The sequence below is a fragment of the Amphritea balenae genome, from assembly GCF_003858655.1.
Classification (GTDB): Bacteria; Pseudomonadota; Gammaproteobacteria; order Pseudomonadales; family Balneatricaceae; genus Amphritea; species Amphritea balenae.
Map to the genome: position 1 here is coordinate 1 of NZ_RQXV01000008.1, position 230686 is coordinate 230686.

At 46.3% G+C, this 230686-nt stretch carries 211 protein-coding genes, 3 tRNA genes and 1 pseudogene; 89 read left to right on the forward strand and 126 right to left on the reverse strand.

What is annotated here, in order from left to right:
- The 4 genes from EHS89_RS13825 to EHS89_RS13840 all read right to left on the reverse strand — a co-directional run.
- On the reverse strand, positions 1-3146 hold a 3146-nt coding region (locus tag EHS89_RS13825), incomplete at its 3' end, for a DUF4347 domain-containing protein (RefSeq protein WP_124926754.1).
- A gap of 10 nt (positions 3147-3156) precedes the next feature.
- A complete protein-coding gene (locus tag EHS89_RS13830) occupies positions 3157-4065 on the reverse strand; it encodes an efflux RND transporter periplasmic adaptor subunit (protein WP_124926755.1) in 909 nt (302 codons plus the stop codon).
- Positions 4066-4155: 90 nt separating this feature from the next.
- A complete protein-coding gene (locus EHS89_RS13835) occupies positions 4156-6291 on the reverse strand; it encodes a hypothetical protein (RefSeq protein ID WP_124926756.1) in 2136 nt (711 codons plus the stop codon).
- Positions 6292-6293: 2 nt separating this feature from the next.
- Positions 6294-8210, reverse strand: a complete 1917-nt coding sequence (locus EHS89_RS13840) for a GAF domain-containing protein (RefSeq protein WP_124926757.1) — start codon at positions 8208-8210, stop codon at positions 6294-6296.
- Positions 8211-8951: 741 nt separating this feature from the next.
- Between EHS89_RS13840 and EHS89_RS13845 the strand changes: the two genes are divergently transcribed.
- From EHS89_RS13845 to EHS89_RS13855, 3 genes are read left to right on the forward strand one after another with little or no spacing between them, the layout of a single operon-like run.
- Positions 8952-9611: an ABC transporter ATP-binding protein gene (locus EHS89_RS13845; RefSeq protein ID WP_211340347.1), complete on the forward strand. Its 660-nt coding sequence runs from the start codon at positions 8952-8954 to the stop codon at positions 9609-9611.
- Positions 9605-12223, forward strand: a complete 2619-nt coding sequence (locus EHS89_RS13850; RefSeq protein WP_124926759.1) for an FtsX-like permease family protein — start codon at positions 9605-9607, stop codon at positions 12221-12223. The genes EHS89_RS13845 and EHS89_RS13850 overlap by 7 nt, the downstream gene beginning before the upstream one ends.
- Positions 12224-12228: 5 nt before the next feature.
- A complete protein-coding gene (locus tag EHS89_RS13855) occupies positions 12229-13278 on the forward strand; it encodes a lipocalin-like domain-containing protein (RefSeq protein ID WP_124926760.1) in 1050 nt (349 codons plus the stop codon).
- A 335-nt stretch (positions 13279-13613) separates the two neighbouring features.
- On the opposite strand, the gene EHS89_RS13860 is transcribed toward EHS89_RS13855, so the two are convergent.
- From EHS89_RS13860 to EHS89_RS13905, 10 genes are all read right to left on the reverse strand, one after another.
- Positions 13614-13690, reverse strand: a tRNA-Pro gene (locus EHS89_RS13860).
- An 82-nt stretch (positions 13691-13772) separates the two neighbouring features.
- Positions 13773-14132, reverse strand: a complete 360-nt coding sequence (locus EHS89_RS13865) for a MerR family transcriptional regulator (protein ID WP_124926761.1) — start codon at positions 14130-14132, stop codon at positions 13773-13775.
- Complete coding sequence (ihfA, locus tag EHS89_RS13870) at positions 14119-14415, reverse strand: integration host factor subunit alpha (protein ID WP_124926762.1); 297 nt, start codon at positions 14413-14415, stop codon at positions 14119-14121. The genes EHS89_RS13865 and ihfA overlap by 14 nt, the downstream gene beginning before the upstream one ends.
- Before the next feature lie 17 nt (positions 14416-14432).
- Complete coding sequence (gene pheT, locus EHS89_RS13875; protein WP_124926763.1) at positions 14433-16823, reverse strand: phenylalanine--tRNA ligase subunit beta; 2391 nt, start codon at positions 16821-16823, stop codon at positions 14433-14435.
- 77 nt (positions 16824-16900) lie between these two features.
- Positions 16901-17884, reverse strand: a complete 984-nt coding sequence (gene pheS / locus EHS89_RS13880) for a phenylalanine--tRNA ligase subunit alpha (protein ID WP_124926764.1) — start codon at positions 17882-17884, stop codon at positions 16901-16903.
- Between the two features lie 86 nt (positions 17885-17970).
- Complete coding sequence (rplT, locus tag EHS89_RS13885) at positions 17971-18324, reverse strand: 50S ribosomal protein L20 (protein WP_019619998.1); 354 nt, start codon at positions 18322-18324, stop codon at positions 17971-17973.
- A 40-nt stretch (positions 18325-18364) separates the two neighbouring features.
- Positions 18365-18559: a 50S ribosomal protein L35 gene (gene rpmI, locus EHS89_RS13890; RefSeq protein WP_124926765.1), complete on the reverse strand. Its 195-nt coding sequence runs from the start codon at positions 18557-18559 to the stop codon at positions 18365-18367.
- Positions 18560-18663: 104 nt separating this feature from the next.
- Positions 18664-19221 (reverse strand): translation initiation factor IF-3, encoded by a 558-nt coding sequence (infC, locus tag EHS89_RS13895; RefSeq protein ID WP_420808876.1) that lies wholly within the window; start codon positions 19219-19221, stop codon positions 18664-18666.
- Between the two features lie 7 nt (positions 19222-19228).
- On the reverse strand, positions 19229-21145 hold the full coding sequence (gene thrS / locus EHS89_RS13900) for a threonine--tRNA ligase (RefSeq protein ID WP_124926767.1): 1917 nt from the start codon (positions 21143-21145) through the stop codon (positions 19229-19231).
- A 152-nt stretch (positions 21146-21297) separates the two neighbouring features.
- Complete coding sequence (locus EHS89_RS13905) at positions 21298-21993, reverse strand: FadR/GntR family transcriptional regulator (protein WP_124926768.1); 696 nt, start codon at positions 21991-21993, stop codon at positions 21298-21300.
- A gap of 180 nt (positions 21994-22173) precedes the next feature.
- Between EHS89_RS13905 and EHS89_RS13910 the strand changes: the two genes are divergently transcribed.
- The 3 genes from EHS89_RS13910 to EHS89_RS13920 are packed head-to-tail and all read left to right on the forward strand — an operon-like array spanning position 22174 to position 25154.
- The gene (locus EHS89_RS13910) at positions 22174-22971 is read left to right on the forward strand and encodes a (Fe-S)-binding protein (protein WP_124926769.1); all 798 of its coding nucleotides are present in this window, start codon (positions 22174-22176) and stop codon (positions 22969-22971) included.
- Positions 22972-22995: 24 nt separating this feature from the next.
- On the forward strand, positions 22996-24414 hold the full coding sequence (locus EHS89_RS13915; protein WP_124926770.1) for a LutB/LldF family L-lactate oxidation iron-sulfur protein: 1419 nt from the start codon (positions 22996-22998) through the stop codon (positions 24412-24414).
- A gap of 17 nt (positions 24415-24431) precedes the next feature.
- Positions 24432-25154, forward strand: coding sequence for a LutC/YkgG family protein (locus EHS89_RS13920; protein WP_124926771.1), 723 nt, complete (start codon positions 24432-24434; stop codon positions 25152-25154).
- A gap of 101 nt (positions 25155-25255) precedes the next feature.
- On the opposite strand, the gene EHS89_RS13925 is transcribed toward EHS89_RS13920, so the two are convergent.
- The 12 genes from EHS89_RS13925 to EHS89_RS13980 form a co-directional block, all read right to left on the reverse strand.
- The gene (locus EHS89_RS13925; RefSeq protein WP_229753755.1) at positions 25256-25636 is read right to left on the reverse strand and encodes a hypothetical protein; all 381 of its coding nucleotides are present in this window, start codon (positions 25634-25636) and stop codon (positions 25256-25258) included.
- A 233-nt stretch (positions 25637-25869) separates the two neighbouring features.
- The gene (locus tag EHS89_RS13930; RefSeq protein ID WP_124926772.1) at positions 25870-26064 is read right to left on the reverse strand and encodes a putative motility protein; all 195 of its coding nucleotides are present in this window, start codon (positions 26062-26064) and stop codon (positions 25870-25872) included.
- Between the two features lie 132 nt (positions 26065-26196).
- Positions 26197-26832 (reverse strand): pentapeptide repeat-containing protein, encoded by a 636-nt coding sequence (locus EHS89_RS13935; RefSeq protein ID WP_124926773.1) that lies wholly within the window; start codon positions 26830-26832, stop codon positions 26197-26199.
- Between the two features lie 58 nt (positions 26833-26890).
- Positions 26891-28849 (reverse strand): putative bifunctional diguanylate cyclase/phosphodiesterase, encoded by a 1959-nt coding sequence (locus tag EHS89_RS13940; protein WP_124926774.1) that lies wholly within the window; start codon positions 28847-28849, stop codon positions 26891-26893.
- 282 nt (positions 28850-29131) lie between these two features.
- Positions 29132-30397, reverse strand: a complete 1266-nt coding sequence (locus tag EHS89_RS13945; protein WP_124926775.1) for a sensor domain-containing diguanylate cyclase — start codon at positions 30395-30397, stop codon at positions 29132-29134.
- Positions 30398-30457: 60 nt separating this feature from the next.
- Positions 30458-32848, reverse strand: a complete 2391-nt coding sequence (locus EHS89_RS13950) for a DNA polymerase II (RefSeq protein WP_229753756.1) — start codon at positions 32846-32848, stop codon at positions 30458-30460.
- Positions 32833-33840 carry a diphosphomevalonate decarboxylase gene (gene mvaD, locus EHS89_RS13955; RefSeq protein ID WP_124926977.1) on the reverse strand — a complete coding sequence of 336 codons (1008 nt, stop codon included), beginning with the start codon at positions 33838-33840 and terminating at the stop codon, positions 32833-32835. Before mvaD ends, EHS89_RS13950 begins: the two co-directional genes overlap by 16 nt.
- Positions 33833-34819, reverse strand: a complete 987-nt coding sequence (mvk, locus tag EHS89_RS13960; RefSeq protein ID WP_268239404.1) for a mevalonate kinase — start codon at positions 34817-34819, stop codon at positions 33833-33835. Before mvk ends, mvaD begins: the two co-directional genes overlap by 8 nt.
- The gene (locus EHS89_RS13965; protein WP_124926776.1) at positions 34803-35822 is read right to left on the reverse strand and encodes a mevalonate kinase family protein; all 1020 of its coding nucleotides are present in this window, start codon (positions 35820-35822) and stop codon (positions 34803-34805) included. The genes mvk and EHS89_RS13965 overlap by 17 nt, the downstream gene beginning before the upstream one ends.
- Positions 35803-36969, reverse strand: a complete 1167-nt coding sequence (locus EHS89_RS13970) for a hydroxymethylglutaryl-CoA synthase (RefSeq protein ID WP_124926777.1) — start codon at positions 36967-36969, stop codon at positions 35803-35805. The genes EHS89_RS13965 and EHS89_RS13970 overlap by 20 nt, the downstream gene beginning before the upstream one ends.
- A 15-nt stretch (positions 36970-36984) precedes the next feature.
- Positions 36985-38016: a type 2 isopentenyl-diphosphate Delta-isomerase gene (gene fni, locus EHS89_RS13975; protein WP_124926778.1), complete on the reverse strand. Its 1032-nt coding sequence runs from the start codon at positions 38014-38016 to the stop codon at positions 36985-36987.
- Positions 38016-39053, reverse strand: a complete 1038-nt coding sequence (locus EHS89_RS13980) for a hydroxymethylglutaryl-CoA reductase (protein WP_124926779.1) — start codon at positions 39051-39053, stop codon at positions 38016-38018. Before EHS89_RS13980 ends, fni begins: the two co-directional genes overlap by 1 nt.
- Before the next feature lie 322 nt (positions 39054-39375).
- Here EHS89_RS13980 and EHS89_RS13985 point away from each other — a divergent pair, with 322 nt between their 5' ends.
- A complete protein-coding gene (locus EHS89_RS13985; RefSeq protein ID WP_124926780.1) occupies positions 39376-39729 on the forward strand; it encodes a hypothetical protein in 354 nt (117 codons plus the stop codon).
- 41 nt (positions 39730-39770) lie between these two features.
- Here the strand turns inward: EHS89_RS13985 and EHS89_RS13990 are convergent, their stop codons facing one another.
- From EHS89_RS13990 to EHS89_RS14000, 3 genes are all read right to left on the reverse strand, one after another.
- On the reverse strand, positions 39771-41360 hold the full coding sequence (locus EHS89_RS13990; protein ID WP_124926781.1) for a tetratricopeptide repeat protein: 1590 nt from the start codon (positions 41358-41360) through the stop codon (positions 39771-39773).
- 203 nt (positions 41361-41563) lie between these two features.
- Positions 41564-42784 carry an argininosuccinate synthase gene (locus EHS89_RS13995; protein WP_124926782.1) on the reverse strand — a complete coding sequence of 407 codons (1221 nt, stop codon included), beginning with the start codon at positions 42782-42784 and terminating at the stop codon, positions 41564-41566.
- Between the two features lie 160 nt (positions 42785-42944).
- A complete protein-coding gene (locus EHS89_RS14000) occupies positions 42945-43826 on the reverse strand; it encodes an OmpA family protein (RefSeq protein ID WP_124926783.1) in 882 nt (293 codons plus the stop codon).
- Positions 43827-44089: 263 nt separating this feature from the next.
- Between EHS89_RS14000 and rnt the strand changes: the two genes are divergently transcribed.
- Positions 44090-44710, forward strand: a complete 621-nt coding sequence (rnt, locus tag EHS89_RS14005) for a ribonuclease T (protein WP_124926979.1) — start codon at positions 44090-44092, stop codon at positions 44708-44710.
- A gap of 115 nt (positions 44711-44825) precedes the next feature.
- Here the strand turns inward: rnt and EHS89_RS14010 are convergent, their stop codons facing one another.
- On the reverse strand, positions 44826-45428 hold the full coding sequence (locus EHS89_RS14010) for a peroxiredoxin (RefSeq protein WP_124926784.1): 603 nt from the start codon (positions 45426-45428) through the stop codon (positions 44826-44828).
- A 139-nt stretch (positions 45429-45567) separates the two neighbouring features.
- Entirely contained in the window at positions 45568-45903 is a 336-nt protein-coding gene (gene grxD / locus EHS89_RS14015) for a Grx4 family monothiol glutaredoxin (RefSeq protein ID WP_124926785.1), read from the reverse strand.
- Positions 45904-46254: 351 nt separating this feature from the next.
- Between grxD and EHS89_RS14020 the strand changes: the two genes are divergently transcribed.
- From EHS89_RS14020 to EHS89_RS14035, 4 genes are all read left to right on the forward strand, one after another.
- On the forward strand, positions 46255-47439 hold the full coding sequence (locus EHS89_RS14020) for an aspartate aminotransferase family protein (RefSeq protein WP_124926786.1): 1185 nt from the start codon (positions 46255-46257) through the stop codon (positions 47437-47439).
- A gap of 40 nt (positions 47440-47479) precedes the next feature.
- Positions 47480-48385: an ornithine carbamoyltransferase gene (gene argF / locus EHS89_RS14025; protein WP_124926787.1), complete on the forward strand. Its 906-nt coding sequence runs from the start codon at positions 47480-47482 to the stop codon at positions 48383-48385.
- A gap of 118 nt (positions 48386-48503) precedes the next feature.
- Positions 48504-49418, forward strand: a complete 915-nt coding sequence (locus tag EHS89_RS14030) for a LysR family transcriptional regulator (protein WP_124926788.1) — start codon at positions 48504-48506, stop codon at positions 49416-49418.
- Positions 49418-49849 (forward strand): DUF6942 family protein, encoded by a 432-nt coding sequence (locus EHS89_RS14035; protein WP_124926789.1) that lies wholly within the window; start codon positions 49418-49420, stop codon positions 49847-49849. Before EHS89_RS14030 ends, EHS89_RS14035 begins: the two co-directional genes overlap by 1 nt.
- 39 nt (positions 49850-49888) lie before the next feature.
- On the opposite strand, the gene EHS89_RS14040 is transcribed toward EHS89_RS14035, so the two are convergent.
- Positions 49889-50275 carry a carboxymuconolactone decarboxylase family protein gene (locus EHS89_RS14040; protein ID WP_124926790.1) on the reverse strand — a complete coding sequence of 129 codons (387 nt, stop codon included), beginning with the start codon at positions 50273-50275 and terminating at the stop codon, positions 49889-49891.
- 301 nt (positions 50276-50576) lie between these two features.
- Between EHS89_RS14040 and EHS89_RS14045 the strand changes: the two genes are divergently transcribed.
- Positions 50577-51929 (forward strand): class II 3-deoxy-7-phosphoheptulonate synthase, encoded by a 1353-nt coding sequence (locus EHS89_RS14045; RefSeq protein WP_124926791.1) that lies wholly within the window; start codon positions 50577-50579, stop codon positions 51927-51929.
- Positions 51929-52258, forward strand: a complete 330-nt coding sequence (locus EHS89_RS14050) for a YqcC family protein (RefSeq protein ID WP_124926792.1) — start codon at positions 51929-51931, stop codon at positions 52256-52258. Before EHS89_RS14045 ends, EHS89_RS14050 begins: the two co-directional genes overlap by 1 nt.
- A 26-nt stretch (positions 52259-52284) precedes the next feature.
- Here the strand turns inward: EHS89_RS14050 and EHS89_RS14055 are convergent, their stop codons facing one another.
- From EHS89_RS14055 to EHS89_RS14070, 4 genes are read right to left on the reverse strand one after another with little or no spacing between them, the layout of a single operon-like run.
- Entirely contained in the window at positions 52285-52686 is a 402-nt protein-coding gene (locus tag EHS89_RS14055) for a CBS domain-containing protein (RefSeq protein WP_124926793.1), read from the reverse strand.
- Positions 52683-53033, reverse strand: coding sequence for a P-II family nitrogen regulator (locus EHS89_RS14060; RefSeq protein ID WP_124926794.1), 351 nt, complete (start codon positions 53031-53033; stop codon positions 52683-52685). Before EHS89_RS14060 ends, EHS89_RS14055 begins: the two co-directional genes overlap by 4 nt.
- 9 nt (positions 53034-53042) lie before the next feature.
- The gene (locus EHS89_RS14065) at positions 53043-53852 is read right to left on the reverse strand and encodes a DUF1538 domain-containing protein (protein ID WP_124926795.1); all 810 of its coding nucleotides are present in this window, start codon (positions 53850-53852) and stop codon (positions 53043-53045) included.
- On the reverse strand, positions 53852-54553 hold the full coding sequence (locus EHS89_RS14070) for a DUF1538 domain-containing protein (protein WP_124926980.1): 702 nt from the start codon (positions 54551-54553) through the stop codon (positions 53852-53854). The genes EHS89_RS14065 and EHS89_RS14070 overlap by 1 nt, the downstream gene beginning before the upstream one ends.
- Positions 54554-54827: 274 nt before the next feature.
- On the opposite strand from EHS89_RS14070, the gene EHS89_RS14075 reads away from it, so the two are divergent.
- Both EHS89_RS14075 and EHS89_RS14080 read left to right on the forward strand, forming a co-directional pair.
- Positions 54828-55898, forward strand: a complete 1071-nt coding sequence (locus EHS89_RS14075; RefSeq protein ID WP_124926796.1) for a DUF3549 family protein — start codon at positions 54828-54830, stop codon at positions 55896-55898.
- Between the two features lie 361 nt (positions 55899-56259).
- A complete protein-coding gene (locus tag EHS89_RS14080) occupies positions 56260-57138 on the forward strand; it encodes a peptidoglycan-binding domain-containing protein (protein ID WP_124926797.1) in 879 nt (292 codons plus the stop codon).
- Positions 57139-57175: 37 nt separating this feature from the next.
- Here the strand turns inward: EHS89_RS14080 and EHS89_RS14085 are convergent, their stop codons facing one another.
- From EHS89_RS14085 to purU, 4 genes are all read right to left on the reverse strand, one after another.
- On the reverse strand, positions 57176-57976 hold the full coding sequence (locus EHS89_RS14085; protein WP_229753758.1) for a replication protein P: 801 nt from the start codon (positions 57974-57976) through the stop codon (positions 57176-57178).
- On the reverse strand, positions 57894-58766 hold the full coding sequence (locus tag EHS89_RS14090; protein ID WP_124926798.1) for a DnaT-like ssDNA-binding domain-containing protein: 873 nt from the start codon (positions 58764-58766) through the stop codon (positions 57894-57896). Before EHS89_RS14090 ends, EHS89_RS14085 begins: the two co-directional genes overlap by 83 nt.
- Before the next feature lie 127 nt (positions 58767-58893).
- Positions 58894-59301: a CBS domain-containing protein gene (locus tag EHS89_RS14095; protein ID WP_124926799.1), complete on the reverse strand. Its 408-nt coding sequence runs from the start codon at positions 59299-59301 to the stop codon at positions 58894-58896.
- A gap of 132 nt (positions 59302-59433) precedes the next feature.
- The gene (purU, locus tag EHS89_RS14100; protein WP_124926800.1) at positions 59434-60288 is read right to left on the reverse strand and encodes a formyltetrahydrofolate deformylase; all 855 of its coding nucleotides are present in this window, start codon (positions 60286-60288) and stop codon (positions 59434-59436) included.
- 240 nt (positions 60289-60528) lie between these two features.
- On the opposite strand from purU, the gene EHS89_RS14105 reads away from it, so the two are divergent.
- The 5 genes from EHS89_RS14105 to EHS89_RS14125 all read left to right on the forward strand — a co-directional run bounded on the left by EHS89_RS14105 (position 60529) and on the right by EHS89_RS14125 (position 66267).
- Positions 60529-62058: a thymidine phosphorylase family protein gene (locus EHS89_RS14105; RefSeq protein ID WP_124926801.1), complete on the forward strand. Its 1530-nt coding sequence runs from the start codon at positions 60529-60531 to the stop codon at positions 62056-62058.
- A complete protein-coding gene (locus tag EHS89_RS14110; protein ID WP_124926802.1) occupies positions 62055-62939 on the forward strand; it encodes a ribose-phosphate diphosphokinase in 885 nt (294 codons plus the stop codon). Before EHS89_RS14105 ends, EHS89_RS14110 begins: the two co-directional genes overlap by 4 nt.
- Before the next feature lie 19 nt (positions 62940-62958).
- Complete coding sequence (locus EHS89_RS14115; protein WP_124926803.1) at positions 62959-63555, forward strand: alpha-ketoglutarate-dependent dioxygenase AlkB family protein; 597 nt, start codon at positions 62959-62961, stop codon at positions 63553-63555.
- A 3-nt stretch (positions 63556-63558) separates the two neighbouring features.
- Positions 63559-64296 carry an oxygen-insensitive NADPH nitroreductase gene (nfsA, locus tag EHS89_RS14120; protein ID WP_124926804.1) on the forward strand — a complete coding sequence of 246 codons (738 nt, stop codon included), beginning with the start codon at positions 63559-63561 and terminating at the stop codon, positions 64294-64296.
- A 300-nt stretch (positions 64297-64596) separates the two neighbouring features.
- Positions 64597-66267, forward strand: coding sequence for a phosphoethanolamine transferase family protein (locus EHS89_RS14125; RefSeq protein WP_170167512.1), 1671 nt, complete (start codon positions 64597-64599; stop codon positions 66265-66267).
- Positions 66268-66356: 89 nt separating this feature from the next.
- Here EHS89_RS14125 and EHS89_RS14130 read toward each other — a convergent pair whose 3' ends face one another.
- Positions 66357-66800 carry a flavodoxin domain-containing protein gene (locus EHS89_RS14130; protein ID WP_124926806.1) on the reverse strand — a complete coding sequence of 148 codons (444 nt, stop codon included), beginning with the start codon at positions 66798-66800 and terminating at the stop codon, positions 66357-66359.
- Positions 66801-66971: 171 nt separating this feature from the next.
- On the opposite strand from EHS89_RS14130, the gene EHS89_RS14135 reads away from it, so the two are divergent.
- Positions 66972-67301 carry a hypothetical protein gene (locus EHS89_RS14135; protein ID WP_124926807.1) on the forward strand — a complete coding sequence of 110 codons (330 nt, stop codon included), beginning with the start codon at positions 66972-66974 and terminating at the stop codon, positions 67299-67301.
- A gap of 158 nt (positions 67302-67459) precedes the next feature.
- Here the strand turns inward: EHS89_RS14135 and EHS89_RS14140 are convergent, their stop codons facing one another.
- The 18 genes from EHS89_RS14140 to EHS89_RS14225 all read right to left on the reverse strand — a co-directional run bounded on the left by EHS89_RS14140 (position 67460) and on the right by EHS89_RS14225 (position 87034).
- The gene (locus EHS89_RS14140) at positions 67460-67840 is read right to left on the reverse strand and encodes a c-type cytochrome (protein WP_124926808.1); all 381 of its coding nucleotides are present in this window, start codon (positions 67838-67840) and stop codon (positions 67460-67462) included.
- A 178-nt stretch (positions 67841-68018) separates the two neighbouring features.
- Positions 68019-69524: a fumarate hydratase gene (locus EHS89_RS14145; protein WP_124926809.1), complete on the reverse strand. Its 1506-nt coding sequence runs from the start codon at positions 69522-69524 to the stop codon at positions 68019-68021.
- 149 nt (positions 69525-69673) lie between these two features.
- Positions 69674-70510 carry a prenyltransferase gene (locus tag EHS89_RS14150; protein ID WP_124926810.1) on the reverse strand — a complete coding sequence of 279 codons (837 nt, stop codon included), beginning with the start codon at positions 70508-70510 and terminating at the stop codon, positions 69674-69676.
- 68 nt (positions 70511-70578) lie between these two features.
- On the reverse strand, positions 70579-71958 hold the full coding sequence (gene trhP, locus EHS89_RS14155) for a prephenate-dependent tRNA uridine(34) hydroxylase TrhP (RefSeq protein ID WP_124926811.1): 1380 nt from the start codon (positions 71956-71958) through the stop codon (positions 70579-70581).
- A gap of 42 nt (positions 71959-72000) precedes the next feature.
- The gene (thpR, locus tag EHS89_RS14160) at positions 72001-72561 is read right to left on the reverse strand and encodes an RNA 2',3'-cyclic phosphodiesterase (RefSeq protein WP_124926812.1); all 561 of its coding nucleotides are present in this window, start codon (positions 72559-72561) and stop codon (positions 72001-72003) included.
- Positions 72562-72705: 144 nt separating this feature from the next.
- The gene (locus EHS89_RS14165; RefSeq protein WP_124926813.1) at positions 72706-73323 is read right to left on the reverse strand and encodes a glutathione S-transferase family protein; all 618 of its coding nucleotides are present in this window, start codon (positions 73321-73323) and stop codon (positions 72706-72708) included.
- 36 nt (positions 73324-73359) lie between these two features.
- On the reverse strand, positions 73360-74319 hold the full coding sequence (locus EHS89_RS14170; RefSeq protein ID WP_124926814.1) for a hypothetical protein: 960 nt from the start codon (positions 74317-74319) through the stop codon (positions 73360-73362).
- A gap of 155 nt (positions 74320-74474) precedes the next feature.
- On the reverse strand, positions 74475-75785 hold the full coding sequence (pepQ, locus tag EHS89_RS14175; protein ID WP_124926815.1) for a Xaa-Pro dipeptidase: 1311 nt from the start codon (positions 75783-75785) through the stop codon (positions 74475-74477).
- Between the two features lie 13 nt (positions 75786-75798).
- Positions 75799-76764 (reverse strand): LysR family transcriptional regulator, encoded by a 966-nt coding sequence (locus EHS89_RS14180; protein ID WP_124926816.1) that lies wholly within the window; start codon positions 76762-76764, stop codon positions 75799-75801.
- A gap of 425 nt (positions 76765-77189) precedes the next feature.
- A complete protein-coding gene (locus EHS89_RS14185; RefSeq protein ID WP_124926817.1) occupies positions 77190-78326 on the reverse strand; it encodes a M14 family metallopeptidase in 1137 nt (378 codons plus the stop codon).
- A 91-nt stretch (positions 78327-78417) separates the two neighbouring features.
- Positions 78418-79440, reverse strand: a complete 1023-nt coding sequence (locus EHS89_RS14190; RefSeq protein ID WP_211340348.1) for an ABC transporter ATP-binding protein — start codon at positions 79438-79440, stop codon at positions 78418-78420.
- Positions 79437-80447 (reverse strand): ABC transporter ATP-binding protein, encoded by a 1011-nt coding sequence (locus tag EHS89_RS14195; RefSeq protein ID WP_124926818.1) that lies wholly within the window; start codon positions 80445-80447, stop codon positions 79437-79439. Before EHS89_RS14195 ends, EHS89_RS14190 begins: the two co-directional genes overlap by 4 nt.
- Before the next feature lie 4 nt (positions 80448-80451).
- Positions 80452-81396, reverse strand: a complete 945-nt coding sequence (locus EHS89_RS14200; RefSeq protein WP_124926819.1) for an ABC transporter permease — start codon at positions 81394-81396, stop codon at positions 80452-80454.
- A gap of 2 nt (positions 81397-81398) precedes the next feature.
- Positions 81399-82376 carry an ABC transporter permease gene (locus EHS89_RS14205; RefSeq protein WP_124926820.1) on the reverse strand — a complete coding sequence of 326 codons (978 nt, stop codon included), beginning with the start codon at positions 82374-82376 and terminating at the stop codon, positions 81399-81401.
- 203 nt (positions 82377-82579) lie between these two features.
- Positions 82580-84133, reverse strand: coding sequence for an ABC transporter substrate-binding protein (locus tag EHS89_RS14210; RefSeq protein WP_124926983.1), 1554 nt, complete (start codon positions 84131-84133; stop codon positions 82580-82582).
- Positions 84134-84396: 263 nt separating this feature from the next.
- Positions 84397-86046 carry a chaperonin GroEL gene (gene groL / locus EHS89_RS14215; RefSeq protein WP_124926821.1) on the reverse strand — a complete coding sequence of 550 codons (1650 nt, stop codon included), beginning with the start codon at positions 86044-86046 and terminating at the stop codon, positions 84397-84399.
- Between the two features lie 57 nt (positions 86047-86103).
- The gene (locus tag EHS89_RS14220; protein WP_124926822.1) at positions 86104-86397 is read right to left on the reverse strand and encodes a co-chaperone GroES; all 294 of its coding nucleotides are present in this window, start codon (positions 86395-86397) and stop codon (positions 86104-86106) included.
- Positions 86398-86536: 139 nt separating this feature from the next.
- Positions 86537-87034 carry an FxsA family protein gene (locus tag EHS89_RS14225; RefSeq protein ID WP_124926823.1) on the reverse strand — a complete coding sequence of 166 codons (498 nt, stop codon included), beginning with the start codon at positions 87032-87034 and terminating at the stop codon, positions 86537-86539.
- 455 nt (positions 87035-87489) lie between these two features.
- On the opposite strand from EHS89_RS14225, the gene EHS89_RS14230 reads away from it, so the two are divergent.
- Positions 87490-88257 (forward strand): SDR family oxidoreductase, encoded by a 768-nt coding sequence (locus EHS89_RS14230; RefSeq protein ID WP_124926824.1) that lies wholly within the window; start codon positions 87490-87492, stop codon positions 88255-88257.
- A 130-nt stretch (positions 88258-88387) separates the two neighbouring features.
- Here the strand turns inward: EHS89_RS14230 and EHS89_RS14235 are convergent, their stop codons facing one another.
- The 5 genes from EHS89_RS14235 to EHS89_RS14255 all read right to left on the reverse strand — a co-directional run bounded on the left by EHS89_RS14235 (position 88388) and on the right by EHS89_RS14255 (position 91973).
- The gene (locus tag EHS89_RS14235; RefSeq protein ID WP_124926825.1) at positions 88388-88951 is read right to left on the reverse strand and encodes a hypothetical protein; all 564 of its coding nucleotides are present in this window, start codon (positions 88949-88951) and stop codon (positions 88388-88390) included.
- Positions 88952-89245: 294 nt separating this feature from the next.
- Positions 89246-89893 (reverse strand): hypothetical protein, encoded by a 648-nt coding sequence (locus tag EHS89_RS14240; protein WP_124926826.1) that lies wholly within the window; start codon positions 89891-89893, stop codon positions 89246-89248.
- A gap of 95 nt (positions 89894-89988) precedes the next feature.
- Positions 89989-90345, reverse strand: coding sequence for a zinc ribbon domain-containing protein (locus EHS89_RS21600; protein ID WP_124926827.1), 357 nt, complete (start codon positions 90343-90345; stop codon positions 89989-89991).
- Positions 90346-90420: 75 nt separating this feature from the next.
- On the reverse strand, positions 90421-90708 hold the full coding sequence (locus EHS89_RS14250) for a DUF7716 domain-containing protein (RefSeq protein WP_124926828.1): 288 nt from the start codon (positions 90706-90708) through the stop codon (positions 90421-90423).
- A 269-nt stretch (positions 90709-90977) separates the two neighbouring features.
- Positions 90978-91973, reverse strand: a complete 996-nt coding sequence (locus tag EHS89_RS14255; RefSeq protein ID WP_124926829.1) for an adenosine deaminase — start codon at positions 91971-91973, stop codon at positions 90978-90980.
- Positions 91974-92147: 174 nt separating this feature from the next.
- Here EHS89_RS14255 and EHS89_RS14260 point away from each other — a divergent pair, with 174 nt between their 5' ends.
- Positions 92148-93566, forward strand: coding sequence for an AmpG family muropeptide MFS transporter (locus tag EHS89_RS14260; RefSeq protein WP_124926830.1), 1419 nt, complete (start codon positions 92148-92150; stop codon positions 93564-93566).
- A 166-nt stretch (positions 93567-93732) separates the two neighbouring features.
- On the opposite strand, the gene EHS89_RS14265 is transcribed toward EHS89_RS14260, so the two are convergent.
- Positions 93733-94215: a YajQ family cyclic di-GMP-binding protein gene (locus tag EHS89_RS14265; RefSeq protein ID WP_124926831.1), complete on the reverse strand. Its 483-nt coding sequence runs from the start codon at positions 94213-94215 to the stop codon at positions 93733-93735.
- Positions 94216-94347: 132 nt separating this feature from the next.
- On the opposite strand from EHS89_RS14265, the gene EHS89_RS14270 reads away from it, so the two are divergent.
- From EHS89_RS14270 to EHS89_RS14280, 3 genes are all read left to right on the forward strand, one after another.
- The gene (locus tag EHS89_RS14270) at positions 94348-95241 is read left to right on the forward strand and encodes a ketopantoate reductase family protein (protein ID WP_124926832.1); all 894 of its coding nucleotides are present in this window, start codon (positions 94348-94350) and stop codon (positions 95239-95241) included.
- A gap of 73 nt (positions 95242-95314) precedes the next feature.
- Positions 95315-95896 carry a cob(I)yrinic acid a,c-diamide adenosyltransferase gene (locus EHS89_RS14275; RefSeq protein WP_124926833.1) on the forward strand — a complete coding sequence of 194 codons (582 nt, stop codon included), beginning with the start codon at positions 95315-95317 and terminating at the stop codon, positions 95894-95896.
- 42 nt (positions 95897-95938) lie between these two features.
- A complete protein-coding gene (locus EHS89_RS14280) occupies positions 95939-96208 on the forward strand; it encodes a hypothetical protein (RefSeq protein WP_124926834.1) in 270 nt (89 codons plus the stop codon).
- A gap of 88 nt (positions 96209-96296) precedes the next feature.
- On the opposite strand, the gene EHS89_RS14285 is transcribed toward EHS89_RS14280, so the two are convergent.
- Complete coding sequence (locus tag EHS89_RS14285; protein WP_124926835.1) at positions 96297-96920, reverse strand: histidine phosphatase family protein; 624 nt, start codon at positions 96918-96920, stop codon at positions 96297-96299.
- A 418-nt stretch (positions 96921-97338) separates the two neighbouring features.
- Between EHS89_RS14285 and EHS89_RS14290 the strand changes: the two genes are divergently transcribed.
- The gene (locus EHS89_RS14290) at positions 97339-98526 is read left to right on the forward strand and encodes an NnrS family protein (protein WP_124926836.1); all 1188 of its coding nucleotides are present in this window, start codon (positions 97339-97341) and stop codon (positions 98524-98526) included.
- A gap of 1184 nt (positions 98527-99710) precedes the next feature.
- On the opposite strand, the gene EHS89_RS14295 is transcribed toward EHS89_RS14290, so the two are convergent.
- Positions 99711-100676 (reverse strand): IS5 family transposase, encoded by a 966-nt coding sequence (locus EHS89_RS14295; protein ID WP_124926837.1) that lies wholly within the window; start codon positions 100674-100676, stop codon positions 99711-99713.
- Positions 100677-101910: 1234 nt separating this feature from the next.
- On the opposite strand from EHS89_RS14295, the gene EHS89_RS14300 reads away from it, so the two are divergent.
- On the forward strand, positions 101911-102234 hold the full coding sequence (locus tag EHS89_RS14300) for a YciI family protein (RefSeq protein WP_124926838.1): 324 nt from the start codon (positions 101911-101913) through the stop codon (positions 102232-102234).
- 162 nt (positions 102235-102396) lie between these two features.
- Here EHS89_RS14300 and acuI read toward each other — a convergent pair whose 3' ends face one another.
- The 11 genes from acuI to EHS89_RS14355 form a co-directional block, all read right to left on the reverse strand.
- A complete protein-coding gene (gene acuI / locus EHS89_RS14305) occupies positions 102397-103380 on the reverse strand; it encodes an acrylyl-CoA reductase (NADPH) (protein WP_124926839.1) in 984 nt (327 codons plus the stop codon).
- Positions 103381-104132: 752 nt separating this feature from the next.
- Positions 104133-104678 carry a hypothetical protein gene (locus EHS89_RS14310; protein ID WP_124926840.1) on the reverse strand — a complete coding sequence of 182 codons (546 nt, stop codon included), beginning with the start codon at positions 104676-104678 and terminating at the stop codon, positions 104133-104135.
- Between the two features lie 147 nt (positions 104679-104825).
- Entirely contained in the window at positions 104826-105641 is an 816-nt protein-coding gene (locus EHS89_RS14315; RefSeq protein ID WP_124926841.1) for a hypothetical protein, read from the reverse strand.
- A gap of 7 nt (positions 105642-105648) precedes the next feature.
- Positions 105649-106707 carry a radical SAM protein gene (locus EHS89_RS14320; protein ID WP_124926842.1) on the reverse strand — a complete coding sequence of 353 codons (1059 nt, stop codon included), beginning with the start codon at positions 106705-106707 and terminating at the stop codon, positions 105649-105651.
- Positions 106704-106883: a hypothetical protein gene (locus EHS89_RS14325; protein ID WP_124926843.1), complete on the reverse strand. Its 180-nt coding sequence runs from the start codon at positions 106881-106883 to the stop codon at positions 106704-106706. Before EHS89_RS14325 ends, EHS89_RS14320 begins: the two co-directional genes overlap by 4 nt.
- Before the next feature lie 126 nt (positions 106884-107009).
- Entirely contained in the window at positions 107010-108632 is a 1623-nt protein-coding gene (locus EHS89_RS14330; protein ID WP_124926844.1) for a UvrD-helicase domain-containing protein, read from the reverse strand.
- Entirely contained in the window at positions 108629-110332 is a 1704-nt protein-coding gene (locus EHS89_RS14335) for an ATP-dependent nuclease (RefSeq protein WP_124926845.1), read from the reverse strand. The genes EHS89_RS14330 and EHS89_RS14335 overlap by 4 nt, the downstream gene beginning before the upstream one ends.
- Before the next feature lie 68 nt (positions 110333-110400).
- Positions 110401-112521, reverse strand: a complete 2121-nt coding sequence (locus EHS89_RS14340; RefSeq protein ID WP_124926846.1) for a hypothetical protein — start codon at positions 112519-112521, stop codon at positions 110401-110403.
- A gap of 7 nt (positions 112522-112528) precedes the next feature.
- Entirely contained in the window at positions 112529-116980 is a 4452-nt protein-coding gene (locus EHS89_RS14345) for a hypothetical protein (RefSeq protein WP_124926847.1), read from the reverse strand.
- A gap of 275 nt (positions 116981-117255) precedes the next feature.
- Positions 117256-117864 (reverse strand): antitoxin VbhA family protein, encoded by a 609-nt coding sequence (locus EHS89_RS14350; RefSeq protein WP_124926848.1) that lies wholly within the window; start codon positions 117862-117864, stop codon positions 117256-117258.
- 10 nt (positions 117865-117874) lie between these two features.
- Complete coding sequence (locus EHS89_RS14355) at positions 117875-118210, reverse strand: MbcA/ParS/Xre antitoxin family protein (protein ID WP_124926849.1); 336 nt, start codon at positions 118208-118210, stop codon at positions 117875-117877.
- A gap of 1311 nt (positions 118211-119521) precedes the next feature.
- Here EHS89_RS14355 and EHS89_RS14360 point away from each other — a divergent pair.
- The 6 genes from EHS89_RS14360 (at position 119522) to EHS89_RS14390 (ending at position 126941) form a co-directional block, all read left to right on the forward strand.
- The gene (locus tag EHS89_RS14360) at positions 119522-120139 is read left to right on the forward strand and encodes a TnsA endonuclease N-terminal domain-containing protein (RefSeq protein ID WP_124926850.1); all 618 of its coding nucleotides are present in this window, start codon (positions 119522-119524) and stop codon (positions 120137-120139) included.
- A 218-nt stretch (positions 120140-120357) separates the two neighbouring features.
- The gene (locus EHS89_RS14370) at positions 120358-122298 is read left to right on the forward strand and encodes a DDE-type integrase/transposase/recombinase (protein ID WP_124926852.1); all 1941 of its coding nucleotides are present in this window, start codon (positions 120358-120360) and stop codon (positions 122296-122298) included.
- A complete protein-coding gene (locus EHS89_RS14375; RefSeq protein ID WP_170167513.1) occupies positions 122291-123253 on the forward strand; it encodes a TniB family NTP-binding protein in 963 nt (320 codons plus the stop codon). The genes EHS89_RS14370 and EHS89_RS14375 overlap by 8 nt, the downstream gene beginning before the upstream one ends.
- On the forward strand, positions 123250-124599 hold the full coding sequence (locus tag EHS89_RS14380; RefSeq protein ID WP_124926854.1) for a TniQ family protein: 1350 nt from the start codon (positions 123250-123252) through the stop codon (positions 124597-124599). The genes EHS89_RS14375 and EHS89_RS14380 overlap by 4 nt, the downstream gene beginning before the upstream one ends.
- 190 nt (positions 124600-124789) lie before the next feature.
- Positions 124790-124981 carry a DUF7695 domain-containing protein gene (locus EHS89_RS21605; protein WP_124926855.1) on the forward strand — a complete coding sequence of 64 codons (192 nt, stop codon included), beginning with the start codon at positions 124790-124792 and terminating at the stop codon, positions 124979-124981.
- Between the two features lie 439 nt (positions 124982-125420).
- Positions 125421-126941, forward strand: coding sequence for a DUF4365 domain-containing protein (locus EHS89_RS14390; protein ID WP_124926856.1), 1521 nt, complete (start codon positions 125421-125423; stop codon positions 126939-126941).
- A gap of 334 nt (positions 126942-127275) precedes the next feature.
- Here EHS89_RS14390 and EHS89_RS14395 read toward each other — a convergent pair whose 3' ends face one another.
- Together EHS89_RS14395 and EHS89_RS21390 are read right to left on the reverse strand one after the other, a co-directional pair.
- Positions 127276-128436: a ComEC/Rec2 family competence protein gene (locus EHS89_RS14395; RefSeq protein ID WP_124926857.1), complete on the reverse strand. Its 1161-nt coding sequence runs from the start codon at positions 128434-128436 to the stop codon at positions 127276-127278.
- 148 nt (positions 128437-128584) lie between these two features.
- Positions 128585-128903, reverse strand: a pseudogene (locus tag EHS89_RS21390) (IS5/IS1182 family transposase); the annotation flags it as partial.
- 655 nt (positions 128904-129558) lie between these two features.
- On the opposite strand from EHS89_RS21390, the gene EHS89_RS14400 reads away from it, so the two are divergent.
- Entirely contained in the window at positions 129559-129801 is a 243-nt protein-coding gene (locus EHS89_RS14400) for a hypothetical protein (RefSeq protein WP_124926858.1), read from the forward strand.
- Positions 129802-130340: 539 nt separating this feature from the next.
- The gene (locus EHS89_RS14405; RefSeq protein ID WP_124926859.1) at positions 130341-130565 is read left to right on the forward strand and encodes a hypothetical protein; all 225 of its coding nucleotides are present in this window, start codon (positions 130341-130343) and stop codon (positions 130563-130565) included.
- A gap of 277 nt (positions 130566-130842) precedes the next feature.
- Here the strand turns inward: EHS89_RS14405 and EHS89_RS14410 are convergent, their stop codons facing one another.
- A complete protein-coding gene (locus EHS89_RS14410; RefSeq protein ID WP_124926860.1) occupies positions 130843-131511 on the reverse strand; it encodes a hypothetical protein in 669 nt (222 codons plus the stop codon).
- A 285-nt stretch (positions 131512-131796) separates the two neighbouring features.
- Here EHS89_RS14410 and EHS89_RS14415 point away from each other — a divergent pair, with 285 nt between their 5' ends.
- A complete protein-coding gene (locus tag EHS89_RS14415) occupies positions 131797-131982 on the forward strand; it encodes a hypothetical protein (RefSeq protein ID WP_124926861.1) in 186 nt (61 codons plus the stop codon).
- A 69-nt stretch (positions 131983-132051) separates the two neighbouring features.
- Here the strand turns inward: EHS89_RS14415 and EHS89_RS14420 are convergent, their stop codons facing one another.
- Positions 132052-133197, reverse strand: a complete 1146-nt coding sequence (locus EHS89_RS14420; RefSeq protein WP_124926862.1) for a pentapeptide repeat-containing protein — start codon at positions 133195-133197, stop codon at positions 132052-132054.
- 376 nt (positions 133198-133573) lie between these two features.
- Here EHS89_RS14420 and EHS89_RS14425 point away from each other — a divergent pair, with 376 nt between their 5' ends.
- The 3 genes from EHS89_RS14425 to EHS89_RS14435 all read left to right on the forward strand — a co-directional run bounded on the left by EHS89_RS14425 (position 133574) and on the right by EHS89_RS14435 (position 136524).
- Complete coding sequence (locus EHS89_RS14425; RefSeq protein WP_124926863.1) at positions 133574-134566, forward strand: hypothetical protein; 993 nt, start codon at positions 133574-133576, stop codon at positions 134564-134566.
- Between the two features lie 505 nt (positions 134567-135071).
- Complete coding sequence (locus EHS89_RS14430; protein ID WP_124926864.1) at positions 135072-135827, forward strand: FadR/GntR family transcriptional regulator; 756 nt, start codon at positions 135072-135074, stop codon at positions 135825-135827.
- 121 nt (positions 135828-135948) lie between these two features.
- Complete coding sequence (locus EHS89_RS14435; protein ID WP_124926865.1) at positions 135949-136524, forward strand: Z-ring associated ZapG family protein; 576 nt, start codon at positions 135949-135951, stop codon at positions 136522-136524.
- Positions 136525-136581: 57 nt separating this feature from the next.
- Here the strand turns inward: EHS89_RS14435 and EHS89_RS14440 are convergent, their stop codons facing one another.
- On the reverse strand, positions 136582-137343 hold the full coding sequence (locus EHS89_RS14440; RefSeq protein ID WP_124926866.1) for a Nif3-like dinuclear metal center hexameric protein: 762 nt from the start codon (positions 137341-137343) through the stop codon (positions 136582-136584).
- A gap of 95 nt (positions 137344-137438) precedes the next feature.
- Here EHS89_RS14440 and EHS89_RS14445 point away from each other — a divergent pair, with 95 nt between their 5' ends.
- Positions 137439-138575: a S1C family serine protease gene (locus EHS89_RS14445; RefSeq protein ID WP_124926867.1), complete on the forward strand. Its 1137-nt coding sequence runs from the start codon at positions 137439-137441 to the stop codon at positions 138573-138575.
- A 161-nt stretch (positions 138576-138736) separates the two neighbouring features.
- Here the strand turns inward: EHS89_RS14445 and hisD are convergent, their stop codons facing one another.
- From hisD to EHS89_RS14490, 9 genes are all read right to left on the reverse strand, one after another.
- Positions 138737-140044 carry a histidinol dehydrogenase gene (hisD, locus tag EHS89_RS14450; protein WP_124926868.1) on the reverse strand — a complete coding sequence of 436 codons (1308 nt, stop codon included), beginning with the start codon at positions 140042-140044 and terminating at the stop codon, positions 138737-138739.
- On the reverse strand, positions 140044-140697 hold the full coding sequence (hisG, locus tag EHS89_RS14455; RefSeq protein ID WP_124926869.1) for an ATP phosphoribosyltransferase: 654 nt from the start codon (positions 140695-140697) through the stop codon (positions 140044-140046). Before hisG ends, hisD begins: the two co-directional genes overlap by 1 nt.
- A gap of 70 nt (positions 140698-140767) precedes the next feature.
- Entirely contained in the window at positions 140768-142030 is a 1263-nt protein-coding gene (gene murA, locus EHS89_RS14460) for a UDP-N-acetylglucosamine 1-carboxyvinyltransferase (RefSeq protein WP_124926870.1), read from the reverse strand.
- A gap of 21 nt (positions 142031-142051) precedes the next feature.
- Positions 142052-142291: a BolA family protein gene (locus EHS89_RS14465; protein ID WP_124926871.1), complete on the reverse strand. Its 240-nt coding sequence runs from the start codon at positions 142289-142291 to the stop codon at positions 142052-142054.
- Positions 142292-142403: 112 nt separating this feature from the next.
- Positions 142404-142706: an STAS domain-containing protein gene (locus EHS89_RS14470; RefSeq protein ID WP_124926872.1), complete on the reverse strand. Its 303-nt coding sequence runs from the start codon at positions 142704-142706 to the stop codon at positions 142404-142406.
- Positions 142706-143341, reverse strand: a complete 636-nt coding sequence (locus EHS89_RS14475) for an MlaC/ttg2D family ABC transporter substrate-binding protein (RefSeq protein WP_124926873.1) — start codon at positions 143339-143341, stop codon at positions 142706-142708. The genes EHS89_RS14470 and EHS89_RS14475 overlap by 1 nt, the downstream gene beginning before the upstream one ends.
- Positions 143342-143356: 15 nt before the next feature.
- Positions 143357-143815 carry an outer membrane lipid asymmetry maintenance protein MlaD gene (gene mlaD, locus EHS89_RS14480; RefSeq protein WP_124926874.1) on the reverse strand — a complete coding sequence of 153 codons (459 nt, stop codon included), beginning with the start codon at positions 143813-143815 and terminating at the stop codon, positions 143357-143359.
- Between the two features lie 2 nt (positions 143816-143817).
- Positions 143818-144609: a lipid asymmetry maintenance ABC transporter permease subunit MlaE gene (gene mlaE, locus EHS89_RS14485; RefSeq protein ID WP_124926984.1), complete on the reverse strand. Its 792-nt coding sequence runs from the start codon at positions 144607-144609 to the stop codon at positions 143818-143820.
- A complete protein-coding gene (locus EHS89_RS14490; RefSeq protein ID WP_124926875.1) occupies positions 144609-145418 on the reverse strand; it encodes an ATP-binding cassette domain-containing protein in 810 nt (269 codons plus the stop codon). Before EHS89_RS14490 ends, mlaE begins: the two co-directional genes overlap by 1 nt.
- 255 nt (positions 145419-145673) lie before the next feature.
- On the opposite strand from EHS89_RS14490, the gene EHS89_RS14495 reads away from it, so the two are divergent.
- The 13 genes from EHS89_RS14495 (at position 145674) to yjgA (ending at position 155677) form a co-directional block, all read left to right on the forward strand.
- Positions 145674-146627, forward strand: a complete 954-nt coding sequence (locus tag EHS89_RS14495; RefSeq protein WP_124926876.1) for a calcium/sodium antiporter — start codon at positions 145674-145676, stop codon at positions 146625-146627.
- A 27-nt stretch (positions 146628-146654) separates the two neighbouring features.
- Positions 146655-147629, forward strand: coding sequence for a KpsF/GutQ family sugar-phosphate isomerase (locus tag EHS89_RS14500; RefSeq protein ID WP_124926877.1), 975 nt, complete (start codon positions 146655-146657; stop codon positions 147627-147629).
- On the forward strand, positions 147630-148163 hold the full coding sequence (locus EHS89_RS14505; RefSeq protein WP_124926878.1) for a KdsC family phosphatase: 534 nt from the start codon (positions 147630-147632) through the stop codon (positions 148161-148163). It begins immediately after the preceding gene.
- Entirely contained in the window at positions 148163-148732 is a 570-nt protein-coding gene (gene lptC, locus EHS89_RS14510) for an LPS export ABC transporter periplasmic protein LptC (RefSeq protein ID WP_124926879.1), read from the forward strand. The genes EHS89_RS14505 and lptC overlap by 1 nt, the downstream gene beginning before the upstream one ends.
- On the forward strand, positions 148722-149300 hold the full coding sequence (lptA, locus tag EHS89_RS14515; protein ID WP_124926880.1) for a lipopolysaccharide transport periplasmic protein LptA: 579 nt from the start codon (positions 148722-148724) through the stop codon (positions 149298-149300). Before lptC ends, lptA begins: the two co-directional genes overlap by 11 nt.
- On the forward strand, positions 149297-150022 hold the full coding sequence (gene lptB / locus EHS89_RS14520; RefSeq protein WP_124926881.1) for an LPS export ABC transporter ATP-binding protein: 726 nt from the start codon (positions 149297-149299) through the stop codon (positions 150020-150022). Before lptA ends, lptB begins: the two co-directional genes overlap by 4 nt.
- Positions 150023-150168: 146 nt before the next feature.
- Positions 150169-151674: an RNA polymerase factor sigma-54 gene (locus EHS89_RS14525; protein ID WP_124926882.1), complete on the forward strand. Its 1506-nt coding sequence runs from the start codon at positions 150169-150171 to the stop codon at positions 151672-151674.
- 59 nt (positions 151675-151733) lie between these two features.
- Entirely contained in the window at positions 151734-152024 is a 291-nt protein-coding gene (gene hpf, locus EHS89_RS14530) for a ribosome hibernation promoting factor (protein ID WP_124926883.1), read from the forward strand.
- Between the two features lie 8 nt (positions 152025-152032).
- Entirely contained in the window at positions 152033-152491 is a 459-nt protein-coding gene (gene ptsN / locus EHS89_RS14535; protein WP_124926884.1) for a PTS IIA-like nitrogen regulatory protein PtsN, read from the forward strand.
- Positions 152492-152493: 2 nt separating this feature from the next.
- On the forward strand, positions 152494-153351 hold the full coding sequence (gene rapZ, locus EHS89_RS14540) for an RNase adapter RapZ (protein ID WP_124926885.1): 858 nt from the start codon (positions 152494-152496) through the stop codon (positions 153349-153351).
- 20 nt (positions 153352-153371) lie between these two features.
- Positions 153372-153641: an HPr family phosphocarrier protein gene (locus EHS89_RS14545; protein WP_124926886.1), complete on the forward strand. Its 270-nt coding sequence runs from the start codon at positions 153372-153374 to the stop codon at positions 153639-153641.
- A gap of 127 nt (positions 153642-153768) precedes the next feature.
- Positions 153769-155118 carry a magnesium transporter gene (gene mgtE, locus EHS89_RS14550; RefSeq protein ID WP_124926887.1) on the forward strand — a complete coding sequence of 450 codons (1350 nt, stop codon included), beginning with the start codon at positions 153769-153771 and terminating at the stop codon, positions 155116-155118.
- 22 nt (positions 155119-155140) lie between these two features.
- Complete coding sequence (gene yjgA, locus EHS89_RS14555) at positions 155141-155677, forward strand: ribosome biogenesis factor YjgA (protein ID WP_124926888.1); 537 nt, start codon at positions 155141-155143, stop codon at positions 155675-155677.
- Positions 155678-155682: 5 nt separating this feature from the next.
- Here yjgA and EHS89_RS14560 read toward each other — a convergent pair whose 3' ends face one another.
- From EHS89_RS14560 to EHS89_RS14585, 6 genes are read right to left on the reverse strand one after another with little or no spacing between them, the layout of a single operon-like run.
- Positions 155683-159651 carry a YhdP family protein gene (locus EHS89_RS14560; RefSeq protein ID WP_188885288.1) on the reverse strand — a complete coding sequence of 1323 codons (3969 nt, stop codon included), beginning with the start codon at positions 159649-159651 and terminating at the stop codon, positions 155683-155685.
- 2 nt (positions 159652-159653) lie between these two features.
- Positions 159654-161138, reverse strand: coding sequence for a ribonuclease G (gene rng, locus EHS89_RS14565; protein ID WP_124926890.1), 1485 nt, complete (start codon positions 161136-161138; stop codon positions 159654-159656).
- Positions 161139-161159: 21 nt separating this feature from the next.
- On the reverse strand, positions 161160-161747 hold the full coding sequence (locus tag EHS89_RS14570) for a Maf family protein (protein ID WP_276330365.1): 588 nt from the start codon (positions 161745-161747) through the stop codon (positions 161160-161162).
- Between the two features lie 13 nt (positions 161748-161760).
- Entirely contained in the window at positions 161761-162246 is a 486-nt protein-coding gene (mreD, locus tag EHS89_RS14575) for a rod shape-determining protein MreD (RefSeq protein WP_124926891.1), read from the reverse strand.
- On the reverse strand, positions 162239-163147 hold the full coding sequence (gene mreC, locus EHS89_RS14580; protein WP_338080808.1) for a rod shape-determining protein MreC: 909 nt from the start codon (positions 163145-163147) through the stop codon (positions 162239-162241). Before mreC ends, mreD begins: the two co-directional genes overlap by 8 nt.
- Positions 163148-163201: 54 nt before the next feature.
- On the reverse strand, positions 163202-164245 hold the full coding sequence (locus EHS89_RS14585; RefSeq protein WP_124926893.1) for a rod shape-determining protein: 1044 nt from the start codon (positions 164243-164245) through the stop codon (positions 163202-163204).
- Positions 164246-164401: 156 nt separating this feature from the next.
- On the opposite strand from EHS89_RS14585, the gene gatC reads away from it, so the two are divergent.
- From gatC to EHS89_RS14610, 5 genes are all read left to right on the forward strand, one after another.
- A complete protein-coding gene (gene gatC, locus EHS89_RS14590) occupies positions 164402-164689 on the forward strand; it encodes an Asp-tRNA(Asn)/Glu-tRNA(Gln) amidotransferase subunit GatC (protein WP_124926894.1) in 288 nt (95 codons plus the stop codon).
- Positions 164690-164728: 39 nt separating this feature from the next.
- Positions 164729-166177: an Asp-tRNA(Asn)/Glu-tRNA(Gln) amidotransferase subunit GatA gene (gene gatA, locus EHS89_RS14595; RefSeq protein ID WP_124926895.1), complete on the forward strand. Its 1449-nt coding sequence runs from the start codon at positions 164729-164731 to the stop codon at positions 166175-166177.
- 61 nt (positions 166178-166238) lie between these two features.
- A complete protein-coding gene (gene gatB / locus EHS89_RS14600) occupies positions 166239-167696 on the forward strand; it encodes an Asp-tRNA(Asn)/Glu-tRNA(Gln) amidotransferase subunit GatB (protein ID WP_124926896.1) in 1458 nt (485 codons plus the stop codon).
- Between the two features lie 151 nt (positions 167697-167847).
- Positions 167848-168318, forward strand: coding sequence for a peptide-methionine (S)-S-oxide reductase MsrA (gene msrA, locus EHS89_RS14605; protein WP_124926897.1), 471 nt, complete (start codon positions 167848-167850; stop codon positions 168316-168318).
- 49 nt (positions 168319-168367) lie between these two features.
- Positions 168368-169276 (forward strand): glycosyltransferase family 2 protein, encoded by a 909-nt coding sequence (locus tag EHS89_RS14610; protein ID WP_124926898.1) that lies wholly within the window; start codon positions 168368-168370, stop codon positions 169274-169276.
- Between the two features lie 158 nt (positions 169277-169434).
- Here EHS89_RS14610 and EHS89_RS14615 read toward each other — a convergent pair whose 3' ends face one another.
- The gene (locus EHS89_RS14615; RefSeq protein WP_124926899.1) at positions 169435-171465 is read right to left on the reverse strand and encodes an NADPH-dependent 2,4-dienoyl-CoA reductase; all 2031 of its coding nucleotides are present in this window, start codon (positions 171463-171465) and stop codon (positions 169435-169437) included.
- A gap of 127 nt (positions 171466-171592) precedes the next feature.
- Positions 171593-172447, reverse strand: a complete 855-nt coding sequence (locus tag EHS89_RS14620; protein WP_124926900.1) for a crotonase/enoyl-CoA hydratase family protein — start codon at positions 172445-172447, stop codon at positions 171593-171595.
- A 98-nt stretch (positions 172448-172545) separates the two neighbouring features.
- Here EHS89_RS14620 and EHS89_RS14625 point away from each other — a divergent pair, with 98 nt between their 5' ends.
- On the forward strand, positions 172546-173169 hold the full coding sequence (locus EHS89_RS14625) for a TetR/AcrR family transcriptional regulator (protein WP_124926901.1): 624 nt from the start codon (positions 172546-172548) through the stop codon (positions 173167-173169).
- 619 nt (positions 173170-173788) lie between these two features.
- Here EHS89_RS14625 and EHS89_RS14630 read toward each other — a convergent pair.
- A tRNA-Met gene (locus EHS89_RS14630) sits at positions 173789-173865 on the reverse strand.
- Positions 173866-174748: 883 nt separating this feature from the next.
- Between EHS89_RS14630 and EHS89_RS14635 the strand changes: the two genes are divergently transcribed.
- From EHS89_RS14635 to EHS89_RS14645, 3 genes are all read left to right on the forward strand, one after another.
- Entirely contained in the window at positions 174749-175801 is a 1053-nt protein-coding gene (locus tag EHS89_RS14635) for a Glu/Leu/Phe/Val dehydrogenase dimerization domain-containing protein (RefSeq protein WP_124926902.1), read from the forward strand.
- Between the two features lie 101 nt (positions 175802-175902).
- Complete coding sequence (locus EHS89_RS14640) at positions 175903-177315, forward strand: sodium-dependent transporter (RefSeq protein WP_124926903.1); 1413 nt, start codon at positions 175903-175905, stop codon at positions 177313-177315.
- Between the two features lie 133 nt (positions 177316-177448).
- Entirely contained in the window at positions 177449-177748 is a 300-nt protein-coding gene (locus EHS89_RS14645; RefSeq protein ID WP_124926904.1) for a hypothetical protein, read from the forward strand.
- 122 nt (positions 177749-177870) lie between these two features.
- Here EHS89_RS14645 and EHS89_RS14650 read toward each other — a convergent pair whose 3' ends face one another.
- The 10 genes from EHS89_RS14650 to EHS89_RS14695 form a co-directional block, all read right to left on the reverse strand.
- Positions 177871-179211, reverse strand: coding sequence for a hypothetical protein (locus EHS89_RS14650; protein WP_148091902.1), 1341 nt, complete (start codon positions 179209-179211; stop codon positions 177871-177873).
- 724 nt (positions 179212-179935) lie between these two features.
- Positions 179936-180421 (reverse strand): HAD family hydrolase, encoded by a 486-nt coding sequence (locus EHS89_RS14655; RefSeq protein WP_211340349.1) that lies wholly within the window; start codon positions 180419-180421, stop codon positions 179936-179938.
- Positions 180422-180458: 37 nt separating this feature from the next.
- Entirely contained in the window at positions 180459-180749 is a 291-nt protein-coding gene (locus EHS89_RS14660) for a hypothetical protein (protein WP_124926906.1), read from the reverse strand.
- A 270-nt stretch (positions 180750-181019) separates the two neighbouring features.
- Positions 181020-181727 (reverse strand): hypothetical protein, encoded by a 708-nt coding sequence (locus EHS89_RS14665; RefSeq protein ID WP_124926907.1) that lies wholly within the window; start codon positions 181725-181727, stop codon positions 181020-181022.
- Between the two features lie 102 nt (positions 181728-181829).
- The gene (locus EHS89_RS14670; RefSeq protein ID WP_124926908.1) at positions 181830-182324 is read right to left on the reverse strand and encodes a hypothetical protein; all 495 of its coding nucleotides are present in this window, start codon (positions 182322-182324) and stop codon (positions 181830-181832) included.
- Positions 182325-182438: 114 nt separating this feature from the next.
- A complete protein-coding gene (locus EHS89_RS14675) occupies positions 182439-183299 on the reverse strand; it encodes a trypsin-like serine peptidase (protein WP_124926909.1) in 861 nt (286 codons plus the stop codon).
- Between the two features lie 91 nt (positions 183300-183390).
- A complete protein-coding gene (locus tag EHS89_RS14680; RefSeq protein WP_124926910.1) occupies positions 183391-183870 on the reverse strand; it encodes a hypothetical protein in 480 nt (159 codons plus the stop codon).
- A gap of 419 nt (positions 183871-184289) precedes the next feature.
- The gene (locus EHS89_RS14685; RefSeq protein WP_124926911.1) at positions 184290-184736 is read right to left on the reverse strand and encodes a hypothetical protein; all 447 of its coding nucleotides are present in this window, start codon (positions 184734-184736) and stop codon (positions 184290-184292) included.
- A gap of 96 nt (positions 184737-184832) precedes the next feature.
- A complete protein-coding gene (locus tag EHS89_RS14690) occupies positions 184833-185093 on the reverse strand; it encodes a hypothetical protein (protein WP_124926912.1) in 261 nt (86 codons plus the stop codon).
- A 965-nt stretch (positions 185094-186058) separates the two neighbouring features.
- A tRNA-Met gene (locus tag EHS89_RS14695) sits at positions 186059-186135 on the reverse strand.
- A 133-nt stretch (positions 186136-186268) separates the two neighbouring features.
- Here EHS89_RS14695 and EHS89_RS14700 point away from each other — a divergent pair.
- Positions 186269-186883 (forward strand): DsbA family protein, encoded by a 615-nt coding sequence (locus tag EHS89_RS14700; protein WP_124926913.1) that lies wholly within the window; start codon positions 186269-186271, stop codon positions 186881-186883.
- 80 nt (positions 186884-186963) lie between these two features.
- Here the strand turns inward: EHS89_RS14700 and EHS89_RS21515 are convergent, their stop codons facing one another.
- Positions 186964-187407: a cold-shock protein gene (locus EHS89_RS21515; RefSeq protein ID WP_276330366.1), complete on the reverse strand. Its 444-nt coding sequence runs from the start codon at positions 187405-187407 to the stop codon at positions 186964-186966.
- A gap of 196 nt (positions 187408-187603) precedes the next feature.
- Here EHS89_RS21515 and EHS89_RS14710 point away from each other — a divergent pair, with 196 nt between their 5' ends.
- The gene (locus EHS89_RS14710) at positions 187604-187813 is read left to right on the forward strand and encodes a SlyX family protein (RefSeq protein WP_124926914.1); all 210 of its coding nucleotides are present in this window, start codon (positions 187604-187606) and stop codon (positions 187811-187813) included.
- Between the two features lie 39 nt (positions 187814-187852).
- On the forward strand, positions 187853-190249 hold the full coding sequence (plsB, locus tag EHS89_RS14715) for a glycerol-3-phosphate 1-O-acyltransferase PlsB (protein ID WP_124926915.1): 2397 nt from the start codon (positions 187853-187855) through the stop codon (positions 190247-190249).
- Here plsB and EHS89_RS14720 read toward each other — a convergent pair.
- The 5 genes from EHS89_RS14720 to mpl all read right to left on the reverse strand — a co-directional run bounded on the left by EHS89_RS14720 (position 190226) and on the right by mpl (position 194763).
- Entirely contained in the window at positions 190226-191026 is an 801-nt protein-coding gene (locus tag EHS89_RS14720) for a class I SAM-dependent methyltransferase (protein WP_124926916.1), read from the reverse strand. The genes plsB and EHS89_RS14720 overlap by 24 nt on opposite strands.
- Before the next feature lie 57 nt (positions 191027-191083).
- A complete protein-coding gene (locus EHS89_RS14725; RefSeq protein ID WP_124926917.1) occupies positions 191084-191887 on the reverse strand; it encodes an undecaprenyl-diphosphate phosphatase in 804 nt (267 codons plus the stop codon).
- A gap of 48 nt (positions 191888-191935) precedes the next feature.
- Positions 191936-192637 (reverse strand): tRNA (adenosine(37)-N6)-threonylcarbamoyltransferase complex dimerization subunit type 1 TsaB, encoded by a 702-nt coding sequence (gene tsaB / locus EHS89_RS14730; protein ID WP_124926918.1) that lies wholly within the window; start codon positions 192635-192637, stop codon positions 191936-191938.
- 94 nt (positions 192638-192731) lie between these two features.
- Positions 192732-193358 (reverse strand): flavin prenyltransferase UbiX, encoded by a 627-nt coding sequence (locus EHS89_RS14735; protein WP_194468923.1) that lies wholly within the window; start codon positions 193356-193358, stop codon positions 192732-192734.
- Between the two features lie 4 nt (positions 193359-193362).
- Complete coding sequence (gene mpl / locus EHS89_RS14740; RefSeq protein WP_124926920.1) at positions 193363-194763, reverse strand: UDP-N-acetylmuramate:L-alanyl-gamma-D-glutamyl-meso-diaminopimelate ligase; 1401 nt, start codon at positions 194761-194763, stop codon at positions 193363-193365.
- Between the two features lie 238 nt (positions 194764-195001).
- On the opposite strand from mpl, the gene EHS89_RS14745 reads away from it, so the two are divergent.
- Positions 195002-195973: a class 1 fructose-bisphosphatase gene (locus EHS89_RS14745; RefSeq protein ID WP_124926921.1), complete on the forward strand. Its 972-nt coding sequence runs from the start codon at positions 195002-195004 to the stop codon at positions 195971-195973.
- A 124-nt stretch (positions 195974-196097) separates the two neighbouring features.
- Positions 196098-196631: an inorganic diphosphatase gene (gene ppa / locus EHS89_RS14750; RefSeq protein WP_124926922.1), complete on the forward strand. Its 534-nt coding sequence runs from the start codon at positions 196098-196100 to the stop codon at positions 196629-196631.
- Positions 196632-196765: 134 nt separating this feature from the next.
- Here ppa and EHS89_RS14755 read toward each other — a convergent pair whose 3' ends face one another.
- Complete coding sequence (locus EHS89_RS14755) at positions 196766-197692, reverse strand: DUF808 domain-containing protein (RefSeq protein ID WP_124926923.1); 927 nt, start codon at positions 197690-197692, stop codon at positions 196766-196768.
- Positions 197693-197886: 194 nt separating this feature from the next.
- Between EHS89_RS14755 and EHS89_RS14760 the strand changes: the two genes are divergently transcribed.
- Together EHS89_RS14760 and EHS89_RS14765 are read left to right on the forward strand one after the other, a co-directional pair.
- Positions 197887-198732, forward strand: coding sequence for an AAA family ATPase (locus EHS89_RS14760; RefSeq protein ID WP_124926924.1), 846 nt, complete (start codon positions 197887-197889; stop codon positions 198730-198732).
- A gap of 13 nt (positions 198733-198745) precedes the next feature.
- Positions 198746-199921, forward strand: coding sequence for a vWA domain-containing protein (locus EHS89_RS14765; protein WP_124926925.1), 1176 nt, complete (start codon positions 198746-198748; stop codon positions 199919-199921).
- Between the two features lie 109 nt (positions 199922-200030).
- On the opposite strand, the gene EHS89_RS14770 is transcribed toward EHS89_RS14765, so the two are convergent.
- Together EHS89_RS14770 and EHS89_RS14775 are read right to left on the reverse strand one after the other, a co-directional pair.
- Positions 200031-201179 (reverse strand): hypothetical protein, encoded by a 1149-nt coding sequence (locus EHS89_RS14770; RefSeq protein WP_124926926.1) that lies wholly within the window; start codon positions 201177-201179, stop codon positions 200031-200033.
- A gap of 614 nt (positions 201180-201793) precedes the next feature.
- On the reverse strand, positions 201794-202645 hold the full coding sequence (locus EHS89_RS14775; protein ID WP_124926927.1) for a 3-hydroxybutyryl-CoA dehydrogenase: 852 nt from the start codon (positions 202643-202645) through the stop codon (positions 201794-201796).
- A 235-nt stretch (positions 202646-202880) separates the two neighbouring features.
- Here EHS89_RS14775 and EHS89_RS14780 point away from each other — a divergent pair, with 235 nt between their 5' ends.
- A complete protein-coding gene (locus EHS89_RS14780; RefSeq protein ID WP_124926928.1) occupies positions 202881-203141 on the forward strand; it encodes a hypothetical protein in 261 nt (86 codons plus the stop codon).
- Positions 203142-203242: 101 nt separating this feature from the next.
- On the opposite strand, the gene EHS89_RS14785 is transcribed toward EHS89_RS14780, so the two are convergent.
- The 4 genes from EHS89_RS14785 to EHS89_RS14800 all read right to left on the reverse strand — a co-directional run bounded on the left by EHS89_RS14785 (position 203243) and on the right by EHS89_RS14800 (position 207403).
- Positions 203243-204562 carry a uracil-xanthine permease family protein gene (locus EHS89_RS14785; RefSeq protein ID WP_124926929.1) on the reverse strand — a complete coding sequence of 440 codons (1320 nt, stop codon included), beginning with the start codon at positions 204560-204562 and terminating at the stop codon, positions 203243-203245.
- A gap of 49 nt (positions 204563-204611) precedes the next feature.
- Complete coding sequence (gene upp / locus EHS89_RS14790) at positions 204612-205238, reverse strand: uracil phosphoribosyltransferase (RefSeq protein WP_124926930.1); 627 nt, start codon at positions 205236-205238, stop codon at positions 204612-204614.
- 260 nt (positions 205239-205498) lie between these two features.
- Positions 205499-206263: a ParA family protein gene (locus EHS89_RS14795; protein ID WP_124926931.1), complete on the reverse strand. Its 765-nt coding sequence runs from the start codon at positions 206261-206263 to the stop codon at positions 205499-205501.
- A 96-nt stretch (positions 206264-206359) separates the two neighbouring features.
- Positions 206360-207403 carry a DUF2333 family protein gene (locus EHS89_RS14800; protein WP_124926932.1) on the reverse strand — a complete coding sequence of 348 codons (1044 nt, stop codon included), beginning with the start codon at positions 207401-207403 and terminating at the stop codon, positions 206360-206362.
- A 338-nt stretch (positions 207404-207741) separates the two neighbouring features.
- Here EHS89_RS14800 and aroQ point away from each other — a divergent pair, with 338 nt between their 5' ends.
- The 10 genes from aroQ (at position 207742) to EHS89_RS14850 (ending at position 218881) form a co-directional block, all read left to right on the forward strand.
- On the forward strand, positions 207742-208185 hold the full coding sequence (gene aroQ / locus EHS89_RS14805) for a type II 3-dehydroquinate dehydratase (protein ID WP_124926933.1): 444 nt from the start codon (positions 207742-207744) through the stop codon (positions 208183-208185).
- Between the two features lie 28 nt (positions 208186-208213).
- Complete coding sequence (gene accB / locus EHS89_RS14810; protein WP_124926934.1) at positions 208214-208657, forward strand: acetyl-CoA carboxylase biotin carboxyl carrier protein; 444 nt, start codon at positions 208214-208216, stop codon at positions 208655-208657.
- Between the two features lie 25 nt (positions 208658-208682).
- Positions 208683-210026 (forward strand): acetyl-CoA carboxylase biotin carboxylase subunit, encoded by a 1344-nt coding sequence (accC, locus tag EHS89_RS14815; protein WP_124926935.1) that lies wholly within the window; start codon positions 208683-208685, stop codon positions 210024-210026.
- 103 nt (positions 210027-210129) lie between these two features.
- Positions 210130-211023, forward strand: a complete 894-nt coding sequence (gene prmA, locus EHS89_RS14820) for a 50S ribosomal protein L11 methyltransferase (protein ID WP_124926936.1) — start codon at positions 210130-210132, stop codon at positions 211021-211023.
- Positions 211024-211099: 76 nt separating this feature from the next.
- Positions 211100-212764: a DUF3426 domain-containing protein gene (locus EHS89_RS14825; protein ID WP_124926937.1), complete on the forward strand. Its 1665-nt coding sequence runs from the start codon at positions 211100-211102 to the stop codon at positions 212762-212764.
- Positions 212765-212950: 186 nt separating this feature from the next.
- Positions 212951-213937: a tRNA dihydrouridine synthase DusB gene (gene dusB, locus EHS89_RS14830; RefSeq protein ID WP_124926938.1), complete on the forward strand. Its 987-nt coding sequence runs from the start codon at positions 212951-212953 to the stop codon at positions 213935-213937.
- Positions 213938-213964: 27 nt separating this feature from the next.
- The gene (fis, locus tag EHS89_RS14835; RefSeq protein ID WP_188885289.1) at positions 213965-214249 is read left to right on the forward strand and encodes a DNA-binding transcriptional regulator Fis; all 285 of its coding nucleotides are present in this window, start codon (positions 213965-213967) and stop codon (positions 214247-214249) included.
- Between the two features lie 36 nt (positions 214250-214285).
- A complete protein-coding gene (gene purH / locus EHS89_RS14840; protein ID WP_124926939.1) occupies positions 214286-215869 on the forward strand; it encodes a bifunctional phosphoribosylaminoimidazolecarboxamide formyltransferase/IMP cyclohydrolase in 1584 nt (527 codons plus the stop codon).
- 75 nt (positions 215870-215944) lie between these two features.
- The gene (purD, locus tag EHS89_RS14845) at positions 215945-217228 is read left to right on the forward strand and encodes a phosphoribosylamine--glycine ligase (protein ID WP_124926940.1); all 1284 of its coding nucleotides are present in this window, start codon (positions 215945-215947) and stop codon (positions 217226-217228) included.
- 159 nt (positions 217229-217387) lie between these two features.
- Complete coding sequence (locus EHS89_RS14850; RefSeq protein ID WP_170167515.1) at positions 217388-218881, forward strand: tetratricopeptide repeat protein; 1494 nt, start codon at positions 217388-217390, stop codon at positions 218879-218881.
- A gap of 71 nt (positions 218882-218952) precedes the next feature.
- On the opposite strand, the gene EHS89_RS14855 is transcribed toward EHS89_RS14850, so the two are convergent.
- On the reverse strand, positions 218953-220131 hold the full coding sequence (locus tag EHS89_RS14855) for a L,D-transpeptidase family protein (protein WP_229753762.1): 1179 nt from the start codon (positions 220129-220131) through the stop codon (positions 218953-218955).
- 588 nt (positions 220132-220719) lie between these two features.
- Between EHS89_RS14855 and EHS89_RS14860 the strand changes: the two genes are divergently transcribed.
- From EHS89_RS14860 to EHS89_RS14890, 7 genes are all read left to right on the forward strand, one after another.
- On the forward strand, positions 220720-221766 hold the full coding sequence (locus EHS89_RS14860) for a Glu/Leu/Phe/Val dehydrogenase family protein (protein WP_124926943.1): 1047 nt from the start codon (positions 220720-220722) through the stop codon (positions 221764-221766).
- 11 nt (positions 221767-221777) lie between these two features.
- Positions 221778-222866, forward strand: coding sequence for a pyruvate dehydrogenase (acetyl-transferring) E1 component subunit alpha (gene pdhA / locus EHS89_RS14865; RefSeq protein ID WP_124926944.1), 1089 nt, complete (start codon positions 221778-221780; stop codon positions 222864-222866).
- Positions 222859-223842 (forward strand): alpha-ketoacid dehydrogenase subunit beta, encoded by a 984-nt coding sequence (locus EHS89_RS14870; protein ID WP_124926945.1) that lies wholly within the window; start codon positions 222859-222861, stop codon positions 223840-223842. Before pdhA ends, EHS89_RS14870 begins: the two co-directional genes overlap by 8 nt.
- Positions 223839-224954 carry a dihydrolipoamide acetyltransferase family protein gene (locus EHS89_RS14875; protein WP_124926946.1) on the forward strand — a complete coding sequence of 372 codons (1116 nt, stop codon included), beginning with the start codon at positions 223839-223841 and terminating at the stop codon, positions 224952-224954. The genes EHS89_RS14870 and EHS89_RS14875 overlap by 4 nt, the downstream gene beginning before the upstream one ends.
- Before the next feature lie 166 nt (positions 224955-225120).
- A complete protein-coding gene (locus tag EHS89_RS14880) occupies positions 225121-227043 on the forward strand; it encodes a PrkA family serine protein kinase (protein ID WP_124926947.1) in 1923 nt (640 codons plus the stop codon).
- Positions 227044-227082: 39 nt separating this feature from the next.
- The gene (locus EHS89_RS14885) at positions 227083-228360 is read left to right on the forward strand and encodes a YeaH/YhbH family protein (protein WP_124926948.1); all 1278 of its coding nucleotides are present in this window, start codon (positions 227083-227085) and stop codon (positions 228358-228360) included.
- A gap of 14 nt (positions 228361-228374) precedes the next feature.
- The gene (locus EHS89_RS14890; RefSeq protein WP_124926949.1) at positions 228375-229892 is read left to right on the forward strand and encodes a SpoVR family protein; all 1518 of its coding nucleotides are present in this window, start codon (positions 228375-228377) and stop codon (positions 229890-229892) included.
- An 86-nt stretch (positions 229893-229978) separates the two neighbouring features.
- On the opposite strand, the gene EHS89_RS14895 is transcribed toward EHS89_RS14890, so the two are convergent.
- Positions 229979-230347 (reverse strand): histidine triad nucleotide-binding protein, encoded by a 369-nt coding sequence (locus tag EHS89_RS14895; RefSeq protein WP_124926950.1) that lies wholly within the window; start codon positions 230345-230347, stop codon positions 229979-229981.
- Positions 230348-230686 lie beyond the last annotated feature (339 nt).

A 230686-nucleotide genomic window follows, 5' to 3' on the forward strand; every position in this document is an offset into this window, starting at 1 on the left:
CCATCAGCATCATCGATCGCGGAGATATCCACATTCAGGATCTGGTCCTCTTCAACCGGACCGATAATCAGCGGTAACCCGGTTGGATCATCATTGATATTGGCAACCGCGGCGGTTTCCAGACTGACCAGCTGTTCCGGGGTGCTATGACCGTCGGTATAACTCACCTGCACAGAGATACGCTGCCCCACATCGGCATCACCTAACTGATAGCTGGTCAGAATAGCCCCGCTGATTACGGATCCATTGCGCAGCCATTGATAGCTGAAACTACCCAGGCCATCAGCATCATCGATCGCGGAGGTATCCACATTCAGCGTCTGGTCCTCTTCAGCCGGACCGATAATCAGCGGCAATCCGGTTGGATCATCATTGATATTGACCACCGCTGCGGTTTCCAGACTGACCAGCTGTTCCGGGGTGCTATGACCGTCGGTATAACTCACCTGCACAGAGATACGCTGCCCCACATCGGCATCACCTAATTGATAGCTGGTCAGAATAGCCCCGCTGATTACGGATCCATTGCGCAGCCATTGATAGCTGTAGCTACCCAAACCATCAGCATCATCGATCGCGGAGATATCCACATTCAGGATCTGGTCCTCTTCAACCGGACCGATAATCAGCGGTAACCCGGTTGGATCATCATTGATATTGGCAACCGCGGCGGTTTCCAGACTGACCAGCTGTTCCGGGGTGCTATGACCGTCGGTATAACTCACCTGCACAGAGATACGCTGCCCCACATCGGCATCACCTAACTGATAGCTGGTCAGAATAGCCCCGCTGATTACGGATCCATTGCGCAGCCATTGATAGCTGAAACTACCCAGGCCATCAGCATCATCGATCGCGGAGGTATCCACATTCAGCGTCTGGTCCTCTTCAGCCGGACCGATAATCAGCGGCAATCCGGTTGGATCATCATTGATATTGACCACCGCTGCGGTTTCCAGACTGACCAGCTGTTCCGGGGTGCTATGACCGTCGGTATAACTCACCTGCACAGAGATACGCTGCCCCACATCGGCATCACCTAATTGATAGCTGGTCAGAATAGCCCCGCTGATTACGGATCCATTGCGTAACCACTGATAGCTGAAGCTACCCAGGCCATCGGCATCGTCGATCAGAGAGGTATCCACAATCAGGGTCTCATCCTCCTCTGCATCACCGATTATCTGGGGCAACCCGGTTGGATCATCATTGATATTGGTAACCGCGGCGGTTTCCAGACTGACCAGCTGTTCCGGGGTGCTATGGCCATCGGTATAACTCACCTGTACTGAGATGCGCTGGCCGACATCGGCATCACCTAACTGATAGCTGGCCTGCGTGGCACCGCTGATTACGGATCCGTTGCGCAGCCACTGATAGCTGAAACTTCCTACGCCATCTGCATCATCTATCGCGGAGGTATCCACATTCAGCGTCAGATCCTCTTCAACCGGACCGATAATAACGGGTAAGCCTGTTGGGTCATCATTGACAGGATTAACCATAATATCACTACTGAACGCAGCACTGCTGAATGCGGTCTCGCCACCAATTGCGGTATTGTGGATAAACTCAATCTGGACATCATCAATATTCAGATTATCGTTTGGGTTACCGTTTACACCGTTAGCCACATAGAATCGTAACTGGAACTCATTATCAATATAGGCTGAAACATCTGTTGAGATAGTGCCGAGTCCAAAGTTTGACCCGGTTGAAAAGCTTTCAATAGCGGTAAAATTTGCACCGCCATCATCTGAGACCTGAAGCTCAATCAGGTGGGCGTTGGACATAGTATTAATATAGGAAAAAGAGAGGGTTGCTGAAGTCGCTCCGGTGAGATCAGCCTGGCGATATATATAATCGCCGGTTGTTTTAGGCACTATTTCCAGCTGTCCCTGCTTAACCTTCAAATTACCGTTGTTCTCTCCTCCCGGTCCTGCACTGTCATTCTCAACCCAGGCACCACTCCATGAAACAGTACCATGGTCATTACTATAGGATGGAGGGTTAGAGAACTGGTCAAGAAAGGTATCCGTATCTGGGCTCAGGTCTGCCGTACCTCCTGCTGTACCACTGGTCTGGTCCCAGGCATGGAAAGTAATGCCATCGGCCACTGTACCATTCCAGTCAGAATCCGGTACAAAGCGGATATAGCTGCTACCATCAGCAGCCAGAAGCAGGGCTGAAGTCTGATCCAGATTGCCAAAACTCAGCCAGTTAGCGCCGCCATCCGTACTGTATTGCCAGTCACCATTGGTGTTATCCACACCGACGACGGCAATACCACTGGCCGGGCCATCGGAGTCACTGAAATGCCCGCTAATCAGGTCACTTACCAGGGTACCGTCGTTCAGGACAGGGTCTTCATCAATACCATTCAGGTCATTACTTCCACTTAACACCGGGGCGACGTTCGCCAGCAACCCAGACCACTGAATACCATTGACAACAGCTACTTCTGTAGAGATTTCACCGATCTGGTACTCCAGATCCCAATCCCCTCCCATCAACTGAGACCCCGTTAAATCATCGGAAGCTGCGACATCAACATCCAACAACCCGGCAAGCGTTGTGATTAGCTGCTGGCCGGCACCTCCCCCAGCAAGATTACAGCCATAGATCAAAAGATCAGCATCATCAGTAAAACCACCAGCCCAGGCCCGAAGATGCTCAGATTCAGCCTGTGCACGATCCAGATCCAGCTGATCTGATCCAAGCAAAATACTGTCACCATCACTATGAGAGATAATATGAAGGGCAGAGAAACTCTGACCTGTCGCCAGGGTCTCGCCTATTTTCTGAATACCGTCGTCACCTGCTTCGAGCAAAACAACATGAAATTGACGGTCGCCATCACTGGCCAGGTTATCGATGATGAACTGAAAATCAGGTGTTCGACTGTCAATAACTACTAACTCAGATCTATTACCCTGAAGCTCATCTGCAGTGTCAGATACCACAGCGTCCTGCTGCTGATACGTTCGATCAAGCAATGTCACAGCCTCATCAGCAAGTTTTACCTCTGAACCAGAGCTCACCGGTTCATCAATAAAACCCACTAAGAGATCCGCAGAATACATTATCCGGCTCTCCAGAGTTTCGATCATCAGCTGTTTTTTTTGAGACCTTATTCTGCTCTTCATAATAAAACCCTCAATTCAACTGACCCACAGGGGTAACCCCAGCAGGTTCTTGAAGGTTATGCTGAACAGTTTGCTCAGCAGGCAGAAAATTCACCCGACATCGAATGCCTGCCGGAATCAGGTAACCGGGGTTTGGCAGACTCAAACGTACAGCAAAGGTTCCACTGGCAGCATCTGCCACCGGGTCAATCCGATCTACCTGTGCCAGATAAGTCTTAGCTGCAGTTACCACTGGTGTTATCTCTGCGGCCATCTCCGGATTTATACGCCCCAGAAAATCAACCGGTATTACCACCTCTATTTTCAAGGGATCAAGACGAGCAACTTTCATTACCGGCCCTTCATCAACATACTCACCCGTCGCTTTAAAACGCTCCATCACAACGCCATCAACCGGACTCCGGATGATACGTCTTTCAAGCACTGCGTCTGCCCGCTTTGATTCCAGGGTCGCCAATAATTTATTTTCCCGCTCTTGCCGCACCTGTAATCGGGCCATGCGGGTTTCTGTCTGGAGTTGATCCATCTCCTGCTTAGAGATAACCGCTTTCTTTAATAACCCCTGATTGCGCTGCTCGGTAAGTTCACCAAAAGCAACACTCTCCTTGCGTAACAAAATAGCTGTATTTAAACGGGCCCGGGTATTAGCCAACTCTGCAGCGGCACGCTCAACATCTGACTCGAGCTGCATCAGAATAGCGCCTGTTTTTACCTGATCACTGGGCTGCGCATAGATTTTTTCAACAATTCCAGGAACCGCACTACCTACATCGACTACCTCACTCGGTTCCATCACACAATCCATCTCAGGAAGAGTATTATTGTCGGTCACAACCCAATATTGATCTGTTTCAGCCGCGAAGCTGATGTGGGCTGTCAGCATTAAAGCCGACAGCGAAAACGTTACTTGTTTTTTCATTTTAACCACCCGTCACAAGCCCGGTATCAGACTTGCCATCTTGTTAGCATCCTGCCATTTAATCTCCTCTCAACATCATTGCTATAAAAGTCAAAGTCGACTCAAAATCAGCTGTCGTAGCTTCTGCATCCATTGCCAGGCCAGGGGCTCATCACCATGATTAAACCTCACATAAGCACGCTCACCAATTCCAGTTACGTTAAAATCTTCAGGCAGACGCAGATCAATCTGAAAGATTTCATCCATCGCTACCAGTCCTTCACCATCAGCTACAACAGCTATCTCACCACCGCCTGAACGCCCCAACGCACGACTGGGAAGCTGAGTGCCGCCACCCGGCAACTTTCTGATCACCTCCGCCGTTGCGGTTTGATCAAGCCGTTCCGCCAAACGAACCTGGGCCTCTGAATCAAAAATACGGATTAAGCCGATCTCTGATTGAGGAATAACTGCTCTGACGATCAGATTTTCCCGGCTTAACACATAACCAATTAGCTCGCCCTGCTGGAGATAGCGCCCTCTGATACGACCCGAATCAGCTAATACAAAGGTTCCTGCAACCTGACTACGTATTAATAACGATGCCTGTTGCTCACGCAGGTCGGTAAGCTCTGCTTCAACAACCTCTATTTCTTCAGCGGTTAACTGTGACTTCAAGTGTTGTTCAAACTGTTCTGCGGCCCGTCGTGTTTCCAGTTCATAGCGTCTGGCTTTCAGTTTGTTAATACGATTATCCAATCCAAACGCTTCTAATCTGATAAGCGGTTGCCCAGCTTCAACCTGAGAGCCGGGAGTGGTCAACATTGTGCTGACCACTCCCTTACTGGCAGCGTATAACCTGGCCTGATCCGAAACCCACACCACACCTTCAGCTGAGCTGGTGTAAGTGATCGGATAAAATAGAACCAGTGCTGCCAACCCGCCCCCCAGCAGAAAAAGACTAGATAAAGCCCTGCAACGCCCCCCCTTCAATGCCTGCCCTATCAATAGATACTGTGTCCCCCTCAACAACGGTAAGAGAACCTGGGTAAGCACTGCCCAAACAGCCAGTATCAACCCTACAATCATGTACTCATCTATTAAGAACAGAACAATAATTACGAGTATTAACAACCTATATACAAAGGCTGTGCAGCCATATAGCAAAAACCAGAATTCCTCACCTGCTGCAGTTACCGGCGATTGCGCCTGTTTCAGGCCGAACAGATAACGTTGTAATAAATAGAGGTTATAGCGGCCCGAGCGGCTGGATAGATTCGGTATCTCAATCAGATCCTGAAGAATGTAATACCCATCAAACCGTAGCAGGGGATTGGCATTAAATAGAAAGGTTGAAACAGTACCTATCAAAAAGGCATTGAGAGCCAGATTCTGGATAATTCCGGGCTCCACCAGCAACCAGATAAATAGTGCGATAGCGGCAAAAAACATCTCTGCCATAATACCTGCAGCGCCAACCAGCATCCGCTTGTATCTATTTCTAAAGCCCCAGGCTGCAGAAGTGTCAACATAGGGAACTGGCATCAATACCAACAAGGAGATGCCCATTTCATGCACTTCACCTCCCCAATGTTTAACTACCAACGCATGAGAAAATTCATGCACCAGTTTCATAACAACAAACACCGGCAACATTAAAAACAGATTCTGAAATGCGAATATATCGCCTTGAATAGCCAGCGTCAGATCCTCCCCGAAACTTACTACCATCAGAGTTGCAGCAACTATCACTATTCCCCAAAGAAAAATTCCAAGTCGAGACATCAACGGGCTCAACCAGCGATGTAACGATTCCAGTAACTGGCCGGGGTCCAACAGGGGGATACGGATTGCCAGAGGGTTTAGTAATCCTTTAAAGCGGGATAAATTCTGACGATAACGGAGTCTGTTAAAGTATTCCTGAGAACTTTCAGGCAGTTCAACTTTTACAATCGTCTGTGCGATTAGCTGGATCAACAGATAAAATACTTCATCCTGTTCAAGGCTATTATGCTCAACAGCATTCGCTCCTACCCATGCCTGCTCAACCGACACTGAACCATCTAAACGGCCAACAAAACCATAAGCCCTGGCGCTGATACGAAGATGCTGACCAGAACAGCTGTCTCTTAAAATATACCAGCGCTGATGACGATAACTTTGCGGATAGATCTGTATATGCGTGTGTAACTTTGGTTGCAGATCCGCAATCATATTCCAGCTGGGAAGTTCCGATGACATAGACATCTTTACCACCCCATGGACCAGAGCCATAACCCGACTCTATCAGTGAGTTTATGGGTAGCAATCCAAAACAAGCTGCGTTCGCCAACCTCAATTTTGGCGACCCCGTTCATACCGGGACGAAGTAACTTCGTAGGACGCTCCAGAAAAGCCTCAACCCGAAAGTAGTTACTCATCTCGTGACTAACAGCAACAGGAATCAATTCTGCAACTGAAATATCAAACTGAGATTGCGGTAATGCGGTAAAGACCAGTTGACCTGATCTTCCAGGATGAAGTTCTGCAACATCATGTTCGTCCACTTCAACGACGACTCTGTAGCGCTGCAGAGGGGCAACTTCAAACATGAGCTGCCCACTTTCCACAGGAGCCCCAAGCTCCTGGCTTAGATCACCACTGACCAATATCCCATCAAATGGTGCACGTAGCTGAGTTCGGCCGATCGCTTCATCGGCAATTTTCAGCTCGCTATCAACCTGCGCTAGTTGAGCTTTTAATACACTGAGAGCGGTGCGCTCATGCCGTCCTAAAGCGTTCTGATATTCCTTTTCAATCTTATTTCTCTCACTCAGCCACTTACGACGCTCCAGCTGTAATTCCCGATCATCCAGGCTGGCGATCAATTGCCCCTTTTTAACCAGATCCCCGGCACGGAGATCAGCTGTCTCAATAAATCCATCAAAGGGTGCTACCAGTACCTGCCGTACCTCCCCTTCGATCGTCGCCGGCGCCGTAATACGATAATTACCTTGTATCTGAGTAAGACCAAAAAGAGTTACAAACAATAGCAATGCAGTCAGCTTTGCCCCCAGCTTTCGTCCACCTAGCAGACTACTGACAAATTCTCGAAATAACCGACCAGTGTTCTGCCAAAATGATCGCTCTTCCGACAGTTTAAGCTCTAGAACCTGGGCGATAAGCGCTAGTCGGGACTCAATCTGTAACCGCTCAGCTTTGTTGAAACCCTTTCCTAAAGATCGCTCAAGAGTGATCACTCCTAGTAATCGCCCCTTTACTTGAAGAGGAATGCTGTAAATTACTGCTCGTTTTTGCTCAACCGCGAGCTCCTGATGAGCCCTGTTAATTAAACCCGTAACATCATCAGCTTGAGGAAAAAGCACAGGCGAAAGCTGATCTGCCGCTTCTGCCATCGCATTTTCCAGACATCTAATCGCTTTACTTCTACGATCAAATTCAGCCGATTGTGATAATGCTTTAAGTTCGATACTCATACCGTGATGCAGGCCGATTGCAACCCGTTCACAGCGAAACTCTGTTTCTAATAAATCGACACAAAGTTGTAACAACGTATTACTCTGTTCCTGATCCATCAGCCGTCGCAATAGAACAGTACCACTCTTGGTCCCCGCTCCCCCCTTATGCAAGAGAGTTTCCAACCACATCCCACCCCATTGCAACAGCTGTATTACTGCATGTTGCTGGGGTTTAGAGCGAGTAGAAAGCATCACTACAACAACAGCAACTATTTGGTTATCTATAATCAACGGGGCAGCAACAAGATCACAGACTCTTTGTTGTTGAGGTCCATAATGTTGTCGAGAGGAACAGATAGAAGTTTTCTGTTTGAACGCTTCAGCCGCAATATTGGATAGCAGAGGATCATAAGCCTCAGACGCGGGCCATTTCGCCAGGGTTTCAACATGAGTGCTGTTATCTGGTCGAAACAAGCCCCCCCGGATAATCCCTGCCACCATCTGACACTGCCAATCCAGCCATTGCAGCCCCATCTCCGATAGCAGATGGGTAACTGCATCAGACTCATATCCGGTCAAATGATCAGTTTGTTTTCTGTCCTTGATGTTATTATCTGCAGCCTTGCTCTTTTTTATCTTTGCTACTAATCCAGTCGGTTCACAACCCTGTTGATCCAGATGCAACCGAACTGATCCATCGTTAGGCATGACAAAAAACCGCCTACTAAATCTGGTATCCGATAATTGCTTAAGAATAAATATCAGTTTTAGTTTTTATTGTATTGTTGGTCTTAACCATCGTAATACTGAAAAGAAGACAGACCTAAAACCCCTTTACGTAAGCATCAGCCTAGATGTCATATTTAAGAGACACCAAACTCCTTATACCCAAAATGGGCACGTAAAATAAATAAAACAAATATTCCATATTGACAAAAGAATTTAGGTCTATACTGCTCTATTAAAAACACACTCTGTGACACATAGCCTTCCCTCTTAAATAACCCAGTCACGCGCAATTATCTGTTACATAGACATTTTTAAAGCCGTTTAACAGATAACTGCTTATTCAGAAGATTGAGTATGCCCTAGCCAATAGTACTAGCTGGATGTCATATAGCACTTTTGAACTGAACTTCTTACAAATTTAACAGCAATCCTAAATGTCTCTATTTAGAGACCAAAGTAAAATACCGATTAACTCCCTTATAACCTCCTTTAATACTCTAAAGTTAATGAATTTAGCCTACATTACGACACTCCTATGACAACAAAGAATCAACACAGCTAATACAAAAGAGCCAATCCAAATTCAAGCTCATCTTTACTGACAGAACCCCTGCCATTCATGCTCTACACTATATAAACCTGGTATTAAATAACGCCTGACTCAAAACCTGTTATGTAATACTCGTCACATTAATGACCTGCGCCTCACGAGGTATTTGTTTGATTACCGCCAGAAACATTTGCAAAGAGTATTGTGACGCCAGTGAGAAAATTGTCATTTTCGATAACCTCAACTTCACCATCCACTCCGGCGAAACAATAGCATTAATGGGACAAAGCGGTGCCGGAAAATCTACCTTATTACACCTTCTGGGGGGCTTCGATAAACCTGAATCCGGTCATATTGAAATAAACTCTCAGAGCATCAGCAGTATGTCTGATGCCCGGCTAAGCCGGTTTCGGCGCCAGTTTCTGGGTATGGTATTTCAGCAATATAATCTGATACCCAGTCTGACCGCCCGGGATAACATTAGCTTTGTTCGCCGCCTTAATGGCTTACCTGCCGAAGACGAATTCACCCGCGAGCTTGTCCATGCTTTACAACTTCAGGACCGGTTAGATCATTACCCCTCACAACTTTCTGGCGGCGAACAACAGCGGGTCGCCATCGCCCGCGCGATAGCGACACAGCCGTTACTGATATTAGCCGATGAACCTACCGGCAATCTGGACGAGCAAACGGCAGCTCAGGTTATGACAATGCTGATGCGAGCCGTTGCCTTACAACAGAGCACTTTGCTTTTAGTTACTCACAGTCCTACCACCGCCAGCTACCTAGACAAGACCTGGCGTTTAGAGCAAGGCCAGTTACTGTGCTGAACAGAATATTGATACTGGGTGTGACACTGCTGAGTCACTATAGGCGTCATCCGGCCCAGGCCATTTTTCTTCTCTCAGGGCTGAGCCTTGGGGTAGCCATGCTGCTAACAACACTGATTATCAGTTCAGCTGCCAGACAGGCATTTACCGATACTCAACAGACTCTGGGCGGGCAAGCAGTCGCACACCTGCTACCTAAGCATAGCCAGAACAGCCTGCCCGAACAGCTTTACCGGGATCTTCGCTTAAAAGGTGTAAGTCATATTATGCCTATAGCCGAAGGCCGAATAAAAACAGAAAAAGGTTTTATGCAAATACGTGGACTAGATCTGTTTCCTTTACTAAATCGCTCATCGAACCGCTTACCTAATCAAACGGGCAGCGAACCAGACAGCTATTCTGATAATGACCCTGACAACTCCCCTGATAACTACCCAGATAACGACCTAAATAACTATCTGTTTCAATTTTCTTTTCCACCCTATCTTGCGCTGGTATCGGAGTCCTATGCGCAGCTACAAGGTTTGAAAAATGGCCAGCAACCCAGACTGGCTGATACCTCCACTTTACCTGAGGTTCGAATACTCAAAGACAGTGCCGGGCTGGGGTACTTTATATTATGTGATATCCGTTGCGCGCAAAAACACCTGGGCTTGACTCAGCGCCTGACATCAATCCTGATCACCCACCTTTCACCTACAGACAAAGCATTAATAAAGCAGCTCTCAGAGCAACATGCAGATCTGGTCATGGCGGATAAAAGCATCAAAAACCCAGCCTTCACCGATGCTTTCCTGCTGAACCTGCAAGCCATTGGCCTGCTGGCTTTTCTGGTCGGCTGCTTTATTGCATTTAACGCCGTCAGCTTTTCCGTCTTGCAACGGCAGCAAACCGTTAAACAGATGCGTTTAAGTGGCGCAACCGCCAATGAAATTGTCATTGCTCTGCTATTTGAACTAAGTTGCTGGGCTTTACTGGCCAGTATTGTCGGCTCAATTATCGCCTGGCTACTCTCCACGTTGTTACTGCCCGGTATAGGTTTTACGTTGGAAAGACTGTTTTTCAATGAAAATATTTTAATCTTAGGACGTATACAAGATTGGTGGGGGCAAGCGATCACCCTATCTCTGGCGGCTACGATAATCGCTACCCTGCTCCCCCTTATCCGCCTTGCACGCCAACCCCCAATGACCAGTATTACAGAAAGCAGTACACGCCCTTACAGCCTGCTGCTATCACTTACCCTACTGGGATTAGGCAGCATAATGGCATTTTATCCGTCGCTTATTAAGCCAAGCCAGTGGTCTGGACTGGTTATCACCGCAAGCTGGTTCATAGGCGGTGCTTTGCTGGTTCCCTCAATTCTGACCCGCTTTTACCAACTGTTTTGCAAGTTTAAGGGGCTGCTACGCTATCCCGCTCTGCACTGGATGCTTAACGACAGCAGGCTGGATCAGCAACGTCAGGGGATCGCCATGACCGCCTTTTGCATCGCTATTGCAGCCTGTATTGCGGTATTAATCATGGTCTCGAGCTTTCGTCAGGCATTTACGGACTATCTGGATGTCACTTTGCCGGAATCACTCTATCTCACCCTGGATCAAAATCAGATTAAGGATATTAAGCCCTTTCTCAGCGGGCATCCGGATGTCGAGCTTGTTTATCCATTTTTTATGAGCAATGCACTGATCAACCAGCAACCCGGGCTTGTACGGGGCTTAACTAACGATAGCCAAAGACAATCAAGCTTCATTCTCGAGCAGTACAGCGTTTTGGGTATTCATTCAGGGGATACTGTTTCAGGGGATATTACTTCCAGTACTAAGAGTTCAGAGGCGTACAATGAACTCTGGCGTAAACTGCATCAACGCAAGGGAATTATTGTTAATCAGGCTCTGGCCCTCAACTACAAACTAAAACCCGGCGACCGCTTATCTATCGTCATAAACAATCACCCAATAAACACAGAAGTACTGGGGATCTATTTCAGTTACGGCTCTTTAGTCGATGTGTTTGCCATTGATCAACAGTGGCTTATGGAACTCTGGCCACAACTGCAAACGAATCGACTTGGGGTATTTATCAAAGATGATTCGCGTATTTCACCGCTGCTCACCGAACTAACTAACCGCTTCCAACTGAATACACACCACTACGTATTACCGGGCTCGATAAAACAGCTGGCTCTGTCCGTATTTCAGCGAACCTTCCATGCAACGCAATTACTCAGCGTTACAATATTACTGATTGCTGCGATTGGCGTATATTGCGCCAGCTATACCGCACAACTGGAAAAACAGATTCAGTATCGACTAGTACACATACTAGGGCTAAGCTCGAGAAAAATTGCCTGCATGGCCTTATTGCAGCTTTTTATCAATGCCAGCCTGACCTGCATGTTGGCATTACCTTTAGGGATATTGGTCGCATGGGCCAGCACAAAGATCGTATTACGTTACGCTTTCGGCTGGTATTTCGATCTGATAATCGACCCGCTACAGCTATCACTCATCCTATTCTCCAGTATTGCGATACTATTAGCCGGTGCTTTACTACCCTTCTACCTCAACACCAAACGCCACTCTGCTAAATACTTAACGGCTCAGGGGTAACCAATATGCAATTATGCCAGCACATAAGCTCCACTCTTCTTTGCACAATACTCTTTACCTGCCTTAGCGTTAATGCCAAACCGTTACCAACCAACTCTTCAGAAAATGCAGAATTCAGCATTGTAGAACCGGGGCACCCCATCACTTTTCCATTCGATCACCGATTACACCCGGGTTTTCAAAGCGAATGGTGGTATATCACTGCCAATCTGCAGGATGAAGATAACAATCAGTATGGGATTCAGTTTACGCTGTTCAGCAGCGCCAGCCTGACAGGTAATACTAAGCAACGAATATTCTTCGCCCATGCAGCCCTGACAACGACAGACAACTTTTATCATGCCGAACGTTACGCACGCTCAGATATGGGGCATGCCGGTGTTGAATACCAGCCATGGCAGGCATACCTTGATCACTGGCAGTTTACCGGCACTGAACAGCAACCTTTACCAGGCAAGCTGCAGGTATCAGAACCAGCTTTTGCTTATCAGCTGAAACTATCTGATTCAGACTATTTTTTGCAGGGTGATCAGGGTTTCAGCCCCAAAAATAATGATGCCAGCCTGGCATCTTATTACTACAGCGCCCCTTTTATCGAGGTCTCTGGAAATATTCACGTTGAAGGTAAATCTATAGCCGTTAGGGGCAAAGCCTGGCTGGATCGGGAGTGGAGCTCAAATTTTATTGAAATAGATAAAATCGGCTGGGACTGGCTCTCTCTCCATTTAGACCAGGATACAGCCCTGATGCTTTACCGGGTACGTAGCAATAGAGAGATTCTGCTTTACGGTAGAATAATGCACAGGGATGGCAGACAAACGACAATAGCACCCACAGATATCAACTGGAGAGCGGTTGCTAGTCAGCGGTTTTCAGGGAAAGATTACCCTATCGAATGGCGCCTTGAGATTCCCTCCCAACAAATCACCCTGGATATCCAGCCGATTAACAATAATCAGTTTCTCAATACCCGGGTGCCCTATTGGGAAGGCGCGGTAATAACCAAAGGCAGTCATGAAGCGCAAGGTTACCTGGAGTTATTTGGTGAGAGATGAATCTATCATCGGAGTAAAGTATGCCTCAACACTGAAAACAGAGACTATCTCATTAATAATGGCGCGACTACTCTAGCAAGTTGCACAACGACGCCAAGCAACTTATACCCAGCCTCACACATACCGGAAGATTCCGCATTAAAAGTAAACAACGAAGATATAAAACAAAAGAATTGGTCGGGACAGCGGGATTGATTCGCAACTTCGTTGCTCCCCCTTCGGGCCATCACAACAAACGTGATGTTGTCTCGCTATGCTCGGCTGTTCCGAATCACGCCACATAATCTAACATTTAAATAAAAAAACCGACCTCCGGCCGGTTCTTTTTATTTAAATGGTCGGGACAGCGGGATTCGAACCCACGACCCCTACTCCCCCAGAGTAGTGCGCTACCAGGCTGCGCTATGTCCCGACGAAGAAAGACAGTGCTTTCTTAAGTGCTGGCTATATTACGCCAACATTTGATATCTGAAAAGATATTTAGAAATGATTTATTAGACTGATTTCAGTAACTTACGAAGGTCTTCCAGCTCAGTTATTGTTTGTCGCAATAACTGCTTATAACGGCCTTTATCATCAACCGCCTGATCACCGCTAAGCCACTGCCGGGCACCACTAATGGTAAAACCCTGCTCGTGTAGCAGACCTTGAATCTGACGAATAATCAGCACATCTTCACGCTGGTAATAGCGCCGTCCACTGCGTTTAACCGGACTGATCTGCTCAAACTCCTGCTCCCAATACCGCAGAACATGTGTTTTGAGCTCGCACAAACGCGCTACTTCACCGATAGTGAAGTAGCGCTTATTTGGAATAGGTATCAGATCATCCGAGACTTGTTCAGTCTCCTTCATAAGCCTCTACGCGATCCTTTAGCTTCTGGCCTGGCCGAAAGGTAACAACCCGGCGTGCAGAGATAGGCACCTCTTCACCGGTTTTAGGGTTTCGTCCCGGACGCTCACGTTTATCACGCAGGTCGAAGTTACCAAAACCCGACAGCTTTACCTGTTCATTTTCGGCGAGACTCATGCGGATCTCATCGAAGAAAGCTTCCACCATCTCCTTTGCTTCCCGCTTATTGAGCCCCAATTCGTCATACAGGCGCTCAGCCATTTCTGCTTTAGTCAAAGAGCCCATCAGAGTTCCTCTGTCGCTTACTCTCTTAAAGTAGCACCGTACTCATTTTTCAGTGCAGACACAACAAAATCAATGACTTCGTTGATTTCTTCATCATTAAGAGTGCGCGAAGGATGCTGCCAGGTCAAGCCCAGCGCGATGCTTTTTTGACCAGGTTCGACACCTTTACCCTGATAAACGTCGAACAAAGTCACCGCTTTAAGGAATTCACCACCCTGTTTTTTAGCAACAGCACGGATAGATTCAAAAGCAACAGACTCATCAACCAGCAATGCCAAGTCACGACGACTTTCAGGGAATTTAGACAGGCTGTCAAAACGTGGCAACTGACCATCTAACAGTACAGACTGAACGATCTCAAACAGGAATACAGGACCTGTCAGCCCCATTGATTTGACCAGCTCAGGATGCAGAGCACCCATATAACCGACAGTTTCTCCGTTGCGCAGAATCGCAGCAGATTGTCCCGGATGCAGTGCCACATGACGCTCAGCCGCGAAGCTGAACTGATCTGCACAACCACCCAGTGCCAACAATGATTCAACATCACCTTTAAGGTCATAGAAATCAACAGTGCCCGCATCAGCACTCCAGCCTTCAGACTGTCGCGGACCACAGATCAGACCCGCAACAACATTCTCCTGAATGAGCTGATCACCTTCGGGTAAGAATCGCTGACCGGTCTCAAACAGACGCACACGGCTCTGCTGACGGTTCTGGTTATATTGCAGCGCTTTAACCAGTCCAGGCCAGATCGTAGTACGCATAACAGCCATCTCCGCAGAGATAGGGTTCGCCAATGCCTTCGCCACATGCTTATCATCAAACTGAGCTGACAGACCCTTTTCAATAAAGCTGTATGTCACCGCTTCCTGATAACCCCGTCCAACCAACTGTGAACGTACCGTCTTCAGCGTCACTTTAGACTCATCGTGAGCGATCATATTCAGCTCGGCGGTAGGCACCTTAACCGGTAGGTTGTTATAGCCATAGACACGCGCCAGCTCTTCAATCAGATCAACTTCAATACTGATATCGAAACGGTAAGACGGTACCGCAACGGTCCATTCACCTTCGCCGCTACGTTCAATGATCATCCCCAATCGGGTCATAATCTCTTCGATCTCAGCTGCAGGCATTTCAAATGCCAGTACCTGATTAACTTTGCTCTGACGCAGAGTAACGGTAGATGACGCTGGCAAGCTATCTTCAGCAACAGCCTCGCTAACCGGACCGGCTTCACCACCTACAATATCCAACAATAGCTGAGTAGCACGTTCAGTAGCGCGATGCTGCAGCTGCCAGTCTACGCCACGCTCATAGCGGTGCGATGCATCGGTATGCAGACCATAAGAACGGGCACGACCGGCAATGGTAATCGGGTTAAAGTAAGCACATTCAAGGAAGATATCTTTTGATTCAGCTGTAACGCCGGTCTCTTCACCACCGAAGATACCTGCCATCGCTACTGCTTTCTCGCTATCTGCAATGACCAGCGTTTTATCGTTAAGCTCAGCTTCGTTACCGTCCAGCAGCGTAACTTTCTCACCCTGCTTCGCCTTACGGACGACGATGCCGCCATTCAGCTTATTCAGATCAAAGGCATGCATCGGCTGACCCAGTTCGAGCAGCACATAGTTAGTGACATCAACAACAGGATCGATTGAGCGAACACCGCAACGACGCAGCTTCTCAACCATCCACAACGGGCTCTTAGCCGACATATCCACATTACGGATCACACGACCCAAATAACGCGGACAGCCTTCAGGGTCTTCTAAGGAGACCGGAAAGCTATCATCGATAGTTGGCACGACCGGCTCAACATCAACGTAGGTTACTGGTGCTTTATTCAACACCCCTACTTCACGGGCCAGACCCGCAATCGACAGACAATCACCACGGTTTGGCGTCAGATCAACATCAATAACTGAATCATCCAGATCCAGATATTCACGCAGACAAGTACCCACCGGCGCATCTGCAGCCAGCTCCATAATGCCGCCGTGATCCTCAGAAATGCTCAGCTCATCTTCCGCACATAACATGCCGAAAGACTCAACCTGACGCAGCTTCGCTTTTTTAATCTTAAAATCTTTTCCATCAGGGCTACCCAGAACGGCCCCGACTTTAGCAAATGCAGTCTTTAGGCCTGCACGGGCATTAGGTGCACCACACACAACCTGAAACTGCTCAGAGCCATCTGCAACCTGACAAACCTGCAGCTTATCGGCATTCGGGTGTGGTTCTGCTGTCAGGATCTCACCGACAACCACACCGCTGAACTGACCGGCAACCGGCAGTACTTCATCAACTTCCAGGCCAGCCATCGTAATCTGGTCGGCGATACCCTGAGTATCAATGTCTGGATTAACCAGCTCGCGTAACCAATTTTCACTGAATTTCATAATTCTGATTCCGAAAAAGTCTTATCTACTCGTAAACGTCTACTTAGTCTCAACTGTCAGCACTGTTAACTGTTAGATCAGTTAAACTGGCCCAGGAAACGCAGATCGTTTTCAAAGAACAGGCGCAGGTCATTTACGCCATAACGAAGCATAGCCAGACGCTCTACCCCCATACCAAAGGCAAAGCCGGTGTACTGCTCTGGATCGATACCGGAATATTCAAATACTTTCGGATGCACGATGCCGCAACCCAGCACTTCCATCCATTTACCGTCACCACGGTCGATATCCACTTCGATTGAAGGCTCGGTGAACGGAAAATAAGACGGACGGAAACGGACTTTTACATCTTCCTCAAAGAACTCTCGCAGGAACTGTTCCAGCGTACCTTTAAGGTCAGCAAAGCTGATATCTTTATCAACAATCAGACCTTCAACCTGATGGAACATAGGCGAATGAGTCTGATCATAGTCACATCGGTACACACGACCCGGACAGATGATACGGATTGGCGGCTTTTCGCTCTCCATAGTACGTACCTGCACACCGGAGGTGTGTGTCCGCAACAAGGTATTAGCATTGAAGTAGAAAGTATCGTGCATCGCCCGTGCCGGGTGATGTGACGGAATATTCAGCGCTTCGAAGTTATGATAATCATCTTCGATCTCAGGCCCTTCAGCTACGCTGTAACCGATACGCGCAAAAAACTCTTCGATCCGCTGCAGCGTTTTAGTGACCGGATGCAAGCCACCCAGAGACTCACCGCGACCCGGCAAAGTAACATCGATAGTTTCCTCTGCCAGTTTGGCTTCCAGCGCGGCTGATTCAAGGTTTGCCTTACGTACATTCAATACGTCCTGCAATGCCTGTTTCGCCTCATTAATCTTGGCACCTGCCTGAGGACGCTCCTCAGCACTTAACGCACCCAGACCCTTCAATAGCTGGGTAAGATGACCTTTCTTACCCAGATACTGAACCCGCACCTGATCAAGATCTTGTGCGCTTGTAGCCTGTTCTGCAGCCTGCTTGCCTTCAGCCAGCAGAGTTTGAATGTTTTCCATTTACCGCTCCAAATAAAAATAGGGGAAGAGCTTGCACCCTTCCCCTATTAAACGATCAGTTATTACCTGGTTACAGGTAAAGGGTCTTACAGTGCAGCCTTAGCTTTTTCAACGATAGCAGCAAATACTTGCGCTTCGTGAACAGCCAGATCAGCCAGCACCTTACGATCGATTTCGATAGATGCTTTCTTCAGACCAGCAATAAAGCGGCTGTAAGACAAACCGTTGATGCGGGCAGCAGCATTGATACGAGCAATCCACAGCGCGCGGAACTGACGCTTACGCTGACGACGGTCGCGGTATGCATATTGACCAGCTTTGATAACTGCCTGTTTAGCTACGCGGAATACACGGCTACGAGCGCCGTAATAACCTTTAGCTTTTTTCAGGATTTTCTTGTGACGACGGTGTGCGATAACACCACGTTTTACACGTGCCATAATTCTTTCTTCCTAACTTAGATTCTGTAAATAATTCGACTTAGATATAAGGCAGCATACGCTTGATCAGCTTTTGGTCTGCCGCTGCAACTTGCAGCAGTGGACGCAGCTGACGCTTACGCTTAGTCGACTTCTTGGTCAGGATGTGGCTTGTGTAAGCCTGCTTATGCTTAAAGCCATTAGCAGTCTTTTTAAAACGTTTCGCAGCACCGCTGCAAGATTTCATTTTAGGCATTACTAAATCCCCACGCATTCGTTAATTATCTTTCATCTGAACAAACAGCAAAACCCGTAGCCGCCTCAATAAAGAGTCAGCACGGGTTTTGAACAGTAGTCAGACTACTTTTTCTTTTTCGGAGCTATGACCATGATCAATTGGCGGCCTTCCATTTTTGGACGCTGCTCAACAACACCCAGCTCTTCCAGATCTTTTTCGATCCGGTTTAATAGCTGCATGCCTAACTCCTGGTGTGCCATTTCACGGCCGCGGTAACGCAGGGTTACCTTGGCCTTATCGCCACCTTCAAGGAAACGTATCAGGTTGCGTAGTTTTACCTGATAATCCCCTACTTCCGTATTAGGACGGAATTTGACTTCCTTAACCTGCATCTGCGTCTGCTTCTTCTTAGCAGCATTCGCTTCTTTCTTCTTTTCGTACAGGAACTTACCGTAATCCATCACCTTACAGACGATAGGATCTGAGTCAGAAATCTGTACCAGGTCAAGGCTAACTTCTTGAGCCGCCTCTAGGGCGTCTTTGATAGACACAACGCCTATCTGTGTTCCATCTGGACCAATCAACCGACACTCGCGGGCGCTGATATTTTCATTAATCGGCGGCTTATTCCGCTCGTTACGCCCTCTTCTGTTATCGCGCTTGATAGTGGTATCTCCAATAAATTTATTAAACTTTGCGACCTTTCTGCACAACATCTTGTGTCAGGTGATCACAAAACTCTTCAATCGACAAAGTGCCGAGATCTTCACCGGTCCGAGTTCTTACAGCAACGGACCCAGTTTCTACTTCCTTATCACCAACAACCAGTAAATAAGGAACCTTCTGAATAGTATGCTCGCGGATTTTAAAGCCGATCTTCTCATTTCTCAAGTCCGCACGGGAAAAGAATCCAAGATCGTTCAATTTTTCTTCAATTTCACGGCAATAATCGGCTTGTTTATCGGTAATATTCAAAATCACCACCTGTTGAGGTGCCAACCAGGTCGGCAAAGCGCCGGCAAAGTTTTCGATCAGAATTCCGATAAAGCGCTCAAATGAACCCAGAATTGCCCGGTGCAACATAACCGGCGTTTCACGATCACCGGCCTCATTAACAAATTGCGCACCCAGACGGCCTGGCATTGAGAAATCTACCTGCACAGTACCACACTGCCAAACACGACCCAGACAGTCCTTCAGCGAGAACTCAACTTTAGGGCCGTAGAAAGCACCTTCACCCGGCAGCTCATCCCAATCCAGATTAGCAGCGTCCAGCGCATCACCCAGGGCTTTTTCAGCTTTATCCCAGACTTCATCTGAACCTACACGTTTTTCAGGACGGGTAGACAGCTTATAGATAACTTCGGTAAAACCGAAGTCGGCATAGACTTCATGCAGGAAGTCGATAAATTTAGCCACTTCACTCTGAATCGCATCTTCAGCACAGAAGATATGCGCATCATCCTGAACAAAGCCACGTACCCGCATAATTCCGTGTAGTGCACCGGATGGCTCATTACGGTGACAGCAACCAAACTCGGCTAAACGCAATGGCAGATCACGGTAAGAACGCAGCCCCTGATTGAATACCTGAACATGACATGGGCAGTTCATCGGCTTAATGGCGAAATCACGGCTCTCAGAGTGTGTGGTAAACATCTCGTCGGAGAATTTATCCCAGTGTCCGGATTTCTCCCACAAGGTACGCTCAACAACCTGCGGCGTTTTGATCTCTTCGTAGTTATGTTGACGCTGCTTCGTACGCATGTACTGTTCAATCGTCTGATACAGTTTCCAGCCATCCGGATGCCAGAACACCATACCCGGTGCCTCTTCCTGCAGGTGGAACAGATTCAGCTGTTTGCCTAACTTACGGTGATCACGTTTTTCAGCTTCTTCCAGACGGTGCAGGTAAGCTTTAAGATCTTTTTTATCACCCCAGGCAGTACCGTAAATACGCTGCAGCATCTCGTTATCAGAGTTACCACGCCAGTAAGCACCGGCAACCTTCATCAGTTTGAACGATTTAATATGTCCGGTCGAAGGAACGTGCGGGCCACGACACAGATCGATAAAGTCGCCCTGGCCATAGAAAGACAGATCCTGATCCGCCGGAATAGCTTCCAGCAGCTCAACTTTATACTTTTCACCTTTCTCATCGAACAGCTTTACCGCTTCATCGCGGCTCATCAATGAACGGTTTACCTGATGGTTGGCCTTAGCCAGCTCTTTCATCTTCGCTTCGATCTTCTGCAGATCTTCTGGCGTAAACGGACGCTCATATGCGAAGTCGTAGTAGAAGCCATCTTCGATAACAGGACCGATAGTTACCTGAGCCGTTGGGAACAGATCCTGTACCGCCATCGCCATCAGGTGCGCAGCCGAGTGACGAATCACTTCCAGGCCTTCCTCATCACGGGGCGTCACTATCGCCAGCTCAACATCTTCAGTAATGGTGTGGGAGGTATCCACCAGTTCACCATTCACTTTACCGGCCAGGGCAACTTTAGCCAGACCAGCACCAATATCAGCGGCAACATCAAAAACAGTAACGGCGTTAGCAAACTCACGTTTGCTGCCATCAGGCAGGGTAATAACAGGCATTGTAATGTTCCTATCGATCAACTGTGACCAGTACCAGAGGCCACATGGGTAAATACAGAGGCTGCTACAAACCAGGTAGCAGCTGGAAAGGCGGCAATTCTAACGGATCAGATGCTATAAAGCTATGCCAAAACAGGCGTGTTTGAAGGGGTCTATTCTTCCAGATGCCTACGGGTATAAAGAATATGTTCCACTGCCGTTTTACGGGCCGTATCGGCGTCCCGGGCCATAATCGCCTGATGGATCGCACTGTGCTGCAAACGGATGCCATCGGGATAGCGGCCAAAACGTTTTAAGGTCCGGTCCAACACGCCATATATGGCATTAAAAAAGCGGGTATAGAACAGCTGACTAAAAGAGATAATCAGCAGATGATGGGACGATTCTGCAATCATCATATGAAAACGCAGATCCTCTTTAGCTTTCTCCAGGGTTGTCTCACGTTGTCCGCGCTGCTGCATCAACTGATATTCCTGATCTAACGCCTGAAGTTGCTGATCGGTCGCCCGGCTGGCAGCGTAAAATGCAGCTTCGCCTTCTAACATCGCCCTTACATCTAGCACCTGACGCTGAAACTCCGGGTTATCACCCAGCCCTCCAATGCCTTCCAGGGGCATATTAAAGTGAGGCTCCAACAGGTTATTAACCCGGGTTTTCCCACCATGCCGGATATCAATATAGCCCTCAGCCTCCAACTGCCCTATAGCCTCTCGAACAGTCGAGCGAGACATACCATAACTTTCGGACATCCGACGCTGTGATTGCAGCTCAGCGCCGGGCAACAGTTCTCCGCTATAGAGACTCTCTTTCAGGCTTAGTAACAAATTTTCACTCAGGCTTTCCGACATTAGCGCTTTAACCTTCTAATAATCTTCCTGTTTGGTCAGACCAGTTACCAGTGTAGCATTTCTTTTTAGTACAGCCTTAACTATCTTGCTTAACAACCTTACTCAACAGTTCTACTTAATTGTCAGAGCCTGAAGCCCGCAAAACCCGCGAGCTGATAACTATAAAAATGGTAACTTACAATGCCAAATACATCACCCCGCGTTGGTCTTTTTGTCACTTGCCTGGCTGATATGTTCCGCCCCACTGTCGCCTTCGCCACCGTTAAATTATTGGAGCAAGCCGGCTGCACAGTTGAAGTGCCTGAACGTCAAACCTGCTGCGGTCAGCCCGCATTTAACTCAGGTGATCGCAAAACAACGGCCGATATTGCCCGCCAGACTATCGATGCATTCGATGGTTATGAGTACGTTGTTGGTCCTTCAGGTTCCTGTATCGGCATGCTGCATCAATATCCTGATCTGTTTATCAGTACAGATCCGTACTTTGCCCGAGCCACCGAACTGGCCGCCAAAAGCCACGAAATAACCTCTTTCCTGTTTGATGTTATGGGGCTTGAAACCTTGCAAGAGAAGCTTAATCAATTACGCTTTGACGGAACCGTCACCTATCATGACTCCTGCGCCGGACTGCGGGAACTTGGCGTAAAAGATCAGCCAAGAAAGCTACTCCAACAAGTTGAAGGGCTCAGTATTAACGAGATGGAAGAAGCTGAAACCTGCTGCGGTTTCGGTGGTACTTTCTGCGTCAAATACCCGGAAATATCTAATCGTATGGTGAGCAATAAAACCGACAACATCAGCAATAGCGGTGCCAACACACTGCTCGGCGGTGACCTTGGCTGCCTGCTAAACATGGCTGGCAAGCTGAAACGGGAAGGCAAATCAATTGAAGCCCGTCACGTAGTTGAGGTCCTCGCCGGCATGACCGATATTCCCGCCATCGGCGAAGCCGATTACGACCTTGCCAGCCAACTTTAAGCCACTTTAATAAAGGAAAATACGATGCAAATTAATACGCCCTTTTTTAAAGAACGTGCCCACGATGCGATGGAAGATAAAAACCTGCAACGGGCATTAGGCAATCTTAAAGCAGGCTTCCCAGAAAAACGCGCCATCGCCGTTAGCCGGATGCCCGAATTCGAAGAACTACGCAACCAGGGCCGCGACCTGAAAAACCATGTCATGGAAAACCTGGACCTGTACCTGGAACAGTTCGAGGCTAAAGTAATTGAAAATGGTGGCCACGTACACTGGGCCCGTACATCAGAAGACGCAAATAAGATTATTCTCGATATCTGCAAACAGGAGAACGCCAAGACAGTTACCAAAGGTAAATCGATGGTAACAGAGGAGATTGGCCTTAATGATTACCTGGAACAGAATGGCGTACAGCCGGTAGAAACTGATCTGGGTGAATATATCCTGCAACTACGGGGTGATCACCCAAGCCATATTATCGCCCCGGCAATACACCTTAATCTGGATGATGTTGCCGAAGCCTTTCATGAACATCATAAACGACCTAAGTCAGACGACCCTGCGGTGCTGATGCAGGAAGCGCGTGAAGTATTGCGGGATAAGTTTGTTGCCGCCGATGTTGGTATCACCGGGGCGAACTTCTGTGTCGCTGAAACAGGTTCTACCATCATTGTCACCAATGAAGGTAACGGCGATCTGACTCAAACATTGCCTAAAACTCATATCGTGGTTACGTCCATCGAGAAAGTGGTTCCGACACTGGAAGATATGACGCTGTTCCTCCGTTTGTTAGCACGTTCAGCCACCGGACAAGAGTTTACCGTGTACAACACACTCTCTTCTGGTCCGCGCCGTGAAGGTGATCAGGATGGCCCGGAAAACTTCCACGTGGTACTGGTCGATAACGGTCGCAGCGAAATGGTCGGAACTGAGCTTCAGGATATGCTGCGCTGCATTCGCTGTTCCGCCTGCATGAACCACTGCCCTGTTTATGGTGCTGTGGGTGGTCACAGTTATGGCTGGGTTTACCCAGGACCGATGGGCTCTGTACTAACCCCTCAGATGATCGGTATCGAAAAAGGCGGCATGCTACCTAATGCCTCAACCTTTTGTGGTAAATGCGAATCGGTCTGCCCGGTTAAAATCCCACTACCTAAGCTGATGCGTCATTGGCGTGAAGACGAGTTCGAGAAACACCTCAGCCCGAAAGCAGTGCGCTACGGCATCGCTGGCTGGGCCTTCCTTGCTAAACGTCCTGTGCTTTATAAAACCTATACCCGGATGGCCACCTGGTTCATGAAAAGATGGGCCGGCAAAAAAGGCAAGATAGAAAAAATGCCATTAGCCGGAGGCTGGACCGATTGGCGAGATATGCCTGCCCCACAAGGCAAAACCTTTATGCAAAGCTGGAAAGAACAACAGAAAGCGGGAGAGCAGCCATGAGCGCAGGAATAAAAGCCATGAGCGTAAAACAAACAGTCGCCAAAAGCCGCGCTGAAATATTTGGCAACATCCGTCGCGGCCTGGGCCGTAAAGGCAACAGCGGTGAAGCTTCTGCCGAACAAAAACAAGCCGTTCAGAACCGTCTTAATGCGCAGGCTGACAATCTGATCCCGCAACGGGCCCAACTGCCCCATGATGAACAAGTAGAACTGTTTAAAGCGATGGCAACCGAAGCCGTTGCCGAGCTAATCGAACTGGACAATATCGCCCTGGTTCCCCAGGCCTGTGCAGACTGGCTTAAAACACGTCACATCGATCAGTTAATCAGTGCCAGCAGCAGTGAGATTAATTCACTGGACTGGAGTCCACTTCTTAATGCCGATGTTGATAGAGTTGAGCGAGTCGCGCAGGCAGGCGATATTGCCAGCCTTACCAGCAGCTTTGCAGGGATTGCTGAAACCGGCACCCTGATGCTGCACTCGGGACCTGATAGCCCGACCACGCTGAACTTCCTGCCGGACAACCATCTGGTTATTCTGCGCCGCTCAACTATTGTTGGTGTTTATGAGGAGGCCTGGAAAAAAGTGCGTGCGGCGTTCGGAGGTACTGAGTCCGGTTTAACTTTGCCTCGTACTGTGAACATGATAACCGGACCTTCGCGAAGTGCTGATATAGAGCAGAAATTACAGATGGGCGCCCACGGCCCTAAAACGCTGGTTATATTTCTCATTAATGACTAAATAAGCATGATTCAGAGAACTTAATTAGGAAATTGATAACCGAACTAAAAAGGAGGCCCGCCAGCCTCCTTTTTTCATTTTAGAATCATGCAATTAACAGCTTAAAGTCGGTAGATAGTAATGCCATATAACAAAGCACAGCAAAGCAACATAAATAACACCGCCGCTCTGCTACGCCGCACTACAGCAGGTAAACGTCTGGGATCATAGATTAAGACCGAGGTAAGCAGTAACAGCAGGCCTGATACCAGTGCAGCAACACCCCAAAACTCTGTCAGATGGCGCATTGCATACCAGAATACATTCCAGCACCCAGCCAGAAACACCAGTCCTGCAGCCGTATTCCTGATCGGGACTGGTAAGCGCTGTAGTTGGTTGAACAAAGGTAGCCGGGTAGCAAACAGCAATCCGAGCACCATACAACTGGTCATAATCGTTCCCATCGGTAGCATCAATACTCCCCTCACATCATCTGCAGACATTACTTACTCAAGAGATGGTTATAACAATAGCCAAAATATAGCTTCGAGCATCGCAGATATACCCTAATGCCAGATGGTCTGTTAACTGTATCCCGGCAAATAAAAAACCGCTCTGTGAGCGGTTTTGTCCAGCAATCATATTTAGCACAGCAATAGGGAACACTTATTTTGGCTGCTGAATTTAACCCTCAGTTCGGCCTTTCATTCCGCCCATAGCTCAGCCCTACCTTTAACTAAGCCCTTATGTCTATTGTCTGCCCCAGCGGCGAGGTTGGATCCGTTATCTGCACCGCACTTTCCAGCAGCTGTAACACCATCGCCCCTTGCAGCTCAAGATTATCTTTAGCTTTTCCCGCCACGGCGGTAGCAACATCATTCTGTATATTTACCTGTTGATAAGCTGATACAGAGGCTGCGGAAATTTCCATAGCACAACTCCAAAGCACTAGTTAAAAGCGCTACTAACTAAGCACTGCTAACAACGCTCTACTAAAAAGAAATCGTACTAACTATATCGGAAACAGAAATCGAAACTTTAACGTTTTATCAGAAACCAGGCATCAGAAACCAGGCATTTTTATCGGAGGAAAGCCCATGTCATCTGCCGTTTTAACGATGCATTCTCCGATTGATCCGGCTGCACAGATAGTTCCGTCAGGCATCGTTGCACCACTCAGATCCACCGCATCAAGCACCGCTTCACTCAGATCAGCATTAGAAAGATAAGCATCCGTCAGATCTGAACCGGTCAGATCGGTCTTATGCAGATTGGCATGAAACAGATCGGCATGAAAAAAATCCGCCCCTTTCATTGAGGCTTCTGTCAAATCAGCACTGAACATCGTCGTCTCATAGAAGTCTGCTTTATCGAAACAACTCTGCCGGGCCGATGAAGTATTCATATTAGCTTTTATCAAACAGGCTTCTGTGAAGTCAGCCTTATCCAGCTTGCAATGAAACAACTGAGCTTCACGTAGACTAGCCTCTCGCAGATTGGCACCGGTTAGGTCTGCATGATATAGATCAGCGCCCGACAGATCAGCCCCTCGCAGATCAGCGCCGACTAAGCAGGCATGGCTAAGATCAGCTTCAGCCAGCGTAGCCCCGCGCAGATCGGCACCGGACAGATCTGTCTGAAACAGGTCTTTGCCATACCAGTCCACTTGCTGCAGGTCCTTACCTTTATAGTCACTCATGATATCTGCCTCAGCCAAATGTGATTCGCTTACAGGTAAATACTACATGATTCAGGTATCACATATCATTGATTTTGCGCAGCTCTCCAGAGCCCTTAAGCAATCCTTGCAACCCTATCGGTTTTGAATGCCAAAAACCTTGCTGATTAAGCACGCCACAAGCCTTCAATTGATGAGACTGGGTCTGATTCTCTATCCCCTCAACGATTACCTGCATACCCAATGCATTTATCAATTGATTGATACAACGGATAGTTTCAGTACCTTTATTCAGCTGCCTGACAAATTCTCGGTCCAGTTTAACCCAGTCGGCAGGGATGCTATTCAAATACGCAAGACAGGAGAAACCTGAACCAAAGTCATCAATGGCGATACCAAACCCCATTGCGACTAATTGATTTATCGTACCCGCGTATTCTGTCGAATCCGGTAGCATCACATTTTCGGTCAGCTCCAGCACCAGGTCGTCCGGTTTAAGACCCGTATCGGCCAACGCATCAACTAAGGACTCAACAACACTCCCTTGCAAGATCTGCAAGCCTGAGATGTTGACCGATAGCAGCACCTGCTCACCAAAGCGGTTTCGGATCGCTATAAAATCCTGACAAGCCTGCTTGTAGATCCAGCTACTAATATCACGGATCATACCGCAGTGCTCTGCGGCATCGATCAACTCTTCAGCCGAAACAACCCCCAACTCAGGACTGTTCCAGCGCACCAGTGTTTCAACAACGATAACGGAGCCTGTAGTCACATTGATGATCGGCTGATACACCAGAGAAAACTCATTATCACTCAGAGCAACACTCAACTTTTGAGAGATATGCGTACGACGATGAAACTGTTCCCGCATCCCCTGCCGATATTCCAGCCAACACCTTCGACCACTATTCTTTGCCATATACATTGCAGTATCAGCATCAGCTAACAGCAGGTTCAGATCTTGCTCATGCTCAGGAAAACACGCGATACCTACACTAACTGAAAGCGAGATCTCCATTGACTCTTTAACGACCAGGTATTGACCGGATACAGTTGCCACTATTGATGATGCAAAATCTCTTCGCTGCTCCTCTGACGCCGCATTTTCGACCGCGACAATAAACTCATCACCGCCAATTCGGGCGATCATAGTCCCTTCACCGGCCAGCTGCTTGAGTCTGTTAGCAACTTCAAGCAATAGTTCATCACCCGCCCCGTGCCCGAAGCTATCATTGATGGGTTTGAAACCATCCAGATCAAGATAGAAAAGTGAAAATGAAATATCCCGTTCAACCAAAAGACTGAGCTTTTGCATCATTCCGGTTCGATTCAATATTCCAGTCAGAGGGTCGAGCAACGCCATCTGCTGAAACTGCAGCTCCCGGCTTTTACGATCATGAATATCCTGCAAAGTAACGGTAAACTGACCCTCAGCAGCATTACGGGCGCGACGTAATTCAATACTGTACCAGCGACATCCACGTAGGGTTTTAACCCTGATATCTTCCTGATGAAAGCCCTGTTCAGACACTATTTTAAGTAATACAGGTACCTGTTCAGGGTATTGTAAAAGGTTAGCTAACTGATGAATCTGACCACCGAACTGTTCCTGCAATGAAGGGCTGGCACTAATAAGATCTCCCTTCGCATCAAGCAGAGACACTACTGCTGCGCCACTGAACAATGGATTAAGCTGGTCTTTATCGGTTTCCAGCCCTTCCACCAGCATTGCCATATGCCCATCATCCAAGCGGATACCTGAAAACTGACAATAAACATCTTTAACTTGCCCTTGTGGCGAAAGCCGCCACCAACGACAGATAGAATGGCCTTTTTCAAACTCATCAAGATAAGTTAGTAAGGTCTGATAAACCGCATCAGATGCATCGGTACGAAAATCCCGTGAAGTCAGCTCTGGCAGCGAGTCAGCCTGCCACAGATCCAAGGCACTGCTGTTTGCCCAATGTATGCGAAAATTAACGGTATCGTAAATCCAGACGGGCGTCTGAAGCTGATCAAAGTGAAGCATCGCCATCCCTGCTCTATTACATCCAGCATAAAATCACAGCCAGATATCTGGCACGCAATTCTCCCTATAGCCAGAACAATATAGCACGTAATTTTCCCAGAGGTAGATCTACTCGTATTATCTACAATAAAAGCCGCTGATAGATTCAGCTTGGCTGATCTCTCATATCACGGCTTAGATTATCTACCTGATAAATTAGTGAACCATAACGCCTTTGATCATAACGCCTTCGCTACAACACTTTAATAAGACAGCTACTCGCTCGATGGCCATAAACCATAACTGCACCTACAAGATTCCACTTTTATCCCGATACATCGCTTTATCAACCCGTTCTATCAGTTTTTCCAGGGTTTCCTCCCCGAAGCTATCTACTACCCCAAAACTGGCACTTATACAGTCTACCGGTTGCGATAACTGATTTTTCACATTAGCCAACTCACGTTTTATGCGCTCAACCCATTGCACAGCATCATCCATTCTGGACTGGGGTAATACCACAAGAAACTCATCTCCCCCCCAACGGCCAAGGATATCAACTTCTCTCAATCGTTCACTAATAAAGCGGGTAACGATAACCAGAATCTCATCGCCGAAATGATGACCATAAGTGTCATTTTGTAATTTAAAATTATCCAGATCGATCATCACCACACTAACCGAGTGACCAAAGCGGCGACAGCGCTCCAGCTCACGGTTCAGCCCCTCTTCCAGAAAGCGTCGATTGCTGATGCCCGTCAACGGATCTTCCGTTGCTGCTTTCTGCAGCTCTTCAATCAAACGCGCACGCTCTGAAACATCCCTGACTACCGAGGTAAATTCGGTATTCCCGCCCACATTAATCTTGGCAATTGTTACCTCAGCTGGAAATTCAGTACCATCACTGCGCAACCCGCGCACAGTGACCCGAGACTCCATCGGACGAGAAGAAATCGGAGAATTACCAAATGAATTAACATAACCTTTATGATGGCGACGGTGTTTATGGGGAATCAATAAATTTAGGCTTTGCCCCATCAGATCCTCTTTCTGGGCGGCAAAGATATCGCAGGCGGCACGATTAATCAGTTTAATATTCTGATTCTCATCGACCGAGATAATGCCATCGTAAGCAGCCTCTACCACCGCTTCAAAACGGTTACGACTATTCATCAAAGACTTTTCCAACTGCTTTTTATCAGTAATCTCAACACCGGTGGTCAACACCCGCTTTACATGAGCACGATCACTGACCACCGGGGAAAAGATAATACGCCACCAACGCTGCTGACCCGATCGATCGATAACCATCTCCATCTCAACCGATGACTGACTGGTGACACATTCACAAAGTTTGTCGTACAAAGGTTGTTCTACATAGCGGGGAAAGAGCTCACGCAAGCTGGCGCCGATCATGCTATTGACTTCAATATCAGTTATTTCAGTAAACAGCTCATTAGCGCTGACTATAGTGAACTGTTTATTGTCCTCTTGGCTATAGATCGCCACACTGGCACCAATTGCATTTACAGCTGAGCGCAGATCGTTATGATTACCACTCAAAAACAGCATCATGTTCCAGTACTCCTGTTAGAAAACATGCAGTTTTTATGTTCTAGCGTACAACTGGATCGACTAAAACAACTTAAATTGCGGAGCGCATAAGCTTTCGAAGTCTTGCCCGAGGAATACCAGAATAGTATCCACAACCGGTGCAAGCTGACGATCGAGGTAATGCTGATAATTGATTGGAGAGCTGGCGAATTGAAGCGGTTCAGGTCCATTTACCGTTATCAGATACTCTATATGCATCCCTGCAGAGATTCGACCTAGCTTACCCTGTTTTTGCAATGTGTCACAAGCTTTGTGTGCCGCTTGTACATGGGGAGGTTGCTGCTTGATATACTGCTCCAAAGGACGGCGCAGCCGTTTTCGGTAAACCAGTTCATGGTCCAGTTTACCGCTCTTCAGATCAGCAACAACCTGCTTGATGTATTCCACATAGGGCTGGTCAGTAAAAATGAGCTGATAAAGCTCCCGTTGAACCCGGCGCGCCAAGAGCGTCCAGTCCGAACGTACTGTTTCCAGCCCTTTAAAAACAGTTTCCTCAGTGGCATCGCTATGCAGTCGAATACCGGCATAACGCTTCTTGGTACCTTTCTCGGAATGCCGCATAGTCGGCATAAGAAAGCGGCGATAGTGGGTCTCGTACTCCAACTCAAGATAGCAGGGCAATGAAAAACGCTGTTGCAGCTCTTCAACCCACCAGCGGTTCAGAAACCGGGCTAACTTAGCCCCCTCTGCCGCTGCCTGCGGTTCCGGAAAATCATCACCTAACCAGACAAAGACCGAATCAGTGTCTCCATAGATAACGGTATAACCAAACTCTTGCTCAATTTTATCCCGGGTTCGGTTAAGAATTTCATGACCACGCAGGGTTATCGAGCCGGATAGACGTTGATCGAAAAAACGACATACATTGGAGCCCAGAACACCGTAAAAACTATTCATGATGATCTTTATCGCTTGCGATAACGGCTTATTCTGCTCCGCTTTTGCCCGATCTCTGGCCTGCCATAGTCGCTCGATAATGCCGGGCAAAATCGTACTTTTACGACTAAAGATCCCCCTATTAAAACCCGGCACCAGATCGTCCGGGTCACAATCTGTACCTGTGCCTTCTGCCAGAGCAAAAGGATCAACAATGAAGGTACGGATAATACTCGGATACAGACTTTTAAAATCCAGCACCAATACCTGCTTATACAGCCCAGGCCGGGAATCCATAACAAAGCCACCCGGAGCCCCCAGATCAGAGTCTCCTGAAGCGTATACCGGCGCAACATAGCCTTTACGATGCAACCGTGGCAGATACTGATTATCAAATGCTGCGGCAGAGCCTCCGACTTTATCCAACGCCAGTCCGGTTAAATTGCTGCGTTCTACCAGGTAATGCAATAGCTGCGCTTTTGCAAAGATATCCCACACCAGACGACAATCTTCCAGATTATACTCCGCTAGTTGTCGTGGATTATCCCGATATACCTGCTGAATCTCTTCGCCTTTATTTAAGCCATTACCAAAGCCATTATCCGACTGGTGCCCGAGTAGCTTACCCCGCTCCAGCAACTGGTTAGCGACATACTCAAGTGAAAAGCTTTCGAACTGAAAAGTCGCCCCTTTAAGGGTATCGATACCATCCAGCACCACCCGCCCTGCGATGCGGCAGAACCACTTTCCCTGTGCCGATTGAATTACCTGAACGGTCGAGTTATCACGACCAAGCTTCAGACTGATTTCCAGACGCTTTGACCGCTCATACAGCACCCGAAAATCAAAACCGACCACATTCCAGCCAATAAAAATATCTGGATCAAAAGCGGTAACCTCAGACACAAAAGCAGATAACAGAGCGCGCTCATCCGGCAGATATCTCAACCAGGGTTCATCCTGACCATCACCAATAATCAGTACCCGACTGATACCGCCACCATAAAGCCCGATTGAAAACACCCGGTCAGCCTGCATGGTGGTTTCAATATCCAGCGACAACATCTTCAACCGGGGTTCATACTCTGAGGGCTTTAACTGCACTCCCTGATGACTTCGAACAACCTTAACCCCTCCCTGAATAAACCGTTCCATCAGGTAACGATCCACCGGGCGGATATCTTCTTCGATCATCGGGATATGATGTTTATTAAGCAGATCGGTGATCTGTCGAAGGGTTTGCAGAGAACGACAATAGAGGCCATGAACACTCTGCTGCTCCAGATCTTTAAGATCCAGATCGATAAGGCGCCATCCAGCATAAGGCTGTAGCAGCTGCTTGATAGCCTCAGCATCCCGATCAAACACAAAAAGAATGGCTTCCTGGCCGGTTACGGTAACCGACACAGCACCGTTATTTTGTTGTAGCCAGAAGGTAAAGTCGATCCCGTCAGCACCATCACTTTGCTGACGGGTAAGAATAAAGCCCTGTTGCTGGGCTTCAGGTTCGCAGACTGGGTTCAGGTGAACGGGCACACCACTTCCATGGCTGGAAACTGCTGTTTTACCGCCGCTTCATTCGCGGCACTAAATAGCAGCTTAAGGTTGGGACCGGCATCCATGGTGAAATAGACTTCTGTACCGCTGGCTCGTAACTGCCAGATAGCCTGCATCGCAGCGACGGAGTCAGGCTGCCAGTAAAGCAGTGGTGGCCAGGACGCAATCATTGTCGCGTGCATCGACAAAGCATTCTGTTCTGCGGTTTCGCCCAGCAATGTGAAATTTTTATTCGCTATCGCCTGGTGCAACTTCTCCAGATCCGCAGCGGCCTGCAGTGGCCAACTCTGATAAAGGTGAGCCGTATCTACCGTTCGGTTCATGCCCGAACGTGAATCAACCGCTTTCTCAGCGGTACTGACTTTCACTAACCCGACGCGCAAATCAGGCCAACTATGTTCCAGGGGCATCGCAAAGCTATCCATACCGTTATCACGGTAGCCCATCTGCCATTCAACAAACCCATGGTAAAGAGAACGACTGGCGCTACCACTGCCCATTCGGGCAAAAGCAGACAAAACCTGAGGTTCAAAGTTAAGACCATAGAACTGATTGATAGCCAACATCAGCGCGGCAAATCCGGACGCTGAGGATGCCAGCCCTGCGGCAGTAGGAATGTTGTTTTCAGTTTCGACTTTAACCGCCTGACTATTATCACCTCGAAAAAGGTCAATATAACGGATGACTTTAACCGCAAATTTATCATCTGCTGCCAACTGATTACCGTTCAGCCAGACCTCATCTTTTTCTGCAACCGAGAGTTGGGTTTTAGTTCCAAGGTGCGCCAGAGAGATAGATAAACTACTGTTTACCGGTAAGTTTAATTCAGCATCACGCTTACCCCAGTATTTACAAAGAGCGATATTACTAGGCGCAAACACCGGTTCTGCCATCGCATCAGACTGCGGCTCTACCACTGCAGGCAGATATTGAGCAATAACACTCTGTTTTGTAGTACCTGACTTACCCATATTCAACCATGACTCCCTTTGCAGAAACTGTTACCGGTATTTGTTCATAAGGCCCTTCAATACTAGCAGCAAGACCAAGCGCCAGCACACAGTCTCCCAGACCCGAACCCGATATTTTTGCTGCCTGCACCGTATCTTGCTGGCGCAGACTATAGATAATATGCGCCAGTTTCTGATCATTTACGCCCAGTGCATCCATCAAGCCCTGATAAATATTCATCAACTGTGCAAAACCGGACCAGTCAGCGTTATCCACTGCGGTTTCGGCCTGCATTGTTGTCTGCCCCATTAATCGGTAGATAGCATCATAAAGTTCCGGTTGCTGTTGATACAGTTGCTCAACATATTTCAGAACATCCGGCGTTTTCATCTTATATCCCACATAAAAAAGTGAGATATCCGGCAAACCACTCAGCGCTTTAATCCGGGGACCAACCTCTTTATCTGCATCAGCAAGGGTGTAACTAACCACCCCACCATAAACCGCCGCAACCAGATCAGTACCGGAACCCCGACCATCCTGCACCTGATGCACAACAGCCAGCGCTTCATTAAATAAAGCCAGTTGATCGCTACAGTCATTACCACAATAGGCTTGTAATGCGGTCACCATCGCAGCCGTCACTGCAGCTGAAGAGCCCAGCCCCACCGTATGAGAGAACTCAGAACTGATCTTCAGATCAAATCCCGCTGGCAGTTCATGCAACTGACGCTTGATAGCGGTCAGCACAAAACTCAACTCAGCATCAGGTTTAAGGTCATCCAGGCTCGCTGAATAACAGGACAGCGCCGAATCGACGGTAACGATTCGATCCGTTCTGGGTAGCAACTGAACAGTCATTCGTTTATCAACAGCACAGGCCAATGCCGGCTGACCAAACAGCACTGAGTGCTCGCCCATTAACATGAGACTACCGGGCGCTGAAACCGTCAGTTTACCAAGTGGACTAGAAACCGTTGCATTAACAGAGTCGGGCACCTGCATTATCCTCTTCAATGGCCATAAAACTATAACCGGCTGTATGACACAGATCTGACAGATCAAGCTGAGGCGCATAGGCAATTAATGCTCCGCCGGCATTGCCTGCAACCGCCCCTGCTCCACTTATCTTAGCCGCACCGCCGAGTGATTCCAGCCGGGCAATAAATTCAGCTACCGGTTCAGGTACGACACCAATAGTGTTTAACAAACGATGATTCTGGCGCAGCAACTGGATAGGATTTTCTCCACAGGCAATAGCTTGCATCAAACCCTCTGTCACAGCCGTAAAATCATGCCAGATATCAGATTCGGCATAGTGCCTGCGTACCTGATCAACACAGTCTCCGGTACCTACAATCGGGCTTCCTGAGTTTATATAAAACCAGCCATCACCCAGAGCCGAAGCCTGCGTATTTACAGCTCCATGCCGAACCTGAACCAACCCGCCATAACTCACCGTGGCGGCATCAATAAGCCCGCCCCGACCGTGACACAAACGTTCACAATAGCGTACCCGCTGAAACAATTGTTCGGTGGTTTGCAAAGCCGTGCCAGAAAAAATTGATTGAGCTATACGAGTAATCGCAGCGCTCAATGCTGCCGATGACCCCATTCCTGATCCTAACGGAAGCTCTGAAAAAATTTCAAGATCGACACCCGGACCTGAGTAATCGGCAGGAAGACATTGCGCTAAGGCATATAAAGCTAACTGTTGCGGCGCTTCAAGAATTTGTCCTGCAGAAAGCTTGTCCTGCTCAAACAATTCAAAGCGCTGATCAAGCCGGTCAGAAAGTTGCCGTAATTCAATGAAACTAATACGCCCTTGCCAGCCGGTATCGGGCATACGCCAGCTTAATTCAGGAGTAGATAAAGGAGATGACTGGCAACGAATGTAACGATTAACGGCCAGCGCAATAGCTGGTGCCCCGTAAACCGCTGAATGCTCACCACTGAGAATCAGCTTACCCGGGGCACAAGCATTAACAGGCGATATATTCACGCTTATGATGAGCTATACCAGCCAGACGGAAACGCCCTGTTGTACCTGCCCCTTTCAGATGTTCACCACCGTCGGTAGGGTCAACATCGTTGTAAAGTTTCAGGTATTCGTCATAAGACACTTCATTTCGGGCTTCCAACATCCGTTGATGCCTGTCCCGGTGCAGGTATTTTTCATAGCCTGCCACAATTTTACCGGAGAAGAACTCGGCGACACAGCCTGAACCATAACTAAAGAATCCAACCCGGCTACCCGCCAGATTCTGCTTACCATTCTCTAACAGAGACACCAGGCCAATATACATTGAAGCGGTATAACTATTGCCGATAATCCGGTTATATATCAGTGTATCTTCAAGCTGAAGATCAAGCGATTCAGGGCTTAATTCACTTTGATTAACACGGGCCAGATGCTTATGTGCTTTCTGCGCCATACGGGTGAATGGCAGGTGATAACAAAAATGCTGAAAATCATTGAATGCCAGCGAGCTGGCTTCACGGAAATTTTCCCAGGCTAACTTCAACGAACGCAGATAGATCTTAGTAGAGTACTTACCATCCACCAGCGCGGTAGAACGGTAATTAGGGCGCCAGAAATCCATCACATCTTCAGTATGATTGCCGACTTCCGCATCGATTTCAACTAAACGGGGGTTCGCTGTAATCAGCATAGCGACCGCACCACAACCCTGTGTCGCTTCACCGGGAGTATCCAGATCATATCGCGCTACATCTGAAGCAATAACCAGAACCTTTTTTTCGGGCTGACGGGCAACAAGCGCGCAGCCCATCTGAATTGCTGCAGTTGCACTGTAACAGGCCTGTTTCAGCTCAACGACACGGCAGTTAGCAGTCAGACCCAACAGACGATGTACATAGACACCGGCTGATTTAGACTGATCAATACCTGTTTCAGTAGCAAACATAACCGTACTGATTGCGTCTGCACCCACACGCTCAATAAGAGGCAGGGCCGCATTGGCAGCCATAGTTACTACATCTTCATCAGGTGCAGGCATACCCATCTTTTCCTGACCAATTCCCTGGTAGTATTTGTCAGCATCAATCTGCTGCATCTCTGCCAGGTTTTTCAGGTCCAGAAAATAGTTGGAAGTGTAAAAGCTGATTTCATCAATACCGACGGACATACGTACTTAAAATCCTCAACGCTCGCCCAGAATGAGAGCCCGATTCATAAATAATTTATTCACATCCGGCATGCCCAGCAAAAACATCGCTGTGGTAAATTCACGCCGGAGCCGCTCTATCTCCAGGACCACCGCATCCGCAGATTCCATTGCGGGTTTCAAAAAGGGTGCGGCCATGCCACAGAGCGAGGCGCCGAGTATAACAGATTTAACCATATCAATCCCATCCCTGAGACCGCCACTGGCAATGAAACCTGCACTATTTTGATACGGCTCAGCCAGTTTTAACGCAAGTGGTGTTGGGATTCCCCAATCCTGGAACCGAATTCCAAGAGAATCACCTTTATTCACTGCCCGATGGTGCTCAATTCGACTCCAGGAGGTACCGCCGCAACCGGCCAGATCAAACCATTTAACCCCAGCTGACAACCCCGATTCTATATCCTGTGGTGATAAACCTGAACCAACCTCTTTCAACATCACCGGCACCGATAATTCATTAACCACCGTTGCGATTTTATCAGTCAGACTAGAGAAATCAGTATCACCCTCTGGCTGTATCGCTTCCTGCAATGGATTCAGATGAAGATACAGACCATCCGCACCAAGCAGATCAACCGCTTGCTGACACTCTTCAACAGAGAAACCACAATTCAGTTGCACTGCACCAATATTACCCAAGAGAACGGTCGTCGGGGCATACTGGCGAAGATCAAAGCTCTCCCTAGCCGATGGCTGAGTAAACATTACTCGCTGGGAACCTACCGCCAACGCAACACCAGTGCGTTCCGCCGCTTCAGCCAGATTTCGATTAATCTTCTTAATGAGCGCATGATCACCACCGGTCATCGAAGATATCAATAACGGAAAGCTCAACGATTTACCCAAAAATTCAATCCGGGTATCTATCTTTTCCAGCGCCAGACCAGGCAATGCCCGGTGGGTCAGATGAATGGTATCGAAATAACGACCGTCACGATCGGTATCCGGATCCTTCTCAATGGCCTGAATATGCTCAATTTTACGATCATTGGTCTGATCAGACATTAGCGTTCCATCTTCAGATGAGACTCCATCAACTCACCGGGATTAGTCTGCGCAGCCATCAGCGATAACTCTCCGCACAGCACTGTTGCTGCACAGATCGCCGCCAAACGACGCGCATTAGCACCCGGCTCACGGTCTTCCTTACAGCCCAGCTCACGCAGGTTCTCTTCGACAAACTCGATCCCTTTACCGTTACCCACGCTGCCCATAATCAGATTTGGCAAAGTACAGGAGAAGTACAGATCCCCGTCACGCACCTCGGCATGCACAATCCCTTGAGAACCTTCGATAATGTTGGCTGCGTCCTGTCCGGTTGCCAGGAAAAAGGCCAGCAGCATATTGGCATAATGTGCATTTGCACTGCGCAGACCTCCGGCGACCATCGTTCCGATCAGGTTTTTCTTAATATTCAGATCAACCACTTTTTCCGGCGTGGTTTTCAAACGGCGCTCGCAGATATCACGGGGAATCAGGATTTCACTAACAACATATTTTCCCCGCCCCAGAATACCGTTAACCGCCGTAGCTTTTTTATCAGAGCAATAGTTTGCAGAGATCGAGGAGTAACGTAACTGCGGATATTCTTTCAACAACCAGGGAAACAACTTATCAGCCGCATTAGTGACCATATTATGACCTGATGCATCGCCGGTGGTGAATTCCAGTCGCAGATAGATCAGGTTTGCAACAACCTGACTGTTCATATCGATCAGTTTGGCGAATCGGCTGCTGGTAGCCACGACCTTATTCAGATCATCTTTACGGGATTTAATAGAGTTCAGCGCCTGAACTGCCTCAAATGCATCATCCGCTTCCAACAGGATTGACCGCGTCATCCGCTCATCAACCACCGTCGTTTTGATACCTTCTTCAGTGAGCGTTGAAACCCGCGCACCACGACCCACAGAAGGCCACAACGGTGTTTCATAAGTAGCCAGAGGCACAGCGATCTTCTCATTCAGAACATGACCGCTAATTTTTATCGGACCTACCGTCCGCATCGGAATTGGGGCTTGCTGGATTTTATGGGATTTCATAATCACTCAGACATAATAAAAAAGGGCTGCGGCGATCAGAATATAATGATCTGCTCTGCACCCCTTTCGGAAGCTTATTTTATTAACAGCAATTTTATCTAGCCGCTATCTAATATGCAATCAACGCAAAACTATAGCGACTGACACAGATCAGCAAAGTAATATCCCCAAACTGATTAACACAGCCTTGACCCTGATAAAACAACCCGGCCATACTTAGTTTTTATTGTACCTGACTGCCAAGGGCACCGGGCTATCAATAGCCATTAACGACTAAAAGCACTGAACTTACAGTACTGAAATATCTAAATAGGATTCATCTATGCTTTTCGCAATCAGAAATGAAGCGGGCCTGATCACTTCACTATCGGCAAGTCCTACTGATAACTCTAGCGTTGTAGATATACAAGACCCGGAAGTACTGATGTTTCTGTCCAGCAACAATGAAACCAATACACCAATGGAGTTTCTGGAAAAATCAGATGCCGATGTAAGCCGGATACTAGAGGATCTGATTGATCTGCTGATTGCAAAGAAAACGATACTCTTTACCGACCTGCCAGAGGCAGCACAGCAAAAAATACTGACCCGTAAACTGGCGCGTTCTGCGTTTAGCCACAACAATTCTGATGAGTATATTTCCAACCCTATCCTGGCTGACGATGAAACAATCTGATCTAAGCTTTACCAGGCACTCAGAAATATAAGCATCGAAACTTAAATATCTTCTTCACTGACCCGTTTTACCTGAGCCATCTCCTTAACCATCTCCGCACAGTTTTCAGCCAGAGCAAGATAACGCTTCTGCTGACGAGCACTCAAAGCACCGTAATTAATACTGTATAGCGCATTATCACATTGTAATAGCAGCTCATGCCGCTCTGGGCCGGGCTTTTTAGCCTGCTCCAGTGCAGCCTGAATAAGATTTAACATGATACTGGGGTTATTAGGTAATAACCCATCCGCCCGCACAAAGTACCCCAGGGCTTTACGGTAGTCCTTTTTCCGGTAACTCAGCATCCCCTGAACATTCAAACGCCCCCAATCCAAAGTGGCGCTATCCCGGCTTAATTGCTGCTTCAGCGCTTGAGCATCCTGCTCAAGAACACTCCCCTCCATCCCCTCAACAAAAGGATCAAGCCATGCTGCTTTATCAGATAGCTCTAACTGGCAAAACAGATCAAATGCATTTCTGGCGGCAAGGCCTGCACGCTCGACCGAGCCGGAACGGTGGTAGGTCTGAGCTGCCATCAAACGTGATTTAAATCGCACTATCGGATCATCGGGAAATTCCAGCATTACATCTTCCAGAACCCGGATAATACGTTCCTCAGTTTCAGGATCGATTGTCTTTTGCTGCAACAATGCCATCACCAGACTGAAATAATTCTCTTCTGACTGGTAGCAGCTGTGTCGGGCATACCTAATCGAGTTGGTATAAGCCTCGGCGGCAATATTCCATTCTTTGTTTTGTGCCGACAAACTTCCCAACACGCCGAACAATTCAGGTACAGAAGGCTGTAGCATTATCGCCTTTCTTAACAGCGCTATAGCCTCCCCCCGTTCGCCAACAGCTCTATAGGTTCTGGCCAGCCAGGTATAAGCCTCGACACAAAAATGAGACTCATCAATCACGTACTGTAACGCCCGACGAGCGCTCCGATAATGCCCCAGATGACAGAGTGAAACACCTAAGCCTATCCGGGCCCAGGGTTGATCCCGCTGCGTGACAATACTCTCAAACAGATGCTCCGCTTCAGAATACAAACCCAGCTCCAACAGAATAATCCCCCGCAAACGCTGAATAAATAGCTGTAGACCCGGATACACCTGAGACAGCTTACTGCACATATCCAGCGCTGATTGCAACTCACCCGCATCCAACAGTCTCTCTAATGGTTGCAGAACTGATTTAACCCGCATTATTTTCTCAACCCGATAACGCACTTTAGCTTCGGCGTAAGGTTTTGAAATATAAGTATCGGGAGAACTGTCCAGCGAGCCGAACAACAACTTTGAACGGTCAGGATCAACAATAAGAATAAACAGAGTTGAAAACTTGCGGATACCTTCAGCGGTTGCTTCCTGAACCAGCTGCAGACCGTTCTTCTGCTCTTTACCCAGATCAAAGACCACAAAACAGAGGTCATAATGCTGCTCACGCAACAATACCAGCGCCATATTCACCGATGAGGCAACCTGAATACCAGCCACACCCATGCGCCCCAGAATTGTCTTGAGTTCCCCAAGATCTTCCAGGCGGTTATCAACAATCAGTACTTTTTTATCTGAATAGCTGATTTCCATACACTCTACATTCTGGTGAAAAGAAAGGCCTTGAATAGCACTAATTCAAATCGTTGTTTTTAGCACAATTCGCAAGCCCATCAGAAGTATCATATAAATCAGATAATTATCAAAGCAGATAGCGAGTACTAAAGGCACAAAAAAGCCCCGTTATGGTGACATAACGAGGCTTTTAATTAACAAATACGATTCAGAATGGCGAATCAGGAAAGATCCCGACCTTTACCTGCTTCAATACGCATCCGCAGAGCATTCAACTTAATGAATCCGGCTGCATCTTTCTGATCATAAGAACCCGCATCATCTTCGAAGGTAGCAATGTTCTCATCGAACAGAGTATCGTCAGAACGGCGACCAACAACAATAACGTTGCCTTTATAAAGCTTCAGGCGAACATCACCATTCACATAGCGCTGAGATTCATCAATCATTTGCTGAAGCATCTTACGCTCTTCAGACCACCAGAAGCCGTTATAAATAACTTTGGCATAACGCGGCATCAGCTCATCTTTCAAATGCGCAGCTTCACGATCCAGGGTGATAGACTCGATTGCACGGTGCGCACGCAGCATGATCGTGCCTCCCGGAGTTTCATAACAACCACGGGACTTCATACCAACAAAACGGTTCTCAACGATATCCAGACGACCGATACCGTTCTCTCCACCGACCTTATTCAGGTATTCCAGAACAGTCGCAGGGCTCATAGCCTTACCGTCGATAGCAACAATATCACCTTTCTCGTAAGTCAGGTCCATATAAGTTGCCTGATCCGGAGCCTCTTCAGGAGATACTGACCAGCGCCACATATCCGCTTCAGCTTCAGCCCATGGATCTTCCAGGATATCGCCTTCATAAGAGATATGCAGCAGGTTAGCATCCATTGAGTATGGTGATTTCTTCTTCTTGTTTGAGAAATCAACCGGAATATCGTGCTCTTCACAATACTTCATCAATGTTTCACGGGATGTCAGATCCCATTCACGCCATGGAGCAATAACAGCTACGCCCGGCTTCAATGCATAGGCACCCAGCTCGAAACGAATCTGATCATTACCTTTACCCGTTGCACCATGAGAGATCGCATCCGCACCGGTCTCGTTAGCAATCTCTATCAGACGCTTAGCGATCAGTGGACGAGCAATAGAAGTACCCAGCAGGTACTCTCCTTCATAGATAGTGTTAGCACGGAACATCGGGAAAACGAAATCGCGGACAAACTCTTCACGCAGATCTTCGATATAGATCTCTTTAACACCCAGTGCTTCAGCTTTAGCACGAGCCGGTTCAACCTCTTCACCCTGACCCAGGTCAGCAGTAAAGGTCACCACTTCACAGTTATAAGTTTCCTGTAACCAACGCACGATTACAGAAGTATCAAGGCCGCCGGAGTAGGCCAGCACAACCTTTTTAATATCGGACATAGAGAGGCTCCAAACGCAATATCAGCCGCGTAGAGAGCAGCATAGCCTCTACCGGATACCCAAAATAGGAAAGGGCGCAATTGTATCACGATTACAGCAGAGTAACAGAGCCTTCAGCGCTCATTTTATATACGGCTATAGAGTCAGGAATATGAAGTGTTCAGTTGCGGTCCAGACGGATAGTTACCCGACGGCTACGATCGCGGGTGGCGCGATTATTTTTTTGTTCCACCGGATAGCGTTCGCCGTGGTAACGGGTCGTAATCAGATCAGGATTAACCCCTTTTTGCTCCAGATAAGCCGTTACCGCTTCTGCCCGTTTTTTGGATAAATCCCGGTTCGCCAACCTGCGACCCTGAGCATCTGAGTGTCCATCAACATAGACCGAATTCACTGCATCATCATTATTGACGTAGATCGCGATCAGATCCAAACGCGCTTTTGTCGAGTCAGATAGCTGCCATTGAGCCGAAGGAAAGAGCACTGCTGTCCTGGCAATCTGTCGATAATTAACCGGCAACAATTGCGCCACACAATCAGCGTAAGACTCATATGCGGGAGGGAAATTAGCCGCCGACAGCCCGATCCTTACTGATTCATTGGTACCGGACCAGTTTTGCGCCAGAAAAGTTGGCATCCGGCCTTTAAAAAGGCTCGCCAACATCTGTCGGGAATATTGTTCCGACACGGGAATTTGTCCGTTGCTGGTAAATTCAACTTCACCTATCCGGTGAACTGCTACACCCGGTTGCCAGGGCGATGCTTCAACCAGCAGTTGAACCTTGCCGTTCAGGCCATGCCCTTGCAGAGGCTTAAGTGTAAAACGTACCTGCTCTCCCGCTTCATGATCAAACACCCCTTCACCAAACAGAGGTATAAGCTGAGATAACCGACAACTGAACTTAGATGCTTCCAGATCCCATTTAGATTTTTCAATAGATGCAGCATAACCTGCAGCCATGCCTTGCTGAGGCAACAAAGCAGTACTGACAGATAAAGCACTAACAAACAAAGAGCTTAATAAAAGCTGAGCTAATCGCATAAACTACTGATCTTCCATAAAGGATTGGTATCGCAACTGTTATCGGCACTACTATAACGAGCTTTAGACTATACAGGTGAATACTCACCAACAAAAATCACCTCTGAACAGAAACTCCAGCATCTGATTCAGATGATATTTAGTCTGGCATTTGTGAAACTACAAGCAAATCTTTACACTTGAGTTCAGGTAATTACTAACGCTGACCATAAACAGGTCATTAAGGAAGATCATTGAATAGAAGCGCCCAGTACCAACACCCGATGTCGAACCGTTTTCGCGGCTACCTACCCGTTGTCATCGATGTTGAAACCGCTGGCTTCAACTCCCAGACCGATGCCCTTCTGGAAATTGCAGCCGTAACCCTGACTATGGATGACGATGGCAATCTACTGATTGACCAGAGTTATGAGTTCAATGTAGATCCGTTCGAAGGTGCTAACCTGGAAAAAGCGGCGCTGGAGTTTACCGGCATTGATCCCTATAACCCGTTACGGGGAGCCATTCCAGAGCAGGAAGCACTGGAAAAGATATTCAAACCTATTCGTAAAGCGGTAAAAGCACACAACTGTAAACGGGCTATTCTGGTCGGACATAATGCGTCCTTCGATCACGGTTTTGTCTCTGCCGCGGCTGAGCGCTGCGATATTAAACGCAACCCTTTCCATCCGTTCTCCACATTCGATACAGCAACAATGGCCGGTCTGGCCTTTGGTCACACCGTCCTGGCCCGAGCCTGCGATCTGGCTGATATTGATTTCGACGGCCACCAGGCTCACTCAGCACTCTACGACACGATGAAAACCGCAGAACTGTTCTGCACTATTGTGAATCGCTGGAAAGATCTGGGCGGCTGGCAGATGGTACAAGATAACTACGAATAGCCTGACAGGTCAGAGCTGTAGCAGACTACCCCTGTTCGCTGTTCGCTGTTCGCTTAAAAAAGCACAAAAAAACCCACCTTAAGGTGGGTTTTTTATATTTAAATTTCTTTCGAAATTACAGCTTGTCAGCATTCTCTGTCAGGTATGCAGCAACGCCTGCTGGAGAAGCATCCATACCTTTATCGCCTTCAGTCCAGCCAGCTGGACAAACTTCACCGTGCTCCTGGTGGAATGCCAGAGCATCAACCATACGCAACATCTCGTCAACGTTACGGCCCAGTGGCAGATCGTTAACAACCTGGTGACGTACCAGACCATCTTCGTCGATCAGGAAAGAACCACGGAAAGCAACGCCGCCTTCAGATTCAACATCGTAATCCTGGCAGATGCTGTGAGTCATATCAGCAACCAGTGTGTAGTTTACAGCGCCGATACCGCCTTCGTTTACCGGCGTATTACGCCACGCATTGTGAGAGAAGTGGGAATCGATAGACACACCGATCACTTCAACATTACGCTTTTTAAACTCTTCGATACGGTGATCAAAAGCCAGCAGCTCAGATGGGCAAACGAAAGTGAAATCCAGCGGGTAGAAGAAAATTACCGCTTTTTTACCTTTAGTTGCTTCAGTCAGATTGAAAGCATCAACAATATCACCGTTACCCAGTACTGCTGGTGCTGTAAAATCCGGAGCCTGCTTACCTACTAATACGCCCATTTTTTATCTCCATTAAGAAAAGCGTTAACCGCAAAAATTAACTTAAAAATACAAAGTTAACATAGCTTAGCCGTACTGTTGCTATAACACTAATAGAACACAACTATACGACTAATAAACAATACCTATAATGCCGCTATCAGCCTTCTTCAGACTGATCTTCACCGGCAACTGTATCGATCAGCTCTTTAAGCTCACCGTTTTCAGCCATCTCAGCAATAATGTCGCAACCACCGACCAGCTCACCTTTTACCCACAGCTGTGGAAAAGTTGGCCAGTTAGCATATTTAGGCAGCTCAGCGCGAATTTCAGGACTTTCCAGAATATTTACAAAAGCAAACCGCGCACCGCAGGACATAACCGCTTCAGAAGCACGGGAAGAAAATCCGCACTGAGGAAAACGCGGCGTTCCTTTCATGTACAACAGGATATCGTTAGATTCAATTTGCTCTTTAATAGTATCAACAACGCTCATAAGTCCTACCTATATTCTTACATTACGCCAGCGATGCAGGCGTTGATCATTAACTGTGGCGCACAGCCTAGCATAAACCCGATCAATTTACTCGGGTAAGGCAAGAAATTATCCCGCCCAGCACGCTAAATCAGCTACTATATTGAGCCACAGCATGTGTCTATTAATATGGGGGCGCACACTCAAAATCTCAAGTTCAGTTCCATTCTTGCTAATTCACAAACAAGCACCTAGAATGGCTGGTTTTCCGTTCGGCAGCCTTAGGGAAACGGCGACTCAAACTGGTATTCAATTAATACCGGCATTCGCTGAAGACCCCGCTGCCGTTTTGCGTTGCAGAGAGGGACACAGATGTCTACACAGCCCGTTATGAATACCTACTCGCGTCTTTCCGTGGCTTTTGACCATGGTGAAGGCTGTTGGCTATATGATACGGACGGCAACAAATACCTGGATGCATTAAGCGGTATCGCCGTTTGTGGTCTGGGCCATGCTCATCCAGCAGTTACCACAGCAATCAGCGAACAGGCCAGCCAGCTGATCCATACTTCCAACCTGTACACTATCCCACTGCAGCAGCAGTTGGCAGAGCGTCTGACTCACATCTCAGGTATGGATAACATTTTCTTTGGCAACTCTGGTGCTGAAGCTAATGAAGCGGCCATTAAGCTGGCTCGACGCTACGGACACAAAAAAGGGATCGATAAGCCCGTTACTATTGTGATGGAAGGCTCTTTTCACGGCCGTACTATGGCCACGCTTAGCGCAACCGGTAACCGTTCTGCTCAGGCTGGTTTTGAACCCTTAGTCAGCGGTTTTGTGCGCGCGCCTTACAATGATGTTGAAGCGATTAAAAATATCGTTGCGGCTGATGCTAACGTCGTTGCGATTCTGGTTGAACCCGTTCAGGGCGAAAGCGGCGTTGTGATCCCTGCTGACAATTATCTGAATCAGCTACGTGATATCTGCGATGCTAACGACATGCTACTGATGCTGGACGAAGTTCAGACTGGCAACGGTCGTACCGGTAGCTATTTTGCTTATCAACAGAACAATATCCTGCCAGACGTTGTTACTACCGCTAAAGGCCTGGGCAACGGTGTACCTATTGGCGCCTGCCTGGCACGTGGTAAAGCAGCTGAGATTCTTTCTCCCGGCACCCACGGTTCGACCTATGGCGGCAACCCGCTATGTTGCGCCGCTGCACTGGCAGTTGTAGACACTATCACTAACGAGAATCTGGATCAGCGCGCAGCATTCTTAGGCGACAAGATCGTTGCCGGTTTCGAAGCTCAGCTTGGCGATGCCAGCTATGTGAAAGAGATCCGTAACAAAGGTCTGATGATTGCTATCGAACTGACCGAAGCTGGCACCGAGCTGGCGGTACTTTCTAAAGTAAAGGGCATTCTTCTGAATGTTACCGGAGGCGGTAAGGTTGTTCGTATGCTGCCACCACTAATCATGTCTGATACTGAAGCAGAGCTCTTGGTAAACACCTTGTCTCGCATCATTAAAGTCTACATGGCTGACGAATAACTGACTCGATAAAGGCCCGCTAACGCGGGCCTGAATACTTATGACTACACGACATTTTTTGACCCTGCTGGACCTGACTCCGGAAGAACTGAATACTCTCATTCGCCGTGCTGTTGAGCTAAAGCAGATACGTAACCGGGGTGAGATCTACGAGCCTCTGAAAAACCAGGTACTGGCGATGATTTTCGAAAAATCATCTACCCGTACCCGGGTTTCATTTGAAGCTGGCATGGCACAGTTCGGCGGACATGCACTGTTCCTATCTTCCCGGGACACCCAGCTAGGCCGTGGCGAACCCATTGAAGATAGCGCTAAGGTTATCTCCAGCATGTGTGACGTTGTCATGATCCGTACCTTCGATCACGATACTGTTACCACATTTGCAGCAAACTCCCGGGTACCTATCATCAACGCCCTGACCGATGACTATCATCCTTGTCAGCTACTGGCCGACATGCAGACTTTTCTTGAGCATCGTGGTGATATCAAAGGTAAAACCGTTACCTGGATCGGTGATGGCAATAATATGTGCCATTCATATATTAATGCGGCACGTCAGTTTGACTTTAAACTGCAGATCGCCTGCCCTGAAGGCTTCGACCCTAATACTGAGCTGGTCGCCCAAAATCAGGACCGGGTCAGCATCTACCGCACTCCGGAGGAAGCCGTAAAAGGCAGCCACCTGGTTGTTACTGACGTCTGGGCCTCAATGGGCCAGGAAGAGGAACAGAAAGTTCGCGAGAAAGCATTTGCTGGCTATCAGGTGACTACTGCGCTGATGGATCAGGCTGAACCGGACGCTATCTTTATGCACTGCCTGCCAGCACACCGCGGCGAAGAAGTCAGCGCTGAGATGATGGACGATCCTCGCTCTGTCGTATTTGACGAAGCTGAAAACCGCTTGCACGCCCAAAAAGCACTGCTCGAGTTTCTGCTGGTCAAATAAGCAGCATTAAAAACGGGTCCGCTTCCTGCGGACCCGGTATGCTGCAGCGCAAGATCCCATATGAGGGATATTCATACTATACTCAGACTCACACCCATAATTATTGAGGCACAACGGTATGATCGAACTTCGACATCTGAAGACTCTTTCTGCGCTGAGGGATGCGGGCAGTTTGGTTGAGGCTGCCGAACGAATCCATCTAACCCAGTCCGCCCTGTCCCACCAGATTAAAGATCTGGAAGACCGCCTCGAATGCTCTCTGTTTATTCGTAAAACCAAACCGATCTGCTTTACCAGTGCCGGCCAGCGTATCCTTGCCCTGGCTGATGATGTACTCCCTATGATCCGCAATGCAGAAAGAGACATTGCCCGCCTGGCCGGCGGAGAAGCAGGGCGCCTGAATATCTGTATCGAGTGCCATAGCTGCTTTGACTGGTTAATGCCGACTATCGACCATTTCCGTCAGAACTGGCCAGAAGTAGAAATGGATCTGACTACAGGCTTTAGCTTTCAACCTCTGCCAGCCCTCGCCCGGGGTGACCTTGATCTGGTGGTTACCGCTGACCCTGAAGAGCGTAAAGGCATTACCTATATCCCACTGTTTAGCTACGAATCAGTACTGGCCATGAGCAAACAGCACCAGCTGGTTGCTCGTCGCGCCATTCAACCACAAGATATTGAGCAGCAAACACTGATCACTTATCCGGTAGAACAGCACCGGTTAGATATATTTAAACACTTCCTGGATCCGGCCGGTGTCGAACCCGCTGAATTACGCACCTCTGAACTGACCGTTATGATTATGCAACTGGTAGCCAGCGGCCGGGGGGTTTCTGCGCTACCTAACTGGGCTATTCATCAGTATATTGAGGAAGAGTACATTACCTCCCGCCCACTTGGAGAGAAAGGTGTCTGGTGTACCCTCTATGCGGCCATTCGCGAAGATCAGCAAGACGCCGACTTCATGCTCGACTTTCTGAATACAGCTAAAGAAATTACCTTCCGCAATCTCAGCGGCATTAAATCAGCTTAATGCAGCAACTGGGTAATACTGAGCAGGCATCGACCCTGCTCTACCTGCCAACTGCGCCGATTGTCGATCCGACTAATACCACAGACTACCAAAGCCTGGTAAAACTAAACGGCAACCACTGGCGTAAAATTCTGATCATTCTGGCCAAGCTACAATGCCCGGATCAGAACTGGCGGGACTATCGCGACCAGCAACTATTAGAACAGCGGGAAGCGATTAGTTTTAAGAATCATCTTGAACCGGGAAACAAATTTCATATCGTCGCCGGCAAAGCCAGCTGGCAGCGACTAGGTCTGGATCTGGCAGATTTTCACCCGCTAGAAGAGAGCGGCAGGCTATATCAAAAAGGGCGAATATTCCTAACCCCCTACCCGGACTACCGCCAGTTTCCCAATCAGCTTATAGAGTTACTAAGACCACGACTTAAGTAAAACCTGCAACTTACAGGAGAAGCTTAAACCAGCCTGATCCTATACTGCCCTGGCCTGCCATTCTTCTATTACCTCTTTAGCCGCTCTAAACGCCTCCTGAGCCGCTGGCGCTCCACAATAAACAATAGAATGCAGCAGCACTTCCTGTATCTCTTCCGGCGTACAACCATTATTCAGAGCGCCCCGCACATGCCCTTTTAACTCTGTCGGTGCTTTCAGGGCAGCCAACATCGCAATAGTCACCAATGAACGAGTACTTCTAGGCAAACCATCACGCTGCCATGTACTGCCCCAGGCGTGCTCATTAATCCAATCCTGTACCGGCTGAGTCAGTTCCGTCGTATTATCTATCGCACGCTGGACAAACTCTTCACCCATGACCTCGGTCCGTACTTTCAGACCATTTTTCTTATCCTGCTCAGACATCAGTTTTCCAAATTATGGTTAAAGACGGCCAACAATAGCCCAAAAACCCTACTCAACACCATCCCTCGCAGAAGAAAAAAGCCTGCCTATACACCCTTTACTGATGCATAAAAAACCCATTAAAACCAAACTTGGAACAATTTTATTCCAACAAACCAACGCCAGAGCAATTTCCTACCTGCCGCAGGTATAAAATCTGACTAAAAAACAACAGTTTTTCATCCCACCACCCTTACTTGTAAGCCTGATCAGAGCTACACTATGCCCTTTAGCCATACACCTTTCAGAGCGAACGAATTAGATGGACAACTGGTCTCCCGACAGCTGGAAAAGCAAACCGATTCTGCAACAGCCTGAATACCAGGACAGCAGTGCCATAAAACAGGTTGAGAACGAACTTGAGCAGATGCCACCACTGGTTTTTGCTGGTGAAGTACGTTCACTGCATAAGCAACTGGCCGATGTTGCATCCGGACAAGCATTTTTACTGCAAGGTGGCGACTGCGCCGAAAGTTTTGCTGAATTTAACGCCACGAATATTCGCGATACCTTCCAGGTAATGCTGCAGATGGCGGTGGTCATGACTTTTGCTGGCAGCTGCCCGGTGGTTAAAGTTGCCCGGATCGCAGGCCAGTACGCCAAACCACGCTCCGCCGGCACTGAGACCATTGATGGTATCGAGTTACCTAGCTATCGCGGCGACATCATCAATGATATCGCTTTCAACGCCGCATCACGCGAGCCTGACCCTCAGCGCTTAATGCGCGCCTACCATCAGGCTACTTCAACCCTGAATCTGCTACGTGCTTTCGCCCAGGGCGGCTTTGCTGACTTGCATAAAGTACACCAGTGGAACCAGGGCTTTGTTAAAAAGAGCCCGCAGGGTGAAAAATATCAGCACTTGGCTGACCAGATCGGCGACACACTCTCCTTCATGGAGGCCTGTGGTATCCGGGGCAGCAATGTTCCTCAGTTAAAGGAAACCTCAGTTTATACCTCCCACGAAGCGCTGCTGCTCAACTATGAGCAAGCCCTGACCCGTCAGGATAGCCTCACTTCGCGCTGGTATGACTGCTCGGCTCATATGCTGTGGATCGGAGACCGTACCCGTCAGCTAGACGGTGCTCATATAGAGTTTCTTCGCGGCGTAGAAAATCCGATCGGCGTAAAAGTCGGCCCGACCATGAATCCGGATGAACTGATCCGACTGATCGATGCAGTTAACCCGACCAATATGCCAGGTCGGTTAACACTGATCAGTCGAATGGGTGCAGACAAAATTACTGAGCACCTGCCTGAACTGGTACGTCGGGTTAAAGAGGAAGGTCGCAATGTGGTCTGGAGCTCTGATCCGATGCATGGCAATACCATAAAAGCCAGCAGCGGCTATAAAACCCGTAGTGTTGATAGCATTCTGAAAGAGATGAAAGGCTTCTTCGAAGTACATAGGGCAGAAGGCACTTATGCCGGCGGCGTCCACTTTGAAATGACCGGCCAGAACGTCACCGAATGTATTGGCGGCGCCTACCGGATTACAGAAGAAGGGCTAGGCGATCGCTATCATACCCACTGCGATCCTCGCCTTAATGCCGATCAGGCACTGGAACTGGCATTTCTGATTGCCGACACCCTGAAGCAAGCCCGAGGTAGATAATGTCTGAAAAGTACGCTGAACTAGAGCAAGTACTGCGTGAAATTGAAGCGGAGATGCGGGTCTGGTCACTCTGGTCTGCCAATAAGCCTTCACTCACGGCCCTACAAAGCGTACAGCCTTTTTGTATCGATACTCTGAGTTTCTGGCAGTGGGTTCAGTGGATAATGCTACCCAAGTTTCAGCAGATGATAGAGCAACAGTTGCCACTCCCTAAGAGCAGCAACATGGCTCCGATGATTAAAGAGGCATTACAGAACAATGCCGTAAAAAGCAGCAAGCTGATCGAATTCTTCGATCAGCTTGATCAGCTACTAACGATAAAGCATTAAATCGTCCATCAAACTGACAGACAAGCTTACTCGGTGAGCAATCCGTCCAGTACAATCTGGTTATAACCGACCACACCCAGCACTTCACCGTTATCCAACACCGGCGCTGTCGCCAGACCAAAATTATCAAACAGGCGTGCGCAATAACGGACATCCATCTGCGGATCAACACCTATCACCGGCTTGGTCATAATCTCGTAGATATTAACCCGCTCCGGCGCACGATCCTGCGCTAATACCTTCTTGGCGATATCAGACAGCAACAGGATGCCATATTCATCATCGTTGTTACGCTTGTTGATCAACAGAACCGAGACATTTTTCTGTTTAAAAATGTCGATTGCATCCTTAATCGTGGTCAGTCCGTCAACCATGGCATAATCCTGCGCCATTACATCTTTAGCACGCACTACTTTGCGATCACTCATATCTCTTCCTCGACTAGGTTTGTCAGGGTTGCGATCTGATGCGCCACCCCCACAGCATCTTCAACATCCAGCTGAACAGCTATACCCTGTCCCGGAGAATCATCAAATTCTGCTACCCGTGAAATAGTTTCCAGTATTTTACGACTCAGGTGTTCTTCAACGATAAACAACACCACATCACGCTGAGTTTCCAGCGTCAGACCAAAGAAAGTCTTAGTTTTGTTAACTCCTTCGCCCCGGGCATTGTTAATTACCGTAGCACCGGTTGCTCCCGCATCCCGGGCAGCTTTCATTACCTGATCGGTTTTGGAATCTTCAACAAACACTAATAACAGTTTGAAGTGCATATTCCCGTCCTATTCCTGATTCATCTGTAGTTCGGCCTGTTGCCGTTTTTTCTTGTCTTTGGCCGCAACCCATTCGGTTATCTGGGCGTAGGCCATTACCGAAATCATGGGAAAAAGACTGGCAAAAGCGATCAAACCGAAACCATCAATTAACGCACTACGCCCCGGCACGGTACTGGCAAGGCCCAACCCCAGAGCCGCAACTAAAGGCACAGTCACAGTTGAGGTAGTAACACCACCAGAGTCATAAGCCAGTGGAACAATCATTTTTGGCGCAAAAAATGTCTGTATCACCACAAAGATATAACCGGTAATAATAAACCAGTGAATGGGATAACCGGTCACTATACGCCAGGTACCCAGACTGATACCCACCGCTACCCCTAAGGCAACTGCCAGACGCAGTCCCCAAACACCGATAGCACCACCAGATACCTCATTCGCCTTTATTGCTACCGCAATAAGGGAAGGTTCTGCGATAGTGGTACTAGCGCCAATAGCAAATGCAAAGATATAAACCCAGTAGTAGTCAGACCAGTGTAATGCCTGACCCGCCGCCGCAATACTGCCACGAATAAACTCTGGATCTGTTAACTGTTGCGCCATCAATCGCCCGATAGGAAACAACGCTTTTTCCAGCCCCAGCAGAAACAGAGCCAGGCCAAGAATCACATAACCAAAGCCAAATATTACTTTCTTGAGATTCGGAATCCGACGTCGGATAACCAATAACTGGAAGCCAAAGATAATAACCAGAATCGGAATAACATCTTTGATCGTCGATAATAAAATAGTGAAGAGTTGATTCAACAGTTCCATCAGATCACCATTCCGTATGCCATCACGAAGATCATCGGTGTCAGGGATGCAAAAGCGATCAGACCAAAGCCATCAATCATTGGATTACGACCTTCAATTGAAGACGCTAAACCAACACCCAATGCCGTCACCAGAGGCACAGTAATGGTTGAGGTGGTCACACCACCCGAATCATAAGCAATACCGATTATTTCCCGCGGCGCAAAAGCGGTCATCACCATCACCAGCAGGTAGCCGACAATAATCATGTACTGGATCGGCCAGCCTTTCAGAATTCTTACGACACCGATAACAATTGCCAGCCCCACTGAAAAGGCTACGGTATAGCGCAGACCTGATGCATAGCTGAGCATTGATGCATCGGTCGCTTCAATCATCCCCCCTTCAGCAGCCACCGCAGCAGCCTCTGCCGCCACCGCTATCAGCGCGGGCTCTGCCACCGTGGTCCCAAATCCCAGAGAAAATGCAAACACCAGCAGCCAAAACAGACTACCTTTACGGGCAAAGGCATGCGCCAGGGTTTCCCCAATTGGAAACAACCCCATTTCAAGCCCATAAATGAAAAATGTCAGTCCGGCGACAACACAGAGAAGGCCGGTAATTAAACCGACCAGATCAGGCACAGATTGCTGTAATACAACGATCTGAAAAAAACCGATAACCACTACAATTGGTAGCAAATCACGCAGACTGCCAACCATCGACCGCCCAAGGGCGAAAAGACCGTTACTCAATTGAGCTCCTTTTTTATCCTGACCTTAGTCAAATAATATCCATTCACAGCCAGTCTTCGACATCATTGTGACAGCAAATATAACGTTCTGCTTAATTAGTTAAATGATATAAAAAACAGTACAAAACCAACAGCTGTTTTAACCCCATTTTAAGGATTAATCAGGATAAAAGTGAAAGCTGTAACTGTTCTGAAGGCACTGGTAGAATGGCGCACAGATTTTAACCCAGTCAGGCAGACCAATGAGCCGTTTTGAAACCCTTACAGACTTTATCCGACAGACCGAAGCCCAGTTCAGAATCTTTGATATGGGGCGTTGTATCGACAAACTGTCAGTCGATAGTTTTCGTAAAGTCGAAATGGGCCAGATCCCTTACCCTAAACCATTCCTGCATCAGGCATGGATCGCGGTACTGATGTGGAATCCAAAACAAGCTCAGGAGAATGTTGTCTGGTTTCTGAAACTACCGCTAGATGAACAGGGCTTTCTGGTTCAGGCTGCCCGGGATGATTTTCTTAACCGCTTGTTGCAGAACCTGACTAACAGCCAGGGCAAAGCGCCATTAGATCAACCAGGAGATGCGACCGAATACCGTGATGCGCTAAAAGACAATCCGTTCTCTTTTACCCCGGATCAGGAAAAAATGGCCGCCTTTCATGCCACCGCCACAGTAACAACTCGCCAGCCGGCCTCCTCATTCTACTCACCGGCCCAACAGTATTTTCAGCGCGGTAGTGATTTACAACAGTGGGATCAATTGGGCTACCAGGGTATCGCTGATTTCGTTATCCGCCACCAGGACGAAAATAACGAGGCGAATCTCGCAACGGTATTTAATGACCTTCCGGATACGCCGCTGGAAGCTGCCTGCACCTTTCTTGAACATATCCACCCGGGTAACGATCTCAGCGCTGCGATTTTACAAAAACTGGAACAAGTGACTGATGCCGGCGAGGTCTCAGCCAATCAGATCGGTGCATTGCTCAGAGCTGTATCTCAGTGTCCGGATGATCAACAAAAAGTTACCGTACTTAAACAGGTATTAAGCAGCAAATATGGTACTGAAGCTGAAGTAATTGCAGCTCTGGCCAGCCGCTGCTGGGCCTGTCTGCAATATCCTGAACTGCTTCAGCCCTTTCTTGAAACGCTGGCCGTTAATCAGGCCGGTCAGGAGTGCTTTAACCGGGTGATGGCTGATCTTATGTTTATTCCCACCCTGAGAGCGCTAACACTGCAACAGTTCCGTTCTCCCGAGCGAAGTGAAGCGTTAAGCAAAGCCATCGGCGGTATGTTTGGAGACGGCTTCCTGTAACACCCTCACCCTATAAGCAGTACGAAAAGTAACCGACAGGTTTTGACCAAAACCTGTCGCCTGACTACGCTTTACTCTGAATCAAGGGATAACGGATGTCCTGCAGTTCAGTCTGCTCACAATAAAGAATCAGCTTTTAAAAACATAAACGAGTACTTGCCTGACTGACTAACAGGGTAAGCACTGTAATCAGCGTTAGGTAGCTATCTGTTTATAGGCCTCTGTTTATAGACTCTTTTTAAAGCTCTGGTTTTATAGCATTCTGCCCCAGCCTCCCATCCATCCCACCCGATCTGTTCTCAAACCTGTAACACTCAGTTATAGGGTACTGTCAGTAACAGAACTATTCATGGAGTGAGCTATGATTTTAAAGCATGGAAGCCAGAGTGAAGATGTAAAAAGCGTACAGGAAATTCTCAAACAACTAGGCTATAAACCGGGCCCGGTCGATGGTCAGTACGGCGCCAAAACAGAAGCCGCTGTCATTCAGTTTCAGGAAGCTTTTAACCTCTATGCCGATGGCATTACCGGCCCTGGTACCTGGTCTAAGCTACAGCAAGCCCTGCATATAGAAGTAGATGAACAAACCCAGCCGGTTAACAACAGACTGCAGTTGCCCTGGACCAGAGTGCCCGCCGATAAGTACCGTGACGGCTATGATCGTTTCTTTCTCAGAGAGGATGTCGCGGCTGCCTATATGAATGTAAGACAACAGGTTATTGATGCAGGCGGCGTACTGACCAGTTCAGGTGCCAGGCGCTCACTCAATGCCAAGGTTAGCCCTTCACGCAGCGCAACCTCTTTTCATTACACAGGTAGAGCGCTGGATCTGTTTGTTGGCAGCGGCATGGAGAATCGCAACCATAACCCTTACATCATTACGGCAGACGGAGATCGTTACTGGCGTGTCTATTGTCGTGCCGAAGGAGGCACGCCAATGGAACTGGATGCCATCACATACGGTTCAAGAAATCGTGGCAAAATAACTTCGGGGAAATTCATCGATCTGACCGCCCTTTTCCACCAGCAAGGTTTTCAACGCATCCGCGCGCGACGTTCATTTTTTAGTAACGGTAGCTGGCTGGGTGCGGAGTGGTGGCATTTCCAGTACGAAGACGGACTGGAATCAGGCGTTTCCAGCTTTGGTGATGAACTATTGAAGGTCTATACCGAAGCCCAGTTAATGAACACAGCCCCGTGGAAATACCGGCATCGTGTTTTTGGCGAAAACTGGGGCTAATACTCGTGTTTATTGTCTGCGGCGTTCTCAAATACCGTTATTGATAATCCGCAGGCAATTGAATATTCAATCCCCAGCTCTCGGCACGCTGCTGACTCGCCTGCCGAAATCTTTCTCTAACACCGCTGCCAGCAGGTTTCGTCAGATAAAACAGTAAAGTACTGGCCTGTTCAGGGGTAATATTCTGCGCTTCCCCCCATCGTTGAATAAATTCAACCAAACTATTGTCGCTTTTATCTTCCAACGCCACCGGCACTTCGATGGTCAGATCTTCACCGGCTCTTACCCGACGACAGATGACCTGATAGTTATAGCGAAAATCAGGAAACACCTTTGATTCATCCTCACTGCGCAGACGGAACCAACCGGTTGCTTTACCCGCATGATAGATAGCATCATGGGTCCAGTGATGACGGGTAGGATGATCTGAAAAATTACAGGCTTCTTCGTAGGCATGCTTCGCAGCAGGCAGGCCAAAGTCACCGCTTTGCTCATTCATGATAGTGAGAAACTCTGATACCGTCGGCATCCAGGCCAGTGTCTCTTTACAGCGATCAATCGCGGCGACCATCTCAGCTTCGCCATAGCCTTGCAGACTCAGCGCCCATTCACGCTTAGCAATACGGATCTCGTCCTGAGTTTCAAAACAACTCTTGAACTTATGCCCATAAATAGCCATAAAGCGGGCAAAGATCATATTGATCAGCGTTTTAGTTTCTGTCGTTATAGCAACCGGCTCAGGAGCTGGCTGCGGCTCACCAGTCGGTGTCTTTGATGTCCATGATTGCTGCGGTAACCCGCTGGCGTTTGTCCTGAGAATTTGTGCGGGTGTTTTCATGGTTTACACCTTTATTACCTTCTTCAGCGCGCTTTTTGCGAGCATCACGTGTTTGTTTGTTTACCCATTCCCGCTTAACCCAGGCGAGAAACTTCTGATCCCAGTTTGACTCTTTACGGTCCTTATCTAACCAGTAAAGCACAAACTCATCCAGAAGCTGATCGGCAAACTCAGCCGGAATACTATGACGGGGCAACATATCAAGCAATGTCTGCGAGGGTTTCCAGCCAAGGTGCATACTATGCAACTTCTGATTCTTCTGTTCTATCTCATTGAGACGGGAGGCAAAATCATCATCCGGGGTCGCTTGTCGACTACGTGACCAACCAATACTACCGCCAAAGGTAGGAGCAGGCCCTGGCTTGCGCGCCTGAGCCTGATGCACCCGCCGACTGATCTCGTTACGTTCAGGCGGCTGCTCTACGACTGGCAACTCCTGAACAATCACCGGTTCAGGTGCAAATTCAACAGGGGCAACTTCAGTTTCTGGCGACGACTCCGGCGTTAACACCAGCTTTATCGCTCCACCATGACCAAAAGAGGCCTGAATACAGCCCTGGGTCACCAGACTACTGGTTACCATAGCAATTTTCTCTTCATCCCAGAAAGAGGCCAATGCCAGCCACTCTTGTCGACTCAGAATTGCTGCCGCCTGTCCATTCTGATCAGGCAGACCGTGCTGCTCAAGGTACTCATGATAAAGAGCTAACAGAATAGCTTCATCTGAACCCACAGAACGCGCCAGCGATGGATAAAACAGTACTGGTTTTTCCGGAAAACGGAAGCTCATAACAGATCCAGACAATAATAAAGAGAAAAAAAACCTGAAGACAACAGAGCCGTCTCTTTTATCCACCGTTAGTGATACCGGCAATAGAAGGGACGGCTCTATAAAAAGTAGCCTTCAATCTAATGAATTAACCGTCTTGAGCAAAACGCTCAACTGCGCGTAGCACATCCCGACGACTAATCTGTCCGCAGAGTTTACCATCTTTTACAACCGGCAAGCGACGTCTGCCGTTATTTATAAAATCTTCTGCCACTGCAATGATATCTGCATCATGGGCAATGGTATAAACCTCAGGCGACATATAATCACCGACTTTTCCGCCCATCTCTTCTTCATGGTACGTTAACGTCAGGATCGCTTTCAGGCAGTCAGCTTCAGACAATAAGCCAACCAGTTTTCCATCTTCACAGATCACTGGCGCACCGGTAATACGGTGTTCCAGCAATTGATTGATCGCTTCAAACAGATCGGTTTCAGGAGTAAAAGTAACCAGCTTCTCAGCCATATAATCGCTGGCTTTTACAGATCGCAACATCGTATATCCTCCACCCGGATAGCATGAGTCATTGTATGGCAGTTCATCTGCTCTTTGACTGCCATCTATCTTAGCTCAGGATATAACAACAAAACACTGTTTGAGATCTAAGAAACACTCAAACTGAAAGGTTTAATTAAAAACCACGGTTTTATTGCCATGTACCAATACTTTGTCTTCAAGATGCCAGCGTAGACCACGGGACAAGACGGTTTTCTCAACATCCTTACCTAACCGCACCATCTCCTCAGGCTGATCCCGGTGACTCACACGCACCACGTCCTGATCAATGATAGGGCCCGCATCCAGCTCTTCTGTTACATAGTGACAAGTCGCACCGATCAGTTTTACACCTCGTTCATGGGCCTGATGGTAAGGCTTTGCGCCGGCAAACGATGGCAGAAAACTATGATGAATATTAATAATTTTATGGGGATACAGGTCACATACCGTGCTAGGCAGAATCTGCATATAGCGCGCCAGTACAACTGTATCCGCTTCATGCTCAACAATCAGCTGATGAACTTTATCAAAGTGCGGCTGCTTATCTTCTTTATCCACAGGAACATGGAAGTATGGAATACCATGCCACTCAACCATACTGCGCAGATCGTCATGGTTGGATATAACACAAGGAATTTCACAATCCAGTTCACCTTCGTGATATCGATAAAGCAGATCAGCCAGACAATGCGCCTCGCGACTTGCCATTAATACAACTTTTTTAGGCACTGATGAATCTGAAATGTCCCAGCTCATATTGAAGGACTGAGCGATCGGGGTAAATTGCTCAATCAGCTGTTCACGGCTGAAATTAAGAGAAGCCGTGATAATTTCTACCCGCATAAAAAACCAGCCGGTAGAGCTATCAGAATGCTGATTTGCATCGGCAATCGAGCCACCATGACTGGAAATAAAATTACTTACCATTGCAACAATACCCAGGCGATCCGGGCAGGCCAGTAGCAGTCTGTATCTGCGTTCCATGATGTCCTTCTTATCAAGTCAATTTATTTAAGATGCGCCATTCTAGCAGCTAAAACGGCCACCGACATCCGCTGACAATGTCTAACCCTTGAAAGCCCCATAATAGGTATCCATGTCATGTACAGATATGAATATTCTCTGCTATAACCTGTACATAGCTTAGGAAACACAGCCTTTCTAACGGGCTGTTTCCTATCATCAGCCAGCCAGATTACGGTCTGGACAGGGAGATATGCTGCGATGATTTTTACCCCTGACCGAGTTACTCCTCTTCAGGCGCGTCGACTGGGTATCGATACCCGCCAGGAACCTATCATCTATCTGCGGGCCGACAGTCCTGTATGCCGTTCAGAAGGGTTTTCAGCCCTGTCCCGGGTTCTGGTACGCACCGAGCAATGCCAGATCATTGCCACCCTGAACATTATTACCGGTGAGATGTTGCGCCGCGGTCAGATAGGCTTTTCCGAATCAGCCTGGCACCGCTTAAAACTCAATACCAACGATAGTGTCTGGCTGTCTCACCCACGTCCCGTACAGTCACTTTCCCATGTCCGGGCCAAAGTATATGGCCACCAGCTAAATAAGCCGCAGTTTCAGGAGATCATCAACGATATTGTCGATGGTCACTATGCCGACGTACATCTGGCCGCCTTTATCACCGCCTGTGGCGATGACAAGCTCAATGACACAGAGATCACCGCCCTAACCCAGGCGATGATCGATTCCGGTAGCCGGATCGACTGGGGGCAACCCTTAGTCATAGATAAGCACTGCGTTGGCGGCTTACCCGGTAACCGAACCACACCTATTGTTGTTGCTATCCTGGCGGCCAGCGGCCTGACCATGCCAAAAACCTCATCCAGGGCCATTACCTCTCCGGCGGGTACCGCCGACACCATGGAAACTATGACAGAAGTCAGTCTGTCACTTGAACAAATGAAACAGGTTGTACAGCAGGAAGGTGCCTGCCTCGCCTGGGGTGGTTCTGTGCGCCTGAGTCCGTCAGACGATATCCTGATTCAGGTTGAACGGGCGCTGGATATCGATAGCGAAGGTCAACTTATTGCTTCAGTGCTCTCGAAAAAAATTGCCGCTGGCGCCACCCATGTATTGATTGATATTCCGGTAGGCCCCACCGCCAAGGTTCGCTCCAAAGAAGCCGCCGACAAACTTGCCGCATCCTTCAATTCGGTCGCTGCAAAGCTCAATCTCAATATTCAAATTCTTTATACCGACGGCAGTCAACCGGTTGGTAACGGTATTGGCCCGGCACTAGAAGCCAAAGATGTCATGGCGGTACTACAAAATGATACCGATGCGCCTCAGGACCTGAAACAGCGAGCGCTGTCGATGGCCGGCGCCATGCTAGAAATGTCCGGTACCGTTGAGCCAGATACCGGACTGGAAAAAGCAACAACCCTGCTTGAAAACGGTCTGGCCTGGGAGAAATTTTGTGCTATCTGTACCGCTCAGGGCGGCATAAAACAACCCGATGAAGCCCCTTACCTGTTTAAGCTGATCGCCGATAAAAGTGGCAAAGTTGATCAGGTGGATAACCGCCGTCTGGCGCAAGTTGCAAAACTGGCTGGCGCACCTATGGATCCTACCGCAGGCATTGAAATTCATGTAAAACTGGGACAACAGGTACAACCCCACGACCCTCTTTTAACCATCCACGCAGAAAGTTCTGGCGAGCTGAACTACGCTGTCGATTATCTGGAAAACCATCCTGAAATAATCCGTCTTAAAAGCAAGGAAACAGAACAATGAAAACCGTGCTGATCAATCTTGAATCCGATCCCGTTCTGGAAGCTCAACTCTGTGACGAACTTGAAGCCAAGCGTGGCGAAATAGAGCTGCGTCGCTTTCCTGATGAAGAAACTTATTTGCGCGTGTTAACCGATTGCAAAGATCGCAATGTGGTTATTTTGTGCAACCTCTATCAGCCCGATAATAAGATTCTGCGACTCCTGCTGCTGGCAACAACATTACGGGAGATGGGTGCATTAAAGGTAGGTCTGATAACCCCTTATCTGGCTTATATGCGCCAGGATAAACAGTTTCATGATGGCGAGTGTGTCAGCTCACGTCCGTTTGCCCGACTCATCTCTGAACACCTTGATTTCCTGGTCACCGTAGATCCGCACTTGCACCGCTATCACCGTCTTGATGAGATCTATACTATCCCGGCTACCGTCGTTCATGCGGCACCACTAATAGCAAACTGGATAAATGAGCATATACAAAACCCTCTGCTTATAGGGCCAGATAGCGAAAGCGAACAATGGGTGTCACAAGTTGCCGAGTTGGCTGGTGCCCCTTTCCAGGTGTTGAGCAAAACCCGCCGTGGTGATTATGATGTTGAAGTAACGCTACCCGACGTTGAGCGCTGGCTGAATCACACGCCTGTACTGGTCGATGATATTATCTCCAGTGGCCGAACTATGCTGGAAACAGTTGATCATCTAAAACAGGCTGGCATGCCTAAAGCAACCTGTATTGCGGTGCACGGTATCTTTGCCGGTGATGCTTACACTCAGCTCGAATCAGTTGCCAACGTTGTTACCAGTCGCTGTATCGTTCACCCCAGCAGCATGATAGAGATTGCACCCGCCATCGCCGTAGCGACTAAACAGCTATTAAACCAGTGAAATGAAACACGCCTGATAAATGAAGCAACTACCTATTACCCAGGGAGAACTGCTATACGATCCTGAATTTCTCCTGCCGACTGATGCTGAGCAGCTATATAACACTCTGGAACAGCAGCTCAACTGGCGTCAGGACAGCATTAGAATGTTTGGCCGGATAGTGAAGATCCCCCGGCTACAGTGTTTCCAGGGTGAACCCAATATCAGCTATCTCTATTCAGGTCTTTCCCTGTATACCACTCCCTGGCATCCAGCAATAGAGCAACTAAAGCGACAGATCGAAACCATCAGCGGATATCAGTTTAATTCGGTCCTGATAAATTTTTATCGCGATGGCAAAGACAGTATGGGCTGGCATAGCGATGACGAGCCGGAACTGGGCCCTGAGCCAGTCATCGCCTCGATCAGCCTGGGTCAACCCCGTCGTTTTTTGCTTCGTCATCGTTTTGATAAGAGCATTCCTCCACAAGAGCTATTGCTCAATAGTGGCTCTCTGCTGATAATGGCAGGTCAGTTACAGCATTACTGGCATCACAGCGTGCCAAAAACCAGTCGCCAGATGGCTGGCCGGATCAACCTTACATTCCGGCAAACCCAACAAAGTGAAATGGAATAACCGATGAACCAAGTTATCGAGCTACTTAACAGCCACCGCTCTATCCGCAAATTTACCTATCAGCCCGTTGCTCAGGAAATCATTAATACATTAGTACAGGCAGGACAGGCCGCCGCTACCTCCAGCTTCATTCAGGCTTGTACGGTCATTCAGGTAAACGACAGCAATAAGCGCAGCCAGTTAATGGAATGTTCTGGCGGACAGGCCTACGTGGGTGAAGCACCGGTATTTCTGGTTCTCTGCGCAGATATGCAACGTAATAAGCTGGCCTGTGAAATGAATGATGCCGAGATTAACTCAGGCTATACCGAACAATTTATTACTGCCACCGTTGATGTTGGCCTGTTTGCTCAAAACCTGACCGTAGCCGCAGAATCCCTTGGTTTAGGCGCAGTCTATATTGGTGGTATCCGCAACCAGATCGCCCGGGTTGCTGATCTTCTGGAACTGCCTGATATGGTCTATCCGGTCTTTGGTATCTGCCTTGGCTACCCGGACCAGAATCCTGAAGTAAAACCCCGCCTGCCGGTTGAAGTGGTATTGAAGCAGGACAGCTACAATGACAGCAACGACCAGCAAACGATTGCAGAATACGACAAGTCAGTAAGCGACTACTATCGCACCCGAACCGGTGGCAATAAGGATATGACCTGGAGCGAACAGATGTCTGGCATGCTAACCAAAGAAGCCCGCCCACATATGAAGGCGTTTCTGAAAGATCGGGGATTTCTGTTGAAGTAATGCGACTGGCTGATAGAGTTTAGTTCTATATCGGCCTGGCTGTGACTGCGCCGCTAGCTAGCGACTAGAATGGAGGTCTTCTCCTCCCTCTTATAAAAAAGAGAGCTATTGGCTCTCTTTTTTATAGCACCAAACAAATCGGCGCAACATTAGCTATCTCAATACTTGGATTTCTTGTAATTGAGATTTAACAATATTGAAAAAATACTCTAATAAAAATAAAATCCTAACCTATTCAGGAGCGAATTCTATTGTAATAGGGCGCGACCTTACACGGACATGTTAATCAGGTTTAAAATAATGGTCGCAAGATTAAAAGAGTGTTTTTCACACCCCGCTAGCGCTTTTCTTTTTATTCTTCTTTTTCCTTTTGCAATCGAGTTCATTTTTGCAGAGTACAGTGAACGGGAGCTAATCAACCGTACAGGCTGGTTCATCATGATTTGGGCTCTGGCCTATCTGATAACCTACCGCCCCTTATTCATTCTACTTGGTCTCTTGTTTACAGTTACAGGCTCTGCGGACATCGCTTATGCCATCGAATTCAATGGCATTTTCACAACATCTTCTGTAGAAGCGATAGCACAAACTAATGCGTCAGAAGCTTTTGAATTTATTCAGTCCTACTTTTCCATTTCTGCCTTTTTAATAATTATTTTCTATCTAATAGCTAGCTTATTCCTATTAAATCGCTTCACTGCACCCGGCTTTAGTCACAAGAAAGCATATAAGCTCTCAGCCATCGGATTCTTTGCTATTTTTGCCCTGCTAATCGTTGATGGAATAGTCATCAAGCATAAATATGGAAAGCGACTACCAGGGATCATCGGAGCCTACCCAGAATTTCTTAAGGGAAACTTATCACTAAGTAAAGAGATTCAGCAGCGAGAACAGTTGGTCAGCAATACAAGCTATACATTTACCAACAACGAAGACCTGCCTCAAACTTATGTATTCATAATTGGTGAATCAGCCAGCCGTACTCATATGTCTTTATATGGCTATCAAAGGGAAACTAACCATCAGTTGGGACAAAGAGATGATCTGTTACTATTCGATAATGTTATCTCAAATTACGTACAGACCCTGCCTTCACTCAGAATAACTCTCACCAGCGCTGATAGTTTAGCCAGTAGCAGTCATGCAAAATCACTGAGTGTTGTGGACGCCGCTAATTTAGCCGGGTTCGAAACCTGGTGGATCTCAAACCAGCAACCGCTTAGAGGTACATATTCCGCAGTTGGGTATATGGCTAAAAAAACTATATTTATCAGTAATGAGTTTTTCGGCAACGAAACACATCGCTTCGACAATCATGTTCTTCCAAAACTGGATCTGGCGCTGGCATCAGAAGCACCGAAAAAGGCTATATTTATTCATTTAATGGGTAGTCACCTTAAATACGATAAACGCTACCCCAAAAGCTTCTCCAAATTTAATGCCCCACCCTATTATGGATTCAAACAGGCGCTAAGTGACACTCAAAAAAGCTATATTGATAGCTACGATAACTCCATTCTGTTTAGCGACTGGATTACAAATAATGCTATTGAAAAACTGAACCATAAAGCCTTGAATGATAATGGACTATATAGCCTAACTTATATCGCAGACCATGGAGAGGAGGTCTTTGACTCGGCAGACTTCAAAGGACACGGTCCTGACAATGTCACCCCTGGAATGGTAGAAATCCCTTTCATCACCTGGCTGTCAAAAAGCTTTATTTCAAATAGAGGCTCTCAGGTTGATCAACTCAGACAGAACAAATCAGCACCTGCTATGCTCGATAGCTTCTTTTATTTCGCACTTGATATGATGAATATTGAGAGTGATCTTAATAACAAGACTAAAAGTCTCTTTTCTGATCAGTATCTACCAAAAAACCGCATGGTGTATGGAATTGATTACGATCACACAATGAAAAAACAGTCTCCTTTAATCACCAAACTAAGCAACCAAAACAACAAATAAAAAGGAGACTATCAATCTCCTTAAAATTTCCCCAGTTAGCGACGTTTTCTACGATCAGACCACGCCGGTAGATGAGTGGTCAAATAAGCTTATAGCTTAGTTGACCACTCATCTACCCAGCTTGCTGCCGCTTCATCCGGATCCGGCGTTTCACAGCTATCAATAAACAATGCCTGACCTACTGGTTTCGCATTCAGGTCGCGCATCAGCTCATTCATCAGCTTGCCACCTTCAGCATAGGTCTCATAAGAGCTATCACCCAGCGCTATCAAACCAAAACGTACCTGAGAAAAATCAGGCTGATGATCTTTTAACTTACAGTAGAGCGGCATCAGGTTAGTCGGAACTTCACCCTGTCCCACAGTCGATGTACAGATAAGAATCACATCAGGTTTATCTATTACCTGCTCATACGTCGGCTCGCTCAAAAAATCAGTCTCATGACCCATTTTTTGTAACTGCTCTGCGCAATCCTCAGCTATCTGAGAAGCATTACCGTAGGTAGAACCTACTACGATTTTAATCTGTGCCATTTATTCACCTATGTACTGCCAAACGGCAACTATTAAAAAAGAGACCACATGATAATGAAATTATCACTTTTATTGAATGCCCAAATCAGAGCCCGTTCAAGCCCAGCCATTTTACCCCAGCGATTCTGTCAACTATCTTGAATATGACAGAGTCATAAGGAGAGAAAGACAATGCCAAATAATCATGTCACTAAGTTACTTCGGGAACTGGAGCAACAAGCGACTGAACGCAGCACTCAGGTTGATTGCAACTTCACCATCAGCGCAGAAGATCTGATTAAAGTGCAGGCACTGGCTGAGATGTATCAGTTACCCTCTGATGAGTTGGTGGCCGATCTGTTACATACGGTACTGCTGGAAATAGAAGAAAAAATGCCTTACCGGGCAGGTACCAAAGTCATTCGTATGGAAGAAGGCGATCCTGTCTATGAAGATATCGGCCCCATGCCCCGCTATATGGCCATTAAAAACCGGCTCAGCAAAACCACTAAGATTGCTTAACCCGCGGAACTCTTTATAAATAAAGTTATAAATAAAGTTATAAATAAAGCCATTACAATCAGACGCTATGCTTGAGCAAGCGACCTGAATGTAATGGTTTATCTGTGCTATTACGCCTGCTTCACAGGACGTAATGATCACTTTTTATCCGCAAACTTTTATAAGGTCTTCAGATAAGCGATCAGATAATCCTGCTCAGCAGCATCGGTGATAGCCACGTGACGCATCCGCGTTCCCGGCACCAGTTTAGCGTTATCAGCGACCCATTTACGAAGATTATCTTCATTCCAGATGATGCCCGACTTTTCCAGAGCTTCTGAATAAGCAAATCGAGGTAAAGATGCAGCCTGACGACCAACTACACCACTCAGGTTTGGTCCAAAGGCATTGGCACTAGTGTCTTCAGAATGACAGGCCTGGCAACGTTTAAAAATTTCCGCACCTGCCGCAGCCATTGCTGCTTCATCTGCCTGAACAACAGGCGTCATAAAACCCGCCAACGCTGCTACTGACACCCATTTCAGTATTTCTTTTTTCATGATCAGATACTCTTGTCAGAACATAACATGTCCGCAAAAGTATACTTTCTGACAGGTACTCATCATTTAGTACTTGAGTACCTTTTTTCAGCTACCGAAGCACAATGCCACTATGACAAAAAAACGCGGCATAAAGCCGCGTTTTTGTATTGATCAGATTTGTATTGATCAGATAGAGCTACACTTGTTCAGCGATAATCTTCTTCCACTTAGCCGGGCCCGTATTGTGTACGGATTCGCCATTCGTATCTACGGCTACCGTCACCGGCATATCTTTCACATCAAACTCATAGATAGCTTCCATTCCCATCTCTGGGAAAGCCAGTACTTCAGCATTAACAATCGCCTTAGATACCAGATATGCAGCACCACCTACAGCCATCAGATAAACCGCTTTGTTATCACGAATTGCATCTATCGCAACCGGACCACGCTCGGACTTACCGATCATACCCAGCAGACCAGTGCTTTCAATAACCTGACGGGTAAACTTATCCATCCGCGTTGCGGTCGTCGGTCCTGCAGGACCTACAACTTCATCATCAACCGGATCAACAGGCCCTACGTAATAGATAAAGCGCCCTTTAAGATCAACCGGCAGATCTTCACCGTTGTTCAGCATCTCAACCATGCGCTTATGGGCAGCATCACGGCCAGTCAGCATCTTACCGTTCAACAGAACAGTTTCACCGGGCTTCCAGCTTTGTACGTCTTCAGGCGTAACGGTATTCAGATCCACGCGGCGGGTACTTTCGCCGACTTCAAAGGTCACTTCTGGCCACTCATCCAGGCTCGGAGGTGTCAGAACAGCAGGACCGTTACCATTCAACGTAAAGTGCGTGTGACGGGTTGCTGCACAGTTAGGGATCATACAGACCGGCAGTGAAGCCGCGTGAGTTGGATAATCCTTAATCTTCACATCAAGTACGGTAGTCAGACCACCCAGCCCCTGTGCACCGATACCCAATTCGTTAACCGCATCCATAATTTCAATACGCAGCTCTTCAACCCGGTTTTGCGGGCCTCGCTCACGAATCTCATGAATATCGATCGGGTCCATCAGAGACTCTTTGGCAAGTACTGCGGCCTTCTCAGCCGTGCCACCAATACCCAGACCGAGCATACCCGGCGGACACCAGCCAGCACCCATAGTCGGTACGGTTTTAACAACCCAGTCAACGATACTGTCGGATGGGTTCAGCATCACCATCTTAGACTTGTTTTCAGAACCGCCGCCTTTCGCTGCAACATGCACTTCGACTTCATCACCATCGACGATTTCGTAGTGGATTACCGCAGGGGTGTTGTCTTTGGTGTTCTGACGTTTACCGGCAGGGTCAGCCAGAATAGAGGCGCGCAGTACATTGTCAGGGTGGGTATAAGCGCGACGAACACCTTCGTTAACCATATCGGTTACGTTCATCTTGGCATCCCAGACTACATTCATACCCACTTTCAGGAATACGGTAACAATACCGGTATCCTGACAGATCGGACGATGACCTTCAGCACACATACGGGAGTTAATCAGAATCTGAGCCATAGCGTCTTTAGCCGCTGGGTTCTGCTCTTTTTGATAGGCTTCATGCACACCCTGAATAAAATCGATCGGGTGGTAGTAAGAAATAAACTGCAGCGAATCGGCAATGCTGCTGATGAAATCGTCTTGGCGAATTACGCTCATTATTGACTCCGCAATATCAGGCTCTGTCGGTAGGAAGAAGGTTGTCAGTGCAACCCTTTTGTTGTGTCGCAAAATTATACACTAATTTATTCGCAGAGCCTTATCGGCCTTAGTATAAAAGCTCTCAACAAAGGGCAAATATGGAAGAACTAAAGACTCAGGCAATAAGACAGGCCGAATAGCATAAAAAACCGGCCAGTATCCGGTGGCAACTTCGACAGCTCGGAATTCTGACTAACACGCTGCCATAACAACAGAATCAAAGGGAGGCTAACCAGCCACCAACCTGAACTCACCAGCTGTAACCACCAGAAGAGTCCGCTGAGTAAAATTACCGCCAGCAATAAAGTCCGATACAACAATTGGGCCCGTTGTCGGCCAATTCTTACACTCAGGGTTCTGATACCTGCTGCAGTATCAGTATCAATATCCCTAATCTCATTTGCCAGCAATAATAACGAACTAATCAGGCTAACAGGTACCGAGCGCCAGAACACCGACCATTCCAGTGAACCGGCGATAATATAGTAACTACCGCACACCATCAGCACGCCCATCAACCAGAAGACTAACACCACCGCCAGACCGCGCCGCTTAAAGTTAACCGGTTCCAGGGTATAACCCAACGCCCCTGCCAAACCGATCAAAAGCAGTATTAGTAAGCCTGTGCCAGCATAAGTAACCAGATAGATACCGACCATTGCCGCCAGTAAAAAACAGATTAAACCAATACGAAAATTTCGCTCAATCATTAGCCGCAAACGGCTATCACCGATTAACGACAAATCTGAATAATCATTAATCAGATTAACTCCGGCCTGCAGAACCACCGCCGCCAGCAGAATAAAAGCAGCGATCAGCCAGTTGAACTGAGGTAACTGAAACGCGCTAACCACCCCTACAAGGCAGGTGATCAGCGCTACTGAGAATGAAAAAGGCCGTAAAGCCCTTAGCAATCGGTATTTAGTTTCCTGGTCAGTCATCATCTGTGTTTTCAGAGTATTCAGGCATAAAAAAAGGCATCCTGGGATACCTTTTTTATCAATTACATTACTTACTTCTGGCTTTCGTAGGCCGGCGCATTCGGCAGGTCACGCATCAGTAATGCAAATTCCAGGTCGGCATCGGTATCTACCGCAAAGCGCACCTTATGACCCGAGCCCGGGGCACAGTCTTTGGCCTCGCCCTGCAGGTTTTCCATCTGCTCCAGCTTAAATTTGCGGTTACCTGTTGGCGTCATCAGTTCCAGGGTATCCCCCACCATAAAGCGGTTCTTCACCTCGATATCGACAGTACCCTTTTGCAGGTCACGATCGATCACTTCACCCACAAACTGCTGATGCACCCCGACAGAGTTACCGGTTTCGTAGTTCTGATACTCGTCATGTACGTGACGACGATAGAAACCTTCGGTGTAACCACGGTTTGCCAGGTTCTCAAGATTATCCATCAGGCTCATATCAAACGGCCGTCCGGCAGCAGCATCATCGATCGCTTTACGATACGCCTGAGTCGCACGGGCAACATAGTAATGTGACTTAGTTCGACCTTCGATCTTCAACGAGTGGATACCCATCTCAGTTAAACGATGTACGTGCTGGATAGCCCGCAGATCTTTTGAGTTCATGATATAGGTGCCATGCTCATCTTCAAAAGCAGGCATATACTCGCCTGGGCGGGTCTCTTCCTGCAGCAGGTACGTCTTATCGGTTGGCTCACCAAGCCCTAAGGCAGGCTGCTTACCTGTCATATTCGGGGCAGCCTCATTCGGGTCAAAGTTCTGTACCGGAATCAGATCACCGTTATCACCCAGCTTTGCTTCATGGGCATCGTATTTCCAACGGCATGAGTTAGTGCAGGTACCCTGATTCGGATCACGTTTATTGATGTAACCAGATAACAGGCAACGACCTGAATAAGCGATACAGAGCGAGCCGTGAACAAAGACTTCCAGCTCCATCTCCGGACATTTTTCACGAATTTCCTGGATCTCATCCAGAGACAGCTCACGGGACATGATGATTCGCTCGATGCCAGCCTGGTGCCAGAATTTAACGCTGGCCCAGTTCATCGTATTACTCTGAACCGACAGATGAATCGGGACATCAGGCCAGTGCTCTTTCACCATATGAATCAGGCCCGGATCTGACATAATCAGTGCATCAGGCCCCATCTCGATAACCGGACGCAGGTCATCGATATAGGTTTTCAGTTTACTGTTATGCGGCATGATATTACTGGCCACATATAGCTTTTTATTCTGCGCATGAGCGATCTGGATACCTTCATGCAGATTATCCAGATTAAAATCGTTGTTACGCACCCGTAAACTATAACGAGGCTGACCGGCATACACCGCATCGGCCCCATAGGCGAAAGCGTATTTCATATTGCGCAGCGTACCCGCTGGCGAGAGAAGTTCTGGTTTAAACATTAATTCACTACATTGAAAATGGGTTAAATAACGGTGACAGGCTCAGGCCATATCCTGCAGAGGAATTTCAAACAGCGGCGTATAAATTGAATCACGCTCGCCGGGCTTACTCTGAAACAGAACGACCGAATCGGCCAGACTATAAAGGTCCAGTTCAGGCCACTCCTGTGGCGGTACAAATTTATTCTTCGCAGGCAAGCGGCCCAGAGTAATATGAGGTTTAAAGTCCTCCTCTTTGAACTCTATACCCGCTTCCAGCGCGATCTCCATCATAAAACGATTAAGACCGGTTAACGCTTCATGTTCAGGGCTCATTGCCGCAACTACCGCGAGCTGCTTACTCACCGGATAGTATTCGGCGGTATTAATGTGCACCTGAAACGAACTGACTTCTGCCAGTTTTTTACGGGTTAACTGCTCTAACTGATCTACCTGCTCCAGAGATATATTCCCCAGAAAGCAAAGCGTCAGATGATAAGACTCCGAATCGATCCAGTTCACTTCAACATGTTTATCATACTGACATAGTGTATCAGCATGATCTGCCAGCCATCGCGTTACCGCATCCGGCAACGTTAGCGCAAAAAACGCACGTATTTCCATTAAGCTGTCATCGGCCTTATAAAAAATGACCCACTATTCTGCCCGTCTGCAGATAGGATCGCAATCAAAATTTTGTACAAAAAACAGACAACCTGTCTTCTGCTTCGCAATAATTCAATCTCAGGTGACAGTGCTAAGACCAGCTTATACGGCTGCCTTTGCCCGCACCACTTTTTGCACCGGTAGCGCCAGTATCCGTCTGATCCAGGCTGCAATCGCCGGATACTGGTCAAAGCTGAAGCCCGCAAGTTTTGGCCATGCCAGCACTGCAGCGCCATGAAAATCAGCCACCGTCAGTTTATCTGCCACCAGGTATTCCCGCCCTTGCAGATGTTGCTCCAACACCGGTAGAAAACGCGCCAGTACTTTCGTTCTGTCATCAATCAGTGCCTGATCAACCTGACCGTCAGCCGCATACTTAACCGCCAACAACATATCCAGTGCTGCCGCTTCGATCTGATTACTGATAAACAGACTCCAGCGATACAGGTCAGCTTCCTGCTCCAGGGTTTCAACCCAAAGCTGTTGAGCCCCATATTTCCGCGCCAGATAAAATAAAATCGCCTGACTTTCCCACAACACCAGATCACCATCAACCAGGGTTGGCAGCTTACCCGTTGGATTCAACGCCCGGTATGCTTCGGCCTGAGTCCCCTCACTACGAGGATTAAAGGGAAAGTTTTCATACTCGACCCCCAGCGTTTCCAGAACACACATCACCATACTGGCTCTGGAATAAGCGCTACCGTACACCTTAATCATCGATTCATCCTTAATCTGGTTTTGGCAATTACTGAATTAAAAAGATTCAACCTGAAGTTGCAGGTTATTCAATTTCTGACGAATCTGTAATAACTCTTTATTGAGCAGGATGCGGGAGCCATCAATCGCCCGTACCGCCTGTTCATTTACTTTCACCCGACGTTCAAGCCCTGCGGATGCGTTCTGATTAGATTGCAGCGCAACAATCTGTTCCGCAAAAGCAGATAGCTTCTTGCGTTGATCCGCTTGCTGTAGCTCAACCGACTCACTCAAGATCTGAAATTCAGTCCCCAGCGATGCAACACTCTGTTTCACTGACGCCATCTTTTCTGCCGCTACCTTATCATTTGCTTTAGCGGTCGCCAGCTGCTTCTTGATACCGTCAAACTGCTTAGTCTGAGCACTTAGCTGGCTATTCAGATTTTTAGCTGTTTTGGCCTGAGTATCCAGCTTTGCCAGTGCACTTTTAAGCTGCTTCTCTAACTCAGCAATTTTAGGGGTATTACGCTGATGCGACACTACCCATAACTTACCGACTTCAGATGCCAGTTCTTTATGCGTTTGCTCTGCGGTAGCCGTCAGCTTCTTAACGCTAACCTGCATACCTTTTACCTGACTCAGCAATGACTCGCCGGACTCTGCAGCACTGTCTTCGGCTACCTGCAATAACTGTTGTAACTCAAGCACTTTCTGATCAGTTTCCTGACGCTGCTGCTCCAGAGTAAGCAGCTGTTGATGCTGCATATAACCCCAATAGGCCAGGCCTGCAACCGCAGCGGCTAATAACAGAATAATAAGATAGCTCAAGCCATTACCAGAACCGCCACCGGCCTGCACCGTTGCTGCGCTACCCGATCCACCACCAGAACCAGCAGATACCGTAACAGGTTCTGCCGGCGTAGCCTGAGCCGCCTTCTTATCTGTTGTAGCTCCATTGGGCTCTCGTTCCGCCGGGCCAAAGCTGGGCAGATCCAGATCTTTATCCTGATCACGCATAGTGAGTCTCTCTATGACAAAATAATTCACATTATTGAACTGCGAATTCTACACCATCCGGCTTTCTTTTGGACACAAAAAAGCCCCCTGAAATATAGGAGGCTATTTATACCTATAGCGTAAAAGTTTTTATCTCTAAGCAGTGACTTAAAAACTCAAATGCCACTTCTTCCGTAGCCCACAAACGCATCCCGGGTAAGGTTTTCAATGCCGTTGCCTGTTATCAGAATATTATCTTCAATCCTGATCCCCCCATAAGGAGCCAGCTCATCCACCAGAGTCCAGTTGATTAACTTACCTGTCGCGCTGTTTCGCAATGGTGTCAGTAGGCTGTCGATAAAATAGAGACCCGGCTCAATCGTGATGACATAACCTGGTTGCAACTTACCTGTCAGCCGAAGAAACGGATGCTCTGTGGGCGGTTTTGGTTCCACTCCCAGAGTATCATGCTGCCAACTGCCGACATCGTGTACCTGAAGGCCCAATAGATGACCCAAACCATGGGGAAAAAAGGCCCGTGTGATACCGCTATCGACCTGTTGTTGCGGGTCCGCCTGCACCAGACCCGAACGTTGTAACAGCTCGGCCAAAAGGTAATGCATCCGACAATGCAGGCTGACAAAATCGACACCCGCAGCAACTTCACTATTGAGTTGCTGCTGGGCCTGATTCAGCCCTGCCACCAGCTCAGAAAACACACTACCAGAGGGTGTAAAAGTTCGGGTTATGTCAGCGGCATAGCCAAGAAAACAAGCGCCGGCATCGATCAGCAAACTACGATGCTGATCCGGCACCTGACGCTGCTGAAACTGATAATGTAACACCGCGGCATGTTCGTTCAATCCCACAATATTGTCATAGGGCATATCCCGTTCATTATGCTCAATGGCACTAAGATAGGTCTGATGGATCTGATACTCACTGGCACCGGCAAGAAACTGCTGCTCAGCTACTATATGTCCTTTAACAGCTATCTTATTTGCTTCCCGCAAACAGTGGCTTTCCCAGTCTGACTTGATTCTGCGATTCAGATGCAGATCGTGCAGCAGCAGTTCAGGGTTGTGTTGCCAGCTCTCATGAACATAGTCAGGCATAGTTTCAGCCATGACAGCCAGACGCTTTTGATTGATAGCAGGACGATCTGTGAAGGCAATAACCTCAAAGGCATTACTCCACCACTTATCCGGAAGTTCCGGCACCATATGCCAGAAGTCACTGGGCATATGATAGTGAAGTTGCGGCTTACTACCTGGCTTTATTAATACCCAGCAATGGGGACTCTGTTCCAGAAATGGTACCCAGTGAAGAAAATGAGGGTTGGCCCGGAACGGGTAGTTATTGTCATCCAGAAAACGCCGATGCAGCTGACCGGAACCGATCAACAAGCCATCATAGCTATGCTTTTCAATCTGTTCCTCGGCCACAGCCTGAAGCCGTTCTATATGTTGAAAAAACAGATGCTGCATTATTGATTACTCTCTATTCGCTACACTCAGGTTCTAACGAGTGCTGGGGCACACCCTGAGTATTTATCTGAAACTTTAGCTGCTGCCAGAATTGATTCAGATTACTGTTTGGATTATTTTTCAGCCGATACAGTCGGATCTGAATCGGGATATTCCACTCTTTTCCGCCGGCCAGTCCCAGACGGTTATATCTGAAGTTATTTTGCAATAACCGTGAAGGGATCCAGCCGAAACCAAAACCCTCCTTGATCATTGCTTTGGCGCTAACAGAATGCACATTCTCATTCATTACCAACAAATGAGGCGGATTCGGATGCTGCTGTAAGAATTGCTTAATAACCGGTTGCATAAATGAACTAGCGTGATAACCAATATATGATAATGGCTGCTGCTTAGTGCCGGGCAGGCTGAACAGCGATTGCCCATCATCATCCAGGGCAGTGACAGGTACTAACTGCTCTTCGCAAAGTTCGATATGCTCAAACCGTTCATCATTCAATTCTTCAATGAATTCGATCGATGGGTGCCAGTAGCAGAGCACCAGATCACACTCTCCGCTGGAGATCGCATTGACAAAATCGGCTCCCATCCAGGCGGTTGATTTAAGATTATGGTCTACCTCAATCCCTTCCTGCTCGGCAAAAGGCTTCAACCATGACTTCCAGAAGCCCAGATACAGGGTTTGGGTTGCAGCAAAAGTCAGACGCCCCTTCTCTTGCTCCAGAATATCGATACAGCGGCTTTTGGTCTCATGGTGGATTCGCGAGATCTGTTCTGCAGCAGCCAGAAAAACATCACCAGCAGGGGTGAGCGACAACGGCAGACTGTTACGATCTATCAGCGTCACCTTCATCTCATCCTCAAGCAGTTTGATACGCCGACTAAGGGTTGGCTGGGTCGAATTTCGTTCATCCGCGGCACGGGAAAAATTCCGCGTTTTTGCCAGCGCGATAAAGTCATCTAGCCATCTGATTTCCATCTCGTTACCTTACTTATGAATCAGAGGTAAATTAAAAGACAGCTTAAAGCTCATCGCCAGCCAATTTCTGATTTCCATATCGCTACCTTACTTATGAATCAGAGGTAAATTAAAAGACTGCTTAAAGCTCATCGGCAGCCAATTTCTGATTTCCATATCGCTACCTTACTTATGTATCAGAGGTAAATTAAAAGACAGCTTAAAGCTCATCGCCAGCCAGTTTCTGATTTCCATATCGCTACCTTACTTATGAATCAGAGGTAAATTAAAAGACAGCTTAAAGCTCATCGCCAGCCAATTTCTGATTTCCATATCGCTACCTTACTTATGAATCAGAGGTAAATTTAAAGACAGCTTAAAGCTCATCGCCAGCCAATTTCTGATTTCCATATCGCTACCTACTTTATTGCTGACTCAGATTCATTCTAGCTATCATCGCAACGATCAAGCCAGGCCGCAAACGGATAAAGTACCGACTCACCCAAACGCATTGAGCGGGCGGGAGACCAGCCGAATTCATAATCAGGCTGCAGGTCAAAATCCTTAAAAGGCATTTCCAGCGTCATCGATGGACAATTGAAACGATGGCCGATCCAGTTAGCTGCGATCGTCATCGTCTCACTGCCGAACTTACCCGGTTCATAACCGCGCTCCATCTGAAAATCGGGATTAACCGCCATCAAATCCTGCTCAAACTGCTGTTCCTGCAGCAAAATCTGATCGGATACACCCGGCACACCATCCTGACCAGCAATAAAATTACAGGGCAACGCTTCATCACCATGCACATCAAGCAACAGATCAACCCCGGTCTGCTCCATCATATTACGAACAAAGAGCACCTCAGGACTACGCTGTTCAGTTGGCTCGCCCCATTCCCGGTTTAGGTTAGCGCCGATAGCATTAGTCCGCAAATGACCTCGCACTGAACCGTCAGGGTTCATGTTAGGCACGACATAAAATTCAACCTGCTGACGTAGTTTACCGGCCAGTGCATTATCTTCGTCCAACAGAGATTCGAGAAAACCTTCAACAAACCACTGAGCCATAGACTCGCCTGGGTGTTGTCTGGCGATCATCCAGAATGTTTTCTTCGGGTATTCTGTTGCGCTGATTCTGAGCACCTCTACGTCTCTGCCATCCAGGGTCTGGCCCAGGTGCTGACTCCGGCAATATGGTGATTGTTCAGCATATGCCAGCAGATCAAGATGACGTTCAAAACTGTAGGGCGCAAAGTATGCGTAATAAACACTGTTGGATTCCGGCTCGTGCTCGATAATCAGTTCACCATTTTCATAGCGGGTAGGTACTCTGAACCAAGCCTGCCGATCATAGCTCGCAACCGCCTGATAGTTTTCCCATCCATCCACATAAGCGGCCTCACCGGCATTAAGCAAACGCATACACAACGACTGACCTGCACCACCTTGTAACCGATAGTAAAACCATTGAAAAAAGTCAGAGCCATTATCTTTACGGATATTCAGCTGTATATCAGCACTATCCTGCAGCGAAACAACTTCAATATTGCCGGCATCAAAACCGGCACTCACCGTCAACATGAACAACTCTCACTTAAAATTCTGATCTTTTAACTATAAGACATTAGCCGGAAAAATTGACAACAACTCTCACCGACTAATAATACTGAGTTCAAATCCGTCCTTCTTCCACAGCATGACAGGCAACCTGAGTACCGCTATCAGTCACGATCAACTGCGGAATTTCTTGTTTGCAGCGATCATCGGCATAAGGACAACGACCATGGAACACACAACCACTCGGCAGGTTAACCGGAGTCGGTACTTCCCCCTGTAGCTTGATATGATTTGGACGATCATCCGCCAACTTAGGTATCGCTGACATCAACGCCTGCGTATAGGGGTGGCGTGGGCTATCAAACAGCTGTTCACTGGTACCTAGTTCACACAGAGTACCCAGATACATTACCGCTACACGGGTACCAAAATGCTCTACCACCGAAAGATCATGGGTGATAAACATATAGGTCAGGTCACGCTGCTCCTGGGCATCCATCATCAGGTTCAGCACCTGAGCCTGAATCGACACATCCAGTGCAGAGATCGGTTCATCGGCAACAATGAATTCAGGATCGACCGCCAGTGCACGGGCGATACTGATACGCTGACGCTGCCCACCGGAGAACTCATGGGGGAAGCGAACGCCCCAGCTTGGATCTACCCCGACTGAGAACATCACCTCATGCACCTTATCCCGGACTTCAGCACCACTCCATTTCGGGTTATGGAACTGTACCGGCTCGGCCAGCGTTTCGCTGACGGTCATTCGCGGGTTCAACGATGCATAAGGGTTCTGAAAGATCATCTGCATCTTTTTACGGTAGGGCATCAACGCCTTACCGGACATGTTATCTATCCGTTGACCTTCATAACTGATGCTACCAGATGACGGATTCAATAAGCCCATAACGGTTCGCGCAACGGTAGATTTACCGCAGCCAGACTCACCAACGACACAGAGCGCTTCGCCTTTAAGGATATCTAGATTAACTCCATTGATCGCATGAACGTGCTCCTGGTGCCGCTTGATCTTGCCACCTTCAAAACGCAACTGGTCAAGAAAATCACCGGAGATAGAAAATCGTTTATACAGATCTCTAATCTGCAACAGAGACTCATTTAGTTGAACTATCACTGTGCCCCTCCCTTAATTTCCAGTTTCACTGCCTGTTCTTCACGCTTCAACTCGGCCACCATATGGCAAGCAACCTTACAACCACCGGATTCGGTAAAATCTGGCACATTATGGCTACAGTTTTCTATGGCATAGTCACAGCGTTCTCTGAAGGCGCAACCGACGGGAACAGACTGCAGCGACGGCATCGCCCCCCGAATCTGGTGTAATCGTTTGCCCCTAACTCCCATCTGCGGTAGCGCATTAATCAAGCCCTGGGTGTAAGGATGCTGAGCATCGTTAATAATCTCTTTGGTCGGTCCCTGTTCAATAATTCTGCCGGCATACATAACGAAAGTACGTTGGGTAACCTGGGATACAACACCCAGATCATGAGTGATCAATATCAGCGCTACATTATTGCGCTCACAGAGCTCCAGCATCAGCTCCATAATCTCAGCCTGGATAGTTACATCCAGTGCCGTAGTCGGTTCATCGGCAATGATGATATCCGGGTCCATCAACAGGCCGATAGCAATAACCACCCGCTGACGCATACCGCCGGACAGCTCATGAGGATACTGATCGAGTCGGGTTTCAGGGGACGGAATGTATACCTGCTGCAGCTTTTGCACGGCGATATTCCGGGCATCTTGCTTACTTATAGTCCGGTGCTCCATCAGACACTCGACCATCTGATCACCGATAGTCAGCACCGGGTTCAGGGTCATCATAGGGTCCTGAAAGATCATCGAGATACGATTGCCGCGAATACTGCGCAACTGCTGATGATTCATCTTCGCCAGATTCTGGCCTTCAAACATCACTTCGCCCTGGGAGACATATCCGGGCTGGGAGATCAGGTTGATAATCGAGAAACCCAGCACAGACTTACCGGCACCCGACTCACCCACGATACCGATACGCTCGCCACGCTCAATTTTGAAATCGATATTACGCAGGGCTTTCACTTCGCCTTTACGCAAGCCGAAACAGACTTCAAGGTTATTTACTTCTAATAAAGCCATCAGATTACCCCTTGTACAGTTTCGGGTTAAGCACGTCGCGGAGCCAGTCACCCAGCAGATTCATAACCAGCACCAACACGATCAGAACAAGACCGGGAATCACGGTAATCCACCAAGAACCAGAAAATATATACTCAAAACCACTGGAGATCAGTGAGCCCAGAGAGGGCTGTGAAACAGGCATCCCCAGCCCCAGGAAGGACAGCGCTGCTTCGGAAATAATAGCATTTGCCACCTGTACCGTTGAGATAACCAGAATCGGTGACAATGTATTCGGCAAAATATGACGGAACATAATACGTGGAGCACGCAGACCCATAACCCGCGCAGCATCGACATACTCTTTCTCTTTTTCAGCCAGTACTGAGGCCCGAACGGTTCGGGCATACTGTGGCCACTCGGCAATACCAATAACCAGAATCAGCATCACCATCGCCAGCTCCTGATACAACTGGGTGCCGAATGTCGCCTGGAACACCGCCAGTACAATAATCGCCACCATCATGGTTGAAAAAGACAGCTGCACATCGGCCAGACGCATCAGCAGACTATCGACCTTACCGCCGACATAGCCAGCCACCAGACCAATACAAATACCCAGAAACGCCTGCAACATTACTGCGCAGATACCGATCATCAACGACACCCGGGTGCCATAGAGAATAGTCGACCATAAGTCCCGGCCCTGAGCATCAGTACCCAGCCAGAACGTGGCATCACCTTCTTCCTGCCAGCTCGGTGGCAGCTCTGAATTCATAATATCGATAGACCCCGGGTCATAGGGATCAAACGGCGCCATCAGCGGTGCAAGCAAAGCCGCAATGACATAAGCCACAAACACCAGAAAACTGATCTGGGCGACCTTATCGATACAGAAGCTATGCCAGAAGTGCGACTGACGAAAACGCTGCCAGTTAGATACGGTTTGTTCTTCTACTATTGCAGTCATATTCATTTACCCCCGAATAGCTTAACGGTCGGGTTCACAAGACCATAGATCAGATCGACAATGGTGTTGGTAATTACAAAGATTGCGCCAACAACTATCAGATAAGCAACAATCAGCGGCGTATCGACACGGTTAATCGCCTCCAGAAACAGGAAACCCATGCCCGGCCACTGAAATACAGTTTCAGTCAGGATGGTATACGCCACCATAGTACCAATCTGTACACCACCTACGGTAATCACCGGTAACATGGTATTTTTCAGCGCATGGAGATAATAGATACGCTTCGGCGCCAGGCCTTTGGCCCAGGCAAATTTAATATATTCCGACTGTAGCACTTCCATCATTTCGGAACGGATCAGACGGATAAACAATGGCAACATGATTGAAGCCAGGGTAAAACAAGGCAAGACCAGATGAGCAAGGCCATCACTGGTCAGAAACGCCGTGTCCCAGAAACCAAAAATATGGCCCACATCTCCCCTGCCAAAAGATGGCATCCATCCCAGCTCAATCGAGAACAGGTAAATAAGTCCGATACCGGTCAGAAATACCGGTACCGAAATACCCACGGTACTGAAGCCCATAACAATTTTAGAGAACATACTGCGGGGATTAATTGCAGCATAGACACCCAAAGGCACCGAAAAACCAATAATGATCAGAGTCGCACCAAACACCAGGTCAAGGGTGGCCGGCAACTTCTTAAGGATCACATCCAAAGCGGGCTCTTTAAAGAAATACGAAGTGCCCAGATCGCCATGCAACGCATTGCCTGCAAAACGTGCATATTGCACCAGGAAGGGATCATTAAGCCCCATCTCATCACGCAGCGCCTGACGTTCTTCTTCGGATACGGACTGACCAACCAGCTCCCGGAGCGGATCGCCCAGATTATCCTGGATTGAAAAGCTGATTATGCTGATGACAAACATAACCACGATAGCTTGTGCCAATCGTTTTATTAAAAAAGCTAACATAGTCTCTCAGCCTTTATGCCTTGATGTATGATTCAGTGAGGCAAAACTCACTGCAATGTATCGATTTACTGACAGAACGAACTTCGAATATAGACTATTCGCAGCCGTTCAGACCTGACCCATCATTGTGCGATGGTAGGAAGGTACTGGTAAGGGCCCCACAGAGGGAGCCCTTTGCTGACTGTAGCAGTCAGAGATTACTATTACTTCTTAATGACAAGATCACCCAGATACGGGAAGTTCATCTTGTTCACAACAGGTGCGATATCGACTCCAGCACGGGCGCCCCAGGCCAGGTTCTGCCAGTGCAGTGGGATATACGCAGCATCGTCATACAGCATCTGTTCAACCTGCTGCATGATCTGAGCGCGCTTAGCCGCATCGGTTTCAGTATTCGCCTGCGCCATCAGCTTATCCGCTTCAGGATTACAGTAATTACCGCTGTTGTACTGACCCAAACCACTATCTTTATCGGCACAAGCGGTCAGGAATTCGAAGAAATTATTTGAGTCTTCGGTATCCGCGTGCCAGCCGATCATCATAATGTCCGCAGCGCGCTCATCGAAAGTTGGCCAGTACTGTGCTTTCGGCATAGTCTTCAGATCAACCGTGATATTGATCTTAGCCAGCATTGAAGCCACCGCCTGAGCGATCTTGGCATCATTCACATAACGGTTATTCGGCGCCATCATAGTGACAGTGAAGCCTTTTTCATAACCGGCCTCTTTCATCAGCTGCTTAGCTTTCTTCAGGTCATAACGAGGTTTCAGGGCAGGGTTATAACCCAGGTAACCTTCAGGACTCATCTGTGCAGCAGGAGTCGCGAAGCCGCGCATGATTTTCTTCACGATACCTTCTTGGTTGATCGCATGCACAATAGCCTGACGCACGCGAACATCTTTAAACTGTTCAAACCGTTCCTGATTCATCTGGAAAGTAATAATACGGGTACCCGGCATTGTTACCAGATCGACTTCGCTACTAGCGTCGATACGCTTATAGTCAGCAGGCGGGACCGGCATAATAAAATCGACATCGCCAGACAGCAGTGCGGCTACACGGGTCGGCGCCTCTTTGATCGGCGTCAGTACGATCTTATCAACATTACCTTTGGAAGCGCTGTCCCAGTAATCGGCATTACGGGTAAATTCAGTGCGTACACCCTGCTCACGGTACTGTACCGTATATGGGCCAGTACCAGACATATTACGGGAGGCAAAGGAGTTACCGAACTTAACGAGCATATCTTTAGCATTGCCGTTCTCGTCTTCGCCGCTATAGAACTTGCTGTCCATCGGGAAGATGTAAGTGGCATTGTTCAGGATCAGCGGGAATGGCTCGTTGGTAACCAGATCGAATGTTTGATCATCAATCACACGAACTTCTTTAAATGGCGTGAAAATACCTTTGAAATCCGGAGAGTTTTGCAAACGCTTGAAAGTAAACTCAACATCCTTGGCGGTCAGTTCATTACCGGAGTGGAACTTTACCCCTTTTCGCAGATGAAAACGCATCGTCAGGTCATCAATTCGCTCCCACTTCTCAGCCAGACGCGCTTCGATACCCATATCCTGATCCCAACGAACCAGAGGATCGAATGTCATGTGGGACAACTGAAGCATGCCACCGGACAGCTGCTCATGCGGATCCAGCGTTACCGGATCAGAGTCGTATGCCATTTTCAGTGTTTCGGCCTGAGCTGTCATCGCGGACAAGCTTAGCAGAGCACCGGCAAGCACAGTCGCAGTTTTTTTCATCATTGGAAAGTTCCTGTCATTGTTATTGTTGGGGTGTGACTCCCTTTACTGCATAACAGCCTAGCGAAAGCCGACAGTTTGACCAATCGAAATAGTAACTACCCCTATACCGTATCCGTATGCAGAATATAAATAGATTATTAATCAACAAGTTAAGAACGCACAACCGAAGAAACTCAAAATAAAAATAAAACATCAGCATTTCTGTCAGGCACAAAAAAGCCGGCATCAAAGCCGGCTTTTTTAATTGCGAAGGGGGATGATTACATCATACCGCCCATGCCGCCCATACCACCCATGCCGCCCATATCAGGCATACCTGGAGCACCACCTTCAGATGGCGCATCAGCAATCATCGCTTCAGTTGTGATCATCAGACCAGCAACAGATGCAGCAGCTTGCAGTGCAGAACGGGTTACCTTAGTCGGATCCAGGATACCCATCTCGATCATGTCGCCGTATACACCGGAAGCAGCGTTATAACCGTAGTTACCCTTTCCTTTTTCACGGATGTTAGCAACGATAACTGAACCTTCTTCACCTGCGTTACCAACGATCTGGCGCAGCGGTGCTTCAAGGGCACGGAAGGCAACTTCAATACCAACACTCTGGTCGTGGTTCTCGCCTTGCAGCTCACCAACATTATCCATTGCACGGATCAGAGCAACACCACCGCCAGGCACTACGCCTTCTTCAACAGCAGCACGAGTCGCGTGCAGAGCATCTTCTACACGAGCCTTCTTCTCTTTCATCTCAACTTCAGTTGCAGCGCCAACCTTGATTACTGCAACACCGCCTGCCAGCTTAGCAACACGCTCTTGCAGCTTCTCACGGTCGTAGTCAGAAGAAGTATCTTCCATCTGTGCACGGATCTGCTGAACGCGAGCTTCGATAACCGCCGCTTCACCAACACCGTCAACAACAGTAGTGTTGTCTTTAGTGATAGTTACACGCTTAGCCTGACCCAGCTGTTCCAGAGTCACGCCTTCCAGGTTCAGGCCGATCTCTTCAGAGATCACAGTGCCGGCAGTCAGAGTTGCGATATCTTCCAGCATCGCCTTACGACGGTCACCGAAACCAGGTGCTTTAACTGCAGCAACCTTAACGATACCGCGCATGTTGTTTACTACCAGAGTAGCCAGCGCTTCGCCTTCAACGTCTTCAGCAATAATCAGCAGTGGACGAGAAGTCTTAGCAACCGCTTCCAGTACCGGTAGAAGATCGCGGATGTTAGAAACTTTTTTGTCAACCAGCAGCATGAACGGGCTTTCCAGCTCGACACTCATGCTGTCCTGGTTGTTGATGAAATAAGGAGACAGGTAACCGCGGTCGAACTGCATACCTTCAACAACGTCCAGTTCGTTTTCCAGACCAGTGCCTTCTTCAACGGTGATAACACCCTCTTTACCCACTTTTTCCATCGCTTCCGCGATGATGTCACCCACTTGAGTGTCGGAGTTAGCAGAGATAGTACCTACCTGAGCGATCGCTTTAGTGTCCGCACAAGGTACAGACATAGCTGAAAGCTGCTCAACAACAGCTGCTGCTGCTTTGTCGATACCGCGCTTAAGATCCATTGGGTTCATGCCCGCAGCAACAGATTTCAGGCCTTCGTTAACAATCGCCTGAGCCAGCACTGTAGCAGTCGTGGTACCGTCACCGGCAACATCGTTGGCCTGGGAAGCAACTTCCTTAACCATCTGCGCACCCATGTTTTCGAACTTATCAGCCAGCTCGATCTCTTTCGCAACAGATACACCGTCTTTAGTTACGGTAGGAGCGCCAAACGCTTTATCCAGTACAACGTTACGACCTTTAGGGCCCAGTGTTGTTTTAACTGCGTCAGCCAGAATGTTTACGCCGTCCAGCATGCGTGAACGAGCATCGTTTCCAAACAGTACTTCTTTAGCCATTTTAAAAAATCCTGTGTTTCAAATTCAATTTGAAATTCTTAATACCGAAAGCAGTGCTTAGCTTTCCAGAACACCGTAGATGTCGCTCTCGTTCATGATCAACAGCTCTTCACCGTCAACTTTAACAGAGTTAGAACCAGCGTACGGACCAAACAGCACAGTATCACCAACTGCAACATCCAGCGCCTGAACCTCACCAGTGCTGGTAATGCGACCAGTACCTATAGCCAGAACTTCACCCTGGTTAGGTTTTTCAGCAGCAGAACCAGGCAGTACGATACCGCTGGCAGTCATTGCTTCTTCTTCTTTACGGCGAACAACAACACGGTCGTGAAGTGGACGAATTTTCATTGAATCTCTCTCCTGATCCTGTGATCAAAAAAAATCATTTTTATAAGTAAAAGAAGCAGTAGATAACCGCTTCAAGTTATGCGATGTCTAGCTATTTGGGGGCAGCGAAAAACATTTCAACACCCGGCCCGAAAAAAATTCAGTCTTCGCGGCGATATTCACCATCAATCACATCACCTGACTGATCAGGGCGACGTGGCTGAAACGGATGATCACGGTTCTCGTCACGGGTAGTAAAGCCATCCATTGCAGGCTGATCCCCTTCTTGCCGGTGAGACATAGCGACAACAGAGAAACGGCTAAACAACAGTTTTGCTAACCACTGACGGGTAAATGGGATCAGGCAAAAAAAGCCAATTACGTCGGTAACAAATCCCGGCGTCAATAACAGCGCCCCGCCAACGGCCAGCACAACACCCTCGACCATCTCGCTACCGGGAATCTGCCCGGCATTCATACGCTGTTGCGCCCGGGCTAATGTCGACATCCCCTGATAGCGCAGCATGTTGACACCTATAAAGGCTGACAACAGCACCAAACCCACCGTATACCAGGCACCAATTGCCTGACCTACATTGATAAGCAGGGCTATCTCAATTACGGGAACAACAATAAACAGCAGAAATAGAAATCTCATAGTGCTCCAATCCTGTACAGGTCCCCCAATAAGGTTAGCCTGACAAATAATTAGGGTTTTCAGTCAAACAGCAGACACTACGACTGAATGTTAAAAAAGTCCGAGTTATCAACATAGTTAGGGGCTAATTTTACTTTTTCAACCCCTCGCCCACAGTGAGCAAGCGCAACAATAGCACTAAAGTTCAATATAAAAACCCAATGCTGCCCCGCAAAATAAATTCTTAAAAATCAGCTACTTAGATATCCATACATAATAACAACAAATAATATTCCCTAGCATTATCAATAATTTAGAGCATCTCACGAAAGGGTTATAGACTTTTACGCAGAAGCGTTATAAGTTCTTATGCAATGTTTATTGCAATGCACAATAACAGTGATAATAAATCGGTATTTAATTCTGACTGAAACGAGTACCGGACATAAAATACAGAAGATAAGGTAGTAGATACGATGGAATTGAAAGATAAAGTAATCGTTATCACCGGCGGTGGCCGTGGTCTGGGTCGCTCTATGGCTCTGGAACTGGCTCAGAAAGGTGCAAAACTTGCACTGGCCGATCTGGATCAGGAAGGTCTGGATGAAACCGTTGGTTTGTGCATGGAGCACGGTGTTGAAGCCCGTGGTTACATCGCTAACGTTGCTGATGAAGATTCCGTTGTAAAACTATTTAGCGATGTTGCCGCTGACTTTGGCGCTATAAATGGCCTGATCAACAATGCTGGCGTAACCCGTGACGGCTTATTCCTGAAAGTTGATCGTGAAACCGGTAAAGTTGCTAAGAAGATGAGCATGGACCAGTGGAACCTGGTTATCGATGTAAACCTGACCGGTACTTTCCTGTGTGGCCGTGAAGCAGCTGCGCAGATGATCGATCTGGGTTGTGAAGGTTGTATCATCAATATCTCTTCTATCTCCCGTCACGGCAACATGGGCCAGACTAACTACACTGCAACTAAAGCAGGCGTAGAAGCAATGGCTGTTACCTGGGCGAAAGAACTGGCTCGCTACGGCATTCGCGCTACCTCTATCGCACCAGGCTACATCGGTACTGAAATGGTAATGAGCATGAAGCCAGAAGCACTGGAAAAAATCGCTGCTGGCATCCCTGCTAAGCGTCTGGGCAAGCCACAGGAGATCGCTAACACTGTCGCCTTCATCCTGGAAAACGATTACGTAAATGGTCGTTGCATCGAAGTTGATGGCGCATTGCGCATCTAATCAGTCGACCAAATGACTATTTAAGAAAGCCGACTGCGAAGTCGGCTTTTTTGTATTTAGCATTATATCCTTCAGATATAAAAAACGATTTAGGGCAATAGTGCTGGTTTAAGCACCTCTAACCTGCCATTTAGTTCGGCGAAGCTACACAAGCACAAACTCCTGAACCAAAGTCACACACACAATTCGAATCACCAGTACAATCGGCATTAGAACTGCACTGAGGAACGACGGTCCTTCCCGAAAATGAACCAGGCCCATAAGGATGATTATGGTCACGATACTGCCCTATTAACCACCCCATATAACTTTCTAATTTATCAAGGCGTTTAGTCACTTCCTGGTGTCTATCTTCTTGTACTTGCTTGCTGTTAATTGCACAACCGCTAACAATCACAATTAAGACCGCGATAAAAAACATCTTCATACTATTTTCTCCTTGCTGGCCTGCCCCGTTAATTTCTACAGTTAACAAAGCGAACATCCATATTATTTTCAAATATGCGCAAGCGCGTTTTTCTCCTACGAACCTGGAAACAAGCAAAGAGTACAAAAATGAAAAGTAGTAAAGCACATTGATTTTCATCCTCTGAAAAAGCTCATGCGCGGCTTTTGTGCTTTCCAATAAGCACACAATCTCATCTGTTGATATCCATATCAGATCAATACTGGTAGAGGTTTTAGAATTATTCAAGTAACAAGCTATGCTTGAGAGCTTGTGGTTAAGTCAACTTCCCAGATTAAAATAGCAAAAAACACGTTAGAGAACCTACGATTAAGTCCGGTAGAACCTGTCGCTGAATGTTAACATTTCACTCGACGAACTCTCTTTCCGATATTCTTTCTAAGTAATTCTCGAACTTATCAAAGTGCATAGATCTCTCTGGATGCATAACGCTTGTGTAACCGGACTCAGAAACGACAGCATAGGAAACCAAAAGCCCAGCTTTTGACGTTCCGGTTGACATATTTGTTAGGCATTTATAACTCACAACTTCTCTCGACCGAACAACCCGAAGGTCTTTCTCCAAACAAACTCTTGTTTTGTTTGTTCTAGACCTCCAATTAGTTCTCTAACTTTTTCAGGTGATCGAGTCAAAATAATACTGGCGGTTTGCCCTTTCCTGATTGCCCGGGCCACGCCAAACGGCCGAGTGTACAATCCAGAATAAGTGGCTTCGGCATTTTCTGATAGTTTGAGTGTGCAACTTCCAAAGCTACTCGTGACTTTACTTTCTGGCCAGAAAGAATAAATCAAACTGCCTCCATCCGAATACCCCACAAAACCGTACCTTCGTTTTGTTTGTTCTTGATCCTCAAGAGAAAGAAGACGTCTTATAGTTCCGGTTACTGAATAGCGCCGCTGCCTGAGTTTATAAAGGTCAAATTTGGTTGGTTTATTATCTTCGAAGATCACTAATAACCAATTACCTGAAATCTGCCTTCGGGAGTCTATGAGCCAAGAAACTAGCTTCTGAATTAGCCAAGTTACAAATGGAATCCCTAGTCCGATTAAAAATGCGACAAACGGAAAGTCAACGAAGAACAAGTTAACGGTGCAAAACTGCTGACTGAAAAACCATTCAAAATTCTGAACACAATCCAAATAGGCAGTGCTTCCCTCCTCCGTTTCCATGCAATTCCCTCTAAGTTGTCGTGTGATTTCGTTCAGACACCTAACGCTTAAAGCAGCCGACGCTTTAGCGGTCGGTTGCCTTTACTTGTTATAACTCAGTCGCCAATCAAAAAATCTGCAATCATTGATAGGCTACTAAGGTCCTTTTTATAGATTTCTGTATATCCGCATTTCTTACAGGCTATGTAAACAAACCCTTCGGTTGCCACATCGAAAATCTCTGAAATACCATCACCAGAAGCCCTAAACCCACCGCGCTCATATATATGATGATCGCACTTAAAGCATCTGTATTCTGACTGAGTGCGATACGACTCGGAGTTTAGGTAAGCCTCTTTAAACTTCTGAATCTCTCGACTATTACATGAAGCTGGGCAAGTACATGTCGTGCACTTATCATTACCTGCTTTTACTGTGCTATCACAAGCTTGGCAGCGCCAATCGTAGTTCATCTCAGCATCCTTACTCTTGACCTATAACGCCTTTAGCAACGGCGCGGCTTTATCGCGTCCGATTGCCTAAACTTGTTAACCCTGGACCTGGATGAAAGCATCGTTTGCATGATAATGCTTAATTGCCTCCAAAATCAGGCTTGGGCCAGGATTGTTTATTTGGGCATGCAGATTCTCAGCGATAGACTGAACATCTTGAACTGATAAGAAATACGGCATACCTTCGAATGTCTCGCTAACTCCATCGTCTTCGATTACGGCTACTGGACTATCGAGTGTCAGTTCACCCCGAGCAACGTATAAGAAGTGATCCCACTCTAGGGATTCAATCTGATCAATGATCTCTTTTAGAACACCTTTCATATTCAAGCTCAATGGGGTTAACAGCTAGATATACGTCATAGTGACGTATATCTACAAACAAAGTGAGGAGCTACAACAGGAGAGATCAAATTCCTTTTCCTTACCATCACGGCCCAAAGCATCCTGCCCGGTTATAAGATTAATAGTGCAATAGAAAGCTTCTGAAATCCAGAACTTAGATCAGCTAAAGCATAGCCTGACACAGATGGGTATCCCCTTCTATATTGCCGCCCCAGCAACTGAGGCGGCTTTAGATTGTTAAGCCACCTTTAACCGAGTTTCCCCAGTAAAGCGAGCATTTCAGCCTTACGATTCGGACTGGCAAAACTATATTCAAAGCTATTCCGAGCCAACTCCAGTGCTTGCCCACGGGTCATACCCAGCCCCTGCTCCAGAGCGATAAAGTTCTCCGTCAGATAACCACCAAAATACGCCGGATCATCGGAGTTCACAGTTACCTTCACCCCCTGCTCTAGCATCTGCAAAATATTATGCTGGCTCATATCATCAAACACCCGTAACCGGGTATTGGACAGCGGGCATACCGTTAAAGCCATTTTCTCTTGAGCTAGCCGTTGCATTAACTCAGCATCATCGGTTGCACGAACGCCGTGATCAATGCGATCCACATGCAACAGATCCAGTGCATCAATAATATTTTGCGCCGGGCCTTCTTCTCCGGCGTGAGCCACAGCTAACAGCCCCATACTGCGGGCTTTGGCAAACACCCGTTCAAACTTAGCTGGCGGATGCCCCTGCTCCGAACTATCCAGCCCTATGCCGATAATGTTATCCAGATAGGGCTCAGCCTGATGCAGCGTATTAAAAGCTTCCAGCTCACTCAGGTGACGCAGGAAACACATAATCAAACCGGAACTAATACCATACTTTGATTCTGCATCAGCGAGCGCTCGGCTGATACCACGGATAACGGTAGCAAAAGGAATTGATCGTTCAGTATGCGTCTGGGGATCAAAAAACGGTTCTATATGGATAACATTTTGCGCCTTACAACGTTCAATATAAGCCCAGGTCAGATCATAAAAATCCTGCTCGGTTTGCAGCACTTCTGCACCCTGATAATAAAGATCGAGAAAATCCTGTAAGTTGCCAAAGTTATATGCCCTGCTTAACTCATCAACCGAAGCATAGGGCAGTTCAATACCGTTACGCTCAGCCAGCGCAAACATCAACTCAGGCTCAAGTGTGCCTTCAAGATGCAGATGCAACTCGGCCTTAGGCATACTGTTCAGGAAACTATCCATACCATATCCTTTTAACCATTTATCTAAACGTTAGTAAATAAAGCTGATTCGGGCAAAAAATCACCTTCTGCTGCGAACAAATAAGCTCTGTTATAGGCCCTGTTATGAGTTCTGTTATTGCCTATAGGACCGATGAAAGCGACAATAACCGCTCACCTACGTAAGGAACCGGTAATGATACCCGCCCAATCAGGATCTGAATCCTGGCTTGAATCCAGTAAAATATACCTGCATCCAAGGGCTATTACCCTTTTTTTCCTGGGTTTTTCATCCGGTCTCCCCCTACTGCTGGTATTTGGTACTCTGTCATTCTGGCTCCGTGAAGCCGGCATCGAACGTAGCCTGATCACCTATTTTTCATGGGTCGGTCTGGCTTATGGTTTTAAATGGATCTGGGCACCTCTGATTGATCGTCTTGCCATCCCTTTACTTTCGACTCTGCTTGGCAGACGGCGCAGCTGGCTGGTTTTAGCCCAACTAATGTTAGTACTTAGCCTGTCAGGACTGGCATTTTCAAATCCGCTGGAAAACCTTGAAGCGATGGCCATCCTGGCACTTTGTGTTGCTTTAAGTTCAGCGACTCAGGATATAGTCATCGATGCTTATCGAATTGAATCCGCCGGGGAAAGGTTACAGGCAGCCATGGCCGCCACGTATATGGCTGGCTATCGAATTGCAATGATTGTTGCCGGTGCAGGAGCTTTGGCCGTTGCAGCCTGGGTTGCCCCTACCCCTGAGGCTTATTCATCTGACGCCTGGAAAATAGCCTACCTCAGTATGGCCGCTCTAATGGGTATCGGACTTTTAACCAGTCTTATAATCTCTGAGCCTGAAGCGGTTAAGATGGATCAGGAAACGCTTGAACAGCAAAATAAAGTGATTCAGTTCAGTGAACAATTTGCCCACTTACCGCACTGGCTATCCCGATTTTTAGGCTGGCTGTATATCGCTCTGCTATGCCCGTTTCGTGACTTTATTAAGCGCTACGGTATGCAGGCAATTATTATTCTGGCGCTCATTAGCACCTACCGTATTTCCGATGTAATTCTGGGCATTATTGCCAACGTTTTCTATGTCGACATGGGCTTTACCAAAGCAGAGATCAGTAAGATTATCAAAGTCTATGGCGTGATAATGACTATTGTTGGCGCGGGTATAGGCGGTATCCTGGTAAATCGTTTCGGTGTGATGAAAATACTTTTCAGTGGCGCCCTACTGGTTGCACTAACCAACCTGCTATTCGCCTGGCTGGCGAGCGTAGGTAACGATACTCTGGTGCTGACCATCGTTATCTCACTGGATAACCTCAGCGGCGGCATTGCTACAGCTGCATTTGTTGCCTATCTTTCAAGCCTGACCAATATCCAGTACTCAGCAACACAATACGCTCTGTTTAGCTCAGTCATGTTGCTTTTCCCTAAGTTCCTGGGAGGTTTTTCTGGCGGCTTTGTCGATAGTTTCGGTTATATATGGTTCTTTAGTGGTGCCGCACTACTGGGACTACCTGTATTGGTGCTGGTTATTATGGCAGCGCGGGTTAAGCAACAGAACACAGTGACTGAGAAAAACCGGGAGATAGAGACAAGTAGCTAGATATCACTTCGTGACTTAGCAGACGGGAGCAGGAAAAGCCTTCTCTGGTAGCTCAATGACTGCACAGTCCGTAGAATAAGGTATCTGGCAGCCCCTGGCCCCTAAACAAGGCTATTTCTGGCAAGTGGCAACGCCGCATTCTAGCGACGTAAGCCTAGTGAAATTGTTAATCGCGGAAATTATTAAACTGCAACGGTAGATCCAGATCAGATTCTCTCAGCAGCGCCATCACTTGCTGCAGATCATCCCGTTTTTTACCATTAATCCGCACCTGATCACCCTGAATCTGACTCTGAACTTTAAGCTTTGAGTCTTTAATCAGCTTAATGATTTTCTTAGCCAGAGGCTGATCCAAACCCTGTTTCAGAGTAACCAGCTGGCGCGCCCGCATGTTTGCCGTATGCGCATCGCCAACATCCATACTCTTAGTATCGATTTTACGACCCACCAGCTTATTACGCAGGATATCCATCATCTGCTGTAGCTGGAAATCGACCTCAGCATTCAGGGTAATTATTTCACCGGCTAGCTCAAAGCTGGCTTCAACTTTATTGAAATCGTAGCGCGTACCCAGCTCACGATTTGCCTGATCGACGGCATTACTTACTTCGTGCATATCCAACTCAGATACGATATCAAATGACGGCATCGCTGTTGCTCCTTAAACAGGGTCTGTGTGGCCAAACGAAGTCTGGCCGGGTTAATTCAGTTGATACTAGGTATCATACCGCTATGATGAGGCAACACCCAACTGAATTCTGTAAAGGACCACTTCAAAGTGATGCACTGGCATATACTGGGCGCAGGGGCGATCGGCCTGCTTTGGGCTGACAAGCTGATACGTAGTGGCCACCAGGTTACATTGATACTGCGTAACCAGGATAAACTGGACCAATACAGCGGTGAGTTTAGTATCACCGATGACGGACAGGAAACCCGACACAAGGTTGACGCTCAGCTAGCCAGCGAAGCTGAACCTGTTAGTAATCTGCTTATTACTACTAAATCATTTGCTTCAACAGCCGCTTTTAACTCGGTTAAATCCCGTACCTCTGACTCAACCCGGGTGCTGCTGTTACATAACGGCATGGGCCCACAACAGCAACTGGTTGAAGAAAACCCTACTCTGGAAGTCTGGGCTGGGAGCACAACCGATGGCGCCTATTTTTCTGCCCCATTTATTCTGATCAGAGCCGGCAAAGGTGAGACCCGAATTGGCAGGCTTTCCCAGCAGGGATCTGAGCAACTGTTTAATGAGCTCAATTGCGACCAAAACCCACTGTTACTTGAAACCGATATTATTTCGGTACTCTGGCGCAAACTGGCCATTAACTGTGCCATCAACCCTTTAACTGCACTTTTTAACTGCCGCAACGGTGAACTGCTCAAATATGATGATCGACGCGCAGCGATGGCGCAGATCTGCAAGGAGGTTGAGCAGGTTGCCAGCGCACTGAATATCACATTGTTCGATTGCAAATTAATGGAACAAGCTTGGAACATTGCCGAACTCACCGGTCAGAATCACTCTTCTATGCAGCAGGATGTCAGCCAGGGCAGGCCAACCGAGATCGAAACCATTACCGGCTACCTATGCCAGGAAGCTGAACGAATGGGAATTAATGTACCTGCGAATCAAATGACCTTAGATGCGATACGAAGCATCAGTCTATAATGACCGATGACTCTTTTCCTCAATGACTAACTGATCTGGTCTGTTACAAGGCCTCTATTTTAAGGAAACGATTATGGCCAACCGGCTGACCAAAATTTATACTCGCAGCGGCGATAAAGGCACTACGGCGCTGGCTAATGGTAGCCGGGTTAATAAAGACCACCCCCGCATAGAAGCTTTGGGCGATACCGATGAACTAAATTGTCTGCTCGGTCTTTTAGTTGCTGAGCTATTAGTTGCAGAAAGTCCTGCTCAGGAAGCGTTAAGAAAACTGTTGTTACAGTGCCAGAACGACCTGTTTGATCTGGGTGGTGAGCTGGCAGTTGCTGATGCAAACTATCAGGTGATTACTGCAGCAGTAATTGCCGATATGGAGCAACAGATCGATGATTTGAATAGTACCTTGCCGCCATTGAAAGAATTTATTCTGCCCGGTGGCAATCGGCCGGCAGCTTTATGTCATCAAGCCAGAAGCATCTGTCGCCGTGCAGAACGAAGAGTGGTGGAACTTGCCCGACAAGAAACGGTCAATCCAGAAGGTGCAGCATATCTGAACCGCTTATCAGACCTACTGTTTGTTAGTGCTAGAATTCTGTCACGACAGAATGGCGGTGAAGAGATACTCTGGCAACCACGAAAACCCGTAACAAGCTGACAGATACATATTTGTAGACGTTTAATACTTTAAGAGATATTTATGAAAGCCAAGATTCTGACCACAGCATTCTCACTTCTTCTGCTTAACAGCCCTCTGGCTCTGGCAGACTGTTCAGATGAACAAACCTGGTGTGAAACAAAATGCGAAGTTAAACACCTTGGCGATGATGCCGCTGTGACCGGCTGTAAGTCAAAATGCGTTGCAGCCCGTGCTGCCTGCAGCACAAAGGTTGGTGCAGAAACCGCCTGGGAAGCCACTAAAGATGCCGCTGATAATACTAAATCATTTTTTAAAGGGCTTACCGAATAATCTCTAACGCTGTTTTAGACATACCATTAACTACAACATAGACCATGCTATTAAACACATCTTCAACTATGTCATTAGCTATGCCTGACTATTTAAAAACCTGCTGATTAACAAACACGACAGAGATCCATTCTAATCTCTGTTGCTTATCCAACCCTATACGCAGACGACTAACTGAACCATGCCCCAGTTCCAGGCGGCTCCAGTGTGATGAAGGTAGTTCCAATGCCATAGCGATCAGCGCCCTGATTACTCCTCCATGGGTTATCAGCAACAACGAGGTTGATTCACTGACATATAGCTCTTCAAGCAGCAGCCTCAGTCGCCGTTGTAATGCATCGGTAGACTCGCCTCCCGGAGGGGGATTACTTGCCGGATCTCGCCAAAAAGCATCTGACTGATCAGGATACTTTTCCCATACCTGCGCCAGAGTCAGACCATCCCAATCGCCGAAATCTAATTCCTGTAGCCGATCATCTAAGTGCAGCGGTATAGACTCTGTCTGACAGTATTCATCCGCTACCTGCAGACAACGCTGTAAGGGTGAGCTATACACTGCCTGCCATTGCTCTCTGCTCATATGAAGGCTGAGTGCGTCTTTCATCTGACACTCTCCCAACGGGGTTAGCGGTGAGTCTGTCCTGCCCCGATAAATAGCCCCTCCCTGAGTTTCGCCATGGCGCAACAGATCCAGCGTTAGTATCCGGCACATAAACTTGTCTCCTGAGCGATAAAATATGGCATACCCGCAATTTGAAAGCCTGAAAAATTAAAAGCCTGAAAAATTAAAAGTCTGTAAAAAAGAGAACTTATCGTATTACAGCACCTTCTTTAATTCAGTAAATCAGGGCTATATCACCGACACCAGCCTTTCCATCACAATACTGGTTGAGCAATATCAAACACCCTATTATGATTATCTGCCAAACTAACCTCTGTCAGTGTTGTCACACTGAGCAACCGCTAAAGCTACAGAAATAAAGCGATAATAACCTTATCCACACGGAGCATTTACCAGAGGCTATAAGGGCTGAAGTACAGACCTGATTCTACTCTGTTTTCTCAGTAAAGAACCTCTGAATAATCAATACTGTAGCAAAAATATAAACATCAGAAAGTGAACAGATTCTATGCAGATTCAGGAACCAAGGCAGCCCCAGGGCTTTGCTCTTTTTAACTTAGGCTTTCGCCCCTTCTTTCTATTTTCCGCACTGTCCGGTGTATTACTTATGTTGCACTGGCTAATGCTGTTGGGCCAGGGACACACTACATATAATTACTATCTGATCAGCCAGTACTGGCATGGTCATGAGATGCTGTTCGGCTATTCTATCGCTGTCATCGCAGGCTTTTTACTTACCGCAGTACGTAACTGGACTTCAATACAGACCCCCTACGGAAAAACACTGGCCGGGCTATTTTTTATCTGGCTGGCAGCCCGGATACTACCGGTTATTTCCGAATTTGCAGTGGCCATTCCCGGCTCAATTATTGCGGCTGTAGACCTGAGCTTTTTACCCTTGGTCGCACTATCTATTGGCGTACCCATTGTAAAGTCTGGTAACTACCGCAACCTTGTCTTCATTGGCATATTAGTGGCCATGACCGTGGCAAACCTCCTAATTCATCTACAACTGCTTGGCTTAACAGATAATACTCTGGCCTCAGGCATGCAGTTGTCTCTAGGACTGATTGTTTTAGTTATGGCTGTTATGGGAGGCCGGGTTATACCCTTCTTCACAGAGCGCGCAATGGCATTTGAAGCTCGCAAATATAACTGGATTGAGAAGTCAGTCATCCCCCTGGCTGCGGCCTGGTTATTGGCGGGACTATTTGGCTTTGAACTGATCACCAGCTTGCTAGCATTGGTCAACGCCGTCATTCACTTTATTCGTGTTGCAGGCTGGTTTAAAGCCCGTATGGTGCGTAACCATCTTATCTGGATATTACATGTTGCCTACCTGTTTATCCCTATTGGTTTTGCCATGGAAGCACTGAGTGGCTTCACTGCAGTATCACCCTATCTGGCCATACATGCTTATGCTGCCGGCGCGATTGGTTCTATGACATTAGGTATGATGGCCAGGGTTTCACTGGGCCATACCGCCCGCCCGTTGAAAGTAACCAAAACGACCGTCATCGCCTTTATCCTGATGATGCTTGCAGGACTCATCAGAGCCTTCCTGCCTCTGATACCAGAACTCTATAACATGGCTATTCATGCCTCTGGAGGACTCTGGATTCTGGCTTGGATTCTGTTTCTGATTCCCTACACTCCGATTCTTCTTAAATCCCGCGTTGATGGACAATTTGGATAACAGACAAATATTGAGACATACCACCAACATCGTATAGTTCACCTGAGATAAGCAACAAAAACTCTGAAGACTGGTGCAACGAACGCACCACCTTCAGAGCTTAAAAAATATAACTTAGAAGATGCTAGCACCTGTAACTAATGCTATTGTTGTGCAACCAGACGAATAGCTGCTTCCTCAACTTGATTGCCAGAGTTCCAATAACCAATGTCCTCCATTAAACACTTAATTGTAATTGCCGGCCCAAGTAGCTCCGGCAAGTCGACACTATTAAAACGAATTTCTCTAGGTGAGCTACCAAACCTTTCAAAACAGATCCAAATAGATTCACCTTACCTTTATTCGACTATCCATGCTTCCAGACTGCCAATCAAGCCAAAGAAATTCAAACCAAAACTAGTTGTTCATTATGATTTTGTTAACCAACAACGTGTAAGAGGTGGTTTCAACCTTCTTAGGGATTTAATTAAGCGATCTGAAAAAACAACCATTCTAACTCTACACGCCCCACAGAAATCTTTATATTGCAGGATGAATAAAAGGTTCAAAAAAGACATCCTAAAACTAATCTGCCATCCCTGCAAAAGCTCCCTTAAAGCATTAAAAAATTCTAGACTAACTCGAAGTCTGTATAAAAATACGGATTTTTTGCTGAATGCCTACACAGAGTGGTTTGTTTTTATAGAAAACAATAATGTAACAACTCATTTTATTCTGGACTCTACCTCATCAGACTTACCCAATGCAGTACTTTATAAACCAGGAAAAAACCTCACCTAACCACCTCTACCCACTAAACACCCGCTGCATTGATTTAAAATATCATCCTTAATAGTTAATCAAAATCTTTATCCTGCATTAACTATATCTTATAGCTTTTATTTGCTGACCAGCCATCAACCTTGGATATCCCCCTCACAGCGTCACTTAAAATGATAGAAGCCAGCCTCATAATATAAGCACCACAAACAATATAAACGCCTTTGCAACCGTTCTTAATCCATTTGAATTAATTCAGATAGACTTTAATCATAAAAGATAATAAAAGCCCTAGGGAACATACGAACAAGTCCCGCTTTTTAAGCAAATCGATCCATTTAGATCGTTTTTCGGGTTAACCCTCCCATTTCTGTTCACTCTTCAGTGCTTGCATGCCAGTTTCCCGACATTCAGGCGCACTGATCCTACGTTCTGACCATTTGACTCACCCGGACAATATTTACCAGAGCAAACAGAATGGCCAGCTTGTTGTCATTTTTAGCCAAGCCTCGGTAGCGAGCTTTGGTGAACCCAAACTGGCACTTAATAATTTGAAAAGGATGCTCAGCCTTTGCTCGTACGCTGGCTTTCATGTATTCAATATTGATTAGAACTTTGCTGATCCTTGGGTGTTTCTTCCACGCTCCCACTTTCCCTGGCCGCTCCGCGGTGTGCCAGTCGACATCAATCTCTTTCAATTCGTCTCGTTTCTCTGCGCCACGATAACCGGCATCAGCGAAAACAAAGTCCTCATCACCATGCAGTAGATGTTCAGCCTGATTGAGGTCGTATTCATTGGCGCGAGTGGTCGTAAGACTATGTGTCAGGCCGCTGCGAGCGTCAACGCCAATATGAGCCTTCATGCCGAAGTGCCATTGATTGCCCTTCTTGGTCTGATGCATCTCAGGATCGCGTTCACCTGCTTTGTTCTTGGTAGAACTAGGTGCTTCGATAATTGTGGCATCCATCAGCGAGCCTTCTCTGACCAAAACACCGGTCTCGCTCAGCCAATCGCTAACCTCTTTGAAGATCTTGCGCGCCAAACCATGGCGTTCGAGCAAGTGACGGAATTTCATGATCGTAGTGTGATCGGGTATCGCGCCGACCAATGACAGACCCGCAAACATCCGCATTGACGCGATTTCGTAGAGCGCATCCTCCATAGCGGGATCGCTCAGGCTGGACCATTGCTGCAGGCAATGAATACGCAGCAACGTCATCAAGAGATAGGGGCGGCGGCCCTTACCCGGCTTGGGGTAATGCGGCTCAATGACTGACTCCAGTCGTTGCCAAGGCATGAGCCTCTCCATCCGTCCAAGAAACTTCTCTTTTCGGGGCTGGCGGCGTTTGTTTTGGTACTCGCTGTCTGCAAAGCTGAGTTGGTGCTCCATGAATAATCCCATCAAAGAGCAATGACGGTTATTCTCGCATCAAGGGGGCTTAATCGCATGCTCCCTAGTTAACGCAATCACTAAAAGTAGAAAACCACTATTATTGCCTTTATCCTGATACTGTTTACCAGCTTAACAAAAGTCTTCACTCCTCTAATGCTAGGCCACATTGCATGGCTACTCATTCTACACGAATGCTAAATTCTCTTACTAAATTAATAATTTCCAATTCTACTAAAATTCAGAATTGACAAACAATTGGTGGCAGTTCTCTTAAACTATTTTTGTCAACATCTGTAAATTCTATAGATATAAAATTTGATTATGTTCAGAACTCACTATAGGTAGCATATGAATACCAAAAGCAACTAAAATCCTTCGCACTACTAACCCCTTCCATGCTATTCTCATTCTCTACGACTGCTTTAAATATCTACTTCATTCAACTATAGCCTTATAAGCCTTATACGCAAAATGTCGCACATAAAACACCTAGTCATAGTTGGAGGTCCCTGTGCTGTTGGTAAATCAACACTATTGGAGCGAATCCAAAAAAATGAACTTCCTCACCTCAATAAGCAGCTCTCAATAGAAGAAGCAGAAAATTATTCATTGATAAATGCTCATGGACTGCCCATTCCATATAGTAAAGCAAAGCCGTATCTTATAATACATTATGACTTTATTAACCGACGAAGATTAGAGGGTAATTTTAATCGGCTTGGAGTCCTAATGGATCACTCTGAGGATATCACAGTACTTACACTTTGCGCATCCCATATATCTCTTTATCAACGCATGAATAAAAGATGGCATCGTAGACTCCGCTTACTTGCTCGAGCCCCAGGAAAGCAACCTTTTATGCTGATAAAAAAAACCTGGCAAATACGCAGACTTTATAAAAAATCATCAAATATTATCACCGCCTATAAAGAATGGAATAAGTTTATTACCAGCCATAAAGCATCAACTCATCTAATGTTAGACACTACATATCCCGAGATTTCTGATGCTATCATTTACAACACTAACGAAAAACTTAGAATAGTCACCCCCCAAACAAAGCCAACAAACTAAAATAAATCGGACCATATTCTTAATATTTTGGACAGAATTTTTATGCTAAATAGAAATTTTAGCAACTAACCATAAATTATCGGTCTGAACAATACTTACTGCGTAGTACTGGATATACACTATAATTGCGTTAACATATTACTTAAAAGGAGCACCAATGCCGCAGTATATGATCACTTACCTTGGGGGTGACCCGCCAACCAGCCCTGACCAGGGTAAACAGCATTTCTCTGAATTTATGGCATGGCTTGCATCGCTGGGAGAGTCCGCAATCAGCCCCGCGAATCCTATAAAGGGAACCGTTACAGTAAGCCCAGATGGTAGTGTATCTGGCAGTGGAATCACTTCGATGTCAGGTTTTACTATTGTTGAAGCCACATCAATGGAAGCCGCTCAGGCAATAGCTAAAACCTGCCCATTTTTAAAAATAAATGGTTCTCTGGAAGTTTCTGAGCTGATGCAGATGCCTACTCCAGAGTAAAAAAGCAGAGCATTAGAAACAAAAGCGCAGCCAGCCCGATAAGAACAATACGTATGAACTATCTTGCTTAAATAAAAAGGAGACCCCAGGTCTCCTTTATCGCTTTTTCTCACAAGTCTCAATTTCGTGAAGCTCTGGTAAATAATTACCGCAGCACAATAATTACTTGTTTGGATCTACTAAGGTACGCCCCTGGATTTTACCCGCGATAATATCCGCCGCAGCTTGAGGCACTTCGGATAAACCGACGACATTGCCGATATCTCCCAGCGCGGACTCAGGAAGATCGGTCAATAACCGATTCCAGGCCTGGGTTCGAATATCCACAGGGCACATCACCGAATCAACACCTTGCAGTCGAACATTACGCAGGATAAACGGCATAACCGTGGTTGGCAGCTTGAAACCTCCAGCCAAACCACAGGCTGCAACTACACCGCGATAATCAGTTTCAGCAAGCACTCGCGCCAGAATCGCATCGCCTACTGTATCGATAGCGCCGGCCCAGCGCTGTTTTTCCAATGGTCGCGCTTTCTCTGCCATCTCTTCGCGGGACAGCAGCTCAGTTGCACCCAGCGAGCGCAGGTAGTCATGGGTTGATTCACGACCTGTCACTGCAGCAACGGTGTAGCCCAGCTTACTCAGAATCGCTACTGCGACGCTGCCGACGCCGCCGGCGGCACCCGTTACAACGACGGTACCTTTATCCGGAGTAATGCCCCCCTCTTCCAGCGCCATTACGCACAGCATCGCTGTAAGGCCCGCTGTACCAATGGTCATGGATTTTTGCGCATCCATTCCGGCAGGCATTTTGACCAACCACTCAGACTTAAGACGGGCGAACTGGCTGTAACCACCCCAGTAACGTTCACCGACACTCCAGCCAGTCATAATAACCTGATCACCCGGTTTAAAATCATCAGAACGGGATTCTTTCACCGTCCCCGCCAAATCGATTCCAGGCACCATCGGGAAGCTATGGACAATTTTTCCAGTGCCGGTGACAGCCAGGCCATCCTTGTAGTTAAGTGATGAATAGCTGACTTCAACCAGCACCTCTTCATCCGGCAGATCGACCAGATCCAGTTGTTTTACTTCCGCCAGGGTCTTGCCATCCTGTTGTTCCAGAACCAGTGCATTAAACATAACTATCCTCGCTTATTAGTCGCCTGTAACGGTTATTAAGACAGGGCTCTCTATTTGTCTTACAAATTAACATTAAACGAATATATCGTATTTTTATTTGTCTTACAAATTAACAATAATCACCCGATGTGGAATAATAGGCCTTATCGATCTGACTGTGGTTTCCAGTTGGTACTGGAACCCAGTTCCAACTTAGCTGGATTGGCTACATCTACCGTGACACGTGGCTTATCTACAGTTTCAAGCTACTTTCAAAATACCCAAAATCCAGCTCAAAGTGGTACTGACCTATAGGGCCATAAATAGCAGTAATCACATAGCCTCAGAATAGACTTATCTAAGTCAAACCTTACTCAGCACAAATAAGAATAGCTTTGTATTGAGGAAAGTCTTCAGCTATAACCGCATATTTGAATAAACGGTACAAACTATAGGTCAGCAAGCGATAGAGCGTCTACGATAAGCTGGTCGATTCATCTGTCAGCGGTTCAAATACTGCTGCCACAAAGCCCTATAGTTCTATGGAGCCGCTGGCTGAAAAAAGAATCACTCACAGCGTCTTGCTTAAAACATATAAAAGAACAACTGCAGGATGAAAACGATACAGTAGATCCAACCGCCACCATATACGAGCGCTCTCTGGAACAGAACCAATGAAAAGGAGGTCGTTAAACGGAATGTTTGGGATATGTTTGTTTAAAAATGAAGTTGCTTCAGGGGCCCGAAGCAACTGCGCATAATTCGAGATTATGTTATGCAATACTCCTGCTACTTCTCCAACGATGTATACGTTCTTTACGATACGCTATAACAGCTTCCTTTGGCTGAAAGAAGAGCATAAGCAATAATAAAATGGCGTAAATAAATGTACTAATGCTAGACCCAATTACCCCTTCAAGCATAACGCCAACGATAAACTCATGTGTATCATTGCCAAAGTCAAAATCGTTAACAAGTAAATATAAAGATGCTACAGCAATTGAAATCCATTTAAGCAACTTGATTATGTTAAGCTGAGTCGGCTTTACAACTTGATTCATCACATCATTATTGACATTTCCTGGTATTTTTGAAGCAACATATCTTTCATTAAAACATTCCAAGAATAAAATTTCAGCCCAAAGTGCAAACCTATAATAATTCACTTTAGCTGAATCATAGTTTTCTTTATAAATAGCAACGTAAGAAACACTTGTTCCTCTTGCAATAACTAAGTAGCCAGCCTTAACAATCAATATCGAAGAAAAAACTAAGGATGCACTACCTAAGACCTCATATAGATCAAAGTAATTATTCAAGAAAGCTATCTTATATATACAAAAAAAAAAAAAACAAAAGATAATGCAAAAAAAAGGAAGACATAAATAAATGCGAAAAAAACATTAGCTTTCATCCAACAACCTCAAACTTATAACAATATAAATAATAATTTTACTAAACGCCACTTACGAACTCTTATTATGATTTTCTGTATATAACAGGTTCCAACCAATACTATATTCACATCCTTCAATAGGCCCATCCACCTTCATCCCAGCCTTATATGAGGAGCCAGCACCAGTCATTAAAGTGAAATTTTCTACTGATCTAGGCTCCCCATCATCTCCAAATGTAACGACAGCATTTATGGCCTTTGAATCGATAGGATAATGTTGATCAAACGTAATTAATATTTCTAAATTTTCCACTGGCTTATTTATGCTGACACCTTCAGCAATAACCATCCTTTTAATTAGATCTGGGTTATTTTCGATAGTCTCTAGAAGCTCAGATATTTCAGACGGGTAGTACTTACCAAAATCTATAAACAAATTAAAATTCAACTTTCCAACTTTAATTATATCATTAGTTAATGGCACCTCCCCCTTTATTACTTTCTCGTTATTTCTTATAAATATTATGGAATCAGTAACATCTATACCATTTATCTTCGCTGTAATTGAAACATCTTTGAACGGATATACGTTTGAGTTATCAACTTCAAAGCTAAATGGTATTTTCTTTGCCGAAGCCTCCAGGTCCTTTATATCAAAGTTCATCTCATGAGTTGCGAAACCATCTTTTTTAACGCGAATATCGTGAGTTTTCTTTCCAATTTTAAATAAATGCCCTGGATTTTGATGTGCAACGTCGCTCCCCTGATCTGTGACAGCAGGTGGCTTAGATGTTTTGTATTGAAGGTAGCCGATGTAAGTTGCACCAACAGCTGCAGCGCAGCTTATTGTTGCCAAAAGTAAATCTGAGAAGTTCTGTTCACTCACAACTTAATCATCCATGCTTTCTAGATACGACTTTGGCTAATTGAATCACTTGCCTTTCACAGGCAGCTGTTGATGTTGAATTCAACATGCCATTTTCAACCAATTTCTCTAAAACAAAAGCCCCTCCGCAGAAACGATAAAAATCACATTTTTCAGAACACAACCTCTGGCTGTTAAGCATCTCCGAATAGACAGGAAGCTCACTCGTTTCCTCGAACGAGTTCAGATTTTTAACATTTCCTACGAAAAAAGGGGATGATACTAAAGAGTCACTTCCCGCTATCTGCGGAATATATTTATACAAATCACCATTCTTTGAAAGAGAGTAGTTATAATTCGATTTCAACTCATCAGGTTGCAATGGACACTCATCCGAATTGAGTGCAGATAGCGTCCTGTAGAACTCACGTATAAACAAAGAGTATGAGTCTTTTTCCCAAGCCTCATACAAATCCTTCCAGAACAATTCAAGTGAATCAAATTTCTCTAAAGACAATACCTGAATTTCTGGCGAGTCCAATTGTCTCTCTACGTTGAAGCCTAGGTACTCAACACCAACAGAGCTGAAATACTCATAAATTTGAGCTGCTTTAGATAAGCTTTCCTTAGTAATGGTGCAGAGGACCGAATCACAGACCCCTTTTTTTATCGACCTGCAAAGGTTCTTGTGAACAACCTCGAAGGTTCCTGCTTCCTTTCTGCTTGTACGGTAACGGTCATGTACTTCTATTGGACCATCAGAGCTAATAGTTAAGGAAATACAATTATCAGCTAAGAATGAGAGCCAATCATCATTCAACAACAGTCCATTCGTAACAATTCTATGCCGTATATGTTCGGAAACTGGAATATATTCGAGCACTTTTTTAAAAAAATTAAACCCTAGTACTAGGGGCTCTCCCATATGCCAAACTATTTCTACATCGGTCTCAGAGTTATTTATGATTCTATATACATCATGTAGATAGTCTAAACTGAGCCTAGCTTTATCATTTCGACCTCTAACGAAGCAATAGTCGCAGTCTATATCACAGAAAGAGGACCCCTGAACGAAGAGTCTCTTCACACCGTACTCATGCCAAAACCATCAAGTGTTTTTTGTTTGATGTTATCTATCTGCTTTTTTGTAAACTTCCCTTCAAGAGAAGAGGTCATAGCTTCTAGTATATGTTCTGGTAAATACTCTTTCTCTTTTACTGTTCCTCTTTGAGAGGATGTGATAATTCTACTGGTGTCTTTCATAGTTTTCCCTAAGCAATAAAAGGCATTGGATTGCAGAAGAACTACCCTTTCTCCTGAAAAGTAAAACTACCACATCAATGCTACATATAAAACCTAACCTTCTAATACGTCTGGTTTTTGGAATTACTAACCGTACAAACCTTCAAGTTGAGGGAGTCTAAGAAAATAGGATGGAGCAGATTGACTAAAATCCCCTCTACTATTTTGTCGTAGGGTGGATCTAATAAGAACACAACAGTTTTCTGCCCGTGTGATTCCTACGTAATGTAAATTAGCATCCTGTATCAAGCTGGTGTAGACAGGGTTGTCCCAATCATTATTAACGACCTGCTGGAATGGAAAAGACCATTCTTCGAGATCAAAATGAAGTACAACTTTAAACTCTAATCCTTTGGATTTGTGCAAAGTCATAACTTGCACCTCATTATCATCCAATGGCATGAACTGCTTAATGATTTCTTCCTGCTGTAGGATTGTACGTACGGCGATATCAGATTCTTCATCTTCTTCTATCCCCAACATAGAGGCCAACTCATGAAACTTTGCAATAAGCTGATCAACCTGTTCTATTTCTCGAAGCGCTCTAATTTCTTTTCTTACCAAAGCCAAATTATTTTCTTTTAAAACAACAAGTTCAAACTGGTTAGCAATGAGCTCTTGAACTGTGGGAATAGCACCATATTTGAATGCTAATAGGTGTGAATACAAATCGGAACAATCAGAGCCGACTGAATCAAGAGGATTTTCTGAATAGATACGATAATCTATATTTAAACCAGCAGTTAATAGTTTTAGTGATTTATCTTTCTTAGCCAATATTCCAATATCTGATGCTTTGGATACTCCCCATTTACCATTATCAATCCAGCTAGAAATCCTACCAGATATCTGTTGAGCAACACTTGTAAGATTTCCTGTGACTAGCCTTCTATAAATACGCTTCTCTTCACACTGAATTAATTGAAAATTAGGATCAAGCAGCCTAGATGCGTAGTTAATAATAGAAGCATGGCATCTATGATTAATATTGATTTGAAAATGCCTAAAATTATCCGAATCATCCACTAGGCAGTTTAACAGCTCTGGATTACCACCTCGAAACTCATAAATCGATTGCGAAACATCACCAACAGCAGTTGCAATCAAGCCAAGCTCTAAAAGTTTGAGGAAAAGCTGATGTTGGGCTAATGATGAATCCTGGTATTCATCAATGAATACATGTGAATATCTAGCCTTAATATAGCGCTGCGCTGATTCTGAACTATTAAGTACATGAAGAGCCAGTGCGGCAAATGAATTCATCCATACAAAACCAGCATCATAAAGCCTATTAAAGCCATCATCATTTAGGATATTTTCAACCGTTGGAGAGCAATATTCTTCATCCAAAAAAAGTAAGTAAGGGCTTCGTAGGCGTCTAACTACTTTACATTCCGCGGGGTTCCCACCCCATACTCTTGAGATAAAAGGAAGGATTAATTCTTTAAGACAAAAGCTATCAATTGTGCCAAAAAAACTCTGCTTCGTATCGTGTGCATTATGCTTACAGCGCTTTTTTAGCTCTTGGCTTGCTTTCTTAGTAAATGTTATCGCAATCACGCCTTTATGGTCTGCTAAAACAGGAGTGATTTTTCTAATTTTTTCCTTCATTACGGACGTTTTTCCACTACCAGGGCAAGCCGTAATAACCATGTTACCATCGAAATCGATAGCCGCTTGTTGCTCTGGTGTTGGAGCAAACTTGCTCATAATACCGCCTTACTTACTTCTACCAGTTTATGTAATGGCTTAACCAGCTCTCCAGAATTCAACTGACTCAAACTAGGTTTGATTATCTTTAAGAGGCTACGCATACGAAGTGCTTTTTTCTTTTGAAGATAGTCGATTGCACTGGATTCACTTTGTTTGTTGAATGCAGCAAGAATAGGTGCGGATAACTCACTAACAAGGTCTGACTCTAAGTCAATTTTGGATAAGTATATCCCGTTACCGTTTACTTCATCCGAAACTGTTTTCCAGTCACCATTATCAATGGTTTCTTGCGGTAGGATATTTCTATCACTATGTTCAAATGGTTCAAGATTAGCCAATTTTAAGCAGCGATTAATTCCCGCATATTGCCACAGGTCATGATCACGAATCTTTGATATATCATTGTCTGTTCTCATCACCCAAGGAACTTCTAAAGCATTCAAAATTCCGACATATATCTTAAATGCAATACCATCAACTGAAAGAATTGAAAGGTTTTCATAGTCAAAATCAATACTTAATTGTTCAGCAAGCTCACGGTAAAAGAGGACCTCTGATGGACCTTCAACAAGAAACACTCCGTTTGAAAAGAAGACTTCCGCAGGCAAGATACTCATGCGATAGCTCATATCTTCCCAGCCTTCAGAAATACAATCAGAACACCCATTACTCGCCGCAATAGTCGCGCCATTTTTTGCTAGTAGTCGTATTATAGAGTCAGGCTTAAAGTTGACTGCTATCTGAGGTGAGTGAGATGAAATAATTGTCTGACCAGGCAACTCACTGACAAGATAGCTTGCCAACTTTCTTTGTTGATGTGGATGTAAATGGGCCTCAGGCTCTTCGATTACATAAAATACTACTTCATGTTCTGTATCGTGCTCAATAACGCTCTTTGCTTTCCAAAGAGCCAATAGTATTTGGTTGTTACGGCCATCCCCGCCAAGCATAACATTAGAACCATTTGTAGCAGCACCAAGTTGAAGTTTGTCTATAAAGTCATTCACTTCGATAGCACCAGTATCTAATTGAACTTCATAGTTAACGTGATGGTGAGCTAGTTTTTTAAGTTCACTATTAACATCGTTCGTTGCCGAGCTTACATATTTTAATTGTGATATTTTGCCATTAAGTATGTTCAGGTCATCACTGATTTCAGAAAGTAACGCTTCATCAACCTTTGCATCCTCTTCGTTTAATAACTGTTGAGCTATGCGTAATAATTGCTTCTTTTCTTTTCGAATAAATCGTTCAAGGTCCCGCTGAGACTGGATGTATTTAAGATTCATATATTTAAGATAGAATCTACTCGACACCTCTTGAAGCTCCTCCAATGAACTTCCAACAAAAATTTTGTAGCTTAGATCTGATTTTGTAGCAATGTACTTGATGATTGTTTCACCATCATCGCTCACATTACCTTTTAGTATTGATAAAACAGCATCTTCAGATATGTTTCTGAATATAATCGTAACTTCAGCCTGTTCAGCAATACCTTCGTTACCGATATGAAAATCAAGCTCAGATGGCTCGATATCAGCTTCCGATAGGCTTTTATCAAGAAGTATTCGTAACGCATGTAGCATGTTGCTCTTGCCAATATCGTTTGAGCCAATAGCCAAAGTGCAAGCTTTGAAGTTAATACGCGCGTCTAAAAAATTTCTAAAACCTTTCAAATGCAGTGATGAAATTTCCAACTTATTTTCCTTATCAAAGTCTCAGGTTTGGGCTAACTTCTTGTTACGTTCCCGCAAACCAATGCAATTTAGTTCTCAATATATAACTCAGTTATTTTCTGAAGAATCGACTTCTTCGAAGACTCTGAATTGTTCAATAGGTCAAAGGTCAAGCTACTAAAGAAGATTTGCGTTACAGGCTGTTCCAGCGGAGCAAGCTTGTTGCCCTCTCTATCGAACACAAGAACATTCCTAGTCAAACTCTGCTTATCCATCGTTTCCTGAGCAGGTTGCTGCTTTGTCACAAAGTATCTTGCACCATCCGTACCACAATCTTGGATAAAGGTCCTATATCTAGTTCCTTTTGAGCTGTAGGTCAGATAGTAAGGTAAAGGAGTCTCTTCTACTTTATTCGTCCTAGAGATCCCTTCAGCAGTGCGACTTCTCTCTACATTGTCGAATGCAGTATTACCAATGACGTTTGGCACTCTTGCTGAGTGATAGGAATTAAGAATCTGTCCCGAATCTTTGTCATGGATGAAGAAATGGTTATCCCTCAGACCTTCGAATATTGAGTCCGCCCAAGGCATAGTAACTGGCTGCAAGAAGTCGTATTCAAAGCTGAAACGACCAGCTGTCTGATCGTCATACCTTTTATGCGAATTGATCTTTACTCCTGGCTCCCCAGTTGTGACACCAACTACAGAGACGTAAGTTCGATACCTGCGTCCCAAATTGAATCTACGAACATAGAACAACTCGAGATTCGCTTCAGGAAGAGAAAAACCTGAAACCTGTTTCTTACGAAACACTGATTCTTTCAGCCATATTTCATTTCGTACTTTCTTGATGATATTTTTATTGAGCTTCTTCAGTTCTAATGACGAATCAGCTGTATCCCCACCAGCGGACTTTACTTTCTTTGAAACTTTAAAGACATCAACGCCCTGCATCACACACGAGATCTCTTGGGATAATCGTTCTAACTTTGCTTCAGTGTAATAATCCAATTCGATATCAGATTGAGAAGTCTTCTTAGCAAGTGCTTTAGAGAATGACTTCAGTTCTTTGCCTTCACTCTGTATACGAATACTCGTACCCTTTGACCTATTCAGTTGATTCACCACCAAATAGTTCTTATCGTTTCTTTCGATTGCCGCCATGCTTGGCGCATCATGCAGAGGGATAACTGATGAAGCGTTAAACTCTGTCAGAAGATGGTCATGAAATGAGCTTTTGATTTCATCTGTTTCATAACAGCTTAGGCAATCTATAATCACCAACTCATCGCTATATGACTGGTCAGGGTTAACAAACTCTTCACAGACATGATCCGCACAGAACACCACGGGTTCGTGATTAATACCAGCTTCTGAGAAGATACTAATTATCTTGTTTTGAATATCTATTTGATGATAATTGACTGAGTTGTCATAACGCGAGAGTAGCTTTTTCTCTTCATCCTCACGTGCCTTCAGAGTCAACCCCATATAAACACGCTGCGACTCTTTTGTGGCATTTAAGCGTTCATTGACCCTAAACATGCTCTTCTTAGAACGAAAGACTATCGCTCCGTGCTCACCTTCAGCTACGAAAGTATCTACAAGAGAGCAATCAAAAACTTCTCGATGAAGAGAAAGAGAGATCTCATCAAAATCTGAATAATAGATCTCATAGCTGAGCGCTTCGATAATGACATTACCATCAGATTTCGTATCTCGAATGAATGCTCCAACAAACATCTCATCGTTATACAGCGCTGGCTGTATATCATAAATTTCAGCAGCTTCTTCTAGGTAATCGAGCTTTATCAGTAACGATAGAAGCACCTGGACTGCTTTTTGCACAGATATACTATTCTCTTCAAGCTCAACAAGTAGGCCATCCGTATTAGTGGGCTTATTCCCAAGGTAGAAAAAAACTGCTTTTGATTGGGTTATTCTCCCACGTGAATACTTCACCTCAGTCTTAGAATCTAGTCCGAGCTCGGTACGGATATATTGCTTTATTGCACGATCAAAACGTCTAAAGTACTTTTCATTCCCTTCACCAGACTCTCTTTGACAGACCAATATACCGAAACACACCTTTCCTAACGGCCTATCAAACTCTACCAGCCGATGAATTACATCATCAATTGAATCACTAACACTCAGCATATTAGTACGTGCTACGGGTGATCCCTCAACTGGCTTAAAAATGCTATTCATCGATGCATTATCCTTTCAATAGTTCTTTAAGAGTTCGGTTGATGTTTATCATCTGCTTTGCCACAGAGTCTTTGGTCTTCTGACCATCTCTAGACTTCTTGTCATAGTAACGGTGCACTATTTTGAATAGATTCAAGAAATACTGCGTACCTCCATCATGATTTTCTCTTCTGATAAACAGCTCATTTTCATCATAGTGAGCATTCACATATATGAAGACTGGAGTGATACCTGCAGGCTTCAATACCTGAGAGATTTGTTCCATCTTTTTCTTGGACTTAGCGAATGTTTCATTGGAGTTTTTTTCCTGGTCAAATCCACTCGACCAGCTTTTCACATCAATACACAACATTCTGCCTTCAGATTTGATATAGAAATCAAAAAGTTCGTATGAAAACGATCCTATCTGCTTAAAACTCTCTTCAACTGTAAGAGGCTTTACCTCTAGACCATCCAGACATTTCTGGAAGATATACTCCCCTACATTACCTTTAAAGAGAGGTATAACTGCGGGGTTCGGAAGCAATTCTTGGCTCTCAGTGTTACTTAGAACTCGCAGCTCACCTAATATACCTAATGCAGTGCCATCTTCATTCCTTGAAGCTTTGTGATAGCTCGGAACAATTGATTCATAAGGTCTGTATACGACATTTCCACCTTTCATATCTGAAAGGTGATTGTGGCCTTTGCTCGTTCTGCAAATAACAATATTTTCTTCAGTATCTTCAGGCTTAATGTAGAGAGCATTTATAATTGAGCGCAGATAGTTATCTTCCTGCACCTCAGGTAAATCAAGCAATCGCTTCACATATGCTTTGGGGTCAACAACACAATCAATACTTCTGAAAGCCTCATTCAGATCAACTGCAGTCAGATCTGCTGCAGTTCGAGCATCATTTAACCTACGCGTTTTAAAGTCATTCTTAAAGTAGTCATCTATAGAGCGCGCTTGCTTTCTTATATGCGCCTCGAACTGCTCTCGTTTCTCATCACCCTCAAAAGACCTTTGTTTGATGAAGTCCATACAAAAAGCCATGAGTTCATGATTAAGCAGTGACATACTTTCGATACTGAGTTCATTGCCAGGTTTTTTTAGCTGTTGAAACTGGATGGCGATATCTTCAATGAGGTCTTCAGGGAGGTATATCTCCGTATTTAGCTTTGTATCCCTTCTCTCAACACGACCTACAGCCTGCATTATCTGACTCAGAACAGCCATACGATGCTCATTCATAAGTATCTTGTAATTATCACCTGTCGTCAGATTCACATCGAACTCTCTAAGCTGGATCAGTTTTCCTGAGCTCGCGTAATGCTTGAGAAGCAGTACATAATTCGAAATGCTATTCAAACCTGAATCAGTTTTTATGGCGGAGTAAAATGGGCCATTTGCCAGTATTAGCCTTTCGAAGTCCTCAGTAATATCAGTATCTGTATAACGCACAAAGAGATTTAGTCCTGTCCCCGCACTCTTATACGAAGAAACGAAAGCAATCTTCAAGTTTTGACTATCAATCTCCAACCATTTGTCCATCTTCCCTGTTTTAGGTAACTCTGCATCAAACAATACGAGCCTGATAGTGGACCGATCTTTAAATGGTGTGAGTTCTATGACTTTCTGACTTCCTTCATCGATGACATTCATGAAAGCTAAATTGGCAGCAGCAGGTGTCTTGAGGTAGGCTCTAAATGCCTTCGAAAAGTTATTCGTCAGAGAGAGAGTAAGTGTATTCTTACCTTCATATGCAGCTAACAAAACGGATTCCAGAACCCTTGCGAGCTCTTTCAGATGGTACTTATTCTTGCTTGCAAGATGTTTCTTTAGCGGCGTATGTAACGCTTTGAATATCCTTTTAAAACTCCTATCTTCTCGATTGCTGTTTATGACATCCTTATCCGAATCCTCAAAAGAAGAGATTTCAATCTTCCTATAGAGTTCTCTCTTCTTACGCACTTCAACCAGTCTTTCAATATCTGATGAAGTTCTTGATTCAACTTGATACCCCAGGTTGTTTCGCGTATCAGTTCCAAATAGCTCCATAGGCTTACGAGCATAGTTACCGTTATATATATCACTGAAACCGCTGGTTGCACTAAGGCAGATCACCGAGTTTCGAGTCCCATACAAAATTCTATGCAAGGTTACTTCAGGGAGTTCTTCAAAAAGATCTAGCCTAAAATTAACGAAGATCTTGTCCTTAAGCTCTGGGGCTTGATATGGAAGGGACTCCACTTTAAAGATTGAGAAAACAATCTTAGGCGTAAAATAAGTAAAGAATTCATCAATGTAGAGACTATCATCATCAACCCTATCAAAGAGAGATGACAAACTAACCTTTGATCTCTTTGCTTTAGTAATGAACTGTTTGAGAGGTGAATTCTGGTTGTACTCATTACCATCACTGATCATCGACTCAAAGTGCTCATCCTTGATCCTGGAGCATGCATAGAAGCAGCAAATAATCACCTGCATGATGTCATACATGGTTGGATTAGGATCAGTCACTTCTTTCTCATAGTAGATCTGGCAAACAGTATCGTTATAAAGTGATCTTAAACGTATCTTCTTTAAGGCCTCCTGATTGAAAAACCTCTTTGGAGTCAGGCTAAATACGTTTTTACAAATCTGGATAACCTGCTCAACTTCTGAACTATCAATAAAGATATGCTCAACGCTACTCCTGAACAGACTGAGAATTTCTATCAACGTATTATCAGATTCAACATTACACTTTGAACCGAATGTGTCCTCTAGATCTGCTATAAATTTCTTTTTTGTGTCATAAAAAGTTATTTCATCAGTACTTTGTGTGGTGCCTTTGATAGTGGATACAATCCTGTAGACAGCTGAGAGAATATGGTCAATTTTGAAATTGGTATCAAATAGTTGCTTGTTACAGCTATTGAAGAAGAGCTCATACGCTACATGCTCTTCATCAACGATTAGAGTGAAATCAATCTTATGCTTTCTGAAGTAGTTGTCATGATCTAACACAAAGTAGTTATGCTTAAGAAAATCTACCTGCTGTTCGAACGCTTTACCGTTCATATCTGCAAGCATCTCTTCCTCATACCTCTTCTTTTGACCCAAGATGTAATCAAAAGGCATTGATGTGATGCCGACCTCACCATCATCGTTATTCACAGCAAGATGGATGTTGTAGTCAAATTTGCTGGAGGTTGCTAAGAGAATACAAGGAGTATACTTAGCCCGTTCAAATGGCAGTACAAAGTCTAAAATTTCAGCATAATAGGCAGCCACGTTATCTGGTTTACCCTTCTTGAGCGTTGCCTCTTTGAAGATCTTTTCCGATGTTAACCGTTTGCTCTTATCAGCTTTGATGTTAAGAATTTCTTTGGCAACAGCTGATAGCGTCTTGACCATGATATTGGCATTTTTCTTGAAGCTCTCCTTAGCCTCCTTTAAGTCTTCAACCGCCCCATTTTTCTCTAACCTCTCTATTTGGCTTTTCAGATACTGGGCATTATTAACTTGGTACTTAAAACTGCCAATCAGCTTTTGAATACTGGAAGCCCCTTTTTTTTTCCCATTAAAGAAAGCAATCCAACGAGCAAAAATGTCATTATTTTCTTCACCCGTAACCCAATTTTTAAAATCCAACCCCGACATATCGGGACGTGCAAGAAAACTAAGAATTGGAATTTTCTTGTTCTGAGCGTCCTCTATAAGCCCAGGATCAATATCTATCTGAGCCTTAAGAGGAGTGATAAAAATCAGATTTCGATGCCCATCTTCGATCTTTGAGGGATCGGTCTTCTCTATATACTGAGCTATTACACTGTATGATTTCCCTGTTCCTGTACCATCATTGGAATAGGTAACAGAGGGATTCAACTTGAAGTATGAATCGTACAATTTGCCGAGTTTCTCTCTGGCTTTGTTTATATCCTTCTTTTCATCTTCAGGAATTTGCTTGTTAGCCAGCTGATCAATATCAGTGCTCTCAAAATCCATTTTGAACTCTCCATCATGTGCAACTCTTAGTAAGCCTGAATCAATAGCAAGCTTCTTAACCAAAGAAAAAGGGTATTCATGGCTACTAGCAAGACGAATGACTTCGTCAATACAGAGACCTTCTTCGGCATATTTTCGGAATGAATCTAAAAGGCGTTGTTTCTCGTCCAAGGGTATAACTGGAAACTTTGGATTGACTGTCAAACGTGAGATTTCAGTTTCTGTAACACGCTTTACACCAAATTTCCTCGTCTTATGACTGTATTGGTGGTGGAATAAAAATCCCATTTTTGCCATTTGATAAAGAATTGCAGCTTCATCTCTTTCGAAGTTCCTAGGTTCAGAAGATGCAAACTCTTTATGAATTTTAGTCAGAACAGGAGAATGGAGATCAATCTCCTTACCACAAGCTCTCAAGCCATCTAAGTTCTGACAGACAATCTGAAATAAGGATTCACGCTCAAAATTAGACCAATATGCCAAGGTAGATATCCCTTCATATGCATAGACCGTCTGGGAATGAGTTATCTAGTATGCGAATTAACGTACATAGCAAGAGAAGTGGGCACGAAGACAACGACACTAATATCCATGTGCTAAGACTGACCACAATCCCAGTGTCAGTTTTTTTAAGAATATACCTTTATTATCAGTAATTTGACTATTAGTCTAATCGCAACCTGCCAATCTGTGCTTACCAAAAGCAGGGGGCAAATTGAATCCTATTCAACTTCAGAAAATCTTTATGTTTTGTGAGACTAATCTTCAAGGTTTTTTAGGCGTTCCAACGCCTCTTCAGTCGATATAATTCCGTTAGCGGCTAATGATGCCAGCTCGGATATCTCTTTAGAAATATCAAATCCTGATAGAGAGACATTGGCCGCAACATTATCTAGAAAAACAGAGGCTGCCTGGTTAGAACATAGGAGAGATTTACAGACTAAATTTCGTGGTTCAAAGAAGCAAATTGCATCTCCCCAGTAAATTGCCAAGTTGTTGACATCAACACCTCCGCATTCATCGAGCAAGCAATAAGTACTACCCAGAAAGAAGTCATTCCACTCATCTTCTAGGTTTAGGCTTTTAAGAACAGTTTGAAGATCAACGTAGCGCGCTACATAGCCAGATCGCTTAGGAATCCTAGCTAACCAAACTTCATTTCCAGATATCAGCGTTATTCCGTTCAATTGACAAAACAACCTGCCTAGTCCCTGCTTCGACTCATGGTCTAGCTTTGTACCTGGCAAACAGAATCCATCTCTGAATGCTCCCCAATCAGAGGCTTTTCCTATGCAATTCAGCTGCACATGAAATTCTTCACTCATACCAACATCATCAATCCTATCCAACCTCAGGGGTTTAATCATAGTCACCTCCTTACGTGCACTGATACACAAGATAGTCAGCAACAACTTTTAACTGTGTCCCTGGATCAGAATAAATAACGTCTAGTGCTGTTTTGTTGTCGAAGCGCCCATTGGGCTTGTGTAACCAGCCGTTAGCCTGAGTTCTGTCACTGAAGAGTGTATGTAGTGACTCGTATATCTTGATCAAGCTCTTCAACTGTTGAATAGCAGCCTTGTTCAATGCAGGTCCAGAGCCATCAGTCCAAACCAATCGTTCAAAAATCAGATCATCAATACCAAGTTCTTTCGCAATATTGCGTGATACTCTGAGCAGGCGCTTTTCCTCTGCGAGTGTCAGTTCTCTCATCTTCTACTCCTTAGTGGATCGATTGCCTTACTCGGGCCGCAATCACATCCACACAACCTCTCTCTAGTTGAGAGGCAACCCATTCCTCATCGATTCCAAGCAACAGTGCGGTGACAATTAGCTTCGTAAACTCGAGCTCTTTCTGGGAATCAAGCTCAGGAGGACAGTGATTGAGTACCAACCTATATGCTCTTCGTTCGTGTCCATCAAATCTTAATTCTGTCATGTCGCTTCTCAGTTCGTTTGCCATATAAGAATTGAAGCACAAATCGTCACATTGCATAGAGAGGATTCTTCAAGTTTGTGAACGCTAACATACTAATAAATAAAGCTTTATTTAATTTTTAATATGAGACACCAAACTCTATCTTCATTCGATAAAGTTAAGGTTTAACTCATAGATAACTGGAACACAGGTAGGTCTTTTGTGATATTCAATCGAACTGCCAGTAACCAAAAACTTGGATTATAAAATTTCGAAACACACTGACATCTAGAACAATATTTCTGATCGTTTTTTGCACAATCTGACTTAATTGATAAATTGAGCCCTAAATTAATTACATTATTTTTATTCCAATATTGCATAAAAAACGGAAAACCCTATATTTCAGTTATAAAAAACAAATGATTTACTTTTTTTGATAAAAAGGGGTTGATTTTTTTACAAGCTACGTGGCTTGGTTTTTTGAGAAAAAAGTCTCACGCTAAATCAGATAAAACCACCCCTTTATTTTGAAAAAAATATATAGCTTTCATCAATTTAGGAGTGCTTCTTGATAGTTGACGAGCACCCTCCTCAGCCCTATTATTGGCTCAAGTCGAATAAACGAACACACCTAAGGAGATTATTTATAAGCTGAGAATTGTGCCAAGCGCACCTAAGAGCAATGGGGAATCCCATGAAGAACATTAACCTAACCTGTCAGCAAGAATTACTTTCTTGTCTGATGTACGTCCCAGCAGTAAATCCTAGTACTGCTACACAACATAAGCAATGCGTCTTCACCGATGCTTTGTTCGCACGTCATGACGCTGACATCAGTCTCATGCATGCGCTCCGAAACACTCTGGCTTTGGTCTATCTGAAGTCGACGAGCTATTTAGTTGAGCGTTATACACGGCACCGTTTTAAGTGTTTGTATACGCGGCTTCTCTGCACCCTAAAAACAACTAAATAAACCAGACACGATTGATCTGAATTCTCTCGTTACGCCTATTGCGTGACGATACGAGGAGTTTTGTCTCTACGTGTGGGTTCAGATCAGTTTTGCTCGTCAATTCGCGGCTTTTTGCTGCGCGGAGTTTGATATGCGACTGATTGCTAAACATAGTCCTATTCGCCCAACCCGACAGTTCTGGTCCCACAAAAACCAGACGATCTACTTTATGGAAAGTGGTCTCGAGCGTGAGTTTGCGCTCCGTTGTGAGTTTGATCCACAGGTCATTTCTTACCGATGTCAGATCGATTCAATCTATTACTCCCTTCCTGGTGAAACCAGACGTCGAAGGTATACACCTGACACGCTTATGGAACACGCTCAGATGGGTTTAACTGCTATAGAGGTTAAACCTGAGCGATATACTCTAAAGCCAATCATTTTGGCTAAACATGCTCGTTTACAAGAGATATACGCTGAGCAAAACACCACGTTTCTTGTATTAACTGAGCACGATATCCGTAACCGCTATCTCACCAGCAACTACAGCAATCTATATCGCTTTCTCCGATTCGAAATAGATATAGCTGTTCTCCAAGAGCTGAAAGCTCACTTCCCTAACGGTATGACTCTTGAAGAGGTTCGCGTGCATCCAGCGCGAAGTGATGCGTGGATGAGTACGGCATATCAAGCCATTGCTCACAATATCGCCATCACAGATCTAACACCTCTCATCTCAAACTCAACACAATTGGAGTGGACACAATGAAAACCACAAGCCCGAAGCAACAATCAAACCGTAAGCTTCACCAACAACGCATTCTAGCGCGAATAGAAAGAAATCTATCCGAACTCACAGATGTACACGAAAGCAATTTACATCTCGATCTCACGACTGATTTCGACATGCAGCACATTGATACCAATGCGCCTGCTGCAAATACCCCTGTATTTAACCTTTAAAACAAAGAACTAGAGGAATTGACTATGTTAAGCCAACTGACCCAACCACTGACCAAAGCCTCCCTTTACGGGAAAGACGTACTTTTAAGCCCTGCAGCCAATGATCTTATTGCAGTTGTGCAAGTAGACGGAGGAGAGAAGCCTAAGTTCATCCCACTTGCGCGGTTAAATTTCGCATTTACTCGTGGCAATCTTACATTCCCATTTGAAGTGCCTGATGAACTACCTGAAGCAGCTAACCAATCCGACGAACAACGCCTTAAGCAAGATATGATGCTGCAGTACGTTCATCGTATGAATCAACAGCAACATAAAGCCTCTCGTAGAATAGCAAAGAGAGTCATTAATGAAGTAAAACGCGAGCTTGGTGACACCCATCCACCTTCAGTTTCAACGCTTATACGCGCTGTAAAAAAGCTAAACGAGTATGGCAACCTTCAACAATTGCCCCGCAAAAGCCCGCAACGCTTTCATGATGCGGCATATACTCTCTTTGTAGAAATCATCGATGACAGGTTTTTATGCCTGGGTGGAGAATCTGCCGCACAATGCTGGGAGGAATACAAAAAACGCGCAAAGCAACTCGAAGGGAAAGTTAAGTGTTTCTCTCGCTCAACCTTCTATGAGCATGTAAGAAAACTCAATCGAATTGAGGTACTTGCAGCACGCGAAGGTAAAAAAGTTTCGCGCAATGACTCCCGCATTGTATACCGTAGTCTTATTACATCTCGCATCTTGGAGCGGGTTGAGATGGATGCCGTACATATCAATATTGGCTTGATTGATGAGCAAGGAGAAATAATCACTCAGGTCATTCTGTATGCCATGATCGATTGCTATTCACGCAGCATCTTGGGCTATCACCTACAAGAAAAGAAAAAATTTGGTCAAAAGCGCCAGCAAGGTGAAAACAAAGTTGGCATTTTGCAAAATCTGATTCACTCACTATCACCAAAACCAACCATGAGCTTTGTTAACGGCCAATATCATTGGAACATGTACGGTAACGGTGAGAATTACATCACTGATGCAGGTGGTCCCTATGCATCACACGAAATCGGTGGATTTATTAGTGCCTCAGGTGGTGATCAACATATCGCTGAAGCAGGCGCAGGTTATCGAAAACCGTATATCGAACGCTTTTTCGGGACATTGCGTACCCAATTCTTATCTATTCTGCCTGGTTACATGGGCAAACTAAAGAATGCGAAACAGTACGACCATCCGATTCAGAAACACGCCTGTCTAACGGTTAAACAGTTCGAATCTCTGCTGGCTAATTACATTGTCACTGGCTATCACCAAAATCCTCACAAAGGCTTACTAGGTAAGTCACCTCAAAAAGTCTGGGATGAGACATTAGACAGTTCAACTACTCAACTTAAAGTACATGATATAGGTCGCTTAGTTCGTCAAAATATAACTCCGCAGAAAAGAACCATCCAAGGCCATCAAGGAGTTCAATTCGGCAACACCTTTTATAATTCTAGATCGTTAAAGAGACTCTATGACGTACTTACTCCGAAAGGAGCTGAGAACCCTAAAGTGGAATGTATCTTTACTGAACTTGAACCCGACCAAGCCTGGGTGAAAAATCCTCTGACAGGCGAACTCATCTTGGCAAAAGCCAAAATTACCAGTTTAAACGCTGATCAATTTAAAGAGACCCAGGAAGACCGTATCTTAGGGGCAGACCAACCCTTTGGTTTCGATCATCCATTGGTTGCCCAAGCCCGCGCCCTTCTGAACTCTAACCTCGAAGAGCTGGATTCCAAGAAAAAATCACAGCCATTGAATACTGCTGAAATAACCAAACAACGGAATATTTTCGATGCGCATTCGAAAACAGATTCGGCACCAAGCTTTGAAAAGAAAGCTGCCGAGCCTGAGCAAACAGATTCCTATTCATCAGCTGCAGATCTGGATGAGATTAACGAGTTTGAAGGAACCGATGTTGATGAATAATGTGAATAATCGAAAGCCTGAAACTCTGGAGTTTGAATCAAAAATCATCAAACACCCTTTGTTCAAGCAGGCTTATCAAGTCATTGAACAGGTTCAAGGTTCATATCAGCCTTTATCCAGCCCACCAGGGCTGGTTACCAGCATTATAGGTGGCGCTGAACCTGAGGGAGCTGTTCTTTTAGGAAATACGGGAAGTGGAAAATCTACCCTCCTTAAATACTTTATCCGAAAAAACTTCGTTGAAGGCAACGACGAGTCTGATCGTCTAAGAGTTTTTTATGTGGAAGTACCACATAAAGCAACTACCAAGAAATTGACCACTCAGATGCTGCGCTTGTTAAACAGTCCTCGCTGGATGTCAGGCACAGAACAGGTTCAATTAATTGAGTTGAAGCAACTTCTCTGGGAACTTGGTGTAGAGCTGATTATCTTTGATGAGATCAACAATTTACTTCCTAAAAACGCAGGTAACTCTACTGTTGGCATCTGTGATTTCTTTAAATCTCTGATGAACCAAACAAAGATCCCTTTGATACTGTCAGGAACAATGGATTCAGAGAAGGTCATTCTTAGCAATGAAGAGCTGGCTGATCGATTAAATGCTGTTCAATATCTCCACTACTTTTCACTAGCAGCTAAGAATGCACAGCACGATCACTTCCGCGATTATATGGGAAGCATAGCCAAATCTATCCCTATCGAATGTATTGACCTTACTGATGAGGAGATGCTGAAACGCTTCTATATTGCGTCTTCAGGCATTCCACGCCGTATTTCAAGAATCGTCTCAGAAACGCTGCAATACGCTGACTTATCCAGCCCTTTATCGATGGCTGATTTCAGTAAGGGCTACCAGAAAGCATTGAGGCGTAGAGCAGTCCTTCCTAACCCTTTCGATCCGTCCTATACAGCCAATGATCTTCTGGTAATCCATGCTGATAAGGTGAAAAAATGAGCTTACAAGAATTACCTGTTCGTCCACGTCCCCTGGAGAACGAGAGTATCGAAGGCTACTTACTCCGAGTTACTGCTCGCAATGGCTGGCAAGAGATTAGGCATTTACTCAACCACATTGGATTATCGAGCAGCTATCTAATCGATAACCAGACCAAACTTAAGCAGCTTTGTGAAAAAATAGCTCCTTGCACTCGTATGCAACCGCAGGAGCTATACAATCACTTTGCTGAAAACATGAACCATTCATGGCTCTATGAAGAAACCAGGGCAATTCAAGACCTGAGAACTCGCTTTCCAAGGCTATGCCCTTTGTGCGTGAATAACACAGGCTTTCATTGGCATTGGTCACTCGCTGTAGTCAGCCATTGTGAGCAACATGATCACCCTCTTTGGGATAGCTGCCCCTCCTGTGGAGAATCATTCAATTGGCACTCCAGTCTCTTCTTTGGGTGTCCTAAATGCGGTACTGACTGGAAGCCAGAACAGCTCCCACAACTACCAGAACATCAACGAAAGTTTCAAGAAAAGCTATCATCTGGCATTGGCCTTGAAAGCTATATTCAGGACCTCTGCCTGGCTTTGAGAGCATTATCACGTCCCTATGATCCAATTCATGACAAACTTAGCTATTGGCCAACAGAACAACGAAATTTGGCAGAAATGTTATCTAATGCACACGGGCTCCTCACCCAACAAATACCACTAAACGTCTGGATTATTGGTTGCATAAAAAAGCGTTCAGAACTAAGACTTCTAGGGATTCAAACTCTTTTATGGCCGATTATAAAGTTTCGTAAAGAACTACGTGAACACTGGCCAATACATGAGAGTTCACTCCACTTTGCTCCTTTGGCAGAAGTTCCACGTCTACATCAATATGAAGGTAAAACAAGCGCTATGAGCGGGATACGTCCTGCTCGCTTGAAGCATGTCAAAGTCGAGTCTGACTTGTATTTCCAAGCTCGTAGACAAGAAGTCATTGCTTCACTAGGACTGCCAAAAGGAAGCATGGACAGCTTGATAAAGACGGGCCTCATAAAACCCATAAATGACAAACGAACTGCACGCGATCAATTCTTTGATCTTCGTGATCTGCCATCGCTGCTCTGTTTAATCCCTGAAAAAGATGAGTGTCCAGATGGGTATACTGTTTTACAGAACAGAGACCAACGTTTAAGACATCACAGAGTCCTATATGCAGATATCGTAGCTTCTTCTCTGACAGGGAAAACTCCAGCGTTCCGTCCTAAGGGCTCATATGACCTATCAATGGTTTGGATTGACGAAGAAGCGCTCTCGATTTTCTTATCAAATGCCTGCGAGAGCTTTGCTCGAAATCGATAGCTAAATCTAGAGCATCACACTGATCAGGATTTGAAATGTAGAAGCACATGCTTCTCCTATATTAGAATTTAAATATGGCTTACCATCTCACTATGTTAGGGGCTACTCAAAGCTGAGGGGCGAGTCACAATCGATGACCAGTTTTTTTAGATCGATGCGTAGGCAGATGAAGATTAACTGAGGTTAGGTGATGATAATTACTCGTAACAAGGCAAAATGCTTACTCTGTGGAGATATAATCGAAAGCAAATCAGATCACGACTTGGTCAGTTGCTCCTGCGGTAAATTATCCGTTGACGGCGGACTTACACATCTCTCTCGCATCTGTCGAAGTCGTGAAGACTTTAAAGAGATGTCTGAAGCTCGACAGGAAAGAGAGTAAAGGCCCCCTAAGTATCACCGTACTAAATCAATTGAAAGTATTATCGCTGAGTACAGGCACAAGCCTATAGATCCTGTTGCAAAGTCAGATCCAGGGACTTCGGATATAGAGCTTGAAGTTTATCTGGAGCTAAAACGACAACGACTTGTCAATGAAGATAAATAACCACCAGCTCTTTAGAAACTCACCAGGCATTCCATCTTACCCCAACCTACTCTTCACTGGCTGTCCGTGGAATCGGGGTAAAACCAATATGAAATACCTACTCAAAACCTATAGCCCAGTTTCTAGAAGACACATCCCTCTTCTGGATTAGAATCAAAGCAGCCTAATCCATATCAACGAGATAGAAGTCTATTCAGGTAAAATGATACACTTAATTAGAAATAACTTGTTAATTAATCTCTTTTTTATTTCGTAACAGAAAAGGCCGTGTACGATGTCAAAAGTCAAATCCAAACCTCAAAAAATAGGAGAAGCTGGGGAGGGGCTAGTTAGGTATTGGGCTCCAATGAATATGCACTCGGCAAATAAATTTGAGAATGATTACGGATTTGACTTCACATTCCAACAATTTACAAATAATGGCGATCAACAGATTGCAACTGGTGCATTTTTCGTTGTCCAATGCAAAAGTACAACTTCGAAAAATAAATACAAATACGTTACGTTAGATAAAAGTGACATTATACTTCATTTATATTCAAACATTCCTGTTTGTTTATTAGGAGTAGACATAGATAAAAAAGATGTAAGACATTTATTCTTGGACAAAAATCTTGTAAATAAATACTTAGACTTTCTCAATTCTGATAGTAAAACGCTAAGCTTAAATTTCTACACAGATCTGAATGATGAGTCTGAGTTTATCACCAATTCAAAATCACATACACAACCAGGCTTTTCATTAACCCTTAGAAGCCACATCATAAACTCACTAATACGTAAGTATGCGCCAGGAACCAAGCTATCTGTTTCAGAAGACAGTGGTCAAACACAATTAAATATTGAATCCCCCTTCCTAACAAAAATAGTCAACCCAAACCACCTATTCGGAGCCCCAAGAAAAGATGAAATAAATGATATCATCAACAAAAATGTACTTGATATCCTTAAGCAATACTATCCTGACTTCAATTCACTTCATCTCTATGGAGCGGTAGGCTCGGATAGTACAATATCTTTTGGGGAGCAAAAAACAAAAGCAATAACATACCCTCATAGTAAATTTATCGAATATAGAATGAAGTGTGGTCTTACTTTTCGATTCGGGCCTTGCGAAACCACTCAAGATGGAAAACATACACACTCATCAAGCTTTACTGTATCTGATTCCTCATTTCCTTTGTTTAGCTGCCAAAGCGATGTCAACCTTTTTGGATCTTACAAATCATCTTCATCACTATGCTTAAACGACCACTTAATGATACAAAAAATAAAAAAATGGGAGGAATTAAATTCACTTTTACTTGTATTAAAAGAAGTAATTGATGCATTTATAATATCACCTGAATGGTTTCATGATCTTTACCTATCAGAGCTTAACAGCCCTGAAAACTATTATTCTTATGCACTTTTATCATCTCTCGTAAAAAAAGAACAAAATCTATTTCCCGAGTTTACACTTGAGCCAGAATCTCAATCAAATTCTCTTAAAAAAGTACATAGCACTGGAACTGTCCCAATAGTTTTCAAGATAAACAATCAGCCCAAAATCGCAAATATAAAATGTAATTTTACATACGTATTGAACGACAATGACGTTATTACTGGAATTGGAATTGGCAAAGCAAAGTCCTTCCAAGTATTAGATTTGGACTGGCCTGCTGATGAAATTTATGCTCCCGAAATTTGGGCTTTTAAAAACTGGCCTGCAATACCAATGTTTGGGAAGACATCAATTGAATTTAAAGACACTGATCGAACTCTTCCTTTTGAAATCATTCAAGACTCAGAATGACAAGTATAAAACCTCTACGATAGACTGGTCGATTCAATTCCTGATTCTTTATGCTTTTCAGCAAATTCAAATTCAGGATTAAAGTGTTCATAGTGAACAACTGCATTCCCACATATAATGCAACCGAAACCACATCGTTTTCGTACAGCTCTCTTTATTGATGAAGGGATATTTCGTGATAAACCATACTTGTTTTTCATAATTGCTACCGTTTGGCCAATTATCCTTAAATATCGCTACGTCAATTAATATACGTGGGCGAGGTAGTGACACCTATATCTATGGGGTGATCTTTTGAGATGGATTTCCATAGAGTCAGAGTTACACATATCGATCATTTCTGTCTAACCCAACTTCTAATCTCAAAATGGCAGATTGAATGATCACTTTCGTTAACTAAAATCGGCATACCTTTGGAGTTCAGTATTGATTTAAGAGTATCTGGATGAGGATGCTTGTATCGGTTGTCTAACCCACTAGCAATAACGCAGAACATAGAGGTGTTATCACATAATTTCTCATTAAAGTTTTTCTTTGCACCATGATGAGGAATCTGAATAGTACCTACGTAATGCCAATATGACTCGAAGTTCTCATAAAGTTGCCTCCACTTGCGCCCACCCCCTGCATCATAATCACCTAAATAAATACATGCAGGATTCCTACTACAAGAATGAAAGAAATTTTTACTTTCAATATTTACCAGCCAACAGATCTGTCTTTGTTCGTCAAGGTCAGGCCCTGAATAAAGGGTTAGTGAGTTTGTGTTTGGGCCTCCTTTGATTTTTTTGAATGCTTTTATAATGTCATCTTTGACTTTAGGGTTAGGATCATCCAAGTAGTTCTTTAAATCTTGTCCCGTTTTTATTGATACTCCCATCGAACCAAGAGTTTTAGCAACTTCGGCTGCGCGATTTTCACCCTCAAAGTTAAATGGAATATATACCCAAGGCAGCGAGAGGTTTTTTTTCTTTATTATTCGGCCACTATCAATGGTAGTTATTGAGCTAGATGGTTCCTCATCTAGATCTAGCTCTTCTCCAGACCCCTCACCTGTGTATGGCTTAACAAATATTATTTTTGTACCTTCACCGTTCCTGCTTGCACGGCGGATATATCCAGCAGGGTCAGCACAGAAGCTCGAGAATTCTTTATTATTACTATACATGACCGCTAGTCTGATTTGCTCATCATGACCTATTGCTGGAAGAACAACTTTTTCAACAACGCACTTTGTTAGAAGGTATTTCAGACCATTGATGTGATCTGTATCGAAATGTGAGATGAAGAGAACGTCGAATATCTTATTCTCGAACGTATTGATCTGTTTTTCCAGAGCTACTTTAGAAGTTACCGAGCCGCAGTCATAGGCTACTCTAAACACTTCTCTAGTGCGTTTTTTACTGTTTTTTTTATGCGCAGTGTGATATCTCAGTTCTTCAGTGAAGAACCCACCTTGCCCCACAGGATGAAATATCCTTTTCACAAACAACATACTATTTCCTTATGCCCTATAGTGGCCTAAACTCTATCGACCAGTGAATCGCCACCAGTTATTTTGGCACTCACCAGCCATTTCATTTTACCCTTATCTACTCTTAACTGACTGTCTGTGGAATCGGGGTAAAACCACTATGTGTTTAACCGATTTTAGCATCAACACCAATGTGCGTTTTCATTCCAAAATGCCACTGGTTACTTTTCATGAGTTGATGCATTTCTGAATCACGTCCACCAGGCATATTCTTTGTAGAGCTTGGAGTTCTCAATGTTAGTGGCATCCATCAATGCACCTCCCTTGACGATTATTCCTACTTACGTCAGCCAACTGTTTACGTCTTAAATAGGTGGCAGGCTACATTATGACTTTCCAGTAAATGCCTGAAGTTCAATATTGTCGTGTGGCCAGGCATCGCCTTGTTTAAGCTTCATCGAGGCTATTTCATACAAAGCATCTTCCATAACAAAGTGGTTGACTTGGTTTTCAATTCTTGGTTTATTAATTATTAGCCTGATAACTCTCACTGACAGGCTTCATGTTCTGAAATTTTGCATATGCAATGATTCATTCAAATCATGGTTAAAATAGTTTTCATTTCAATGGAAGGAATTAACTATGTCTATATGCCAGGGCTGCTCCCACCGAAATACTGTCATGGGCCTCATCAATGACAACATCAATGTAGAAGACTATAGAATTATTCATAAGTCAGAAGACCCACATAGTGGCTTTGTAAATACTGTAGATCATGCATTAATTATTAATCTAAAAACAGGAGCGGCATGTGATCTACATCGCACTCTATCTATGACTATGCCTACTGATTGTAGTGACTGTGATTATTAAACATTTAAAAGAAAATTAGATTTATGAGTATGAATTATTAGTGTTGCGCACATAAAGAGGGAAAACAATCGATCACGATACAATATATTGCAGCGATTGCTATCCTAGATAGTAGCGACTACTTTACTATGCTCGCTTTTGGTCTGTAGCTAATTTTAGAATTCTTGAAAGCGGCTATGTGCCAAAAGCTGGCATAAATGTATATAGAAATAAATAATTTCATTTAGAGTTTGAGATGCATAAAGTTTTATTAATAAAAGGAAGTATTTAATGGCTATTTGGTGTGTTTATAAATGTGGAGAAAACCCTGTAGGTAGTCCAAACCCTCTTTACGGGGCTTGTCAGACTGATTATCACCTACTTCGGGAATGGCATAGCGATCCAGGCTTCCATATTTTAGAGTCTGGTTTCAAAACAGCGGATGAATGTGATAATTACATGGAAAAACATGGCCTACTTGATGTTTATAGCAGTGAAGGAATAGCTTGGCAAAAACAAAATGGTCTTCTGTAGATTATAGGTCTTATATTATAGTCGAGCCTTTGTAAAAGAGAGAGTCGATGGGATAGTTTGGCGATAGTTTTGATCATAATTAGCAAGAACATCGTAAATATCAAAGCTGATTCTTTAGCTCAAATTATTATTACTATCACAAGTATTCTAAATGTAGCACTACTGAAAGTAGTAATAAGGGTAGCTGTAAACTTCAAACCAATGAACTTCATTGTACAGAAATCGGTCAATCAACGGGATAAGAACTTTCGCTAAATGAATTGTAAGCATGTTGTAGGAAGCATTATAAGCGATACTTTCATGACGAATGAACTTGACGATATTGAAAAGATACTGGCGTCAAACCATGCATTCCAATCGTTTGGAGGACGTTCTTTTATAAAGATTCAATATTACTCTTCAACTAAATTTTTATCGATTCAAGAGTAGTCACTTTATACAAAAAAACAGTCAAAAACTCACTAGATTACTTTTTAATTTTAATCGAATTATCTGTTCAAAACTATTTTATATAACAGGCAAAAAAATGAGGGAACATCATGGCATATTATACAACTGTTAAAACAGTAAACAGTAATGGTCAAGCCATAAAAGCAGAAGTCACCTGTGGTGGTAAACCACGAGGCTTTACAGACCCCAATACAGGAGAATTGTCATTTGAGCTACGAGACAATAGTTCCTATAGCGTGTCAGCAAAGCGTTCTGGAGGCAGCGCTTCAGGAAGTGTTTATGGAGGAAAACAGATAACTTTACGATTGAGCTGAACTCAAATACTGTTCTACTGCTTCTAACTAGCAACCATTTACGAAAACAGGCCTTATACAGCTATTATTGAGTTCTTGTTAAGGCCTGCCTCAGCCGAAGATTAAGGGCAATACTATTAAAAAAATATTATCTCTAATCGTGTATTTTTACCTAACAGGTTGTGCCAACTAAGGAAGCCACCCAATTTAACCAAGAAAAAAATAAAAAATCAGTTATCATTGTGGAAATAATGTTAATTTTTTGATTAATTATAACACTGAGTTAAGAAATCAGCTATTACGTAAGGAGCTGAAATAATTTATTCCACATCCAATCTAAAGATCCACTCATAAACAAAGACAGCACGACTATCCAAAAGATATGAGCATGTCTAAAAAAATGTAGAAATAATGGAATAATAGCAACTAGCACATAGGGAATAATATTATTAAGCCCTTCATATTCTAAAGTTCGGATCTGCGCATATCCAAATAAAGTAAAAATAGCTGGGCCTAACCCATACCTAAATTTAGTCTTTGTAGTGTCTATAAATATAAAAAATGTAAAAGCTGCAATTATTAATGAAAACCATGAAGCATAACCGACTCCTGGGACGTTAGCTTTAATAAGTCCAACCCCTATAGGCAACGCTAAGAATGCGATTAGCCAATAGACCCACAAAGCAGTTTCAGGATCAAAATCGCTAGAATTTCTAGAAGATTGACTAGATAGACCAAGGATCTGATAAACTTCCTGCTCAATATTATTTACAGTGGCAGTTGCCTTGACCACATCATGGTTTCTTTTAAGGTCATCCAAGGCTGCACCCAATTGAAGAGATAGTAAACCCATGCGGTTACAATCATCGATGGTCATGTCATTATTTGAATAGCTCTTAGGATTCATTACTCCTTCATTGAGTGCCTTAATTTTTCTTAACAAGATATCTAAAGCATCATCAGACATTTAACTTCCTTATTTAGTAATAAAACAAAGCTTGAGGTGAAAAATCAAATTCAAAATCTGTAATGGTTCATATAGATTCTTTTTATCATATTTTCTATCGATAAAAAACAACAAGCTAAGGAAGGTGTTAATAAATCTAATAATTTAATTTTCACCTCCCTGGCTATACGGCCTGTAAGGAAGAAAAAAGGCATTGTTCACAGGTTCTCTAAAAGACGTGGTGTAATTTAATTACTTATTTGAAAGACTTTTGAAATAATTTCAGCTAGTTATAAGGAGTAAATAATGATTGAAAGGACTGACGTAGAGCTGGTGACACTCTATGACAGGGAACTAACCTCTCACTACCAACGCGCTAAGAAGTTAATGGAGCTGGCCCCTAAAGCTTGTCTTGCTGAAGCTCGTGTTCTGCTTGAAAAAATAGTTTATGAGTTAGCTGATAGTTACCAAATATCACTGAAAGGTAATTGAATCGACCAGCTTATCGTAGACACTTTACTGCTTGTTGTTGGACTGACCAGTAACAGAATAAAACCAAAATCAACTGAGTGGGCCTAGAAAGTCCAATAGACTGGGAAGCTGCTTAAGAGCACTTTTAGTTAATGAGCGCACCCAGATTCCAACTTGCTCCTTTGCTGCTGCTGATGCATTGTTACGTACTTCGTCGAGCAACTGTTTTCCTATTGATTTCTCCTCTTTTGTTAAATCCGAGGAGTCAATTTCCTCAATCAATTGGTAATAATTATTTGTTGTAACCATGGAAGGAAAACTATTCAGCACCCCCATATTATTCCCGTTTACAAATTGACCTCCTGTTACTTGGCCGTAAAAATTAGTCTGATTTACGGGAGGACTATTCAAGGTAGCTGAAAGCAAAGCGAACAACTTTCCCTCGTTCATCTGGCTGGTTTCAAGCTGTTTTTGTAGATTGCTTACTCGCTCTTTCAACAACTGTGTACCTTCAGTAACTTGTTCCTTTGTCCTAACTGATACCTTGATCGTTGGGATGCCCCCATAAGCTGTAACTTCTTTTACCTGAAAATCAAATTTACCGCCTTCATTGTTCAGTTGAACCGAAGCATAGTTGACCATCAAGATGGTAAGCGCATCAAAATTCTCATGAAACTCTAAATCTATCAGAGGATATGATTTGTAAATTTTTTCAAATTGCTCAGGCTTAAAACCTTTTTTTGGAAACTGCTCACGACCTAACGGATCAGTGTATACATACTCACACTGCACATCTTCAATTTCCCAACCAGTGCGACCTATTCCATAAATATTACAACCAGTAAGGATAGCTCCCTTCAAGTCGGCACCATTAAAGATAGTCCCTGCAAGATTAGCATTATTGAGAATAGCTTTTCGAAAATGCGCCCCATACGCAATCGCGTGAAACATTTTTACCTCACGCATATTCGCACGGTAAAAATTAGCGCCACTCAAATCACAAGAAGTAAAGTTTACCTTAGTGAGATCTGAGTCATCGAAGTCTGTCGCACTAAAGTCATAGTTACTCAGATCCGCACGGGGCAGACAAACCCCTATGAGATTGGGCACTTCTTGACTTTCGATCCGCCAATTATTCCAGGTTTTACTGGTTCCTTGCTTAATTGATTCTAAGAGCACAGCTAAATGTTTTCTGTCTCCTAAGAATGTATTTTGTTCCTGAAAACGATTTTCCATAATCACTATTACCCAGTTACAAAACAAATAATTTTAATTTCCATCGACACTACAAGTCGGAAATATCAATAATCAATGAGCGAATCGACCAGCTTTTGTAGGCGTTCTACTGCTTGTTTAGCTGCTGTTTTTCGAAATACTGCTCAACTCTTTGATATTCTACTCGATTCAGCTCTTTCCCATCTGATAAATTTGACTAATGCATTATGCGAAGTTAAATTGGTTTCAATGGTGCCCACCTTACTTATGCGTGAGTAGAAACAGGCCTTTATATATCTATTCCATCCCATGAACTTTTCAGCATTGACTGCTGACTCAGTTATTTAAACACGCATGAAAATTCTGAGTCTCTATGCAGTTTAATGAGGAACAGTTTATGATTCGTAAAAACTTCAGCTACGATATCCAGAAGCACTCTAAAAATCACGGTATTGCTCTTAAGCGTTCTCATGCTTACGAATTGATTGCTGCATATTTTGGCTATTCTAGCCAGGCTGCAATGGATGCATCAGGTTTTATGATGTTCAACATGTATGCCATTAACTACGAAGATTTTTCCGTCACCAATGTGACAGAAAGATCAGCACAATTAGGCTACAGCACCTCTGAAGCAGATACTTTTGCTCAAGTACTGTCCAGATTAGTTGATGAACAAAACCTTAGCTTCAGCGAATACTTATCCTCTATGGATGAGCGCTGGGAGCTGGATAATCTTGAAGAAACCAGCCTCCAAGAGCTTGAATACCTCTCAGCTACTCAACCTGGCGCACAGTATTCACTGGCATGCCTTAACGAAATTGAGCCTTCTTCAGAACGTGATAGTTATTGGTTTAAGAAGCAGCAGCAGGGTATCGAATTGACACCTTCCCAAAAGCAGTTTGCTGATGACTACGAAGCAGCACTTAATCAATTTAGTTTTTACCGTTCACTGTTAGTTAAAGCGGCTAACAATGGCCACGGTAATGCTGCTTTCGATTTAGCAGAGCAAGGAGGTAATGATGCTGATAAGTACTATCAACAAGCAGCAGAATTAGGGTGTGTAGAAGCTCAGGAATTTCTCGGACTATCTAAGAACGACATCAAATGGAAAGTTGATGCCGCTAAGGGCGGCAGTCGAGAATGCCTTGAGGAATTAGCGCGCTCAGCAGCAGATAAAAATGATGAAATCTCAGCCTTTGAAGCGCATAAATGGACTGCTCTAGCTAAACATTACGGATTCGACCTCACCCAAAGCTTGGCTGACAACGATGAAGATTATGGCCCAGCTTTCATTATCTATGTAGGACTGAACCTTCCCTCTATTGCTCAAGAAATGAAAGTAGAAGCTCATGCTGAAGCTTTCAAGATCTTCCAGCAATACTCTGATTAATAAAATAATAGGGGCTACAATATGTAGCCCATTTAGCAATTAAATGGGTCAGAATATGACCCATTTAATCAACCTAAACGGCTCATGATGGGTAATGAGAATAGCCACTATTATCTGTATTGAATCGACCAGTTGTTCGTAGATGCTCAACTACTTGCTCTGGATTGGCTGTACTTCACTAAGCACTTCCAATCATTCCAGCTAAACAACCATCTTCAGCTGGATACTCTTCTCTCCCAGCAACATCAGCTGGCCAGCCTGTCACAAGACATCTATATGCTGTAAAATGGATACAAATTAATAATAACTAATTGATCAACATTCCTACTTGTTAGGTTAATTCCATCATGACTAGGATTCTCAGGGGCAATTCCATTCTAAGTAGGATTTGCAAGACTCACCTCTCTGGACAGGTTTCGGTAACCCTTTGAAATTAAAGACATCCAAGTTCCTTTGTGAACTGGAACCGACATGACTAAATATAGCCTTAGAACAGGAAAGCGTCTTGAATCTGGAAATCGAACCCGTCGCACAACGCAGCTTATCCAGCCAGATTGCTGACCAGATCCGTCAGGCAATCATGGATGGTTCACTAAAAGCCGATGACCGTCTGCCAACCGAAGATGAACTCGCACAACGCTATCAGGTATCGCGCCCAACTATTCGCGAGGCACTCAAGCGCTTAGCCGCGCAGAACCTGGTGCGTTCACGCCGTGGCCCGACCGGCGGTACTTTTATTAACCGCCCCTCAGCAGCTGACTTGAGTGATGCCCTGAGCAGTGCCACTACTCTGCTGGTTGGCATGGATGCTTTTTCCATGGATGAGATCAATCAGACCCGCCTGTTGATGGAGCAAAACTGCATCCGCCTTGCGGCAGATACGATCACCCCCGAACAGTTACAACAACTGGAAGATGAGCTGCAGATGCAGCAGCAACCACAGCTGAGCCCGGAAGAGTTCTGCGCCTCTGATGTTCGCTTTCATCGTACTATCGCTGAAGCGTCGGCCAATCAGCTACTCAGTTTTATCATGTTCAGTATTATCGAAGCGCTCCAGCCGATTAGTAATATGGTCACTTTCCGATTCCGCGAACGTTCGGTGATTATCGATCAGCATCAGCGCTTACTCAGTGCCTTACAAAAAAATGATGCAGAACTGGCTTGTGCGGTACTGCATGAGCAGATCAGTTATCTGGCGGATAAGTATGCTGAGGTCCAGCAATGGCGCAATAACCGACACCCGGAAACACCTTCTGAATAGCATTGATCCGACGCAGCTGATCGACCAATTTAGCATAGGCATCGCTATGACTTTGGGGTATTCTTTGGGTTACGATTGCAGATAGAAATTTATGGTTTAAAAAGCGATTTAAGGAGTCTTTGTGGAAGAGAACAGCATCTGGATTATCGGTATCGTCACTCTGGCAGTCGGAGCATTAATCGGTTATCTGATAGGCCGCACAGGTAATAGTGCAGGCAAGCAACAGCAGTTGATAGATCAGCTTAACGAATCCCAGCGTGAACTGGGTGAATACAAAGAGCAGGTTAACGGTCATTTCGAGAAAACAGCGGAACTGGTTAATAACCTGACCGAGAGCTACAAAGCGGTTCACCAACATCTGGCTCAAGGGTCAGAGTCACTCTGCCTGGGTGAGCATGCACCGGCTCAACTGGAGAACAGTGAGCAGCCTCGCATCGAAGAGCAACAAGGTACAGCAACAGAGGAAGAACAGATTCCTACGGTCACAGATCAGGTTGCAGATAGCACCGAAGAGGCAGTAGTCGAACCGCCCCGGGATTATGCACCTAAGAATCCCGATGAAGAAGGAACCCTGTCTGAAAGCTTTGGCCTTAAAAAAGAAGCCGATGCAGATCAATCAGATGAAGCCTCTACTGCTTTGAAAGATCATGTCCCTGGTAACGCCCTGAAGGATGAAGATCACAAGCAGAGCGCATAACCTGTCGACCATAAAATTAAAAAAACCGGCTATTGCCGGTTTTTTTATTACGATATTTCAGACCGGATTATCTATATCAACAAACTCATGCTCAATATCAAACTCAGCGACCAAACGTTCAGCCAGAGCCTGTACTCCATAACGCTCAGTGGCATGATGTCCGGCTGAAAAATAATGGATCCCCAGCTCACGGGCATTATGTACTGTAGGTTCCGATATTTCACCTGAGATATAAGCATCGAGCCCCTGCGCCGCAGCTTTATCAATATAGCCCTGCGCTGCACCGCTACACCAGCCAACTGTTTTTATCTGGGCAGGCCCTCCTGCTATATGTAGTGCCTCTCGCTCCATAGATGCACTAATCTTAGCGCCAAACTGCTCTACACTGAGTGGTGTTACTAAGCGCCCGGTCAAGCCTATACTCAAAGGATTCTCAGGCTCAAGCCCACCAGTTATCTCAATATCAAAGCGCTCTGCTAACTGTGCATTATTACCAAGCTCAGGGTGACCGTCCAATGGAAGATGGTATGCCAGTAAGCTTATGTCATTACTCAGCAACGTTTTCAGACGACGTTTTTTAATACCGGTCACAGGCTCAGGCTCTCCTTTCCAGAAGTAGCCATGATGCACCAACACCAGATCAGCCTGGCGTTCTACAGCGGCATCAAGCAACGCCTGACTAGCAGTCACGCCGGTAACAATTTTACTGATCTCCTGCCGCCCCTCAACCTGCAAGCCATTCGGGCAATAATCCCTATACTTTTCAGGCATTAACAATTCATTACAGAACGCAACCAGTTGCTTCAATGTGGTAGCCATATTGTTATCTAAATTCCCAAAATCATCTGATATTCCGTATAATTCTAAAAACTGATGTTTAACTTTACCACTGTTATCGACGGGTATTCTCAATAATGCGAAAACTGGCGTTCCTGCTCTGGCCTATTTTGTCGGGTATTCTGGCGGCAGTGTTGTTGCTTATTTTTATGCCTGATATGTTTCAGCCTCAGGATAACAAGGTTCAGTTTCAACAAAGCGGTCAGCCTCCCGAAGGTATGAGCGGGCCTTTTTCCTACGCAGATGCCGTTGAACACGCAGCATCCAGTGTTGTTAATATCTATACCCGCACTGTGCTCGATAAAACCAATAATCAGATTTATGATGATCCTGATTTCCGTAAATATTATGACGCTGAAAACCGTCGCAAGGAGCGCATCCAATCCAGCCTTGGATCGGGAGTAATCCTAAGCCCTGAAGGCTACATTGCCACTAACAACCATGTTATTACCGGGGCCGATAGTATCGTCATAGCCCTTAAAGATGGCCGTGAAGCAACGGCAACAGTCGTGGGTGTTGACCCGGACACTGACCTTGCGGTACTGAAAATTGACTTGCAAAACCTGCCCAGCGTGACACTCAGCTCATCCGCTAATCTAAGGGTTGGTGATGTCGCTTTGGCCATAGGTAACCCTTTTGGCGTTGGCCAGACCGTCACTATGGGAATCATCAGCGCTACGGGGCGTAATCAACTGGGACTGAATACCTATGAAGACTTTATCCAGACCGATGCAGCAATCAATCCGGGCAACTCCGGCGGTGCGCTGATTAATGCAGCGGGTAATCTGATCGGTATTAATACGGCGATATTTTCGAAATCAGGTGGATCACAAGGTATCGGCTTTGCTATTCCCTCTGACCAGGCAAAGCAGGTGATGCAGGATCTTATCGATCACGGACGTGTTATCAGGGGCTGGGTTGGTGTTGAGGCTCAAGAGATAACGCCTGAACTGGCTGAGTCATTTGGTCTGAAAGATACCAGAGGATTAATTATCGCTGGTGTATTCCGCAATGGCCCCGCGCACAAAGGTGGCGTATTACCCGGTGACATATTACTGGAGATTGGCGGGGAAAAAGTTGTTAACAGCTACAACTCAATGTACAGCGTTGCCCGCATGCTACCCGGCACTATTCTACCGATAAAAGTGTGGCGCAATGGCGAACAGGTAGAGTTGGAAATCACCGTAACTGAGCGCCCAGCCAGTAATAAATAACAATCAGAACAACTAATTAGCATCGCTAGCCGACGCTGCCGAAATCAGGTAATTCATGCGACAAAAAAAGCCCCGCTACTGCGAGGCTTTTTTATGTTCTCAGGAACCTGTTTTATCAACAGAGAACTGAGCTACTGATTACTTTCAGCCAGCTTTAAGTCTCAACCTTTAATACGATACTCAGCCGAACGAGCGTGAGCAGTCAGGCTTTCACCCCGCGCTAATACTGAAGCCACCTTACCCATTTCCGATGCACCATCTTCTGAGAACATAATCAGAGATGAACGCTTCTGGAAATCGTATACACCTAAAGGCGAAGAGAATCGTGCTGTACCAGAGGTCGGCAGTACGTGATTGGGTCCCGCGCAGTAATCACCCAGAGCCTCTGCAGTATAACGACCCATAAAGATCGCACCGGCATGCTTAATCAGCGGCAACAGCGCCTGTGGATCTGCCACAGACAGTTCCAGGTGCTCTGGTGCTATACGATTATTTACCCGTGCAGCTTCTTCCAGGTCGGTAACTTTGATCAGTGCCGCCCGGTCTGCCAGAGATCGGGAAATGATCGCCTCACGCTCCATGGTCGGCAGCAGCTTTTCTATACTGACAGCAACCTGGTCAAGAAACTCAGCATCATTACTAATCAGGATCGGCTGAGCATCTTCATCATGCTCTGCCTGAGAGAACAGGTCCATCGCAATCCAGTCGGGATCGGTCTGGCCATCGCAGATAACCAGAATTTCTGATGGCCCGGCGATCATATCGATACCGACAGTACCGTATACAGCCCGCTTCGCCGTCGCGACAAAGATATTTCCCGGACCGACTATCTTATCCACCCGGGGAATGGTTTTAGTACCATAAGCCAGTGCAGCAACAGCTTGCGCACCGCCAATACCAAAGGCACGGTCGACACCGGCCAGGGCCGCTGCAGCTAAGACCAGTTGATTGACCTCACCATCCGGCGTAGGCACAACCATAATCAATTCTTCAACACCGGCTACATGCGCCGGAATTGCATTCATCAGTACAGAAGAAGGATAGGAAGCCTTACCACCCGGCACATAGAGCCCGGCTTTATCCATTGGCGTCACTTTCTGCCCCAGCAAAGTGCCGTCTGCTTCCTGATACTGCCAGGATTCACCTTTCTGACGCTCGTGATAATCCCGCACCCGCTGGGCCGCAATCGTCAACGCTTCTCGCTGTTCTTCCGGCAGAGAGTCTAACGCATGCTGTAATTCGGACTGAGAAAACTCAAGCTCAGCCATAGAAGCAACATTAAGGCGGTCAAATCGGTTCGTATATTCTACTACTGCAGCATCTCCGTCTGCTTTAACTCGCTGGAGAATTTCGTCAACAACCTGGTTTACTTCTTTGTTTGAGACCGATTCCCATGCTAACAGCTTATCCAACTGTTCACTGAAATCGTCTTGCTGGCTGTCGAGTCGCAGCACTTCTATTTTTGCCATTATGATTCAACCTTCTCTTTCCGAGCCTCGACTGCAGCAGATAGCAGCTCCAGAATCGGCTGAATCTGGCGGTGTTTCATTTTCATTGCGGCTTTACCAACCACCAGACGAGAGCTGACATAGCAAATGTCATCCATCGGCTCCAGCCCGTTTGCACGCAAAGTATTTCCGGTATCGACTATATCGACGATGCGATCAGCCAGCCCCATAATAGGCGCAAGTTCCATTGCACCGTAGAGCTTAATGATATCTACCTGACGGCCCTGACGAGCAAAGTACTCTTTCGTCACGTTGACAAACTTAGTCGCAACTTTCATGCGGCCTTCAACCGGCGCGGCATTCTTCATTCCCGCCACCATCAAGCGGCACTTAGCAATATCAAGATCAAGCGGCTCGTACAGGCTTTTAGCACCGTACTCCAGCAATACATCTTTACCCGCCACGCCCATATCCGCACCACCATTTTCAACGTAGGTAGGCACGTCAGTTGCGCGGATAACAACCAGCTTAATATTGTCATGGTTGGTATCGAAAATCAGCTTACGACTGCTGAAGATATCTTCAGCTGGCATAATATTAGCCGCTTCTAATAACGGCAAAGTGTCTTTCAGAATACGCCCTTTCGATAGCGCAATTGTCAGGTTCTGTTTCATATTCGCTGTTTCGTTACCACTTAATATTCAGGTCTGGCGGTTAGGCTAGCCTGCTAATGCTAAATTCCTGTTAACCCGGAACCCGCTTAATTTTCGCACCCAGAAGCTGGAGCTTCTCTTCAATACACTCATAGCCGCGATCTATATGGTAGATACGTTCAATCATCGTATCCCCTTTTGCCACCATTGCAGCAATCACCAAACTGGCTGATGCCCGAAGATCAGTCGCCATTACCGGCGCTGCGGTTAGCTCTTCAACACCTTCGGTGGTTGCGGTATTGCCATCAATAGCGACTTTAGCCCCCATACGCAGCAGTTCCTGCATATGCATAAAGCGATTTTCAAAAATAGTTTCTTTAATTCGACTATGGCCTTCAGCCACAATATTCATCGCAGCAAACTGTGCCTGCATATCGGTCGGAAAAGCAGGATATGGTGCAGTAGTAAGATCGACCGCTTTAGGACGCTTACCCTTCATATCCAGACTGATCCAGTCCTCACCTGTTTCAATTTCAGCCCCGGCATCTTCCAGCTTCTGCAACACGGCATCGAGAATATCGGGACGGGTGTTTTTACACTTAACCTTACCCCGGGTTGCAGCAGCGGCAACCAGATAAGTACCGGTCTCAATTCGATCGGCAATAACCGGGAAGTGACAACTTTTAAGAGACTTAACACCATTAACAATAATAGTATCGGTGCCATGACCGGTAATATCAGCACCCATTGCGATCAGGAACTCTGCCAGATCGACAATTTCCGGTTCGCGCGCCGCATTTTCAATAATTGACTGGCCTTCAGCCAGGGCTGCAGCCATCAGGATATTCTCAGTACCGGTTACAGTAACAATATCAAAGAATACCCGACCACCTTTGAGACGACCGTCACAAGTGGCACGAATAAAGCCTTCTTCCACTGTAATTTCTGCACCCAGCGCTTCCAACCCCTTAAGATGCAAATCAACAGGCCGGCTACCGATAGCACAACCACCAGGCAGAGACACTTCGGCATGACCGAAATGAGCCAGTAAGGGACCTAGCACCAGAATCGAGGCGCGCATGGTTTTCACCAGTTCATAGGGCGCAACGGTTGAGTTCAGAGTAGTCGCATCAATCTCAACCCGCAGTTTCTCATCTATGGTCAGATCAACACCCATCTGCCGTAACAGCTCAAGCATGGTTGTAATGTCATGCAGATGCGGCAGGTTGCTAATGGTCACCGGCTCATCAGCAAGCAGAGTAGCGGCCAGAATCGGCAGTGCAGAATTTTTTGCACCAGAAATGCGTACATCACCTTCCAGACGGCATCCGCCGGAAATAATCAGTTTATCCATGGAATAAAGTCTCTATACGCTTCAGTTCTGCTCAGCCCACTGGGCACGAGTAAAGGTCTTGATTGTCAGCGCATGAATACTACCATCAGCGATTTGATCAGCCAGGCAAGCATAAACAGTTTGCTGTTTCTTAACCGGACGCATACCTTCAAACAGATCCCCGACCACGGTCACTGAAAAATTACAGCCTTCACCTTCAGGATAAACGTCGCAGCCTTCCAGGTTAGCTTCAAGAATCTGTTTTACTTCTTCGATTTGCATGCAGAATACCAATGAAAATTGGGGGGAAAATAATTAGCCGGCAATAATAGCCGAAATAAAGAGAAAAGGCGATTTTAGACGTTCCACCGCCTGTAGTGTTTATCTAAACACCTTATTTGCCTGTGAAGCCTAACCCCTGCTGATCCAACCCCACCAGATGCGCAATTGCGCTTAGCTCTTGCGGTACATTCTCGGCAGAAATGTGAACCTTATGCTGGTTTGCAAACCGCTGTAGGCAGAGCCATAGCGATAATGCCGCGCTATCGACCTTTTCTACCCTGCCAAAGTCTATGCAGAGCTGATCAGTCGTCAGCATCGCCCGTTCTAACTCAGCCCGAACCTGTGTTACAGAACTAAAGAGCAGATCACCTTTGATCTGCGCTTTGTTTTCAGACAATATGATCTGATTCGACATTAGCTGTTCTTCTTTTCTGCTTTGTCGTCAATCGCGAGCTTCCAATCTGAAATAACTTGTTCCACACTGCCTCCGGCTTTAGAAACCATATCGGAGAACTGGTTCTTAAAATTCAACCGCAAATTAATACCATCCACCAGTACATTGACCAGTTTCCAGCCTTCATTCTGTTTCAGCATATAATAAACCAGAGTGTACTGATCACCTTTTGCTGAATAGATATAGACACTAACAATCTGTTTTTCCGGTTTCGGGCTCGGTTTACCTTGTGGTGCTATTTCATAGCGAACAATATCAAAATCCGCCAGAGACTTAGAAAAAGTACGTACCATGGTTTCTTTAAACACCGATGAGAACTCTGACTGCAACGCTTTATCAACCCGACGGTAATACTTCCCCATTACCCGCTTCGATACATAGTCAAAATCCACCACAGGATCCAGAATCAACTCAATCTCACTCAATAAAAGATCAATTTCTTCTGGCTGCTGAAGCTCAGTGCGATTAAGCGCCTGCATCATCTTTGTTGATGCTTGCTCAACCGTATCCCTGGCACCATCCCATGACGCCTGTGCAGCAGAAACACTTAAAAATAAAACCAGTACCGAAATAAACCGGGCAATATAATTAAACATAAAAATCCTTATTCCTTAGTCTGTCGCCTTATTAAACAGGAACTTACCCACCAATTCTTCTAACACCAACGCCGACTGAGTATCTTCAATATAGTCGCCATCAGCCAGCAGTTCATCATCGGCTCCTGAAGTAACACCAATATATTTCTCTCCTAACAAACCTGACGTCAGGATAGATGCTGAACTATCGATAGTCAGAAAGTCTGCATCGGCATTAATTTGCATCTCTACCCGGGCCATTAACTGATCCGGGTCCAGCGAGATATTAGTCACCTGCCCAATATGTACGCCGGACATAGTCACTTTGGCACGAGAACTCAGGCCTCCGGTGTTTTCAAACAGGGCATATATTTTATACGACCCCTCCTGTTTATTCAGACTCAGGCCACTGACATTTACCGCAAGCACTATCAGTGAGATTAATCCCACCAACATAAAGACACCTACTCCCAGCTCAACACCACGGATACGCATTCTTAAATATCTCCAAACATCAAAGCAGTCAAAATAAAGTCCAGCCCTAATACCGCAAGTGATGAGTACACGACAGTTTTAGTCGTCGACTCACTTATTCCTTGCGCGGTAGGCACTGCATCGTAACCCTGATAAACCGCAATCCAGGTTACAACTAAACCAAATACCTGAGCTTTAATCAGGCCGTTAACAACATCATCAACAAAATCGACCGAGTTCTGCATATTGCCCCAGAACGAGCCTTCATAAATTCCTAACCAGTCTACGCCAACCAGCATGCCACCCCAGATACCCACCGCACAAAAAATCATCGATAAAATAGGCAGACAGATGAAGCCCGCCCAAAATCGGGGCGCAACGATACGGCGCAGTGGATCCACGCCAATCATTTCCATACTTGAAAGTTGTTCGGTTGCTTTCATCAAGCCAATTTCAGAGGTCAGCGCGGAGCCCGCTCGACCGGCAAATAGCAAAGCTGTGACTACAGGCCCCAGCTCCCGCACCAGACTCAGCGCAACCATCTGCCCTACCGCCTGTTCGGTACCGTAGTCCACCAGAATATTGTATCCCTGCAGCCCCAGCACCATGCCAATAAATAAGCCGGACACTAAAATAATTACCAGGGATAAAACCCCCACCGAATAGAGCTGACGAACCAATAACGGAAAAAACTCTAGCGGGGCAGGTTTAGCAACAAGCGCCTGAAATAAAATAATACCAGAGCGCCCCAACGCAGCAATTTTATCCAGGCCAAACAAGCCTATCTGTTCAAGTTTGCTGATTAAAGACTGCATCATTTAACCTCCAACAGGTCAGCACAATAATCATCTGCAGGGAAATGAAATGGCACAGGACCATCAGGCAACCCCTGCATAAACTGTCGAACCTGATCGGAGTCAACCTGTTGCAACTGCTCCGGGGTTCCCTGGGCAATCACACCTGCATCAGCGATAAGGTAGATATAATCAGCAATCCCTAATGTTTCCTGAATATCGTGTGACACAATAATACTGGTATGTCCCAGAGCCCGATTGAGCTTCTGAATCAAATTAACCAAAACCCCCATAGCAATAGGGTCCTGACCGGTAAATGGCTCATCGTACATAACCAGTTTAGGATCCAGAGCAATGGCACGGGCCAGTGCTACACGACGCGCCATACCGCCAGACAGTTCACTAGGCATCAATTTTGCCGCACCACGAAGGCCAACCGCCTGCAGCTTCATCAAGACTACATCACGAATCATATCTTCAGGCAGGTCGGTATGCACCCGAATAGGAAAGGCGACATTTTCGAACACATCCATATCCGTAAACAAAGCGCCACTCTGAAACAACATGCCCATTTTTTCACGGACATCGAACAGCTCTCTACGCCCAAGACGGGGAATATCGGCCCCATCCAATAATATCGATCCTGAATCAGGCTTCAACTGACCGCCAATCAATTTCAACAGTGTTGTTTTGCCGGTGCCGCTCGGCCCCATGATAGCTGTAATTCGGCCTCGGGGAATCCGTATATCCACATTGTCATAAATCAACCGCTCGCCACGATTGAACGACAAGTTCCGAATATCAATAATGATATCGTCAAAATAATCCATAAATATGATGACTCAAACAGATCAGATCAGGTTTTCATTAGCAGGCCCAAGGCCCGAACAACAATTAAGTTATATCTGAACAGGTTAACGATTGGTTAACAGCCAATAATAAGCTCTTAAAAATGGGAGCGAACTATAACATTGTTACCATAAAACGTGAATAAAACTGCTTTCACTTCCTCTAGCCTCTTGCACTAAAGGTCGAATACTCATTAAATATGCCTCCGTTTTAATCACAACTGAATATACTACCTGATGCTATATCCCATTATCGCTTTAATTATTGGCTTTATAATCCTGGTCTGGAGTGCTGATCGATTTGTTATCGGTGCTGCCGCAAGCGCAAAGAACTTTGGTATGTCGCCAATGTTAATTGGTCTGACCGTCGTTTCTTTTGGCACCTCGGCTCCTGAGATTTTAGTCTCTGCGATGGCGGCAACAACCGGGGCAGGTGGGCTGGCCGTAGGCAACGCATTGGGATCAAATATCGCCAATATCGGCCTGGTACTGGGTATTACAGCCCTGATCGCGCCATTGCCAGTAAAATCTAAAGTTCTGAAACAGGAAGTCCCTCTATTACTGGCGATTACACTACTCGCCGGCGGCGTGCTCTACGATCTTTACCTGGGCGGCTTTGACGCAATACTACTTTTACTTTCATTGATAGGATGCCTGTTCTTGTTTGCCCGTTTCCAACGTTCCGCCAGCGATGATGAGATTGCCGACGAAGAGGAAGAACTACCCGACCTTTCGACTGGCAAGGCCATATTCTGGCTACTCTTTGGCCTGACACTACTGGCAGGAAGCTCCCGGCTACTGGTTTGGGGTGCCACTGAAATTGCTTCAGCGATGGGTATAAGTGAACTGATTATTGGTCTCACCATTGTCGCTATTGGCACCAGCCTCCCAGAACTGGCTGCGTCCGTTGCCAGTGCACTTAAAGGGCACACAGATATTGCTCTGGGCAATATCGTAGGCTCAAACATCTTCAATATTGCGGCGGTGATGGCTGTACCAGGCTTTCTGGCTCCGGTTACGTTGGAATCCGTGGTACTCTGGCGGGACTATGGTGTTACATTCGGACTCACTGCATTGCTAGCAATTTTTGCTTTACTGCAACGACCACCAAAAATTAATCGTGCTGAAGGTGGTTTACTGGTAATTGCATATGCAGCGTATCTGGGTCTGCTATACAATATGAGTGTTTAATTCACTGCAGGAATAACTATTTCTATTATGAACAAAGATATAGATTTTTTAGCATCAGCCCGTCGTACTATCGAATTAGAGCGGGACGCAGTCAACGATCTGCTGAGTCAGCTTGACGGTGATTTTGAAAAAGCCTGCAAACTCGCTCTTAACTGCACAGGCCGTATCATCGTTACCGGCATGGGGAAAAGCGGACATATCGGTAACAAAATTGCCGCTACCCTGGCATCGACAGGCACCCCTTCATTCTTTGTTCACCCAGGCGAAGCCAGCCACGGTGATCTTGGTATGTTCACCCGTAACGATGTGGTTATAGCACTATCCAACTCAGGCGAAACCAGTGAAGTTTTATCTATTCTGCCCCTGATCAAACGGATGAATGCGCCCTTAATCAGCATTACCGGCAATCCTGATTCGACCCTGTCACGCGCGGGCGACGCCAGCCTTAACGTTACCATTACGGAAGAAGCCTGCCCATTGAATCTGGCACCCACATCAAGCACGACAGCGACACTGGTTGTTGGCGACGCACTAGCTATCGCTCTTCTGGAAGCTCGTGGTTTCAGTGCAGAAGATTTTGCTTTCTCTCACCCGGGAGGCAGCCTGGGTCGCAAACTGTTGCTTAAAGTTTCTGACATTATGCACAGCGGCGCTGATATCCCCCGTGTAAACGAAAAGACCATGCTTCACCAGGCATTAATAGAGGTCACCCAAAAACGACTGGGCATGACCACTGTCACCGATGAAGCCGGTGTGCTCCTGGGTATATTTACCGATGGTGACTTGCGTCGGGCACTGGATCATGAAGTCGATATGAAACAGACACCAATCACCGAGGTTATGACGACAGATTGCACCACTGTACATAGTGATATGCTCGCCGCCGAAGCGCTGCAAATTATGCAAGATAAGCAGATTAACTCGCTCATCGTGCTGGATCAGCAACAGCGTCCGGTCGGCGCCTTAAACATGCACGATATGCTAAAAGCAGGAGTCATCTGAATGGATCAGCTTAATGAGCAGCAAACTCAGAAATTAGCTCAGATTAAACTTGCTGTATTTGATGTCGACGGTGTACTGACCGATGGAAAATTGAATTTTCTGGCAGACGGTTCTGAAGTCAAAAACTTTAACACTCTGGACGGCCTGGGAATCAAACTACTGGCCCAAAGCGGTATCAAGACCGCGATCATCACGGGTCGCAGCTCCCCTCAGGTAGAACGTCGCGCTACTGCTCTGGGTATTGATTACCTCTATCAGGGACGTGAAGATAAAATCACCGCTTTACGGGAACTTTGGCAGGATACCGGTTTTAACGCTGATCAGACTGCCTATATTGGAGATGACCTTCCCGATCTGGCAGCGATTCGTGCCGCAGCGTTCGGCGCTACAGTCAATGGCGGTCACCCCTTCGTTGTCGAGCATGCAGACTGGTGTACAACCAGAACCGCAGGCAATGGCGCGGGGCGCGAATTCTGCGAAACCATTCTTGCAGGTCAGGGGAAACTTGAAGCACTCTACCAAGAGTACCTGTAATGTTAACCGGTCGAGCCCGACTTATCGCTGCCGCAGCTATTCTTATTCCTGCCGTTATCTATCTGGGCATGGATAATGAACGTCGACCAGAGTCGTCGGTTGAACAACCTAGTCCGGCTCACCAACAGTCAGATTATTATATTGTCGAAGCAAGGATTCGCGATTTTAATGATCTGGGACTTCTAAAGCAGCAGTTAAGCGCAAGACAGCTTGAGCATCAACCGGCAATGCAGCAGACTCTGGTAATAGAACCTAAACTGGTTCTACATAACAATGATCAGCCTGATAAGATAATTAGCAGCCAGACGGGTGTAATTCGTGATAATAATGAGCAGATTACCCTGGCCGGCAATGTTATCCTGCAAGACAACCCTGAGCCACGCCAGGCCTACAAACTACAAACGGAATCATTGCTGTTTTTACCTAAACAGAATCTGATTCAGTCCGAAAGCAGAGTAACCTTGTCCGGCAAAAGCGGTACAACAACGGCGACAGGCTTAAAAATCAATACGGATAGTGGCATCCTGACACTGCTATCGGATGTAAAAGGTGTGCACAATGTCAAATAACACAGTGAACCGACTCCTCACGTCCCTGATGTTATTATTGCCCTTCAACGCCATGGCTTTACCAGAAGACACACGTAAACCGATCCATATTAGCGCAGATACCGCCACCCGGAATGACCAGACCGGCATCACTATATATAAAGGGGATGTTGAACTGAGTCAGGGAAGCATGCGCATCACGGGGCAGCATATAGAACTGCGCCAGACCAACAACGGTGTATCTGCGATTATCGCTAAGGGCGGTCCTGCGCACTTTCAGCAGCGTCCAGCTAAAGACAAAGAGATAACGCATGCTTATGGACAAACGCTGGATTACAACATTAAGACCAAAGAGCTAAATATTACCGGCCAGGCTAAAGTCTCTCAGGGTAGTGATAGCTTCAGTGGTAATCGCATTGTTTACGACATGAATAACAGCACGGTTAAAGCATTTGGTGATAACCAGGATCAGGGACAGCGGGTACAGATGATAATACAGCCCAAAGCATCCCCTGACTCAGATAATGCTGAAAACACTAATACCGATACTAAGTCTAAACCCGATCCGAAGGAAACCAATCCTCAATGAGCCAACTCGAAGCAGTTAACCTGGCTAAGAGCTATAAAGGCCGCGCCGTTGTTAAAGATGTCTCTATGACGATCAACAGTGGTCAGATTGTTGGGCTACTCGGGCCTAACGGCGCAGGAAAAACCACTTGTTTTTATATGATTGTCGGCCTTGTCGATGCCGATCACGGTGGCATTAGCATTGATCAACAGGACCTCACCAGAGAACCTATGCACAGCCGGGCCCGTAAAGGCATTGGATATCTGCCACAAGAGGCATCTATCTTCCGAAAGCTCAGTGTGCACGACAACCTGATGGCGATACTGGAAACCCGAAAAGAACTCAATCGCTCGCAACGTAAACAAAAACTGGAAGAGTTACTGGAAGAATTTCATATCACCCACCTGAGTAACAGCCTGGGCATGAGCCTGTCTGGCGGTGAGCGACGTCGGGTCGAAATTGCCAGAGCCCTGGCTACTGAGCCTACTTTCATTCTGCTCGATGAGCCTTTTGCCGGGGTCGACCCAATCTCTGTTAGTGATATCAAGCAAACCGTTCGTCATTTGCAGAATAAAGGTATCGGTGTCTTAATTACAGATCATAACGTGCGAGAAACACTGGATATCTGTGAACAGGCATATATTGTCAGCGAAGGATTTATTCTTGCTGAAGGCACGCCGGAAGAGATACTGGCCAACCAGCAAGTTAAAGAAGCTTACCTGGGTGAACAATTCAGACTATAAACCTTATTAAGTGATAGGCTAAAGCTCTACGAGAAAGAGCGGTACTCTGGAAAACGCTGCGACAAAGCGTAATTAATATGCTTACTAAAAAGCACCATTAGTAAGCACTTCTAAAATGTTCTGGCTGTAAGAGAAAGCGATACTCTATGAAACAATCGTTACAATTAAAAATGGGTCAGCATCTAACGATGACACCTCAGCTACAACAGGCGATCCGCTTGCTACAGCTGTCCACGCTAGACCTACAGCAGGAGATTCAGGAAGCTCTCGAATCTAATCCCATGCTGGATGTTAACGAAGAAGATCAAAACAGCCCTGCCGAATCTGATGCAGACTCAACCAGTATTGAAACACTTAGCAGTGAAGCCAGCCAGGAAACCAAACCAGAAACCGAAGAAGTACAAGTAGCTGATAGCGACTGGAATGATGATATACCAGAAGAGCTGGCTACAGACAGCAACTGGGAAGACACTTTTCAAACCGCAACAACCTCTACCTCAAGTGCAAGTGACTTCGCAGATATGGGGCTGGAGTCTAATGATACCGCAGACGAAACCCTGCAAGACCACCTGAGCTGGCAGCTAAATCTGACACCGATGAGCGATATTGATCAGCTTATTGCGACCAGCATTATTGACGGTATCGATACCGATGGTTACCTGACGGTTACCCTTGATGCAATTCTGGAGCACTTTCAAAGTCAGGAAAGTGAGCAGTTAAACCAAATTGAGCTGGACGAAATTGAGGCCGTTTTACACCGGATTCAGCAGTTTGATCCTGCCGGCATCGCGGCCCGTGATTTAAGCGAATGTCTGGCGATTCAACTTCGCCAACTCCCTGAAAGTATCGAACACCGCACTGAAGCGCTTAAAGTCGTCACCCAATACATACATCTGCTGGGCAACCACGACTATAAGCAACTGATGCGTAAAGCGCGGCTTAAAGAGCCTCAGTTACTGGCAGCAATCAACCTGATCCAAACCCTGAACCCTAAGCCCGGGGCCATCATTACCAGCAGTCAGTCAGAATACGTGATACCCGACGTTTTGGTGAGTAAAGAAAAAGGCTTCTGGCAGGTTCAGCTCAATCCTGAAGTAGCACCAAAGCTGCGCATTAATGATGGCTATGCTGATCTGATTAAGCGTGCCGATAACAGTCCTGATAACACCTACCTGAAAAATCACCTTCAGGAAGCTCGTTGGTTCATTAAAAGCCTGTTAAGCCGAAATGACACATTGCTAAAAGTGACCCGGGAAATAGTCGCCCGACAGGAAGGATTTCTGGAGCACGGTGATGAAGCGATGCGCCCGATGGTGTTACACGATATTGCCGAAGCCGTTGAGATGCATGAATCAACCATATCCAGGGTCACTACCCAGAAATTTATGCACACTCCCAGAGGAATATTCGAGCTTAAATATTTCTTTTCCAGCCATGTCACCACGGCAACGGGAGGCACCTGCTCTTCTACAGCGATCAGAGCACTTATTAAAAAGCTTGTCGCCGCAGAAAGTCCGGTTAAACCACTCAGCGACAACAAGATCGCCCAGCTATTAGATGAACAGGGTATCAATGTCGCACGGCGAACCATTGCAAAATATAGAGAATCGCTTAGCATTCCTCCTTCTAATGAACGCAAGCGTCTGGTTTAATAACTTCATAATCATGGGAACCGGGCTTTATCCCGGAATAAGCAAACTAGGAGATTACCATGCAGATCAATATTACTGGTCACCACGTAGAATTAACTGAATCTATGAGCGAATATGTTGAGAGTAAGTTTGAGAAACTCGAGCGTCATTTCGATAACATCACTAACGCTCAGGTGATATTGAGTGTAGAGAAAACCCGCCAAAAAGCTGAAGCAGACGTACATGTAGCCGGTGGTCAGCTGTTTGCATCAAATGAACATGACGATATGTATGCGGCTATCGATGGCCTGATCGACAAACTTGATCGACAGGTTATTAAGCATAAAGAAAAGATGAAAACTCATAAGTAATATTGACGATGCTAATTTCTGACTTGTTAGCACCTTCCGGAGCGCTATGCGCTCTGGAAGGCGGAAGTAAAAAACGCATTCTTGAGATTGCCAGCCAACAGATCGCAGAGCTACATCCCGAATTGGAAGCTGAAGCAATCTTTACTGGTCTCATTAATCGTGAGCGGCTTGGTAGCACCGGTATCGGTGAAGGCGTCGCAATTCCTCACTGCCGTCTGGATGAATGCCAGCAGGCAACGGCTCTGCTGATTCAGCTAAACGAACCTATCGATTTTGATGCGATAGATTCCAATCCGGTCGACCTGCTATTCATTCTGTTAGTCCCTTCAGAAGCCTGTGATCAGCACCTCCAGACACTAGGCACACTGGCAGAACTGTTCAGCCAGGCCGCATTTAGAAACCGCTTGCGGGATGCTGAGACTGCCCAGGCACTTTATACTGCAGCGACAGAATTCAGGCCTTCCTGAATATGAAACTAATCGTTATCAGCGGGCGTTCCGGCTCGGGAAAATCAACTGCCCTACAGGCACTGGAAGATGTTGGCTTTTATTGTATTGATAACCTCCCCGCTCTGCTGCTACCAGAGCTGGTGAGCCAGATTCTCAGCGATAAAGATCACCCCGGTCAGTTAGCGGTTAGTATTGATGCCCGAAACCTGCAAAGTAATCTGAAACAGTTTCCGGCTATATTCCAACAATTAAAAAGTAACCCAGACGTTGATTGTGAAGTCATCTATCTCGATAGTTCTGAGGTCACTTTACTGAAACGTTATAGCGCTACCCGCAGAAAGCACCCTTTATCCGATGATAATCAGGGGCTTCAGGAAGCGATCAGCTATGAGCGCTCACTATTAGAGCCCGTCGCAGATCTGGCAGCGATTCGAATTGATACGACTCGCTTATCACTCTATGAACTGCGTGATAGCATTAAACTTCGTATTGCTCGTCGCTCAGCACAGGAACTATCACTACAATTTGAATCCTTTGGCTTCAAACATGGCGTGCCTTTGGATGTGGACTTCACCTTTGATGTCCGCTGCCTGCCAAACCCTTACTGGCTACCTGAATTACGCGGCCATACCGGATTAGAACAGCCCGTTATTGAATTTCTTGAACAGCAACCCAGCGTCCAAGAGATGCAGGATGATATCGTCACATATCTGGCTAAATGGCTACCAAGGTTTGAGCACAACAACCGCAGCTATATCACTATAGGCATAGGCTGTACCGGTGGTCAGCATCGTTCGGTCTATATTAGCGAACGACTAGCTGGTCATTTCCGGACAACTATGGATAATGTTCAGATACGTCACCGTGAACTCAACTGATTTAGGGATACTGAGGGACCATGCCGGAAAAACAGATAACCATCATCAACAAGCTAGGGCTTCACGCCCGAGCGGCAGCTAAACTGATCAATGTCACCAGCTCATTTTCATCTGATATTAAGCTGACAAAAGATGGCCGAGAGGTCGATGGTAAAAGTATCATGTCAGTAATGATGCTCGCAGCCAGCAAAGGGACTGATCTGACTATTTCAACGAGCGGCGAAGATGAGCAACAGGCACTAAATGCCATTGAAACACTGATTAACAACCGCTTTGATGAAGAAGAATAACCCGCACACCTTATTCCTTTAAAAACAATTCGCTATAATGCCTCAGATAGAAGACTGATTATGCTAGCTATCGGCATTCATTAATCAGTACTCGCCTCCTATTCGCCTGATCAACCGGGGCTAAACCATGACTGTATCGCACAGCGCCACAGAGCTTGATAAGCTAAATATAGCCCTTGAAGAAGGTGCGTTTAAGCAGATCAGTCATACCCTGAATAACACTCTGCGCCCCTCAGAAGTAGCACACCTGATTGAGAAATCGCCACCGAAAGAGCGTCACCTGCTCTGGAGTCTGATTCATCAGGATCTGGAGGCTGAAGTACTACAGGATCTGGGTGACGATGTTCAGGCTGAAATCCTGAGCCGGATGAACACCTCAGAAGTACTGGCGATTACCGAGTCACTGGAAACCGATGACCTGGCAGATGTGATGCAGCAGCTGCCAGAAACCGTTATGCGCGAGCTATTGCGTTCAATGGACCATCAGGACCGCGAACGTCTGGAAAAAGTCCTTTCCTATCCGGAGGATACAGCTGGCGGACTAATGAATACTGACGCCATTACGATCCGGCCTGACATCACCATTGAAGCTGCGCTTCGTTATCTGCGCCGCCATGATGAACTGCCAGAAATGACCGACAGTTTGTTTGTGGTAAGCCGGAAAGACTCATATGTTGGCACCCTGCCCCTTACCAGGATGTTGGTCAGCGATCCAAATAGCACGGTACGGGAGATGATGGCCACTGACACTCCACCGATTGCTGCGGAGATGGCCGATGATAAAGTCGCTCAACTGTTTGAGCAGGAAGACCTGGTCTCTGCACCGGTTGTTGATGAAAACAATAAAATATTGGGCCGGATAACTATCGATGACGTGGTTGATGTTATCAGAGAGGATGCAGATCACTCTCTGATGAGCATGGCCGGTCTGGACGAAGACGAAGACACCTTCGCCCCCATTTTGAAAACAACCCGCCGCAGAGCCGTCTGGCTGGGTATTAATCTGATAACCGCCTTCATTGCCTCCGCAGTAATCGGAGTGTTTGAAGATACTATTGAAAAAGTGGTGGCACTCGCAGTACTGATGCCAATTGTCGCGAGCATGGGCGGCATAGCCGGTAGTCAGGTTCTCACCCTGATGATACGCGGCCAGGCACTGGGTCACGTAGAACGATCAAACGCCGGCTGGCTATTAAACCGGGAAATTATCGTAGGCGTCCTCAACGGCCTGTTATGGGCTATTGTCGTTGCCGTTATCGCTGTCCTCTGGTTTCAGGATACAACCATAGGTATCATCATCGGCTGCGCTATTGTCATCAACCTGTTTGCCGCTGCACTTGCCGGCACCCTGCTGCCGATCATCCTTAAAGCGTGGGGCATTGACCCGGCACTGGCGGGCAGCGTACTTCTGACTACTATTACCGATGTAGTTGGATTTTTAGCATTTCTCGGTCTGGCTACATTTTTCTACAGCTAGGTCGGGTATTTAAGAGATTACTATGAGCCAAAACGACGATTTTAACCAATCAGACGAATATGAGTCTGACGAAGAATGGGTATCAAAATCCCAACGTAAACGAGAGGTAGAGGGGCTGCAAGAGTTGGGCGCCAAACTACCAGGCCTGAATAAAGAGCAACTCAATAAAATCCCTATGGGTGATGCTCTACGTAGTGCAGTTGAAGAAGCTCAACGCCTGCAGCCCCGCTCAGAAGCAAGTCGTCGACAAGCACAATATATCGGTCGGCTAATGCGCGACGAAGATCCAGTCGCCATTCAAACAGCATTAGATCAGTTTGAAGCTGGCAAACAGGCACACCTTCAGATTTTCCACAAACTGGAACGTTGGCGTGATCGTCTTATTTTAGGTGATAACAGTGATCTGAAGGCCTACCTAGAAGAAGACTCCAGTGCGGACATTCAACACCTGCGTCAACTTCTGCGTAACGCCCAGAAAGAGGCTAAGCAGGGTAAGCCGCCAGTCGCTGCACGTAAACTGTTTAAATATCTGCGGGAGCGCGCCGAAGCTCGTCTGTAACTTGCTTATTTGACTGCAGAGCCTTTATTCGAAGGCTCTGTATTCGCCTCCTTATTTTGCTGCAGCAACTCCACCTTCGGATCACTCCAGTCCCCTTCCATGGTGTAAGTCACTGTCGCGATCTCTTTCTTTACTTTATCGCCAATCAATTTGTCGAGTAGAAATGCGACCCCTGCAACCTGTGGCGCGCCTAACAGAAAAGCAGCCAAAGGCAGGTTATCTGTTACCGGCAAAGTAACAGCCATCTGCTTATTAACCGTTTCATGAACGAGATCAATATCGCCACTCATCGCCATATCCACAGAAGGGCCGCGCAGCACAAAAGGCTCATTCGAGGTCGCCACACCATTAATAATTCGATAATCACCCTGCATCTTATCGAAGGCGATGCCCTTAGCAAAAAGGTCCGCGAAATCCAGCTTTAAACGTCGCCCCAGCGCATTCATATTCAAAATACCAAATACTCGTAAAAAGCCGCTACCACTGCCTGCACTCACTATACGGCCATCTCTCGCTGTGAACTTAGCACTGCCACTCAGATCATCTATAGAATAGTCCCAGGGAGCTCCTAGCCAGCTAAAGACTAACCAGGTCTTCATAGACTTAGTTTTCATCACCGAATCAAAGCCTGCGCTGGTCAGCGCCTGATCTAAATTACCTGCTTCTATTTTAAGCGTTAGCTCACTCACAGACGTAGTGCCTGGCTTCCACACCAACTGCCCTGTGGCATTGAGGCCGGGCATTTCACCCGTAATATTCTCGATATAGGTTGTCTGATTCCGGTTACGAACATTGAAGCCCCAATTCCCCCAACGCTTATCTTTAAGCACAAGGTTATTCACTTCGATATCGAGGTCCGGCATATTTCCAGGCTGATCTGGCACTGCTCTGACATTAGCATCATTAGTCACAGGATTTTCAGCTTCAGATAGCGCCTTAGTGGCTAATAACCGATCCAGATTCAGATACTCAAAGCGTATCACCGGCGGCACTTGAGCATCATCCGGGATGATTATCTGAGAATCCAGGTCAAGTCCACTTAAACTGATTAACCAGCTATTCGGCTCACGATTCAATTCAGTTTTAACTGCATTCAGCTCCATATCCAGGTAGCTAAGAGAGCCAATATGCAGCATTCCCTGAACAGCTAAACCGACATCTGATTTACCCTTGCCATCCTGCCCTTTACTAACCGCGCTTTTACTATCTGATCCGGCATTCGCGGTCTGGCCATCCGCCAAAATACCGCCCTTGCTCAACATCATACTGAGCTGTTCATATTCCAGACGGTCCAACTCCCCCTGTATACTCAGCCCTGCATAGCTGGAAGGCTTAGCCTCCTGGCCGCCTAACACAAGAGTTCCCTTACTCAGACGATCATCTTTGAGCTGCAACCAGGCCCTTAACTTTTCACCCAATGCGATATTAAAGGTTTGTGGTGAACTGAAATCCGTTCGAAGTAACAACGGCTTTACAGCGCCTTTTTCCTTACTGAATGGTGCTATCAAATTAAGCTGGCTTTGTGCTAAATCAGATTGCACGGTCAAACCAGAACAGTCTGCCTTAATACAGATATCCAGATCAGCCTGATAGGGCTGAACACCCTCAGCCAACGCTAATAGCTCTATACCACTCCACTTCCTCAACTGATCAAATCGAACTGTCGAGTTTATACGGGTACGAATTTTCTCTTGAACCCCGCTGCCACTAGTGGAGATATCGGCAGTAAGAGGATAACCAAAAAACTGCCCTTTAATGGCGCTTGAATATAGGCCTTTATCATTCCGATAGCCCACCCCACCAGCAAGCTTAGAAAAACTTAAATTTCGTTTATCTGATGCCAGTGTTAGCTGAGTAAACGATGATCCAACATCGATATCAGGCTCGCCACCACGTAACGGGATATTGAGTCTCAAATCAGTAGTTGCTTGCCCCGACAACGTCCAATCGGCAAGCTCCCGGTTCTTTCCTGACATAACGGGGCTTTCGAGCAGTGTCTCAAATATATCGCCAGCCCCGCCATTTACCTGCCCAATCAGACGTAAATTCTGTGAACCTGGCGCCAGATAAAGCCAGCTATGAGCAATATCGCTATTCTTTATCTTGCCGTCAGAAAGACTAATTTGCATACCCTGATCACGTAACAAGAAACCCGCAGAAGCATTGGTAACTTCCGGCCAGCCCGGCTGGTAATCGATATTAGCATCGGCAATATCCAGATATAACTGAATCCTGGGAGGCTGCAAGGAAGGAATATCTCTGGTGCCGGTATGCAACATAAAGCCACCCTGATTCAGATGACCTTTTTTAACTGACTGGCTAACCCACTGTTTAATACCGGGATCAAGAAAATAATCAGGGATCAACTCAGGTGCCAGGCTGGCATCCGAACCTTTCAGACCGATCAGCAAAGTCAGTTCACTCTGAATCTCCCGCGTTAAAGGCAGATAGAGACTCCAGCGTCCCGCCGCGTTAATACCGGGCTTTTGCAGCTCAACATGTTCACTTTGCAGATGCAGAGTGTTCTGCTTCAGGCTGATATGGGTTACTCCCCGGGCTGAATCAAACACCCAACCTTGCTTAAATACCGAAGGAAAGTGCAGGCCCAATTGTTCACTTTCCAGGTCAACCCGCCCTTCAAGCCCCTGTTCAGCGGAATAATTCATCTGCAATAAGCCGTCGATACCGCTCATTGCGGGTGCACCATAGACGCCAGCAAACCCTACAGCATCCAGGTCCGCTTCAAACTTCAGATCTAACCAGTCAGTTTTCTCTGTATGTGGCCATTTAACGGAAATATTATGCAGTACCCCTTTCGGGCTTACCTTTTCTAACAGGGCTGATATATTTTCGGGTACAAAGCTTTGCGACTGAGCAAATGCCTTCGTCTTATCCAGATCAAGCACATCAAGTGAGACGGAATGAACCTGGCCTTTTTGACGATCAACAACCAGCTGAGGCAGTAGCAGTGAATGGCCATCAACAAGGGCACTAAATTCGCTGACTTGTAACTGAAAGTGCCCCCTCTGCGGCTGCAACAAGGCGAAATCAGTAGACAAATCCTGAATCAATAAGGGCTGCGATAACTGCTCTGATGTCGCTGAAACCTGAATCCGATCACTATCCAGATTACCGAATATCTTAGTTAACCTGCCATCAGACCAGTTACCCCATATTTCTGAATTCAGCTCCAGTTGCTCTAATTCAGCAGGCAATGGAAATAGCTCCCGGGATAACTGCAATAAGCGATTATCGACTCCAGCCAGGCTCATATAAAAATCAAAATTAGTTGTTTTTGGATCGAAGCGATAACTGTCAGACTCAATTTTCAGGATAGCCGCCGCTGTTTTTTCCTCATACTCAACTAGTAGCTCACCGGAAAAATGATGCTGACTCTGACTGTTTTCAAGGTTTACTGCGGGACTCCGTAACTCTAATTCTGCGCCAGAAGGCAAAGAAAGATCTAAACGGGTATCGTAAAAAAATATATGGGGTTGCAGCCATAAAAGCGCGAGAGGATCAGCAGCACTATCTTTAGTCGTCGCGGAGGATGTTGCTTTCTTTTTTGCAGGATCAGGCCAGCTGATAAAATCGACCTTACTGTGTAATGACCAGATTTCCACTCTGCTTAAAACAGGCTGAAACTGTAACAAGCTACTTACAGGATTGAGGCCAAGTACTATCTGATCGACGCTGATCTGCCCAATATTACGGGATCGATGATCACTAATCAGGACATCCTGAATCAGCAATGTGGGAAAACGTCCCTCCCAACTGGCATTAATATCGCCAACCGTCACCTGGGTACGCATTCGCTCACTCAGGTATTGCTCTATCTCCACGCGATACTCCGATACCGCAGGCAACAGCTGCCTCACAGCAACGGTCAACAAAGCAATAGTCAGAATCAGAACTACCAGCAACCAGCCAAGCCAGCGGTTCAGGCTCCGGAAAAGCTGCGAGGAGAAGAACACAGTTACCTCAATACCACATCATACTGTTCTGGCCCGTACATAGGCTCAACCTGGAAGCGAATTGTTTTACTAATAAAGGCCTCCAGCTCAGCCACATGATCCGAAGCCTCGTCCAGTAACATTTCAACCACTCTTTCGGCTGCTAAAACCAGATATGTATCGGTATCATAAGCCCGATGCTGACGTAATATCTCACGGAAAATCTCATAACAAACAGTTTCAGGAGTCTTAATTGAGCCTCGCCCCTGACAATGGTTACAAGGTTCACAGAGTACATGCTCAAGACTTTCCCGGGTACGCTTACGCGTCATCTCAACCAAGCCAAGCTCTGAAACGCCTGTAACTTTGCACTTAACATGATCCTTATCCAAAACCCGTTCCAGCGTTCGCAGTACCTGACGCTGATGGTCAGCATCAACCATATCGATAAAGTCGATAATGATTATGCCACCCAGATTACGTAACCTGAGCTGACGCCCTATCGCGGTGGCAGCTTCAAGATTGGTTTTAAAAATCGTTTCTTCAAGGTTACGGTGCCCGACATAGCCACCCGTATTAATATCGACGGTGGTCATGGCTTCGGTCTGATCAAAAATCAGATAACCTCCGGACTTCAATTCCACCTTACGACCCAGAGCCTTTTGAATCTCTTCTTCAATATTATATAAATCGAAGATAGGACGCTCGCCTGGATAATATTCAAGAACATTACTAATCTCAGGCACCAGCGCGGTAGCGAAGTGTTGCGACTTCTGGAACGTCTCTTTTGAGTCAACCCGGATCCGCTCTACTCCCGCATGGGCCATATCACGCAGAGCACGCATATTGAGCGGCAAATCTTCATAAATACAGGAAGGCGCAGTAAACTCATTCATCTTACGGGCAATAGAGTCCCATAAGCGGCATAAGAACAGAACATCTTGCTTTAATTCAATTTCAGAAACACCTTCAGAAACCGTCCGCAGGATAAAACCACCCACCTTCGTTTGCTGATCTTCGATACTGGCAACAACTTCTTCAACCATACCTTTCAGGCGTTCCCGCTCGTCAGTATCTTCGATGCGCTGAGAGATACCGATATGTTCGTTCCCCGGCATATACACCAGATAACGTGAAGGTATAGATAGATGAGTAGTCAGCCGGGCCCCTTTTGTACCGATAGGATCTTTCGTGACCTGTACGACCAGAGCCTGACCTTCCCTTAGTAGCCTGTTGATCGTCAGATTACTTTTACCGTTGCCGTTCTCTGAAGCGGTTTCCGGATGTTGTAACTCATCAACATGGATAAACGCGGCTCGCTCCAACCCGATATCGACAAAAGCCGCTTGCATGCCAGGCAGTACCCGTACTACTTTGCCTTTGTAGATATTACCGACAATACCGCGCCGCTCTGCCCGCTCAACATAAATCTCCTGCGGCATCCCGTTTTCAATAACAGCCACCCGGGTTTCAATCGGGGTAAAGTTGATCAGTATCTCTTCACTCATATTCCATCCCTAGCCAGCCAGCTATTGCCAGACAGCAATACCAAATGATTCAAGCAGTTGTTTTGTCTCTGCTAAAGGTAACCCGACAACCGCAGAATAACTGCCTTTTATACTAGCAACAAATACCGCACCAAGTCCCTGAATACCGTAGCCTCCGGCTTTATCACAAGGCTCCCCTGTATCCCAGTAGCGCTGACATTGCTGTATCGTTAATTCATGAAACCAGACTTCAGTAGTGACTACCCGACTACGGATTTGTTCCCCTCTAATCAGAGCTACCGCAGTCATTACCTGATGTTTGGTGCCAGAAAGCTGCTGCAACATCGTTAAACAGTGTTCACGATCAACAGGCTTACCTAAAATCTGTCCCTTCGAAACGACGACAGTGTCAGAACCCAGCACTACAACATTACCCTGACTTAAAGCCAGACCTGCCTGGGCTTTCTCACGGGCCATCCGTTCAACAAACATGCAGGCCGTTTCATCGGGTTTCGGTATTTCAGAAATATCAACAGGTCGCACCTGACAGGGCACAGAGATCTGCTGTAACAATTCCCGGCGACGGGGAGAAGCGGAAGCCAGGATTAACTCAGGCATATCAACAGACATTATCACCTCAAATTCAGCCAACTCTGAAGGTTCGGCGCAGGCTCCTCAAAATAACAAACAACCAGGGCCAGAGCAGCGCACTCACCAGAGCCGGTAACAAAAATATAAGGCTATCGCTGCGACTTCCCATCAAACCATGCACCCAGTTAAACACTAACTGATTGATGCCCACCAGCACCATCACCATGATCGCTTGCTGTACCAATGGAAACATTCGTAAGCGTTTATACAATATCTGAGTCAGATAACAGATAATCAACAGCGTCAGGACATTCAGTCCCAGAGGGCTACCCTTGATCAGATCCAATACTAATCCCACGGCAGTAGCCGTCCCCAGGCCAACCCGCTCAGGCAACGCCATAACCCAGTAGATAAGTATCATCACCACCCACTCAGGACGAAACCACTCTGCAAACTGTGGAAGAGGCATCTGGCTCAACATAAAGCCAACCAGAAAGGTCGCCAGTATAATTGAACCACCGCCGCGCTTATTACTCACCCGGGCTCTCCGTCACTTGCGATGCCTGTTCAGGTGTTATTTTACCCGCCTCGACTTCGTCCAACTCAGTTGGCAAAATCGTTGTCTGCGGCAGATCAACCAACAATATATGACGGCTCTTATTCAAGGTTGCAGTCGGTTCTGCCTTGACCAGTGCAAAAGACTGACCCGGATCACGCTTAACACTCACAATACGAGCAACCGGATAACCGCGGGGAAAACGACCACCTAATCCGGAAGACACTAACAGATCACCCTCACGAATATCGGCGGTATCCGGCACATGCCCCAGTTCTAACTGATTCACGGAACCATTTCCCAGAGCGATAGAACGAAAACCGTTACGGTTCACTTCAACAGGAATCGCGTGGCGGGAATCGGTTATCAGCATTGCCCGACTAGTGTAATGGCTCAGTTCAACAATCTGCCCCATGATACCGCCAGAGTCGAGCACTGCCTGCCCCACATAAGCGTTATCTTCAGAGCCACGATTAAGGATAATCTGATGTTGAAATGGATCAGGATTAACACCGATAAGCTCGGTCAGCATGACATCCTGCTCAAGACGCTTCCGCCCATCCATCAATTCACGCAAACGCAGATTTTCAGCCGTTAGCGATGCCACTTGCTGAACACGCTGCTTCAGCAACAGAGCTTCTTGTCGCAAACGTCGATTTTCATCAACAAGCTGAGTTCGGGTTACCAGGACATCACTGAGTTCATCGGCGACCTGCGCCGGTGTATCTACCACCCACTGCAGTGGTGTAATCAGAAGGGAAAGGTAGGCGCGCGTCTGATTCATTTTGGCCCATTTAAGGTCCATCACGATCAATACAACAGCGAGGGTCAGCAGAACGATAAAGCGGGCCTTTAAAGACCCGCCATTGAAAATGCTAGCGATGGAACACCCCCTTCAGGAAATGTCCCTTCAAACATGAAAAATTAACCATGTAGATTATTCAAATGTCAGTAGCTCGAATGCGTGTTTATCAAGCAACTCCAACGCACGGCCGCCACCTCGGGCAACACAGGTCAGAGGGTCTTCAGCCACAATAACCGGCAGTCCGGTCTCTTCGCTGATAAGCTTATCCAGATTACGTAGCAATGCACCACCACCGGTGAGTACGATACCTCGCTCAGCGATATCAGATGCAAGCTCAGGTGGACACTGCTCTAGTGCACTCTTAACAGACTGCACAATAGCAGACAGAGGCTCCTGTAGCGCTTCCATAATCTCGTTGCTGTTCAGGGTAAAGCTACGCGGAATACCTTCAGCCAGATTACGGCCTCTAACATCAATTTCGAAAGTTTCAGTTGAAGGATAGGCAGTACCTATCTCCTGCTTGATTCGCTCTGCCGTTGCGTCGCCGATCAGGCTGCCGTAGTTACGACGAATATAAGTCACAATACCTTCATCGAACCGATCGCCACCGACTCTGACAGATTCAGCGTAAACAATACCGTTAAGAGAGATAATAGCGATCTCCGTGGTACCACCACCGATATCAACCACCATCGAACCATTCGCCTCTTCAACAGGCAAGCCCGCACCAATGGCTGCGGCCATCGGTTCTTCAATCAGATATACCTCACGGGCACCTGCGCCCATGGCTGACTCTTTGATCGCCCTGCGTTCAACCTGAGTTGACTGACAAGGGACACATACCAACACCCGAGGGCTGGGAGTCAAAAAACTATTGTCATGCACTTTACTGATAAAGTGTTGCAACATCTTTTCAGTTACATGGAAGTCTGCGATAACGCCATCTTTCATTGGCCGGATTGCAGTAATATTGCCCGGCGTTCGGCCCAGCATCCGCTTTGCATCTGTACCCACTGCCGCAACGGATTTTTGTGCGCCATTACTACTCTGACGAATAGCAACTACAGAAGGTTCATTCAGTACAATGTCCTTATCGCGAACATAAATCAGGGTATTTGCAGTGCCCAAATCGATAGAGAGATCACTGGAAAATATCCCACGAATTTTCTTAAACATTGATTGTCCGCCTTTGATTGTGCTGCAGCACATTCGCTTGATCTAAAAAACAGGCCCACTGTAGCAACGGCGGGGATTTTGGGCAAGCCGCAAATGTGTTAACGTAGCGCTTTATTTTGATTCCAGACAACATCGCCAAGCTGTGAGAATTTAATAATGGCTCTAGACCGTTCTGACGTAGAAAAAATAGCCCATCTGGCCCGACTGCAAATTGCTGAGCAGGATGTCCAGGAATATGCAGAGAACCTGACCAGCATTCTCGACCTTGTCGACCAGATGCAGGCCGTAGATACCAGTGCTGTTGCGCCTATGGCGCATCCGCTTGATGCAGTGCAGCGCTTACGTATTGACGAAGTAACCGAGGGTAATCAAAGAGATAACCTGCAAACGGTTGCACCTGCAGTAGAGGCAGGCCTGTTCCAGGTTCCAAAAGTAATCGAATAACCCCAACATCAATACCCGTTTTGAGGAATTTTTACCGCTATGTTTGAAAAAACACTTGCCGAACTGGCTCAGGGGTTAGAAACCGGTGAATACAGCAGTGTCGAGCTAACTAACAGCTACCTGCAACGTATCAAAGCTGAAGACCCAAAAATTAACAGCTATATCAGCATTACAGAAGAGCTGGCACTAAGCCAGGCTGAAGCTGCCGATAAGGCTCGCACCAATGGTGAAGCCGGTACCTTTACCGGTTTACCTATTGCCCATAAAGATATCTTTTGCACCCAGGGCGTTCGCACCAGCTGCGGCTCTAAAATGCTGGACAACTTTATTTCGCCTTACAACGCAACAGTGATTGAAAACTTCAATCAGGCCGGCGCGGTTACTCTGGGCAAAACTAATATGGATGAGTTTGCGATGGGCTCATCCAATGAATCCAGTTACTACGGGCCTTCCCGCAACCCCTGGAACACTGATTGTGTTCCGGGCGGCTCATCCGGCGGCTCAGCTGCGGCAGTGGCCGGTCGGCTGGCGCCTGCAGCAACAGGCACCGATACCGGCGGTTCGATTCGCCAGCCTGCAGCGCTGTGTGGCATCACTGGCATTAAGCCTACCTATGGCCGGGTATCACGTTACGGCATGATCGCATTTGCATCCTCACTGGATCAGGGCGGCCCCATGACCCGTACAGCTGAAGACGCAGCCATGATGCTCAATGTGATGGCGGGATTCGATGCCAAAGACTCGACCAGCCTGGATCAGGCAGTGCCGGATTACACCCTGACGCTGAATGAATCCCTTAAAGGGCTGAAAATTGGTCTGCCAAAAGAGTTTTTCTCTGATCAGATCGATCCGCAGATTGCGGCACAAGTACAAAATGCGATCAAAGAATACGAAGCACTGGGTGCAACGGTAAAAGAGATCAGCCTGCCTAATACACATTTGGCTATTCCAGCGTATTACATCATCGCACCGGCAGAAGCCTCTTCAAACCTGTCCCGCTTTGACGGCGTACGCTACGGCTACCGTTGTGATGAGCCGGTTGATCTGGAAGACCTGTACAAGCGCAGTCGTGGTGAAGGCTTTGGCGAGGAAGTTAAACGCCGCATCATGGTGGGCACCTACGCACTGTCTGAAGGTTTCTACGATGCTTATTACAAAAAGGCCTTACAAATTCGCCGCCTGATTCAGCAGGACTATGTCAATGCGCTGAAAGAGGTCGATATTATTATGGGGCCAACCACGCCACACCCGGCATTTAAACTGGGTGAGAAAACATCCGATCCTGTTGCTATGTATATGGAAGATATTTTCACTATCTCCCTCAACCTTGCCGGTATGCCAGGGATGTCTGTGCCTTGTGGTTTCGCCAACGGCCTCCCAGTAGGGCTGCAGCTGATCGGCAATTACTTTGCTGAAGCACGACTGCTGAATGCAGCGCACCAGTTCCAACAGGCAACTGACTGGCATAAACAGGCACCTGCTCAATAATAGTAGTAGATACAGAATTCAACGCTGGGGTCAGTGGCCGCAGCAATAAGAGGTTATAAAAATGGAATGGGAAGCAGTCATCGGGCTTGAGATTCACGCCCAACTGGCGACTAAGTCCAAAATATTTTCGGGTGCCAGCACGGCCTTCGGCGCTGAGCCGAATACTCAGGCTTGCGCTGTAGATCTGGCCTTACCCGGCACACTGCCAGTATTCAACGCTGAAGCGTTGCGCATGGCCGTCATGTTTGGTGTTGCCATTGATGCAGAGATCGGTCACCGATCAGTGTTTGACCGGAAAAACTATTTCTACCCGGATCTCCCGAAGGGTTACCAAACCAGCCAGCTGTTTCACCCGATCGTCGGCATAGGCCACGTTGATCTTGAGCTGGAAGGTGGTATCACTAAGCGCGTTGGTGTTACCCGCGCTCATCTGGAGGAAGACGCCGGTAAGTCTCTGCACGACGAATTTCCGGGCATGACAGGTATCGACCTCAACCGGGCCGGTACACCACTGCTGGAAATCGTATCCGAACCCGATATGCGCAGCGCTGAAGAAGCGGTGGCCTATGTCAAAAAGATTCATTCGATCGTTACTAACCTTGGTATCTGCGACGGCAACATGGCCGAAGGCTCTTTCCGCTGCGACTGCAATGTCTCCGTTCGCTACAAAGGTGAGGAAAAACTGGGCAACCGTACCGAGACCAAGAACATCAACTCGTTCCGCTTTATTGAAAAAGCGATAAATGGCGAAATTGCACGCCAGATTGATATTCTCGAAGATGGCGGTTACATCACCCAGGAAACCCGCCTGTATGATGCCAACAAAGATGAAACCCGCTCGATGCGAAGCAAGGAAGAAGCCAACGATTATCGTTACTTCCCTTGCCCTGACCTGCTGCCAATCGTCATTGATGAGGCATATGTAGACCAGTTAAAGCAGTCTTTACCTGAGCTACCTGATGCACGTAAAGCACGCTTCATCGAAGAGTTCAAACTGAGCGACTACGACGCCATGGTACTATCGACTTATCGCGACCTGGCAGGTTACTTTGAAACCGCAGCCAATTCTGCGGGCGATGCTAAACTGGCGGCCAACTGGGTAATGGGCGAACTGTCTAAACACCTTAACCAAAACGATACCGCCATCACCGACTCTCCCGTTTCAGCAGAAATGCTGGGCGGTTTGTTGCAGCGCATTACTGACAACACCATTACCGGAAAACTGGCCAAGCAAGTATTTGAAGCGATGTGGGCCGGTGAAGGTAGTGCTGATGAAGTGATTGAAGCCAAAGGTTTGAAACAGGTAACCGATAGCGGCGCAATTGAAGCGATGGTTGATGGTGTCATTGCCGCTAATCAACCCCAGGTTGACCAGTATGTAAATGCTGAACCTGATAAGCGCGGCAAAATGGTTGGTTTCTTCATGGGCAAAGTCATGCAAGCATCTCAGGGCAAAGCTAACCCTGGACAAGTGCAGGGCATGCTGAAGAAAAAGCTGGATGCACTGGCTAATAGCTGAATAGAGCCCTTAGCAAAAAAACCGGCTTTTGCCGGTTTTTTTTATGAAAAATATTTATCGCCTCTAAAAAAGTTTATATTAAAAAGTGATCCAATTTCCCGGTAAAAACGACTAACCTTAGATAATCAGTTTTGCTTACAGGAGTTACATTATGCCAAACGCAACCTTTGCAGCAGGATGCTTCTGGGGAGTAGAAACCCGCTTCTCCAACATGCCTGGCGTAACAGCTACCGCGGTAGGCTACATGGGCGGCCATATACCGGAGCCCAGTTACGAGGATGTTTGTAGCAAAACCTCCGGCCATGCCGAAGTAGTACAACTGGAATACGATGATCAGGTTGTCAGCTACGACGCATTACTGGATTTTTTCTGGCAAATGCACGATCCAACCACTTTGAATCGACAGGGCCCAGACATTGGTGATCAGTATCGTTCAGCAATTTTTTATCATGATGAGAATCAGCGCATCATGGCCGAGCAAAGCCTGGCAATTCTGGATAAGAGTGGTATTTTCGGCAACCCCATCGTCACCCGTATAACACCGGCAACACAGTTCTGGCGAGCGGAAGAGTACCACCAGCAATACCATGATAAAAATGGTCCGGGCGGTTGTGCTATCTGATATAAACCACCCCACTATATTAAATTTTCATTAATCCAGAAGCGATACTATGGATAAAATTGGCATTATCTCAACAGTAAGAGCACCTCTTTCGCAATTAAAAATGTTTGTAAACTATCATCTTAATTTAGGAATAGATAAGATCATCCTATTTTTTGATGACCCCAAAGATGAAGGTATTGACTTTTACTCTGATAATAAAAAAATTATTACAATTCCATGCTCAGACCTATATTGGTCAAAAATCTCTAGCACAAAAACAAAACCTGAAACAGTTGTGCAACGACAAATAGCAAATTTAAACCATATAGGCTTACAAATATTAAAAGGAGAAAATTGCAAATGGGTAATACATATAGATTGTGACGAACTACTAAGACCACTAGATAACATCAAGACGATACTAAAAAGATCAAAGGAAGACGTTCTAGTTTTTGATTTATTAGAAGCCTACCCAACTAAAGAAAATTATTCTAATATCTTCTCCCCCACTATATTTAAAAGATTATCCTCAAATAAAAAGATAAATATTGCCAAGCTATTACTTTGCAGCAATGCCATCTACAATGATGAATACTTCAGAGGCCATACCCGTTCAAAAACAGCTGTACGAATCAGCCCCAAGGTAAAAAGATATAAAATACACCGCCATAAAGGACATGAGCGCTTGATAGTCCGTCATACTAAAGATATCCAACTACTGCATTATGATTGTGTCGGTATTAATGACTGGAAAGTTAAATGGGACCGACGAATTGACGGAACTGGAAAATCAACAACTATAAGAAAAAACAGAAAACAACAGCTAAATGAGTACATTAATGCCAAAGAAAAAAATACTCTATCCAGTCTATACAAAAGAATGCACAGACTTAGAAAGAGCGAATATTTACAGCTATTTTCTTTAAGAATGATCACTCAGGTCAAGCTAAATAAAGAACTATTCAAGAATACTTAAAGCCAAGAAACCTACTAACTAGCCCCTCGGGGCTTAAGGAAAAACCTCAAAGAAAATACTAAATACCCGTAAGGTTTATTCTTAGGTTTCCTGAACAAATCTATTGACGAATTAACTACTCGCAATGAATTTATTGCGAGCAGTTAAAGAATCATTAATCAGATCTCAGCGGCCAATCTGGTACCCTGGTTAATAGCCCGTTTCGCATCCAGCTCACTGGCTACATCAGCTCCGCCTATCAGATGCACAGGCTTACCCTGCATCCCCTCAGCCAACTCACGTAAAGGATCCTGCCCGGCACAGATAACAATGTTATCCACAGCCAGTAAACGCTCCTCACCAGCGACAGATAGATGTAAGCCCCGATCATCGATCTTGTGATATTCACAACCGGGAATCATCTCCACCTGCTTATTCTGCAGTCCTAAACGATGCGCCCAGCCAGTCGTTTTACCTAACTTAGCCCCCACTTTAGATGCCTTGCGCTGCAACAGGAATACTTCACGAGGCGACGCCTCATGAACCGGCTTAACACCCTCAACACCGCCGCGGGACTGCATTGTCATATCGATCCCCCACTCAGCCATAAAGGCGGGAATATCCTGACTGGTCGAGACTCCCTGATGGGTCAGATACTCACTAATATCAAAACCGATACCTCCGGCACCAATTACTGCCACCTTACGCCCGACTTCCGCACCCGACATTACATCCAGATAATTCAGCACTTTCGGATGCCCTATACCTTCAATATCCGGTGTTCGGGGGGCTATACCGGTCGCAATAACCACCTCATCAAAATCACTGGCATTGAGATCAGAAGCAGTAACCCGCGTATTCAGTTCTAATTTAACGCCGGTTAGCTCTATCTGTTTACCGAAATAACGCAGCGTTTCATAAAACTCTTCTTTGCCTGGTATACGTTTTGCGATATTAAACTGCCCGCCTATTTCATCCGCAGCATCAAAAAGAGTCACATCATGACCACGCTGAGCAGCCGTTGTCGCAAAGGCAAGTCCGGCAGGCCCGGCACCCACAACTGCCAGCTTCTTAACACTAGTCGTCGTAATTATATTTAATTCAGTCTCATGACAAGCACGGGGATTCACCAAACAACTGGTCAGTTTACCGGCAAAAATATGATCCAGACACGCCTGATTACAACCAATACAGGTATTGATCTCATCGGCCCTGTTTTCCACAGCTTTCTGTACAAATTCTGCATCGGCCAAAAAAGGCCGCGCCATAGAGACCATATCGGCATCGCCCCGGGCCAGTACCTGCTCGGCAACATCCGGCATGTTAATCCGATTCGATGTAATCACCGGTACCGATAACGCTTCGCGTACTTTAGCGGTTGCCCAGGTAAAGGCTGCTCGCGGCACTTTAGTGGCAATGGTTGGGATCCGCGCTTCATGCCAACCGATACCCGTATTGATAATAGTTGCCCCAGCCAGCTCTATTGCCTGACCTAACTTAACAACCTCTTCATAACTACTGCCGCCTTCGACCAGATCCAGCATCGATAACCGGTAGATAATAATAAAATCATTTCCCACCCGTTGACGCACTCGCTTCACAACGTCGATGGCAAGACGAATTCGGTTTTCGTACTCTCCACCCCAGCTGTCATCCCGATGATTGGTTCGCTTAACAATGAACTGATTAATAAAGTAACCTTCAGAGCCCATCACTTCTACACCATCGTAGCCGGCCTCTTTGGCCATCTCAGCACAACAGGCAAAATCCTCAATCTGTTGTTCTATCTCAGCTTCGCTCACTTCATGGGGAGGAAATGGATTGATCGGTGCCTGCAAAGCAGAAGGTGCAATAAGCTTAGGATTATAAGCATAACGACCGGTGTGCAAGATCTGCATACAGATCTTGCCACCCTCACGATGTACCGCTTCAGTAACCGTGCGGTGATTAGTAATATCTTCAGGGGTTCGCATCAGTGCTGCATGAGCATGTACAGCGCCTTCCTGATTGGGCCCGATACCTCCAGTGACAATCAATGCAACACCACCACGGGCTCGCTCAGCATAAAATTCAGCCATTCGCTGAAAGCCGTTAGGTGCTTCTTCCAGCCCAAGATGCATTGAGCCCATCAAAACCCGGTTTTTAAGGGTAGTAAAACCCAGATCCAAAGGTTTAAGCAGATGCGGGTATTGAGAATGTTCAGTTGTCATTGGTTTCACTCTTTAAATTTTTATTGTTCTAACAGGCTCATATTAGCTACAGTCAATCGCCCCCTTCTTCAGCGGCTCTTTCATGACTGACTACTAGCTAATTGTTTCTTGTATGTATTTCTTACCTCTATTTCTTAAGAGGCTCCAGCATAGCAGGTACTTTAGCCCTTAACGCTTCGTACTCGGGCGGCTTTCCTGACATTTTGGCAGTAAACGTCTGCACCATATCGGTGGGTTGAAACATACCTGACTGCCAGGTGGCCATATAATTAAGGCTGTCAGACACACTATGATCCCGAGCGTAGTTCATCATTTCTTTACAACCGGTCACGGCCAACGGTGATTGCTTGGCAATCTGTTGAGCGATAGCCATCACCTCTTCTATCATGACATTAATATCAGGAAAAACCCGGTTAACCAAACCCGAATTGAGCGCCTCATCCGCCGACATCTTTCGGGCAGTGTAAGCCAGTTCACGTGCTAACCCCTGGGGTATCAGTTGCGGTAGCCGTTGTAGCGTTCCAAGATCAGCAGTCATACCCAATTCAGTTTCTTTCACTGTGAAATAGGCATCCTCCGTGCAATATCGGCTATCACTGGCACAGACCAGATCCAGTGCACCACCAATGCAGCCCCCCTGAATCGCGGTCAGAACAGGTATCCTGATCTGTTCCATCACCATAAAGCACTGCTGTAATTGCAATACCAGACGTCGCATAGCCTCACCCCGACGCCCAGGCTCACCCTGAAACATATCGGGATCCGGTTGAGTAAAGACTTCCAGATCCATACCCGCACTGAAATGCTTGCCCGTTGAAGAGATTACCAATGCTCTCGCTTCGCCTGTTTCATCGATCGCCTTTATTGCCGCAGGAAACTCTCGCCAAAACGCCCGATTCATCGCATTACTTACCTGCGGTCGATTCAGTTTAAGATGCGCTACCGCGCCTTCCATCTCTATAGTAAATGTTGAAAACTCCATTCTGCAGCTCCGATCCTGATCATTATTCACCCAACTAGACAGCGTCAAGATAAAACGATATTTTGACACTGTCAAGATTCATTGCTATTTTCCCGCTTATGAGCAAAGCATCAGACAGATCTAAAAAAACCAATGGCGACAATTACCATCATGGCAATCTATACGGATCGCTACTTCAGTGCGCCACCGAAATAATCAGAGATGGGGGGGTTGAAGCCCTCTCGATGCGTAAACTGGCTGATCGGGTCGGTGTATCCCGCACGGCACCTTATCATCATTTCAAAGATAAGAATGAGCTACTCTGCGCGATCGCCGAACAGGGCTTTCAACGCCAGGAAATGTTGTTATTACAGTTAAAAGAAAGTGACCAACAGGATCTGAGTCAACAGTTTGCCGATTACGTGCACACCTACATCCAGCTAGCCCATGAAAACCGTGAACAATATGACCTGATGTTTGGCAGAGAGATCTGGCGAAATAGTGAACCCACAGCCTCACTTCAGAAGCTCTCACGACAGCATTTTCAGCACTGGTTAAACTGGATCGATAAACTACAACAAAAAAGCATACTCAGATCTACTGACAGCGCACTGCGTACAGCACAAGTAACCTGGGCTACCCTGCATGGCATCTGTAGGTTATTAAACGATGGCGTCTATACCGAAGAAAGTAACGTGCAAGAAATTGGCGAAGCCGCTGTACAGATGATGCTAAGCAATTAATAAGGAGCTAACTTAACAATCGCCTTTCCCACAAACTGATTTTATACACAGCTAACAAAATCAGATAAAACCAATGGCTTTCCCGAGCCTTAGAAAAGTCGAGCCCGACGTCTTATTTCCGCACCAACTACGTAGAGAACTGCCGCTCTGAATTGCCAGATTTAATCAAAACAGCCTGTTGGCTGTATTGCCCCTTCGAGCTTCGTCGCTTCGCGCCTCGTTGGTGATTACTACGCAATCGCTGCAATGACGGCATTCCCGAGCGGTTATAAAGAGCCGAGCCCGACGCATTTTTTAAGTCATTGCCAAATTTCAGGCACAAAAAAGGCATATCTTTCGATACACCTTTAATTATTACGTTGGTCGCGGGACCTGATCTGTATTGACGACCTTCCCGAGCGTCTATGATGAGCCGAGCCCGACGTTTTTCTTGCACCTTATTTCAGGCAAAAAAAAGCTAACCTTTCGGTTAACTTCATCTTTATACGTTGGTAGCGGGGGCCAGGCTTGAAATTACGACCTTCCCGAGCGGTTATAAAGAGCCGAGCCCGACGCATTCTTGCTCAAATTTCAGGCACAAAAAAAGGCATGTCTTTCGACACACCTTTAATTATTACGTTGGTAGCGGGGGCCAGATTTGAACTGACGACCTTCGGGTTATGAGCCCGACGAGCTACCAGGCTGCTCCACCCCGCATCAACGTGGGACGCATAGTACAGATCACCCCTTACCTTGGCAAGCGGTTTTCAACATATTCTAAAATAAGTTCTATATCGCTCTGAAAAGCGATTAAAATCTATCTCTTTTATATGCTGACTGCCCCTCACAAAATCGAGATACCTTGAGCTGACAACTACAACATAGGCCTTAATTTTGACTCAGTAACTCAGCCCACTGAATCCATACCCGCTATACCGAAGAAAAATAATTATTCATGATTCTGCCCCTCCACTCAGAAAGAATCCCTAAAGCCTGTAACCCCCCAACAAACATCAACGCCTTTATTATTCATAAACATAGGGGATTATACCTACACTGTCAGTGCGGAATTTAACACTACAAAAGAAAACACATACAAACCTATTCACCTTTGATACTCAAAAAACCCAGCCTTTCATCTGTTGACTTGATCTAAGCCTCTCGCTAATGTAACCGCCAGCCTACCCCATAAGGGTACGCACAGATTTTAAAGACTACCGGTTTACCCACCGGAACAATAAAAACAAGATTAATGCCTGACTGCGATCCAGTTGTGGCAAAAGGTAAACTCTATGACATATCGTCAATCCATCCGGCGCACACTGCTGTGCCAATCAGCACTATCCGATAGTCCATTATTGATCGCCCGATACAGAACCTTTGTACCGACAGGCACCTGACTCTCTATTTTCTGTTCCTGATTATCTGATCGCTCTGAACCAGGGAAACCTGTTGATATTCAGGACCTGGCGCTAGCTGTAAATAAAATTCAGCGCCTGATCAGACGACTAAGAGCCAGAAAAACACTCTCCAATTGATGAAAACTCGCTATAGCTGAGTATTCAGGAAGTAAAGCCATTCTGATTTAGGAACCACCGTTATGTCCGTTTTTAGCCATTCTGAATTTGATAACCATGAACAACTGATGTTCTGTCACGATGAAGCGACCGGCCTTAAAGCGATTATCGCTATCCATAACACCAATCGGGGCCCTGCACTGGGCGGCTGCCGTATGTGGCACTATGCCAGTGATGAAGAAGCACTCAATGATGTGCTGCGCTTATCCAAAGGGATGACCTACAAGTCAGCATTGGCAAACCTTGATCTGGGTGGTGGCAAGTCCGTTATTATCGGCGATCCGCGCAAACATAAGACCGAAGACCTGCTGGCGGCCATGGGTCGTTTTCTCGAGCGTACCGGCAACCAGTATATCGCCGCTGAAGACTCCGGCACTTCCGTACCAGACCTGAAGGTAATGGGACGCGAAACAGCTAACGTAGCCGGTATCACTGAACGTACCGGTATCGATGGCCTGCCATGTAATGGCGATCCATCCCCGGCCACTGCTTACGGCACATTTATCGGCCTGAAAACTGCGGTTCAGTATCAATTGGATCGCACAGACCTAAAAGGTCTTAAAGTTGCGATTCAGGGTGTTGGCAATGTTGGCTACCGACTGGCCGAACACCTGCATGAAGCCGGCGCAGAACTCTTTGTTACAGATATCCATGAGGAACAGGTGCAACGAGCTGTGAAAGAGCTGGGCGCCACTGCGGTTACCCAGAACGAAATCCTGTCACTGGATGTCGATGTTATCGCTCCTTGTGCGCTTGGCGCCGTATTGAACGATGAAAGCATCCCCCTGATCAAAGCAACCGTTATCGCTGGCGCTTCTAACAATCAACTTGCTTCTCAACGTCATGACCTGATGCTCCGTGAACGCGGTATTCTCTATGCACCAGACTATGTTCTAAACGCTGGCGGCATTATCGACATTTTCTATGAGCGGGTTGGCCACGAACATACAAAAGTTCGCGCCCATATCGAAACCATCGCCGACACCCTGACTGAAATATTCCGCCGAGCCGACGAGCAGGATCGCCCTACCGGTGAAATTGCCAACGAACTGGCAGAAGAACGTTTCATGAAATAGCACTCAAAACAGCTCCTGGCTGCTTGCCCGTCAGTCAAATAACTGACGGGCCTTTTTATTCCCACACTCTCTAAGCATAAAAATAAAATCTGGAGAAAATAATGACTGAACTGGTTCAGAACCCGGCGCAGGGCGCCACATCTGATAACGCCCGAAAAGATCACCCAATGTGGTCCTCTCGCATGGCTTTTATACTGGCGGCCAGCGGCTCAGCGGTAGGCCTGGGTAATATCTGGAAATTCCCTTATATTACCGGCGAAAATGGTGGCGGCGCCTTTGTACTGGTCTACCTGCTCTGTATCGCGCTTATCGGTATTCCGATTATGATTGCTGAAGTTATGATCGGACGCAGCGGCGGTCAAAGTCCGCTTAACAGTATGCGTAAACTATCCCAACGTGATGGATTATCTAAGCGCTGGGTATGGATCGGCGGCATGGGTATGATCGCCTCCTTCCTGATCCTGTCTTTCTACTCTGTCATCGGTGGCTGGGCCTTATCCTATGTCGGTAACTCCGCCGGCGGTCTGTTTGTCGGCGCCAGCTCTGACGCTATTGGTACGATGTTTGGCAATCTGCTCGCCGATCCTTATACCCTGCTTCTATGGCACTCGGTATTCATGGTTCTGGTGATCATGATCGTTGCCCGCGGCCTAAGCTCAGGTATGGAAAAAGCAATCAATATCCTGATGCCAATCATGTTTGCTCTGCTACTGATTATGGTGGGCTACGCGATGAGCACCGATAACTTTGCAGATGGTTTTACCTTCCTGTTTCAGCCAGACTTCTCCAAGCTAACCACCGAAGGTGTTCTGACTGCACTGGGCCATGCCTTCTTCACCTTGAGCCTGGGTATGGGTGTGATGATGGCATATGGCTCTTATCTGCCGAAGAAGGTGTCTATCGTAAAAACGGCTGTCACCGTCTCAATTGTTGATACCGTTGTTGCCCTGCTAGCCGGATTGGCAATTTTCCCATTGGTATTCGCTAACGGCTTAGAAGCTGGTGCAGGTCCAGGCCTGATCTTCCAAACCCTACCACTGGCCTTTGGTCAGATGAGCGGCGGTGTACTGTTCGGCACTCTGTTCTTCGTATTACTGGTCGTTGCAGCAGTCACCTCAGCGATCTCTCTGCTTGAACCTGTTGTCGAATGGTTTGAAGAGCAAAAAGGCATTAATCGCCTGACCGGTACTCTAATTGGCGGAGCCTGCATCTGGGGCTTAGGTATTCTGACTATTCTGTCGCTGAATGTATGGTCCGATGTTCATCCATTAGGCATGTTTGAACGATTCGAAGGGAAGACCTTCTTTGACCTGTTCGACTATGTCACTGCCAACCTGATGATGCCATTAGGCGGCTTAGCGATCGCTATCTTTGTCGGCTGGTTTATGTCTAAGCCTGCCGCACAGAGCGATCTGGATATGGGTAACGGCCTGACTTACAAACTGTTTATGTTTGTACTACGCTACATCACTCCAGCCGCCGTTCTGGTCGTGTTTATCTATAACCTACTGTAACGAGCCTAACTCAAGACAAAGTTATTAGAGAAGGCTATAAAAAAATGCTCTGATAACAAGCCCCGCAACTGCGGGGCTTTTTATTTTCTATAGCTATAATGTCTGAAACTGACTAACCGAAAGGAATACCAGCATGGACGCTGCCGCGGCACTGAAACCGGAATATATCGTTGGGCTTTCAATTCTGGCCACTGTCGCTTTGGTCGCGATGTGGGCAGTATTCTGGCTTGCTGTCGCCCGCGCCAAAGAAAGCATTATGGATATCCTCACCAGTCCTGCTTTCTTCAAAACAGTAACGGTCATCGGTGTAATAGCAGCCACGGTCGTGCTCAGCCTGGCCGGACGCCTCGAAGGTAATATTACCGGCGCTATCTTAAGTGGCATCGCAGGATATGTACTGGGACAGTTGTCGGGAACAAAAGCAGATAAATAATCCTACCCGCTAACAGAACATGCACATCGTAGTAACACTATTCGATTGCATGCTTATCACCTTAATAGAGGGGAGGATTACAGCGTAACATTTCAATTACATCCCCCCAGCAAACATCCCAGCTAAAGCTTCATAATGTAGGCTAATTTCACAAATGGCGGCAGATTGTTACTCTTACCGACCGAAATAGCATGGGTATGCTCAGGTTTCGGCTGACTGTACTTTGATCCAACACCAGGGCGAGCTTGCCAGGTTGATTTTGTCTTTATGCTGGTTGCAGTGTGAGTATGACTGACAGCCCCTCCTACTACACCCACCTCATCAAAAGCTTTACCTCCCAGAATAAAACGATCTCGCAGGTCGGGCGTACCCTCTTCTCCATTACACAAAGCCCACCCCTGCGGAGCTAACAAATAAGAACTTCCGGCATTATCCGTTTTAAGGTTTGCTTCGGTGGGCCGCCAGGCCAGGACCGTTCCTTTCGGTACACCATAAACGTTTTCTGGCAGAGGCGGCAAACCATGATCCGCTAACAACGCGCGTGAGCGCGTATAGGCTATCGGTAACAAGTTCCAATAGTTTCGAGCGGTAGCCTGAATCGGAGCACTGTGGATTTTTATTTTTCCATCCCGCATATCCTTGAGCATGGTCAGAATATCATCAAGGTTGGTGAGCACACCGGGGCGGCGCTCGTCGTCAACATAGAGCCCCCCAGAACTAGCAACAAACATCAGCTCAAGCTTACTATTCGAAAGAATTTGTCGGTTCTGATCGGTAATACCTCCAGCGGCGCTACCAGACACAAACGTTGCCTTAAAAGCGGCCTTTATCTCGCTACTCTTGCTGGAATCAGCTTCCGTTATCTTGCCACGTACCGCAATTCGATAACCATAGGTTACTGCAGAGATATAGTGTGAACCAAAATCGAGTAGAAACTGCCGCCGGAAATCAGGATCACTGGCACTGGCACCTCCACCTTCATAATGCGGCTTGCTACTCTCATTCCACTCTATACGTCCGTTGGGAACAACATCTGATAGGTCGCGAACGACACCTTTAGCATCCAGCACTGCGTAAATAGAGTGGGAGGATTTTCGTTCCTGCCGTGCCTGCTCGTAAGCTGCATCAGCAGAAGCAAAACCATAAGCCCCCTGAAAGTATGCTGCCAGAGTATTCGCCTCTTCACGCACGGACGTTGATTCTACCAGACGAAAACTTTCTGTCAGCGTATAGTCTTTGGTGGGCACCCCAGCTAAGCGTTTAGGACCCAAAACATTGAGTGGTTGACGTCCAATCCGGCGCTGTGGTGCACCAGGGTCAGACATATCGACGCCATCTCCAGGGTTTAATTTACCCTCACTGATAAAGCCGGGGTCGACCTGATACTGATCGCGACTAATGGTGTAATTATTAAAATCTGGAACTGAGGGCTGTTCCTGAAGCGTTGTTGCTTCCGAAAGCATAGCCCCGGTGTCTGACTTATTCGTAGCCTCAGCCTGCGGCTCGCTACAAGCCACCAAAAAGAATGGCAGTAGCAGATAAAAAGATAATGAATTAATCCGATCTAAAACTGTTTTCCTGGTTACTGAAAAAACCTGCTTCGTCCTCATTTTCAATCTCCCTCATCCCGAATAAAGGGCCTTTAGACACGAAAACGTTTCAAAGCTGGTAACTTTACTGGCGAACTACTGGCCAGCTCAAACATCAGGTATAAAAGCTAAAAACCACCCCTTGCCCAATCCCAGCCCTAAGGCCTAACATCCCTTTTCCAAGGCACTATCGATAACACAATAAAAACGATGTAATGCATCTTTATTGCCTAAGGAACCTGCGCACAAGCCCCTAACTTAATGATCAACGCCAAAGCGAAAACCACAACAAGACACCTGCTGAATAGCACAACCAATATGACTAATGAGAAGGCACCAGGATTGCAGATTCAGCAAAGGCACCAAGAAATAACACTGAAAGAACTTCACAGCACATCCCTGATGCTGGACTGCCAATAAGTGACAGTTACTCTTCAATAGTAGTCTAAATATTGATAGAAAGGCCTAGAGCCTACAGTGCTTTGCTAATAGACAAACGATTGTTGGTTAAATATTGAGGAAGGAAACAGCCAGCTGTATTTTGTCCTGCTTGAGTAACTTGTTAACGAAGCCGCAACCCACAACCGACCTGTATTAGTTACATATACAATTCACGTAAATTTTTAATTACTTTCACATTATCCAACTCTACGCCTGTGTCACATTGTGTAAACCATATAGGTTGAATACCAGCAGAAATAGCAGGCTTAATATCTTTCTCTAGATTATCGCCAACCATAGCAACACTTTCAGATGATACATTTAGTTTATTGAGGATTGATTCAAAAAATTGAGGGCTTCCTTTTGACAATCCCAGGTTAGCTTTACAAAAATAGCCGGATATAAATTGACTTAAACCTACCCGATAAAAAGCTCGTTTGATGTCTAATTCCGTTGAATCGGCAGCACCCGTAGCTATGTACACTTGTGAGTGCTTAGATAATTCTTCTAATGCTTTTTTAGCTCCAGAAACAGCCTCAACAACTTCCCAATTACACATCTTGCCAGTAGCATCTGGGAAATCGACCATTAAAGTGTCACCCCAATCAAAAAGATATACGCTTATCATTAAATCTTCCTGCACATATAACACCCTGTTTTTGTCCTTGTTTAACCGATTGTTAGCTTTTACATACGCTATAGTCAAAATCTTTGGGGACTTCGTGAGGCATTTTATCAGCTTGAAAATATCCCCATACAGAAAACAGAATCAAACAGACAGGAAATAGCAGATGAAACATTGATTTTACATTAGCTTTCCAGCCCCTGAGAATTTTAGTGGGTTTATACACTTTCATCCCTTTCGGTGGGAACTGTTTATCAATAAGTCCCTTATACCCAATTGGAACTAATGCTATGCCGAACATTAGAGCAGTCAGCAGAGGCAAACCAACAAATATCGAATACCACATTACAGAAACCCCTGAAAAACCTAGCGGAGTGTGGCAATGGGCAGTATCAACATACCAGTTAATAAAAGGGAGATACCATTTTTCATTAATTATAAGACCCAGCACACCCAGTAGAATGAATAGGGATATTCTCTTAAACTTTTCTGACTTTGAAAACTCTTCAGCGTATTCGATAACTATTTCCTTGAGTAAAGCTAACGATTTGCATCAGAGGTCAAATTGAACGCGTAGCGGGCAATTTGATCCGGCTGCATGCGTTTGTTAGCCGATTCATTTAATCTCAATACTATTTTCAGTTAAAATTACATCATATCCATCGTGGTACTCGATCATTTCACCTGTGGAGCCGCTCTGATAGTCTAAGACGAACGAGTTGTAATACTGAGGTATAGGGCCGAACCGTAAATATAGAAAATCGTCCCGGCCGAAATATTGCGATGCTGGTATGCCATGATCCGTGTTATCACCAGCGTATGCATTTCTAATATCTGGCGGTTCAGAAAATGTATACCCTACCCAGGTTAAAGAGATAGGCTTACTCAATCCATATGAGTACCCTTTTAGGTCGTAACGCCACATATCGGTAGAATTCTTCTTCACTGGTGTTTTAATATGGTAGTAGCGTTTTTCCCATTCCTCTCCCGCAGCATAACCGTTCTTCGGGTGAGTGAAGGTAAGAACTGATCTGCGCCTTGTTACTCCTTTTTCGCCAAACTCCTTGCGAATTTTGATTAGAATTTCTTCCGCTTCAATATTTTTTTCTTCTATTGCTTTTATAGCGGCTTCTACCCTTTGTTTTGCAGCTGCATCTAGCTCTTTATCGACTATTGAGCCGAGCTTTGAATATGTAAATCCAAAAAAGGCAAGAGATGCGGCAGCAAAAACCGAAAACGACAAAACTACAGCCTTACGATCCGATTTGTAATCGTAACTCAAAGAATCCAAGTCTTTCCGTAGTTCGGTGACTTCATCAGTCATACTATTTCCTCCATTATTCATTGGCTAACGCCTTGCTAAACGGATGCCTGTTTTTGGCGCTCCGTTTTAAGCACCTTGTTAGGCATTGTGAAAATAATCACTTTATTTCCAGACATGAATTAAAAGTGCTATGACAATAAATATAGTTGCGACAATAGTAAGTGAATTTACTATTTGCATGATGGAATATCTTACTATTAGTTCGGAGCGTATATGTTCTTCATATTCCTTTAGATCTCGATCTCGATCTAAGCCAAAGCTTCTTAAGGCTCGCACAGAAAGAATAACTAAAGAAATATAAATTATTGCATCAATCGTAACTATAACTCCTTCAGGTGATTTATTCTCTAGTTCACTACTCTGCAAGATGAAAAGGCATACGCCTAGCATCAACGATAAATGGCCAACCATTGTTGATGCTCTTTCATGCAATGTAGATAAAGTGAATGCAGAATATTCTCTCCAATCTTTTTCAAAATATAATTGTTCGTTCTGTAATCTACGAGATATTCTTTCGTAGGGCACCAACAGATTTACAAATGGAATAAGAATAAAATCTAATATTTTATAAATAAATTCTGGTAAGTTGATTTTCATATTTGTACCGCAAAATTCCCTATATTGAGCTGCCTAACGCCGCGAGCACGGGCGAGGAGCGCAGCGACGAGTCCAACCCGCTTGCGGTTGTTCGTGCCTTGCCTTGTTAGGCTTTTACTCGGAAATAACATTTACTTGCCTATTTTTCATATCTTGGTCGGCCGCTTCAAGCAGCTCTTCAATTGCAGACACATGCCAAACCTTCCCAAGATCAGACTCTGAATTAACTCTGCCGGCATATATTCCAAGGAATTCCCATGCAATATTTCCGGAGATACTTGCAGACACTCTGCCGTCTTTGACGCTGCGATGGCCTGAGGTGCGGAATGCGATAACAGGAGATCCCGACTGACCTTGCCGTGTTCTACAATCTATGAGGAACGTTGGATTTTCTTTAGTTACTAATCCTAGCTCTTGAGCAAGAAATCCAGTTGCCCATACTGGGAGCTTGCCACTAGTTGAAAGCCCAAAAGGAAAGCCTATAACACTTACAGGCTCTGCGGGGCTAATAACCATTCCTACCCGATCAAGATCAAGTTTCAAATAATAGGGCAGCTTGAGAACATCTGAACCCCATTTTAGATTTAGCGCCACGATATCAGCATCTGTCCCCAGAGTCGGGTGTTCTATCCAAAATGGGCTGCCATCTTCTCGATAAAGCGGAAGCTCTATCTTTTTCCAACTTCCAATATTTTTTCCAGGCTTGTGAAAATGGATAATTATTTTGTTAGGAATACCGAGTGTTTTACTCAAACACTCTCCAGTATCCTGATGTCTCCCAGTAACATTGTGCCTATTAGTTATTAAGGTGCAATGTGAGTCCCTATCATTTGAAACTAGGGTTGCAGTTCCTGTACTTAATAGCTGTTCGTCAAAAAACATTTCAATAAATAATGATTTTAACGATGGCAGTTCAACGTTTAATGGATAGCGCTGATCATCCGAGCTTTCGTTGCTTACTGATTCTTGTCCCATAACTTCCTGTGGAGCCTAACGCTTACGGCACGGGCGAGCGTAGCGAGTCCAAGCCACGAAGTGGCTGAACGTGCCCGTACTTGTTATACGATTATTGCCAAAGTTCATTTTTTATATGCAGCTTCAGGTTAGTTGCTATGGAATCAAGTTGTTCATATTTACTTAAATCAATTGAACCCGAGTTCGCTGTTTTCAGAATAAGCTTGGTTATGACACCATTTTTCGAACTCTTTTTCACACGTGTAACGCTACTCCATGGCAGAGTTTCGTACGTATCAAGGCCTTTTGATTCAAGACCGTCTTCAGTTATTTCGATATGATGAGACTTGGCAAAACTCAAAAAGCGCTTAGCTCCTAGTGCATTTGCGCCTACTGCCAACACAGCTGTAACACCAAAAACAATGAGAAAACCAACCCAATCAAAGCCTTCTTCATATGAAGGTAGCGAAAATATTGCTGCTAGCACTACAACATATAATAAAACGAAAAATGGCCCTCTTTTTCGTTTTGTTAACTCACTTTGTTTTATTTTGTACACTGCGGCCTCACAAGCGTATAACGCCTTTAGCATCGGCCGGCTGTAAGCCGGTCCAGCCCCACAGGGGCGATGCTGCCTAAACTTGTTAAGTGCTAAAACACTACATACCTGCGATGCTCGCAAGGATAGCTGTTACAGCACTAAGAATTATAAAAATACCCAGGCACTTTATTGCCTTGGCTCGATATTCACGTCCCTTCAATGTAAGACCACCTGGCACCCAAACAGCGTTAGTAAAATTGAAGGAGGTGAGGTAGTTATTTTTTACTACATCCTTATTGGTATTTGATAGCGCCTGATAGAAAAAGTACATGCTCCGAAATAAGGCGATGCCACCGATAACAATAGTTATGGCAAAGCTGATCAATACGACACTGATACCTAGTATTTCCATGTGCACTTAACGCCAAAAGCATGGGCGCATGCTTTTTCGCGTCCAATGCCTTTTTTTGTTAAGTTTCTTTAGCAAAAGAAACTATATCTTCTATTTTATCTCTTAGCTCAGCTTTAGCCTGACTAGGAGTACGTTTTTCGCTCGGATACATAACATTTTCCCTTGATAAGGCATTGGGTAGATGTGTAGTTAGCAGATTATCAAGCAGCTTTAAAGATGAATCAAAGCGTTCACGCTCTCGATCATCTAAGAAATATTTAAATATTTCTGAAGCAACAACTATTTCTTGATGTATGGCTGGTACCATTAAAACTTCCTGCTCTCCCCAATGCATTTCTACATCAGGAATCTTTGATGTAGCACTTATTATGCTTTTTCGGAAATCATTACTGGCTTGGGCTTTCCTAGACGTAACTTCCCTAGTTAGAGCGAGCCTGTGAAAAACCAAATAACCTATGAGCGGTAAAACAGCTCCAGTTAAGACACCAAATATTGTAATTTCCATCAGGCCATCCAGTGTTGCCAATTAGATTGAAAACTTAACGCCAAGCAAAGCGGCGCAGCTTGCTGCGTCCTTGCTTGTGCAACTTGTTATATTGCATTAGAAACCACCATCATTACTTCCGCTGGTATCAGTTGGTGGAATTATTGTGTTACTGCCACCAGAGCCTGTATCAAGATTTCTGCTTGGAAGGAATTGAAAAAGCACACCACCAATACCTAAGCATGCAATACCAACTAATGGGATCCACTCTATTTCCGATGTACCCATATAACTTTCAACAACATATTTAAGAGCAATAGATGAAAAAATAAAGTAGAGAAGCCAGCCAAATAAACTTGTCCCTGTTTTAGTATCCACGATGCTCCCTCATGCGATATAACGCCGTGCACAAGGGGCAGCCGGAGCGGTAGCGTAGGCTGTCCAGGCCGCGCCTTTAGCGGCCGACTTGCTGCGCCTTGTTAAAAGCACGTCGTTGCACTCCACTTTACATTACCTTTTAGTTTCAGTACTGCACACACAAAAGATACCGTGCACAGTGCTAGCAATAAAGCTGAACCAGATGTTGCCGCCAGTTTAAGGCGGCACTGATACCTTTGCTTGGAAGAAGCCTTAGCAACCAAGCCTATAATTTTTTATGCTGCCTCGATTTTTACGAGACCTAAGTCTTTAAGCTTCCGCTCTGTAACTTACGAGCAAGTTCCTTTGCCTTAGCCACTGGCCCTTATCGCCAAAGGACTTTTAACATTTTAATAGTGTGCATGCGCGTTTTGCTGCCAAGACTATGACGGCGAAGGGGAGGTAACAAATTGAAACCAAAGCGGTATTCTGAAGCACGTTGTTTTTCATCCCCTGAAAACGCGCATGCGCGTTATTCTTCCTTGCAACAGGCACAGTATTTCACCTGTTGATAACTGTAATAGCCTGATATTGGACGAGCTTTCTGAGTTATTCAAGTAACAAACCGTACCTAATAATTATTGTCGAAGAATCAAAACGTGCTAATAAAGCAAATCTTTCCGGATATACTGTTTGTATATACAAAAAACAGCTCTGAGTTATCCACAAAGTTCTGATCGTTACTCGCTAGCCCTTCCGTTTTTATAAAGAGCAGAGCCCGACGCTTTCTTTGAATCACAACTAAATTTCAGGCACAAAAAAAGGCATGTCTTTCGACACACCTTTAATTATTACGTTGGTAGCGGGGCCTGACCTGTATTGATGACCTTCCCGAGCGGTTATAAAGAGTCGAGCCCGACATTATTCTTGCTTCTTATTTCAGGCAAAAAAAAAGCCAACCTTTCGGTTAGCTTCATCTTTTACGTTGGTAGCGGGGGCCAGATTTGAACTGACGACCTTCGGGTTATGAGCCCGACGAGCTACCAGGCTGCTCCACCCCGCATCAACGTGGGACGCATAGTACTGATCACCCCATTGAATAGCAAGAAAAAATAATAGTTTTCAATTAATTAATAACTATGGCTATTATATGAACAGACGCTATCTGACGCTTTAGCCGTAAATGGAGGGCCAGAATGACTCTTATCTATGTAATGGATCCAATGTGTAGCTGGTGTTACGCCTTTCATCCCCATCTGCGGGACCTTATAAGCCGTCTGAAACCTGGTATTAAAGTACACTGCTACATGGGTGGACTGGCACCTGATAACGATCAGCCGATGCCTGAAGAGCTACAACAAGCCATTGCACAAACCTGGCGGCAAATCGAGCAACGCACCGATACACAATTTAATCATGACTTCTGGCAAGAATGTCAGCCGCGACGTTCCACCTACCCTGCCTGCAGAGCTGTGATTAGTGCTGAATTAACTGCTACTGGCTGCGGCATGATGATGGCAGAAGCGATTCAACGCGCCTACTATCTTGAAGCCAGAAACCCTTCAGACCTTTCAACACTGACAGAATTAGCCCAGGAGATCGGGCTTGATAGTAAACGTTTCTCCGCACAGATGTTCAGTGAAAAAACAGCCCAGACACTTTTTGAGGACCTGGATTTCTGCCAACAGAACGGCATTCAGGGTTTCCCTTTTCTGGGCCTGAAGCTTCAGGACGGACTGGAAGTAATATGCGCAGGCTATTGTGACAGAGACACGCTTCTGCAACGCTGCTCTACCTATGGAATTGTCTAAGCAAAACTTTAGCTCTGCTCTGATATAAAACCCATAAAAAAACGGGAGCTCTCGCTCCCGTTTTTTATGTCATCGAACAATCAGGATGCACGAACAACTGAAACATCTTCAGCCTGCAGCCCTTTATCGCTATCTTTTACATTAAACCTAACACTCTGCCCTTCTGACAGGGAACGATGCCCACGACCGCGGATATTGCGAAAATGAACAAATACATCATCGCCATTATCGCGGGTAATAAAACCAAAGCCCTTGGATACATTAAACCACTTTACCGTACCCTGCTCCCGGCCATCATTTTCATCAGCTTCTTCTTCATCATCAAACGAAGATGCCGATGAAGATGACGATGACGACTGACCTGAGCCGGCAATAACACAGCTAATCAGTACAACAACAAACACAACGACTAAATCTAGAACCGGCAACTCGCCTTCACCTGTCAGTGATCCCTGAAACAAAAGGATCGCTGCTGTAGCAAGTGCACTGACAACAACACTACGTATCAGTTGATTAACACTCATATGAATCTCTTATAATTAAATTAAGTTGAAAAAACAGACAAAGCTACTGCTAAGCAGAAACCCGACAGTTCTATATACCCACTTTCACTCAATTATTCAACAGCTTAGCCACTTAAAGCGTGTAGCATTAGCATAATTGGGTATAATTGGGGCAAATTAGATCGCCGATTAGTATTCGGCATGGGAAAAGAGCGTTATGAACCAGCAACAAAAAATTGATGATCTGGAGTCCAGAATTGCATTTCAGGAAGATGCAATTGATAAAATGAGCCAGGAGATGGCAACCCAGGGTGCCGAACTTGAACGGCTTAGCCAAATTGTGAAAATCTTAAATCAACAGATCAAACAAGTGGCACCAGAAAATATCAATGCCCCTGAAGATGAAGCCCCTCCACCCCACTATTAAGCCACACCAATTACTCGTACTTTAAAAAAGGGTTTAGCCATGTCTCTAAGGAGCAGAGTCAAAGAATACAGCTATAAGTTATTCTATAAGCCCTACTACAAAATTATGTCCCGGTTACTGATCAAAAAAAGAGTTATTGATCACAACCGCGACAGCCCGGTTCCAGGGCAGCCAGTTTATATTATTGAAGCCGATAGAGCCTCGCACTACCAGCTAATCAACAACAGTCCTGATATCAGCCATACCCCAGGCCCGGTTTTCAGCCTTCAACAACCTGAACAATTTCACCAACACCTCTGCGACCTGATCCACGCACAGCAGGATAATCCTCTATTGGACTACCACCTCATTCCGGTAGGTATCTACCATGGACAGATGCCGCGCAGGGAAAACAACTGGATTCGCTTATTGTTCAGCGAAAACTGGCTTAAAAACTCGCCCTTTAACCACGCTATGCAACTACTGGTTAATGGCCGACAGACACTGGTCCGGTTTAGTCCTCCGCTCAGGCTGAAACCTTTACTCGACAATTCCCTGACTGCTCCTACGCAAGCAGATAAAACAACACAAATCCTACAGAGTTATTTTCATAGCTCTCGAAAGGCCATGCTGGGGCCGGACCTCTCCCACCGTCGCACGTTACTAGAAGAAGTCCTTGGGTCAGTAGAGATAAGAAAGGCAATAAAGGAACAAGCCTTACTCACTGGAGAATCGGAGCAACACTTAGAACAACAGTGCCGTAATAACCTTAATCGGATCGCCGCAAACTTCAGTCCTGTCACCGCACGGATGTTCCATCGCGTTTTAAAAATGGTATGGCGCCGGCTTTATAACAATATTCGTGTCATCAATGCAGAAGCCCTGCAGCAAAAAAACCTGCACCAGCAATTGGTTTATTTACCCTGTCACCGAAGCCATCTGGACTACCTGCTACTTTCCTATATGTTGTTTGAACATGGCATGATGCTGCCTCATATTGCTGCCGGTGAGAATCTGAACATTCCTATCATAGGCCCTTTGCTGCGAAAAGGCGGGGCTATTTTCATGCGCCGCAGTTTTCAGAATGACCCACTCTATGCCAAATCATTTAAGGCATACATGCAGATAATGTCTGAGAAAGGCAGTTCATTAGAGTACTTTATCGAAGGCGGCCGCAGCAGAACAGGGCGCTTACTGCCCCCTAAAACCGGTCTGTTAAGCATGACCATCGAGAACTACCTGAAAAACCCTGAACAACAGATCAGTCTGGTTCCGGTATGGATCAGCTATGACAGGTTGGTTGAAAGTAATAGCTATCAACAAGAACTGGCCGGAGAACATAAACGCAAAGAATCGCTAGGCTCTTTGTTTTCCTCCTGGCATATCTTGCGGGAAAAGTATGGCGAAGCCAGCCTTGCATTTGGTGAGCCCATCCCACTCACAGGAGCGAACTTAAATAGATTCGCTGACCAGAACCATACAGGGGTAAAAGAGCAAACAATAAATCTTGCCGATGAACCGTCAAAAGCACAGTCAAAAGCGGTAACAACCGCTTTGGCGCATAAAGTGATGCAAGGAATTAACCAGGCTTGTATCGTTAACAGTTCAGCGGTTATAGCCACGGCACTACTTGCACGGCCGAATGAGATTCACAACCACAAAGGCCTTAATCGTCAGTTGGTGACGTTAGCAAAACTCTTACCTTCGCTACCTACCCCCCCGCTGGCAATGCCCTCGTCAGAACCGTCAGAATGGCTGGATCATTGTGTCAAAATAGGCATTCTGGATGAGCCTTCCGGCGATCTCATCTCTATTACGGCACGCCAGCATGGCGAGCTGGCGATGTATCGAAACAATATTCAGCACTTACTGATCATACCCGGCATGATTATCCTGTTAATTCAGCGCCTCTCTTCGCCTATGACGTTGTCTGTCAGCAGGCTTGTAGCCCTGCTCTACCCCTTCCTTAAAGGGGAACTATTCCTATCCTGGTCAATCGAGCAGATTAACGACCTGGTCAAGCAAAACCTGATTCAATTACAACAAAACAAACTTATCACTAAACAGGGAACCCGCTGGGCTTTAGCAGAAAACGAAACCTGCTTTACCCTTATTCGCACCACCGAACCCACATTACTGCGTTACTATATCTGTCTGGCGATACTGAATCGCTATCACACGATGTCCAAGAGCGATCTGCTGGAAAGCTGCCTGAATCTTGCCGAGCAGAGTCATTCATTGTTTGGTTTTAGCTCAAAGGAATACGCAGACAAAAAGGTATTTACCACCTTTATCGAGTTGCAATGCCAGCTCGGAATGTTCAAACAGCAGGAAGACCAGATCAGCTTTAACGGTCGGGGTAATATTGATTCATTACTAAAGCAGGCCAGCAAGATATTACAGCCGCCGTTAGTTGAGTTTATTGGTGAGAAGCTAGCCCGCGACCAGACTTTTTAAAGGATAGATATCGTAACGACTGGACTTCCCACTCAACTGATACCCTGGTTCAGCACCATGGATAACAGGTGCTTTGCGGGGCCGTTTTACCACAACACGGTACTCAGCTGCGGCCAGAGCAGCGTCTAATAACGCTTCGGCATCGCTATCATCGCCGACAACATCCCGAAACACACGCATCTCTTTCTTAACCATGGCCGATTTATCGGTATGGGGAAACATAGGGTCTACATAGACGACCTGAGGCCGCTGATCAGAGCCCGTCACAGATTGCAGCCAGGTAATGCTATCCGCATTAAGCAGTTGCATGCGCGCCGCAATATCAGCCACTTCGGCATCTGCTTTAGCCAGTTGCAGGCCACTTTCCAACAGTGCATGAATAATAGGTGAGCGCTCAACCATCTGTACTTCGCAACCCAAAGTAGCCAGGACAAAGCTATCCCGGCCTAATCCGGCAGTAACATCAGCAACAACAGGACGAATCGAGCCTTTAACACCAACAGCTTTAGCAATCATTTGACCTTTACCGCCACCAAACTTACGCCGATGGGCTACTGCACCTGACACAAAATCAGCCTGCACCGGCCCCGGTGCTTTTTTGCCGGTCTGCTGTAATCGTCGACTACCCTCTTCACAGATCAGTAATTGATTATAGGACTCATCCCGCAGATCAAATTGCTCTAACAATGGTAGTTTAAGTCGGACAGACAATGCCAAGGCATCTGTACGCCCGGCATCACCAATAAAACAAACAGCTATATTCGATGAATCATTCATCCGAAATCAAACCCATATAAAATTATGACTTACAAACTATGACTTATAAATAATGACTTATGCCATAAAATATACTGCCAATAAAACAAAGCCCAGCAACATACGGTAGATAACAAATGGCAACATGCCAATTTTATCCAGCCATTTCAAAAACAGATGAATACATGAGTACGCACTGAGGGCTGCAACTAATGAACCGGCAATCACCATCGTCCACTGATCAGCCGTGCCGGTTTCAGCCAGATCCAGTCCTTTTAACAAACCCGCGCCAAGAATAACCGGGATAGACATCAGAAAAGAGAACCGTGCAGCAGCCTGACGTTGAAGGCCGAGCATAAGGCCAGCTGTAATAGTAATACCGGAACGCGATGTACCAGGAATCAGCGCCACCGCCTGAGCAAAACCTATAAACAGAGCGTCCTTCAGGGTTATTTCTTCCAACACCCGCCGCTCAGTTCGGCTAACATCCGCCCACCATAACAGCGCACCGAATATCAGTGTTGTGCCAGCAATAACCAGTATGCTACGACCATATAGATCTATGACAGAACCGAGTGTACAACCCGCTATCAACGCCGGCACTGTTGCCCAGATAACGAACCAGGCCAGCCTGGAATCAGTACTTTTCCCTTTACCTGAAACACTACCAAACCATGCCACTAACATACGCCAGATATCCTGACGAAAATAGATTATTACCGCGGCCAGTGAGCCTATATGAACACCGACATCAAACGCTAATCCCTGATCCGCCCAACCCAGAACCTGAGAAGGAAGGATAAGATGTGCTGAGCTGGAGATAGGTAAAAACTCCGTCAAGCCCTGCAATAACGCCAAAAATACTACCTGAAACCAATCCATGTCTGTTATATCTCCGTTAACAATCAGACCTTGCCATTAAGAACGAATCTACTGTCCCTTCTTCTTTTGTTCACTTATCTTTTTCCAGGATATTTCATCGCGCAGATATACCGGCTGAGCCAGCTCTGCTGAAACCCAGTCCTTACGTGCATAAGCATCGACTGCCAGCTCAGCAATGGCTGCAGCTGAAGGATAGATATCCAGCACCGGATCAGATACAACCTGCTGCACTTCTGCAGGCATATCATCCAGATACAACCAGCCTTTACCTGCTGCAAACCAACGTTCAGCTGATGGCAGAGACATTGCAGAGGGTGCGACGACAAGTTCCGGCATCATCGCTTTTGGCAACCCCTTATCTAACTGGTAAGCACAGCAATAAAGCTCATTCATTCGGGCATCCAGTGTACTGGCAACATAATCAACATTGTGATCACGCATTGCCTGCAAGGCGATCGCAGCCAGAGTGGATGTAGGTAAAACCGGCAAGTCTGCAGCAAATGCCAGCCCCTGAGCTGCGCCAGTCGCAATACGAATACCGGCAAAAGACCCCGGCCCGCGACCAAATGCGATAGCATCAAGCTGACTCACTTTCAGTCCCGCCCCAGCCAGGATCTGCTCCACCATAGGCAGTAACTGTTTGGTGTGCTGACGGGGAATAATTCGGAAATCTTCCTGTATCTCACCATCAACTGAGATAGCGACAGAACAGGCGTCAGTGGATGTATCCAGTGCTAAAATCTTGGCCATTATTGATCTACTATTTTGGTCTGCTAACCAGCTCTTTAAAAAGGAGTCTGTGCTTGAAGTATGAGCTGTAAGGCGTGCATTTTAATCGCTACGCTCAGGAAAGGCTATCCTCACCCCAACGCGGTAATAACTGCTGCTCTATCTGTAACTGATTCAGAATGCGAGCCACCACGAAATCGATCATATCTTCTATCGATTCGGGCCGGTTATAAAAGCCCGGGCTGGCAGGAATCATCACAGATCCCATACGCGTCAGCTTTAACATATGTTCCAGATGAATCTCTGAATAAGGCGCTTCACGAGGTACCAGAATCAATTGTCGCCGTTCTTTCAACGCGACATCGGCTGCCCGTTCAATCAAATTATTACTGGCACCAACAGCGATCGCAGATAAAGTACTGGTTGAACAAGGGCAAACCACCATTTTCGACGGCGCACCTGAACCTGATGCAACCGGCGCCATCCATTGTTCGCGACCAAACACCCTGACCTGTCCCGAAGCGGCATTGAAACGCTGGCTAAGATACAACTCCTGCTCTTTTGCCGTGCCCGGCAATTGCTCGTCGGTCTCAGTGGCAATCACCACCCGAGCGGCCTTCGAGATCATTACCAATATCTGACAGTTTGCAGCGACCAGACACTCCAGTAAACGCAGACCATATTGCGCACCAGAAGCACCGGTTATGGCCAGGGTAATCCGATCATGAAAGGGTTTTGTCACACTTTTATCCTCCATTAGCATATTTGCTCTGTAACGCCTGGACCATTCGGGTATGAATTCCCCCGAAGCCACCATTACTCATTATTACAATGTGACTACCGGGCTCGGCCTCGCTACATACTTCACTGATAATCTGTTCAGTATCGGTAGCCAAAACCGCCGGAACATTACTGGCACTGATAACATCGTCTAGCGACCAGTCCAGTCCTTCAGGCTGATACCAGTAAACTTTATCCGCCTGGGTTGCCGACGCTGCCAACTGCTGCCGATGCATACCCATACGCATAGTATTAGAACGCGGCTCGATTATTGCGATAACAGGGGCATCACCAACCTGCGCCCGCACACCCTGCAGTGTAGTTTCAATTGCAGTAGGGTGATGAGCGAAATCATCGTAGACTTTGATAGATTCAATTTCACCGATCAACTCCATGCGTCGCTTAACACCACCAAAGTTAGACAGCGCCTCAATGCCATGCTCTATCTGAACCCCAACATGACGTGCCGCGATCAACGCCATCAAACCATTATTCACACTATGCCGACCTGTCATACCCCATGACACAACACCTGCAGCTTCACCCTCATGCAGCACTTCGAAACGACTACCATCTGCATTTAACAAACGGGCCTGCCACTGCACACCATCAACTATGACATTTATATCTTTTTCAGAAATAGAGGCCCGCACAACCGGCGTCCAACATCCCTGCTCCAGCACCTGTTCTAAAGAGGGCTCTTCAGCGGGCAAAATCACCTGACCATTTGCCGGCACTATACGCACTAAATGATGAAATTGACGCTGAATCGCAGCCAGATCATCAAAGATGTCAGCATGATCAAACTCAAGGTTATTCAGAATAACGGTACGCGGCCGGTAATGAACAAATTTTGAGCGCTTATCAAAAAACGCTGTGTCATACTCGTCCGCCTCTATGACAAAGAAAGGACTACCACCTACTCTAGCAGAGCGATCAAAGTTCTTTGGCACGCCTCCAATCAAAAAACCCGGCTCCATTTTGGCATACTCTAACAACCAGGCCAGCATTGTCGCTGTTGTGGTCTTGCCATGGGTTCCGGCGACAGCCAACACCCATTTATCCTGTAGCAGATGTTCCGACAACCATTGCGGTCCGGAGGTATAACGCAATCCCTGCTCCAGCATATATTCAACACAAGGATTACCCCGGGTCATCGCATTACCAACGATGATAATATCCGGCGCTGGTTTAAGCTGGGACGGATCAAACCCTTCAATCAGCTCTATACCCTGAGCTTCTAGCTGCGTACTCATCGGTGGATAAACGTTAGCATCCGATCCGGTTACCTGATGACCCAGCTCTTTTGCCAAGACGGCAAGACTGCCCATAAAAGTGCCGCAGATTCCCAGAATATGTACATGCACAGCCAGTGTCTCCTGATTTACCACTATGATTTCAATGGCGCTATGATAACAGCTTACTCAACATAAACAGTCGAGTTTCTTAGAGCATTGCTACAGCAAGCGCGTGCTACTTAACGGATCATTACAAAAATCATCTGTTTTTGAGTCTTTTTAGCCCCAAAAGCTGTGTAATTCCCAACCAATTCAGCGTAAAATTGCCACAACTTTTCCAGTCACCAAACCTATAGGTTTACGGCACATGTTACTGCTAAACCAGCATCTGAAACATAACGATACTTCCGATGAACTGATCGAACTGATCGACAGTCTGATGCTCTCTTGTAAAGAGATCGCTATTAAACTGCGTGAAGGCGCCCTCGCTGGCGTATTAGGCACTTCTGAAGGAGTCAATGTTCAGGGCGAAACCCAGAAGAAACTGGACATCATCTCTAACGATATCCTTAAAGCAGTACTACTGGATAACCCTACCGTTGCCGGCGTCGCCTCTGAAGAGGAAGACCACCCGGTTCCAGGCAACCCTGATGGCAAATATCTGGTCACTTTTGACCCGCTGGACGGCTCATCTAATATCGATGTAAACGTATCTGTAGGAACTATTTTCTCTATCCTCGAGTGCCCTGAAGGCGTGAGCGGCGGAGACGATAGTGCGTTTATGCAGAGCGGCCGCAAACAGGTTGCTGCAGGTTATGTTCTGTATGGACCTTGCGCTGTATTAGTGATGACCACAGGTCAGGGCGTTAATATGTATACCCTGAGTCACGGTGGTGACTTCATCCTTACTGAAGAGGCGGTAAAGATCCCTGAACAGACTCAGGAATTCGGCATCAACATGTCGAATCAGCGTTTCTGGGAGCCGGAGATGCAGAGCTACGTTAACGATCTGCTGCAAGGCGAAGAAGGCCCTCTGGGCAAACGCTACAACATGCGTTGGGTCGCTTCCATGGTTGCCGAAGTACACCGTATTCTGACCCGCGGCGGTATATTTATGTATCCATGGGATAAACGTGATCCGGCTAAACCGGGTAAGCTACGCCTGATGTATGAAGGCAACCCTATGAGCTTCCTGATCGAACAGGCCGGCGGCTTAAGTACCACTTGTTACGATGACATCATGGACATTCAGCCTGAGAAGATTCATCAGCGGGTTGCTGTTGGCCTTGGCTCTAAAGCTGAAGTTGAAACCATGCTTAAGTACCACGTCAAAGACTAACCCAATTACATACTGAATACGCTTTATGCTCTTTAAGTCGTATTCAGTTTTTAACCTCTGGCCGTATATAATGCGGCCTTTGGTTTGAATTCAGATTTCAACACTTTTAACAGGAAGGCGACACATGAGCTTCAATAAAGTATCTGCTGGTAAAGACCTGCCAAACGACATCAACGTTATCATCGAAATCCCGGCGGAAAGTTCTCCGGTAAAATACGAGATCGAAAAAGAAGAAGACGCGATCTTCGTTGACCGTTTCATGGCGGCGCCTATGTTCTACCCTGCAAACTACGGCTACATCAACAACACTCTGGCCGATGATGGCGATGCGCTGGACGTTCTGGTTCTGACTCCATACCCGGTTATCCCAGGTTCTGTTATTCGCTGCCGTCCTGTTGGCGTACTGAATATGACCGATGAAGCGGGCGAAGATGCCAAGCTGGTTGCAGTACCACACGACAAGCTCACTAAGGCTTATAAAGATGTTAACGACATCGCAGACCTGCCTCAGCTGACTCTGGATCGCATCAAGCACTTCTTCGAGAACTATAAAGGTCTGGAAGAAGGTAAGTGGGTTAAGGTTGAAGGCTGGGACAATGCTGACGCAGCTAAAGCGGCTATCATCGAATCCCAGAAAGCATACGAAGCAGCTAAGTAATTTCTATTACTGATCCGGCTTACTGGTATTAACCTGCCAGTTAGTAGCTGCCAATAAAAAAACCTGCTTAAAGCGGGTTTTTTTTATGCATCCATTTATATTCGGACTCTTTTCTACAGGCTCTTATTAACAATCTATGCCGCTTCAGATTTCCCGACTATTTTCTTGCTTAGCTCAATAATCAGTAGCACTAACCCACCCGCTATTACCCCAACTAACGCCTCAAGCAATATCGGCAGCAACATTGCGGCTAAAGCCACCATATCACCGGTAAGATGCTCGATAAAGTGATGCAGAAATGGCAAGCCATGCACTAAAATTCCGCCACCCACCATAAACATTGCAATAGTGCCAACCACGGACAACGCCTTCATCAGTTTTGGCGCCGTCGCCAGTATACCTTGTCCTAACTTACGGGTTATCGCACCGGCTTCAGGCTTTTGCGCCAGATAAAGCCCCAGATCGTCCAACTTTACGATTCCAGCAACCAGCCCATACACGCCCACAGTTACCAGCATAGACATACCGATCAGCACCCCCAGCTGAACTTTTAATGGTTCAGCCGCAACCGTTCCCAGTGTCAGTACAATAATTTCTGCTGAGAGAATAAAGTCTGTACGAATAGCGCCTTTGATTTTCCGCTTCTCAAACTCAAGCACATCCTGCTTAGTTTGAGATAATACTGACTTCAATTCAGCCCGATGCGCCGCATCTTCTTCAGCGGAGTGGAGAAACTTATGGGCGACTTTTTCGAAGCCTTCGAAGCACAGAAACAATCCCCCCAGCATTAACAAAGGCACGATCAGCCAGGGGATGAAGTAGCTGATAGCCAGGGCACCCGGCACCAGAATTATTTTATTCAATAACGAGCCTTTCGCTACTGCCCAGACAACCGGCAGCTCACGATCAGCCTTAACCCCGGAGACCTGCTCAGCATTCAGCGCCAGATCATCTCCCAGTACACCTGCAGTTTTACGCGCGGCCACTTTAGTCATACCCGCTACATCATCAAGCAGCGAGGCAATATCATCAATCAGAACAAGTAAGCTGGATCCAGCCATGAACATCCCTTTCCTCTATCATTAATCAACAAAGCATACCTCAAGATAATGACTATCGCTGCTACTCAACAACTGGAAATAACACAAACAGGGCAATTGTTTGTCCTTTATTATCAACTCTCTCACAAAACCTGATACATTTTTTCTGTTAAAATCAGAATCTTTCGTAATAGTCACACTAAGGGTAATGTCCGATGAAGTTTGAAGGTACCGAGCGCTACGTCGCCACTGATGATCTGCGGATGGCAGTTAATGCAGCAGCCACTTTGCAACGCCCACTCCTGATAAAGGGTGAGCCAGGTACTGGTAAAACCATGCTGGCAGAAGAAGTCGCCCAGGCTTTTGGCAAGAAACTGCTACGCTGGCATATAAAATCTACGACTAAAGCTCAGCAAGGACTCTATGAATATGACGCGGTATCCCGCCTGCGGGACTCCCAACTAGGTGATGACCGGGTCCACGATATCGCCAACTATATTAAACAAGGGATGCTATGGCAGGCATTCGACTCTGAAGAACAGGTCGTATTACTGATCGATGAGATCGATAAAGCGGATATCGAATTCCCTAACGACCTACTGGTTGAACTGGATAAGATGGAGTTCAGCGTTTACGAAACAGGTGAACGGGTTGTCGCTAAACAGCGCCCGATCATAATCATTACCAGTAATAATGAAAAAGAACTGCCTGATGCATTCCTGCGCCGCTGTTTCTTTCATTACATCAACTTCCCGGATGCTGAAACAATGAAGCAGATTGTGGATGTTCACTTCCCCACGATCCAACAAAATCTGGTTAATGAAGCGCTGGAGATATTCTTTCAGGTACGGGAAATTAACGGACTAAAGAAAAAGCCTTCAACCTCCGAACTGATCGACTGGCTTAAGCTTTTACTGGCGGATAACATTCCCGCCGATCTGCTACAAAACAGAGATAACTCCCAGGCCATCCCCCCACTATACGGTGCTCTGCTAAAAAATGAGCAGGATGTTCACATGCTTCAGCGTCTGGCCTTTATGGCTCGTCGCGAAAACCGTTAAGCCGGTCTGAACTATGCTAGTCGACTTTTTCTACACCCTGCGTAAAGCGCAGGTGCCGGTAACCATCAAAGAGCTTCTTACGCTGCTGGAAGCATTAGAAAAGAATCTTGCGTTTGGTAGTTGGGATGACTTCTATCTATTAGCGCGTACCTGCCTGGTGAAAGATGAAAAGTACTTTGATCGTTTTGATCTGGCTTTTGGTCATTACTTTAAAGGCCTTGCGGAGCTACCTGATCCTTTTGATAACGTTGTGCCTGAGCAATGGCTTGAATCTGACTTTATCAAGAACCTCAGCGATGAAGAAAAAGCCGAGATTGAGCGACTGGGCGGCCTGGATAAACTGATGGAAACGCTGGCCAAGCGCTTTGAAGAACAGAAAAAACGCCACGCTGGCGGAAGCAAATGGATAGGCACCGGTGGTACATCACCCTTTGGCCACAGTGGCTACAACCCCGAAGGCGTTCGCATTGGCGGTGAAAGCAAACACAAGCGAGCCGTCAAAGTCTGGGAAAAACGTCAGTTCAAAGATCTGGATGACAGTGTCGAACTCGGCACACGCAATATTAAAGTCGCATTACGCAAACTACGTAAGTTCGCCCGTACCGGCGCTGCCGAAGAGCTGGATCTGGACGATACCATTCGCTCCACCGCTAACAATGCCGGTCTGCTGGATCTGAAAATGGTACCAGAACGGCACAATGCCGCAAAAGTACTTCTGTTCTTTGATGTAGGCGGCTCTATGGACCCTTATATCAAGCAGTGTGAGCAACTATTCTCTGCGGCGCGAACCGAATTCAAGCATCTGGAGTATTTCTACTTTCACAACTGCGTCTATGAACGAGTATGGAAGGATAATAAGCGGCGCTGGAATGAGCATATCGATACCTTCGATCTGCTGCATACCTATGGGCGTGACTACCGGGTTATCTTTATTGGTGATGCATCTATGGCACCGTATGAAGTCAGCGAGCGTTTCGGTAGCGTCGAGCACCGCAATCCTGAATCCGGCGCGGTGTGGCTACAACGGATACTGGATAACTGGGACAAAGCGATATGGCTTAACCCCAGCCATCCCCGTTACTGGCAGTACACAGCCAGCACCCAGATGATCAAACAGATCATGGGCAACAAGATGTATCCGCTGACGCTGGAAGGCATGGAGGACGGGATACGCTATCTGTCCAAATAGCATTCTCAGCTGAGGAAATAAAAAACAGGCCCGGAGCTGCAACTCCGGGCCTTAAATATAACGGCAGCGACAGTGTTTCACTGCACTAAATGGCGATATATTTTACTCTCTACACCACCATATCTATCTGCTGCAAAGTCCCCACATCACCGGCGTCAGTCAAATACACCCCACTGGCTCTCACCCGACCATTATGCTGATTATCTTCACCTTTAATATCGAAAGGTGTATCTGTGGAACCTAAGTAGATAGCTCCAACATCATGTTCCTTAAGACTCGTAAGAGATTCACTTTCAGGGCCTTTATTCCAGATAAGTAACTCATCATAAATAGCATCGGCCTCATCAATAAAACCATTGGCATCTTCATCATAACGGGCCAGCTCCGCAAACCCGTTACCGGTTAACGCGCCAAACAGCTCCGAACCATCATTGATAATACCATCACTGTTTTTATCCAGAGCTAACATACCGCTATTGCCTGACAGATAGCTGATCAACTCTTTATCGCCATCAGCATCCAGATCAAATTCATACTTTTCATCGCTTAGGTCAGCGTAATTTCCGTCAAAATTAAGCACCAGCGGATCAGTAAAGGCCACCTCCTGAATAACCTCGTAGTCACGAACGGCTGAATAGCTGCGCTCCATCGTCATATTAAGATCAAATTCGATAGATTGACCATCCGCGGTGGTTACCTTGCCGCAACTACTAAAGCTGCTGCACTCGTACTCTTCGATTGTTTCACTAACCCGAAATCTCATCTGCAATGACAGAGGCCTTAATTCTGCAGATGGCTCTACAGTCTGCCCTGTAGAGTACTCACCACCGACATTTCCAGATGCAGAGTCTTTAGACGCAGCATCCCCAGGTGCAACAGCAAACGGAGACAGAGTCTCATCAACACTAAACCCCGGAGTCCTCTCTGATTGAATCGCATTCAGCAGGCTTTGCCATAGCCTGGCCCTGACCTCATCCTCCTGCCGATCATACTTATCCGCATTGTCCGTTACCCGGAACCCCGAGCCAGCATCCGCCATCAGTAAAAATGAACCTGACTGTGAAGTATCGGTCGTTATCCCGCCAAAAGAACGACTGGCTAACTGCAGTCGGGTGTGTTCATTTCTCGCCTGAACCTCCAACATTTGCGCACTAAAACCATTTATCAGTGCGTCAGTATCTAAGGTACGGGACATCGCCATATATTCAGACTTCTGATGCTCTGCACTCATATGCATGTTACTGGTCTTTATAATCATTCTGTTACTCCATTTTCAGACAATAGAACCCATACCGTTAGAATTACATCAACAGCAAATACTTTTTCAGGGCGCAACAATCCCGCCCTAGCTGCCAACTAAAGCAGTCGTTAACGGGGATTTATGGCATGAGGAATATTACTGCCGCCTCTTCAGATTCATTCGGCAACAGAGGACCCTACCGACTATAAAAGCCAGTAATAAAAGCCACCTCATACGTAGTTACTTGATTGGATTAATCGTTATTTGAACTTAAATCGATAACTCTCTCCTCTGATATGAGCCACCTGAACCCTTCGTGGTTATTGACTGATAGCCCAGCAGATATAGCAATTAGTATGCTATCTGGCTGTTCATTTCAGCCATATCGCGACACTGGGTGGGTAGCACCTGTTAAAAAATAGTAATAGATAATCTGCAAGAACCGGGCCTGATAATGCTCAGTCACACCCGTCTATCGGGCTTTATGAAATCAAATAAGAAGAGAAGAGAAGAGAAGAGAAAGAAAATAATTCAGATGAAGGACAATAGCTAAAACCTGTCCAAATAAAAAAACGGGCCTAGGCCCGTTTTATTAACTAAATAGCTTATCAAAGCTATACCGCCCTCAGGCTTTAATCGTACTGATAAAAACCACGTCCGGATTTACGGCCCAGATAACCAGCATCAACCATCTGTACCAATAGCGGGCATGGACGATACTTAGAATCTTTAAAGTTATCGTACAGTACCTGCATAATACTCAGACAGGTATCCAGACCGATCAGGTCCGCTAATGCAAGCGGCCCCATAGGATGGCTCATACCCAGCTTCATTACGGTGTCGATCTCTTCAGCCGTGGCAATGTTCTCATAACGGCAGAATACCGCTTCATTGATCATTGGCATCAGAATACGGTTGGAGACAAAGCCCGGCGCATCATTCACATCGACCGGTACTTTATTCATATCCAGTGATAACTGATTAACCGCATCAAACACAGCATCTTCAGTCTGCAAAGCGCGAATGACTTCCACTAACTGCATCATCGGCACAGGGTTCATGAAATGCATACCGATCACTTGCCCAGGCCGGGATGTTACCGCCGCCAAACGGGTGATAGAGATAGATGAGGTATTAGTTGCCAGGATAGCCCCCGGCTTACAGATTTCATCAAGATTACGGAAAATAGTTTTCTTGATCTCTTCATCTTCACTGGCCGCTTCCACCACGATATCAACCACAGACATGTCAGACATCGCTGTGGTTTGCTTAATACGGGACAGCGCCTGATCTGCTTCGCTCTGGCTTAGCTTCTCTTTCTTAACCATCCGCGCCAGACTACCAGCGATCACCCCCACTCCACGTTCAAGTGCGGCTTCATTCAGATCAAAAAGAACCACATCAAAACCGGAACAAGCCGCAACCTGAGCGATACCACCACCCATCTGTCCTGCACCAACCACACCAAAGCTTTTAATTGTCATGCTACACCTATCCTCTTAAAAAACTGCCCACAGTGTTCCATCACCCAGCATCAAAGGCAATACAAAAATAAGGGGATACCCCTATTAATTTATCTTTCACTCTTGAGATCGGCTAATTTATTGATTAGGTATTGAGGGCATACTAAGATCATCCCAGCCGAAAACAGGCCTCCACCGTGGCTTTAAACAATTTACTTCGAACACAGCGGCTAGAAATACAGCAACAGGAAAGACGATGAATACGCAGCAACCAGGTCCCGGAAAAAAATTACTCCTCAACATATTTAAGCTGCTGCTGCTCTGCCTGGCTTTGGGCATCGCATACGGCTATCTGTTTATCGATATACCGATGGGAAAAGGTGTTGATGGCGCTGAGCCAATGGACACGACCTATCTTAGCATTGCTATCGGCTTCACCTATGGTGCAGCACTCAGCTTTGTCGCCAGTGGTGTGCTTATTATTCGTTACCTGATACAGACCCGAAAGCAGCCCTGAGCCCAGTTCTGAGCACAGCCCTGAGCACAACTTAGTAGCAGCAAGACTTCAGCACAAAAAAAACCGGCCAATGGCCGGTTTTTTTATTATGTCTGATTAGCTCACTTAAGGTGATCAATCAGATCATCAACGACTTCCTGCTCTTGCTGAAGGCTTTCCTCAACCGGTTTAGTCATAGGCAGGACCAGATTCAGGACAATAGCCACGATGCCGCACAAGCTTACGCCCTGCATACTGAAGCCACCTGTACCGATAGACATTCCACCAATTCCGAACACCAGTGTTGTAGCAACAATCACCAGATTACGTTGCTCAGCCATATCAACTTTAGACTTGATAAGGGTGTTCAAACCTACCGCAGCGATAGAGCCAAACAACAGAATCAGAATACCGCCCATTACCGGTGCAGGAATGGTTTGTAGCAGCACTCCAAACTTAGCAACAAAGGCCAGTAAAATAGCAAACACCGCCGCCCAGATCATAATCATAGGGTTGAATGAACGGGTCAGCATTACAGCGCCTGTCACTTCAGAGTATGTTGTATTCGGTGGACCACCAAACATCGCCGCTGCAGAGGTTGCGATACCGTCACCAAACAAAGTGCGGTGCAAGCCCGGTTTTTTAATATAATCTTTACCGGTAACACTACCAATCGCCAGCACATCACCCACATGTTCAATCGCTGGTGCAATCGCTACCGGAATCATGAACAAAATGGCCTGCCAGTGAAATTCAGGCAGGGTAAAAGCCGGCACCGCAATAAATGCAGCATCATTAACGATCTGATAATCCACCATACCGAAGAAGTTGGCCATGATGTAACCCACGACCACACCCGCCATAATTGGCAGTAAGCGGAATATACCCTGACCAAATGTGGCCACCAACAATGTCGTCAGCAGTGCTGACATAGAGACAATCATCGCATCAACGTAAGGAAATAGTTCGACTGAACCATCACCCGCTTTACCCATCGCCATATTTACAGCAATAGGGGCTAATCCGAGGCCTATAACCATAATCACCGGTCCGACAACGACGGGCGGCAATATACGGTGCAAAAAGCCCGCTCCACGGAATTTCACCAACACCGCCAACGCCATGTACACCAGACCTGCACAGAACAAGGCCCCCATTGTGGCAGGCATACCCCAGGTTTGGGTGCTGTAGATAATAGGTGCAATGAAAACAAACGAAGAAGCCAGAAATACCGGCACCTGACGTTTAGTCACAAACTGAAATATCAGCGTACCCAGGCCGGCTGTAAACAGCGCAACACTTGGATCCATGCCGGTCAGCAGCGGCATTAGCACCAACGCACCAAAGGCTACAAACAACATCTGCGAGCCCGCTAGTACGGTACGCCACATAGGCTCGGTACCGTCCAGATCACCGGGCCGAGAATTTGAAGTCGGGTTCATCTTAGCTCCCCTTTCCTAAGATTAAAGATTAAGTACTTACATTCAGTGCTTACTTAGTACCAAAAATCTTATCGCCGGCATCACCAAGCCCAGGGATAATGTAACCGTTTTCATTCAGGTGGCTATCAACTGCTGCTGTGAATAGCTCAACATCGGGATGCGCTTCATTGACCGCCTTCACACCTTCAGGCGCCGCCACCAGGACCAATGCTTTAATCTGTGTACAACCGGCTTTTTTCAACATGTCGATAGTTGCATTCATGGATCCGCCAGTTGCCAGCATTGGATCAATAACCAACGCCATCCGCTCATCCATCTCGCTGGTTAGCTTCTCAAAATAAGCAACAGGCTCAAGGGTTTCTTCATCACGATACAAACCAACCACACTGATCTTGGCGCTAGGTATAAGATCCAGAACACCGTCCAGCATACCAATACCAGCACGCAGAATAGGCACTACCGTCACCTTCTTACCCTTGATCCGCTCACCGGTCATTTCGCCACACCAGCCTTCAAACTGATACTCTTCAGTCGTCAGGTCTTTAGTCGCTTCATAGGTCAGCAAGCTGCCCACTTCGGCCGCTAACTGACGAAAGCCACGGGTACTGATCTTATCAGCACGCATCAGGGCGATTTTATGTTTTACCAGAGGGTGGTTAATCTCATTAATACGCATCGCAGGGTTCTCACTTCAAGGCGTCAGGATAAGGGAACGCAAACCAGACGGGATCTCCGTCCAACAAGCCGCAAAATTCCCGGTATGATACTCCCATCTAAACTAAAAGTCTTAGATGGCAGGCATTAAAAAATGCCCAAAAAGTCGGATAAATAAACAGAACTACACCGACAGATTACTCAGCCTTTATTTTATTCAGATATAAAAAAACACGCCGAAGCGCGCTTTATAAATCTAATCAACATCAAACCGACGACAACTCAACCTGTCAGTTCACCATGGAGTGCTAAAAACTCCATAGTTAACTTATGCTTAGGTGCAAAGTAAATTAAAGGGATGGATTCATTATGAGACTCTTTCATCTTAACGGAAGAAGAGATCTTATTTTCCAGCACCGGCAGATCATCATCCAGTAATGCCTCGACAATTAATTTGGCGGCATTAGCACGGGGCTGATACTGATTTACCACTATACCTTCGATCTGCAGTTTCTCATTATGGTCCTGCTGGGTTTCCTGTACGTTATACATGAGGCTGTATAACGCCTGACGTGAAAACTCATCACAATCAAAGGGAATCAGGCAACTGTCAGCCGCGCATAACGCCGACAAAGTATAAAAATTAAAAGCCGGGGGAGTATCGATATAAACCGCATCGTACTCGCCTAATTTAGACAACGCATCCCGCAATTTATAAATTTTGTGCTTCGCTTCAAGCTTTGAATGCAAGTCGCCCAGCTCAGGATTAGACGGTAACAAATCCAGATTTTCATATGCCGTACGATGGATAAAATCCGTCACAGGCTTAGGGTGAACCTGAAAGCTCAAGGTCTGCTCGTAAAAATCTTTAATATCACCGACTGTTTCATTAACCTGCTCACCCAACAGGTAGTGACTGGTATTACACTGAGGGTCCAGATCGATAACCAGGGTACGCTGCCCACCATTGGCACTGATGGCCGCCAGGTTAGTACTGATACTGGATTTACCTACACCACCCTTCTGATTAAAGACAACCCGGATCATACTTTTTCCCTTAGATGACAGATCTGAGGCCAGCTAACAGCCTCAGATTCATTTGCACATTTATAAAGCACTGAGTGATACGCCAGGCCTGCCCTGTTAGCCTTGTTCTAACAAAGCACGCAGATCGATAATGGCAGCATTAGCACGCGAAATATAAGATGCCATCACTAATGAATGATTGGCTAACAAACCAAATTCAGTGCCATTAAGAATCAACGGACTCCAGATAGTCGACTGAGTCGCTTCCAGCTCCCGAATAATCTGGCGCAGACTGATCAGCGCATTCTTTTTCTCCAGCGATGTCGCAAAATCAACTTCAACGGCCTTAAGCAGATGAGCCAGCGCCCAGGCTGTACCCCGCGCTTCGTAGAACACATCATCAATTTCCATCCAGCCAGTTTTAACTTCAAGCTCAGCGGCATTATCGGTTGACTGACGCGCCCCGGCTTCACCGGCCAGATCAGTATTCACCCGCTTCTGACCAACACTTGCACTCAAACGCTGAGACAAGCTACCCAAACGGGTAGAGACATCCGCCAGCCAACCCCGCAGATTATCTGCACGGGCATAAAACTGTGCGTTCTGCTGCTGTGGATCGATCAGGCGAGCCTCATAGGCACGCAGATACTTCAGTGATTTTTTGTACTCACCTTCACTGGATGGCAGGATCCAGCTATCGTTATCAAAATGCAGCAGTGGCTCCGCTTCTTTAAGATCAACATCTTCAGTTGACTGAGACTGAGAACGACTAAAATCTTTGCGCATTGCCCGGGACATATCCCGCGCCTGAACTAACACACCAAACTCCCAGTTAGGCACATTATCAAGCCAAAGGCCCGGGGGCAGACGATCATTTGAAAGATAGCCACCGGGCTTATCTAACAGCGTCTCGGTAATAGTAATCAGGCTGGATACTGTGGCAGAGCCAATTACCGGCTTTTCAGCACCTTCTGCGGTCTGCACCATCACCGGCTCAACCTCAAACGAATCCGGCTCAAAACTCCACCATATTCCCACCACCACAGAGATCAGCAGGTAGAGCCCAAGCGCTACACCTACGGTTCCCAATCCTCTGACACTCCCTGTCATTGCGACCAGTTTATCCCAGAACATAAACCACCAACGTTGCAACATATCCATGGTATTTCCTTTAACAATGTAGCCAGTACTAAGTTTTAAACAGCTCGTTATTGCACTGCAATATGTCCGATTTAACAAAGCGGGTCAATGACTCAGCCCGCAAAGCCACAGTATAAGTGATATGGGGCTTAAAAGGGGGTTTTAAAGTAGCCCGTCATCTACCCTAAAAAAACATAGACCTAAGTCAAACTCTGATCAGAAAGCATACAGAACGTCGGGAAAACTGATGTTAAAACACAATAAGTAGCAAAGTTGTTTACACTGTTTGGCTTTTACGGCAAAATATTCGGTCTCTTATACCCATTGGTCGCGATCTTGCGTTATATGAGGCTTATTTAATGGCTAAAATACTTGTTCTTAACGGTCCAAACCTTAACTTGCTCGGTACGCGCGAGCCTGAAGTTTATGGTGCCGATACATTACAAGATATTAACCTGCGCCTCTCTACCCTTGCTTTACAAGCAGGCCATCAACTGGAATGCCTGCAAAGCAATGCCGAACATATCCTGATCGAGCGTATTCATAAAGCCCGTGACGAACAGTTCGATTTCATACTGATCAATCCAGCCGCATTTACTCACACCAGCGTTGCTTTGCGCGATGCTCTGCTTGGGGTTGCCATACCTTTTATTGAGATTCACATCTCAAATGTGCATGCCCGTGAGTCATTCCGTCATCACTCTTATCTTTCAGATGTGGCGGTGGGTGTTATCTGTGGTCTGGGCGTCCAGGGTTACGAATTTGCATTACAGTCCGCTATTAGCCGGATTGAAAACCCTTAACATCGAATTTATAGAGAATTTCATTAGCATGGATATTCGTAAAGTAAAAAAGCTGATCGAGCTGCTGGAAGAATCCAACATCAACGAGATCGAAATTAAAGAAGGCGAAGAGTCTGTTCGCATCAGCCGTGGCGCAAATGTTATTGCCGCTGCACCTGTTGCTGCAGCTCCTGTAGCGGCAGCTCCGGCTCCAGTAGCAGCTCCTGCTGCTATTGCTCCGGCAGCACCTGTATCTAACGACAATGCAATACTGTCGCCGATGGTTGGTACCTTCTACCGCTCGCCATCACCAAGTTCTCCTTCATTTATTGAAGTAGGCCAGACAGTTAAAGTGGGCGATCCAATCTGCATCGTTGAAGCGATGAAGATGATGAACCAAATTGAAGCTGATAAGTCCGGTGTTGTAGAAGCGATTCTGGTTGAAGATGGTCAGCCGGTTGAGTTTGATCAGCCGCTGGTTACTATCGTTTAAGCTATCTACCTGACAGGTTCACAACATGTTAGAAAAAGTTGTTATTGCCAACCGGGGTGAGATCGCTCTGCGAATCCTCCGGGCTTGTAAAGAGCTGGGCATCAAAACGGTAGCGATCCACTCCACAGCGGATCGTGACCTGATGCATGTTCGCCTTGCAGACGAAGCGGTATGTATCGGCCCTGCATCATCCGCACAGAGTTATCTGAATGTACCGGCTATTATTGCAGCTGCCGAAGTAACCGACTCGATGGGTATCCACCCGGGTTACGGTTTCCTGGCTGAAAATGCTGATTTCGCTGAACGCGTTGAACAGAGCGGCTTCGCTTTTATCGGTCCTAAAGCGGAAACTATCCGTGTAATGGGCGATAAAGTTGCTGCCATTGAAGCGATGCAGCGTGCCGGTGTACCAACCGTACCTGGTTCCGACGGCGAACTGCCGGAAGATGGCGATAAGGTTATCGAAATCGCACGTCGTATCGGTTACCCGGTTATTATCAAAGCGGCCGCCGGTGGTGGTGGTCGAGGTATGCGCGTCGTTCATAGCGAAGCCAGCCTGCTGAATGCTATCTATGTGACTAAAGCCGAAGCGAAAGCGGCCTTTGGTGACGATACGGTATACATGGAGAAGTTCCTGGAAAACCCACGTCACGTGGAAGTTCAGGTTCTGTCCGATGGCCAGGGTAACGCAGTACATCTGTATGACCGCGACTGTTCACTGCAGCGTCGCCATCAGAAGGTTGTCGAAGAAGCTCCTGCACCGCAATTAGATCCTGAAGCACGTGCTCAGGTTCTACAAAGCTGTGTTGATGCCTGTGTCGAAATCAACTATCGCGGCGCAGGAACCTTTGAGTTCCTGTACGAAGATGGTGGATTCTACTTTATCGAGATGAATACCCGTGTTCAGGTAGAACACCCGGTTTCTGAGATGGTAACCGGCGTTGATATCGTTAAAGAGCAGCTATTGATCGCTTCTGGATTGCCTCTAAGCATCAAGCAGGAAGATATCAAACTGCAAGGCCACTCGATTGAGTGCCGTATTAATGCAGAAGATCCTGTTACATTTATGCCTTGCCCCGGTCATGTGAAACACTTCCATGCACCCGGCGGTATCGGTGTACGTGTCGATTCTCATCTGTACAGTGGCTACAGTGTGCCACCTCACTATGATTCCCTGATCGCTAAGCTAATCACTTTTGGTGAAACCCGAGAGATTGCATTAAAGCGGATGGAAATCGCGCTGGATGAGATGCTGATTGAAGGTATCCGTAGCAATATCCCATTGCATCAGGATATTGTAAAAGATGCCAACTTCGCCGAAGGTGGAGTTAACATCCATTATCTTGAGAAAAAATTGGGCCTTGATTAATTAATGCCCGATCAGTTCTTTTAAAAGCCTCCTTACGGAGGCTTTTTTTCATCTGATGCTCTTGCTATAAAACATATATACCATTGTTTATAAGGACCGATAGATGCCCTGGTTACAGATCAAACTGGATGTTTTGCCGGACAATGCTGAGCAGTATGAAGACCTGCTACTCGCTGCAGGCTGTGCCGCTGTTACATTACAAGACCGCGAAGATCAGCCGATCTTTGAACCGGATCTGGGTACAACCCCGCTCTGGAGCAATACAGTACTAACGGGACTCTTTTCTGCTGACCATGACCTGGAAGCAACTCGCACATTCTTGCACGACTCTCACACTCAGCTGTTCCCAAATACTCCTTTCCCGAAAATGAAAACAGAAATTCTGGAAGATAAAGACTGGGAAAGAGAATGGATGGACAACTACCATCCAATGCAGTTCGGCAAGCGACTCTGGGTATGCCCTAGCTGGAAAGAAGTACCCGATCCGGATGCAGTCAATCTTATGCTCGATCCAGGTCTGGCCTTTGGTACAGGAACACACCCGACAACAGCCCTTTGCCTCGAGTTTCTTGACAGCCTGCCATTAGAGAACAAGCAGGTTATCGACTACGGCTGTGGTTCAGGTATTCTGGGTATTGCCACCCTGCTGTTAGGTGCGACTCATGTAACCGCTGTCGATATCGACCTTCAGGCCCTGGATGCAAGCCTGGATAATATGCAACGCAATCAACTGGACAAAGACAGGCTAAACGCTTATCTGCCGGAAAACACACCGGATGAGCAAGCCGATCTGGTGGTCGCCAATATTCTTGCCGGCCCTTTAGTTGAACTGGCACCAACCTTAACCAAACTTTGTAAAACCGGTGGTCAACTGGTGCTTTCAGGTTTACTTAGCGAACAGGAAGAAGAAATCATCAACGCTTATGGCAAGCACTTCGCGCTCACTCCTGCGGTTGATAAAGAGGGCTGGATTCGCATTTCCGGCACTAAGCTATAAACCAAAACCGTTAAGGGAATAACGCTAACAACTATGTGTATTAGAGACAGATCTTAAGGGACAAGTAGTTAATTTAATGAGCCGTTACATCATCACCGAATGCCCGGCCTGTACCACAAGGTTTCAGGTCACCAAAGGGCAACTAAAAATTGCCAACGGCAAGGTACGTTGCGGCTCTTGTCTGGAGGTATTTAACGCAGAAGTTTATCGCTGCGACGATATCCCAGACACTGTTGAATTACTGCAGGAAACAGCGAAACAGACAGAGTCTATAAAGGAAGCGACGACAGAAGCACCTACAAGAGGAGCTGCTATAAAAAATACTTCCGCCCTTTCGAAACAACCGCATGAATCACTCTTCAATGAGCTGAAGCTGCCCGATTTTGAAGCTCCAACAAAGTCATTTTCTGATATCGATACAGAATATACTGAACACGCGATTGAGGAGCTCATGTCGGGTCATTATGATGTCGAATCCGACACCTTTGATCCAGAGTCCGATAACTCCATACCAGTTGATGCAATGCCTGTTGATGCAGAGCCAGGTAATTCAGAACCAGGCAATTCAGAACCAGGCAATTCAGATCTTTGTGTCCCGGAGCCGAGTGATGCAGATCTGGAACAGCCGGTTCAGAAGCTTATTGGCGAAATAAAAAACACTGTATCACCAGAAGCACTTCCCAGTCAGACTGGCAAGCCTGATCGGGAAATCCCCGCTAACCAGGCAACATCACCTGATATAGATACAGATACAGCTTCAACAGTGGACGAAAGCCTTTCGACTTCTTCTGGCTATGAATCTGAGATGAGTAGCGGCCACGAGCTAATAAACAACCCTGAGCCAGATAGCAGTCTGGAGCCCAACAACAACCCTGAGCATAAAAGCAGCCCTGAGCCTGATAGCAACCTTGAGTCCAACAGCAGCCTTGGGCTAACTAGCAGCCCTGAGCCCAATAGCAGCCTTGAGTCCAACAGCAGCCTTGAGCTAACTAGCAGCCCCGAACCTGATAGCAGCCTCGAGTCCAACAACAGCCCTGAGCCAACTAACAGCCCTGAGCTTAAAAGCAGTCTTGAGCTAACTAGCAGCCCTGAGCTAGCTAATGATTCAGAATTAAACAATCCAGAGCTGCATCAGAACACAGGTTCAACCAGCCCGAAGGCTTCTGTAAGACCTTTTAAAACAGAACCGGTAATGATCAAAACTATCCGGGAGAAGCAGCAGCGCCCTATCGGTTGGTCTCTGGCGTCATTGGCTTTAATCATCTTACTGGCGGGCCAGTATCTATGGTTCAACCGACAAAACCTAAGCGTCATAACTGAACTAACGCCTGCTTATCAGAGCATTTGCAATCAACTGCCCTGCAATCTGGAAGTACCAATCGTACTCTCAGCCATCTCAACCCGACAACTGATTGTGAGAAATCACAAAGAATATCAGGGAGCACTGACGGTCGACCTGTTACTGGAAAACCATGCGGGCTTCATTCAGCCATACCCCGCAGTACAGCTGTCATTCTCTGATCGAAAAGGGCAACAGATTAGCCAACGAACTTTTCAACCCAAAGACTTTCTGAATACAAAAGTTGCCGAGCCAATGCAGATGCCCACTGCTATTCCAGTACAGATTAGTTTTAACATTCTTGATCCTGGCCAGCGTGCAGTCAGTTATGAAGCCATTCTTAAAAAACCAGATCCGGTTAAAGATCAGCGTAACTATACCCGCCAGTCAGATAGCCAATAGCCCTTAACTCGCCCTCCTCTAGCATTTTTTGATCATTTTGCAATACTAACAATGATCAAAAAACCATCAAAAAGTCCTTGGCCCACTGCAGGCGAAAGGGTATTATTGTCCGCCTTCCAAACGGCTGTATCTGGGCATTCATTTAGATTGTCACGGGCAGCTATTTCTTCAAAATCGGGGTTGGATATGTTTCATATCGGACAGCACGCCATTGACAGTCAGGTAATACTGGCACCGATGGCCGGTGTAACTGATCTGCCATTTCGCCAGTTGTGCAAACGACTGGGCGCTGGCATGGTGGTTTCCGAAATGATTACCTCTGATACCCGCCTGTGGAATACCCGCAAGTCCAGTTTGCGATTGCAGAAAGACCAGAATGAAAGCCTTCATGTCGTTCAGATTGCCGGTGGTGATCCTGACATGATGGCCGAAGCCGCGCGGGTTAATGCCGCAAATGGCGCTCATATTATCGACATTAATATGGGTTGTCCGGCGAAGAAAGTCTGTAATAAAGCGGCAGGTTCCGCCCTGCTTAAGGATGAACAACTGGTTGCAGATATTCTCCAGGCAACGGTTGCTGCAGTTGACCTGCCCGTTACATTAAAAATACGTACCGGCTGGGATACTGAGAACCGTAACGGCGAAACCATCGCCCGTATTGCTGAAGATGCTGGAATTAAAGCGCTGGCCGTTCACGGCCGGACCCGGGCATGTGGTTATCGGGGTGAAGCTGAATACGACACTATTGCCGCTATTCGTAAAGCGATAGACATCCCTCTCTATGCCAACGGTGATATTAACTCGGCTAAAAAAGCGCGCCAGATACTGGATTATACCGGTGCAGATGCTGTGATGCTGGGGCGCGCTGCCCAGGGTAATCCCTGGATTTTTCGCGAAATAAGTCACTACCTCAAAACCGGGAATCAATTACCTGCCCCCGGTCGCGAGGAGGTCCGAGATACATTATTGGAACACCTCCAGGCCCTGTACCGTTTTTATGGTGATTACCTTGGCATCAGAATCGCCCGCAAGCATGTTGGCTGGTATCTGAAAGATAAACTGGGCGTTACTGAGTTTAGAAAAGAATTTAATCAATTAGAAGAAACCGCACCACAGCAGGAAGCTATCAGGGCATTTTTTTCCACCCTGGATCAGGCTGTACATGCAGCTTGAGTGACGGTTCATATTTAGGTTTATGTAGTGGATAACAATACATTGAATACACAAGTAACAAATATTGAGAACATTGATGTTCAGGAACGTACTCTGCGAGACAGTGTACAGGTATCGATGAATAACTATTTCCGTCAACTGGATGGCCAGCCGGTCACCGATGTTTACCAGATGGTACTGACAGAAATTGAAGCTCCGCTATTCGAAGCTGTTATGACTTACACACGCGACAACCAGACCAAAGCATCAGAACTGCTGGGGCTGAACCGCGGAACCTTACGTAAGAAACTCAAGCAGTACGGCTTACTGTAAGTAACTTTTTTCTAACTTAATTCAGAAGATCAAACCATGGCAGAGCAGAAAATCACTCCGGTACGTCGCGCACTTATTAGTGTTTCCGACAAAACAGGTATCGTTGAATTTGCCCAGGCGCTGAGCCAGCGCGGTGTAGAAATTCTTTCTACTGGCGGCACTTACAAGCTATTGAAAGATAACAACGTCGCAGCGATCGAAGTATCCGATTACACCGGATTTCCGGAGATGATGGACGGCCGGGTTAAGACCCTGCACCCTAAAGTACATGGCGGCATTCTGGGTCGTCGCGGCACCGATGACGCAATTATGAACGAACACGGTATTACACCGATCGATATGGTCGTTGTAAACCTGTACCCGTTCGAGCAGACCATCGCGCGTCCAGACTGCGATCTGCCACTGGCGATCGAAAACATCGATATCGGTGGCCCGACCATGGTTCGTTCTGCGGCTAAAAACCATAAAGACGTTGCTATCGTCGTTGTTGCTGACAATTATGACCGGATCATCAAAGAACTGGATGAGAATAAAGGGCTGACTCACCCAACCCGCTTTGATCTGGCGGTTCAGGCATTTGAACACACCGCTGCTTATGATGGCATGATCGCCAACTACCTGGGTGCTATCACCGACGGTAGTGTAGATGAGCCTGCTGACTTCCCACGCACCTTTAACACTCAGTTTGTTAAAGCGCAGGAGATGCGTTACGGCGAAAACCCGCATCAGAAAGCTGCTTTCTATGTTGAAGCTAACCCTGCTGAAGCCAGCGTATCTACCGCTCGTCAGTTACAAGGTAAGGCGCTTTCTTTCAACAACGTTGCTGATACCGATGCTGCGTTGGAGTGTGTTAAACCTTTCAAAGAGCCTGCCTGCGTTATTGTTAAACACGCAAATCCATGTGGTGTGGCTATTGGCGAAAACATTCTTGAAGCATACAACAAGTCTTTCCAGACCGATCCGACTTCAGCATTTGGCGGCATCATCGCTTTTAACCGCGAACTGGATGCTGCTACCGCTCAGGCGATCGTAGAACGTCAGTTTGTTGAAGTTATCATTGCGCCAAGCGTTACTCAGGAAGCCTCAGACATTGTTGCCGGCAAGCCTAATGTTCGTTTGCTGTCATGTGGCGAGTGGTCTGCTGATCGCACCAGCCGTTTTGACTACAAGCGCGTAAACGGCGGTCTGCTGGTTCAGGACCAGGATCTGGGTATGGTTGATGCCAGCGAACTGAAGGTAGTTACAACCCTTCAGCCAACTGAACAGGAAATCCGTGATCTGTTGTTCTGCTGGGAAGTTGCCAAGTTTGTTAAATCTAATGCGATCGTTTACGCCAAAGATGGCCAGACTATCGGCATAGGCGCCGGTCAGATGAGCCGTGTTTACAGCGCTAAGATTGCTGGCATTAAAGCCGCTGATGAAGGCCTGGAAGTTAAAGGTTCTGTTATGGCATCTGATGCATTCTTCCCATTCCGTGACGGTATCGATTCCGCTGCCGCTGCCGGTATCAAGGCAGTAATTCAGCCAGGTGGCTCTATGCGCGACCAGGAAGTCATTGATGCTGCCAATGAGCATGGTATGGCGATGGTATTTACTGGCATGCGCCACTTCCGCCACTAAGCACAGTCAGACTCCTGAGAGCCAGTTTATCTGGCTCTTCTCTTTTCTGGACGTTTTCAGGATTAAGGTACAAATATGAACATATTAGTAATTGGTTCCGGTGGTCGTGAACACGCACTGGCTTGGCAGGCAGCACAGGACGCTAATGTAGCTAAAGTCTTTGTAGCTCCCGGTAATGCCGGTACTGCAATTGAGCCTAAGCTGGAAAACATCGCTCTTGATGTAATGGATCAGGATGCACTGGTTGCCTTTGCCAAAGAAAACAATATTGTACTGACTATCGTTGGCCCTGAAGCGCCATTGGTAGAAGGTATTGTTGACCGTTTTGAAAGCGAAGGTCTGCGTTGTTTTGGCCCGTCAAAAGGCGCTGCACAACTGGAAGGCTCTAAAGCCTTCACTAAAGACTTTCTCGAACGCCAGGGGATTCCGACCGGTTATTATCAGAACTTTACTGAGATCGAGCCTGCCCTGGCTTATGTTCAGGCACAAGGGGCTCCGATTGTAATTAAGGCTGATGGTCTGGCTGCAGGTAAAGGCGTTATCGTTGCGATGACTCTGCAAGAAGCTGAAGACGCAGTAAAAGATATGCTGGCAGGCAACGCTTTTGGCGAAGCCGGTCACCGCGTAGTTATCGAAGAATTCCTGGAAGGCGAAGAAGCCAGCTTCATCGTTATGGTTGACGGTACCAATGTACTGCCAATGGCCACCAGCCAGGATCATAAACGGATGGGCAATGGTGATACTGGCCTGAACACTGGTGGCATGGGTGCGTACTCCCCTGCTCCCGTCGTCACTCCAGAAATCGATCAGCGCATTATGAATGAAGTTATCCTGCCAACCGTTAAAGGCATGGCTGACGAGGGTAACCGTTACGTAGGCTTCCTTTATGCTGGCCTGATGATCGACGCTGATGGAACGCCTAAAGTTATCGAGTATAACTGCCGATTTGGCGACCCTGAAACTCAGCCAATTATGCTACGTTTGAAATCAAGTATTGTAGAGCTTTGTAATGCGGCTCTGGACCAGAAACTTGACCAGACTAGCGCTGACTGGGATTCCCGTTGTGCGGTAGGTGTTGTTCTGGCAGCTGGCGGCTACCCAGGCGATTATGGTAAAGGCGATGTTATCAGCCTGCCTGCTGAAGTGGCTGAAGGTACTAAAGTGTTCCATGCTGGTACAGCACAGAAAGACGGCGAAATCGTTACCAACGGTGGACGCGTACTATGTGCCACTGCCATGGGTAACAGTGTAACCGAAGCTCAGCAACGTGCTTACGAACTGGTTAAGCAGATCGATTGGAATGGTGTTTACTACCGGGATGATATTGCCTACCGCGCTATCGCTCGCGAACAGCAGTAATCCAGGTTTGCCGCTTTAAATAAACAGCCACTTCATGTGGCTGTTTTTTTATCTGCCAAATATCTCTGATCAATACTTACCCCAGCCGTATTTCCAGTTATAATCGCCAGTTACTGAAAGTTTTAGTGGTTGATATTGGTTCAAATGGAACAGATTCCTATGATAAAAACAAAAGCACTCTTTAACCGTGCACTAGTACCAACGCTGGCGGTTAGTTTACTCTGTAGTGCTGTTACGCTGAACGCGGCAGACACTAGCGATAGTTTTTGTCAGAGTGCTGGCGCTGAAAATAATTTTGATTGTAGTCAGTCACAAAATTTTCAGGCTAATCAAAAAGATATCGACGCTAAACTAAATGAGTTAAACCGCTGGCTGCAGGATGAAGAACTGAGTCAGGCAGGCACCCAGGCCAACATCAGCCAGCCTCAGTCCGGTAAACTCAAAGAAAAAATAGCCTTTAATTCCCAGCTACTTGCCAGCGAACTGAAGCAGGCTCGTAAATTACAAAGCCAGGGTAATACACAAGCCGCCTTTGATCAGGTTGATAACTACCTTATCAACAACCCAAAAGATCCTAACGGCTGGTTGCTGTACGGCACATCCCTGATGAATCAGAATAAACTGGATGCAGCGGCGGATATATTCAATAAGCTAATTCAGCTCTATCCAGATTCTCCCGAACCTTACAACAATCTGGCTGCCGTTTACGCGCGCCAGGGCAAAAATGATAAAGCGGTAGATACGCTACTTCAGGCGTTTGATACCCACCCAAGTTATGCACAGGTTCAGGCCAATTTAAAAGCAGTCTATGCAACCCTGGCAACTCAGGCATACAACCGTGCCCTGGACCTGGATAAATCTAGCGATCCTGCCAGAGCTAATCTGGCTATCCTGGATCAGGTATATCAGGCTCCAGGCGCTGCTCCTCAGACTCTACAGATATCTGAGACAGCAACACCCAAGCAACAGCCCCTCGTAAAGCCAGCGACCGAAATTACCGAGCCGGTTATCGAGGAGCGCGATATTTCCGAGGGTATTGTGCCCGTTATTGACGATAAGCCTGTAAACGAAACAAGCGTTGCAATTACTCAGAAGAATGATGATAAATCTGACTCTTCAACCGTAGCGGTTGTTGCAACAACAGAGCCTGCAACCACTCAGACCAGTATTTCTGAACCTGGCACCCCAGAAGAAACGACTACTTTAGAAGGTAGTAGTTCAGAACTAACCGCTTCTAAAGAGGACAGTTCTGAAGCAGCAGCACCGGTCACCGGGACTGCAATCGTTCAAAGTACATCAGAGCTGACCGACCAGATAAATGCCGATATTGAAGTACTGATCAACGGCTGGGCCAACGCCTGGTCCTCTCAGAGTGTTCAGGACTATCTAGGATTCTACACATCCCAGTACTCACCCTCGAGTGAAGTCACTCATGAAGAATGGGTGTGGGGCCGGAATAAACGCCTGTCAAAACCGACATTCATTAAGGTCGACATCTCAGACATTTCGTTAGCCAAGATGGAGAACGACAAAATCCGCTCAGTCTTTAAGCAAACGTATCAGTCCAACACCTATAAAGACTCTGTATATAAGACCCTGATCTTTACCAAAGAAAATGGTAGCTGGAAAATCATGACCGAAACTACCTTATAAGGGTTTTAGTCTGCTATAAAAAAAACCGCCAAATGGCGGTTTTTTTGTTTATCTCGGGGCTGTTAAAAAGCTCAGGGCTGTCCTCGCTGGGGCAGGCCTTCATAGGCGATACGCCACTTGCCCTCTTCATTAACCCAGTACTGACGTTTAACACTACTGCTACTGTAATTATCACTTTTATAGTTCTGCTTAAACGTAGCAATAAACATATCCTGCTTATCCGGATGCTGATAGATACTCAGATCTTCAATATCAACATCGATAAACGCCTTACTGCCGTTCACCCGACGTTTGTGACTGGCAAAGCGACTAAACTTCATTTCGCCATTATCAAACTGCTGTGAATAATGGCTAAGATAACTGTCAGCATCACGACTTTCCCAGTCCGTCCGCCATGCTTCAACAACCTGAGTAAAGCTCTGACGCTTAGCCTGCCACTCTGCCCGGTCTAGCCACTCAAACTGAGTGCCAATCAAAACCGGCGTTGAATTAAAATCAACAATTCCATCCAGCTCAGTAAAGTGATTATTGCTCAGGGATAAACAGCCTTCACTGGCTTGAGGCGCTCGACTAAAGGTATCTTTAGGTGAACCATGCACCCAGATACCACTACCGGTATTACCCAGACGTTGATCCCATGCATTTGGATAATTCAGCGGCAGAGCACCGGTTCCATAGCGGGCCGGCAGCTGCTCATCGGTTAAGCGTCCGGTGGTAAAGTACACGCCTAACGGCGTTTTCAGATCGCCCCGCTTGCGTTTATCAACCCCGCCACGACCATAAGAAACATAATAATCCCTGATCAGCTCAGGCGTACCATCGCGATTTTCAAACAGATAAAGCCGGGATAATTTCGTATCAATAACAATGACATGTTCTTGTTCTGCAGACATCTGCAACAAGCTACCAGGAATAGTGCCTGCGACAGGACGGTATTGCTCAATACTCACCCGCGCACGGGCTTCAGAGATTAACCCTTGCAGGGTTTTCTGGTCACCTTTACCGTTATTACCCATGGCACTCAGCGTTCCGCTTTGAGCCGCAAGCAGGTCAGCATAAATCAATTGCGCTAATTTAAAGTCAGGCTGCTCCTGTACCAGGGTGCGCAGTTTGGCAACGGCACCACCTACCTGATTCTGCTGAAGATCACCCAGACCTGCCAACAACAAGGTTTCCTGATCAAGACTTAACGCCGTATCTTCAGCCAGAGTATTAAAAGACAGCAGCGAACACACCGCAGAGAACAACATAAGTCTCTTCAGTGGCCGCGCTTTATTTTTAACGGTAGCGATTTTCATAATTAAGATCAGTGACCATTAACTGCAACAGTTTCAATTTGTTAGCCAGATTATACCTGTTACGCGCTGTTTTTCAGCACTCAGGACAGAACCCGCAAACAATTCTAACCAGTTAACGGCTAAAGCACAGCATACTTAACACCATTTCGGTATAAAAAAACCTCTTTAGCTTATATTTCTACGATTTTAATAACATTTACTCACTTAATACGGGCGAAGTAGCAACTTTCAGTTCAAAATCAAGGCATAAATAAATTTGATATTTTTTTCACTTCTCTCTCCTCCTCTAACCGCTATCTTACTCAATTCGCTTCAGCCCTTATCCAATCGCTAGTTAATGCGCTGCAACAAAATGAATAATCGTTCGATACGGGTCAATAAAAAAAATTTCCGACGCCCTTTCAAACCTGAACTTTCCATCAGACTGTGCTATCCAAAAGACAAACTGATCGAAAAGATCGGTCGATCCAAAAGATCGGCAATTGATAAAACAGGCATACAGATTATTCATAGGTTGAAACGCGTACGGAGGATCCCGTCATGTTTAAACAGATGGAAAGTGCCGGATTACAGGATCTGCATTTCTGGCAGGACCCTGCTACCGGGCTACAGGCGATAATTGCCATCCATGATACTTTTCGCGGCCCCGCTATCGGTGGTTGCCGCTTTATCTCCTATTCAGACACTGCTGCTGCAGTCACCGATGCGATCCGACTGGCAAAAGGCATGAGCTATAAAGCAGCACTGGCCGGACTCCCTCATGGTGGGGGCAAAGCGGTTCTGATCAAACCGGAAAGACTCTATAACCGCGATATTCTGATGCAGGACTTTGGCCGCTTTGTCGACAGCCTTGGAGGCCGATATATTACTGCTATGGATAGCGGCACTCAGATCAGCGATATGGATAACATCGCCCTAAGTACCCACTATGTCACTTGCACCACGGATATGGGTGACCCTTCGGTATCAACAGCACAAGGCGTGTTTGCCGGTATTCGTGCCAGCGTCATGTTTAAGCTGGGCATCGCAGACCTACAAGGCATCCATGTTGCTATTCAGGGGCTGGGGCATGTTGGCTATGCAGTGGCAGAGTTACTCAATAATGCCGGCGCCCGTCTCTCAGTATCGGATATAGATCCGGCAAAAGTCACTATGGCAGAACAAGAGCTGGGGGCTACCGGAATCAGCCCTGAACAGATCTACGATGTTGATGCAGATGTTTTCTGTCCATGTGGCCTGGGGGCAATTCTTACGCCCAATACCATCGATCGCTTAAATGTCAGCATCATTGCCGGTTCAGCCAATAATCAACTCACCGATGACCAGTCAGGCGACTTATTACATCAGCGAGGCATTTTATACGCCCCCGACTACCTGATTAACTCCGGGGGACTTATCTTCGTAGCCTTGCAACATGCGCGACATCATCAGCAGGTCATCCATCAGAAAGTACTTGGCATCCACGATGCCCTGTTGGAGTTATACAAACATGCCCAGTCCGAAAACAGACCGACCAATCTGATAGCCGATCAGCGCGCCGAAGCGATCATTCATCGCGCCAGCCTTAAACCCCATCAGGTCGCATGAAGGAGACCGCTATGGATACTGTTTATACTGCCGAAATCCACTACAGCAGCTACCTCTCTGAATCAGGCACAGCCCTACAAAAAATGCCTCAGTGGGCAGAGAAGCCAGAGCAGCTGGTCCACTATTATCGCAACATGGTATTGGCACGTCAGTTGGACAATAAAATTATCGCCCTGCAGCGCACCGGCCAAATCGGCACCTATGCATCACTACTAGGTTCAGAAGCGATAGATACGGTACTGGGCGAATTGATGCTGAAAGAGGATGTTCTGGTTCCCTACTATCGTAATCATGCCTTGCAGATGCTCCGGGGTTTACCTATGGGCGAGATGCTTAGCTACTGGGGCGGTGACGAACGGGGTAACTCATCACCAGCCATGGCAGAAGACTTTCCCAATGCTGTTCCCATTGCAACCCAGGCACTACATGCAACGGGTGTTGCAACGGCTTTTAAGATACGCAGTGAGAAGCGGGTGGCGGTGACGGTCTGCGGCGATGGAGCTACCTCCAAAGGCGACTTTATGGAAGCCCTTAATGTCGCCGGTGCCTGGCAGTTACCGGTCATCTTTATCGTGAATAACAACCAATGGGCAATCTCTGTCCCCCGCTCTATTCAGTGTGGCGCTGCCACACTCGCACAAAAAGCCATTGGTGCGGGTATTCGGGGTGAACAAGTTGATGGCAATGATGTTATCGCAATGCATGAGTCCGTTAATGAAGCCTTAAAACATGCCCGCGAAGGAAAAGGGGCCACCCTGATCGAAGCGATCAGCTATCGATTATCAGACCATACCACGGCCGATGACGCGACCCGCTACCGTAGCAATGATGAACTTAAGGCGGCCTGGGACCGGGAACCTGTTAAACGTTTACAAACCTACCTGCACAGCCAGGGATGGTGGGATGAAGTACAAGAAACTGCCTGGCAGAATGAAGTCAGCCAGATTATTCAAAAAGGGGTTGATCACTACCTGGCGATGCCACCTCAGCCCATTGAAAACCTGTTCGACTATCTCTATGCCGAGCTTCCTGAAGCATTGCAAGAACAGCGGGATAAACTGATCCGTAATGCCCAACCGGGAGGTAGCCATCATGAGTAATTCAATCACTATGATCGAAGCGGTTAACCTGGCCCTGCAACATGAGATGCAACATGATGACTCTGTCGTCATATTAGGTGAAGACGTTGGCACCAACGGTGGTGTATTTCGGGCTACTGTAGGTCTGAGAGAACAATTCGGTATCAAAAGAGTACTGGATACCCCTCTGGCAGAAACGATGATCGCAGGCCTGTCAGTGGGTATGGCATCGCAAGGACTGAAACCTGTAGCCGAAATCCAGTTCATGGGATTCATCTTTCCCACCATGGAACATATGATCGGCCATGCCGCCCGCCTACGCCATCGTACCCGTGGCCGCCTGACCTGCCCCATGGTACTCAGAGTACCTTTCGGCGGTGGTATCCACGCACCAGAACACCACTCAGAAAGTACCGAAGCACTGTTTGCTCATATCCCTGGATTGAGAGTGGTTATCCCTTCCTCTCCGGCCCGCGCGTATGGCTTATTACTGGCAGCTATCCGTAATCCCGACCCAGTGCTGTTTATGGAGCCTAAGCGGATCTACCGACTAAATGCCCAACCGGTCGAGGACAATGGTAAAGCACTGCCACTGGATCGCTGTTATACCTTGCGTGAAGGCTCAGATATCACGTTGGTAAGCTGGGGGGCAATGATTAAGGAGACTCTGGAAGCAGCGGACCAGCTCAAAAAACGGGATATCAGTTGTGAAGTGATCGATGTTGTCACCCTTAATCCAATTGATCATCAGACCATTCTAGCTTCTGTCGCTAAGACTGGCCGCTGCGTCATCATTCATGAGGCACCTAAAAGCTGTGCCGTAGGCGCAGAGATCTCTGCCACGATTGCAGAGCAGGGTCTTCTTAGTTTACAGGCGCCGGTCAGCAGAGTAACCGGCTACGACACAGTTATGCCTTACTACAGGATGGAAAACCACTACATGCCGAATAGTGCTGACATTATTGAAACCGTCACTAGCACTCTGGAGTTCTCATGAAGTATTTCAAGCTACCGGACCTTGGCGAAGGACTGCCTGAAGCTGAAATTCTGGAATGGCAGATCAGCGAAGGGGACCATGTCACGACCGATCAGATTCTGGTTACTGTGGAAACAGCCAAAGCCATTATCGAAATTCCATCACCACAGGACGGCGTTATCTCGCATCTCTTTGGTCAGTCAGGCGACACGATTCATACCGGCGAGCCATTAATTGAGTTTGCCGGCGAAGAGGATGATAGCGGAACAGTGGTGGGGGTGCTTAAAACGGATGCTGGAGTGACTCAAGAGGATAATTTTTTTATCGGCGCAGCGCCCAGCACTATTGCCCATAGCCAGCAGATGACGCCTGCCGTCAGAGCCCTGGCCAACCGGCTTGAAGTCACCACTGAGCATCTACAGGGCAGCGGGCGCAATGGTCAGATAACCCCTGAAGATATTGAACGGGCCGCGCGGACAGATCGCACCCACGGCAAGGCAGAACCCCTGCGCGGAGTACGCAAACAGATGGCTAAGAACATGGCCCGGGCTCATGCCGAAGTGGTACCGGTCACCCTCTGTGAAGATGTCGAGATACAGGACTGGAATACCAATGAAGATGTAACCATGCGACTTATCCATGCCATTGCCGCAGGCTGTAAAGCAGAACCCGCCATGAACGCCTGGTTTGATGGTCACCAACTGGCCCGTAGATTACATTCCAGGATAAACCTTGGCGTTGCTGTAGATACTGAACAGGGTCTGTTTGTACCCGTAATAAGAGATATTGGTAACCGTTCGCTCAGCGATATTCGCGGTGGCCTCGACCGAATGCGAGAGGATGTTATCAACCGCACCATTCCACCAGCAGAGCTGCAGGGCGGAAGCATCACACTGAGTAACTTTGGCACCATCGCTGGCCGCTACGCCACCCCTGTTGTCGTTCCGCCTACGGTGGCAATTCTGGGCGCCGGTGTAATCCGTAATCAACCCGTGGCTCTAGAAAATGAAGTTGTTATCAGACGAGTATTGCCACTTTCGCTTACCTTTGACCATCGTGCAGCAACCGGCGGCGAAGCGGCTCGATTTATTCGAGCAGTCATAGACGATTTATCTGAAAAAACAATTACTTAATTATAAAAAGCGGGAACAAAAAAAATCCTTTTTTTTCTTCCAGACGGTAGAGCTTGAACTAAACTTAAATAAGAACAAACAGAGAGAACAAGTTATGAGCCCTTAACAGACCAGCGAGCTCTGATCAGGCTGCTCGCTATAAGACAGATATACAGGAAGGTGGCATATGAGTATTTTCGAAAGGTATAAGGCGCGTTACGACTCGAAGCAGGAGGAAGAATACAGCCTGCAAGAGTATTTAGAGATCTGTAAGAATGATCCTATCGCATATTCCAGCGCATCTGAGCGTCTACTGGCAGCGATTGGTGAACCAGAAATGATCGACACAGCCCGCGACCCTCGACTGAGTAGAATATTCTCCAATAAGATGATCCGGCGCTATCCGTCTTTTGCTGAATTTTACGGTATGGAAGGGGCGATCGAGCAGATAGTCGATTACTTCAAACATGCCGCTCAGGGTCTGGAAGAAAGAAAACAGATTCTTTACCTGCTGGGTCCGGTCGGCGGTGGTAAGTCTTCGCTGGCAGAACGCCTGAAAGCCCTGATGGAACATATCCCTTTCTATGCGATTAAAGGCTCCCCGATTCACGAATCCCCCCTAGGCCTGTTTAACCCAGAAGAGGATGCCACCATTCTGGAAGAGGAATATGGCATTCCACATCGCTACCTTAAAGGCCTGATGTCCCCCTGGGCAGTTAAACGGTTACATGAGTTTGGTGGTGACATTACCCAGTTCCGGGTAGTTAAACTCTATCCATCTATTCTCAATCAGACCGCGGTTTCCAAAACAGAGCCTGGTGATGAAAACAATCAGGATATTTCCAGCCTGGTCGGTAAAGTCGATATTCGGATGCTGGAAGAGTTTCCTCAGCATGACCCTGATGCCTACAGTTTCTCCGGAGCTCTGTGTCATTCCAACCAGGGCCTGATGGAGTTTGTAGAGATGTTTAAAGCCCCTATCAAGGTGCTCCACCCTCTGCTAACGGCAACCCAGGAAGGTAACTACAACAGTACCGAGGGAATGGCATCGATTCCATTTGAAGGCATTATCATGGCCCACTCGAATGAATCTGAGTGGCAGTCCTTTAAAAACAACAAAACCAATGAAGCCTTTATCGACCGAGTCTATATCGTAAAAGTACCTTACTGTATGCGGGTTTCTGAAGAGGTTCATATCTACGAGAAGTTGCTTGAAAACAGCTCGCTGGCACACTCACCTTGTGCACCGGATACGCTCAGTATGCTAGCTCAGTTTACGGTACTGTCACGACTCAAAGATCCTGAAAATTCTAATATTTTCTCTAAGATGCGAATCTATGATGGCGAAAATCTTAAAGATACCGATCCTAAAGCAAAATCGATGCAGGAATATAAAGATTCAGCCGGTGTCGATGAAGGCATGGAGGGTATCTCTACCCGCTTCGCCTTTAAGATTCTGTCTAAAGTCTTTAACTTTGATCCGGTTGAGATTGCCGCCAACCCGGTACACCTGATGTATGTACTGGAACAACAGATTGAACAACAACAGTTCCCGCAGGAGACTCAGGAAAAGCTGATCGGATTCCTGAAAGAGTTTATCTCGCCTAAGTATATTGAGTACCTGGGTAAAGAGATTCAAACCGCCTATCTCGAATCATATTCCGAGTATGGTCAGAACATCTTTGACCGCTATGTCACCTATGCAGATTTCTGGATTCAGGATCAGGAATATCGTGATCCGGATACCGGTGACATCCTCAACCGTCAGGCGATAAGTGAAGAGCTGGAAAAAATTGAAAAACCTGCAGGCATCAGCAATCCTAAAGATTTCCGTCACGAAATCGTTAATTTTGTACTACGTGCCCGGGCTGATAACGATGGTAAAAATCCAGCCTGGAACAGCTACGAGAAGATGCGTACGGTTATTGAGAAGAAGATGTTCTCAAACACCGAGGATCTACTACCAGTTATCTCCTTTAATCCGAAAGCCTCCACTGAAGACCAGAAAAAGCACAGCGAATTCGTTAAGCGGATGACCGAGCGGGGTTATACCGAGAAGCAGGTACGACTGTTGTCTGAATGGTACATCAGAGTACGTAAATCCCAGTAATGGGATTTACCCTTTCGGGTCTGAGCAGGAGAGCGCTGTATGAGCTATATCATCGATCGCCGCCTCAACGCTAAGAAGAAAAGCACTGTCAATAGACAGCGCTTCCTACGACGCTATAAAAAGCATATTAAACGTGCCGTAGAAGACGCTGTAAACAACCGTAGTATTCGGGATATCGATCAGGGTGGTGAAGTCAGCATCCCTAATAAAGATATCTCCGAGCCGATCTTCCATCATGGTAATGGTGGTATTCGTCAGCGGGTATTCCCCGGTAACAAAGAGTTTATCACTGGCGATGAGATTAAACGGCCAGAAGGTGGCGGTGGTGGCGGTGGTGCCGGCCAGGGGCAAGCCAGTAATCAGGGTGAAGGCGAGGATGACTTCACTTTTCAGATCAATCAGGAAGAGTTTCTGAACTTCATGTTTGAAGATCTGGAACTGCCTTATATGATTAAAAAGCAGCTGCGTGATGCCACCAGCTTTGAGGTCCGCCGGGCTGGCTTTACCAGTGTAGGCTCACCCGACAAGCTCAACGTAGTACGTTCTTTGCGGGCTGCAAATGCCCGCCGGATTGCCCTGTCAGGAAAAGAGCGCCGTAAAATCCGAGAACTTAAAAAAGAGATTCTGACACTGGAGCAGCGACTACCGGATGTAGAAGCAGAGCAGCAGATTGTCGCGCTTAACGAAGAGATTAAAGTACTCAATAAACGTATCAAACGAATGCCCTTTATTGATGAGTTTGATCTCAAATACAACAACCTTATCCGCACGCCGGTGCCCAGTTCAAAAGCAGTGATGTTCTGCGTCATGGATGTATCCGGCTCAATGACTCAGTCGATTAAAGATATCGCTAAACGCTTCTTCATCTTGCTTTACCTGTTTTTAACTCGCAGCTACAAACATATTGAAGTGGTTTTTGTCCGCCATCACACCCACGCTAAAGAGGTCGATGAAGAGGAGTTTTTCTATTCCAGAGAAACCGGCGGCACCATTGTTTCCAGTGCGCTTAACCTGAGCGCAGACATTATCCGGGATCGCTATCCAGCCGGTGACTGGAATATCTATGTAGCCCAGGCATCAGACGGGGATAACTGGGATGGTGACTCACACATCTGTCGGGATGTTCTGGAGAAACAGATCCTGCCCCTGGTGCAATACTTTGCCTATGTTGAAATAACCACAGGCCCGCATCAAAACCTTTGGCTGGAATATGAACAGATCCGGGAAAAGTTTGAAGAAACCTTCGCTATGCAAACGATTGTAGAACCTTCAGACATCTACCCGGTGTTCAGAAAGCTGTTCGAGAAAAAAGAATAGGAAGGAGTCACTCTATGAAGAAGCGCGAGCCTATCTCGACCGGATCCGAATGGACATTTGAGCTGATTCAAAAGTATGACTCTGAGATCGCCCGGGTCGCAGAACATTATGGTCTGGACACTTACCCAAACCAGATCGAAGTGATTACCTCTGAGCAGATGATGGATGCCTATGCCTCAGTTGGCATGCCCCTCAACTATAACCACTGGTCTTTTGGTAAACAGTTTGTCTCTACTGAGCAGCAATATAAGCGTGGTCAGATGGGGCTGGCTTACGAAATAGTTATCAACTCTAATCCCTGTATCTCTTACCTGATGGAAGAGAACACTATGACCATGCAGGCACTGGTTATTGCCCACGCCTGCTATGGCCATAACTCTTTTTTTAAAGGTAATTATCTGTTCCGCACCTGGACCGATGCTTCAGCAATTATTGATTACCTGTTATTCGCAAAAAACTATATCAATAAATGTGAAGAGCGCCACGGAGTCGATGCGGTAGAACAAGTATTAGATGCCTGCCATGCGCTGATGAACTACGGCGTGAACCGGTATCAACGCCCACAACCCATCACCACTGAAGAGGAAAAAGTCCGGCAGGTAGAGCGTGAAGAGTATATCCAGCGCCACCTGAACCAACTCTGGAATACTATTCCGAAGAAAGAGGAAGAGGAGCAAAACAAAACACCGCGCTTCCCGCCCGATCCCGAAGAAAACCTGCTCTACTTCATTGAGAAAAACGCCCCTTTACTGGAGTCCTGGCAGCGAGAAATAATCCGCATAGTGCGTAAGATTGCCCAGTACTATTATCCACAGCGACAGACGCAGGTGATGAACGAAGGCTGGGCCTGTTTCTGGCACTATACTCTGCTCCATCATCTGCACGATGAAGGGCTGGTAACCGACGGCTTTATCATGGAGTTTTTACACTCGCACACCAGCGTTATCTATCAACCGCCCTTCGATGCGCCCTATTTCAACGGTATCAATCCCTATGCGCTGGGCTACGGAATGATGCAGGATATTCGTCGTATCTGTGAACACCCAACCGATGAAGACCGGCTCTGGTTTCCAGATATTGCAGGCAGTGACTGGAATGAAACCCTGCATCATGCAATGCGTAACTATAAGGATGAAAGCTTTATCCTGCAGTACCTGTCTCCCCATATGATAAGGGAGTTACGCCTGTTCACTATCACTGACAATTCAGCTCTCAGCACCATGCAGGTGGGTGCAATACATGATGATGCGGGCTATCAGAAAGTCAGAGAAGATCTGGCCGCCAGCTACAACATTGGTAATCGCGAACCGAATATTCAGATTTACAATGTCGACGTCCGGGGTGACCGGTCACTGACGCTACGACATTTTATGCACAATCAGCAGCCAATGGGCGAAAGCACCGACGAAGTACTTAAGCATCTTCATCTATTATGGGGTTTTGATGTTCATTTAGAATCGGTTTCCCCTGATGGCGAGATTGTCGATACCAACCATTGCCCGCCAATCCTGCAAACTGAGGAGCCCGCGTAAATCTAAGCTATTATTAAGCCTGGTTATCGAGCATTTTTATCAAACACTTTCTTTAAAAATAAAAAACCGCCATCAGGCGGTTTTATTTAGTCGATCGGCGCTTTCAGCGTATCCTGATAGGGTGGCCAGCCCATTGGTTTACCACCCAATAGATGCAGATGAATATGATAAACCGTCTGGCCTCCGTGACTATTACAATTAAACACCGTTCTATAACCGTCGCTGGCAAAGCCTTGCTGTTCAGCAATAATTCCCGCCACTCTAACCATATGCCCGACTACTTCGGTATCTTCAGGGGCGATATCATTCAGAGTCGCGATATGTTTACGGGGAATAATCAGCGCATGAGTGGGCGCCTGGGGACCGATATCGTTAAACGCGATTACTTTATCATCTTCGTAGATCACATCCGCCGGAATTTCTTTATTGAGAATCTTACAAAACAGACAGTCCATAGCACTCACTCTTCTCTCATCATTGCAGTATCAGGATTACACCACCCGAATAGGCTGCAGTTCAAGTTAATTTACCCAGGCACCTTCTCAATAACTCAGCTATATCTCTTTTTTCACGTTAAATACCTAATACCCGCTCAAAAAAACAAACCAAACTCAGCTCGACAATCCAACCACCTTTACGCAAGTGCGTTAGATCAAAAAATCTAACATTTAAGGCATCAAGTAACCATTTTAGTCAGACTTAGTGTTGCGCCGCGTCATAAGAAGTTCATACTATCGCCATAGAGTAAATCGCGTCCTCAAAATCAACGGGCGCATTAGCTGAAAGCAGAGTGA

What these genes read in the sequence shown, in the direction of transcription:
- EHS89_RS13830 (WP_124926755.1), bottom strand. Translation starts at nt 4,065, where the DNA reads ATGAAAAAACAAGTAACGTTTTCGCTGTCGGCTTTAATGCTGACAGCC.
- EHS89_RS13835 (WP_124926756.1), bottom strand. Translation starts at nt 6,291, where the DNA reads ATGTCTATGTCATCGGAACTTCCCAGCTGGAATATGATTGCGGATCTG.
- EHS89_RS13840 (WP_124926757.1), bottom strand. Translation starts at nt 8,210, where the DNA reads ATGCCTAACGATGGATCAGTTCGGTTGCATCTGGATCAACAGGGTTGT.
- EHS89_RS13855 (WP_124926760.1), top strand. Translation starts at nt 12,229, where the DNA reads ATGCAATTATGCCAGCACATAAGCTCCACTCTTCTTTGCACAATACTC.
- EHS89_RS13865 (WP_124926761.1), bottom strand. Translation starts at nt 14,132, where the DNA reads ATGAAGGAGACTGAACAAGTCTCGGATGATCTGATACCTATTCCAAAT.
- ihfA (WP_124926762.1), bottom strand. Translation starts at nt 14,415, where the DNA reads ATGGGCTCTTTGACTAAAGCAGAAATGGCTGAGCGCCTGTATGACGAA.
- pheT (WP_124926763.1), bottom strand. Translation starts at nt 16,823, where the DNA reads ATGAAATTCAGTGAAAATTGGTTACGCGAGCTGGTTAATCCAGACATT.
- pheS (WP_124926764.1), bottom strand. Translation starts at nt 17,884, where the DNA reads ATGGAAAACATTCAAACTCTGCTGGCTGAAGGCAAGCAGGCTGCAGAA.
- rplT (WP_019619998.1), bottom strand. Translation starts at nt 18,324, where the DNA reads ATGGCACGTGTAAAACGTGGTGTTATCGCACACCGTCGTCACAAGAAA.
- rpmI (WP_124926765.1), bottom strand. Translation starts at nt 18,559, where the DNA reads ATGCCTAAAATGAAATCTTGCAGCGGTGCTGCGAAACGTTTTAAAAAG.
- thrS (WP_124926767.1), bottom strand. Translation starts at nt 21,145, where the DNA reads ATGCCTGTTATTACCCTGCCTGATGGCAGCAAACGTGAGTTTGCTAAC.
- EHS89_RS13905 (WP_124926768.1), bottom strand. Translation starts at nt 21,993, where the DNA reads ATGTCGGAAAGCCTGAGTGAAAATTTGTTACTAAGCCTGAAAGAGAGT.
- EHS89_RS13910 (WP_124926769.1), top strand. Translation starts at nt 22,174, where the DNA reads ATGCCAAATACATCACCCCGCGTTGGTCTTTTTGTCACTTGCCTGGCT.
- EHS89_RS13915 (WP_124926770.1), top strand. Translation starts at nt 22,996, where the DNA reads ATGCAAATTAATACGCCCTTTTTTAAAGAACGTGCCCACGATGCGATG.
- EHS89_RS13920 (WP_124926771.1), top strand. Translation starts at nt 24,432, where the DNA reads ATGAGCGTAAAACAAACAGTCGCCAAAAGCCGCGCTGAAATATTTGGC.
- EHS89_RS13925 (WP_229753755.1), bottom strand. Translation starts at nt 25,636, where the DNA reads ATGTCTGCAGATGATGTGAGGGGAGTATTGATGCTACCGATGGGAACG.
- EHS89_RS13930 (WP_124926772.1), bottom strand. Translation starts at nt 26,064, where the DNA reads ATGGAAATTTCCGCAGCCTCTGTATCAGCTTATCAACAGGTAAATATA.
- EHS89_RS13935 (WP_124926773.1), bottom strand. Translation starts at nt 26,832, where the DNA reads ATGAGTGACTATAAAGGTAAGGACCTGCAGCAAGTGGACTGGTATGGC.
- EHS89_RS13940 (WP_124926774.1), bottom strand. Translation starts at nt 28,849, where the DNA reads ATGGCGATGCTTCACTTTGATCAGCTTCAGACGCCCGTCTGGATTTAC.
- EHS89_RS13945 (WP_124926775.1), bottom strand. Translation starts at nt 30,397, where the DNA reads ATGATGCTGTTTTTGAGTGGTAATCATAACGATCTGCGCTCAGCTGTA.
- mvaD (WP_124926977.1), bottom strand. Translation starts at nt 33,840, where the DNA reads ATGGGTAAGTCAGGTACTACAAAACAGAGTGTTATTGCTCAATATCTG.
- EHS89_RS13970 (WP_124926777.1), bottom strand. Translation starts at nt 36,969, where the DNA reads ATGTCCGTCGGTATTGATGAAATCAGCTTTTACACTTCCAACTATTTT.
- fni (WP_124926778.1), bottom strand. Translation starts at nt 38,016, where the DNA reads ATGTCTGATCAGACCAATGATCGTAAAATTGAGCATATTCAGGCCATT.
- EHS89_RS13980 (WP_124926779.1), bottom strand. Translation starts at nt 39,053, where the DNA reads ATGAAATCCCATAAAATCCAGCAAGCCCCAATTCCGATGCGGACGGTA.
- EHS89_RS13985 (WP_124926780.1), top strand. Translation starts at nt 39,376, where the DNA reads ATGCTTTTCGCAATCAGAAATGAAGCGGGCCTGATCACTTCACTATCG.
- EHS89_RS13990 (WP_124926781.1), bottom strand. Translation starts at nt 41,360, where the DNA reads ATGGAAATCAGCTATTCAGATAAAAAAGTACTGATTGTTGATAACCGC.
- EHS89_RS13995 (WP_124926782.1), bottom strand. Translation starts at nt 42,784, where the DNA reads ATGTCCGATATTAAAAAGGTTGTGCTGGCCTACTCCGGCGGCCTTGAT.
- EHS89_RS14000 (WP_124926783.1), bottom strand. Translation starts at nt 43,826, where the DNA reads ATGCGATTAGCTCAGCTTTTATTAAGCTCTTTGTTTGTTAGTGCTTTA.
- rnt (WP_124926979.1), top strand. Translation starts at nt 44,090, where the DNA reads ATGTCGAACCGTTTTCGCGGCTACCTACCCGTTGTCATCGATGTTGAA.
- EHS89_RS14010 (WP_124926784.1), bottom strand. Translation starts at nt 45,428, where the DNA reads ATGGGCGTATTAGTAGGTAAGCAGGCTCCGGATTTTACAGCACCAGCA.
- grxD (WP_124926785.1), bottom strand. Translation starts at nt 45,903, where the DNA reads ATGAGCGTTGTTGATACTATTAAAGAGCAAATTGAATCTAACGATATC.
- EHS89_RS14020 (WP_124926786.1), top strand. Translation starts at nt 46,255, where the DNA reads ATGTCTACACAGCCCGTTATGAATACCTACTCGCGTCTTTCCGTGGCT.
- argF (WP_124926787.1), top strand. Translation starts at nt 47,480, where the DNA reads ATGACTACACGACATTTTTTGACCCTGCTGGACCTGACTCCGGAAGAA.
- EHS89_RS14030 (WP_124926788.1), top strand. Translation starts at nt 48,504, where the DNA reads ATGATCGAACTTCGACATCTGAAGACTCTTTCTGCGCTGAGGGATGCG.
- EHS89_RS14035 (WP_124926789.1), top strand. Translation starts at nt 49,418, where the DNA reads ATGCAGCAACTGGGTAATACTGAGCAGGCATCGACCCTGCTCTACCTG.
- EHS89_RS14040 (WP_124926790.1), bottom strand. Translation starts at nt 50,275, where the DNA reads ATGTCTGAGCAGGATAAGAAAAATGGTCTGAAAGTACGGACCGAGGTC.
- EHS89_RS14045 (WP_124926791.1), top strand. Translation starts at nt 50,577, where the DNA reads ATGGACAACTGGTCTCCCGACAGCTGGAAAAGCAAACCGATTCTGCAA.
- EHS89_RS14050 (WP_124926792.1), top strand. Translation starts at nt 51,929, where the DNA reads ATGTCTGAAAAGTACGCTGAACTAGAGCAAGTACTGCGTGAAATTGAA.
- EHS89_RS14055 (WP_124926793.1), bottom strand. Translation starts at nt 52,686, where the DNA reads ATGAGTGATCGCAAAGTAGTGCGTGCTAAAGATGTAATGGCGCAGGAT.
- EHS89_RS14060 (WP_124926794.1), bottom strand. Translation starts at nt 53,033, where the DNA reads ATGCACTTCAAACTGTTATTAGTGTTTGTTGAAGATTCCAAAACCGAT.
- EHS89_RS14065 (WP_124926795.1), bottom strand. Translation starts at nt 53,852, where the DNA reads ATGGAACTGTTGAATCAACTCTTCACTATTTTATTATCGACGATCAAA.
- EHS89_RS14070 (WP_124926980.1), bottom strand. Translation starts at nt 54,553, where the DNA reads ATGGTTGGCAGTCTGCGTGATTTGCTACCAATTGTAGTGGTTATCGGT.
- EHS89_RS14075 (WP_124926796.1), top strand. Translation starts at nt 54,828, where the DNA reads ATGAGCCGTTTTGAAACCCTTACAGACTTTATCCGACAGACCGAAGCC.
- EHS89_RS14080 (WP_124926797.1), top strand. Translation starts at nt 56,260, where the DNA reads ATGATTTTAAAGCATGGAAGCCAGAGTGAAGATGTAAAAAGCGTACAG.
- EHS89_RS14085 (WP_229753758.1), bottom strand. Translation starts at nt 57,976, where the DNA reads ATGAAAACACCCGCACAAATTCTCAGGACAAACGCCAGCGGGTTACCG.
- EHS89_RS14090 (WP_124926798.1), bottom strand. Translation starts at nt 58,766, where the DNA reads ATGAGCTTCCGTTTTCCGGAAAAACCAGTACTGTTTTATCCATCGCTG.
- EHS89_RS14095 (WP_124926799.1), bottom strand. Translation starts at nt 59,301, where the DNA reads ATGTTGCGATCTGTAAAAGCCAGCGATTATATGGCTGAGAAGCTGGTT.
- purU (WP_124926800.1), bottom strand. Translation starts at nt 60,288, where the DNA reads ATGGAACGCAGATACAGACTGCTACTGGCCTGCCCGGATCGCCTGGGT.
- EHS89_RS14105 (WP_124926801.1), top strand. Translation starts at nt 60,529, where the DNA reads ATGATTTTTACCCCTGACCGAGTTACTCCTCTTCAGGCGCGTCGACTG.
- EHS89_RS14110 (WP_124926802.1), top strand. Translation starts at nt 62,055, where the DNA reads ATGAAAACCGTGCTGATCAATCTTGAATCCGATCCCGTTCTGGAAGCT.
- EHS89_RS14115 (WP_124926803.1), top strand. Translation starts at nt 62,959, where the DNA reads ATGAAGCAACTACCTATTACCCAGGGAGAACTGCTATACGATCCTGAA.
- nfsA (WP_124926804.1), top strand. Translation starts at nt 63,559, where the DNA reads ATGAACCAAGTTATCGAGCTACTTAACAGCCACCGCTCTATCCGCAAA.
- EHS89_RS14125 (WP_170167512.1), top strand. Translation starts at nt 64,597, where the DNA reads ATGGTCGCAAGATTAAAAGAGTGTTTTTCACACCCCGCTAGCGCTTTT.
- EHS89_RS14130 (WP_124926806.1), bottom strand. Translation starts at nt 66,800, where the DNA reads ATGGCACAGATTAAAATCGTAGTAGGTTCTACCTACGGTAATGCTTCT.
- EHS89_RS14135 (WP_124926807.1), top strand. Translation starts at nt 66,972, where the DNA reads ATGCCAAATAATCATGTCACTAAGTTACTTCGGGAACTGGAGCAACAA.
- EHS89_RS14140 (WP_124926808.1), bottom strand. Translation starts at nt 67,840, where the DNA reads ATGAAAAAAGAAATACTGAAATGGGTGTCAGTAGCAGCGTTGGCGGGT.
- EHS89_RS14145 (WP_124926809.1), bottom strand. Translation starts at nt 69,524, where the DNA reads ATGAGCGTAATTCGCCAAGACGATTTCATCAGCAGCATTGCCGATTCG.
- EHS89_RS14150 (WP_124926810.1), bottom strand. Translation starts at nt 70,510, where the DNA reads ATGATGACTGACCAGGAAACTAAATACCGATTGCTAAGGGCTTTACGG.
- trhP (WP_124926811.1), bottom strand. Translation starts at nt 71,958, where the DNA reads ATGTTTAAACCAGAACTTCTCTCGCCAGCGGGTACGCTGCGCAATATG.
- thpR (WP_124926812.1), bottom strand. Translation starts at nt 72,561, where the DNA reads ATGGAAATACGTGCGTTTTTTGCGCTAACGTTGCCGGATGCGGTAACG.
- EHS89_RS14165 (WP_124926813.1), bottom strand. Translation starts at nt 73,323, where the DNA reads ATGATTAAGGTGTACGGTAGCGCTTATTCCAGAGCCAGTATGGTGATG.
- EHS89_RS14170 (WP_124926814.1), bottom strand. Translation starts at nt 74,319, where the DNA reads ATGCGTGATCAGGATAAAGATCTGGATCTGCCCAGCTTTGGCCCGGCG.
- pepQ (WP_124926815.1), bottom strand. Translation starts at nt 75,785, where the DNA reads ATGCAGCATCTGTTTTTTCAACATATAGAACGGCTTCAGGCTGTGGCC.
- EHS89_RS14180 (WP_124926816.1), bottom strand. Translation starts at nt 76,764, where the DNA reads ATGGAAATCAGATGGCTAGATGACTTTATCGCGCTGGCAAAAACGCGG.
- EHS89_RS14185 (WP_124926817.1), bottom strand. Translation starts at nt 78,326, where the DNA reads ATGTTGACGGTGAGTGCCGGTTTTGATGCCGGCAATATTGAAGTTGTT.
- EHS89_RS14195 (WP_124926818.1), bottom strand. Translation starts at nt 80,447, where the DNA reads ATGGCTTTATTAGAAGTAAATAACCTTGAAGTCTGTTTCGGCTTGCGT.
- EHS89_RS14200 (WP_124926819.1), bottom strand. Translation starts at nt 81,396, where the DNA reads ATGACTGCAATAGTAGAAGAACAAACCGTATCTAACTGGCAGCGTTTT.
- EHS89_RS14205 (WP_124926820.1), bottom strand. Translation starts at nt 82,376, where the DNA reads ATGTTAGCTTTTTTAATAAAACGATTGGCACAAGCTATCGTGGTTATG.
- EHS89_RS14210 (WP_124926983.1), bottom strand. Translation starts at nt 84,133, where the DNA reads ATGAAAAAAACTGCGACTGTGCTTGCCGGTGCTCTGCTAAGCTTGTCC.
- groL (WP_124926821.1), bottom strand. Translation starts at nt 86,046, where the DNA reads ATGGCTAAAGAAGTACTGTTTGGAAACGATGCTCGTTCACGCATGCTG.
- EHS89_RS14220 (WP_124926822.1), bottom strand. Translation starts at nt 86,397, where the DNA reads ATGAAAATTCGTCCACTTCACGACCGTGTTGTTGTTCGCCGTAAAGAA.
- EHS89_RS14225 (WP_124926823.1), bottom strand. Translation starts at nt 87,034, where the DNA reads ATGAGATTTCTATTTCTGCTGTTTATTGTTGTTCCCGTAATTGAGATA.
- EHS89_RS14230 (WP_124926824.1), top strand. Translation starts at nt 87,490, where the DNA reads ATGGAATTGAAAGATAAAGTAATCGTTATCACCGGCGGTGGCCGTGGT.
- EHS89_RS14240 (WP_124926826.1), bottom strand. Translation starts at nt 89,893, where the DNA reads ATGGAAACGGAGGAGGGAAGCACTGCCTATTTGGATTGTGTTCAGAAT.
- EHS89_RS21600 (WP_124926827.1), bottom strand. Translation starts at nt 90,345, where the DNA reads ATGAACTACGATTGGCGCTGCCAAGCTTGTGATAGCACAGTAAAAGCA.
- EHS89_RS14250 (WP_124926828.1), bottom strand. Translation starts at nt 90,708, where the DNA reads ATGAAAGGTGTTCTAAAAGAGATCATTGATCAGATTGAATCCCTAGAG.
- EHS89_RS14255 (WP_124926829.1), bottom strand. Translation starts at nt 91,973, where the DNA reads ATGGATAGTTTCCTGAACAGTATGCCTAAGGCCGAGTTGCATCTGCAT.
- EHS89_RS14260 (WP_124926830.1), top strand. Translation starts at nt 92,148, where the DNA reads ATGATACCCGCCCAATCAGGATCTGAATCCTGGCTTGAATCCAGTAAA.
- EHS89_RS14265 (WP_124926831.1), bottom strand. Translation starts at nt 94,215, where the DNA reads ATGCCGTCATTTGATATCGTATCTGAGTTGGATATGCACGAAGTAAGT.
- EHS89_RS14270 (WP_124926832.1), top strand. Translation starts at nt 94,348, where the DNA reads ATGCACTGGCATATACTGGGCGCAGGGGCGATCGGCCTGCTTTGGGCT.
- EHS89_RS14275 (WP_124926833.1), top strand. Translation starts at nt 95,315, where the DNA reads ATGGCCAACCGGCTGACCAAAATTTATACTCGCAGCGGCGATAAAGGC.
- EHS89_RS14280 (WP_124926834.1), top strand. Translation starts at nt 95,939, where the DNA reads ATGAAAGCCAAGATTCTGACCACAGCATTCTCACTTCTTCTGCTTAAC.
- EHS89_RS14285 (WP_124926835.1), bottom strand. Translation starts at nt 96,920, where the DNA reads ATGTGCCGGATACTAACGCTGGATCTGTTGCGCCATGGCGAAACTCAG.
- EHS89_RS14290 (WP_124926836.1), top strand. Translation starts at nt 97,339, where the DNA reads ATGCAGATTCAGGAACCAAGGCAGCCCCAGGGCTTTGCTCTTTTTAAC.
- EHS89_RS14295 (WP_124926837.1), bottom strand. Translation starts at nt 100,676, where the DNA reads ATGGAGCACCAACTCAGCTTTGCAGACAGCGAGTACCAAAACAAACGC.
- EHS89_RS14300 (WP_124926838.1), top strand. Translation starts at nt 101,911, where the DNA reads ATGCCGCAGTATATGATCACTTACCTTGGGGGTGACCCGCCAACCAGC.
- acuI (WP_124926839.1), bottom strand. Translation starts at nt 103,380, where the DNA reads ATGTTTAATGCACTGGTTCTGGAACAACAGGATGGCAAGACCCTGGCG.
- EHS89_RS14325 (WP_124926843.1), bottom strand. Translation starts at nt 106,883, where the DNA reads ATGAAAGACACCAGTAGAATTATCACATCCTCTCAAAGAGGAACAGTA.
- EHS89_RS14330 (WP_124926844.1), bottom strand. Translation starts at nt 108,632, where the DNA reads ATGAGCAAGTTTGCTCCAACACCAGAGCAACAAGCGGCTATCGATTTC.
- EHS89_RS14340 (WP_124926846.1), bottom strand. Translation starts at nt 112,521, where the DNA reads ATGAATAGCATTTTTAAGCCAGTTGAGGGATCACCCGTAGCACGTACT.
- EHS89_RS14350 (WP_124926848.1), bottom strand. Translation starts at nt 117,864, where the DNA reads ATGATTAAACCCCTGAGGTTGGATAGGATTGATGATGTTGGTATGAGT.
- EHS89_RS14355 (WP_124926849.1), bottom strand. Translation starts at nt 118,210, where the DNA reads ATGAGAGAACTGACACTCGCAGAGGAAAAGCGCCTGCTCAGAGTATCA.
- EHS89_RS14360 (WP_124926850.1), top strand. Translation starts at nt 119,522, where the DNA reads ATGCGACTGATTGCTAAACATAGTCCTATTCGCCCAACCCGACAGTTC.
- EHS89_RS14370 (WP_124926852.1), top strand. Translation starts at nt 120,358, where the DNA reads ATGTTAAGCCAACTGACCCAACCACTGACCAAAGCCTCCCTTTACGGG.
- EHS89_RS14375 (WP_170167513.1), top strand. Translation starts at nt 122,291, where the DNA reads ATGAATAATGTGAATAATCGAAAGCCTGAAACTCTGGAGTTTGAATCA.
- EHS89_RS14380 (WP_124926854.1), top strand. Translation starts at nt 123,250, where the DNA reads ATGAGCTTACAAGAATTACCTGTTCGTCCACGTCCCCTGGAGAACGAG.
- EHS89_RS21605 (WP_124926855.1), top strand. Translation starts at nt 124,790, where the DNA reads ATGATAATTACTCGTAACAAGGCAAAATGCTTACTCTGTGGAGATATA.
- EHS89_RS14390 (WP_124926856.1), top strand. Translation starts at nt 125,421, where the DNA reads ATGTCAAAAGTCAAATCCAAACCTCAAAAAATAGGAGAAGCTGGGGAG.
- EHS89_RS14395 (WP_124926857.1), bottom strand. Translation starts at nt 128,436, where the DNA reads ATGTTGTTTGTGAAAAGGATATTTCATCCTGTGGGGCAAGGTGGGTTC.
- EHS89_RS14400 (WP_124926858.1), top strand. Translation starts at nt 129,559, where the DNA reads ATGGCTATTTGGTGTGTTTATAAATGTGGAGAAAACCCTGTAGGTAGT.
- EHS89_RS14405 (WP_124926859.1), top strand. Translation starts at nt 130,341, where the DNA reads ATGGCATATTATACAACTGTTAAAACAGTAAACAGTAATGGTCAAGCC.
- EHS89_RS14410 (WP_124926860.1), bottom strand. Translation starts at nt 131,511, where the DNA reads ATGTCTGATGATGCTTTAGATATCTTGTTAAGAAAAATTAAGGCACTC.
- EHS89_RS14415 (WP_124926861.1), top strand. Translation starts at nt 131,797, where the DNA reads ATGATTGAAAGGACTGACGTAGAGCTGGTGACACTCTATGACAGGGAA.
- EHS89_RS14420 (WP_124926862.1), bottom strand. Translation starts at nt 133,197, where the DNA reads ATGGAAAATCGTTTTCAGGAACAAAATACATTCTTAGGAGACAGAAAA.
- EHS89_RS14425 (WP_124926863.1), top strand. Translation starts at nt 133,574, where the DNA reads ATGATTCGTAAAAACTTCAGCTACGATATCCAGAAGCACTCTAAAAAT.
- EHS89_RS14440 (WP_124926866.1), bottom strand. Translation starts at nt 137,343, where the DNA reads ATGGCTACCACATTGAAGCAACTGGTTGCGTTCTGTAATGAATTGTTA.
- EHS89_RS14445 (WP_124926867.1), top strand. Translation starts at nt 137,439, where the DNA reads ATGCGAAAACTGGCGTTCCTGCTCTGGCCTATTTTGTCGGGTATTCTG.
- hisD (WP_124926868.1), bottom strand. Translation starts at nt 140,044, where the DNA reads ATGGCAAAAATAGAAGTGCTGCGACTCGACAGCCAGCAAGACGATTTC.
- hisG (WP_124926869.1), bottom strand. Translation starts at nt 140,697, where the DNA reads ATGAAACAGAACCTGACAATTGCGCTATCGAAAGGGCGTATTCTGAAA.
- murA (WP_124926870.1), bottom strand. Translation starts at nt 142,030, where the DNA reads ATGGATAAACTGATTATTTCCGGCGGATGCCGTCTGGAAGGTGATGTA.
- EHS89_RS14465 (WP_124926871.1), bottom strand. Translation starts at nt 142,291, where the DNA reads ATGCAAATCGAAGAAGTAAAACAGATTCTTGAAGCTAACCTGGAAGGC.
- EHS89_RS14470 (WP_124926872.1), bottom strand. Translation starts at nt 142,706, where the DNA reads ATGTCGAATCAGATCATATTGTCTGAAAACAAAGCGCAGATCAAAGGT.
- EHS89_RS14475 (WP_124926873.1), bottom strand. Translation starts at nt 143,341, where the DNA reads ATGTTTAATTATATTGCCCGGTTTATTTCGGTACTGGTTTTATTTTTA.
- mlaD (WP_124926874.1), bottom strand. Translation starts at nt 143,815, where the DNA reads ATGCGTATCCGTGGTGTTGAGCTGGGAGTAGGTGTCTTTATGTTGGTG.
- mlaE (WP_124926984.1), bottom strand. Translation starts at nt 144,609, where the DNA reads ATGCAGTCTTTAATCAGCAAACTTGAACAGATAGGCTTGTTTGGCCTG.
- EHS89_RS14490 (WP_124926875.1), bottom strand. Translation starts at nt 145,418, where the DNA reads ATGGATTATTTTGACGATATCATTATTGATATTCGGAACTTGTCGTTC.
- EHS89_RS14495 (WP_124926876.1), top strand. Translation starts at nt 145,674, where the DNA reads ATGCTATATCCCATTATCGCTTTAATTATTGGCTTTATAATCCTGGTC.
- EHS89_RS14500 (WP_124926877.1), top strand. Translation starts at nt 146,655, where the DNA reads ATGAACAAAGATATAGATTTTTTAGCATCAGCCCGTCGTACTATCGAA.
- EHS89_RS14505 (WP_124926878.1), top strand. Translation starts at nt 147,630, where the DNA reads ATGGATCAGCTTAATGAGCAGCAAACTCAGAAATTAGCTCAGATTAAA.
- lptC (WP_124926879.1), top strand. Translation starts at nt 148,163, where the DNA reads ATGTTAACCGGTCGAGCCCGACTTATCGCTGCCGCAGCTATTCTTATT.
- lptA (WP_124926880.1), top strand. Translation starts at nt 148,722, where the DNA reads ATGTCAAATAACACAGTGAACCGACTCCTCACGTCCCTGATGTTATTA.
- lptB (WP_124926881.1), top strand. Translation starts at nt 149,297, where the DNA reads ATGAGCCAACTCGAAGCAGTTAACCTGGCTAAGAGCTATAAAGGCCGC.
- EHS89_RS14525 (WP_124926882.1), top strand. Translation starts at nt 150,169, where the DNA reads ATGAAACAATCGTTACAATTAAAAATGGGTCAGCATCTAACGATGACA.
- hpf (WP_124926883.1), top strand. Translation starts at nt 151,734, where the DNA reads ATGCAGATCAATATTACTGGTCACCACGTAGAATTAACTGAATCTATG.
- ptsN (WP_124926884.1), top strand. Translation starts at nt 152,033, where the DNA reads ATGCTAATTTCTGACTTGTTAGCACCTTCCGGAGCGCTATGCGCTCTG.
- rapZ (WP_124926885.1), top strand. Translation starts at nt 152,494, where the DNA reads ATGAAACTAATCGTTATCAGCGGGCGTTCCGGCTCGGGAAAATCAACT.
- EHS89_RS14545 (WP_124926886.1), top strand. Translation starts at nt 153,372, where the DNA reads ATGCCGGAAAAACAGATAACCATCATCAACAAGCTAGGGCTTCACGCC.
- mgtE (WP_124926887.1), top strand. Translation starts at nt 153,769, where the DNA reads ATGACTGTATCGCACAGCGCCACAGAGCTTGATAAGCTAAATATAGCC.
- yjgA (WP_124926888.1), top strand. Translation starts at nt 155,141, where the DNA reads ATGAGCCAAAACGACGATTTTAACCAATCAGACGAATATGAGTCTGAC.
- rng (WP_124926890.1), bottom strand. Translation starts at nt 161,138, where the DNA reads ATGAGTGAAGAGATACTGATCAACTTTACCCCGATTGAAACCCGGGTG.
- EHS89_RS14570 (WP_276330365.1), bottom strand. Translation starts at nt 161,747, where the DNA reads ATGTCTGTTGATATGCCTGAGTTAATCCTGGCTTCCGCTTCTCCCCGT.
- EHS89_RS14585 (WP_124926893.1), bottom strand. Translation starts at nt 164,245, where the DNA reads ATGTTTAAGAAAATTCGTGGGATATTTTCCAGTGATCTCTCTATCGAT.
- gatC (WP_124926894.1), top strand. Translation starts at nt 164,402, where the DNA reads ATGGCTCTAGACCGTTCTGACGTAGAAAAAATAGCCCATCTGGCCCGA.
- gatA (WP_124926895.1), top strand. Translation starts at nt 164,729, where the DNA reads ATGTTTGAAAAAACACTTGCCGAACTGGCTCAGGGGTTAGAAACCGGT.
- gatB (WP_124926896.1), top strand. Translation starts at nt 166,239, where the DNA reads ATGGAATGGGAAGCAGTCATCGGGCTTGAGATTCACGCCCAACTGGCG.
- msrA (WP_124926897.1), top strand. Translation starts at nt 167,848, where the DNA reads ATGCCAAACGCAACCTTTGCAGCAGGATGCTTCTGGGGAGTAGAAACC.
- EHS89_RS14610 (WP_124926898.1), top strand. Translation starts at nt 168,368, where the DNA reads ATGGATAAAATTGGCATTATCTCAACAGTAAGAGCACCTCTTTCGCAA.
- EHS89_RS14615 (WP_124926899.1), bottom strand. Translation starts at nt 171,465, where the DNA reads ATGACAACTGAACATTCTCAATACCCGCATCTGCTTAAACCTTTGGAT.
- EHS89_RS14620 (WP_124926900.1), bottom strand. Translation starts at nt 172,447, where the DNA reads ATGGAGTTTTCAACATTTACTATAGAGATGGAAGGCGCGGTAGCGCAT.
- EHS89_RS14625 (WP_124926901.1), top strand. Translation starts at nt 172,546, where the DNA reads ATGAGCAAAGCATCAGACAGATCTAAAAAAACCAATGGCGACAATTAC.
- EHS89_RS14635 (WP_124926902.1), top strand. Translation starts at nt 174,749, where the DNA reads ATGTCCGTTTTTAGCCATTCTGAATTTGATAACCATGAACAACTGATG.
- EHS89_RS14640 (WP_124926903.1), top strand. Translation starts at nt 175,903, where the DNA reads ATGACTGAACTGGTTCAGAACCCGGCGCAGGGCGCCACATCTGATAAC.
- EHS89_RS14645 (WP_124926904.1), top strand. Translation starts at nt 177,449, where the DNA reads ATGGACGCTGCCGCGGCACTGAAACCGGAATATATCGTTGGGCTTTCA.
- EHS89_RS14650 (WP_148091902.1), bottom strand. Translation starts at nt 179,211, where the DNA reads ATGCTTTCGGAAGCAACAACGCTTCAGGAACAGCCCTCAGTTCCAGAT.
- EHS89_RS14660 (WP_124926906.1), bottom strand. Translation starts at nt 180,749, where the DNA reads ATGTGGTATTCGATATTTGTTGGTTTGCCTCTGCTGACTGCTCTAATG.
- EHS89_RS14665 (WP_124926907.1), bottom strand. Translation starts at nt 181,727, where the DNA reads ATGACTGATGAAGTCACCGAACTACGGAAAGACTTGGATTCTTTGAGT.
- EHS89_RS14670 (WP_124926908.1), bottom strand. Translation starts at nt 182,324, where the DNA reads ATGAAAATCAACTTACCAGAATTTATTTATAAAATATTAGATTTTATT.
- EHS89_RS14675 (WP_124926909.1), bottom strand. Translation starts at nt 183,299, where the DNA reads ATGGGACAAGAATCAGTAAGCAACGAAAGCTCGGATGATCAGCGCTAT.
- EHS89_RS14680 (WP_124926910.1), bottom strand. Translation starts at nt 183,870, where the DNA reads ATGCTAAAGGCGTTATACGCTTGTGAGGCCGCAGTGTACAAAATAAAA.
- EHS89_RS14685 (WP_124926911.1), bottom strand. Translation starts at nt 184,736, where the DNA reads ATGGAAATTACAATATTTGGTGTCTTAACTGGAGCTGTTTTACCGCTC.
- EHS89_RS14700 (WP_124926913.1), top strand. Translation starts at nt 186,269, where the DNA reads ATGACTCTTATCTATGTAATGGATCCAATGTGTAGCTGGTGTTACGCC.
- EHS89_RS21515 (WP_276330366.1), bottom strand. Translation starts at nt 187,407, where the DNA reads ATGAGTGTTAATCAACTGATACGTAGTGTTGTTGTCAGTGCACTTGCT.
- EHS89_RS14710 (WP_124926914.1), top strand. Translation starts at nt 187,604, where the DNA reads ATGAACCAGCAACAAAAAATTGATGATCTGGAGTCCAGAATTGCATTT.
- plsB (WP_124926915.1), top strand. Translation starts at nt 187,853, where the DNA reads ATGTCTCTAAGGAGCAGAGTCAAAGAATACAGCTATAAGTTATTCTAT.
- EHS89_RS14720 (WP_124926916.1), bottom strand. Translation starts at nt 191,026, where the DNA reads ATGAATGATTCATCGAATATAGCTGTTTGTTTTATTGGTGATGCCGGG.
- EHS89_RS14725 (WP_124926917.1), bottom strand. Translation starts at nt 191,887, where the DNA reads ATGGATTGGTTTCAGGTAGTATTTTTGGCGTTATTGCAGGGCTTGACG.
- tsaB (WP_124926918.1), bottom strand. Translation starts at nt 192,637, where the DNA reads ATGGCCAAGATTTTAGCACTGGATACATCCACTGACGCCTGTTCTGTC.
- EHS89_RS14745 (WP_124926921.1), top strand. Translation starts at nt 195,002, where the DNA reads ATGTTACTGCTAAACCAGCATCTGAAACATAACGATACTTCCGATGAA.
- ppa (WP_124926922.1), top strand. Translation starts at nt 196,098, where the DNA reads ATGAGCTTCAATAAAGTATCTGCTGGTAAAGACCTGCCAAACGACATC.
- EHS89_RS14755 (WP_124926923.1), bottom strand. Translation starts at nt 197,692, where the DNA reads ATGGCTGGATCCAGCTTACTTGTTCTGATTGATGATATTGCCTCGCTG.
- EHS89_RS14760 (WP_124926924.1), top strand. Translation starts at nt 197,887, where the DNA reads ATGAAGTTTGAAGGTACCGAGCGCTACGTCGCCACTGATGATCTGCGG.
- EHS89_RS14765 (WP_124926925.1), top strand. Translation starts at nt 198,746, where the DNA reads ATGCTAGTCGACTTTTTCTACACCCTGCGTAAAGCGCAGGTGCCGGTA.
- EHS89_RS14770 (WP_124926926.1), bottom strand. Translation starts at nt 201,179, where the DNA reads ATGATTATAAAGACCAGTAACATGCATATGAGTGCAGAGCATCAGAAG.
- EHS89_RS14775 (WP_124926927.1), bottom strand. Translation starts at nt 202,645, where the DNA reads ATGACAATTAAAAGCTTTGGTGTGGTTGGTGCAGGACAGATGGGTGGT.
- EHS89_RS14780 (WP_124926928.1), top strand. Translation starts at nt 202,881, where the DNA reads ATGAATACGCAGCAACCAGGTCCCGGAAAAAAATTACTCCTCAACATA.
- EHS89_RS14785 (WP_124926929.1), bottom strand. Translation starts at nt 204,562, where the DNA reads ATGAACCCGACTTCAAATTCTCGGCCCGGTGATCTGGACGGTACCGAG.
- upp (WP_124926930.1), bottom strand. Translation starts at nt 205,238, where the DNA reads ATGCGTATTAATGAGATTAACCACCCTCTGGTAAAACATAAAATCGCC.
- EHS89_RS14795 (WP_124926931.1), bottom strand. Translation starts at nt 206,263, where the DNA reads ATGATCCGGGTTGTCTTTAATCAGAAGGGTGGTGTAGGTAAATCCAGT.
- EHS89_RS14800 (WP_124926932.1), bottom strand. Translation starts at nt 207,403, where the DNA reads ATGGATATGTTGCAACGTTGGTGGTTTATGTTCTGGGATAAACTGGTC.
- aroQ (WP_124926933.1), top strand. Translation starts at nt 207,742, where the DNA reads ATGGCTAAAATACTTGTTCTTAACGGTCCAAACCTTAACTTGCTCGGT.
- accB (WP_124926934.1), top strand. Translation starts at nt 208,214, where the DNA reads ATGGATATTCGTAAAGTAAAAAAGCTGATCGAGCTGCTGGAAGAATCC.
- accC (WP_124926935.1), top strand. Translation starts at nt 208,683, where the DNA reads ATGTTAGAAAAAGTTGTTATTGCCAACCGGGGTGAGATCGCTCTGCGA.
- prmA (WP_124926936.1), top strand. Translation starts at nt 210,130, where the DNA reads ATGCCCTGGTTACAGATCAAACTGGATGTTTTGCCGGACAATGCTGAG.
- EHS89_RS14825 (WP_124926937.1), top strand. Translation starts at nt 211,100, where the DNA reads ATGAGCCGTTACATCATCACCGAATGCCCGGCCTGTACCACAAGGTTT.
- dusB (WP_124926938.1), top strand. Translation starts at nt 212,951, where the DNA reads ATGTTTCATATCGGACAGCACGCCATTGACAGTCAGGTAATACTGGCA.
- purH (WP_124926939.1), top strand. Translation starts at nt 214,286, where the DNA reads ATGGCAGAGCAGAAAATCACTCCGGTACGTCGCGCACTTATTAGTGTT.
- purD (WP_124926940.1), top strand. Translation starts at nt 215,945, where the DNA reads ATGAACATATTAGTAATTGGTTCCGGTGGTCGTGAACACGCACTGGCT.
- EHS89_RS14850 (WP_170167515.1), top strand. Translation starts at nt 217,388, where the DNA reads ATGATAAAAACAAAAGCACTCTTTAACCGTGCACTAGTACCAACGCTG.
- EHS89_RS14855 (WP_229753762.1), bottom strand. Translation starts at nt 220,131, where the DNA reads ATGTTGTTCTCTGCGGTGTGTTCGCTGCTGTCTTTTAATACTCTGGCT.
- EHS89_RS14860 (WP_124926943.1), top strand. Translation starts at nt 220,720, where the DNA reads ATGTTTAAACAGATGGAAAGTGCCGGATTACAGGATCTGCATTTCTGG.
- pdhA (WP_124926944.1), top strand. Translation starts at nt 221,778, where the DNA reads ATGGATACTGTTTATACTGCCGAAATCCACTACAGCAGCTACCTCTCT.
- EHS89_RS14870 (WP_124926945.1), top strand. Translation starts at nt 222,859, where the DNA reads ATGAGTAATTCAATCACTATGATCGAAGCGGTTAACCTGGCCCTGCAA.
- EHS89_RS14875 (WP_124926946.1), top strand. Translation starts at nt 223,839, where the DNA reads ATGAAGTATTTCAAGCTACCGGACCTTGGCGAAGGACTGCCTGAAGCT.
- EHS89_RS14880 (WP_124926947.1), top strand. Translation starts at nt 225,121, where the DNA reads ATGAGTATTTTCGAAAGGTATAAGGCGCGTTACGACTCGAAGCAGGAG.
- EHS89_RS14885 (WP_124926948.1), top strand. Translation starts at nt 227,083, where the DNA reads ATGAGCTATATCATCGATCGCCGCCTCAACGCTAAGAAGAAAAGCACT.
- EHS89_RS14890 (WP_124926949.1), top strand. Translation starts at nt 228,375, where the DNA reads ATGAAGAAGCGCGAGCCTATCTCGACCGGATCCGAATGGACATTTGAG.
- EHS89_RS14895 (WP_124926950.1), bottom strand. Translation starts at nt 230,347, where the DNA reads ATGGACTGTCTGTTTTGTAAGATTCTCAATAAAGAAATTCCGGCGGAT.